We start from the raw sequence: 225,565 nt of genomic DNA on the forward strand, positions 1-225,565 counted from the left end.
GGGCGCCAGCGCAGCCACTCGCACGCCGTTGAACATCGCCGGTCGCTCGTCGTTCCATTCCTTGCGAAGACTCTGGTAGAACTTGAGCTCGTGGTCGCCGCCGATAGCGTCCTGCACTTCGGCAGGGTCATAGGGGCTCGTGATGTACGTGCCAATCGACGCGGCAAGCGCTGCGGCCTGAAGCTCGATGCCGTAGTAGCGCGCGAGCATCTTCGCGTGCGCGAGCACGGGCGTGAAAACACCGATGCCGCGATTCTGACCGGCGCGATCGCGCTCGAAGTCATGGATGACGCGCCGCCAGCCATCACCGTCCTCTGCGATGACGCGCTCCCACTCCATGCTTTCGACGGCGTTGTACCAGTCGTTCTGGTGAGCCTTACGGATGTGATACGCCAGCGGCACGCCGTTGTCGTCGATCTCGACGCCACCGCGCAAGTGCTTGGTGTCGACCATCTGCATGGGGTTCGAGAGCCGATCCGGATCCACCACAAGATAAGCCGTCGCATACTGCGCGGCACCTCGCCCTATACGCTCTGGCATCCAGTGATTGACGATCAGGTCCTCGCCATCGATCAGCTTGTGGCGCAGCGCGAGACGCAGTTGCTGAGAGACCGTCAGTTGCCGCGAAACGTCGTTGTAGTGGTTCAGGTCGTTCGAATACAGACGCCATCGCGCTTCGACGGCGCTCGCGAACTCCTTTGCCCACTGGATATCGAAGTTCGCTCCGCTGATCAGGCGCAGGGCACGATAGTCCGGCATTGCCGAAAGGCGCAGCGATGCCCCAACCGTGTTGTCGAGGATCCGGGTGATGGCACCGCTTGAGCGCCCGTCGTTTCGAACCTGATCGCGCGAGCGCGCGACCATGCGATCGCGGAACTGGGTGATCTCGGCATCAGGCGAGCGGATCCAGGGCAACCAGTTACCCATCTCCTGCGTCTGCCAGTCCGCCGCCTGGTACGGGAAGTACCAGCGCCCGACACCGCTCGTCAGCGGCATCCCGTTGGGATACTCGCCGCGCGCGCGTTGGATCGGATTGCCCTGGGCATCGACGATCGAAAGTTCGTTGCCCATATCAGTAAAGCGGCCTGATCGGTCGACGGCGCTGGATGCGCACGCCAGGGTTGAGTGCCTGCTGCAGCTCGGCGATGAGCATGCGCAGGTTCGCCATGTCGGTCTGCTGGAACGACGCACTTCGCGATCCGCCGCCTTGCGCGTACGCCACGGTGACCACTTTCTTACCCGTGCGCAGCTCGATATACGCCTGCTGCGCCGACGCGATCGCGGCCGACAGCTGTGCGTCGCTCATGCCGTAATACGGCGAGCTGATATCGGAAGTGGCCATGGATTTAGCGGAAACGGTGAACTGCAGATTTCGGGTTTTTGGGCGAAACGCCGTCAGGGATTGCGGTCGCACCGCTTGGCGCCGGCGAGGTCTTCGTCGGCGCGCCAGCGATCAGGGACGTGTTCTTATCCCAAGGTGCAGCCCAAGCCGGCGGCTTCATCCAATCGATCTGCGACAGACCATGCAGGTGGGCGACGACGTGAGCGAGCACCATCAGGTCGAGCGCTTCATTCCGGCGCCCGCGGACGGCCTTTTCCCAGCGTCCGTTCTTCAACCGGATCTCAGACGTCAGTTGTTCGAACCAAAGGTGAGGTTCTTCGGGAGACCTGAGCACATATGGGAAATGCACATACCAGTCGCCGAGATCGGCCTTTTGCAGCTGGCCAGCGAGGTCATCCTTGAAGCTGTTGGGGTTGAACTGCGCGACTGGCACCGTGCCGCCTGCGGCCGCGCGGTTTGACTTACGCGCCGTGTCGGGATACGTCACCTGGAGGCGCGGCGCCATCAGCGTATTTGCGCCCTTCGTCGGCAAGACAGTCCACGCGTCTCGCCCCGCTATCCGGCCGTAAAGGCGGACGACACCGTCCAGCTTGCGCCAGCGGCGCCACGCGGCGTAAGCCTGCTGCGTGACGCCCGCCTCACCGCCGCTATCGAAACCGAATGCGCGGATCGGCATACGCCGGCCGCTGCCGTCCGCGAGCGGATAGGTGTGCTGTATCACCGGAAGCAGCAAGTCCCAATCTTCTGGCGATGTCGCCGGGTCGCCATTGACGCGCCCTTTGTCGATGACCCAGCTCTCACCACCGACGCCCCAGCCGCGCACCAGCCATTCGAACCGGCCGCCATTGGCGTCACAGGATCCGGTGAGGAAGCGCACGCCTTCGGGGACTACCGCGATCTTCAGGTCGGGCTCGCATCGGTCCGCCAGCACGTTCGCGTCGAGCGAGCCAATACCGCGCTTCGGCGCGTACGGAAAGCCCCACTGTTTGACGACGACCTGGCGAAGCGATTTGTCGTCGCCGTCGATCTCGCTTTCGCGCTCTGCCTTGACCCGGGCACGGGCGAGGCCTCCAATGCCGCCGAGAATGAAAGGCGACATCGTGCCGACGATCCAAAACCCTGCGCTCTTGCGCGCGACGAGATCGCCGCTCACTACGCCATCCTGCGAAAGCTCCTGTCCATCGCCGATCCAGCCGCCGAAGGACGAGCGGTACGCAGCCAGATTCATCGCGCGGCGGTGCCGGTCTTCGATCAAGCAACCATTGACCGGGCAAACGAGCCGCGCCTTCTCTTCGATCTCGTCGAGCGTTCCTTCTTCTGGGTACGTCATCGCCATGTGCCGCGCGGCGATTGGCACCGGGCTCGACCACGCGCCGCAATGCGGGCACGGCCAGTACCACACGCGCCGGTCGCTGTCGCCATACAGCGCCATGATCCCGGCCGTCCAGTCGCGCTCGGGAATTAACCCGCGGGCGCGATCTGGGTGGCTCAGCGCAAGCAGCATCGACTGGCGGCCAAACGTCTGCCGACGCACGTCGAGAAGCGCCTTCACGTCGCCTAGCGACTCGGGATACGCGTCAACCTCATCGGCGACAATCCGCGGCGCCGACTTGTTGATGAGGTTGTTGTCGTTCGCCGAGAGGAACTCGACGCGCATGCCGGCGAAGCGCTTGAAATGCAGCGAGTCGTCGACGGGCCGCGTGCCGAGCTGCATCGCCATTTCGGCGTGGCCGTCGATCTGCGTATTGATCCGGCTCTTGACGAAGGCTTCGAGACCCGGGTCCGTCTGCATGTACCAGAGCATGTCGCCCGGGTCGTTCGCGACGGATTTGAGAAGCCAGTTCTGAGCGATCTCCGTTTTGCCAGACTGCCCGGGCCCGACAACGACGGTTGTCAGATAGTCGAGCCGCGTCAGCGTTTCCATCGGCGCGACGAGATATGGCGCTTTCTCGTGGTGCCAACGTCCAACGAAGCCGCCGCCCTGGTTCGTCAGGCGGCGATTGAGCGACGCGTATTGCGCGACCGTCTCGCGGGCCGGAGGCACCAGCGCGCCGAGCGCCTCGCGCACGATCTGGTACGCGTCGGCGTAGGCGTTCTCAAGCATCGGGGCCCAGCAACACTTTCAGTTCATCGACCATCGTCGTTCGCAGATCGTCGGTCAGCTCGCGGATCGCGTCTGCGTTCTCTTCGGGCAGGCTGAGCTTTTCGACGATCTGGTCGGCCAGCCGATCCATGCCCTTCCCGAGGTGCACGAGCATCTTCGTGATGACCTGCCGCATCACCTCGGCCTGAACCAGGTCGCCGCGATCGCGCCGCAACTTGTCCTCAAGGATCTCGGCCTGAACCATGTCGCGCCGCTGGCGCGCAGTCTGTTCGCCGGTATGCACGAGCGGCTCGACGCCTGCCGGCGGCACGACCGAGTACTTCGCGCCCGGGTACTTCGCGCCCGGGTACGGATTGTCGTCCGGTGCCGGCACGCTCGCGGCCTTTGGCGCACGCGGCGCGGATCGCGCTGGCGCACCGCCGCCGAGATAAGCCTTGACCGCGGCGAGATCGAATTCCCATCCGCCGGCGCGCGTGCCGCGCTTCGCGATCGGAAACGATTCGTCACTCTCCAGACGGCGATCGAGCTTCGGGCGCGTCCAGCCCAGCGCATCAGCGAGCGCCGCCTTTCCGATCACGCCATCAGTGCCGGCCGGTGTAACGGCCTCACGTGTAATGTTTTTCGCCTTCCCCGCCGGTTTGACGTCACGCTGCGTTACACCCGCATCGCTTGGCGCGGCGCGCCTTTGAGCCGCATTTGATGCCGCCATAGCGTGTAACGTGTAACGAGTTTTTTTTGGTCAAAGGAACGGGAAAAACGGGCGCGCGCAATGCCCGCGTTTTGGGACCTCCCTGGAAGGACCCTGTAAGGTACGGGCCTTCGAGCCGCCGGTCGCCCTCCACCGCGCCACCTTCAGCCAGCCGCTGCCTTCGCGCACGCAAGCGCCTTAGTCGTTGCGGAGGCACTGGATCTGAATGCGAAATGCAGTCATCGAGATTGGCCTGTCAGAGCTATCGGGCGCTGGCGATCGCTTTGCCGAGCGCACGGCCGAACTCTCGACGGAACCCCATGTTGACAATCTGGTAGGCGCGCAGCTCGAAATTCAGATGTTGGCGGACTGGCAGCGCATCGCCGAAGCGGATGAGCAGTTTGAGCGCGCCCAGATCCTTGTCGTATAGGCTTCCTTGTCCAGCGCGCTTACGGCGCACGCCGCCGGACCGGGAAATTTCGAGACGCTGCCAGACACCGTTGATCGGGCCATGACTCGTCTGGACCTTGCCGATGAAAATGTCCTTGCGCCCGCGCAGCTTCGCCATGATGCCGCGCCCCAATTGTCCGTACTGGTTCAGGTCGATGTCCTTGGGATTGAACAGCGCCGGCCCCGGCAACTTGTGAACGCCGCCGTCTTCATACGGAATGAGATAGCCAGCCGCGCGATCCATCACGAAAACGGTCGCCTCAAGGTTCGTTTTGCGTGCTGCCGTCATGCGAACGGAGCGCAACGTGAATGGTGACGGATTGCGAAAAGTCGTCCGCATATTATCGACTTCGGCGCGCTGCACCTGCCGCGCCAGCGCATTCAGCGCGGTCGCCGTGGCGAAAGGGATCTGCTGGCGGACAAACGTGTCGAGGCTGCGCTCGATGCGGTCGACATTCGACTTGACCGAGATCTGGACTACGCCGGCCATGCCGCTGATCTCACGCCTGCGTCCGGCTCGCTCGCAAAGAACGGCACCGCAGGAAGTTGGAGCGAGTCGCGGCCGAGCGGAAATGCTTGCACCGCAATTTCCACCGGATCTTCATCGAATACGGCGACGCAGATGCCGACAGTCGGCTTCGCGAAAAACGGCACGCGCACCATGACGCTCGCCCCAATGCGCGGAGTCGCGCCCTTGGACTTCGGTTTGTTCATCGTTTCACCAAGGGTGAGAACCACGCAAAAATGAACCGCCCAAAAAGGTGCGGGCCGAACGCGTCGGCCCGCATGATAGGATTTTGGCGCGACCCATAAACCCTATCTGGAGGAAATTTTGTCGAAGAAGCCCGGAAATACCAGTGGGCCGACGCACGCGTATGATCATCGATCGCCGCGGCCGGCCCCTATTCCCCAAGGACCGTCGGACGCCCGCACTCACGTGTCACCGCGTCCGGCTCCGCCGCCCCCGCCGCCGCCTAAAAAGTGAGGAATCGAGATGACGACGCGATCGGAAACCGAATTTCAAATCGGCTATTCAATCCGACTTGAGAAAATGCAAGCGATGTTGCTCGCGAGGGCGGATCGCATCGTCAACTTTCTGCAGATCGTGCTGAGCGCCGCGGTCATCGCTAATACGGCACCGGTTCTAACTGGCGTTGTACTCGCGATCTTATCCACATACTCATTTGTGTGGCAACCCGGTGGAAAGAGCATGCTCGCGCTCGCGCAAAAGCAAAAGTACGAGAATTTACAGTCGCAGGCTGCGTCGCTGGACGATGGTGAACTCCACAAGCGCTATTGCGATCTTGCCGAAAGCGACTCCCAAGCCATTGGATCACTGACGCGGCCAGCCCACATGGGCGAAATGATTCGCCTTGGAATTCCGCCTGACTTTCAATTAACACGCCTTGAGCGTGTCTTCGCGTTTCTCGCTGGGGATCTACCGCGACACGAATAATTGCAACAAAAAAGCCCGCACGGTGACAACCATGCGGGCTTTGTAGACACTTATTCACAGTGTCAGATTGGCAGCTATATTGGGAGAAAAAATCCCAATCGTCAAGAAAATTATTCGGGCGCGCCCACAAATTTAGTGCTGGACAGCAGATCGTCGATCTTTTTCCGGGCGCCTGACTCAACGCCGTCTATCGCTGGCTGCGCTTCACGTGCGCCTTTCGCCGGCTGCGCTTTCTGGCCAGACAGCCAGACGCGGATGATCTTTCGGTGTGCGGTGATGGTGTTCTTGCTGACCGATGACTTTTCTGCGAGCAGCTCGAGCTTCACTTTCACGCCGAAAACCTCTTCCACCAGCCTGCGACGTACGAGGTAGTGCGAAAGATGGCCAGAGAGCGGCGTCAGCGCCGCCTGCGTCAAGTCGCTGATGGCTTTCTGCCATTCTGGATTCGGTGTGTATCCCGAGCAGCACGGATGCGTGCAGTTGCAGATGAATGAACGGGGCGCGAACCGCGCGGTGATGGCCGCTCTCTCGACGATCGTCAGCTGCTCGAATTCGACATAGACTTCGCTGCAGCGCCGCTCTTCCTCCAGAAAGATCAGCCCCCGGTCCCCGGCCTCCTCTATCTGAGCGATCTCTGTCTTTTTGTACTTCGTCCGCGCCCAATCCCAGAGACCCTTCAAGTAATCGACGCTATCGGAGCCGTCAATGAATCGACGGATCATACCGGCCTGCCCGGCGCCATCGTTCCCAGAAAGCCCTTTGCCTGTGCGCGCGGCCGGCGCTGCCAGGCGGTCGACAAGCGGACGGTCCCCGCGCTGCATCGAATAGTTGAACGCGAACACGAGAGCGTCTTGTGGCGTGCGGAACAGTTTTTCTGTGGTTTCGCTCATCGGCTTGCCTTTCCAGGTTGCAGGTTTTTCAGTGCTTCGATGCGCGCGCTCTGCGCGTGGAGCGTTTCGCTCAACAGCCAGAGCGCGGACGCGGAAATCATCACGGTCTCTTCGGGGTGCCCGGCGCGCACAGCGCGCGCAGCCTCTCGGAGCGCACTTTCGAGATCAGTCTGCGACGCGCGAATGGGGCGCTGGCGGCTCAAACCGCACGCTCCAGTTCGCCGGAGTCGAAGAAGTCACGCAGCGACTTGCGGTTCTTGCTCAGGCGTGCGGTGCAGCGTAAATATTCGGCATCTACCCATGCGCCGCGCGGCGCTTCGATCCCGGCGCGACGATCGTCTGGTACATAGACCTCAACTTCGGCCAGATCCGGATCGAGCGAGCCGTCTGCCAGCTTCTTGCGACGAATGACACGCACGCGCGCGACATATTCGTCATAGCCTGCGACGTAGGTAATACGGTTGCGGTATTTGCCATAGATGGCCGGTATGAGCGTCGGCACGTCGGTGATCAGCACCATGGTCATCGGATTTCCCCGTAGAGTCGCTCGAGCGTCGCGTTGAGCAAGTCCATCTGCGTCATCTTCAGGATGCGCAGGTACGTCTGATCGCCATGCACGCCGTTGCTGCCCTGGTGGCAGTCGTCGTGGCACAGCGGGATCGTGCAAAAGTCGCCGGCGCGCTGAGCGGCGCCGTGCCCGACGCGCGCGTGATGCACGTCGGTTTTCGATTCCTGAGTGCGGCCGAGCAACGTGCAGCAGATGCACGCCATCTTCGCGACGCGCCCCATGTGCGCGCTTTCTCGCTTGTTCGGGCGATGCTTCACGCCGCCACCTGCTGCACGAGCGTCGCAAAAGGGTCAATGCGCCCCATGCGCACGCGCTTTCTCTGGCGCGCGCGACGGCATATTTCCGTGGGAGTGGCGGCAGCTGGCGGCTGGACATCAGGACCTGGGCCAAGCGACCAGAGCGGCGTCTTACGGCCGTTGCGCCAGCCGGACCGGAAGTACTTCCCGCGGCCGTTAGATAGCAGCGTCGTCACGCGCACGCGCGAGGCTTTGCAGCGCGCAACGATTTCGCTGACTGCCAGATTCGGCTCGGCCGCCAGCACGCGGTCCAGTTCTTCCGTCGCCCACGAATACGAATGACGTCGAGCGTGTGCGCCGCGGGGCCGAAAGCCAATCGAAAGTCCGTGCTCAAGCGTGGTCCGCCAGCTGCGGTGCGGCAGATTCTTTGCAATCAGGACTTTCATCGTGCCTTCTTCAAACCAGATCCGTGTCAGGATCTCGTATTCCTCAGGCGTCCACTTCGCACGCGCGATCGTGCGCACGCCGAGCTTCAGCTTCTTCATGCGTGACTGCACGGCCGGGACCGTGCGGCCTTCGAACTGGCGCGCGATCTCTTCGGTGCTCAGAGTCGATGCATGAAATTCGACGAGGCGCGCGTCCTCTTCCGGAGACCATCGACGATTCACGTCTTCACCTCGTCGAGCTGGTCGTCATGCAGCGGCAGGCCAGTGATCGGGCGCAAGCAATAGTCCGGGACGGCCAATACATCGTCATAGGTATTGCACTGGCGGAGGAAGTCCCAACAAAGCATCGGGCGCTGAAGGCGAACTACCCAGCAAAAGCCGAGCACCGGATGATCGACCGATTCTCCTGGCACATCGACCGGCAACCCAATCAGCTCAGGAAAGTCTGATTTGATGACGACGGCCATGCATGGCGGCTTGCAGTTCATGCGGTCACCTCATCGCATTGAACTTCATCCACCGGAATGCCACCGATCGGGCGTAGCTGCCCGTCGAGGAAGCAACATTCAACGTCGTATCCCGCCAGCACGCCTGGACGATCCCAATCCGAATATGGCCCGGGCGCCCCAACAAATCGAACGTCCCAATAGAGTCCGTCGTCATCCTCTTCAGGCGGTGAGAGCGCAAGCACTTCGACAACACGCCCGATGTTTTCGGGAAATTCGTCCCGAATCACGAACGCAAGATCACCAGGTTTGCAGTTCATGCTCCTCCCTTCTTCGCCGCACGCCGGCGGTCGTCGATTGAGCGATTGATCATCGTGCCGCCCAGCCCATCGTCAGCGCGGATGCCCTCATTGCAGTGCGGGCAGCACGGCACCATCGTCCGGCTGCGCCATGCTTTCTCGACGCGCTGCGCAGCGGTCAGATGGATGTCCCGCGCCCGGGCTTCGGCATGCTGGCGTTCGCGCTCGTTCAGCTTGCGCAGCGCGCGGCCGTAGTGATCGAGGAAAAGCGTGAGCGTCCAGTAGGCGTCGAGCTGCGCGCCGCAGTCGGCGCAGCGCACGATGCAGCCGACGTCGTCGAGGTCGATGTGCATGTGCTTGCAATCCGCCGCCGGCCGCGCCTCGTGCTTCAGCTGCCGCTGTATGCGCAGCTCGTCGATGTCGATGATGTTGCTCATCAGGACAGCTCGCGCTGAAGTGCTGCGTATGCCTTCGTGCCCATCACGAGGCGATTTCCCGGCAGCCTGTAGACCGCGCTCTCGGTACCGAAGAATTTCAGCATCCAGTCGTTGAGCTCGGCGACGAACTCGGGCGGCATGAGAGCCGCGAACTTTGGCGACGTCTGCATGCGCGGCACGTTGTCGAGCATCGGATTGACGGCGATGTCGAGGCCGCCGAGCATGCCGCGAAGTGGGTTGTCGATCATGATGCGTAGAAGTCCACAGGGAGAAGTTGGTCGCCGAAGAATTCGATGACGCTCTGGTAGCGGGCCGTGCCCTGCCAGCGCTTGAGCACGTGCTCGATCCACGGGCCGCGTCCGGAGGCCTGCGCCACGCGAATCAGGTAGTCCGGGGTCGTCTCGTTCGGGCCGTGCCGATCGACGCGCATGCGCCTGCCCTGTTCGCTGATGCCCGAGTCGCTTTCCCACCATGGCGCGGGCGTGCTGGCGGACGGCGCAGCATCGGCGCTAGCGCCCGCCAGCACCTCGTCGACGAACCGTGCGAGGAATTTCGCGTAGATCGGGCGCACGTCCTCGTCGCTCTCGCGGCGCGCCGCCGCGCGACGATGCGCTTCCGCCAGCTGCGCCTGCGTCAGCCCCTTTCCGACCCACGTCAGCACGAGGACACGATCAGCGCCGTCGATCACCACGTTCGGCAGCGCGGCGAGCCACACGAGCAGCAGCGCTTCAGCGCCGGGCGGCGCGATGTCGTTGGCGCCCCGCGACGGTTCTTCAGTTTTCTCGTCTTCAGGCAGCAGCGGCAGCGAGTTATCCACAGGCGGCTTCGCGCGCGTTGCTGCTGCTGTAGTCTCTGAAGTAATCTCTGCAGTAGTCTCTGCACCGTTAACGGAATGGGGATCACCCATGCCGCGAGGCGGGGAATCCCCATCCGGCGGCATAGGTTTTTCCACGCCCGCGACATCGTCTTTTCCCATTTCCCGAGATGGACTTTTCCCATTTGGGGAAGTGGACTTTTCCGATTTAGGCGGCCCTCTCTTCTTCGGCACGCGCGGGGGCGGCCCGCCGGACAAAAGACGCTCAAGCGCGTCCTCGTCGATGCGGAAATAAGTGCGATGTTCGATGCGTTTGGCCGTCTCGATGAGCACACCGGACGCACGTAATTTCGTGCGCGCCGCGCGTTGCTCCTCGTATGTCAGGCCTGTCTCGACCTCCAGCTCATCGACGGTCTTATGAACGCCGAGAGGACTGGTGGCCTTGTCCTGCCAGTAGAAGATCTGGCAAAACAACACGGAAGCGTTGACGCCGCCCAAATAGCGGCTAAGGAAGGGGTAATACGCGATCGGACGGCCGAGCTCGCGCAGAACGTCGGCGGCCCTCATGCAGCCCCCCCGTTGCGAGGGGCTGCGGACTCATTGGCTATCCGCCGTGAATAGTGCAGTACGGCTTCGTCTCGTTCAGTTGCTTCCATGCCTGCGCGTTGCGCTGCGTACCGCCCGGTGCGAGGCATTCGCAACGGCGCTTCGCCTTGGTTTGCGCGTAGCATTGGACTCCGCCGTCCAGCCTGATCCACTCCTCGTATTCCTCGGGCGAGAGACCGTTCAGCAACGCCGGGAGATTGATCTCTCCAACGACGTGCGCGGCGACATCCTCGGCCGATACAGTACGAGTCGCGTACCCGCCCGGCGCGCGGCCCTGGCAGACTAATACGATGCCAGCCCGCTCGGCCAGCTTCAGCGCTTCGACGATTTGCTCGCGTGTCAGCATCGGTTCCCCCTGGAGTGAAAACCATATTCTGACCGATGACGGCGTTTCGCCATGACTGCTGCTTCATGATGTGACGCCTTCGCGAATGTGACGCGCGATACGGCTCTGCGCGTCCATGCGCTGCTCCCAGTAGCGGTAGTAGAGGTTTTTGTGCCACGTGCCGAGCACAGCGGCAGGCAGCTTTTCGCGGCCGTTCACGTGCGGCGCGCGCGCCACGACGATCGTGTAGCCATCGAGCGACGTGCTGGTCGACTGGACGCGCGTGGGCTTGACGTGCCAGATGCCTGCGCGCTCAGGCACCCACTCAGGGATGCCGAGCTGCTCGGGCACGACGTAGATGAATCGCGTTATCCAGGCGGGCATGCCCACCCACTTCGGCTTCGCGAGATCCTTGCGCCAGTCAGCGAGCGAGATCTTCACCTCGAGCTCGGTGGCGTAGCCCGCACGCGTGACCACGACGAAATCAGCGCGATACTCGCCCATGCTCTTGCCGAGCGGATAGCGGATCGACGCCTCAGGAATCAGGGTGTTGGCGCGATGATCGACGTGGCGCCGGATGGCGCATTCGATCAGGCCTGCGTTGAATTGGCGCGCATGCGGCCCGGCAGGCGTTCCGACGCCAGCAGTTGCGTTCTCATGCTTCGCCATCGGCTTCTCGCGGCGCGCCGACATTGACGCGGTAGTGCACGATTCGCCCGTTGCGCAGCTCTTCGATCAGCCCGAGCGCGCCCAGTGCACGTATCTGGTCCCGCACGCTGCTGTCGGAAATTCCGCACATCACCGCGATGCGCGCAATCGTCGGGCTGCACTCGCGCGTGCTCTGCACACTCAGGTGGGCCAGACACAGCAGCACAAGCTTCTGAGGCCCGCGCAGTTCGATATCCCAGGTGAGATTCGACAGGTGAAAAGACATGCGTTGGGACCCTTGGCAATGAGATAACGACAGACGTGTGAAACGGATCCGGTCTCAGCGCGCGCCAGCGCCGCACGCGCCCATGTTCATGCGCGCGCAATGGCAGTTGCTGCCGATAACGTTGCCTTCCGCGAGATAGTCCATGTAGCTCACGGTCGTCACCACGAGCCCGATTGCGCGAAATAGCGTGTCGAGATGCTCCAGCGTGATGCCAGCCGTGTTCGACAGGATCTTCGAGGGCATCGACGCGTCCCACCCCGTCGCTTCGAGGATGGCCTGCTTTTTCTTCGGGTCTGCGATAGCATCCCGCAGTTGTTTTTCGACGATCGGCATGCGCATCGGCGCAATCGCGATCGTCTGTGCTGCTGCATTCATGAGGGTTACTCCCTATTCAATTATTCAGGAATGCGATTGAACGCCTTCCTATTTACAGTCGGTGCATGTCACTCACGAATATGCGAGATCCCATGCCCTACCGTTCTGCCTCCCTGCGACTGCGTCTCCTGCAACGACGCTCGGCTTGCGATGTCCCGCGCGCCGGCGCATGCAGATCTAGGAATCCTTTCAGCGCTGCGCGCACCGAAGGCATCACGCTGACGTTGAGCTGCGTCCGCCAGCAAGGCGTTGCAGCTTTTCAATCAGGTGCTCGCGCGGCTCTTCTCGCCTTCAGTGGCAAGCAGAAACGCGAAGCGGGCAAACAGCCAGGCAGTCAGCGACAGGACGGCCAGCGACGTGCAGCCGATCGCGACCTGCGCAATCACGCGTGCGAAGAACAGCGCGCGCATCAAGTAGCGGGCCGCACGCGGCGTGGGCGCGCCTTTCGGAATCGGGCGACTGACCCAGTGGGCGAACACGTAAATCAATGTGGTACCGAACAGCGCGGCGACAGCGCACCACCAGTAGAGGGTCAGGAGCCGGCCGCCAGCATCGACGCCGCGCACGAGCCACAGCCAGCCAAGAGCAATCTCGGCGATGGGACTGAACAACCCGTAGAACCAGCGCATTCCATTGCTCCCCGACTGTTGAAAATGGTGGGGATTCATACTCCGTTTAGAATCAGTGGCTCCTACACGCACCGCTTCTTCACGAAGGCGAATCCCCATGGACGAAAAAGAAATAGAACAACGGCTGGCCGAGATACAACGGGTGATAACCGAAGCAATCCAGCAAGCCAACGCAAACAGCTCGCGCACAAACAATCGATTCGATTTCGTCGAGGGGCAGCTGTTCGGAACACAGGCCGCATTGTCGGCGCTCATACGGTCGGCTCCGCACCCCGCAAGCGCCGCAACACGCGCATCGCAAGAGATAGAACGACTTTCGGCATCAGCGCTGCACAGCAAAAACTCAGACGAGTTTTTGCGTGGGATCGACGCGGCGAAGCAGCGGCTTCGGCTATTGCCCAGCACGGAAGGCTGATCTCGGACAGTCGAAACCCGTCAATTTCCCTGTTGCGCTGCGCGACGATCTCGGCCCAGTCAGGCGCTTCATCGCATGGCGAGCGCACGCTCACCACCCTTTCGTTGGGGTACATCGAAGGAATGCTTGTCAATCCAGCGTCCATACGGATGCGATCGACCATTCGTTCGCGGAATCCATCAATCTCTTCGTGGCCACCCATCCAAGGAACCCACTCGGCCATCGCCGGCGAAATTTTCTTTAGCGGCCACGCGATCGATCTCCGCTGCTTTGTAAGCGAGCCATTTGGTTTTCGGTGCAGGCGCCCAAACCATCGAGTGGGTCGCATGTCACCGGGATGCAGGTCGCGCGGGGAGCACCGAACTACGCGCACGAACTTCGATTCGAATCGGCGCATGTCAGGCGCCCTCCTTTTTCGGCGCGAATGGGTGGGGATTCACCCCCCGTTTAGAATCAGTGGTTCCCACACCACCTGCTTCCAGACGAAGGGTATCCCCGTTGACAATGACCATGACACCGGTCGTCTCGCGCATATTTGCGGAGATTGGGTACGACCCGGCAACACGCCAAATGAAGGTACGATTTCGCGACGGCAGAGTGCACATCCATCGCCGCGTGCCGGCATTCGTGTACGAGCGCTTCATCGAGTCGCCTCGGAAGTACGCGTACTATCAGTCGAAGGTGGAGAGGCACTATCCGGCCGGATATCACGAAGCGGAAGATCACTTAGAGGATTGACACCGAGCCGGCCGAGCGCGCTATCAACCAGCGCACGCACGCGCGAGTTATCGATCTCAAAACGCTCCTCGTGCGGATCGTTCGGCCATTCGATGGCCGTCAAGCGATGCAGTGAACTCAGTGCCGCGCCGGCATGGATCAGGGCGTCGATCACGTACTGCACGTCTGCGTCGCGGATCACGCGTGCAATGCCGCCGCCATCTTCCGGCAAACATGGCAAGCGCGCCCCACTGACAAACAGCCGCGACTTCTTGATCGGGGAGCGGCTAGCCGCAACGGACGCCGCAGCAGTCGCCGCAGCGGCGATCATCTCCGGCGTCGCGTCGTGCCCGGCTTCCACACGGATTTCAGTCACTGGTTCGACAAACAGCGGCTGTTCATCGAGATACCTGCGAACGTACACGGAAATATTCGGCATCTCAGACGCCCTCCTCGTGCTGCACATCGATCACCGCTTCGGAGATCTCAAGCTCGGGCCAGATTTCTCGCCAGTCGCTGCGCAGATCAGATCTACGAACAGCTCGTCCAGATGCTCTTTCTATCCGAGCGCAGAGCTCCGGCCGCAGCACTTGCTTCGTACTGATCGCCTTTCGGAGGTAACCGACGGTCGTTCCACATGCTTCAGCGAAAGCGGTGCGGTCTGCGATACGGAGACTGTTGATGAAGCTAAGAAGCTTTTCCATGGGCGAATTTTACCCATGGGTAAAAACAAGTCAATACCCACAGGACATTTACCTAGAAGTAAATTGTTTGTGAAATGCCGAAATGGATAAATACGACCGACGACGCGAGCGACTGGTATGGATTCGCGATGAAATGTGTGGGGGGTCGGCGGCCGAACTCGCGCGGCGGATCGAGCGCGAAGCGAGCTACGTGACGCGCATGCTGTACCCACCCGGAAAGAATGGACGGAAGCGTATTGGCGAGGAGCTCGTCGAAATTATCGAGACCGTCTTCGGGAAGCCGCGCGGATGGTTGGACAGCCCAAGTGACCCGGACGCCACGGCGCACGCGTCACAATCCACCACTTCAGTGTTAGATCCAATCGAATCAGAAATTCTGACCCTTATGAAAGAGATGTCTACCGATGAAAAGAATCAGCTTTTGGGTGCCGCAAAGATGCTGCTCAGCAGTCGATCGCTGAAGGACAAGCGCGGCGGCAAAAGTAATCGTGCTGCATGAGTGGCGAAACAGCCATCCTGCAGGAACTCTCCGCCCTTATCGCGACGAGGACTAAATTGAAGACCGAATTTGTATTTAACATTCAAGGTTCATCTGAGGCGCCATACGAGGTAACGTTCCGGAAACAGGCCGTTGGATTCACAGCTTCATGTACGTGCACAGCAGGTATCAATGGACAATTTTGCAAACATCGCATTGGCGTGCTAAACGGCACGTTGGAGGATGCGTCCCCGGAACAAATATCGGCAATGACCGAAATTTCCTCTTGGATACCCGGGTCCGCGTACGAAGCAGCGTCTATTGCGCTTACGGAGGCCGAAGCCGCTATGGATGCAGCGAAAAGGCGCGTGACTGAGGCAAAAAAGATGGTAAGCATCGCGCTCCGAACAGGAGATCTAGGCACCCGTTGATTCCGATCGATACCGGCCTTTCGCCGGTTTTTTTTGATCGAAAATTTACCCACGGGTATTGACTGAAAATTTACCCATAGGTAATATCCGCTCCACCAGATCGCAACACGCACCCGGAGCGAAGCATGTCAGACCGCCAGCCAGTTTTTTACGCACTCCGCGCACGCACCGCTGGGGTGCTACGCGTAGCAGCGCGCCGTTTGTCGGCTGCCATCTATTCGGCAGCCGACACCGTCGAAGGTCCTGAGGCAGTCCAGCGCCGCTACCTCACTGCTCGGAAAGCAGCCTTAAAAGCCTTGTTAGAGAAGCTTTCCGTGCGTCCTGAGTCGGACTCGGCGGCTGCATTTGCACCATCTGCTGAAACCCCGGCTCGCGAGCAGCCGGCTCCTGCTGAACAAGCTCATCAAGTTTCTCTCGAAGCGCTTCGCGAGCGCCCTTCGCCGCGTCCGGTGAGTGCTTCAGCGCAGCCCGGAGCGCAATTTCAAGCGCCTCGACGCGAAGTTTGAGTTCAACCATTTCGTCCATGGGTGATTCCTTCTGGAAGTGATGATGGAAGCCGTTTGTGAGTCGGCACTCTCATTATCGCGTGAAGGAATCGCCCGCCTTAAAGCGGAGCGAATGATGTCCCAGCAAAAGCAAGCCAACCCCACCGCCAGCGCACACACCCGTGCCGGCGCGCGCGGCGCCCGCGCTATCCGCTGGACCCTTCGCGCCGCCCGCAATGTTTTCGCCGTTCTCGGCGTGGTTTTCGTCTACCTGCTCGTGCTCGGCTATCAGCAGTACACCGATCGCCTCGCGGCCGGTGACACGTCGTGCGCTCTCACGCGCTGCCTGTGAGGCTCGTTATGTCCCAGCTCAAACACACGCCAGGCCCGTGGAAGTGGGAGGGCTATAACCTCTTCCCCGTTGAACCGAATCCTGCCTATGAGCCTGAGCGCTATACGGTGCACACGATCATCGCCGCCGAGTACATCGGCTGGGGATTTCTCTTCTCCGACCATAAGCAGACGTGTGCGGAGAGCGACGCCAATCAATTGCTTATCGCTGCATGCCCGGACCTGCTGGATGCAGCGATCGCCGCCGAAGCAACCCTCACACGCGGTCGCTGGATAGAAGGCTCAACCGATCCAGAAGCAATCGCGCTTTTCAAGCTGCGCGCGGCGATCGCAAAAGCGACTGGGACCTGACATGCGCCCGACGCCTACCCGTCTCCCCGACGAGCTACTCGTGCAAGCGTGCCGCACGCTCGGCGTCGAAGGTGCACCGGACGAAGCACTGCTCAATCCAGCCGTGCGCGCCGCCGTCCAGGCCGCTGTGCGCGCCCAGATCGTCGGCCGCCCGCAGCGCCATGTCGGCCACGCCATCACGCCGCGCCGCGCTTCCATAACCCAGACGTGCTTCGCGTTCGACGATTCGTTCGTCGACCTGAAGCGTCGTGCTGCCAACGATGGCGACGAGGAGTGATGATGAACACGATCGGCTATCTCACGACCGCGTCGCTCATGCTCGGCTGCGCCGCATACGCGGCGATCGCCTCGGCCAAGCGCTTTGAACGGCATTTTCCCGCCCCCGCGAATGATGTCCCGGGCACTTTCGGAGGCGCGGCCGCGGCGCGCCTTCCGCATGGGGTTTCCATGCTCTCGACGGCGCTCCGCCAAGGCCTTCCTGAACTTCCGCAGCGCATGCAGTCGCTGCCTATCGATTCGCGCGGCTTCCCCTTGCCGTATTTCGTGCAGTGGATCGACGGCAAGCCGGACTTCCGCGTGATCGACAATCTCAAGCTCGCGGCGTGCATCTACTACAAGCGCTGCTGGATCTGCGGCGATGAGCTCGGCCAGTACAAGGCCTTCGTCATTGGTCCTCTGGCGGCCGTCAACCGCACATCTAGTGAGCCACCGTCGCACACGGATTGCGCGAAGTTCGCCGCACAGGCCTGCCCGTTCCTCACGCGCCCTAATGCCGCGCGGCGTAGCGCCGGGATGCCGGCGAACACGCAGGAAGCGCCGGGGATCATGAGCAAGCACAACCCGGGTGTGACGCTCGTATGGGTCACGCGCAGTTTCCAGACCATGCATACCAAGTCCGGTGTGCTGTTCAGCATGGGCGACGCTGAGCAGACGTTCTGGTATGCCGGCGGCCGGCTCGCGAGCCGCGATCAGGTACGGACTTCTCTCGAATCCAGTCTTCCCGATCTCTACGATCTGGCGCATGCCGAAGGCGAAGCCGCGGTGCTTGAGCTCGATACGATGGTGGCGCGCGCGACGCGCTATTTCCCAGCGCATGCCGCCAGCGCAATGATGGGGCCGCCAGCATGAGCGACGTCGCCCATCCGAATATGTGGCCGGTCGCCGGAGAGTCCGTCGTGATGAATCCAGTCGACGAGAAGAAGGCCGCGAGCGCGCCCGATACCAATCCCGAAACGGCTGCACCATCAAGCCCCTGGGCGAATCCGATCGGACGCCTCCAAGGCAAGGATGAGTCCGCGTCGAAGGCGCGCCGCCAGACGCGCACCGAGCAGGTTATCGAGTTCCTACGCTCGAACGGTCCGACCGGTGGCGCCCGCATCTGCGCCGCACTCGGCCTCGCCGTCGGTGCCGGCCTGACGCCCTACATCAGCACGGCAATCGGCGAAGGAAGGATTTTGCGTCAGGGTCGAATCTATTGCCTCCCCGAACACGCAGAGGCCAACGCTGCACTGGCACAGCAGGCTCCCGCTCAGATGCCAGAAGAACGCGCAGTGCCAACGGCTGAGCCAATCGACCAGCCCGGCGTGCCCCAGCCTGGTCGCCAGCCCGACTTCTCACTCTCCAGCGGCGAAGTGCTTTTGATCGGCTGGCCGGACGGCGGAGTGACCGTCCAGCGCGGCGGCGTGTTTATCGAACTCACCGCGCACGAGACGAAGCTCTTTCGCGTCTTCGTCGAGCTGCGCAGCTAACCAGGCTCTCAGGTGCGCGACCAATTCCCCGGCGTCGCGTGCTTTTCGGTGGGCGGCTCGTAAAGCGCCCCATTTTTTGAGGATCAGATATGGACGGTCAGAAATTCGAGCAATGGGCTCTCGTCGAATTGTTCGGACACCAACGTATTGCTGGACGTGTTTCGGACTTGACCGTCGGCGGCCAGTCGTTCGTACGCGTCGATGTGCCGGCCTGCGAAGCGACCGATGACGAACCTGCGCTGCAGCCTTTCACGAAGGCCTTCGGTCCGGGCGCGATCTACGGCATCACGTTCCTCGATGAAGGCGCGGCGCGCATGTTCGTCCGCCAGCTGCGCGTGCAGCCGATCGGGACGTGGGAGCTTCGCCGCGCGCTTCAGGACTTACCTGCAGGACGCCGCGCCCAGGCGCAACTCGATATGGCTGACGACGACGCGCCGATGTAATCGCCGCCGGCTACCCGCTAACCCTGCTTCGGCTTTTGAGACCTCAGCCATGAAAACCATCTTCATCTTCAGAGATTCGCGTGCGACCGATCCGCGCCCCTGTATCGCAGCGCTCGGTGAGGACGCTGGCATTTTCGCACGCGTCGAATTCGCCGGCGGCACGCAAGACCATGTCCAGTATGCGTTCGGATGCACGCACACTCTGCCCTTCGACATCCGTGCGTGCGTGTCCGAGCCGCTCAATTCCACGCGTACCGGCCTCTTCGCTGCCTACGACCGCGCGTATGGCGCCGGCAACTGGATCCCGCTCTGGCTGGACGCGCCCGAAACGAATGCCGCGTGGCGAAAGGCAATGCAGCAATTCCGTAGTCGTCAATCCCAGTCCTGTATCGGCAACGTTCCCTTCAGCGACGCTGGCCTCGCGCGGATCCTCGATGCGATCGCGAACGCTCCCGACATCGCTGCAAACCGCGTGGTGCATTGAACGCGCGTGAATGAGCTGGAACGAGCCGAATAGACAAGGAGATTTCCCCGTGCAATCTAACGAACAGGCATCTGTCGAATTTCTGCCGATCGACAGCATCCGCAAATCGCCGACGAATCCCCGCAAGCGCTTTCCGGAATCGGAACACCTCGAGCTGGTCGCGAGCGTGCGCGAGCACGGCATTCTGCAGCCGGTGCTCGTACGGCCGTGGCCGGATGAGTCGGGCCTGTTCGAACTCGTTGCCGGCGAGCGCCGCCTGCGCGCGGCAGTCGATGCACTCCTCGCGGATGTGCCGGTACTCGTGCGGTCGCTTTCCGATGATGAGGTACTCCAGATCCAGATTGTGGAGAACCTCCAACGCCGTGACCTTCACCCGCTCGAAGAGGCCGATGGCTACAAGGCGCTCGCCGATCGCGGACACCCACTCGACCAGATTGCTAGCGAAGTCACGCAGACACGTTCGTACGTTGCGGCACGTCTGAAACTGTGCGCCCTCACCGATCGCGTGCGCAAGCTGTTCTTCGACGGCCAGCTGACTGCCGCAACCGCACTGATTGTCGCGCGCATGCCCGCTGACCTGCAGGACGCGGCCGCGAAGGAAATCAGCACGCCGGACTGGCAAGGCGACGTGATGTCGGCGCGCGCGGCCTCTGCGCACGTGCAGCGAACGTATATGCTGCGCCTCGACCAGGCTGACTTCAAGACGTCGGACGCTGAGCTCGTGCCAGGCGTTGGCGCGTGCGGGCCATGCCCGAAGCGCACGGGCAATCAGGAAGATCTTTTCGGTGATGTGAAGAGCAAGGATCTGTGCACGGATCCGGCGTGCTTCGCCCTGAAGAAGGAAGCTGGCGCGGCGCAAGCGCGTGCCGCAGCGGAAGCAGATGGTCGCAAGGTGATCACGGGCAAGGAAGCGAAGGCCGTTTCGCCTCATCAATATAGCGCGCTGACCGGCGGCTGGGTGAAGCTCGACGATCGCTGCGAAGGCGACCCGAAGGGCCGCTCCTATCGGCAGGTCATTGGCGCGAAAGCCGTCCGCTCGGCCGCCCTGCTCGAAGAGCCACACGCCGGCAAGCTCGTCGACGTGATGCAGCGCGCCGACCTCAAGAAGGCTCTCGCTGACAAGGGCATTCAGGTGCGTAGCACGGCGCAATCGAATCCGGCGCAGTCCGCCGAGAACGCGAAGAAGAAGGCGGCCGACGCGTACCGCGGCGCGCTATTTCAGCAGATCCGCGAGAAGCACGTCGAGACAGGCCTCGACGATTTCGATCTCAAGATCGTGGCCGTCACGTTCTACCGGCGCCTCTGGAACGAAAACCAGAAACGCATCAGCAAGCTCTACGGCTGGGGCAGCACAGCGATCAGCGAAGCCGATTTCGCAAAGAAGGTCGACGAGTTCGAAAAGAACGATCCGGTCGCGCTCGCGCGGCTGGTGATGGACATCGCGCTGATCGATGAGTCGGTCGCTCCGTCCTACCAGACCGGTAAGCCCGAGCTGCTCGAGGCAACGGCGCGCGTGCGCGGCATCGACCCGGCCGCTGTGCGCAAGCAGGTCGAGTCGGACATGAAGCCGAAGCCCAAGGAAAAGCCGGTACCGGTCACGAAGGTGCCAGCGACGAGCGCCAAGCCGCCGGCCAAGGCCGCGCCAGCCAAGAAGGCTCCGGCAGTGAAGAAGACCGCTGCAAAGCCGCGCACGGCCGTCAGCACGCCCGTCGAGCAACCGGACAGCGCGAAGCCCACGCTCAAGCGCAGTGCCAAGTCGAAAGAACCGTGGCCTTTCCCGAACACGGGGCACCCATGAATGAAGAGCTGATCCGGCTCGCGCGCGAGGCCGGACTATCCGTCCAGCTCGACGCTGTGATCGGCTCGCAGCAGTACTCGAGCATCAGCGGCTCGCTCGACGCACTGCGCAGGTTCGGCGACGTGTACAGCGCGGCGCAGCGGCCCACACACGGCACGCATCAGGGAGAAGAAAACGTTTGAAAGACCGGGCGCGGCCGGGACCACCGCGCAACCAACCTACGGAGAAGTTCATGAAGCGTATCAGCATCGCAATCATCGCAGCACTGAGCGTCGCAGCGGCACCGGCCGCATTCGCAGGCAACTCGAACTCGACCACGTTCAGCGGCGGCTTCGGTTCGTCGGTCAGCACGTCGGGCGGCTCGCAGGCCGAGGCCGGCCAGAACGGCAACGGCTATTCGTCGCAGTGGAGCAATTCGAGCGGCGGGGGCTATGCCATCGGCGGCACGGCGATCGGCGCGGGTGTCGGGAACTATGGCATGAGCGGCATCGGCGCGGGCGCATCGGGTTCGTTCGGCTATACGACCAGCACGTCGAACGCCAATGCGGGCGGCTATACGACCGGCAGCGGCTATGGCGACAGCAAGTCGGGCGTGGGCACGGACGTCTCGTCGTACGGCTACACGAACGTCAATGCGACCTATTCCTACGGCTACTAAGCAAGAAGGCCTTCGGTATTGCAGTACCGAAGGCCCGTACAACCACCGTTGGGGGTGACGACAGTGAAACAGAAAATCATCATCGCGGCGTCGATTCTACTACTGGCGCACGCCGCTGGCGCAATCGCGCAGACGTCGACGTCTGCGAGCGCCACGCAGAACTCTGCGGCCACGTCGACCGCGCAAGGGACGATCCAGTTCAGCCAGGAGCCCGAACACACGACGCAGACCATCCGGAATGTCTCGGCGCCAGTGCTCGGCGCATACGCGGCGAGCTTCTCGCAGATGAATTGCGGTCAGACCGTCCAGTTCGGCGGCGCGATCGCGGGCGTGTCGCTTGTCGGTGGTGCATCGCACAGCCTGCTCGATTGCAAGCTCGAGGTCGCTGCTGCCGAGACCGTGCGGCAGGCAACCGTGACGTCCGATGAGACGACGAAAACCAATCTGCAAAAGGCCGCGATCCTCATTCGCTGCCAGGTCAGCAAGGAAGTCTATGACGCCTATCGCGCCGCCGGCTTCGACTGCAAGCTGAAGCCCGAGGAGCTGCAATCGCGCACGGATACGCAGCCGGAAAACTATCGTGTCGCGGCGAAATGACGATGCTCGAACGCAAACGCCGGCGCGAAGCTTTCATGGAACAGAGCCGACGCTATCTCTTCGCGAAAGAACCGACGCCAGAGCAACTGCATGGGCTCGCGCAGTCCTTCGCAGACATGGTATCGAGCGATCGTGGCGAGCGCGTGGTGGTGATGATCGGTGGCGTTCAGATCAGTCGAGGTCGACACGATCGCTAGTTTTTAACCGAAGGTAACCATGACCCATAAGCGGTAACCATCATCAAGGAGAAGCAATGCAACAGATCCAGATTCCCGAGCTCGCCGAAGGCGAGATCTATCTCTGTGGGCTCGTCGATGCAAACGGCGACGTGGAACATGCGGTCCTGCTGCGTGGCGATAACGATGCCGCGACGTGGCAAGCGCAAATGAATTGGGCGAAAAGCATCGGCGGTGATTTGCTCACGCGTGCCGAGCTCGTGATCGCCTATGAGAAACACCGCGATCAGTTCCAGAAGACTTTCTACTGGTCGAACACTCCCGACGACGACCCGGGCTATGCCGGCTGGGCCTGGTATCAGAGTTTCAGCTGCGGTGACCAGGACTGCACCAACCCGGACTACGAGTTCCGCGCCCGCGCCGTCCGCAGATTTAAAAATTAATCCATTCATTTGAGGTATAGCCATGCAGCAGCTTCAGCTTCCGCCGCTTGCCGAAGGCGAGATCTACATTGGCGCCATCGGCGATAAGAACGGCGATTTTCACCATGTGATTTTGCTGCCCGGCGACAGCGATGACGCCGACTGGAAGGCGCAGATGGAATGGGCAAAATCGATCGGCGGCGATCTGCCCAACCGCATCGAGCAGGCCATGCTTTGGGCCAACTTCCGCGATCTGTTCAAGAAAGAGATCTACTGGAGCAACGAGGTCTACCACCGCAATTCCGGCTGGGCCTGGTATCAGAATGTCTCCTCGGTAACCAGTACTACACCCGCCAGACCAGCGAGTTCCGCGCCCGCGCCGTCCGCAGATTGCCCATTTAATTTTTCATCCATTCATCAGGAGTGCATCACAACATGATCACGCTTGAACAGATCGAGGCCGAGCATTCCCGGATCAGCGAAATGATCGCAGCCTTCCGCGCGCAGCCAATGCCCACCGAGCACATTGTTACGGGTGTGAAGATCCCGCTCGCGCCAGGGGAGCGTTATGCCGGCCTCGTGCTCGGCGAGGACGGCAAGCAGGACTATCACCTTATCCTGCTGCCCGGCGTGGCCGATGGCGTCAACTGGAAGGCTGCATGTGAATGGGCCGCCGAGCGGGATGCATGTTTGCCCACTCGTCGCGAGCAGTCGCTCCTGTTTGCCAACCTGAAAGGCGAGTTCGAATCGGCTTGGTATTGGTCCGGCGAGCAGCACGAGGCAAACTCCGGCTGGGCCTGGTATCGGCATTTCTGCTACGGTTACCAGTACTGCAGCACCCAGACCAACGAGTTCCGCGCCCGCGCCGTCCGCAGATTCATTCCTTCAGTAATTTGATCATTTAAACCATCGTGGCCCTGCACACCACCCTTCCCATTTATCGAGCTGCGGAAGACCTGCTCGCTGTCGTCACGGACGTTGTGGCGAATACCCAGCGGGACTTCAAGCGGCTGATTGGTGAACGCATCATCACCTGCTGCGTCGATATTATCGATTGCGTCTATCTCGCCAATGTCGCGCAGGACAAGACCCCGCACCTTGTGAAGATGATTGCGCGCCTCAATACGATCAATTCGCTGATCCGACACGGCATGAATACGCGAAAGATTCATGGGAAAGCGTATGGTCGCGTTGTCGAATTGACGACCAGCATCGGCAAGCAGGCCAATGGGTGGAAGAAGTCCGCAGGTAATCGCCCGCTCCATGGAGGTCAAGGCTTTCATGGCTGAGCGATCTTTCAATCTGGTCGTGCCGCTGGCTCACGAGGCCACCGCCATGCGCACTACGGATACCGTCCGCCAGCAGGCGCTCCGGTCCGGCGCAGTTTCCCAGCTGACCAATCGGCCGGGCGACGTAGATAGCACGATATTTCCGGCTGGGCCTGGTATCAGAATTTCAACAACGGTAACCAGAACTACAACAACCAGAACAACGAGTTCCGCGCCCGCGCCGTCCGCAGATAGAAACCCGTTTTCGTTCGCCGAGCTGGTCGAGGCCTACCTCGCCTGCCGGCGCACGAAGCGCAATAGCCGTAGTGCACTCGCGTTCGAAATGCGTCTCGAACGCAACCTGCGCATGCTTTACGACGAGCTGATCGACGGAAGCTATACCCCGGGATGCTCGATATGCTTCGTGATTACCCGGCCGAAGCCTCGCGAAGTCTGGGCGGCAGATTTCCGCGATCGTGTCGTGCATCACCTGCTGTACCGCCGCATCGGGCCGCGCTTCGAGCGCTCGTTCATCGCCGACTCGTGCGCATGCATCAAGGGCCGCGGCACGCTGTACGCCGTCGAGCGTCTTGAAGCGAAGGTGCGCTCGATCACGCAGAATTGGTCGCGCCCGGCGTATTACCTGAAGCTCGATCTCGCGAACTTCTTCATCAGCATCGACAGGCGCATCCTGCGCGAGCTGCTATTCGCGAAGATTGCCGAGCCGTTTTGGCAGTGGCTGACCGATATCGTCCTGATGCACGATCCGCGCGCCGACTTCGTCTATCGCGGCGATCCAGCGATGATGAATCGCGTGCCGCCGCACAAGCGCCTGATGGAGCAGCCCCCGCATCTTGGCCTGCCTATCGGCAACCTCTTCAGCCAGTTCGGTGCGAACGTGCTGCTCAATGTGCTCGATCAGCGCGCGAAGCATGTGCTCGGCGCGCGGCACTATATCCGATACGTCGACGACTTCCTGTTCCTGCACGAGTCCGCAGACTGGCTTAACGCGGTCCTCGCCGACCTGACGGAATTCCTGCCGGCGCAGCTCGGCGTGCGCATCAACCCGCGCAAGACGATCCTGCAGCCAGTCGAAAGAGGTGTCGATTTCGTCGGGCAGGTGATCAAACCGTGGCGTCGTGAGACACGCAAGCGCTCGCGCAACGAAGCACTGCGGCGCGTCGAATCCACGCCGGATGCCGATCTGATGCCCGTCGCCAATTCCTATTTCGGCCTGCTACGCCAGGCAACCGCCAGCCACCAGGATCGCGCGCAGCTCGCAAACGTCGTGCGCTCGCGCGGGCGCGCTGTCGATGCGGCGCTGACGAAAACTTTCCGCGGGCGCGCCGCCTGACCACCACTCACGAGGATTGAACCATGGATGCGACGAAATTGAGACCAATGGATGGGCTTGCTGACTGGCTCCGCGCCGAAGCGGCACGCCTCGAAACGATGGGCATTGCGCGCGATCCTGCTGCCGGGCCACATATCGCCACGCTTCGAGCCTGGGCTAAAGAAGTAGACGCCGCTATCCCTTCCGATGCACCGCAAGCGCCGGATACGATCGCGCCCGCTGGTGCCGTGAATCTGGCGTGCTATCTCGTGGACCACTGCGAAGGCGAGACGGTCACCGAAGAATCGATTCAGCGATGGATCGGTGCGATGGTCAAGTCGCCACGCTATAACCCGACCGTCGAAAGCGAACTGGCGTCGATGACGCGCATGTTCCACGCTGCGTGCGCAGACCTGGGCACAATCAACGAAGCGCTGGGCCTCGACCCCGACGACGGCGGCGCGGAGCCGATCATTGGCGCGATCGAGGAATTGAAAGCGCAGATCGCCGCTCCCGTCGCCCCTGCTTCGGCAGCGCCTGAAATCGACGCGCAGCGTTCAGGGGGTGAAATCGCGCCAAACCCCGTCCAGCAAGGAAACTCGGTGCGCGGCGCTGAAGCGCAGCCCGACGTGCACGCAGCGTGCATCGAATGGGCGAACGCCAACGGCCACACGAAATACCACGAGTCGATGTGTGCCGCATGGGAAGAAGCTACGCGCCGCGCCACCCAGCAAGCCACTAAGGGCGATGAGCGGGCGGCGCTCGACGTTGAAATCTTGTCGGGGCCATGTGTCAACGTATGCGTCACGCAGGACAGCAAGCCGAAAGACCAGCGCTTCGACGTAGTGGTGATCCGAAAGACCGACTTCGACAAGCTAACGTCCGCCCGCACCACCCCTTCCCCCGTCGCGGGAAGCGCAGGGCAAGCGCCTGTTGTCGCAGCCGCACTCATCGGGCTCGCGCGTCATGTTCGCGCCGTACCGGCCTACGCGAAGTTGGTCGGCGATATGGAAATGGTCGACAGCGCCATCGGAATCCTTGAGACGTATGCCCCCACCGCACCCAGCTTGACGACTGATGCAGGGGCGGTGCTGACGGAAGCGCAGCGCACGACGATCAACGAAGCGGCGAACATCATCGCCATATTCACCGGGCACGACAGCTACGCCAATCTGAAGCAGAAGTTCGGCGACGACCCTTGGACTGATGTCAACAAGATTGCGGCCGACCTCCGCGCTCTGCTCGCCGCCCATCCCACCGAGCAGCGCATGAGCGACGCCGCGCGCGATGTGCTCGCCGAGCGTGCGCGCCAGGTAAGCGATGAAGGTTGGACGCCCTTGCACGACGACAAATATCAATGCTTCGAGCTCGCTGATGCAGCCGCGGCATATGCCATGCATGTGTCCGGATGGCCCGAACAAGCGCAGGGCGTTTGGCCGTGGGATGCGTCCTTCTGGAAACCCACGACGCCGCGCCGCGACCTCACAAAGGCGGCAGCACTGATCCTCGCCGAGATCGAGCGCATCGACCGCGCTGCTCGAAAGGGAGGCAGTGATGGCCAGTGAAAAGCCGCCGTGCGACTGCCTCAACGATTGCGGTGATGACTCCCATGTCAAGTCCGGCATCGCCGAGCCCTGCGACTTCTTCAAGCGCCGCCGCGCCGAGCGCGAGGCGCGCGAACTCGCGTCTGCGCAGACGGCGGCCGACGCAGCACGGTACCGGTGGCTCTCTCGACAGGCTGTCGCCTCCCATAGCGGCGATGACCTCATCTGCAGATGGGAAGTTGATTACGTGCTGCGCGGCGAATCATTTGATGCAGCCATCGACGCCGCCCGCAAAGCCGAGATCGAGCGCAGCGGAGGTGAAGCGTGAAAGCTCTATCCATCCGCCAGCCATGGGCGTGGCTAATCGTCAACGGTCACAAGGATATTGAGAATCGAACCTGGCCGACGCGCTTTCGTGGGCGCGTACTGATCCACGCGGGCAAAGGCATGACGCGAGCCGAATACGACGACGCACTCGCCACTGCGCTACACGTCGGATATCGCGAGTACTTCCCGACCCGCGATCAGCTCCAGCGCGGTGGCATAGTGGGCATCGCCACGATGACGGAGTGCATTGAACCGGCTTCGCGCACATCGCCTTGGCATATGAATGGCCAGTTCGGCTTCCAGCTCGCATATGCAAAGCCGATACCGTTCGTCGAATGCAAGGGAATGCTTGGCTTTTTCGACGTCCCCACGGATATCGCCACGCAGCTGCGCCAGATGTACGAACTCGGAGCCATAGCATGATAGCCGCCTACCCGCTTCAGTGGCCGGAAGGATGGCCCCGCACGAAATCCTATGCCCGCGCTCGTGGCCGCTTTAGCACCAAGCGATCCAACTCGGCGGCTCAGGATCTGTCAGTGTTCGACGGTGTCGAGCGCGTGCTGCTCGAATTGAGCCGACTCGGCATCGGGCGCGACGACATCGTCATCTCCACGAACCTCAAAACGCGCCTCGACGGTCTCCCGCGCTCCGACCAGAAAGCTCCAGACGATCCCGGGGTCGCCGTGTATTGGGAGACCAGGAAGGGCAAGCGCCGCGTCATGGCGATCGACCAATATCAGAAGGTCGCGGACAACCTCGCGGCTGTTGCGGCGACGCTTGATGCCATGCGAGCGATCGAGCGGCACGGCGGCGCACAGATCCTCGATCGCGCATTCACCGGCTTTGCGGCGCTGGCCGCGCCCGCTGCCGGACGACCGTGGCGGGAGGTGATCGGTGTTTCGCAGACCGAATGCGATCTGGCGGCTGTACGAGTAGCCTTCCGCCGCCGGGCATCCGCCGTTCATCCCGACAAGGGCGGTTCACACGGCGAGATGAGCGAACTGAATGCCGCGCTAGCCGCAGCCGAGAAGGAGTTGAAGGCATGACTGTCTACGTCGACGATATGCGGGCCTCCTATGGCCGCATGGTGATGTGCCACATGATCGCAGACAGCGACGACGAGCTGCACGCAATGGCAGCCGCTATAGACGTCGCACGGCACTGGCACCAGAAACCCGGTACGGCGCGCAGCCATTACGACATTGCGCTCAGCAAGCGAGCAATCGCCGTACAGCTCGGCGCCGTCGAGATCACGTGGCGCCAGACTGCCGCCATGACGGCGCGGCGGCGTGTCGTCGGAACGCTGGGCACGCCGGAAGAAGCAATCGACTGGCAACGCAGCTACGTGGCCGGGCGCCGCGCAGTCAACGTTGTTTGAACGCCCGCAAAGCAAGTCTGTGGAGAACGACATGCAAGCCGAACTCATTCCCGTCAAGACTTGGGCCGAACGCGTGTTTGGTGACGAGGCGCCCCATCGCAATACGTTGCGCAGTTGGGTGACCATGGGGAAAATCTCGCCCCAACCGATTCAGGTCGGTCGCCGCTATTTCGTTGAGCCTTCCGCGCGCTATATCGATCCCACTGCCGAAAAGATCCGGAGACTCACGAATGGCCGCTAGGCGCCGAAACGCAGAAAGACGAAACTGGCCGGACAACACCTATAAAAACACACAGGGCACGTACTGGTTCCGGAACCCATATACCGGCAAGACCTATGGTCTGGGTACGGACCAGAAGGTCGCTTTTTCACAGGCGCGCGCAGCGAATGCTGAGCTCGAGCGGCAGCACGGTGATGTCTCGCTCGTTGAGAGGATGTCGCAGACCGAGGTGACGCTTGTTTCGTGGTGCAAGGATTACTCGGAGCTCTACGAAAAACGTGACGTCGCTAGCGGCACTCTTTCCAACATGAAGAGCGCACTCAAGACGATTGCCGCTGCGCCGTTCGCAAAGAAAATGATCCAGGACATTCAGCCTGCCGAGATTAACCTATGGGTCAAGAGCATCGCGCAAACCGTCAGCGACGGACGCGCCGGCAGGCTCCGGAGCTGGCTTCACAACGTGTTCAATGAAGCGATCGCAGAAGGTCTGCTTAAAGCAGGCGCCAACCCCGTCGATGCGATTCGCAAGCCGACCCATAAGGTGACGCGTCAACGTCTTACGCTCGATGATTTTCTCGCGATTGTCGAGCAAGCACGCAAGCAGCCGACCACAGTTTGGGCGGCGCGCGCGTTCATGCTGGCCCTTCTCACAGGTCAGCGCCGCGAAGACATCCGCCGCATGCAGTTTCCTCACATAAAGGACGGGTACCTGTGGGTCGAGCAGACAAAGAGCCAGGGGAATACGAAGCTGAAGATCCCGACCTCAATCGGACTTCGGGCGGTCGGCCTCACGATCGACGACGTGATCCGGGAATGCCGCGACAACATCGCCTCGAAGCACGTTATCCATTACGCACATACACGGGGCCGGAAGAAGGCGGGGCGAGCCCCTAGCGCGGACGCCGTCGCCCGTATGTTCACGACCTGCCGCCAGCACGCGAAGATTGTGATCGACGAAGGTAAAACGCCGCCGACCTTTCACGAGATTCGGTCGTTGGCCGCTCGGCTATATGGCACTCAATATGGCGCTGAATTCGCGCAAGCGCTATTGGGGCACAAGAGCGGCCAGATGACCGCCCTCTACCGTGACGCACGCGGCCGTGAGTGGAAAGAGGTGCGCATTGAGGCCGGCTAAAATTTTGGATGAATATTGGATAAATTTTGGATAGCACCCGCCAAGGCCCGTCTGGCCGGGCTTTGCGGTCAAACCCGTAATCTGACAATGGTTAACGATTCAACATTCGCAGATTTATTGCGATGCATCAAAGACTTACCTATACTGAATTCGTCTCCTCCATGTCTCCTTAGACGTGGTTCAAGCCCGCCTCCAAGCGGGCTTTTTTCTTTTTTGCGCCGCACGTTGCCTGGCGCCCGGCCGCGCCACGCCTCGATCCCCGCCGCCCTGGCGCCCCGCGCGCTGGCATAATCCGGGTTCCTTTTTTCCATCCTGCCAGGCCGTTGCAATGACCCTCCATACCTGGTGGCTGTTCCTCGCCACTGTCTTCGTCGTCTGCGCCATTCCCGGTCCCAATATGCTGCTCATCATGTCGCACGGCGCGCAGTACGGCCTGCGCCGCACCAGCGCGACCATGGGCGGCTGCCTGTCCGCGCTCGTGCTGATGCTGGCCGTCTCCGCCGCTGGCCTGGGCGTGTTCCTGCAAGCCTGGCCGACGATGTTCAACGTGCTACGCTTTGTCGGCGCGGGATACCTCGTGTATCTCGGCATCAAGGCGTGGAGCGCGCCCGTCGAGGCCAACGTCAGCGCCGACGCCGAAGCGCTCGCCGCCCGTCCCGCGCGCCCGGCCGCCACGCTGTTCCGCAACGGCTTCCTGGTGGCGAGCAGCAACCCGAAAGCGATTCTGTTCGCCGCCGCGCTGCTGCCGCAGTTCATCGACGCGAGCCGCCCCACACTGCCGCAATTCGGCGTGCTGGTCGCGACTTTCGCGGTCTGCGAGGTGAGCTGGTATCTGGTCTACGCGAGCTTTGGCACGCGCATCGGCGCGACGCTCAAGAGCGAGCGCGTAGCGAAAGTGTTCAATCGCGTGACGGGCGGCGTGTTCGTCGGCTTCGGCGCGATGATGGCGCTCATGCGTCAGTAAAAGACGAAGGGGCCGGACCGGTCATTAATTTCGTGTTCAAGGCAGATGATTCTTTCCAGGAGAACCTATGCCTCGCAAGCCGAAGACCCCGCCGGTAGAACTGCCAGCCATTCCCGCTGAACGGCTGGAGCAGTTCGGCAGCGGGCCGATGACGGCCGAAGCCATCAATACCGCGACGCTGGCGGTTCGGTGTCAGGTTCCACCCTCGCGTCAGGACACGCCAGGAATTCCTTGCAGCGTCTGCTGAAGCTCCTCACACCACACACGCAGGCGATGAGTCTGCGCCCTGGCAGGAAACACCAGGTGCACTGGCCACTCGGGCAACCCCCAGTCGGGAAGAAACCGGACGAGCCGTCCATCACGGATGTCCCGATCGACAGCGTATCGATGAATCAGCCCCACGCCAGCACCGGAGAGAAGCGCCTCGCGGTGTCCAATAATCTGGTCAATCTTCAGACGGGGCATCACCCGGATCTTCCGTTTGCAGCCACGACGTTCAAACTCGACATCGTCCCGGCCCAGAGATCCCGAGAACGCCACCCACGGCAACGCCTGCAAATCTGCAGGCCGCGCGACCGGTTGCTTCAAATACCGTGGATGACTCACCACGACTTCTTCCAGCGTAGCGACGCGTCTTGCGAACAGCGATGAATCCGCCAACTGACCAATACGGATTGCGACGTCGAGCCCCTCGCTGATCAGATCGCTCTCACTGTCAGTCAGGCACAACTCCAAAGTTGCTTTCGGATATCGCTCGACAAAGCACCCGCAGAACGGCGCGATCACGAAAGCGCCAAACCCTGATGGCGCAGCAATGCGGATTCTCCCCTCAACCTCAGCGCTATCGCCCCTCAATCGCTCCCGCAGAATATCCTCCGAGCGCACCATGAGCTGAGCCTGCTCGTAAACCATTCTCCCCGCATCCGTCATACGAAGGGACCGCGTTGTCCGGATGACGAGCACGTTGCCATAGGCAACCTCCAACTCCTGGAGTTGCCGGGATACCGTTGGCTGGGTTGTGCCGAGGTCTCTTGCAGCCGCTGAAAGACTCCCTCGCTCGACGACTCGTAGAAACGTTCTCAACTGGTGCAGTGAAGCTTCCTTCATAGACTCTCACTCATACGATAGTCGTATGAATTATATGCATGTTATACGCCTTCTCATTCTCTCGAGAGGATTCGACAATCAGACGACAATCTTCCCCACCCCGATTGAAGGAACGAGCATGTCGCATGTTCACGTTTTCAGCTCTGTGGAGTCAGCCTTTTACGTCAACTCGTTTGTTATCGAAACCACGCGCGGTCTCGTGCTCGTCGACACCCAGTTCCTGACCTCCTCCGCGCAGCAACTGCGTGACACAATCAGGGCTCACGGCAAACCGCTCCTGGCGATCGTTATTACCCATCCTCATCCCGATCACTTCAACGGTACGGCGGAGATTGAACGTGAATGGCCGGGACTGCCGATCTATGCCACCCAGGCCACGATTGATGTCATTCGTGCGACGGAAGCGGACAAGCGCGCTGCATGGACACCGGTCTATGGCGAAGACTATCCTCGCCAGACTGTGCTGCCGAATACCGTGGTGGTGCCCGGACAGGCCGTCTTCGTGGATGACGTCGAGCTGCGCATCGACGACCTCGGCGAGGGGGAGTCAGCCGATATCACCGTTATCCATCTACCGCAAAGCAATCAGTTGATCGCCTCGGATCTTCTGTATCACCGCGTGCACCCGTGGCTCGCGGAAGGCCGCACAAAACAGTGGCTAAACCAGATTGAAATCGTCCGTAGCCGTTACACCACCGCAACGGCAGTATTCGCAGGTCACGGCGAGGCCGCCGAACTGGACGCTCTCGCACAGCAGGCTGAGTACCTGACGAACTTTCGCAATTACGTACGCAATGGGGTCGCCGACCTCACACGGCCCACGCCTGAAGAAAAGAGCGCCATTGCCGCAAAGGTCCTCCAGCGATACCCGAACTATCCGCTTCAGATGCTCGTTGAGATGAATATCGATGGCGTCGCAAAGGAACTCGCTGCCGAAGTCGCGTCGGCACGCTAAGTCCAGCCACCTTTCTGGGGGGATCACGAGATATCTCGCGTTTCCCGCTGACCTCCCTGCACTCTTCCCACCCGCCAACGGCAACATGACGATAGCCTTTGTGGCACGTTATCGCTGGCCGGGCGACGGTCCGGAGCGAGCAGCCCTCGCCCCCGGATACCCATGGCCGACGCCGTTAGCTCTGGCTATTGTGAAGCATCGTCACGGTCGTGGCAGGAGAGAGCAATTCCCGGCTTGTCCGCAAATGGATCAGCGTCGGGCGTGACTCTTCGTTGGCGAGGCGGACGGCCTGTGCAAGCGCTTCGACAAACTGATGATTGGTCTGAACTTAGATTCCAGCGGCGCCATACGCACGTGCCAGCGCTGCGAAATCGGGGTTTTCCAGCTACGTACCCGAGACACGACCGGGATAACAACGTTCCTGATACATCCGGATGGTGCCGTACATGACGTTCGAACACGATCACAACGATGCCAAGCCTCTGGGCGAGCGCTGCGGCGAGTTCCTGCCCATTCATCAGGAAGTCGCCATCGCCCGCGAGTGCGACGACCGTTCGATCACGATCCGCAATCTTTGCAGCGACTGCGGCCGGTAATCCATACCCCATCGGGTCCGACATAGGCGCCAACTGCGTTCTGAGGACACCATATTTCCAGAATCGATGCGCCCACACCGTGAAGTCGCGGGCGCCGTTTGTCACAATCGCATCTGCCGGCAGCGTATCTTGCAGATGCTGAATGACCTGCCAGAGATCAAGCTCACCTCTCTCGCCACCCAATAGAACGTGGCGGCTTTCACCGATGTCCTCCACACGGTCGTCGACAGTTTCTCCGATCGGAATCCGAATCTACTTCTGTGATCCACACAGTCCGTGGCAGTGGAGTATCTGCGAAAACACCAGCGGTCTGCTGCGCCAGTACATGCTTAAGCGCACCGATCTCCCGGTGCTCTCGCAGCGCCGGCTCGACGCGATTGCGATGGAAATGAACATGCGTCCACGCAAAAACTTTCAGGTTAACTGCTTCCCTTACCCAACCACCCCCCTCTGCCGGTTTGAAAATTCACCGCAGTGGTGCAATTGAAAAACGGCCGTACGAGCGGACATAGGCCAGGCTGCGATCGCCGTTACGCCGCTAACAACCGAACTGCGCAGCGCAATCTCAGACCAAATCGCACAATACCGTGCAATCTTGCGCGCCGTTGATTCCGTAACCTTCTAGCACGGTGACGAATCATCATGCGTACGACGACGCCGGGTGGTCCTCACCGTTTCCACGCTCGCATCAGGGCGAGCGTTTCCATCGCGGTCTCCCGAAGAGCGCGGCTCTCTCAACCCGGAGAAATGTATGGCCGACCACAAGATGACCACCCTGGTTGCCGGTGCACTCGCGACGGCGCTCGCTGCCATTGCGGCCACGCCCGCTAGCGCCCAGGAATTCACCGACGCGCAGAAGAAAATTCAGGCCGAGCACACCGCGCTCGTCAAGTCCGGCAAGGTCGAACCGTGCTTCGGAACGGCGCTGAAGGGACAAAACGACTGCTACGCGGGCGCAGGCACGACATGCGCCGGGACGAGCACCGTAGACTATCAGGGCAATTCGTTCCGCCTCGTGCCGAAGGGCACCTGCACGGGCATTTCCACGCCAAAGGGCCCGGGCAGCCTTTCGCCGAAGGTCTAAGCTACTGGACAGGCCGGGCCAATCCAGCCGGCAGTTCCGGCCCGCCAGCCGATCGAGACTGAGACCGCCCATGTCCACGTCGTCATCGTCCTTCCCCGTCCGGAAACGCCTGCCCGCACGCGCCGGGGTCGGCCTCAAGGCCGAACATTGTCGGACGATACTCGAAACGCAGCCCGATATCGGCTTCTTCGAGGTTCATGCCGAAAACTATATGGGCGCGGGCGGGCCGCCGCACCGCTATCTGTCTGCGATACGCGAGTCATATGGACTGTCGGTTCATGGCGTCGGCCTGTCGATCGGCGCCGACCGCCCGCTCGATCCCGACCATCTCCGGCGGCTCAAAACGCTGATGGAGCGTTACTCGCCAGAGCTGTTTTCCGAACATCTCGCCTGGTCCAGTCACGATTGCGGCTTTTTCAACGACCTGCTGCCGTTGCCGTACACGAAGCACAACCTCGCGTGTATCGTCGATCACATCGACCAGGTGCAGGAACGGCTTGACCGGCAATTGCTGCTCGAGAACCCATCGACGTATGTCGCCTTCAAGGAGAGCACGTTTTCGGAGACGGACTTCATCGCGGCCATCGTGCAGCGAACCGGATGCGGCCTGCTGCTCGACGTCAACAACGTCTACGTCGCGTCGACGAACCAGCAATGGGATCCGCTTGCGTATCTGGCAGCGTACCCGCTCGCCGCCGTGCAGGAGATTCATCTCGCCGGCCACGCGCGGGAGGCCGACGAAAACGGCCGGCCGTTGCTGATCGATACGCACGACCGCCACGTTCAGGACGCCGTATGGGATCTCTTCGCACAGGCAGTCCGCAGAACGGGGCCGCTGCCCGTCCTGGTCGAATGGGACGCCCACATCCCCGACTGGCCGACGCTCGCCGCCGAAGCCGCACGCGCCGAGCGCATCATGCTTGCCGCCACACAGCCGGCAAGCGCCGGGCGATTGACCCACGAGCCGCAGTTCGCGGTCATGCCGCGGTAACCCGTAGCACAGACGAGAGATACGGACATCATGGTTAAGCGACAAGTGCTGGTTTACTACGCGTGGAGTCGGCCGGGCGAGTCTGGTGCGCCGCTCCATGTGATCGAAGACCGGTTTCCCGCGCTCTTCGAGAGCCGCAGAATGGGGTTTCCCCGCTTTCACGAGTTCAAGGACCCGCACGAGTTCGACCAGGGTATCGCGGGCTTCCTCGACCACATAATGAAGCCCAACTTCACGGCGTTCATCGATCTGGCGACAACACTGACAGGCCAGCGTGCGATCGAGATCGAGCGCGTGGCTGACGATGGCACGCTTACGCCACTCGATGCGAACACGCTCAACGGCGTCGACACGCTGATCGTCATCAGCTTTGACTCGATTCGCACGGCCCAGAGGGCGACCGGCAACGAGATCGAGGCGGTCCGCGCGTTCCTCGCTAACAAGGACCATCTGGCTTTCGTTTGTCCGCATCACGATATTGGCGACACTGACGATACGAGCACGGACGAAGCCGTGCAACGTCAGCTTGTAGAGTTTGAGCACCACGGCGACAAGACGATTCCCCCGCGCCAACGCTTTGGCGGCTTTGCACGCTCGCTGCTTGCGGGCCTCGGTCTGCCCGTGGAAAATCGCTTCGGACTGCGACCGGCTCGCGAAGCGGACGGATCGCCGTCACCCATCGAAGCCGAGCAGGCGCTCGACCGGCTGAATCTGCTTGAGAACGTCCCCCACTTCAATCTGCACGCGCATCTGCCGCAACTCGATCGCCACGGCGAAGCGGCCACCCGGCTCGACGTGCTCGCGCGGCAGCGAATCGATCTCAACGCTCCGCCCCATCCCTTCACGCGCGAGCGTTCGACATTCGACGCACTGCTGCAGTCGCGCGAGGACGTGTTCGCTGGCACGCTATACGTGAGCGACACCACCCTCTGGAGCTCGACCGCCGGCGGTGTTGACAGTCTTCGACAGCTCTGGACCAATGTCGCCCAGCGCCCGGTCCGGCAGTCAGCGTGATGCAACGCCCAAAGCCGGCCCCCTCGCCCGCGCGATGGCTGCATCGGTCGCGTCCCGGACAGGCGCGCAACGCAGACCACTGCACCGAGCGGGACGAGCCGTCTCTGCACGCGCGTCAAGGAAGTTTCGCGGCTGCATTGCTGGACCCCACCCTGCCGGTCCCCGATGGTGTAGTTGGCCCCGACACATTGCCCAGTGCGAGGCGATTCGGTGTTTACCGGAACAACGTCGTCGTAGGCCTGATCGAGGCGCTCAGAGCCGCTTTCCCTGCCGTGTGCCGCCTCGTCGGCGACGAATTCTTCACGGCGATGGCGCGCGCGTATGTGGCCTTCAGGCCACCGTCAACGCCGGTCATGCTGGCCTACGGCGCGACGTTCCCGGACTTCATCGCAACGTTCGGGCCAGCTCGGAGCGTGCCTTATCTGTCCGACGTCGCCCGGCTCGAACGCGCATGGAGCGAGGCGTACCACGCCGCCGAAGCCAGCCCGGTCGAACCGGCGCAATTGGGTGCGATCGACTCCGCGCGTCTTCCCGAGGTCCGTTTGGTGCTGCATCCTTCGCTACGCATCGTGCGGTCCACCTGGCCGATTGTCGAGATATGGTCGATGAATATCGACGGGGGTGTTCCCGCTGCCGTGGACATCCGGCGCGGCGGCGAGAATGCCGTCGTCATACGCCCTGCCGCCGAAGTGGAAGTGCGCACCGTTACTGCCGGAGCCGCAGCTTTCATATTCGGCCTCCAGACCGGCGTGTCGGTCGTCGAGGCGACTGCTCGCGCCATCGCCGAAGAGTCCGCTTTCGACCTCGCGTGCGCCTTTTGCGATCTGCTCGCCATCGATGCGATCGTCGGGTGGAACGCAAGCGAAGAAACGGCCCCAATGCCATGAAGAGGCGTGCATGAGCCAGTTCCTGATCCGCTCGACCATCGAGCAAATCCAGAGCATTGCCGGAGTCGTTGCGCCGCCGCTGCTGCGCATCGCTCTCGCCCTGCCGTTCCTGCGCTCGGGCCACACCCGCTGGGACGGCTTCCTGAGCATTTCACCGGCCACGCTGTTTCTCTTCGAGAATCAGTTCAAGCTGCACGTGTTCGGTGCGGCGTATGACTTCCCCGCGCCGGACACAATTGCATTGCTCGTCGCCACGGCGGAAATCGCGCTTCCCGTCCTCCTCATTCTCGGGCTCGCAACACGGTTCGCCGCACTGGCGCTGCTGCTCATGACAGGCGTGATCCAGTTGGTGTTTCCCGACGGCTGGGCCAATTTCCATCTCTACTGGGCGTCGCTCGCCGTGGGCATCATGGCGCTCGGTCCCGGGCCGCTGTCGCTCGATCGCCTGATCAGTCAATGGTTCTACCGGCGGACGATGCGAAGCCCAATCTGACGCTCGCCAGGATTCCCAATACGGCCAGGCGCTGCAATGGCGAAGTACGGGGGAAAGTGCGTCGTAGTCAGGCCTGCGGGACTCTCATCGTGCGACGCCTGCCATGTTCGCGCGCAAACACAGCGGGCGTGCAGCCGACTTGACGGTGAAAGCGCCTCGTGAAGTGACTCTGATCCGCAAAGCCCACCGCGAGCGCAATCTCGGCAAGCGGCAGGCCGGTTTCGAGAATGAGCGATTGGGCGCGGCGAATCCGCGATTGCTCGACGAAGCTGATTGCCGTCGTACCGGTGCTGCGTTTGAACAGGCGGCTGAAATGGAACCGGCTCACATTCACGATGGCGGCGAGTTCCGCCAGTCCAATGGGACGGTCGAGATTCTCTTCGATGAACCCGGTCAGGCGAGCCAGTTCGACTTTGCTCAGTGCCGTCAATTCACGCGGCACGAGTGGATCGAACGCGTTGAAATTGCGAAGCAGATGCGCCGCGAGCGCGTTCGAAACCTGATCGACGATCAACGTCTGCGCGGGATGCGGCTGACGTTTGAGCTCGGCCATGAGGATAGATGCGATATGTGCGATGACCGTGTCACGCGTTTCGAACACATTGCGGATTTCGACCTGCGAGGTGCTACGCCACCCGATCTGTCCGGCAGCGGACTCGATGAGCGCGGTGGGAATGCGCAAGCGAGCCGTCGCCGACGCACTCCCTTCCCAGAGCGAGTCGCAGCCTGCCGGCATGAGCATCGAAGTCCCCGCCGAAACAAGGCTCTCATGAATCTTGCCATCGCGCCCCTGAACGAGCCGGGCACTCCCGTAAGGGCAAAAACAGATCAGATGATGATCGAGCGCGGGATAGCGCTCCGACACGTTCGGGAGTGCGGCGTACATATCGACGGTCACGCCCGTCCATTCGCGTCCGCGTGTCGTCGCCGTCGCGCGATGCGACAGCACGTGCACGATGTCGTCGATCGAGACCTGCCGCGAGGGGTCGGAGCCGTTAAGGTGTGTCCGCTCCATTGACGACTCCTTCTGAAAGAACATCACCTGCGTTGTGAGCAGCGCACAAGCGTCGCTCAAAAAGCCTATCACGAAAGAATGACGGATAACGCGGAACGAATGCATAGGCACATCGCACACCGATCGACGCACCTGGGCAACCAGAAAAATTTTGGTCTGCCAATCAAGTATCGGCAAAAAAACGCATGACCCTTCAATCCGTCGCACAGGGGCTCTGATAATTTCGGCACACTCGCTGATTCATCTACTCGAATGGATCACTACGACATCATCGTCATTGGGTGCGGCGCGGCGGGCTACAACACCGCCGTTCGGGCGAGCCAGCTCGGTCTTTCCGTTGCCTGCATCGAACGCGCGCAGGCCATCGGCGGGGCCGGCATTCGAACCGGATGCATCCCTTCGCGCCTCTTGCTGCACGCTTCCGAGATGTACGAAATCGCCGCGAAGGCAAAACATGCCACGCTGGGCATCCGCTGCGTGCCGACGCTCGATCTGTCGCAGATGATGCGTTACAAGACGAAAACCGTGGAAAACATGGTGCGCCATGCCACGCAATTGCTCGGCCGCCATCGCGTCAAGGTCATTCCTGGGACCGCGAGGCTTGCCGGTTCGGGAAAAGTGGCCTTGACCGGACCTGACGGTCTTTCGCGCATCATGTCGGGCAGAGCCGTCGTCATTGCCACAGGCTCCGAACCCATTCCCCTGCCGTTTGCCGCCTTCAACCATCATTCGATTCTTCATTCCGCCGATGCCCTGGCGCTCGACCGGGTTCCGCGTCATCTGGCGATTGTCGGCGCTGGGGCCACCGGTGTCGAACTCGCCTCACTATGGCGCCGCCTCGGGGCGCGCGTCACGTTGCTGGAGCGTCGCGATCGCATCTGCCACTGGCTCGATCGTGACATCGCGACCGCCCTGCAGCGCGCGCTCAGGCGCCAGGGGATCGGCATCCGGCTATCGGCCGATGTCGTCGGTATCGATACACGGACTGGCGGCGTGTCGATTCACGTCTGCAACGCGCCAACCGGGGAGATCGCCACGCTCGATGCCGAACAGGTCCTCGTTGCGATCGGGCGTCGTCCGGCAACGGTCGGCCTGAATCTCGCGAGCGCCGGCCTGCGCGCCGGGGTGGACGGCGAACTCCCCTTTCGTCCGTCCCCCTGCGCGGACGGAATCTGGGTAGTCGGCGACGCGACGGACGGCCCGATGCTCATGTCCAAGGCCGAAGAGGAAGCCATCGCCTGCGCGGAGCAGATCGCTGGCCTGCCAGGCTTCGTCAACTACGCGACGATTCCGAACGTCCTCTACACGAGCCCCGAAGTCGCCATGATCGGAAAAACCGAGGACGAACTGCGTGCAACAGGCGTACCGTACAGGATCGGTTACTGCCCGCTTGCCGTCAGCGCGCGCGCGACGATTCACGGCACTCAAACCGGGTCCGTGAAACTGATCGTCGACGCTCGCACCCATCTCATCGCAGGCGCTCATCTGATCGGCCCGCGGGCCGCCGAACTGATTTCCCAGGTGGCCATTGCCGTGGAGGCCTCCATGATCTGCGAAGACTTTGCGCGCATCTGCCATCCGTATCCCACCTGGTCGGAGTCGGTGCGTCAGGCGGCCATGGCCGCGGGCGGATGGATGATGCGCACGTAGCGCGTGCGGCCAGCTCCCGCGTGATGCAGGCGCTTTCCGACCATGCGATCTCGTGGATGTCCCACGATAAACCGGAGAACGAAGATGATTGAATATGCACTGCTGGCAAGACTCGAAGCCAGGCCCGGCAAGGAAGAGGCAGTCGCCGCGTTTCTCGCGACCGCGCTCGACATGGCCAACCGCGAAACGACCACGCCGATATGGTTTGCCTTGCGACTGTCGCCTTCGACGTTTGGCATCTTCGACGCGTTCGCCAGCGAAGCCGACCGCAACGCGCACCTGAACGGCCCCATCGGACAGGCGCTCATGGCGCACGCGGGAGAGCTGCTGGCCGCCCCGCCGGTCATCGAAATGCTCGACGTGCTCGGCATGAAAACGCCGCCGTCAGTTTCGTGAGCCACGCACACTGAAACGCGACTCCTGCAGATCCACTTCGTGCACCAGATCGCGGACGCGGCCCTCTTCCAGATGGCCCGCCCCGGCGATCCGGTATAACTCCTCGCGCTCGGCAGCGAGGGCGAGCAGGCGCAGCTTGCGTTCGACGTCGTCGATCTGCAGGCCGCGTTGCGCGCCCACTCCCGTATGACAACGCAGTTCGATCTGCTCGCGATAGTGTGCGATGAGCCGCGCGCCGGCTTGTGCAAACAGGTCGGCGTCGTCCGCGTTCTTCCCGGTCGCCTGGACGGCACGCTCGACGGCCGCGATCGCCGCTCGCGCAGTGGCGCATCGCGCTTCGTCCTCCTGACGTTGTTCGCGTGTGCCCGATGGCATCCGCAGCCCGCTCAGCACCCACGGCAACCCAATGTTCGCCGAAATCAGTGTCACGACGATCACGCCGGCGGCAAGCAGAATGGCCAGGTCGCGGGTCGGGAACGACGCACCACTTTCGAGGAACAATGGCAGCGTCATGACGCCGGACAGCGAGACCGCACCGCGCACGCCTGCCAGTGTCGTCGCCGCGATCACGCGCCAGTGCGAGGAACCGGTCGTGGCGCCGTGCTTTCCTGCCCCGGACAGGATCAGGCGGAAAGCCGCCCAGCTCCACAAAGCCCGGATCAACAGCAGTGCGCAACTGATGGCGATGACGTAGACGAGCAGCCAGGACCCGTCATGCCTGCCGGTCTGACGCAACGCTTGCCCGGCCTGGTCGATCACGCTGGTCAACTGCTGGCCAAGCAGCACGAAAATCACGCCGTTGCCTGCAAACTGCAGCGCGTCCCAGACGGCCGCGCGGCGAATGCGCGTGCCAGCCAATGCCCTTCCCGCCAGTTCTTCGTAGCTCATCACGATGCCTGCCGTCGCGGCCGCCAGAATCCCGGAGGCGCCGAGCCGGTCGGCCACAACGTACGCGCCAAATGGCAGCAGCAGGCTGATCAGGATCTGCGCGCCGGTATCCTCGCCGAACTGGCGCGCCGTCCAGTCCTTCGCCGCGTTGGCGACGAGTGTCACGACGGCGCCCGAAGCCACGCCGCCCGCCACCAGCCACAGGAACGTGCCGCCCGCGGCGGCGATCGAGAAAGCGCCCGTGGTCGCGGCCGCAATGGCAAAGCGCAGACAAACGAGACCCGATGCGTCGTTGAGCAGCGCCTCGCCTTCGAGGACATGCATGAGCCGCGCGGGCACGGGCACGCGCTCGGCGATGGCCGACACGGCGACCGCATCGGTCGGCGAGAGCGTCGCCGCGAGCGCAAACGCGACCGGCAGCGGCATGACCGGGATCAGCCAATGAATGAAGAAACCGGCCCCAAGAACCGTAACAACAACGAGTCCGAGAGCGAAAGCGCCGATCGTCCACCTGTCGCGCAAGAGTCCCGCCTTCGAGATTCGCCAGCCGTCGAGGAAGAGCAACGGCGCGACGAACAACAGCAGGAAAACGTCGGGGGAAAGCGAAACGCGAAAGCCGAACGCCTGGAAGACTAGCGCGCCTATGGCAATCTGGACGACAGCGACCGGCAGCGGGATCCTGGCGGCACGCTTGACGATGCTGCTCGCAATTACACATGCGAGCAGGACGACGGTGATCGTTATCGTTTCCAGGATCAACCCCTGCAGCCATTCGCGCGCGCGATCGTCGCCGGCGGATTCGCAGGCCATCGGCCCGAGCACACGCTTTCAGGTAAACGAAGGAATCCCGATCATATCCTGGCGTAATTGAGGAAAAAGCGGGATTGTCGAAATGCGCAAGAATCAACCAATTCGAGCAAAGGAATTCAATTCATTGCATCACGGTGCCGGTATCGTCGAGCGGACGTGCGATTGTCACCTTTACGAAACACCCGGACGCGCGAGTATCACGCGGAAATCGTGGAACCCACGGCCCCGTCGGGGCGGCAATGCGGCAATCGCTATGGCCGGTCGTTACCAGACGGCATCATTAGTCGCAGACTGGAACGCCTGCGCCCCTGCTCGCGCGCGAAGACTGCCGGGGTGCATCCGACGTGACGGTGAAACCGGCGCGTAAAATGGCTCTGATCCGCAAAGCCCACCGTCAACGCGATCTCCGCAAGCGGCAGATCGGTCTCAGTGATCAGCGATTGTGCGCGACGAATCCGGCATTGTTCGACAAAACTGATCGCGGTGATGCCGACGCAGCGCTTGAATAGCCGGCTGAAGTGAAACCGGCTCACATTGACGAGCGCCCCCAGCTCTTCAAGACTGATCGTCCGGTCAAGGTTGTCTTCGACATATTCCGTCAAGCGCGTGACTTCAAGACGGCTGAGCGAGCGCTCCTGCGGGGACTCCACCACGTCGAGGGCGTTGTAGCTTCGCAGCATGTGCGCCGCGAGCGCCGTGCACATCGAATCGACGATCAACACCTGAACGGGATGCACCTTCCTGTCCAGTTCCGCGAGCAGGGCCTGCGCGATGTGCTCTATCACGGGGTCGCGCACCTGGAACACGTTACGGATTTCCACGTGGCCGTTTGAACCGCCGAGTTGCTGCGCCGCCTGATCGACCAGCGCGGTGGGAATGCGCAACCGCGCGGACAGCCCCGAATCGCCCTCCCACGTTGATTCATAGCCAGCAGGCATGATGTAAGACATGCCACCTGTGATCAGGCCCGTATGCACGAAGCCCGCGCGGCGCTGAACCAGGCGGGCGCTGCCGGACGGGCAATAGCAGACGAGGTGATGATCGAGGCCTGCGTGGCTTTCAGCGCAGTTGAAATAGGGGCGATGAAGATCGAGCGTCACGCCGCCCCAGCCGCGCCCGCGAGTGGTGGCAACCGGCCGTTGCGGCCGTGCCACGAGAATCTCGTCGATCGTAATCAGTTTCGTGCGCCGCGAAGAAGGGACTACGGGCACACCCGTCGCCCCGCCTTGTAGCGCGGCGCCATCGCCTGGCCGTGGAAGCCTTCCAGCACCGGTTCGCACGAATGCATCAGGATTCTGGTCCTGCGATGCTGGGTAGTCCGAAGCTCGTGACAAATCGCGACCCATTTAGATCCACCGTAATCGGGTTACCGACGGCGATTCAGAGTCCAGATTGTGGCACACGTGATCGCGTTACGTTCGCTCGCTGACCACCGTTAAATCGCGCATCGCCGGATTATGTCAGGACAGTGTCCCGACCTAGCGGCTGGCGTAAAGACCGCGAGGCGGGGAGGTCGATCCCGGTACCGGCGACCGTAGCAACCTAGTTCGTCGAGACGTTGACGCCACGTTTAGCACGATGTTTGATCCCGGCTGTCTGGGTAGAACCCGCCACCTTCACCAGTCTTTCCACAGCGCCCTCGGCGACATCCTTGAATGCCGCGACGTTGCCATGAACCCGGGCAGCAAGCATGGCGCCGTAGACCAGCGACACGAGCGTTGCCGCCTCAGTTTGAACCGACGAACGCAGTTCGATGAGGTCGCTTTTCACGCCCGCTTCAAGCACCCGCTCAAGCCACGCAGTCAGGTTTTCGAAGAACGCCTTCACCGCTTGCGCCACGTCCTCCGGCAGCGAAGGGAGTTCGGCAGCCAGCATACCCGCTACGCAGAACGGCGCCGTGTCGTCCGCAATGCAGCGCTCCCAATGGCCGATGTAGGCGCGCAACTGCGCAATGGCGTCGGCACCGCTCGCCTCAAGTGAAGCCACATCGGCCTCAAACGCGTCCCGCCACGCGTTCAACACGGCGACCACGAGATCGGTCTTGGCGGGAAAGTGGTGGTGAATGCTCGCCTTACGGATGTCGATCGCTTCCGAGACGTCCGCGTAGCTGAACCCGCTATAGCCGCGACGCATGATGAGTTGCCGCCCCGCTGCAATGATCCTGTCTGCCGTCAGTTCGCCACTTGCCGTCATTTTGCCTACCATCTAGTCGGTTGAATATCCGACAGTTTATGCGTGGTGGGCAGCAATTTCCAGTCGCAAAGATTTTCTTGCATCTAAGCCATCCTACTAGTAGGATGGCTACATCGAACAGGGAATGCCCTGTCGAGTTCTCGGTCCCTTATCCTCTGGAGCATGAAAATGAAGCTTTCCTCATACGTCACCCGCATCGCCGCCGCTGTTGCCCTTTCCGCCGCCGCTCTCGGCTCGCAGGCCGCCACGGCCGCGCCGGTCAAGAACATCGTCCTTGTGCACGGTTACTTCGCCGATGGATCCGGCTGGCAGGCCGTGTCGAAGATCCTCACGCGTGACGGCTATAAGGTCTCCGTAGTGCAGGAGCCGGAAACCTCGTTTGACGACGATGTGAAGGCGACCACCCGGGTCGTCGATGCACAGGACGGCCCGAGCATCCTTGTCGGGCACAGCTACGGTGGCGCGGTCGTGACCGAGGCCGGCAATGACGACAAGGTCGCGGGTCTCGTCTATGTGGCCGCCTTCCAGCCTGACACGGGAGAGTCGCCGCTCGATCTGACCAAAAAGACGCCGCCGGCAACCAAGGCGATCAAGGCCACCGCCGACGGTCACCTGTACATCGATCCGGCTAGTTTCCACGAGGATTTCGCCGCCGACTTGCCCGCCAGCGAAACCCGCTTCATGGCTATTTCGCAGGTGACGCCGGCCGCGCAATCGTTCGGCGTGCCAATCACACACGCTGCCTGGAGAACCAAGCCGAGCTGGGCTGTCGTAGCGACGGCGGACCGCGCGATCAACCCGGATCTGGAACGCTTCATGACCCAGCGCGCCGGCAGCAAGACGGTCGAGATCAACTCAAGCCACGTGGCCTACATGTCTCATCCGGCCGAAGTCGCGAAGCTGATCGAGCAAGCCGCAGCGCAGTCCAGCAAGGAATGAAGAAGCGTGACGCGCCGCCCTCGGCTGCAATAGGGGTCGAGGCGGCTTGAGCCACCATTGATTTGCCGGCGAACGACAAATCCTGGAGCGGCGCAACTGTTGCCCGGCCATACCAGGATCGAGAGCACCGTTCACCGCCTCAGCATTGAAGTAGGCGACGCTCTTGAAAATGTCTGCATTTTCATGAGTAAATCGAAAATATCCAGACTGACTTATGCAGCCAGCCTTAATTCTTTAGAGGCATTCAGTTGATATTTAATTAATTGGCAGGTTGTACGTATAGAATATTTCGTCGCGCTGCCAGCCGAGCGATTCATATAGCGCCTGTGCCTTGAGATTATCTTTCGCCGTGGTGAGGTCCATGCGCACCTTTCCGTCGCGCTTCGCGTGCGCTGCGGCGACTTCGAGCAGGCGCCTCGCGATGCCATTGCGCCGGTTTTCCGGCGAGACGTACAGGTCATACAGCACATAGATAGGCGCTGCGGCTACGGAGCAGAACGAGGAGTACAACTGACAGAAACCGGCCAGGCGGTTCTCGTCGCTCTGCGCGACGAAAATCACCGAATCCTTGCCGTGCGCGCGTGCGATGATAAAACGTCTGGCGAGTTCGAGGTTGGAAGGCTGCTCATAAAAGACGCGATAGTCATCGAAAAGCCGGATCATTTCGGCGAGATCGCCAGGTTCGTATGTTCGGATTTGCATGAGGTCGAGTACGCCGAAAGAATCGCGGTGGAATGAATAAGCGCGACTATAAAACAGCGGCCTCCATGCGCAAAAGAGCCACAACGCACCCGGATTCTGGAGCCAGCGAGTGCGAGGCCCAGCAACGCTCGTCAAGAACATGAACAGCCAGGAAAAGTGTTGGGATAATGCGGTGATCCAGCGCTTCTTCAGGATCGCGGTCGCTGGAACAATCACAATGCCACGCGTCTATCGGGAGCCCCTGAGGCGATGAATACTTTTCCCTTCGTTCCCCTTACCGGAGCACAAGCGGATTACGACGCGTTCATTGGCGAGGCACCCGCGTTTCGTCAACTGGTCAGGATGATCGATCGGGTCGCGCCCACCGATCACGCCCTGCTCATCATCGGGCCAACCGGATCGGGCAAGGAACTGGTCGCGCGCCGCGTACACACGCGCAGCCTGCGCCACGATCAACCGTTCGTTGACGTGAATTGCGGTGCGATTCCCGAACATCTCGTCGAGGCAGAACTGTTCGGGCACGTCAAAGGCGCGTTCACCGGCGCCGGCGAGAGTCGTCCGGGGCTTTTGCAGCAGGTCGGCAAAGGCACGCTGCTGCTCGACGAAATCGGCGAGTTGCCGCTCGCGCTGCAACCCAAGCTGCTGCGTGCACTCGAAACGCGGGCGTTCCGCCCGATCGGCGCCTCGTCGAACGTGCGTTTCGAGGGACGCGTGGTCGCCTCGACTCACCGGGATCTGCGCGAACTGGCACACCAGGGGCTATTTCGCGAGGACCTGTTTTACCGGCTCGCGGTATTCGTGCTGGGCGTGCCTGGGCTTAACCAGCGTGTCGAAGACATCCCGGCGCTCGCCGCCCACTTCGCCTCCCAGCAGGAGCGCCGCATCGAGTTTTCGCCTGCCGCCTTGCGGCGGCTCGGCCGACATACCTGGCCGGGTCATATCCGTCAATTGCGCAACCTGATCAGCCAGTTGAGCGTCCTCGCCGAAAAGCCGCTGATCGATGAAGACACACTCGAGCCGTTTCTCCACAGCGAAACAGCCGGATCGGTTTCGCGCGCGGCGCTCGCGGACATGCTGCTGCAACTCGAGGGACGCGACAAACTCGCCGCCGCCGAAGACCTTCTCGTCGATCGCGCGCTGGAACGCAGCGCGGGAAACAAGAGCGCTGCCGCCGCTTTGCTAGGCGTTGGGCGCAAGACCGTCGAACGCCGCCTGAAGTCGCGCGAGGAGCACCACCGCGAAGCCCACAAGAGCCTTGAACATGCGAGTGCGCTGATCGATGCAGCGCGCTTCGCCGAGGCCATTCCTCATTTGAGACGTTGCGTCGACGTGCTGAAAACCAGCCGTGACGAGGCTGCCACGCGCCGCGCACAGTTCGACGCCTACCGGCTGCTCGGCATGAGCCTGCGCAGCGTGCACGGCTGGCTGTATGCAGAAGCCACGGCCTGCTACGCGGCCGCGCTCGAGATTGGCGTCGGGATTTGCGAGCCTGGCGAAATCGCGGCGATCCAGTTCGGCGTCTGGACGACCCAGTTGACGACGCTCCAACTCAAGCAGGCGCGCGCGAGCGCACAGGAGATGCTGCAGCGCGCCCAGAACAGCGGGGACCGCGTGTCGCTCGACGAGGCGCACGTCGCCATGACCAACACGCTCTACTGGCTCGGCGACAGCGAAGAAGCCCTCGCCTGCCTCGCGCGAGGCAATCTGCTCGGCGTGACGAGAGACGATGTGCGCACGGGCTCGCAGGGAATCGATCTGGCGAGCCTTGCGTTGACGTTCGAAGGCTTGGCGGCCTACCAGATCGGCGAGTTCGCGCAGGCCCGACGCGCGATGGAAATGCTGATCCTGCGCGCCGGCGAGCCGGGTACGCACGCGTTGGCGCACGTCGTCAATCTGCAGGGCGCGGCGTGGCTGGCTTGTCTTTTCGACGATCGGGCGCGGCGCGGGCCGCTCGCGAGCGAGCTGGAGTCGGTGTCGATCGCCAATGGCTTTGCGTTTTATCGCGGCATGGGCCAGATACTCCGCGGCGTCCATCTCAGCGCGCAAGGCTTGAACGCGGAAGCCGAAGTCCTCATGCTCGACGGCTACGACAACCACATGGTCTGCAACGGCGGCGCGCTATTCCATTCCTTCAAGATGTGGCAGCACGGCGAACTGCTGCTGCGATCCGGCCGCGCCCAGGAATGCGAAGCGATGCTGGCCGGCGCGGTCGACGAAACGCTCGCCCGCCAGGAGCGCGCCCATCTTGGTGAACTGCTGGTAACCCGCGCGCGGGCGCAGTGGGCGCTCGGAGATCTGACGTCTGCCGAGCAGGGATTGCGCACCGCCCTTTCAACGGCGCTCGCGCTCGGTTCAGTGCCCGCGCGCGTGGATGCCGCGCGCTATCTCGCCGACCTCCTGCGCTCCACAGGCCGCCGCGCCGAAGCGATCGACACGCTCGCTCGCGGCGTGCGGGAGCAATCGGCCGAATCGACTGGCCGCATTGCAGACGCCATCGCCTTGCTAGCCGAACTGCGCCACGAAGCTTCTGCCGACCCGGACACCCAGGGACTCGTCGCGGGCCGCTGAGTTACGTCGAGTGGTCGAAATCGTCCACTACCTGCCTTTTTCGCGGACGGAATCGTCCTGCGCCGCTCTGTCACGCGCCGCGCTATCCCACTGGCACAGCGCCGTTGCGCGCTGGTGCGATTGTTGCTCACCCTTCGGTATTCGGGACCGCGAAAAAGGCCAACTTCGCCCGCACCGAAATCACAATGGGGTCGCCACGCAATAGACCATTCGCGAGCATGGCGCAGTTATCCGACCGTAAGGCAAAAATAATGATAATCGACATAGAACAAGAAACCGTTCAGCCTTCGAAGCGCGCCAATCAAAATGCGAAGCGCGTGATGGCACGGCAAGACGCCCAAACCGGCGCACAAGGAGAAAGCGCCTACACGGCGAAAAATCTCGATGGCGCCATCGCGCACCTTGAGTTTGCGATTGCCATCGACGGCAACATCGCCGTGTTCGGTCAACGCTACTGGCTCGATCGCGTCCAGCGAATGGCGTCCACTCCGCAGATCGTGCCGGCCCAGGCGCGACGACTTCGGCATTTGCTGGATCGACTCAAGGACGCTTGAACGGCACCCTTTCTGCCGAAGCGTTGGGCGGCGCCTCCTCATCAACCAGCCGACGTGTGAAGTACGGGCCGAAAGCCGGCGCTTAAGCCGTCTTCGCTTCACTCCGCCTGCGGCGCGGCTTGAGGCGCTCCGGCGGCGCGCGCATTCGCGCGATGAATCGCGACGATCCCCGCGAGCGACACGCAGGCCGGCACTGCCGCCGCCGCGAACAGCGACGCCGACGACCAGTGCAGATGCATCAACGCGCCGCCCAGCACAGGGCCGACCACCGAGCCGATGCGGCCGATGCCCAGACTCCAGCCGATCCCCGTCGAGCGCAGCGCGGTCGGATAGTAGGTCGCGGCGAGCGCATTGAGTGCAGGCTGGCCGCCGATGATCGAAAAGCCCGTCAGGAAGATAGCGAGGAACATCGCGGCCACCGACACCATCACAGCGGGATTGCCGATCGCCGCCGTCGCCGCGATGGCGATCACGAAGGTGGTGGCCAGCACGCGCGTGAAGCCCGCGAGATCGATCAGACGCCCGAGCAGCAGCGTGCCGATCACCCCGCCGCCCCACAGCACCGTGCCCGCGAGCACGGCGGTCTGCGTCGAGTAACCCGCCTCGCGAATCACCGTCGGCAGCCAGTTCGAGAGGAAATACATATCGAGCAGGTTCGCGAAATTCACGATCCACAGCAGCACGGTCACGCGTGCGCGGCCTTCCTTGAAGAGTTCGATGAAGGGCACGCCGCGCGAGCGTGTCTCGGCGCTCGTGAAAACGGCATCGGCGGGCAGCGCGAGGCCGGGCGCGACGCGCGCGAGTTGGCTGCGCACGCGTCGGGTCGTCTCATCGGCGCCTGAATTGCGGCGAAACAGCAGGAACTGGATCGACTCGGGCAACGCGAGCCACATCAGCACACCCATCGCGAGCGGAATCGCGCCGCCCACGAAGAACACCGCGCGCCAGCCGAAGGCCGGAATCAGCGCGGCGGTAATCAGGCCGCCCACCACGCCGCCGAGCGTGAAGCCGCACGAGACGATCATCATCAGCGTCACGCGGATGCGGCGCGGGCTGTACTCGCCCGCGAGCGCCATCGCGTTCGGCATGATGCAGCCAAGGCCCAACCCCGCCACGAAGCGCCAGAACACCAGTTCGCCGATGCTGTGCGCGAAACCCGTGGCGATCATGCAGGCCGAAAAAAACAACGTCGCGCCGATCAGCACGGGACGCCGCCCGATCCTGTCGGCCACCGTGCTGAACGTGAGCGAGCCCACCAGCATGCCGAAGAGACCCGCCCCGAACACGGGGGCGAGCGTTTCCTTCGCGATGCCCCATTCGTGGATGACGACCGGCGCGACATAACCCATCGCCTGGACGTCGAAGCCGTCCATCACGAGGCACAACGCGCACAGCACCACCACCAGCAACTGATACGGCCCGAAGCGACTCGCGTCGATTGTCGCCGTTACTTCCACGTTTCTGCTCATGCCTGCTCCAACCGATATGAAAATCGTCTCAATCCGCGCTCTACAGTTCGAGCACCAGGCGCGCGCCTTTCGCGCGCGAACAACAGGTCATCATGCGCGACTGCGTCTCGCGCTCCGCACGTGTGAGCACTACGTCGCGATGATCGATCTGGCCCGCCAGCACGCGCACCTCGCACGAACCGCACAGGCCTTCCTCGCAATCGCTTTGTACGTCGATATTGGCGCGGCGCAGTGCATCGAGCACGGTCTGGTCCGGCGCGACGGTGAGCACGAGGCCCGAGTCCTTGAGTTCGACTTCGAAGGCGTGTTCGTTGGCGGGATCGAGCTGGCCCACGCTCGCCGCGAAATGCTCGACGCGCAGCGCGTCCTCGGGCCACGCCTCGCTTGCGGCCTGCAATGCGTCGAGCAGGCGTGCAGGCCCGCAGGCATAAACACGCGTATGCGCATCCACCTGTAGCGCGTCCAGATCGTTGCGCGTGCCTTCGTCGGAAACATACAGATACAGCCGCTCGCCGTGCTGTTGCGCGAGTTCGTCGATGAAGGCCATCGTCGCGCGCGAGCGGCCGCTATAGTGCAGTTCGTAATCGATACCGAGTTCGCGCGCGCGGCGCGCCATTGCGCTGATCGGCGTGATGCCGATGCCGCCCGCGATAAAGATCGCGCGGCGCCCTTCCTCGTCGAGCCGGAAGTGATTGCGCGGTCCACGGATTTTCAGCCTCATGCCTGCGCGCAACGTGTCATGCACCCACGCGGAACCGCCCCGGCTCGCGGATTCGCGCAGCACGGCGATTTCGAACGCACCCGCATCGGCAGGATCGCCGCACAGCGAGTATTGACGCGACAGCCCCGTTTCTCCGCATTCGACATCGATATGGGCCCCCGGCGCCCAGCGCGGCAGCGTGCCGCCTTCGGGCGCGGCGAGGCGCAGGCGCACGATGCCGTCGGCGACCGCCTCCACCCGCTCCACCACCACGGGTCGGCTCAAGGCGTGCGAGGACGGCTCGCCGATACGCACCGGCACATGCGCGTCGAGCAGCGCGGATTGCGCGCGCTCCGGATTTTGCGCGGGGTCCCACTCGACCCATAGATGTTCCGGACCCCGAAACGATGTATTCGGCACATAGGAGAAGGATTGCTCCGCGAGGCGCATATGCGGCAGGCGGCGCGTGAATTCCTCCAGGAAGATCTGCATCTCCATGCGCGCGAGGTTCTTGCCCATGCACTGATGCGAGCCATAGCCGAACGTCACGTGATCGCTCGCGTTGTCGCGGCGAATATCGAAGAGATCGGCATCCGCGAAATGGCGCTCGTCGTGATTGGCCGACGAGGTCACGATCAGCAGTTTCGCGCCCGCCGCAATATCGACGCCGCCGATGCGCACGTCCTTCGTCGCCAGCCGTCGCCACGCGGCGACAGAACCGTTGTGACGCAGGCATTCTTCCACCGCGTTCGGAATCAGGCTCGGGTCTTCGCAGAGTTCGCGCCATGCGTGCGGATGCTGAAGCAGCAGCTTCATCGCATTGGCCGTGGCGTTCGCCGTGGTTTCGTGCGCCGCCACGATGCCGGCCATCATCATCGAATGCAGATACGAATCGGTGACGACGTCGGGGTGTTCTTTCTGCCTGCGAATGCCGTACTGCATCCAGCCGGGGCCGTCGGGGTTCTGGCGCATCTTGTCGAGCACCTTGCCCGCGAACTGCCAGAAGTTGCCCACCGCATGCGCCACCGCGACCTGCTCTTCGGGACGCGGACGTCCCCACGTGTTGACCGTATGCGCAATCGAATACTGGCGCAGCAGATCCATATCTTCTTCGGGCACGCCGAGGAAATGGAGCGCCACCGTGAGCGGCACTTCCCAGAGCATCTGATCGACGAGATCCGCGCGGCCATCGTCGATAAAGCGGTCAACGTATTCACGCGTGAGACGGCGCACCATGGGTTCGTGGTGCTTGAGATGCTCAGGCGTGAACGGCTCCATCAGCACGCGGCGGCGCGGCATGTGCGCGGGTTCGTCCTCGTTCACGAGCGTACGGTTCATCGCGTAGCCATAGGACTCGAGCACGGCGTTGGCCTCAGGCCCGGTGGGCGTGATTTTTTCGAGCGCGATGGAAGGCGAAAACGTGAGGTTGTCGCGAAAGATTGCCTTGATGTCGTCGTAGCGCGTGACGACCCAATAGCCCAGTTTCGGGCTGTAGAACACCGGCTCCTGCTCACGCGCCCAACGCACGTAATCGGGCGGGTCCTGCTGGTAGCCGTCGCTGAACGGATCGAAGGCCGCCGCGTTCGCGCTAACCGGGCAACGCTCCGGGTGTTTTAACTCCGCTTGCGCGGTTGCGGGCGCCGCGTGCGAAAAGGGACAGCGCCCCGCCGTCGCGCCCGTGGGTTGGGAAGCTGTCTCGCTCATCGTGCCGTCTCCTGCCTGAAGCATTTCGATTTGCGTAACTCTAGTACGCATTGCGTAATTCAGAGATAGGGGTTAACCTCGAAACACTGAGACATACGGGTGGCGTAGCCGCTCTTCTAGAATCGTCGTATGAAAAAAGAGATATCAGGGACAGCGTCCGAAGCCGTTGCCACACGCGAGCGCCGGCAGCGCGTGCAGTCCGCGCAAACCGGCATGGCCGTGCTCAAGGGGCTGGCGCGACTCGGTGGCCGCGCGAGTCTTTCGGGCCTGGCCGCCCACGTGAGCGAAAGTCCCGCGAAAGTGCATCGCTATCTGGTGAGTCTGATCGAGGAAGGACTGGTCGCGCAGGACAGCGCGACGCAACAGTACCGCCTCGGCACCGAGGCGATGATGATCGGCGTGGCGGCGATGCGCCAGGCCGATCCCGTGCGCGTGGCCGAACCAGCGCTCGCACGCTTGCGCGAATCGCTGGAGGTGACGTCGTTCGTCGCGGTGATGGGCAACAAGGGGCCGACCATCGTGCGCTTTGAAGAATCGGGCCTGCCCGTCACGGTGAATGCGCGGGTGGGATCGGTGATGTCGCTGCTCTGGTCGTCCACAGGCCGGGTATTTCTCGGCCTGCTCGACGACCGCCGCACGCTGGCGATGGCGCAGGAGGAATTCGCCCATGCAGCGCCCGACCTGCGTGCGCTGCTCGAAGCGCTGGATGTGCACGACCCGGTCGGTGCGCTGCGTCGCGAAGTACAGGCGCGCGGTTGCGCCAGTATCAAGGATACCTATCTAAAGGGTATTAGCGCCGTGTCCGCCCCGCTCTTCGATCACAGCGGCAAGATTTGCGCAGTACTCACGGCGCTCGGCGCGACAGGCGGGTTCGACCCGTCGCCCGACGGCGCGATTGGCCAGGCGGTGCGCGGCGAAGCGGCTGCCGCAAGCACGCTGCTTGGCTACGCCGCACCGGCCGCCTGATCAAGGACGCTTGAGCAACGCGCGCACGCTCACTGGATAACGCCGCTTTCCTGCGCTTCCTGCTCCTGCGGAACCGCACCGCCCCATGCGGGAAACGGATCAGTGAAATCGCCCCATGCCAGCGGGCCTGCGGCCATCTCCGCATCGTCGAGCAAACAGGCATCCAGACGGTGACGCAACGCGGCTTCGTCCATGTCGATGCCGATCAGCACCAGTTCCTGGCGCGCGTCGCCCACCTTCTCATCCCAGTTGTCGTCGATGAACGCGAGCGACTCCTCGTCCGTGGGCCAGTGCGACTTCGGCACGGCGGCCCACCAGAGGCCGGCGGCGCCGTGCCGGCACACAGAACCAGCCTGTGACCAGGACCCGGCGTGCGTGGGCCGGCTGGCAAGCCAGAAAAAACCCTTCGACCGCACCACGCCCGGCCATTCGCTGTTCACCAGCTCCCAGAAACGCTGCGGATGCATGGGCCGCCGCGCGCGCCAGACGAAGCTGCCGATGCCGTATTCCTCGGTTTCCGGCGTGTGTTCGCCGCGCAACTCTTGCAGCCAGCCGGGCGCTTTCGCGGCCTCGTCGAAATCGAACAGCTTCGTATCGAGCACGCGATCGAGCGGCACCTTGCCGAACTCGGCGATCTCGATGCGCGCACGCGGATTCAGGCCCCGTAGGATGGCAATCAGGCGCTCACGGGCCGGCATGTCGATCAGGTCGATCTTGTTGATGACCATCACGTCGCAAAACTCGATCTGCTCGATCAGCAGATCCACTACGGTGCGCTGGTCTTCCTCGCCGAGCGATTCACCGCGCGCCTCCAGGCTGTCCTGCGAGCCGTAGTCACGCAGGAAATTGAATGCGTCGATCACCGTCACCATCGTGTCGAGGCGCGCGACATCGGACAGGCTCTGGCCGCGCTCGTCGGCAAACGTGAAGGTTTCGGCCACCGGCAGCGGCTCGGAAATGCCCGTCGACTCGATCACCAACTGGTCGAAGCGTCCCGCCTTCGCAAGCTGGTTCACCTCCAGCAGCAGGTCCTCGCGCAAGGTGCAGCAAATACAGCCGTTGCTCATCTCGACGAGCTTTTCGTCAGTGCGCGAAAGCTGGGCGCCGCCATCGCGCACGAGCGCGGCGTCGATGTTCACCTCGCTCATGTCGTTGACGATGACAGCCACGCGGCGGCCTTCGCGGTTGTTCAGGATGTGGTTCAGCAGCGTCGTTTTGCCGGCGCCAAGAAAGCCGGAAAGCACCGTCACCGGCAGGCGTGAATCCATTGAGGGCTCCTTTTCGTTCTATATCGCATGGATTATTTGAGATGTTATAACATAACACACAAAAGATCGCAGGCGGAATCGGCTACTGCGGCTTCGCGTGCCCGGTCGGCGATAATCGGGCTACCCCCGCCCACCGCGAATCCCGCCGTATATCCGATATTTCTGCTGATGAGATCGCATCTCCACGCCATCGTCACGGCGCTGGCCGCCGCCGCGCTTTTTGGCGCCGCCACGCCGCTGGCCAAGGCGCTCCTCGGCACCCTGCCGCCTTTCATGGTGGCGGGGCTCTTCTATCTGGGCAGCGGCGCGGGACTCGGCATCGCGATCCTCGTGCGCCGACTGCGCCGACTGCGCCGCCGCGCGGACGCCCCGCCCGAGCACACGCCGCCGCGCCTCGCCGAAGCCCCCTGGCTGGCCGGCGCGATCGTCGCGGGCGGCGTGGCCGGTCCCGCGCTGTTGATGCTCGGCCTCGTCACGACGCCCGCGGCCACCAGCGCGCTGCTGCTCAATCTCGAAGGCGTGCTGACGGCGTTGATCGCGTGGATCGGCTTTCGCGAGAACTTCGACGCGCAAATCGCGCTGGGCATGGCCGCCATCGTCGCGGGCGGCTTGCTGCTGTCGTGGAGCGGGCCGCACGCGGGACTCGCTCCTGGCGCGCTGTTCGTGATGGGCGCGTGTCTGTGCTGGGCGATCGACAACAATCTCACCCGCAAGGTCTCCGCCAACGACGCCATGACGATCGCCTGCCTCAAAGGCCTGGCGGCCGGGCCGGTCAATCTGCTGCTGGCCTTCTGGCTGGGTGCGCACTGGCCCGACGGCGCGCGCCTCGCGGCGGCCATGGCGGTGGGTTTCGCGGGCTACGGCGTGAGCCTCGTATTGTTCGTGGTCGCGTTGCGCAATCTGGGCACGGCGCGCACGGGCGCGTATTTCTCGGTGGCGCCGCTGTTCGGCGTGGCGCTCTCGCTGATGCTGTGGCCGCAGCGGCCCGCGCTCACGTTCTGGGCCGCGCTCGCGCTGATGACGCTGGGCGTCTGGCTGCATGTGCGCGAGCGCCACGAACATGAGCACACGCACGAACCGCTCGACCATACGCATCGGCATCGGCACGACACACACCATCGGCACGAGCACGATTTCGATTGGGACGGCACCGAACCGCACACGCACGCACACCATCATCTGCCGCTCACGCATACGCACGCGCATTTCCCGGACGTACATCACCGGCATTCGCATTGAGCGGTATCGAGCAGATGCGCGCGACTTTTGCGCCCCGCGCGCCGCGCGCATACTGGCGCCATCCGAAGATCCTACGATCCGCCAAGGAGACGCAACGATGGCTTCCCTTTACCGCGACCTTCCCCTGGACACCGACGCCGCGCATGCGTGGGCCACGCTGCGCGATTCGCGCAATATCGCCCGCGTCTTCTCGGGCGTGCTCACCGACGCGCGGGTGGACGGCGATCTGCGCACGGTGACGTTTGCGAACGGCAATGTGGTGCAGGAGCGCATCGTCGCGGTCGACGACGCGCGCATGCGCGTGGCTTACACGGTCTGCGGGCCGAATTTCGAGCACTATTCGGCGTCGATGCAAATCGTCGCGGATGCGACGGGCGGCCGCTGCCGACTGGTATGGATCTGCGATTTCCTGCCCGACGATCGGCGCGCACTGGTCGAGCCGCTGATGGATGCGGGTTGCGCGGCGGCGGCGCGCAATCTGGCGTTGTGACGCGGCAATATCAGATCCCCTTGCAAGACCAGCGAAAATCATGCGCCAGATGTTTGTGTGCCACCGCGCTCATGTAATTCGGAGTGGTCGTTTTGGGTTGGCGGTTAGTTGCATTTGATGACTGAATCGCGTACTAGCCCGCGGAATGGGCACGTCACAGAAATGCATACAATTTTCTTGTTAAATACAAACTTTTCCGGAGCCGACCCAACTCAAATCATGTGCACCCAACACGAGGGCTAGCCGCCGGATCGCACGACCCGGCGGCATTTGCCTACCCAACGCCTTTCCTTGGGCCTAACGGGAAAACTCATCGAGCGACAAACCATTCATGCGCGGCCCGAACGCGCCGATCTCTACGCCCACGCCGATGCTGGTCACAAAGCGCCGCAGGATCAAGCCATTGGACGAATGCTGCAACGCCATCACGATCGAACCGACGGAGCACCACAGCAAGGAAAACGTGAATACGCTTCGGCATCCGAATTTATCGGGTAGCCAGCCCAGAAAAAACGTGCCGATACCGTTAAAGCCGAAAGAGCTGGACATCATGTGCTGAAGCGCGCGCCGGCACCGCCACGGCAGCACCGGCAAGTTGAACCGCACGAGGCCGCGAAGCGCATGACGAAGCGTACGACGAAAGCGCCAAAGATCGCCCCGCCGCAGCCTCAAGCCTCGTTTACACTTCCAGCATTCCGTTCCACCTCGCGCGACCCGCGCCGCCGCTCACACCATGTTTCATCCCCAACGCCGCCGCTTCGTGCTCGCAAGCCTGTTTGCCGCGATCGGCGCCGCGCACGCCCGCAGCAGCCAGAGCGCCACGCGCGACACGTCCATCGCACTGGTGCTCAAGAACCTGCCCGACCCGTTCACGTTGGCGATGATCTCCGCCGCGAAGGTCTTCCAGGCGCACGCGCCCTATCCGTTCAGACTAACGGTGCTGGGCATCCAGTCGGAAAGCGACGCGGCCGGGCAGATCCGCCTCGTCGATACGGCGATCAAACAGGGCGTCAATGCGATCGTGCTCGCGCCGTCCGATTCGCGCGCACTCGTGAACGCCGCGAGCCGCAGCGTGCAGCGCGGCATCCTTACACTCGCGATCGACAATCCGTTCGATGCCGACGCACTGCACGAGGCGCATCTGCACATCCCCTACGTTGGCCCCAACGACCGGCGTGCAGCCACACGCGTGGGCGACTATGTCGCGCACCGGCTGCACGCGGGCGATCGGATCGGCATCATCGAAGGCGTTTCCGCCGACCTCAACGCGCAGCAACGCACCGCGGGCTTTCGCGACGCCATGCAGGCCGCGCAGATCGAAGTCGCCGCCGTCGAAACCGGCAACTGGGAATATGGTCAGGGGCGTCTTGCGGCTGCGTCGATCCTCGCCGCGCGGCCCGGCATCCGCGCGCTGCTGTGCGCGAACGACAACATGGCGCGCGGCGCCGTGGACGCGGTGCGCGAATCGCAACTCACGGGCCGCGTGCTGATCACCGGCTTCAACGCCAGCGACGCGATCAAGCCCATGATCGAGGATGGCCGCGTGCTCGCTTCGCTCGACCAGTTCGCGCAAAAGCAGGCCGTCTATGGTCTCGACGTGGCCTTGCAGGCGTGCGTCGAGCATCGCGGTCAGGACGATCTGCCCGACTACATCGAAACGCCGGTCACGCTGGTTACGAAGGACGCGCTTTAGCAGGCTGTTGCCAGCATCGTATTGTCATCGAAGCTGCACACCGTACAACGGCTGCCGATATCAAAGCCGTTTCGCGGCGAAGTCGCGAATCGTTTCGCAAAGTGACGCGGTGGCTTGCTCCGTGACCGCGTTATACAGCGAGGCACGAATACCGCCGATCGAACGATGGCCTTCAAGGCCCGTCATTTGCCGCTCGCCAGCGAACTCGACGAAGTCACGATCGAGCTGCTCGTCACCAAACGAAAAAGCTACGTTCATGCGCGATCGCCACGGTGCTTTTGCGTGAATACGCACGGCATCGCCTAACGTTTCGAGCGTACCGTAAATCATGGCGGCTTTCCGTTCGTTGATCGCGCCCATCGCACGCAGACCGCCGATATCATCGCGCAACCATCGGGAAACAAGCGTCAGCACGTAAATGGCGAATACGGGCGGCGTGTTGTAATTCGAGTGATGCGTGATATGCGTGCGATAGTCGAGAATCGCAGGAAGACCGTCGGGAATGCGTTCGAGCAACGCGCGCTTGACCAGCACAACCGTCACCCCCGAAGGGCCGAGGTTTTTCTGCGCGTGCGCGTAGATCATCGAATATCGGTCCGTGTCCACCGTACCGGACAAAAAGTCCGAAGACATATCCGCAATAAGCGCAACGTTCGACGGCGCTTCCTGTGCGCCGAATTGAAGCCCTTCCACGGTTTCGTTGGACACGTAATGCAAATAGGCCGCGCGCGGATCGATATCGAGTTTCGCAAGTTCGGGTAATTCGCTATGGTGCGAATGCGCGCCGTCCCACGCCACGCCGCATTGGTAGACGCGCTGCGCTTCCGCGGTGGCGCGCCGGCTCCAGTAGCCTGAACTCACATATTGCGGTGGCGCGAATGGCAGCCCGGCAAAATTCATCGGGATCGTCGCGAATTGCAGACTGCTGCCGCCCTGCATGAAGGCGATTTCGTAATCTTCCGACAAGCCCAGTAAATTGCGCAGATTGCGCGATGCCTCATCGACCAGCGCCAGAAACCACTCGGACCGATGACTCATTCCCAGCACGGATAGCCCTGTTTCCGGCAACGCCTCGATGGCACGCTGAGTCTGTTCAAGAACCGTTGCAGGCAGCGCGCCGGGGCCGCCCGAAAAGTTAAGTTCGTTCCGGCGTGTTGTCATTTCTCTCTCGATGAGTCACTGCCTTGCGCTCGACCATTGTGCAAAACACGTCAAATAAGTACTTCATGCGAGCAGGCTAATAGCGAAACGCAGCGCTGTGGTCCATGTCATGCACCGCCATCGCGGTTGCGATTTCGAGGATCACCAGGCGCCCGTCTGGAGCCGCTGCACGAATTCCGCGTCGAATGATGCCATGAAGCGGGTCCTCTTCGCACATATGGCGCAGCGCCGATCAGCGCGATGCGATATTTTCTGAGCAGCCCGTCCTGGCTCTGGTAATCGATAGATGACGCGGCGTAAAACGCTTCGTGGCTAGACGGATTCACATAACCCGAAAGTTCTTTCATATTTATTACGTGCGCAGCCCTCGCCCTACACGCGAGCCAACCCGGCGAATGATAAGCGTAAAGTTCACGCCGCTATGGTTCCAGCGGTTTCGGGAACGTTTGAACTGGTCATCACAATTCGTTTCGCGACAGACGAACAAATGCCATCCGAATCAATTATCCGGTCCTCTATTTCCATCCTCGCGTTTCAGGAAACAGGCTTTCTTGCAGAAAGAAATGCCATGCGATTAACCGCGCGCATGTCTCTTAAGCCCATCTGCGATCGCATGACCTGTTCGAACATCCGCTGTTCCTGCGCGTCGAACTCCTCGGCCATCAACTGTCTCAATGTCGGCGACCACGGGAGCGGCGTGCTGTCGAGCGGCGTATCCCGCGACCCGCAAAGCGACAGGCCGACATCGATATGAAACTCCATGTGGATATCGACAAAACCGCATTGCATCGCAATGTTGACGAGATCACGCTCGCTGAAACTGGTCGTCGGCGTGCACGCAGCTTCCGCCTCGGTACCAGGAAACGGTGTGCGTTTCCAGCGATGCAGCAGGCGAAAGAATAGATTCCCTGGTGCGTCGGCGTTCGCTTCGACCAGCGAGCGCAAGGCAGACACCTCGAACGCTTCGTCCCTGCGTATGGGTTCCACCAGTGAAATTCTTCCACCGGGTTTCAGTACCCTGTAAAACTCACGGAATACCGCCGGTTTATCGGGCAAATGGCCAATCATGGCCCGCGCCGTTATTGCGTCCACTGAAGCGCCTGCAATGGCGTGCATTGACTGCGCGGAGCTTTGCACAAAGGTGCACTGACGCGCCACACCCCGTTCGCGCGCGCGTTCCTCGGCACGAGACAGCAGCTTCGGCGAAATGTCGGTGATGAATACCTTGAGCGACACGCCTACTTGCTCAATTGCTCGCAGGGCCACCGCGCCATCGCCGCTGCCGACGTCGAGCAAGGTCATACCATCACGCAACTGCGCGCGCTCCAGAAGCAGGTCTATGTCGGGTTCTATCGACGCAGGCAACGCGCGTTCTACGTTCAGATCGTTTGAAAAACGCTTGCCTGTCAGCCAATCGGCCCGCAGATCCGCATCAGCCACGGTATCACCACTCATTTTGTGTTTCGCCTTCGTGAGCGAATCGCTCACATCCGTCCAAGCGCCGCTTTGCGCGGCGCACCTCGTAGCACTTTAAGGACAACCGCCTTATGCGTACCTTAAGCGTAGCTTTCGAAAAATTTCACATTCGGGCCAAACGCCCTGTGTCGTATCCGGCCTTTTTGACGCCCTTCATACATACATCGATCAAGCCGATGTCTTTGCAAGAGACGAACTGCTTCCGTCAATCGGCTTGCGATTTCCTGAGGCTGCGGATTCTGGACATTGGCATTGTCGAAATCAACGCCGATCCAGATCACCGAAAACAAAATGGAAGCGCTTAGAAAGGTACATCCGGTGATCAGACCGCCATTCGCCACTCATTTCCCTGTCTCGCCGATCCGTTCGGTTTGATAGCCTGACAGTACTCAAAACGAACTGATCCCTTCCCATCAGTGGCTAGAAAGACAAACACCCCTTCACCCGATCCCGTGACGTCCGACACCCTCGAACAAGTAGCACAGGCACTCGATGCCGCTCCCCTCGACGCGGCCCTGCACGCGCGGATGCTAGCCGCCATGCGCGCAGCCAACGACGAGGCAGGATCGGCCGCACACCAACTGGCACTCGCTGCCCTCGCGGCGCTCGGCACCGCGCCTGGCGGCCAGTCCGCACTCGCGCTCTATAACATTGCGACGGTCTATGCAATGAAAGGGCGACGCAAGGAGGCCATTCATTGGTACCGGCATACGCTCAAGGTTGAGCCGGGACTCGCCATCGCCCATCAGAATCTTGCTGTTGCACTCGAACGCGAGGAACTGCGGGAAGAGGCGGCCTTCCACCGTGAACGCGCCTATCAACTGCAGCGCGTTTTCACCGAGGCGGCGCTTGGCGACGAACAGCACCGTATCCTGATACTCGGCGCCGGCAAGGGCACGGGCAACGTCCCGCTCGAAACCTTGCTGTCCCCGCAAAAGTACACGCGCGTGCGTTACGCCATCGACTACGCCAGCGAAGCCGAAGACGCACAACTGCCGCCTTATGATCTGGTGTTCAATGGCATCGGCGACGCCGATATCGCCACACCGCTTGCCACGCGTCTCGCGCAGTTTGTGGATCGATGCGACCGACCGATCCTCAATCCACCTCATGCGATCACAAATACACACAGGCACTCGACGGCTGCGCTTCTGGAAAGCGTTCAGGATGTCATCGTGCCATGTTGCATACGCATCGATTCATGCCCGGCGAACATCGACGAGCTGGCAAGCCGGATCGACCTATCGGGCCTTTCGTTTCCGCTCTTGATGCGCCCGCTTGCGACGCACGGTGGCGAACGGCTAGAAAAACATACGTCACTTGCGACGTTGTTTCCTGCGCTAGCTGAACTTGGTGCGCCCTGCTACCTCACGGCCTGGCAAGATTTTCGCAGCGAGGATGGTTACTACCGCAAATATCGTGTCATCTATGTTGAAGGCAAACCGTTCCCCTATCACCTCGCTATTTCCAGCCACTGGCTGGTTCACTATTTTTCGGCGAATATGGCTGACGAATCGTGGAAGCTACATGAAGAGCTGGGCTTTCTAGCCGATCCAGCTGCGGCGCTCGGCGAGCGGGCTTTCAATGCCATCGCCGAAATCGGACGGCGCCTTTCGCTCGATTACGGCGGCATTGATTTCACACTTACGGCAGATGGGCAGGTACTTGTGTTTGAAACAAACGCGACCATGCTGACACATCGCGAGTCACAGGTCGGTCCCCTTGCACACAAGAATCCGTATATCGACCGGATTATCGAGGCCTTCGAACACATGCTCGACACTCGTGCAATGACACCGGACGACAATCGCGGTGAACACGATTGACCGCTACGCCGACCGGCTCCTGCACCACCGCATTACCGCTGCGGGACGCCCGCGCGCCACTCGCTCCAGTGCGTCACGATGTCCTGCACAAGCGGATTGCCGGTGAGGAACAGGTTGTCGATCGCAATCGTAAAGCCGCCCTGCGACGAATAGCCAAGCAGATTGTCGGCGCTCGATTGGCCCGCATACGGACGGTCGAAATCCGAGCCGGCGCGTAGCACCGCAACGCGGTTGAGGTCGACGCGCTGCGCAGCCGCCGCGCGTTTCAGCGCCTCGTAAGTGGCGTTGTCTTCCTGCTGCGTCGTGCAATAGATTCCCTTGCCGTCGGTCAGTATCTTCGTCCATTGCCGCGCGCGTTCGCCGATGTCCGTGCCTGACCACCAGGTGTCGCCCGCAAGGGTATCGCACTGGATCACGCTCGGCGGACGATTTGCCGGCGCATAGCTGTATTTGGCGCGAGCCGCCTGCGCCTGCGGACTGTCGCTCAATGTCACGCCGCGCGACAGCGCGAACGCCGCATTCGAAAGCGCTGGATTGAGCTGGAACACTTCGGTGCGATAGTCGAGCGGCGGCTTTTGCGTCGGGTCGGTCGCGTTCACGCCAAGATAGCCGGTATTCCATCCCTGCGGAATTTCACGTCCGTCGATTTCCCACTGGACGCCGAAATCGACGAGCCAGTTCGCCCACGCGGCGGAACCCACAGTCCCTTGGAGCGGATCGATCCCGGCGATGCCCGCCACCATGAAATACGTACGGCGCAGGTCGAAGCGCGGCGAGAACGTCAACGCCATCATCGATGCCGCGGCATTCGCGTGCCCCATGCCGGTCGTCATCACGCAGATATCCTGCCGGTTGCAATGCACGGCCGGGTAGTCGGGAGACAGACCCGCAACAGGAATGTTCTGCCATGGGCCAAGATGATCGAGCCACACCTGGCCTTCAGGACCGAACATCGAAATAATCATCACCTTGACCGGACGGCCATGCGATGCGCCGCCCTCCTGCACAAAGCTGTCGCCAGCATGTGCGCTGACCACAAGCAACGATGAAATCACAGCAACAAAAACACGATTTAGCATACGGGACCCTGCCTCTCAGGTAAGAACTGCCGTTGCGAAATGGGAATCGCGTGCCGTGTTCTCGACTGAAGTCGTGTTATTTATCGGCGTGCAGCGTGGGACCTGGGCTTGAGCCGTTCAGGCGAGGCTTAGTATAAGCGGAGAAAAAAATCGATCGCGCGGGCACGCCCATCCGTGCCCGCGCGCGTTCGTGGCGCCTAGCGCGTGAAGATCTGCGCCGTGGTGATCGCCATGTCGCCGCCGGGCAGCGGGATGTCCTTGAGCTTCTTGAGCGTATCGGCGTCGTAGACCGCCACGGTATTGAAGGTGCCCGCGAGATAGATCTTGTCACCTTCCTTGTTGAGCGACAGGCAGTAGTACGAATGATCGAGCGCCGCGCTCGCGACCATCTTCTCGTTCTTGATATCGTATTTCGCGAGCCGGTTCAGCACGCCATACATCACGTTCGGGTCCTTCGGCGAACGCCCGCCCGTGAAATAAACCTCCGTGAACGGCGCAAAATCCGTGAGCGCGGCCTTGCCGCTTTTCAGGTCGATATCCACATAGCCGTACATGGTCTGCGCTTTCGCGGGATCTTTCTTCTCGTCGGGAAAGCGGTCGGCTGTGTAGAGCAGATTGAACGCGTGCTGCGGGCGCTGCTGCGGCCATACGTACAGCACATCCGGGCGGCCATAGAGCGGGCGCGTCCAGTTGCGCAACGGCACGGCCACATCGTATTTTCCGGTTTGCGCGTTCATGCGGTAAATATCCGGCCCGACGATGAATAGCGAGCCATCGTCCGCCGCCTGAATCATGGTGGTCTGGCGCGGCGCGGGGAAGCTGCGGATGGGCTTCGCGTCCATGCCGCCGTCGGTGGACCACACCTGCAGGCGCGGCGCTTGCACCTCATAGCTATCGCGATTCATCTTCGTCGGATTGACGACGCTATAGATTTCCTTGCCGTCCGGACTCAGCGCGATCGAAAACATGGCTCGCGCGCGCTCGTCCCATTGCTGCGCGAGCGCCGCATGAAACACGGCCTTGCAGCTATCGAGATCGACGCCATAAAGATCGCCATAGTGATTGTTCAGCACATAGGCGCGCTTGCGGTCCGGGCTGATCTGCATCGTGCCGGGGCCGAACGCATCGGGCAGCGCGCAGGTCTTGACCACGCTGTCCGTAGCCGTATCGATCACGCTCAGGTTGTTGGGGTAGTTCGTCACCGCGAGGTATTCGTGCCCGCCTGCGAGCGGCGCGGCGGTGTTCGCGGCAAGCTTCGCGCCCACTTCAGCCGCCGGCTCCGTCTGCGCCAGCGCGGGCAGTGCAACGATGCATGTCGCCAATGCGGCGGCCAGCGCGGCGCACGCGGTCTGCTTCCTCAATGCCATGGTGTGTCCTCTCAGATTCGCGTGGCTCAGTTGTCTTTGGGAAATACGCTGCCGAGATTGCGCCAGTCCTTGCCCGAATCGGCGGCCGTCTTGTTCCAGTCCTGGAAGGTGGTCATCATGTCGGGCACCTGGGCGGGCCACCAGCACGGATCGGAGCAGCCGTAGAGGTCTGCTTCCATTGGCTGGCACAGCGAGGCCACGCCGCCGAACACGTCCACTTCCCAGCCAGGGTCGGTCGTGGCGGTGCAGCCCGCCACCGAGGTCATCGCGACCACCTCTTCGAGGCGGTCTTCGGCCGCCGCCTGCTCCAGTTGCTTCGCCTTGTTGTTGAGCGGCTTGAGATGTTTCATGTCAGTGTGCCTTGCGCGGGGTGATGTGTTGCTCGATGAACGCGGGATTGCCGGCCATGATGCGGCTATAGATTTCGATGCCGAAATCCACCCAGTCGCGCATCAACTCGCAATAGTGGTAGGTGGGATGTTGCGGATCGCCGTAGCGCGCGTAACTCTCGTGATAGCAGCCGCCCGAGCAGAGATTGCGGATGCGGCAAGTCTCGCAGCCGGTGCCTTCGCGTTCGAGCCGTTGCGAAAGAAAGCCCGTCAGTTGCTCCGTATCCACGCCCGTATGCACGTTGCCGAAAGTCGGCAGCGTCGAGCCCGTGAAGCGATGACACAGGTTCAGCTCGCCCTGGTGATCGACGGCAAGCATCTTGAGGCCCGCGCCGCAGGGCAGCGATTTCTTATGGCCTTCGTGGATATCGGTAATCAGTTGATGCAGATTCGAAAAGCCGATATTGCGATTCTCCAGCGCCGCCGCCAGATAGCGCCGCCCAAGCGCCTTCATGTTGTCGAACACGCGCTTCAATTCTTCGGGCTGCAGATTAAACGTATCGAGCGCGCCGGAGGTGACCGGCGCGAAGCCCACTTCCGCGAAACCGAGTTCATTGAAGAGGTGATCCCAGATGCCCGCGATATCGGTCACGCCGCTCGTGAGCGTGACGCGCGCACCCACCGGGCGGCTTCGATAGCGCCGCAACAGCATTTCCACCTTGCGCCGTACAACGTCGTAAGTGCCCGTCCCGCCCACGGTGCGCCGGTTCAGATCGTGCACGGAACGCGGACCGTCCATGCTCACGGACAAACCAAAACGATGTGCGTCGAGCCAGTCGACGATCTCCTCGGTCAAGAGCGTGGCATTGGTCGTCATGACGAAATCGACACCCTTGCCCAGCGCGTCAAAACGCAGTTCGCAATACTCGACCATGTTCTCGATGAGCTTGCGGTTGCTCAGCGGCTCGCCGCCGAAGAACACCACGGTATAGCGCGGCTCGTCGGGCGACTGTTCGATGAGCATTTCCACCGATGCCTTCGCCGTTTCCAGATCCATGCGCCGCCCGGCCGATGGCGTATCGAGGTCTTCCTTGTAGCAATACGTGCAGCTCAGATTGCAGCCGGTATTCACGTTCAGCACTACCGTATTGAGCGCCACGCGCTCCACCCGCTTGATGCCGATCTCGGGCGTCAACGGCGAACCATCGCTCACCACTTCCAGCGCCATCAGTTCTTCGAGTGTTTCGTTCAACTCACTGCGCCCGCCTTGCGCGGACGTATGCGCGAGGCGGGCGAACAGTTCGTCCGCCGTGCAACTGCTTGCGCGCAGTGCGTCGATGATCGCGGCCGTCATGCGATCGGCGGCGAACAAGGAACTGCTCGGTACATGGAACATCAGGCGGGCATCGTCCACCTGCACTTCGTGGACGTTGCGTTCCACCACGTTCAGCATGGCGTTCATCTCACTCTCCTTGCATTCGATTCGGTGCTATGCGATTGCGGCGCGCGCTTTTACGCAGCGCGACTTCACGACAGGCGCGATGAGCGCATCACGGAATCGGTGGGTTGTTCCAGCGTTGCACGGCCACGATCAGATGCGCCTTGCCTGTAACGGTCTGCCCCGCATCGTCGACAGCAGCAATCACGTTGAGATTGCCGGTGTTGTTGGTCGACATGCGCCGCGCCGGATTTGGACCCGCATCGCCCGGCGTGAACACGCCCGTGACGGCCTGCATGGCGCCCGAGAACCTGACGTCGCGATCGTCCTTCGCCTGCTCGTCGAACGGTTCGACCGACCATTTCGCCGGGACCACGCCGATGCGGAACGGCTTGCCCGCCGCGTCCACGCCCCAGGCTTCGGCATCGAAGCGGCCTTCGACCTTCGGCACGGAGCCGCCATTGCCGCCGATACGCGCCACGGCATACTCGGGCACCACCTTCACATCCTTGATCGCGCGATAGACCGCGAATTGCCCGCCCTGCGTGTTACCGAGGCTCACGGCGCGCGCGCCAACCGCACTATCGCCACTCGCCGTCACACGCACACGGATCACCTGCGCCGAGCGTGCCAGCACGCCGCTCACCTGCACACCCGGCCCAAAATCGGGCGTGCCTTGCAGATTCGCGCCCACCACGGTGAGTTCGGTGCTTTCGCCTGCCTTGATAAACGCGGGCTGCACGGCGAGGATGCGCGGCGCGCCCTTCGATTCCAGCTTCGCCGCGTCGAAGTCGAGCCCGCGCTCGTCGTGCGCCTCGTCGAACATACGGCCTTTCATCTCGCCGTTCATGGCGGCCAGCACCTGATGCATCTCCACGCCTTGCACCTTGATGCTCGCGCGCCATTCATAGCCGTCGTAAAGCATCGCAGTGCCGCTGCCGTCGAGCGCGCCGCCATCGGCGAAATGGCCTTTAAGCGTCACCTTGAACGTATCCTTCGTGCCGCCCGTCACCGTCATCACACCCGCTGCATCGCCGCGGCCCGGCATATGACCGGCAAAACTCCAGGCGCCTGCGAGCGAAGTCGCCTTCGGACGCGTCTTCTGCCACTGCGCCCATTGCGTGCTCTCATAGGGATACTGCTGCGCGAGCATGGGCGCGATGTCCTTGAGCGCGACATTGAGCCAGTCGCGGTCGCGGCCCATCGCCGAATATTCGATCGAGGGCCATTGCCCAAGGTGGAAATTCACGAGCCGGTCCCATTCCGCCACTGGACGACGTTGCAGCAGCGGACGCGCCGCCGAGTGGCAACGCGCGCACATCTGCTTGAACTCGTCGGAGCCGAGCACTTCCTGGGTGTTGAGACGACGTTCGAGCGCATAGCGCGCATCGGCGGTTTCGGCGGGCGCCAGACCCTGGCGATCGGCCAGATACTTGACGATGATCTGCCGGTCTTCGTCGCTGATCACGAGACCGTGCATGGTCTGCATGCGAGCGATCGTCATGAGCCAGCCCTCAGGCGTCTTGCGCTGATGGCTGATGCGGCTCCACGTATCCTTCGATTCCGCGCCATGGCACGCGGCGCAGGTCTGGCTGATAATGGTCGGCGCATCACGCGTTTGCGCTGCGGTCTGGGCATACGCGACGTGGGCCGCGAAAGCGAGCGGCACAAACACGCTTGCGAGGCGAGCGCCGCGAGCCTGCGATGAAAAGCGGCGCGAATGAAAAGTCATGAACAAGGCTCTGCTCCTTTACCGGGTTTTCTGTGGCCTGTCTCGTTTCGTCTCATGCGGTGCAAATGACCCTGTAAATGACCCGCATGAAGTTTGTGAGGCGCTGCAATGCTTCGACAGAGCATTAAGCATGGGGCGTGCCAATCCGATTTTATGCGTCATCTGATGCGTTCAGCCCTTGAAACAAGGGTTTTTCTTGTGGCGATTTTCGGGTAATCACCGATACGAAAAATAATTCTCATGCTAAGCGGCCCGACGATTTGATGCGTCCGCACGCATTCTTCCGTATCCGTCTCGTCTCATGTCGCACGAGAATTCTCAAAATGAGACACATCGGGTGTCGAGAAGAATCGCGCCACGAGATGCACGCAATGTTCGCGAACGCCATTGCACTCGCACTTTCAGCGTAAATGCGGCGCATATCGATAAGCATCTGGTACGGAAGCTGCTTGACGCGCTCCTCGATCGGCATAATCCAGGTCCACTCCGGGCCAACTCAACGAGCGAGGAAACTCTCATGCAGGCTGCGCCCGCAACACTCCCGCAACTCCTTCCGCAAACCCAGGCGTTTATCGACCGCGCGCCAACCATGCTGATCGGCGATGCCTGGGTGCACGCCGCCAGCGGCGCGACGCTGCCCGTCTATAACCCGGCTACCGGCGCGCATCTCGCCGATGTGCCGAAGTCCGGCACAGAAGACGTGAACCGCGCAGTGCAGGCCGCCCGGCGTGCCTTCGATGATTCCGCATGGAGCCACATGCGGCCGCGCGAACGCCAGAATCTGCTATGGCGCTTCGCCGATCTGATCGAGCGCGACGCGCAGATGCTCGCCGAACTCGAATGCCTGAACAATGGCAAGAGCGCGGTCGTGGCACGCGTGATGGACGTGCAACTGGGTATCGATTTCCTGCGCTATATGGCAGGTTTCGCGACCAAAATCGAAGGCTCGACCGTCGAAGTGTCCGCGCCGCTGATGCCCGACGCGCATCTGCACGGCTTCACGCGCCGCGAGGCCGTGGGCGTGGTCGGCGCGATCGTGGCGTGGAATTTCCCGCTGCTGCTCGCGTGCTGGAAGCTCGGCCCTGCGCTCGCGACGGGTTGCACCGTGGTGCTCAAGCCCGCCGACGAAACGCCGCTCTCCGCGCTCAAGCTCGCGGAACTCGCGCTCGAAGCGGGTTATCCGCCGGGCGTATTCAACGTGGTGACGGGCACGGGCGCCGAAGCCGGTGCTGCGCTTTCGCATCACCCCGATGTCGACAAGCTCACCTTCACCGGCTCGACCGAAGTGGGCAAGCTGATCGGCAAAGCCGCGATGGAGTCGATGACGCGCATCACGCTCGAACTGGGCGGCAAGTCCCCGACCATCGTGCTCGACGACGCCGATCCCGTGGCCGCCGCGCAAGGCGCCGCCACCGCGATCTTCTTCAACCAGGGCCAGGTGTGCTGCGCGGGCTCGCGCCTTTACGTGCAACGCAAGCACTTCGACAACGTAGTGGGCGATATCGCCTCCATCGCCAGCGGCATGAAACTCGGCAACGGCCTGGACCCTGCCACGGAGATGGGGCCGCTCATCTCGCTCAAACAGCAGCAGCGCGTGCATGGCTATATCGAGCGAGGCCGCGCGGCGGGCGCGCAGATCGCCTGCGGTGGCGAACAGTTCGGCCCCGGATACTTCGTCAAGCCCACGGTGATCGTCGATGTCGAGCAGAAAAGTCCGCTCGTGCAGGAGGAAATCTTCGGGCCGGTGCTGGTGGCCATTCCGTTCGACACCATCGACGATGCGCTGCGACTCGCCAACGATACCCGTTACGGATTGGGCGCGAGCATCTGGACCAACAACCTGAGCGCCGCGCATCGCATGATTCCCAGGATCCGTTCGGGTTCGGTCTGGGTGAATTGTCATAGCGCGCTCGATCCCGCGCTGCCCTTCGGCGGCTATCGCATGTCGGGCATGGGCCGTGAAATGGGCGCGGCCGCCATCGAGCATTACACCGAAATCAAGTCGGTGCTGATGAACGTCTGAAGCGCTTGCATTAGATGCCGCGCGCATGCAACAGCGCGCGGCGATCTGGCATAAAGCGCTTTCCTCACACTACAAAGTCATAAAAACACCATGCATTTAACCCATATCTCGCGCCGTACTTTCCTTATCGCATCCGCCAGTACCGTCTTGTTGCCGCTTGCCCGCGAGGCGCGTGCCGAAGCTCCGCTCATCGCGGAGACCGATCCCGCCGCCCAGGCACTCGGTTATCGCGCCGATGCCACGCACGTGGACAAAGCCCGATTTGCCCGCTACGCAGCGGGCCAGGATTGCGGCAACTGCACGTTTTATCAAGGCAAATCCGGCGATGCCGCCGCGAACTGTCCGCTGTTCGGCGGCAAACGCGTGGCCGCTGCGGGATGGTGCAACGGTTACAACAAAAAGGGCTGAATACAGTTGCACCGGCCTGCCTCCCGCTTGACCATCGCGTCCTGGCAGCCCGATGGAATGCGTTTTTGACCGGATGGACTTATGGCGGCAACCGTGCCAGATTAGCCCTTTGTTTCGCGCGGCATCCTGCCAGGCAGCGCACCGAATCAACCATCCAGGGGGACAGCTTGCACGATTCCTTTCCTCCCATGCCGGCGCTGGCCGACCGGCAACACGCCGCTCAATGGATACGCGAGCGGCTGCGCTCGGACGGCCTGTTTCCGCAGGGCTGGCTGCGCATGGAGATTGACGCATCGTGGCGGCGCAGCGTCGCGCATGGCGTGCGCTGCCATGACGATGCGCTGCTCAATCTGAATGAGTTTCGCGACCTCGGCGATCTGCGCGATGCGAACCGCCTGCTGCTCGACGCCGCCGCGCCGGAACTCGATTTCCTCGCACGGCGTTGTGGCCAGCAAGGCATCGTCATTCTCGCCAATGCGGAAGCCACGATACTTTCGGTCGAAGGCAATGCGGGCGCGCTCGCGGATCTCGGCATCGGCGATGTGTCGCCAGGCGCCACGTGGACCGAATCGTTGCGCGGCACCAATGCGCTCGGCACGGCGCTCGTGGAAGGCCGCCCCGTTGCGATCGACAGCGGCGAGCATTTTCTGGGCCGCCTCGCGCGCTTTTCATGCCGTTCGCTGCCGATCGCCGATCCGCACGGCAACGCGATCGGCGTGCTCGATCTCACGCGCGACGGCCAATTGCCGCTCGCGCAGGATACCTTGTCGATGCTGGTGGGAGCCGCCGCGAGCCATATCGAAGCGCGTCTGTTCGAAGCGTTTTTCCCCGATCATTTCGTCATCGCGTTTCATCCGCATCGCGCCTACCTCGATTCGACATGGTGCGGCGTGCTCGCCGTGCGCGAGGACGGCACCGTCGTCGCCGCGAGTGCTCAGGCCTGCGAATTGCTGGGCCTTGCGCGTGCCGATATCGTCGGGCTGCAATGCGCGAGCCTGCGTGGCATGAGCTTCGCGGCGTTCGCCGGTCAGGCCCACACGCTGGATATCGCGGACGTCGCGCACGATCTTGCGTTGCGCGTGCTGCGTGCGCCGCGACGCGCGCTAACGAATACCGGCTGTGCGGGCGTTCGGGCGCTCGATGCCCGTTCGGGCACGCGTTCAGGTGCGCGAGAAGCCGGCCTCATCAAGATCGCAGGCCGTCAAAGCCGCTTGCTACGCGCCTTGCAAATGGCGCGGCGCGGCCTCGACAACGCCCTGCCCGTACTCGTGCAAGGTGAAACGGGCACCGGCAAGGAAGTCGTCGCGCGGGCGCTGCACGATGCGAGCGAACGCGCAGGCAAGCCGTTCATCGCCGTGAACTGCGCCTCGATTCCCGAAGGTCTGATCGAATCCGAACTGTTCGGCTATCGCGACGGCGCGTTCACCGGCGCACGCAAGGGCGGTATGCTCGGGCGTCTGATGCAGGCGCACGGCGGCACGCTATTTCTCGACGAAATCGGCGACATGCCGCTTCATCTCCAGGCGCGTCTGCTGCGCGTGCTGCAGGAGCGCAAGGTCGCGCCGCTTGGCGCGGGCGAGGAACAGACGATCGATATCGCCGTGATCTGCGCCACTCACCGCAGCCTGCCGACGATGGTGCGCGACAAGACCTTTCGCGAAGACCTGTTCTATCGCATCAATGGGGTGAGCGTGGCATTGCCCGCGCTGCGCGAACGCGACGATATCGATCTGATCGTCGCTTCCTTGCTGGAGCGTCTTAACTCACAGCATGTACAGATCAGCGATGAGTTATCCGAAGTATTTCGCACGCATCCGTGGCCAGGCAATATTCGCCAGCTGGAGATGGTCTTGCGCACCGCGCTCGCCGTGCGCGACGACGACGAACACGAGATCGGCCTGGATCATCTATGCGATGGTTTTATCGACGGCGCCTGCCCGACAGCGACGAATCCGGCCGGACGTGGCCTGATCCGCAAGCACGAAGACGAACTGATCCGCGAAAGCCTGGCCCGTCACGACGGCAATGTGGCGGCGGCGGCGCTCACGCTCGGCATCAGCCGCGCCACGCTTTATCGCAAGCTCAAGCGGCTGCGCCCCTGAATTCACGACACTCATGCTGAACCTGCTGCTCCGTTTTGCGAAAACCGATGACCGCGCGCGCCTCGAAGCATCGATGGCGTGGCTCTATGGTTTCGTGCGGCCACACCGGCTGGCGATCGCGGGGCTGCTTGCACTGTCTGCCTGCGCGTCGCTGCTCGTGCTCGTACAGCCGTGGATCACCAAGGAGATGATCGATCGCGGGCTGGTGGGGCGCGACTTCAATATGCTGTTCGTGCTCGCGCTTGCGATGATCGGCGCGGGCCTGGTCGGCACGGTGCTCGGCGGCGTCAATCGCTATCTGCATACGCGTCTCTCGGGCCGTGTGCTGTTCGCGCTGCGCAGCGCCGTCTATGCACATCTGCAAAAGCTGCCGCCGTCGTTCTATGGACGGCGGCGGATCGGCGATCTGCTTTCGCGTCTGGATGGCGATGTCGCGGAGATTCAGCGCTTCGCTCTGGATGCGCTCTTTTCGGCGGTGTCGAGCGTCATCGGCCTGCTCGGCTCCGTGGCGCTGCTGCTGACTTTATCGGTCAAGCTCTCGTTGCTCGTTGCGGTGCTGATTCCCTTCGAAGCGCTCTGGCTGCGCTGGATGCGCCGCAAGGTAGAACGCGACGCGCGCGGCCTGCGCGAAAGCGCCGCCGATCTCTCCTCGTTCCTCGTGGAGACGCTGCCCGCGATGAAGTTCATCCAGGCCAGCGGCCAGCAAAACGCGGAACGCGAGCGGCTCGAACGCTTCGGCGACCGCTATATGGATCGCCTGCTCAAACTCCAGGTGACGGAATTCTTCACGCAGTCGGTGCCGGGTCTCTTCACGTCGATATCGCGCGCCAGCGCCTTTCTGGTGGGCGGCTACTGGGTCGTGCAAGGCGCGTGGCAACTGGGCGCACTGATTGCGTTCACCACTTACCTGGGCATGGCCGTGGGTCCGGTGAAAAGCCTGTTGGGGCTTTACGTCGCGTTGCAGCGCATGACGGTGAGCCTGACGCGCGTGGTCGAACTTCAGCACGAACCTGTCATCGTTCAGGAAACCGAAACACCTGCCACAGCGCCAGAAGACAGCACGCTCGAATTCGACGACGTCTGGTTCTCGCATGAGGAACGCGCCCATGGCGTATTGCGCGGCGCCAGTGCCGTGCTGCCCGCGGGCCGCAAGATCGCGCTCGCGGGGGCATCGGGCGCGGGCAAGTCCACGCTCATCGACCTCGTGCAGCGTTTCTACGATCCGCAGCAGGGCTCGCTGCGTCTGGGCGGCGTCGATCTGCGCGACCTGCAACTGGACGACCTGCGCCGCCGCGTGGCCGTGGTGAGCCAGGACATCGTGCTGTTTCGCGGCAGCCTCGCCGACAACATCGGTTATGGCGCACCGCACGCAAGCCGCGAGCAGATTGCGCTGGCCGCGCACGCCGCGCAGCTCGATTCGCTGGTGGCAACGCTGCCCGAAGGCCTCGACAGCCAGATTGGCGAGCGCGGCCAGCAGCTTTCCGGCGGCCAGAAACAGCGTATCGCAATCGCGCGGGCGCTCTTGCAGGAGCCGTCGATTCTCGTTCTCGACGAAGCCACCTCCGCCGTGGACGAGGCCACCGAGCGCGAGGTGATCGCCCAGATCGACACGCTGTTCGCCGCGCGCACGCGCATTCTCATCAGCCATCGCGCGGCCACGCTCGCACATGCCGATCTGCATTTCGACCTGATCGATGGCCGGCTCGTGACGCGCGAAGCGCAGGGAGCGGCGCATGAGCACTGAACTCCGTGTGGGAATTGTCGATAGCGGATATCGCGCCGATCAGTCCGTGCATGTGCATTCGGCGGCAGCCTTTGTGCTCGACGACGATATGCGGGTGCATCGGCGCGACGCGGTGGCCGACCAGTTGGGTCATGGCGGCGCGGTGCTGGAGCGCATTGCGTTTAGCGCACCCGACGCGCGCTTTTGCGTCGCGCAGGTGTTTCGCGAACGCGCGGCGACGACACCCTTGCAGATCGCCGAGGCGATGCGCTGGCTCGTCGGTCAAGGCGTGCGCATCATCAATCTGAGCCTGGGCGTGCGCGCCGATCGCGCCGCGCTGCGCGAAGCCTGCGCGTTCGCCGTGGACGCGGGCGTGGTGGTTTGCGCAGCAAGCCCGGCGCAAGGCGACCCCGTGTTTCCGTCGAGCTATCCCGGCGTCGTACGCGTGACCGGCGACGCGCGCTGCGATGCCTCGCAATGGTCGTGGCTCGATAGCGCGCAGGCCGAGTTCGGCGCGCTGGTGCGAAGCGTTGGCTGCGCGCAAGCCGGTGCCAGCATCGCCACGGCGGCCTTGAGCGGGCACGCCGCCGCGTGGCTCCTGCGCCATCCCGATGCCGACCGCGACGCCCTGCTCGCCTGGCTGCGCTCGCACGCGGCCTTTATCGGCGTCGAAAGACGCACGCACGCCTCATGAGCGCCCAGCGCGTCGTCGTCCTCGGTGCGGGCCCGGCTGGCGCCGCCGTTGCGCGGGCGCTCGCCGGCCTGGGCTACGTCGTTCAGGTCGTGAGCGACTGGCGCCGCTTCGACGCCGTCGAAGGCATGTCGCCGCGCGTGATAGAAGGCTTGCGCCATGCGGGCCTTCATCGCGCCGCGAACACCGTCGCCGGGCCGAGCGCGCGCACGACGCTCTGGAACGGCGTGCTGCAAACGCTCAATGCGGAATACCTGGTGGACCGGCGCGCATTCGACGCCGCGTTGCGCCAGGATCTGCGCAACGCCGATGTCGAGGTGATCGAGGCCAACGTGCGCAGCGTGCAGACTTCCCCGGCCGGTCACGACCTCATGATCGAGACCAGCGACGGCCCGCTGTCGCTGCGCGCGGACTTCCTCGTGGAAGCGCGCGGCCGTCTTTCGCCGCTCATGCGCGACGCCACGCGCGGGCCGCAAACATTAAGTCTCCTGAACGTCTGGCAAGGCGAGCGCGGCGCGGCGGCCTCCGCGGTGGAAAGCCTCCAGGATGGCTGGGCGTGGATGGCACGCCTGCCCGATGGCCGATGCTACTGGCAGATGACGCTGGACGTTGCGAGCGCCGAACTCCCGCAGCGCGACGAGCTGCCCGCCTTCTGCGCGCGCATGCGCCGCGCGCCGCTTGCGAGCAACTTCTTCGCGCACGACGCCGACACGGACGTACGCCTGCACGCGCGCAGCAGCACGCCCACGCTGTGCGGGCGCACGGGCGCGCGTAACTGGCTGCGCGTAGGCGATGCGGCGATGGCGGTCGATCCGCTCTCGGGCAACGGCATTTTCCAGTCGCTTTCGTCCGCGCTCCAGGCGCCCGCCGTGATTCATACGCTGCTCAGTTGCCCCGAACGCGCGTCACTCGCGCTGCGATTTCATCAGCAGCGCATCGAACAACTCTTCATGCGCTTCGCGCGCACGGGACGCGACTTTTACGCGCTCGAACAACGCTGGGCGGCGCGGCCGTTCTGGGAAGCGCGCCGCCTCTGGCCCGACGACGCACCGCTGCACGTCAGCGCCGATTTCAACCAGCTCAACATCGAGCGCGCGCCCGTGATCGACGGCAACCTGATCGCCGAAGCCGACGTGGTCGTGAGCCCCGATCAGCCGCTCGGCGTCTGGCATTTGCAAGGCGTCCCGCTCGCGCCCATCGTCGAGGCACTGCGCAAGCAGCCCGCCGACCACGTACTGCGTGCGCTCGACGCCGACCAGGCACGGCTCGTTCGCCACTGGCTCGACGCGCACGGCTATTCGCAGGCACAGGCCTGAGGCATCCGATCTCCCCTTGGCGTTTTTATCCGGTCGCGCGCTCGCGCGTGCCGTCTCAACTTGCGACGAGACACGCCTCGTCCTGAGACGCGTGCGACGCGACAAGTCACGTGGATCGAGCGCTCTGGAAGCACACGGGCCATACCGACTTCATGGCATGACACCTGCTTGATGTGAGCCGCATTTTCGCGCCCGAAATCATTCGAACAGGAACGGCTCATTCAATGAACAGACCCGCAATCGTCATTTCAGCAGGATTCCTTATTGCCAGTTCGCAAGCGCTCGCGCAAAGCAGCGTCACGCTCTTCGGCGTGATCGACGAAGGCATCAACTATACGAGCAACGTCGGCGGCAAGTCATCATGGCAGACAGCGAGCGGCGATCTCGCGATCAGCCGCTGGGGCCTCAAGGGCAGCGAGGATCTGGGTGGCGGCCTGCACGCTATCTTCGATCTGGAAAGCGGCTTCGCACTGGACAACGGCGCGGCGGCCTATGGCGGGCGTCTGTTCGGCTATCAGTCTTACGTGGGCCTTCAGTCGGACAACTACGGCACGCTCACGTTCGGGCGTCAGTTCGATTCTATCGCTGATACGGTGGGCCTCCTGAGCGCCAACGGCAACTGGGCGGGCTTTCTGTTTTCGCATCCGCTCGACAACGACAACACCGACGCCACCTATCACGCGAATAATGCCGTCAAATACACGAGCCCCACCTGGGCCGGTCTCTCGGCCACGGCGCTTTACGGTTTCAGCAATCAGGCCGGTGCGTTTGCAAACAACCGCATCTTCAGCGCGGGCCTGAATTACGCCTGGCAGACGCTCTCGCTCGCCGCCGTGTACGCCGATCTTGGCGCGCCGGGCGCCAATACGTCCGGCGCGATTGCGTCTGACGATATCGGTTTTGCCGTGAGCCACCAGAAAACGTGGGGCGTGGGTGCGAACTATGGCATCGGCCAGGCCACTCTGGGTCTCGTCTATACGCGCAGCAACGTCATGGATCCGCAAAGCTCGATCTACGTCGGTGCGCTGGATCTGGGCGCGCATGGCAGCCTCAAATTCGACAATATCGAAGTCAACGCGCGTTATAACGTGACGCCCGCCGTGATCGTCGGCGCCATGTATACGTACACGCACGCCTCGTTCGACCAGGACAGCGGCCACGCGTCGCTGCACTGGAACCAGTTGGGCGGCATGGCGCAATATGTGTTTTCCAAGCGCACTTCCGTGTACGGCCAGCTGCTCTATCAAACCGTTTCTGGCGGCAATACCGGCACGGCACTCGACGGCGCACATGTACCGGGTTCGGCGGGCGTGTCGTCGAATTCGCACCAGGTAGTCGCGCGCATCGCCATGAATCACACCTTCTGAACCACGCAGCAAGCACGTTTCGATACGTCCAGAGGCTCTGACGCGTCGCGCAGCTTCGCATCATCGCTTCGCGTTCCTCTCTATACTTTTGCGCGTGTGCGGCGTGCCGTGCGGCCTATCGCACACGATCCATCCTGTATCGTCCGCATTGCCTCGAATCCCGGATGTCACGCTCCCTGCGGCACACTCGACGCGTGCGCACAGTGGCATCCGTCCCCTGCGTGATTCCTTCAGCCTCAACCAGGAGCGCTACTGATGAGCACGTTCACCACCCGCGATGGCACGTCGATCTATTACAAGGATTGGGGCAGCGGCCGCCCGGTCGTCTTCAGTCACGGCTGGCCGCTGTCTGCCGACGCCTGGGACGCGCAGATGCTGTTTCTGCTGCAGAAAGGCTTTCGCGTCATCGCGCACGACCGTCGCGGCCATGGCCGCTCGGACCAGCCGGCCAAGGGCAACGACATGAACACCTGGGCCGACGATCTCGCCGAACTGCTCGACAAGCTCGACGTGAAGGACGCCACGCTCGTCGGCCACTCGACGGGCGGCGGCGAAGTCGCGCGCTATATCGGCCGCCACGGCACGAAGCGCGTGGCGGGCGCGGTCCTGATCGGCGCGGTGCCGCCCATCATGATCAAGACAGAGCAGAATCCGGGCGGCCTGCCCAAGGAAGTGTTCGACAACATCCGCAAAGGCGTCGTCGATAACCGCTCGCAGTTCTTCAAGGATCTGGCCGTGCCGTTCTACGGCTTCAACCGCAGCGGCGCGAAGACCTCGCAGGGCACGATCGACTCGTTCTGGCTGCAGGGCATGTGGGGCGGCGTGCTTGCACTGTACGAATGCGTGCACGAATTTTCGGAAGTCGACTACACCGAAGACCTGAAGAAAATCGACGTGCCGACGCTGATCCTGCACGGCGACGACGACCAGATCGTGCCGATCGACGATGCGGGCAAGCTCTCCGCGAAGATCGTCAAGGACGCGACGCTCAAGATCTATCCGGGCGCGCCGCACGGCATGTGCACGACCGAGGCCGACAAGGTCAACGCGGATCTACTGGAATTTCTGAACCGCAAGTAACCTGAACTCGCGCGCGCGTACCGCTTGCCTGCCACGCGATGCCCTGCCCGCTCGCCGCCGTCATCACACCCACGCTGACGGCGGCGAGCGCATCGTCCCTCCAACCGCGCGCCGATCCCGGCCGGTCAGATTTGCCTCGCCCGGCCCCCAGGCACAAGCCAATATCCCACTAAACGACCAGGAAATGAGACCGCGCGACGAGGGCGTCCGGCAATAAATTCTTCTATAAGAGTGGCCGATTGCCCTCCCATTAAGCAAGGGTCTTCACCAACTTGACAAACAATCCACAACCAGAAACTCAAAACATCCACCACGGCGCCGAAGTATCGGTTTCGACCTGAAAGGCCTTATACAACAGGGCCTTGGCGCGGTAACGTTTTCAGCGCGCGGTCGGGCGATTGGGGCCAGGACGCCGACTTTCCCGTCGAACGACCCCGCGCAACGCAATTTCACAATATGAAATTCATGTCGATCTCGGCCCCGGCCCGTCGGAAATTGAGGCAAAATTCAGGTGTTTCGCCGACTGCGCGCAGCCGGTGGTCTTACCACCTCGTTTAACGATCCCGCCAAGAAGCCGATGAGTACCCAGCAACCCACCATCATCTATACCCTGACCGATGAAGCGCCGCTGCTTGCCACCAGCGCGTTTCTGCCGATCATCCGCACCTTCGCTGCGCCGGCCGGCGTGAACGTCGAGACCAGCGATATCTCCGTGGCGAGCCGCATCCTCGGTGAATTCCCCGAATTCCTGACCGAGGAACAACGCGTGCCGGACAACCTGGCTGAACTGGGTCGTCTCACGCAGCTGCCGGAAACGAACATCATCAAGCTGCCGAACATCAGCGCATCGGTGCCGCAACTCGTCGCCGCCATCAAGGAACTCCAGGGCAAGGGCTACAAGATCCCCGACTTCCCGGAAGATCCGAAGACCGACGAAGAAAAGGCCATCCAGAAGCGCTATTCGAAGTGCCTCGGCTCGGCCGTGAACCCGGTCCTGCGCGAAGGCAACTCGGACCGCCGCGCGCCGCTGGCCGTGAAGAACTACGCGAAGAAGCACCCGCACAGCATGGGCGAGTGGAGCATGGCTTCGCGCACTCACGTCGCGCACATGAAGCACGGCGACTTCTATCACGGCGAAAAGTCGATCACGAACGACAAGGATCGCGAAGTGCGCATGGAACTCGTCACGAAGAGTGGCGAAACCATCGTGCTCAAGCCGAAGGTCAAGCTGCTGGCCGGCGAAATCGTGGACAGCATGTTCATGAGCAAGAAGGCCCTGCTGGACTTCTACGAAGACCAGATGGAAGACGCGCGCAAGACCGGCATCATGCTCTCGCTGCACGTCAAGGCGACCATGATGAAGGTTTCGCACCCGATCGTGTTCGGCCACGCTGTTCGCACGTTCTACAAGGATGCGTTCGCGAAGCACGCCAAGCTGTTCGAACAGCTCGGCGTGAACGTCAACAACGGCCTCGTCGATCTGTACACGAAGATCGAAACGCTGCCGGAATCGCAGCGTGAAGAAGTCATCCGCGACATGCACGCGTGCCACGAGCACCGTCCGGCGCTGGCGATGGTCGATTCGGCCAAGGGTATCTCGAACCTGCACGCACCGAACGACGTGATCGTCGACGCATCGATGCCCGCGATGATCCGCGCAGGCGGCAAGATGTGGGGCGCAGACGGCCGCCCGGCCGACACGAAGTGCCTGATTCCGGAAAGCACGTTCGCGCGCATCTACCAGGAAATCATCAACTTCTGCAAGACCAACGGCGCATTCGACCCGAAGACCATGGGCACGGTGCCGAACGTCGGCCTGATGGCGCAGAAGGCCGAAGAGTACGGTTCGCACGACAAGACCTTCGAAGTTCCGCAGGACGGCACGGCACGCATCGTCGACAACGCCACGGGCGAAGTCCTCGACGCGCTCACGCAGCCCGTCGAGCAAGGCGACATCTGGCGCATGTGCCTCGTGAAGGACGCGCCGATCCGCGACTGGGTCAAGCTCGCCGTCACGCGCGCGAAGAACTCGGGCACGCCGGCCGTGTTCTGGCTCGACCCGTACCGTCCGCACGAAAACGAAGTGATCAAGAAGGTCGAAACGTACCTGAAGGATTACGACACGAGCGGCCTCGACATCCAGATCATGTCGCAAGTCCGCGCGATGCGTTACACGCTGGAACGCGTGATCCGCGGCCTGGACACGATCTCGGTCACGGGCAACATCCTGCGCGACTACCTGACCGACCTGTTCCCGATCATGGAACTGGGCACGTCGGCGAAGATGCTGTCGATCGTTCCGCTGATGGCCGGTGGCGGCATGTACGAAACGGGCGCAGGCGGTTCGGCTCCGAAGCACGTGCAGCAGCTGGTTCAGGAAGATCACCTGCGCTGGGACTCGCTCGGCGAATTCCTCGCGCTGGCTGTGTCGCTGGAAGACCTCGGCATCAAGACGAACAACGCGCGCGCCAAGCTGCTCGCGAAAACGCTCGACGCCGCAACCGGCAAGCTGCTCGACAACAACAAGGGCCCGTCGCCGAAGACCGGCGAGCTGGACAACCGCGGCAGCCAGTTCTATCTGTCGATGTACTGGGCACAAGAGCTGGCCGAACAGAAGGACGACGCGGAACTCGCGGCTCGCTTCGCACCGCTCGCCAAGGCACTGGCTGAAAACGAGCAGAAGATCGTTGCCGAGCTGGCCGCCGTTCAGGGCAAGCCGGTCGACATCGGCGGCTACTACAAGCCGGACTTCGCAAAGCTGGCTGAAGTGATGCGCCCGAGCGCGACGTTCAACGCTGTGCTCGAAGCTGCCGCGAAGTAAGCTTCCAATCGATTCGGGGCCTGTTTTCAGGGCCTTGATGTGAAAACGCCCTTGCAGACTCTGACTGCAAGGGCGTTTTATTTTTGAGCATGAATAGCGGGTTAATCGCGGCTCGTCGCAATCCGAATCGGCGGCTTACTTCGCTTTACTAACCTCCCGCCCGACTCAAGCCGGGTGCATGGAACTGCTGCGATCCGCCCGTCAGGTTGATGCAAACTTCAATACACGTCGCGCACATAGCGGCGGTCACGCGCCATCTGGCCGACGTATTCTCCGGCGGCCTCTTCGCTCAGGCCGCCGTGCTGCGCCACGACCGACTTCAAAGCGGCGTCCACGTCCTTCGCCATGCGGCTCGCGTCGCCACAGACATAGAAGTGCGCGCCCTCCTCCAGCCACGACCAGAGTTGCGCGCCGTTTTCGCGCATACGATCCTGTACGTAGACTTTTTCATGCTGGTCGCGCGAGAACGCCAGGTCTAGCTGATTGAGCAGACCATCGCCGCGCATCTGCTCCAGTTCGTCGCGATAGTAGAAGTCGGTGGCGGCATGCTGTTCGCCGAAAAAGAGCCAGTTGCGGCCCGAATCGCCGCGCGCACGCCGCTCGTGCAGAAAGGCGCGGAACGGCGCAACGCCTGTTCCGGGGCCGACCATGATCATCGGCGTGTCGCCGTTGCGCGGAGGGCGGAAATGCGTGCTCTTCTGCACGAACACAGGCACGCTGCCCGCCGCCGCGCGGTCGGCCAGAAATGTCGAGGCCACGCCTTTGCGATCGCGCCGCCCGTTGTGATAACGCACCGCCGAAACGGTCAGATGCACTTCGCCCGCATGTGCCTTCGGACTCGATGAAATCGAATAGAGCCGCGGCTGCAGACGCTTGAGCATGGCCGTCAATTCACGCGCAGTGAGGTCGACGGGATATTCGTGCAGCACATCGGCGAGTTGTTGCCCCCACAACCAGTTCCTCAAATCCCCTTTACGCTCTTCACGCAGCAGATCGCTCAAGACCGGAGCGCGTGCGCGCGATGCGATGAACGCCAGCGCATCGGGGCCGGGACGCGCGATTTCGTAGTGATGGCTCAAGGCATCGGCCAGGCGCATGTCGCCCACGCCCGGCACGTCGATGGGCGTATCGGCGTGCAGATGCGTCAGTGACAGCAATTCGTCCACCAGCGCGGGGCAATTCGTCGGCCAGACGCCGAGCGCGTCGCCAGCTTCGTATTCGATGCCCGCCTCGCCCGTTGCCAGCGAAAAGTAGCGCGTATCCTTGGTCGCGCCCTGCATGTTCAGGCGCACGTTTTCGACGAGGCGCGATGCGCCGGGACGCGTTTTGGTCGGCGCGCAACCGGGCAGCACTTCGGGAATCGTCCCGCTCGCGGGCACGGCATGCAGCGCCGCGTCTTCCTCCTTGATGCGAAGCGTGACGCGTTCGAGCCATGCGTCGGCGGCGCTCTGGAATTCGGTATCGCAATCGACCCGCGCCATCAGGCGCTGCGCGCCCAGCGCTTCGAGGCGCGCATCGAGGTTGCGGCCATGGCCGCAGAACTGGTCGTAATTGCGGTCGCCCAGCGCGAGCACCGCGTAACGCAGCGAAGCCAGTCGCGGCGCGTTGTCGGCCTTGAGTGCGGACCAGAACGGCTCGCCGTTATCGGGCGCATCGCCGTCGCCGAAGGTGCTCGTCATCAGCAGCACATATTGCGCTTTTTCCAGATTCGCCAACGGATAGTCGGCCATGCAGGCCGTGCGAATCTCGCAGCCCGATTCCATCAGTTGCGTCGCGTAGCGCTCGACTAGAGATTCGACGTTGCCGGTTTGCGATGCCCATAGCAGCACGACTTTCGGGCGCGTGTGAGCGATTCGGACAGCGCCTGTCTGATCGTCTTGCGGCTGCGTGGCTTCGATGACCGGCACCCCTCGCGGCGCGGCACGGCTGAACAACCCCGCGAGCAGTCCGTCCACCCACGCGCGTTTGGCCACGGACATGGGCGCGTGCTCCGGCAGAACCGGCGCAGCCGCAACACCTGAAGAGTCATCCCCCGACGCACGCAGACCGTTCACGAAGCCCGCGAGATACAGCCGCTCCGTTTCGCTGAGCGTGGGCGCAGTCAGCGCGCCGAGGTCGAGCAGGTTCGAGAATGCGTCAATTCGTGCATCGATTCGGGTCATGTCAGGTTCCTGGGGCAAAGCCGCGTCGTCGATTTTGTCCGTCTGCGTATCGCGCGCATCCGGCTCGACAACGGCAGGCTCGGGCGCGACACGCGTAAGCGCGACGGCACAAAATTTCAGTTCGGGCTGCTGAGAAATGGCATCGATCGCGTCGTTGGTCACGGCGTTCACGCACAGGTCTTCGCCGAACACATCGTTCCAGTGCATCGGCGCGAAGCAGTTACCGGGTTGCACGCGGTCGGTGATGACGGCGGGCAGCACGACGCGTCCGCGCCGCGAGCGCACTTCCACGCGATCCTTCGCCGCGATGCCGAGCGCGCTCGCATCCTCGGGATGAATTTCGACGAAGGACGACGGATTGAGCTTGTTGAGCATCGCGACCTTGCCCGTCTTCGTCATGGTGTGCCACTGATGCTGCAGGCGCCCCGTGTTGAAGACGATCGGGAAGGTGCCGTCGGGCAGTTCGGCAGGCGCTACGTGTGGCCGCGTGAAGAACACGCCCCTGCCGTGCGGGGTCGGAAAAACGATACGCGGACCGCCAGCGTCGTCGCCCAGATAGCGAATGGGGTTGCGGTCGCTCTGCGCATCGGGCGCACACGGCCATTGCAGCGGCGTGTCGCGCAGCTTCGCATGGCTCGCGCCGCGCAGATCGTAGCCGGTCTTCGGATTCGAAAAGCCCACGATCTCATCGAACACTTCGGCGGCGCTCGCATAGCCGAACGCCGCTTCGTAGCCCATCGCGCAGGCCACGCGCGCGATGATCTGCCAGTCGGGCAAGGCTTCGCCGGGCGGCTCGATGGCGGGCTGCATGAGCGTCATGTTGCGCTCGGAGTTGACCATCACGCCATCGGCTTCGGCCCAGAGGGCGCCAGGCAGCAACACGTCGGCATACTGATTTGTTTCGGTGTCCAGAAAAGCGTCCTGGGCGATCACAAGCTCGGCGGCGCGCAAACCGGCCACCACGGTTTGCCGGTTCGCGACCGATGCCACCGGATTGGTGCAGATGATCCAGCACGCCTTGATCTCGCCCGCCGCCATGCGCGAAAACAGATCGATGGTGCCGCCGCCCAGCTTCGTCGTGAGCGTCCCGCGCGGCAGGTTCCAGCGCTCCTCCACGAAGGCGCGGTCGCCCTCGGAAAGCACCGAACGTTGACCCGGCAGCCCCGGGCCCATGTAGCCCATTTCACGCCCGCCCATCGCGTTGGGCTGGCCTGTGAGCGAAAACGGCCCGCTGCCTGGGCGGCAGATTTTGCCCGTCGCCAGATGCAGATTGCAGATCGCGTTGGTGCTCCACGTACCATGCGTGCTCTGATTCAGGCCCATGGTCCAGCAGCTCATCCACTCCGGCGCTTCGCCGATCATCTGTGCCGCGCGGCGGATATCGGCCTCGGGCAGTCCCGTGATTCCGGCGACCTTTTGCGGCGTGTAGTCGGCGAGGAACGCAGGCATCGCATCCCAGCCTTCGGTATGACGGGCGATGAAATCGGCGTCCGTATGACCGTTTTCGTGCAGCAGATACAGCAGGCCGTTGAGCAACGCGAGATCGGTGCCCGCCTTGATCGGCAGATACAGCGAGGCCTTGTCCGCCGTCGCGGTGCGACGCGGGTCCACCACGATCAGTTTCGCGCCCGCTTTCACGCGATCCATCATGCGCAGGAACAGGATCGGATGGCAGTCCGCCATGTTCGCGCCGATCACAAAGAAGCAATCGGCCTTGTCGAAGTCCTGATAGGAACCGGGCGGGCCGTCCGCGCCCAGCGAGAGCTTGTAGCCGCTGCCCGCGCTCGCCATGCACAGGCGCGAATTCGATTCGATATTGTTGGTGCCGACAAAGCCTTTTGCGAGCTTGTTGACGAGGTATTGCGCCTCGATCGACATCTGGCCGGAGACGTAGAACGAGAGCGCGTCGGGGCCATGCGCGTCGAGCGTCGCGCGCAGACGCGCCGCCGTATCGGCGATCGCCTGGGCGATGGGCAGCGGAACCGGGTCTTCGTCGCGCGCGCGACGCACGAAGGCGCGTTCGAGCCGCCCCGACTTGCGCAGCGCCACATGCGCCGACGACCCCTTGGTACACAGGCGCCCGAAGTTGCTCGGGTGCTCGGTGTCGCCCGAGATCTTCTTGACCTCGCCGTCCTCGACGTGCAGCACCATGCCGCAACCCACGCCGCAATAAGGACACACGGTCTTGACGCTCTTGCCCGCCATATCGTTCTCTAGCTCGACGTTTCAAGTGGCGAGATCAAGCCGCGATCCAGACCTGCCCGTTTTCCACCCGCGCGGCAAACGCGGTCACCGAACTGCTCGGCTCTTCCAGGCACTCGCCCGTCGCGAGATCGAAATGATGCTTGTAGATGGGCGAAGCCACGACGATGCGCTCGCCAAGGCTGCCAACCAGCCCGCGCGAAAGCACCGCCGCCTGCGAGTTCGGATCGTAATTGCCGATGGCGAAGACGCGCGCTTGACCGGTTTGAGCGTCGTCGATATGGAATACGGCGACCTGCTCGCCTTTCACGAGCGCACAGACACCTGTATTCGGCACGATGTCGTCTAGCTGGCAAACCGGCACCCAGTTTTCTTCAAACACGCCATGGCTCATATCTTTCATTCTGGATTCCTCTCTATACAACCGGTTTAGACCGTCTCGACAACCACGGGAATATCCGCCAGCGCATCACGTTGCGCGCGCACCGGAATCTGTTCGCGCTCGGCGGGCGTCGCCGGACGGATCTGACCACGCTCCTCGACAAACGTCACATGCTGATCGCCTTCCTCGCTATTCACGAAGTGGCGAAAGCGCCGGCGCGTTTGCGGATCGGTCACGGCCTTTTTCCATTCGCATTCGTAGGTGTCCACCACGAGCTGCATTTCCGATTCGAGTTCCGCGCCGATGCCGAGCTTGTCATGCACGATCACGTCGATCAGATAATCGAGGCCGCCTTCGAGGTTGTCGCGCCACACGCTGGTGCGTTGCAGGCGGTCCGCCGTGCGCACATAGAACATCAGGAAGCGGTCGATGTAGCGTTCGAGCGTGGCGCGGTCGAGATCGGCGGCGAGCAGTTCCGCGTGGCGCGGCTTCATGCCGCCGTTGCCGCATACATAGAGATTCCAGCCCTTTTCCGTGGCGATCACGCCCACGTCCTTGCCCTGCGCTTCCGCGCACTCGCGCGTGCAGCCCGAGACCCCGAATTTGATCTTGTGCGGCGCGCGCAGGCCCTTGTAGCGGTTTTCCAGCGCAATCGCGAGTCCCACCGAATCGCCCACGCCAAAGCGGCACCACGTCGATCCAACGCACGACTTCACCGTGCGGAGCGCCTTGCCGTAGGCATGACCCGATTCGAAGCCCGCTTCGATCAGCTCTTCCCAGATGAAGGGCAATTGCTCGACACGCGCGCCGAACAGGTCCACGCGCTGACCGCCCGTGATCTTCGTATAGAGACCGTACTTCTTCGCGACCATGCCCACGGCGATCAGCCCTTCGGGCGTCACTTCGCCGCCCGCCATGCGCGGCACGACCGAATAGGTGCCGTCGCGCTGGATATTGGCGAGGTAATAATCGTTCGAATCCTGCAGGCTTGCGTGTTCCTTCTTGAGCACGAACTCGTTCCAGCACGACGCCAGAATGCCGGCCACGGCGGGCTTGCAGATATCGCAGCCAAGACCGTGACCGTGCTTCGCCAGCAGCACGCCAAAGGTCTTGATCTGCTCGACGCGCACGAGGTGGTACAGCTCCTGGCGCGAATACGGGAAGTGCTCGCACAGATGGTTGTTGACCGCCACGCCCTGGCGCTTCATCTCCGACTTCATGATCTGCGTGACGAGCGGCACGCAGCCGCCGCATGACGCGCCCGCGCAGGTCGCGGTCTTCATCGCGCCGATGCTGGTCGCGCCATCGCGCACGGCGGCGCAGATCTGCGCCTTCGACACGTTATTGCACGAGCAGATCTGCGCGCTATCGGGCAGCGCTTCCACGCCGAGCGCGGGCCTGGCCTTGCCGTCCGCTTGCGGCAGGATGAGGAATTCCGGAGCTTCGGGCAACTCCAGGCCGTTGAGCATCATTTGCAGCAGCGTGCCGTATTCGCCGGCATCGCCGACCATCACCGCGCCAAGCAGTTTCTTGCCGCATTCGGACACCACGATCTTCTTGTAGACCTCGCGGCGCTCGTCGGCGAAACGATACGAGCGGCTGCCCGGCGTCTTGCCATGCGCGTCGCCGATGCTCGCCACGTCCACGCCCATTAGCTTGAGTTTGGTGCTCATGTCCGCGCCCGCGAAGTCCTGCGCGGCGTCGCCCGCCAGCGCCTTCGCGACGATGCGCGCCATGTCGTAACCCGGTGCCACGAGGCCGAAAATCTGCCCTTGCCAGAGCGCGCATTCGCCGATCGCATAAACGTCGGGATCGCTGGTGCGGCACGCGTCGTCGATCACGATGCCGCCGCGCGGGCCGACCTCCAGCCCACAGGCGCGCGCAAGCTCGTCGCGCGGACGAATGCCCGCCGAGAACACGATCATGTCGGTTTCGAGGTGCGTGCCGTCGGCGAAGACCATGCGGTTTGCGGCGCTTTCGCCATCGACGATCGCCGTGGTGTTCTTCTGCGTGTGCACGCTCACGCCCAGCGCCTCGATCTTGCCGCGCAACATGCGCCCGCCGTCCTCATCGACCTGTACGGCCATCAGGCGCGGCGCGAATTCGACCACATGGGTTTGCAGGCCGAGATCGCGCAATGCCTTCGCGCATTCGAGGCCCAGCAGGCCGCCGCCCACCACCACGCCAGTTTTTGCGCTCGCGCCACGCGAGCGCATCGCCTCCAGATCTTCGATGGTGCGGTACACGAAGCAGTCCGAACGATCGTTACCCGCGATGGGCGGCACGAATGGCGACGATCCTGTTGCGATCACGAGCTTGTCGTAAGCGAGCGTTTCGCCGTTCGACACGCTGACCGTATGCGCGGCGCGGTCGATCGACACCACCTTCGCGTCGAGCACCAGGCGCACGCGATCGCGCACGTCTTCGCGCTCGAAAAAACCCGCGCTCACGAGCGAGAGATCGTCGGCGCTCTTGCCCGCGAAAAATTCGGAGAGATGCACGCGGTCGTAAGCGGGACGCGGCTCTTCGCAGAGCACCGTGACGCGCACGTTGCGCGCGGCGTGGGCCGCGTCGGCGAGCACGCTTTCCAGAAACTTATGGCCCACCATACCGTGGCCGATGACGACCACGTCCAAAGCGTTCATTGCGAGCGTAGATTGCGTCATGCCTGTGCCCCCTGCCTGAGAAAAAGCCGCGAGAAAATAAAAAGGCGTCCCGCAAATCCCGCTCGCGAGGAGCCAGATTCAGGGGACGCCGTTGTCCTGTGTTCAAACGAATTCGCTACCTGCTGCAGAGCGTTGCTTGCCTGGCAGCAGCCGGATCGCCATTGATCCGTGTTCGCAGAACGTTACGCAATGACTGTGCCAATGTGCGTGCAATCGGCGCAATGCCTTTTGCCGTGGGCTTTTGCGCCGCCCATGCGCCATCCGGACGCCTGCATCGCGCTGATACACGACGATGCAGGCGGGCACAGGTTTGGTGCCATGCGGCGCGCGGGCTGTGCGCTTTCGGTGCGCGCCCGGATAGCGCCGACGGTGAATCAGCGCTTGCCGCGCGCTGGTCTGGAACTTGCATTTAGGAACTCGACCGGCAACGACGCCGGTGCAGAACACGGCAGTACGCAAGCACGACCCCACGAACGGACAACGGCGTCCCCTCGTCATCAAAGACGGGCGGACGCCGTTTGCATTTGAAGCGCAAAATTAGCGAGTGCGCAGTCAGAGGACGCAATATGAACGACACGACGAACGCCAGAACCGGAACCGTCACCTTATTGAGCGCAGGCCCGGGCGATCTCGACCTCCTCACGCTCAAAGCCGCGAAAGCGCTCGCGCGTGCCGGGATCGTGCTGCTCGACGATCTGGTGAACCCCGAGATCGCCACGCTCGCACCGCAGGCGCGCATCATCCGGGTTGGCAAGCGCGGCGGCTGCCGCTCGACGCCGCAGGCTTTTATCGAGCGCCTCATGGTGCGCTATGCGCGCAAAGGGCATGACGTGGTGCGCGTAAAAGGCGGCGACGCGTTGTTGTTCGGGCGCGCGGGCGAGGAACTCGCTGCCTTGCACCGCGCGGGTGTGCCGTTTGAAATCGTCAATGGGGTGTCGTCGGCGTTCGCTGCGGCGGCGGGCCTGGGCGTCTCGCTCACGCATCGCGATCACTGCCAGGGTGTGATCTTCGTGACGGCGCATCTGCGCGACCATAGCGAGCCGGATTGGCCAGCGCTCGCGGCCACGCGCATGACGCTCGCGATCTATATGGGGATGAGCCGCATCGAAGGGTTGTGCGCAACGCTCGCGCAAACGCTTTCAAGGCAAACGCCTGCTGCGGTCGTGCAGTGGGCCGGCAGCGCTCAGGAACGGCGCGTCATGGGCACGCTCGGCAATATCGCGGCGTTGGCGCAGGCAGCGGGCCTGGGCAGTCCCGCGATCATCCTGGTTGGCGATGCGATCGGCGAAGCGATCTCGCTTGACTCGTTCGATGCGCACGCAACGACTTTGCCGGTGCTGCGTCGCGCTTAGAAAACCTAGCGAATCACCCGTTTCGCCATCAGACACGGCAGCCGCACGCCCAGGCCCGCGACGAGCCGCAGATGCATCCACGAAAGCAACAGGTTGTCGCGCGCGTAGTTGAAGTGCGAGACGCCGCCTTCATGCGCGCCGAAGTAGCGCACGGGCGCCTCGATCTGGATCGGCCGCACGCCCGCCCAGCACAGACGCACGGCGGCCTCGGGATCGAAATCGAAGCGACGCATCCATGACTGCCGTTGCATGATGTTCACGAGCGGCGCGATCGGATAGACGCGAAAGCCGTACAGCGAATCGCCGATACCGGCCCACAAGGTCTCGAAATCCGCGAAGAAATTGGACAGCCGGCGGCCCTGTACGCGCAGTTGCGGCGCGCTCGCGTCGAACTTCGGCACGCCCAGCACCATCGCATCGGGTTCGGCCTGCGAAGCGGCCATGAAACGCGGGATCAGCGCGGCGGGATGCTGGCCGTCCGAATCCATCGTCAGCACATGCGTAAAACCGCGCGCAGCAGCCGCTTCCATGCCCGCGAGCACCGCGCCGCCCTTGCCCCGGTTGGCGGGCAGCACGATCACGTGCAGACCGGGATCATCGGCGGCCATCGCCTGCAGACGCTCGGCGCTGCCATCCGTGCTGCCGTCCACCACGACCCAGACGGGATTCCATTGCGCGCGCGCGCCGCGCACGGTTTCCTCGACCTTCAGGCCCGGGTTGTAGCTCGGGATCAGGACGAGATGCGTGGTGGAAGCGGCGGGCGTAGACATGGCGAACGGAATACTGACAAAGTTTGATGACGCGGCGAGGTCCGGCTTCAGCACGCTAAGCCCTCATGCCAGGCCGCCGTTGATCGACAGCACCTGCCCGGTCACATAGGCGGCCGCGTCGGACACGAGATAGGCGACCATGCCGGCCACTTCCTCGGGCTGGCCTGCGCGCTGCGCGGGCACGAGCTGCTTGATGCGCTCGGCGGGAAAGGCGTCCTGCGCCATCGGCGAGGCAATGATGCCCGGCGCGATCGCATTCACGGTGATGCCGCGCGAAGCCACTTCGAGCGACAGCGCCCTGGTCGCGCCGATCAAGCCGGCCTTGGCCGCCGAATAGTTGACCTGACCGCGATTGCCCATCACGCCCGCCAGCGAGGCGATATTGACGATGCGCCCGCGCCGCGTGCGAATCATCGGCAGCAACAGCGGCTGCGTGACGTTGAAGAAGCCGTTGAGCGACACGTCGATCACGCTGCGCCATTGCTCGCGCGTCATGCCCGCGAGCGGCGCATCGTCGTGGATGCCGGCGTTGTTGACGAGGATCTGCACCGGCGCGTCTTCGATCAGGCGTTCCAGCGCGTCCTGCGCGGCGTCGGCGTCCGTCACGTCGAAAGCGATCGCGTGCGCCTTGCCGCCCGCGGCAACGATGCGTTGCGCGGCGGCCTGCGCGTCGTCGAGGCGGCGGTTCGCGTGCACCCAGACTTCATGGCCGGCCGCGGCCAGCGTGGCGCAAATGGCTTGGCCGAGCACGCCGCTGCCGCCGGTCACGAGCGCGCGCATGGGTTTGTCGTTCTGCATCCGGGCTCCCCGTTCAGGCCGATGTGCAACGCCTCAGCGCGTGCGATGCGCCTCGACATAGGCGGCCAGAGCGCCCAGCGTCGCGAAGATTTTTTCGTTATCCGGATTGTCCGAGCGCAGCTCGAAACCGTACTTCTTCGAGATCAGCAGCGCGATTTCCAGAATGTCGATGGAGTCGAGTCCGAAACCCTCGCCATAGAGCGGGGTCTCGGCGCTCACGTCGTCGAGCGAGACGTCTTCGAGATTCAGTTCGCCGACGATCAGCGTCGCGAGATCGTGTTCGAGTGGAGTCATGTGCGTACGGAGCGTGGGATCAAGGCGCGGATTTGCATCGCTTTCGGCCAAGGGCCCCGGGCCACCTGCGTGTGCCCGCGCCGGTCGCCCGCGCCGGCCCCGCCTGCCCTGATTTTGGGGTTCGTTGGTAAAAGTTACGCGGATTCTAGACGATGGGTATCGGTGCGTATACGGGGTGCCCTTCCGAAAGGTTACAGAGCGTCGGGCACGCGCCGCGCTGCTCTTGGGACGTAAAGCCGCGCGGCGCCTCAACGGTACAGGGTGATCTCCGGTTTGCTCGCCCGAAAGCCCTCCCATCACGCCATACAAACGGTTACAAACCGTCCGGAAGGCTTACCGGGAATGCGGCTCAGGCATCTTAAAATACGCCTGCCCTGAATTTGGCCCCTGTCATTCATATGACCTAAGACGCTTCGTGACCTCGACCACTATCCCGAAAGCAATCTGAAATCCATCGGACACTCTCTCGACCATGCTCTGCCGCGCCTTCTTTCACGACCGCCTCGCATCGCGCTGCCACGCAGCGCGCGAAGCCTCGCGCCCGGGAGACTGGCAATGAACACCGCGAACAAGACGACCGGCTTCATGCGGACGTCGCTGGCCATCGTGGCGGTCGTCGCGTATCAGGTGCTCGCGCATCATGCCGTCGCGACGCCGGACGAACATGGACTGGGTCTCGTCATGGCGCTGGCGCCGCCGCTGTTGCTCGCGCTGGGCGCCGCCGCCCGTTCGCCGCGCCGCGCCGGGTGGCTGGCGCTGTGGATGGTCGTCACGGGCGCGTTGTGGGCAGCGCGCACGCCGCTTGCTCAGCACTTCGAATGGGGTCTCTACCTCGAACACGCGAGCTTCAATCTTGGCATGGCGCTGCTGTTCGGACGCACGCTCGCGGCGGGGCGCGTCCCGCTGTGCACGCAGTTCGCGACAATGATGCGCGGCCCTCACGCCAGGCGGCTTTCGCCTGCGGTCACGCGCTACACGCGGAGCCTCACGCTCGCCTGGACGGCGTTCTTCGTGGCGATTGCGACGGTTTCGACGCTGCTGTTCGCCTTCGCGCCGATCGTCGACTGGTCGACCTTCGCGAACTATCTGGCGCTGCCGCTGGTGGGCGCGATGTTCGTCGCCGAGCACGCGTTCCGGCGTTTCGCGGTGCCAGACGAGCCGCAGGCGCGCATGATGGACGCGATACGCGCTTACCGGCAGACGAACGCGGGCCAAATGCAGTGATTTTCCGGCCGGAGCGCCGCAGCGCCGGTCCTTGTTTTCGTCTCAACCGATTTATGCCAACTCAACCGCTGGTCTTTCACACCTCGCCCCGTCAGGTCATTGCCTGGCGCGACGGCTCACCGGTCACGGTGCGCGCGTTCCTCGCCGAGGTCGCGCGGGTCGCGGCCGTGCTGCCGCCGGGCGCTCACGTGTTCAACGTCTGCCGCGACCGCTACCGCTTCGCCGTGAGCCTGTGCGCGGCGCTCGTGACGGGCCGCATCAGTCTGCTGCCATCCACGCAGACGCCGGAGATGGTGCGCCAGCTCGCCGCCTTCGCGCCCGACGCGTTCTGCCTGCACGACACGGCCGATTGCGCGATCGACCTGCCGCGTTTGCGTTATCCCGCAGCCGAAGAAACCGCCCTCCCCCCCGACGACGACAATGCGCCCCTCGACGTCCCGCAGATCGACGTGTCCCGCGTCATGGCCTACGTTTTCACGTCCGGCTCGACAGGCACGCCGGTGCCGCATCGCAAGACATGGGGTTTTCTCGTCGCCAACGTGAAGGCGGCGGCGGCGCGGCTGGGCCTCTCAACCGGGCAAGATCACGCCCCCACGCTCATCGGCACCGTGCCCGCGCAGCACATGTACGGCTTCGAATCGACGGTGCTGCTCGCGCTGATCGGCGGTCTGGCGTTCAGCAACCGCCAGCCCTTCTATCCCGAGGACATCCGCGGCGAACTGGCCGCCGTCCCGCAGCCGCGCGTGCTCGTGACGTCGCCGATCCATCTGCGCGCGCTGCTAGCCAGCGACGCGCCGCTGCCCGAAGCGGCACTCGTTCTGAGCGCCACCGCGCCGCTCGCGGAAAAGCTCGCCAGCGAAGCCGAAGCCCGCCTCCACGCGCCGCTCGTCGAAATCTACGGCAGCACCGAAACCGGCCAGATCGCCACGCGCCGCACGGCGCAGGGCGCGACCTGGGCGCTGTTCGACGGCATCCGCCTGGAAGCGCAGCCCGGCGCGAACGATACGCCGGAAGACGGCCCGACCATGTGGGCCTCGGGCGGCCACGTCGAAGCGCCGGTGCCGATGGGCGACGCGCTCGAACTGCTCGACGCGCGGCACTTCCTGCTGCACGGCCGCAAGGCGGACCTCATCAATATCGCGGGCAAGCGTACCTCGCTCGCGTATCTGAACCATCAGCTCAACGCGATCGACGGCGTAACGGACGGCGTGTTCTTCATGCCCGACGACCACGCCCGTGCGACGCGCGAAGGTGCGGAACCGGTTACGCGACTTGTGGCGCTGGTGGTCGCGCCGACGCTCGACGCCACGCGCCTGCAACGCGCGCTGCGCGAGCGCATCGACGCGGCGTTCATGCCGCGCCCGCTGGTGTTCGTCGCCACGCTGCCGCGCAACGAGACCGGCAAGCTGCCGCATGATGTGCTCGCCGCGCTGGTCGCGCAGCACACGCGCGGCGCTTTGCCGGGCAATGCAAAGGGCAACGAAGCCACCGTGAACGCCGCCCTGAGCTTCACGATTCCCGCCGACCATCCCGCGCTGCCGGGTCACTTTCCGGCCCATCCGATCGTGCCGGGCGTGATGCTGCTCGACCATGCCATCGACGCGATCGGCGCGGCGCTCGATCGTCCGGTCGACGCCTGGCGTTTGAGCGCGGCGAAGTTCCTGAGTCCGGCCGCGCCGGGCGAGGCGCTCGATCTCGCCTTCGACGCGCAGGCCAGCGGCGCGGTGCGCTTCACCGTGCGCGCGGGCGAACGCGACGTCGCGAGCGGCACGCTGTCGCTGACGGCGGGCGCAACACACTCGCCGGAAGGGCCGCAGCCATGACCCAGCAGAATCAGACGACTCCCCCCAACCGCACCGACTGGGCGCAGCGCGAGGAGCGCGGCAACGCCCTGCTGCTGCGCGCGATGACGTGGATCTCGCTGCGCCTGGGCCGCCGCGTGGCGCGCGCGCTCGTGCATCTCACCGCGCTCTACTTCGTGCTGTTCTCGCCGCGCGCGCGCGCCGCTTCGCGCGACTATCTGCGCCGCGTGCTCGGCCGTCCGGCGAACTGGCTCGACCTTTACCGTCACGTCTTCACGTTCGCGGCGACGATCCACGACCGCATCTATCTGATGAACGAGCGCTTCGACCTGTTCGACATCCGGCCGCAAGGCCATCAGCTCGTCGATGACGCGCTCGCGGGCGGACGCGGCGCGTTCCTGATCGGCGCGCATCTGGGCAGCTTCGAGGTGGTGCGCGCGCTCGGGCGCACGCGGCCCGATCTGCGCGTGGTCGTGACGATGTTCGAGGAAAACGCGCGCCGGATCAACGCGACGCTCGCCGCCGTGAATCCCGCCGCCCAGCCCGAGGTGATTGGCCTCGGTCAGGTGGATTCGATGCTGCGCGTGAGCGAGCGGCTCGACGAAAACTGCATGGTGGGCATGCTCGCCGACCGCACCCTGCTCGCCGACGACACCGCCGCGCTGCGCCGCATGGCCTTTCTGGGCGAACCGGCGGCGTTCCCGCTCGGGCCGCTCTACATGGCCGCGATGCTCAGGCGCCCGGTCATCTTCATGACCGGGCTTTATCGCGGCGGCAATCGCTACGACGTGCACTTCGAAACGCTCGCCGATTTCACGCACACGCCGCGCGAGGCGCGCCAGGCGGCCATCGACGCGGCGCTGGTGCGTTACGTCGCGCTGCTCGACCGGCATTGCCGCGCGGCGCCCTATAACTGGTTCAACTACTTCGACTTCTGGCAGACGGCGAAGACGCTGCAAGGCACGCAAGCAGAGCCAGCGAAGCCGAACAGCGCGGCACTGGCCGCCGCCCGGCTCGCGGTGGCCAATGGCGCCAACGCGCGCCGCGACAAAGCCACGGCGAGCCTCGCCGCCCGGGAGACTTCCGACGCATGAACGCCTTCCGTCTCGATCGCCTTCATGGCCTTTGTTCGAAGCGCGTGCTCGCGCCCGTGCTGGCCGCCTTGTTGCTGGCCGGAACAAACGTCGCGCACGCCGGCACCGACTGGACCCTGGACCGGCTGATGTCCACGCTCGCGCAGCACAAGTCGGGACGCGCCGCCTTCACCGAAACCAAGTACCTGTCGATCGCGACGCAGCCCGTCGAATCGTCGGGCGAGCTGTCCTTCGTCGCGCCCGATCATCTGGAAAAGAACACGCTCAAGCCCAAGCCCGAGCACCTGGTCGTGGACGGCGACATGCTCACCGTCGATCGCAACAGCCACCCATACACGCTGGCGCTCGCGCACTATCCGGAACTGGGCGCGTTCATCGAAAGCATTCGCGCGACGCTCACGGGCAACCGCCTGGCGCTTGAACAGACCTACCAGGTCGCGCTCGCGGGCAGCGGCGACGAGTGGACGCTCACGCTTACGCCGCGCGATTCGCGGATGCGCAAGACGGTCAGCGCGATCACGCTCGAAGGCACGCGCGACCGCCTGCGCAGCGTCGCGATCCAGCAGGCGGGCGGCGATCATTCGCTGATGCAGTTGCGGCCGCTCACGGCGTCCGCAGTGTCTGCGGCAACGCCGAACTGAGCGGCGCAAGTCTCGACTCGCGCGCCGCCCGACCCGTATGAACGCCCCGCTCAAACCCGGCCCTGACGGCCCAAATGGCTCACATGGCTCACATGGCTCAAACGGCTTGATTTCCCGCGCCCTGCACGCGCTGCAGCGGCGCGCCGTGCTCGTCTGGCTGCTGTTTCTGCTCGCCTGCGCGGGCGCGATTGCACGCGCGCACTTCAGCACCGATCTGTCCGCCTTCCTGCCGCGCGCGCCCAGCGCCGGCCAGCGCGTGCTGATCGATCAGTTGCGCGACGGCGTCGTCTCGCGGCTGATCCTCGTCGCCATCGAAGGCGGCGACACCGCGACCCGGGCGCAGCTCTCGCGCGAAGTCGCCGCAACGCTGCGCGCCGATCAACGATTCGCGGCGGTCCACAATGGCGAAGCCATCAACGACGCGCGCGACCAGCAGTTCGTGTTCGCGCATCGCTATGCGTTAAGCCCCGCCGTCACGCCACAGCGCTTTAGCGCGGAGGGCCTGCACGCGGCGCTCGGCGACAGTCTCGATCTGCTCAGTTCTTCGGCGGGCCTCGTCGCCAAGGACCTGCTGCCGCACGATCCGACCGGCGAAGTCGCCGCGCTCGTCGGCCAGCTCGACGGCGCCGCGCAGCCCGCGACCCGCGACGGCGTCTGGGCCTCGCGCGACGGCACGCGCGCCGTGCTAGTCGCGCAGACCGCCGCCGCAGGCTCCGACACCGACGCCCAGGCCCATGCCGTCGCCGCCATCCAGCGCGCGTTCGGCGCGGCCACGCGCGCGCTGCCGCAGGCGTCCGGTTGCCGCATCGAAATGAGCGGCCCCGGCGTGTTCTCCGTGCAGACGCGCGATGCGATCCGCCATGACGTCGAGCGCATTTCGGCGCTGAGCCTCGTGCTGATCGTCGCGCTGCTGCTCGCGCTCTACCGTTCGCCGCGCACGCTCGTGCTCGGCCTCCTGCCGGTGCTGTCCGGCGTGGCGGCCGGCATCGCGGCGGTGAGCCTCGCGTTCGGCACGGTGCAAGGGATCACGCTCGGCTTCGGCACGACGCTGATCGGCGAGGCCGTCGATTACTCGATCTATCTGTTCGTGCAGTCCGCGCAGACGCCGGCCGGCGCGCGCCAGGACGACACGCTGCGCGCCTGGGTCGCCGCTTACTGGCCGACCATCCGGCTTGGCGTGCTGATGTCCGTGTGCGGCTTCGCGTCGATGCTGTTTTCGGGCTTTCCGGGCCTGGTGCAACTGGGCGCCTATTCGATCGCGGGACTCGTGACGGCGGCGCTCGTCACGCGCTTTGTGCTGCCGCGCCTGCAAGGCGGCGCGGTCGCGATGCGCGACGTCACGCTTCTGGCGGCCTGGCTCGCGCGCGCCGCGCAGGCCGCGCCGCGTCTGCGCTGGCCGCTCGCGGCACTGGCGCTCGCCGCTATCGCGGTCCTCGCGCTGCATCGCGACGGGCTGTGGAGCCACGAACTCTCCGCGCTGAGCCCGGTCCCCGCCGCCAGCCAGGCGCTCGACGCGCGGTTGCGCGCCGACGTCGGCGCGCCCGACGTGCGCTATCTGGTCGAGATTCCCGCCGCCAGCGAACAGGCCGCGCTCGAAGGGGCGGAAAAGATCGGCGCGCAGTTGCAGCCGCTGGTCGATCGCGGCGTGCTCGCGGGTTTCGAAAGCCCGGCGCGCTATCTGCCGAGCGCGGCCACGCAGCACGCGCGCCGCGCGAGCCTGCCGGACGACGCCACGCTGGCTGCACGCCTGCACACAGCGCTCGCCAATCAGCCGATCACGCTCAAACCCGACGCCTTCGCGCCCTTCCTCGCCGATGTCGCGGCGGCGCGCGAGGCCGCACCGATCACGCGTGCCGATCTGCGCGGCACCTCGATGGCGCTGGCCGTGGACGCATTGCTCACGCCGCGCGCGGACGGCGGGTGGAACGCGATGCTCGCGCTGCGTGCGCCGGACGGAGCCACCCAGGCCGATACATCGAGCCTCGACGCCGCGCCGATCCGCGCCGCCGTCGGCGAGGCCCACGTGCCCGGCGCGCTCTTCGTCGATCTGAAAACCGAGGCCGACGGCCTCTACGCGAACTACGTGCGCGAAGATATCCGCCTCTCGCTCGCGGGTTTCGCGGCGATCGCGGTGCTGCTCGCCTGCGCACTGCGCTCGGGCCGGCGTGCCGCGCGCGCGCTCGCGCCGCTCGTCGCCGCCGTGCTCGTCGTGGCGGCGGGCTTTGCGCTCGCGGGCGTGCCGCTCACGATCCTGCATCTCGTGGGCATGCTGCTGATCGTCGCGGTCGGATCGAATTACGCGCTGTTTTTCTGCAAGCACGATGACGGCCCGAACACCTCAATTGCGCCAGGCACGCTGGTCTCGCTGCTGGTCGCCAATCTCGCGACGGTGGCGGGCTTCGGCCTGCTCGCGCTGTCGCATGTGCCGCTGCTCGAAACCTTCGGCCTCACGGTCGGGCCAGGCGCGATGCTCGCGCTCGCCTTCGCGGCGATCCTTGCACCGCAGGCCGCGCGCGCCGCCCCCGCGCCTGCGGTTGGCGCGCGCCTGAACGCCCGCGAGGAGAAACGCGCATGAACGCCCCGACGCCGCTCCCGGCCACCGCCGCGCCGCGCCGCTGGAAGCCCGCGCCGCTCATCACCGGCAGCGCCGCGCTGCACGTGGGCGCGGCGGCGGCCATGCTCGTGCAACCGGCGACGTGGCCATGGGCGACGGGCAGCGTGATCGCCTCGCATCTCGTGCTGACGGCGGCGGGACTCTGGCCGAAGAGCGCTTTGCTCGGCCCGAACTGGACCCGGCTGCCGCCCTCGCAACATTCTGACGACCGCCGCATCGCCCTGACCATCGACGACGGCCCGGACCCGGAAGTCACGCCGCGCGTGCTCGATCTGCTCGACGCGCACGGCGCGCGGGCGACCTTCTTCTGCATCGGCGAACTGGCGCAGCGTTACCCGCACATCGTCGAGCAGATGATCGCGCGCGGCCACGCCGTCGAAAACCATAGCCAGCGCCATCGCCATACGTTCTCGTTGTGCGCGCCGGGCGCGCTGCGGCGCGAGATCGAGGCCGCACAGCGCACGCTCACGCAGATCAGCGGCACGCGGCCGCTGTTCTTTCGCGCGCCCGCGGGCCTGCGCAATCCCTTTCTCGAACCGGTGCTGTGCGATCTGGGCCTGCATCTGGCGAGCTGGACGCGGCGCGGCTTCGACACGCGCGAGCGCGATGCGGGCAAGGTCGCGCAGCGCCTGCTTCACGGCCTCGCGCCGCGCGACATTCTGCTGGTTCACGACGGCCACTCGGCACGCGGCCCGGATGGCGAGCCAGTGGTGCTGAGCGTCCTGCCCGCATTGCTGCGCGCCGCCGCGCACGCCCAGTTGCAGTGGACGACGCTGCGCGCGGCGCTCGGCGAAATTACGCCTGAAGGCCGGCAAGAAAATGCGCAGGAAAAGACGCAAAAGCGCGCCGAAATCCCCGCCCGGAAAGCGGTTGACGCCGCCCCGTTTGATAAAATTTGACCGATATCAACCTATGACCGCGCCGCCCGGCGCGCTAACCCGGTCTATCACCCGACGACATTCGTGAACCCCATCCTGCTCTCGCACTACACCGCCACCAGTTGCCTCGGGCGCGGTCTCGACGCGATGCTGGCCGCCCTGCGGGGCCAGCGCGGCGGCCTCGCGCCGTGCGATTTCGAGCGCGCCGACCTCGACACCTGGATCGGCAAGGTGGACGGCGTGGACGACGTGGCGATGCGCGCCGATCTCCAGGACTACGACTGCCGCAACAACCGTCTCGCACAACTCGGCCTGGAACAGGACGGTTTTTCCGCACGCGTCGCTCAAGCGGTGGCGCGCTACGGCGCCAGCCGAATCGGCATATTCATCGGCACCAGCACGAGCGGCATCCTCGAAACCGAGCAGGCCTATCGCACGCGCGACCCGCAAAGCGGCGCGCTGGCGCCGGGCTTCCACTACGCCGAAACCCACAACCCCTATTCCGTGGCCGCCTTCGTGCGCGCGTACTGCGCGCTGCGCGGACCGGCGACGGCGATTTCGTCGGCGTGCTCGTCGGGGGCGAAGGTCTTCGGTTCGGCTCGGCGCATGATCGAGGCCGGTTTGATCGACGCGGCCGTGGTGGGCGGCGTCGATTCGCTGTGCCTCACGACCCTGTACGGCTTCAACTCGCTCGAACTGCTGTCGCGCCAGCCGTGCCGGCCATTCGACGTGGCGCGCGACGGCATTTCGATCGGCGAGGCGGCGGCGTTTGCCTTGCTGGAGCGTCTGCCCGCCGATGAAGCGCCCGGCGACGATGCCGTGATGCTGCTCGGCGTGGGCGAGTCGAGCGACGCGCACCATATGTCGTCGCCGCATCCGCAAGGGCGCGGTGCGCGCGCGGCCATCGAGCAGGCGCTCGCCACCGCCGGTCTTGCGCCGCACGACATCGGCTACATCAACCTGCACGGCACCGCGACGCCCAGCAACGACGCCGCCGAAAGCCGCGCCATCGCCGCGCTATTCGACGCCACGCCATGCAGCTCGACCAAGGGCGCGACCGGCCACACGCTGGGCGCGGCGGGCGCGCTGGAGGCCGTGGCCGCCGCGCTCGCGCTGCGCCACCGCTTCATTCCCGCAGGCGTGAACACGACCCAGCCCGACCCGGTACTGGGCACGAACTACGTGCTGGAAAGCCGCGACGCCGATCTGCGCGCCGTGCTCAGCAATTCGTTCGGCTTCGGCGGGACGAATTGCAGCCTCGTTTTCGGGCGCGTCCCGTTCGTCCACACGCCCCGGAAGAATCCGCGATGAAACTGCACGCCTGCATCGAAAGCATCGGCCTGATCGGCCCCGGCCTGGCCGACTGGCCGCACGCCGCCGACGTGCTCGCGGGCCGCACGCCCTACGCGAGCGCGCGCACCGTCCTGCCGCCGCCCGCGTCCCTGCCTGCCGCCGAGCGGCGCCGCACTGGCCCGGTCGTGCGCACCGCGCTGGCCGTCGGCCACGAAGCCGTGGCCGCCAGCGGGCGCGATGTCACCACGCTCGCGGCCGTGTTCGCAGCCTCGGGCGCCGACGGCCAGAACTGCCACGCGATCTGCGAAACCCTCGCGGGCGACGACCGCCAGCTCTCGCCCACGCGCTTTCACAACTCCGTGCACAACGCGCCGGCGGGCTACTGGAGCATCGCGGCGCAGGCGCGCGGCGCGTCGAACGTGCTCTGCGCGCACGACGGCAGCTTCGCGGCGGGCTTGCTGGAAAGCCTCTGCCAGGTCGCCGCGGACGGCGAGCCGAGCCTGCTGATCGCCTACGACACCGACTATCCCGAGCCGCTGCACGCGGTACGCCCCGTCCCCGACGCGTTCGGCGTGGCGCTGGTGCTCGCGCCGCTGGCCGACAGCGGTGCCGATAAACCCGCGCTCGCCCATATCGAAGCCCAACTCACGGACGCGCCCGCCACAGCGCTCACCTCGCCGGAACTCGAAGCGCTGCGCACCGGCAATCCGGCGGCGCGCGGGCTGCCGCTGCTCGAAGCGATTGCGGCGCGGCGCGCGGCGAGCGTGGTGATCGACTATCTGCCGGAAACGCGCGTGCGCATCGATCTGAGCTTCCCGGACGCGCTGACGGAGCCGGCGCCGTGAGTTCCGCCCGCTTGCCCACCCTGCTGCCCGATCACGCGTGGATCGCGGCGCACATTCCGCACAGCGGCGCGATGTGCCTGCTCGACGGCGTCGAGGCCTGGGACGACACGCGCATCCGCTGCACAGCGACGAGCCACCGCGACCCGCACAATCCGCTGCGCTCGCGCGGGCGGCTCGCTTCGGCGTGCGGCATCGAATACGCGGCGCAGGCCATGGCCGTGCACGGCGCGCTGGTTGATGGCGGCCGTGGCGACGGCAGCAACGACGCCCAACCGCGCGTGGGCTTTCTCGCCAGCGTGCGCGGCGTCGAAGCCCACGTCGCGCGCCTCGACACCTTCGCCGCACCGCTCACGATCGAGGCCGAACGCCTGAGCGGCGACGGCACCAGCGTGCTCTACGCGTTCACCGTGCGCTGCGGCGCGCAGGCGCTGCTCTCGGGCCGCGCCGCCGTGATGCTCGACGCCTCGGCGCGGCTGACCGGCAGTGGCCCAGCCACAATCAAGGAAGAATCCCCATGAAAAATCGTCCGCTTATCCTCGCCGCGCTGGCCGCGCTGCTGCTCGGCCTCGTCAGCTCGGCGGCGCACGCCGATCTGCACGAAGTAAAAGAAAACATCAAGCACGACTCGAAAGAGGCCGCCCACAAAACCGGCCACGCCGCGCGTGATTTCGGCCATGCGACCGCGAATGCGGCCAGGACCGTGGGCCACGGCATCGCGCACGCGTCGCGGGAGGGCTATGAGGCCACCAAACGCGCGACCAAACGTGTGTTCCACAAGGACGAAACCCGGGACGACACGCGGGAAGAAACCCGGGAAGAAGCGCATGGCGACGATGCGTAATTGACGGCTGACTGCTAAAACGGCATCGCGCAGATAGCCGCGACAGCCCGCCCAAACTCCCCCAATCGGCCCGCCGCACCCGCGATTTCGCGGCTTTGCGGGCCCGAATCCCTCTGCCGAACGGCCAATTTGCCCGTCTCGCGCCCACAACAAGGCAAAATACGGGTTTTCGAGCCCGTGCCGGGCTTCTATTTTTCCTGCCGGTTTGGCCTGCGCCCTTAGCAGACGCCGCCCGAGGACGTATCATCCGGGCCTCGACGCGCGGCCGGCCGGACCGCTTGCCCGGGATGCCCGCGCGCGAGCCCACTGGAGTTGTTTTGATGACCGAACCCAAGATTTCATTCGCAGGCCGCGTTTCGCTCGCCTTCGGATCGTTTTTCGCCATTCTCGGCAATGCCGAACTGGCCGCCGGCGTGCGCCGCCTGCGCAACGGCGAGACGTTTGATGCACCGGTTTCCGCACCTGTCGCGACCCAGCCCGCCCCCGTAGCCGCGCCGGTTGCGCCCGCCCCGGCTCCTGTCGCTGCGGCCGCCAGCGCCATCGAGGAAGCCAGCCCGCAATCGGCTATGCAGTTGCTCGGCCTGCTCCAGCGCAACGCGCGCTTCGTCGATTTCGTCGAGGAAGACATCGCGGGCTACGCGGACGCCGACATCGGCGCGGCCGCGCGCCTCGTCCACGAAGGCTGTCGCGCGACGCTGCGCGAACACTTCACGATCCGCCCGGTGCGCACGGAAGCCGAAGGCAGCCGCGTCACCATCGCCGAAGGCTTCGACGCCACGGCGATCCGCCTGACCGGCAACGTGGTCGGCGCCGCGCCCTTCAACGGCACAGTCAGCCATCGCGGCTGGCGCGTCGAGGACGTCAAGCTGCCCAGGCTCGTCAAATCGCATGACGCAAAAATCATCGCACCAGCCGAGGTGGAACTGTGAGCGAAGCCCGTTATTCCATCGGCATCGATCTGGGCACGACCCACTGTGCGCTCTCGTATGTCGACCTGACCCGCAGTGACGGCGAGAAAGCCGTGCAGGACGTGCTGCCGATCACGCAATTGACGGCGCCCGGCGCGATCGAATCGCCCGAGCTGCTGCCCTCGTTCCTCTATCTGCCCAATGCGGGCGAACTGACGCCCGGCGACCTGACGCTGCCGTGGACGGCCACGCGCGAGTACGCCGTGGGCGAGATGGCGCGCAGCCGGGGCGCGGGCACGCCGATCCGCCTCGTGTCGAGCGCGAAGAGCTGGCTGTGCCACCCGGGCGTCGATCGCCGCGCGGCGATCCTGCCGAACGACGCGCCGCCCGAAGTCGCGCGCGTGTCGCCGCTCGAAGCGTCGATCCGCTACCTCACGCACCTGCGCGAGGCATGGGACCAGGCCGTGCCGGAAGCGCCGTTCGGCGAGCAGGACGTCACCGTGACGATTCCGGCCTCGTTCGATCCGGCGGCGCGCGAGTTGACCGCCGAAGCCGCGCAGGCCGCCGGCTACACGCGCATGACGCTGCTGGAGGAACCGCAGGCCGCGCTCTATAGCTGGATCCAGAAGAGCGGCGGCGGCTGGCGCAAGGACGTCAAGGTCGGCGACATCATCCTCGTGGTGGACGTCGGCGGCGGCACGACCGACCTTTCGCTGATCGCGGTGGTCGAGCGCGAAGGCAATCTCGAACTGCATCGCGTTGCCGTGGGCGAGCACATCCTGCTCGGCGGCGACAACATGGATCTCGCGCTCGCCCACGTGGTCGCGCGCAAGCTCGCGGCCCAGGGCACCCAGGCCGATCCGTGGCAGTTGCGCGCGCTCACCTACGCGTGCCGCTCGGCCAAGGAAACGCTGCTGTCCGATGCGAGCGTGGACACCGTGCCGCTCGTGGTGCCCAGCCGCGGCTCGAAGCTGATTGGCGGGTCGATCCGCACCGAACTCACGCGCGCGGAACTCACGCAGATCATTCTCGAAGGCTTTTTCCCGCAGGTGGATGCCGCCGCGCGTCCGGCCGTGCGCACCCGCGCCGGTCTGACGCAGCTTGGCCTGCCCTACGCGCAGGACGCGGGCGTCACGCGCCATCTCGCGGCCTTCCTCGGCCGCCAGGTCGCGGCGCTTGCGCAAGTCGAAGGCTTCGGCGCACCCGCCGAAGGCGCGAGCTTCCTGCACCCGACCGCCGTGCTGTTCAATGGCGGCGTGTTCAAGTCGGAACTGCTCGCCGGGCGCGTGCTCGACATCGTCAACGGCTGGCTCGCGGCCGAAGGCGCGCCTGCCGCACGCCTGCTGGGCGGCGCGGATCTCGACCTTGCGGTCGCGCGCGGCGCGGCGTACTACGGCTATGTGAAGCGCGGCCGTGGCGTGCGCATTCGCGGCGGCACGGCGCGCGCGTACTACGTGGCGGTCGAATCGGCCATGCCCGCGGTGCCGGGTCTGGAGCCGCCCGTGTCGGCGCTGTGCGTCGCGCCGTTCGGCATGGAAGAAGGCACGGACGCGCCGCTGCCCGCGCAGGAATTCGGCCTGGTTGTGGGCGAGCCGGTGCATTTCCGCTTCTTCGGCTCGTCGGTGCGCCGTCAGGATCAGGTTGGCACGCTGCTCGACTACTGGTCGGCGGACGAACTTCAGGAACTCGAAGAGATCCAGGCCACGCTGCCGACCGAAGGCCGCACGCCCGGCGAAATCGTGCCGGTCAAGCTGCACGCGCGCGTGACCGAGGCGGGCACGCTGGAACTCGAAGCCGTGCCGTCCGGCAGCCACGAGCGCTGGAAGGTCGAGTTCGACGTGCGCGGCGGCGTGAGCGCCTGACGCGCGCCCAGCGCATCCATCAGGGCGCGGCCCAAGCCAGGGCAGCGCCCGTCTCACCGCCAACCGAGTCAGCATTTGAGCGCGATGAAGTCATACGTCGTCGGTATCGACCTGGGGACGAGCAATACGGTCGTGGCCTACGCCGAAGCGGGCGGCGACGAAATCCGCGTATTCGATATCGAGCAACTCACGGCGCCCGGCGAAGTCAGCGCCCAGCCGTTGTTGCCGTCGGCGCGCTATCACGCCGGGCCCGGCGAATTGCCGTCAAGCGCGCTGCAACTGCCGTGGTCCGCGCCGCAAGACGCTAAAGACGGCGACACCGCCGTGGTCGGCCGTCTTGCGCGCTCGCTCGGCGCGCAGGTGCCGGGGCGGCTGGTCGCCAGTGCGAAAAGCTGGCTCTCCCATGCCTCGGTGGACCGGCTCGCGCCGATCCTGCCCTGGGGCGCGCCCGAGGATGTCGGCAAGATCTCGCCGGTCGACGCCAGCGCGAGCTATCTCGCGCATGTGCGCGCCGCGTGGAATCACCGTTTCCCGAATGCGCCGCTCGAACAGCAGGACGTGGTGCTCACCGTGCCCGCCTCGTTCGACGACGGCGCGCGCACGCTCACGCTCGAAGCCGCGCGCCGCGCGCAACTGCCCAAACTGCGCCTGCTCGAAGAGCCGCAGGCCGCATTCTACGACTGGTTGTTTCATCATCGCGACTCGTTGCAGGCCGAACTCGCAGGCACGCGCCTCGTGCTCGTGTGCGACGTGGGCGGCGGCACGACCGACCTCACGCTCATCCAGGTGCAGGTCGATGACAACGGCGAGCCGCGCCTGACGCGCATCGGCGTGGGCAACCACCTGATGCTCGGCGGCGACAACATGGATCTCGCGCTTGCGCATCTGGCGGAAAGCCGTCTTGTGCAGATGTCCGGCCAAAGCGGCAGGCTCTCGGCGGCCAGCCTTTCGCAACTGGTCGAACGCTGCCGCGTCGCGAAGGAGCAACTGCTCGACGAGGACGCGCCCGAAGCGGTCGGCGTGACGCTGCTCGGCGCGGGCTCGAAGCTGATCGGCGGCGCGCGCAGCACGCAGATCACGCGCGAGGAAGCGGCGCGCATCGTCGTGGACGGTTTTTTCCCGGCGGGCGAGGCTGGCGATCTGCCGCGCCGCTCGCGCGCGGCCATCGTCGAATTCGGCCTGCCCTATGCCGCCGATCCGGCGATCACGCGGCATATCGCGGCCTTCCTGCAACGCTTCGCGGCGCACTCGCGCGAGGCGCTTGGCTTGCCCGCAAGCCAAGCGTCAGCAGCGCCGCCGGTGCCCGACACGCTGCTGCTCAACGGCGGCGTGTTCAACGCGCCCGCGCTGGCCGCGCGTCTGCGCGACACGCTCGGCGCGTGGCGCGATGCGCCGCTCACCGTGCTGCAAAACGATCACCCCGACGTGGCCGTCGCACGCGGCGCGGTCGCCTTCGCGCTCGCGCGCAAGGGGCGCGCGCCGCGCATCGGCGGCGGCTCACCGCGCAGCTATTTCCTGGTGCTCGATGATGGCAAAAGCAGCGGTGAAAACGACGTCGAAGCCGCGCCGCACGGCATCTGCCTGCTGCCGCGCGGCACCGAGGAAGGCCACGAAGTACGGCTCGACGATCGCACCTTCGCGCTGCGGCTCGGTCATCCGGTGCAGTTCCATCTGGTCTCGACTGTCGCCGATACGCGCTGGAAAGCCGGAGAAATCGCCGAACTAACCAGCACGCAGGCGGGCGACTTCATCCGCTTGCCGCCGCTGGCCACCGTGGTCGCGGGCAATCAGGGGGGGCGCGAACGCCCGGTCAAGCTCACCGCGCAACTGACCGAGATCGGCACGCTGGAGGTGCGCTGCATCGCCACCGACGATCCCGCGCAGCAATGGCTGCTCGAATTCCAGTTGCGCCGCGAGGACCACGCGCGCCCGGACGCCGGTGCGCGCGTGCGCCATCCCGCGCTCGACGAAGCCATCGCGCTGATCGACCGCGTATTCGGTGCGAAGTCCGCCAAGGTCGATCCCAAGGAAGTGAAGCGCCTGCGCGCGCAGCTCGAACACACGCTCGGGCCGCGCCAGAACTGGGACAGTCCGCTGCTGCGCGAACTCTTCGGCGCGCTTTGGGACCGCGCGGGGCGCCGCCGCCGCTCCGCCGATCACGAGCGCCTCTGGCTCAACCTGGCGGGCTACTGCGTGCGGCCGGGCTTCGGTTATCCGCTCGACGAATGGCGCGTCGGGCAATTGTGGACGCTGTTCGACGACGGCATCCAGCACGTCAACGACAGCCAGGTCTGGTCCGAATGGTGGACGCTGTGGCGGCGCGCGGCGGGCGGCCTGGACACCGAGGCGCAGGAACAGGTGCTCGCGGCGATGCGCTGGCTGGAGGAAGCGGCGAGCGCGAAACACCACAAGCTGCCCTTCGATCCATCGAAGCTGGGTCACGCGGACATGGTGCGGCTCTACGCGTCGCTGGAGCAGATCGACGCAGCCAGCAAGATCGACATCGGCGGACAACTGCTTGAGCGTCTGCAAAAGCCTGCGGAGAATCATCAGAGCTGGTGGGCCGTGGGCCGCATCGGCGCGCGTTTGCCCTTCTATGGCAGCGCGCACGGCGTCGTGCCGCCCGACGTGGCGGCGCAATGGCTCGACGCGATTCTCGCGCTCGACTGGAAGAAGGTCGAACCCGCGATGTTCGCCGCCGCGCAGATCGCACGCATGACCGGTGACCGTTCGCGCGATATCGCGCCCGAGCTGCGCGAAACGGTGCTCAAACGGCTGGAGAGCGCGAACGCGCCGCACACGTGGATCGAAATGGTGCGCGAGGTCGTGGAGCTCGATAACGCCGATACCGGGCGCGTGTTTGGCGAGGCGTTGCCGGCAGGGTTGAAGTTGATGGCGGGTTAAAAGTCCTGCCACGCAAAAACGCGCTCCGGTTTTCACTGGAGCGCGTCGTTCATCGGTTCAGCAGGTGGGCGTCAATTTCCCGCCTGAACCTCGACAGCCTGCACGGCCTTCACCGCTTGCACGGCGACCGGCTGCGCCATCAGCGCCTCTTGCGGCAGCGCCCATTCGAGCCAGCGCGTGCGATGCGCGACCACCAGACCGAACGCGACCGCCGCCAGCGCGCCGAACGTCGCGAAACCCATCTGATAGCTGCCCGTGCTTTCCTTCGCGATACCCATGATGACCGGCAGATAGAACCCGCCGATGCCGCCCGCCGCGCCCACGATGCCCGACATCAGGCCGGTGCGGCCCTGCCAGCGGCGCGGCACGAGCTGGAACGTCGCGCCGTTGCCCAGGCCGAAGCATACATAGGTGAGCGCGAGCAGCGCGATACCGGCCGCAAACGGCGGCATCCACGCGGCGAACGCAAAGTCGCACAGCGAGATCGCCGCAAGCAGCAGCACGAGCGCGCGCACGCCCGAGATCCGGTCGGCGATCAGACCGCCAATCGGACGCACCATCGCCCCCGTGAGCGCCAGCAGCGACATGATCACGCCCGCTTCGAGCCTGGGCACCTGATAGAGCGACACGAGCAGCGTCGTCACATACGACGACATGCCGACAAAGCCGCCGAACGTAATGCTGTACACGAGCATCACGACCCACGTATCGCCTTCCGCCAGCACGCCGCGATAGTGGCGCGGCAACACGGCGATCGCCAGCAGCGCGCCCATCAGCGGCAGCAGCAGCACGCCGGTCTTGCCCGCGCCGAACACGCCTTCATGCACGGCCAGCACGAGCGCGATCAGCCCCGCCAGCGTGATGAAGAATGCGCGCAATGCCTTCGGTACGCTGCCCGACTTCTGGCCGAGGTCGCGCGCCCAGAAGCACATGGCCAGCGCCGCGATGCCGAGCAGCGGCAGCGCCGCGCCCGTCGCGTGCGCCCAGCCGATGTTGCTGGCGAGGCCCGGGAACAGAAAACCGTCGAGCACCGCGCCTATGTTGCCGGCCGCGGCCAGCCCCAGCACGAGGCCCTGCACCTTCGGCGGATAGTTGCTGCCCGCCATCGGCAACGCCACCGCGAAGCTCGCGCCGCCCACGCCCAGCAGCACGCCCAGCACCAGCAGCAGCGTGTAGGACGGCGCGCCCGGCATCAGCAGCAGCACGACGGCCGGAATCGCCGACAGCGCAATGCCCATCAGCGCGACCTTGCGGCCGTCGCAGGCCTGATAGAGATTGCCGAGCGTCACGCGCAGAATGGCCGCGCCCAGCACCGGCACGGCGACCAGCAGGCCGAGTTCGGCCGGCGCCATGTGAATGTCCTTCTGGATGAACGGCGCAAGCGGGCCGAACATCACCCAGACCGTGAAGCCAGTGTCGAAATACAGGAAACACGCCAGCAGCGCGCGCCAGTTGCCGCTCTTCAGCGAACTCAAAAGGTCTTTCACGAGGCACTCCCAGGTAATGGACTCGGGTGCGCGGATCACGTCGCGCCCCTCGTCCGTTTAACTTCGCACTCCGATTTATTCAGCGAACCTTGCTTCGAACCGGCCGGTCGCGCGCCAACGGATACACCTCGCGCCAAAAACAAAAAAGCGTCCCGAAGCGCAACCGCATGGAAACTGTTCGCTCCATGGGAAACACGCTTCGGGACGCCGTTGCCCCGCCTTGCCAGGTTCGATCGTCGCGCTTGCAAACCGCCTGCTCGCGAAACGATGTCAATTCGTCGAGGCCATCGTTGACCCCGCTGCTCTCTAAGCAATAGCTATGCCATTCATCGTGCGAACCACGCGAGTCGCGCCGCAAACCCTTGAAATACAGACCTCGCGCACGCGGCCCCGTTTTTGCGCAGGCAAAAAGAAGGGGCGCATACCTGAGCATGTGCCCCACCATTCATGTGCGGCTCGTGTCAGCCTCTGGTGCACCGCAGCGGTGGCGCGCACCAGAGCCGGGCGCCTAGAAGCGGTGTCTCAAGCCCACGCCGACGACGGTTTGCTGGTCGCCCGAGGCAACCGACTGGCCGCTCACGTCCGCTGTCAGGCCCGAGCCGTCGGCGGAAATATGCTGCCAGCTCACCTGCGTGTAGACGTCGGTGCGCTTCGAGAGGAAGTAATCCGCCTGCACCGAAACCTCGTGCCAGCTCGGGTGGTGATCGCCGCTCGAAGTCGAGAGCGCGCCCTGCGTGAAGGTGTACTCGCCCGTCACGCTGAAAGCCGGCGTGAAGTGATACGCGGCGTTCACTTCGTAGTTCGAGAAGCTCGCGCCCTGGCCGTTCTGCGTGAGGCCCAGACTGTTCGCGCCGTTGATCGTGTCGAGGCCGTCAAGCTGCGTGCGCGTCCACACGAAACCCAAACGCGCGTTGCCCGCCGTCCAGTTCACGCCTGCGCCGTAGACGCGCTGCTGCGCGGCGATGAAGGTCCGCTCGGTGAGCGTGATCGCGCCGCCCGTGTTGGAACTGCCGCCGTTATTCGCCTGCAGATAACCCGCGGCGAAGACCAGCGGACCCGTCTGGTACTGTGCGCCGAAGCTGTAGACGCGGTTATCGTCGAAGCCGCCCGCCTCGTTGGAGAAGCCGTACAGCGTGCCGAACTGGATACCGTGGTAGTCCGCGCTGGCGAACTTCACCGCGTTGTTCACGCGGAACGAGTTGTTGAGGTTGTCGTTGTCGTACGGGTGGGCGCTCAGGTTGTTGCCGCCAGGATGCACGCCCGTGAAGCTCAGCGGCGCGAGATAGTCGACGACCGAATCGTACTGGCGTCCAAACGTCAGCGTGCCGTACCGCGTGCTGGTCAGCCCGACCCAGGACTGGAAGCCGAACAGGCGGCCACCCTGGCGCATCGTGCCGTTCATCACCGAAAAGCCGTTTTCGAGTTCGAAGATCGCGGCCGTGCCGCCGCCGAGATCCTCACGGCCCTTGATGCCCCAGTGACTGCCCGTCACATCGCCGCTGCCGGCCTGGTACGACTTCGCGCCGCCGGCATTGCTGTTGAAGGCAAGGCCCGCGTCGATGAGGCCGTACAGCGTCACGCTGTTCTGCGCATGTGCGCCGCACGCCCATGCGGCCGCCCACGCGGCGACCAGGAAAGTCTTCTTCATGGTTCCCTGTTTGATTCGTCTAATTTCGAGTTGTTTTGGCGTCACGCGGACGTGCGCGGGCGCACAACGCGCGCGCGGGGCGCGGCGTCGTGTTCCCGGCGCTGCCGGTACGTAACGGATTAAACGGGCGTGGCTGGGACGCGCTACTGGCGGCTGGCTGGACCCTTCCGATCGGCGAGACCGTCGATCAGAACCTGATGGAAGCCGCGCGAGCATGGCTCGATGCGCGCGCGGACTCCGAATACCTCGGCGAGGCTCGCGGGCGTCACGACTTCGGCGGGGATGCCGAAGTGCGCGATGCGCCCGTCGTGCAGCAGCATGGCGCGATCGCAAGCGCGCAATGCCGCGTTGATGTCGTGCAACACGACGACGGTAGCGATGCCGCGCTCGCGCGTCACCTCGCGCAGCACCGCCATCACCTGATACTGATGATTGAGGTCGAGCGCCGACAGCGGTTCGTCGAGCAGCAAGACCTGCGGCTCGCGCACCAGCGCCTGGGCGATGCCCACCAGTTGACGCTGGCCGCCGGACAACTCGTCGAGCGAACGGTTCGCAAGCGCGCCGATGTCGAGGCGTTCGAGCGCATCGTGCGCCGCCGCCAGCACCTGCGCGCTCGTGTGGGAGCGCAGCGCGGGGTCGCGCCCGGCCCGCGCGGCCACCAGCACCGATTCGAGCACCTGCAGGCGCACCCCGGCGGGCAAGGCCTGCGGCAGATAGACGACGCTATGCGAGCGCGCACTCGCCACCCCAAGAGCGAGCGGCGCGCCGTCGAGCGTAAGCGTTCCCGCGCTGGGTTTCGCGAGGCCCGCGAGCGTGCGCAGCAGCGTGGACTTGCCGCTGCCGTTCGGGCCGAGCAGCGCCGTGATTTCGCCGCGCGGCAAGGGGCCTGCGCTCAGCTCGCGCAGCACGTCGCGCCGGCCGTAGCGCACGCCCAGATCGTGAATCGACAGTCCAGTCGAAGCGAGCGTCATTGCGCCGTCCCCTGCGATCGCACGACGATGCCGAGAAACAGCGGAATCCCCACGAGCGCCGTGACGATCCCCACCGGGATCAGCACGCCCGGCACGATCAGCTTCGACGCGATCGACGCGAGCGACAGCATCAGCGCGCCCAGCAGCAGGCTGCCCGGCAGATAGAAGCGATGGTCCTCGCCGAACAGCGTGCGCGCGAGATGCGGCGCGATCAGCCCGACAAAGCCAATGGTGCCCACGAACGACACCGCCAGCGCCGAGAGCACCGCCACGCGCAGCAGCGTGGTCAGACGCAGGCGCTTGATGTCGATGCCGAAGCTCGCCGCGCGGTCTTCGCCCAGCCGCAGCGCCGTGAGCGCCCACGCGTTCTTCATCGACAGGGGCAAGGCAATGGCAAGCGCCGCCACGAGCACGCCGATTTTGGTCCAGTCGGCGCGAGCGAGCGAGCCGAGCGTCCAGAACACGAGACCCTGCAGCGCGTCGGCGGACGCGACGAACTGCATCAGCTCGGTCAGCGCATGAAACGAGAACACCAGCGCGATGCCCATCAGCACGACGCCCGCCGTGCTCATGCCGCGCCAGCGCGCGACGAGGTCGAGCGTGAGCGCGGATGCGAACGCGAACACGAAGGCATTGGCCGAGACCACCCACGTCTGCGCCACGCCCGGAATCGCCAGATCGAGCACGATCGCGAGCGACGCACCGAACGCGGCCGCCGCCGATACGCCCAGCGTATAAGGGCTGGCGAGCGGGTTGTTGAGGATGGTCTGCATCTCCGCGCCCGACAGGCCGAGCGACGCGCCCACCGCGAGCGCCATCACCGCGTAGGGCAAGCGGATCTGCCAGACGATCACGACATCGGCGGGATCGGCGTGCGCGCGGTCGAACAGCGTATGCACGAGCGTCGCGAGCGGCAGGCCCGACGGCCCCGAACTCGCGTCGATCAGGAGCGAGCCCGCGATGAGCACCGCCACCGCCACGAGCAGCAGCGCGCGCCGCCGCGTGAGGCGCGCGTAGGCGCGCATCTGCGCCTGCGCGGCTTGCGCGCTGGCGTTCGCGTCCGCCTCGGCTGCGCGCCAGCCGGCCCCGGCTGGCACACGCATGTCGTTCATCGCGCGGCCTCTTTCTGCGCGCCGTTCTGCGGCAACGGCGCATCGACCCATTCGGTGCCGCTATCCGGCACGGCAAGGAAGCGTCGATACAGCTCGTCCTGGGTCGCCTGCACGTTGAGCGACTTGAATTGCTGCGGATAGAACCACTTCGCGAACGCTTCGATCGCGACGATGTTGTAGGGCGAGTCGTAGTAGTTGTGCGAGATGCCGTGCACGCGCCCATCGTGAATCGCCTTGATGGTGTCGAAGCCCGGCCGCGCGACCAGTTGTGCGAGGCTCGCCTGCGCGTCGTGCCCGCTCGTGAGCGCGCCCACGCGCAGCGACGCGAGACCCGGCTTGGTGCGGCTGCCCGTGGCGATATAGACGTCGGGCTGCGACGCGATCACCTGCTCCATGCTGATGTCGCCCAGCACGCCCGGCAGCAGACCGGCGGCGATATTGCGCCCGCCCGCCGCATCGACGAACTCGCCGAAGTTGCCCTTGCCCGCCGTGTGGCAGCAGCCGGCATCCCAGACGCCCGCGAGCATATCGACGAACACCTTCGGGCGCTGGTTCCCGGGAATCGTCTTGACGACGCTCTCGACCGCCGCGAGATGCTGCTGATAGAACTGGGTGTAGGCATCGGCCTGCGCCTCGCGATGCAGCACTTCGCCCAGCAACTTGATGCTCGGCAGCGTGTTCTGCAGCGGGTGGACGCGGAAATCGATGAACACCACCGTCGTGCCGGTCGCTTCCAGTTGCTTCACGAGCGCGTTGTAGCGGCTCGGGCCGTGGCCCGCGATGCTGAAGATCGCGACATCGGGCTTGAGCGCGAGCGCTTTCTCGTCGCTGATGCTGTCTTCCGTGGCCTTGCCGATCAGCGGGATCGTGCGGATCTCGGGGAACTTGCGCGCATAAGCGTCGTAGGTCTGCGGGTCCATCGTCGGCAAATCGCCCTGCCAGCCGACGATGCGCGCGAGCGGCTTCTGCCCTTCGAGCAGCGCGACAGCGGACAGCAGGCGGCTCTCGCCCAGCAGGATGCGGCGCGGATTGGCCGGAATCTTCACGGTGCGGCCCGCAAGGTCCGTCACCGTGAGCGGAGCGGTCGCGGCTGCGGCCGACGTGGCAACATTCGCGGCGGCTGCGGCGGGCGCGGCGGCGTGGGCGGCCACCGAAGCAGCGGCGGCAGCAGCGAAAACGACCCCGCCGGCAACGGCGGCACGCGTGAAGCGGGAAGAGAAGCGGGCCATCGGCATGATAGAATTTATAAATGAGAACGATTGCTATTCGCGACCCACACTTTAGCGGCGCGATGTAATGGCAATGTGTTGAGAAGCGGTCCTTTTGTAATGGAATGTGTTGGCGCGGGCCAAGGCAGGCGCAGTTTCAGCCGTTTCTGTAGTTCCTGTAGTTCCAATAGCCGCACGAACCCACGATGGACCACATCCTCGTCGTTGACGACGACCCCAATATCCGCCAGCTCCTGCGCGACTATCTGCGCGAAATGGGTTATGAGGCGAGCGCCGCCAGCAACGGCGCGCAGATGAAGCAGATCCTGCGGCAGACGCGCGTCGATCTGATCGTGCTCGACCTGATGCTCGACGGCGAAGACGGCCTCGACCTCACGCGCGATCTGCGCCGCGAGAACACCGTGCCGATCATCATGTTGTCGGCGCGCGGCGGCCTGCTCGACCGCATCCTGGGTCTGGAGATGGGCGCCGACGACTATCTGCCCAAGCCCTTCGATCCGCGCGAGCTGGTCGCCAAGATCAAGGTGGTGCTGCGGCGCACGCGCGCCGTGCCCGAAGCCGTAGCCGGGACGGCAGGCGCAAATGGCATAAGCGGCACAAGCGGTATAAGCGGCACGCAGAAACACCACGCGGACGCCAGCGCCTTCGTCACCTTCGCGGGCTGGCGTCTGGACACGCGCATGAAGCAGATGCTCTCGCCCGAAGGCGTGGTGGTGTCGCTCGGCGGCTCGGATTACCGCACGCTGCGCACGTTGCTCGACCACCCGAACCGGCCGCTCACGCGCGAATATCTGCTCGACCAGGTGTTCGACAAGGGGCACACGCCGCTCGACCGCTCCATCGACGTGTGCGTGAGCCGCTTGCGGCATCACCTCAAGGATTCGGCACGCAATGCCGCGCTGATCCGCACCGTGCGCAACGAGGGCTACATGCTGGTGGCCAACGTCGCCTACGAAGCGTGACGATGGTGCGCGTCAACGCCTGCCTGCGCCGCTGGTCCCGATTGCGCCGCTTGCGCCGGCTCGTGTGGCCCGACACGTTGTTCGGCCGCCTCGTGCTGGTGCTCGCGGCGGGCCTGTTCGCGGGCCAGTTGCTCACCAGCACGATCTGGTTCGATACGCACGACAACCGCACGCTGGAGATCCCCGCGCGCCTGTTCGCGAGCCGTCTGGCCGATACCGTGCGCCTGCTCCAGCGCGCGCCCGACGAAGCCACGCGCGACGTGATCCTCGATGAATTGAGCGACGCGCGTTATACGCTGCGATGGATTGCGGGCGTGCCATCCGTGCCGCCGCCCCCGCCCTCATCCGGCACGCCGCCCTCGCTCACATTGCGCGCCACCAGCGAACTGATCTCCGGCGTGATCCAGAAGCGGCTTGGCGAACCCATCGACGTGCGTCTGATCGATGCACAATTGCGCGACGACGCCGGGCATCATCGCGGCATCCTGAGCCTGTTCGATTCACGGATGCCCACGGGCGACTTTCATGCCTTCCTGAACGTGCCGGGCCAGGGCTGGCTCGAAGTGCATTCGAACGAAGGCCAGGCCGGCATGCATTCCGAGCGCGGCGCGCTTGTGCTCGACTATCTGCTGCGGATTTATCTGCTGCGCTTTGCCGCCGTGTGCGCCATTGCCTTCGTCGCGGTGCGCTTCGCGCTCGCGCCGCTGCGCCAGCTCACGCGCGCCGCCCAGGCGCTGGGCCGCAATATCCATCGCGCGCCGCTGCCAGAAAGCGGGCCTCTGGAAGTGCGCGGCGCGGCGCAGTCCTTCAACGCGATGCAGCAGCAACTAATCGATCATTTGACGGAGCGTTCGCGCTTTCTCGCCGCCGTCTCGCACGACCTGCGCTCGCCCCTGACGCGGCTGCGCCTGCGCGCCGAAATGCTGCCCGACCCGGCATGGCGCGAGCGTCTGCGCGGCGACCTCGACGACATGGAAGCGATGGTGCGCGCGACGCTCGACGTCGTGCAGGGCGTGGAGATCACCGAAGCGCGCCAGAAGATCGATCTCGACTCAATGCTCGAAGGCCTCGTCGAAGATGCCCGCGAAGCGGGCCACATCGCCAGCGTGACGGGCAGCACACGCGCACCGGTAAAAGGCTTCGCGCGCAACCTCAAGCGCTGTTTGCAAAACCTCGTGAACAACGCGATCCGCTACGGCGGCGAAGCGCGCATCAGCGTCCACGACGATGGCGCCCAGGTGCATGTATGCGTGAGCGACAACGGCCCTGGCATTGCCGATGCGGCGCTGCGCGAGCGCGTATTCGAGCCGTATTTCCGCATCGCCATTCATCACGGTGAAGAAAACGATGAAGAAAAGAGCGGCGGCACCGGCCTGGGCCTCACGATCGCGCGCAGCATCGCCACCGCCCACGGCGGCACGCTCACGCTGCGCAATCGTGAGGAAGCCGGCCGCATCGCCGGACTCGACGCCGAACTGATCCTGCCGCGCGACGATTGAATGGCCAGCTTATCCGCGCTTAAAACACGTAACGCGCCCGCAGATAATAAAAACCGCCGTCGATGCCAATCGGCGATGTCGTCGTGTCGTACACCGCACCCGCATATTGCGCGGCCAGCGGCAGCTTGTTGGGATACGCGTTAAACAGATTGCGCGCGCCGAGCGCCACGTTGAAATGCTTCGTGACGCTGTAGCGCGCCTCGATATCGGTGGTGTATTCGGCTTTGTTGGTGAAGGGAATAAAGACCGTCACCGATCCCGCATTCGGCCCCGTGCGATACGACTCCTGCGCGGACGTGCTGCCATAGCGCGTCTCATGCAGCGAGAGACCCCATTTGCCGTAATTCCACACGCCGCCCAGAATGATTTTGTTCTTCGGCGTGCCCGTCGTCAGATAGGCGATCTGCTGCGCGTTCAACAAGGGCTTGCCATTTGCGCCCGCTGCCACGCGCGTCAGCGAAGTCGTGTTGAAGTTCACGCCCAGATCCCAGTCGATACTGCCGTACTGGCCCAGATACGTGCGATAGGTCGCGGCCAGATCGAGACCGCGTGTGCGCGTGTTCGCGCCATTGGTGAAGTAGCTCGCCGATATCGCCGAAGCGGGAATGCCCAATGGCGTCGAAAAACCCGCCAGCCCGATCGCACCGATGGCCGCCGCCCCCGCCTGCGAGCCGCCTTCGACGATGCGGTCGCGAATATCGATCTGATACGCGTCGAGCGTCACGTTGAGATCGCGCGCGGGCGTCAGCACGAGACCGACGTTATAGCTCGTCGATTTTTCCGGCTTGAGCGGCTGCGCGCCCAGCGCGCGTGCCGCTGCGGAATTCGCGGCCAGCAAGGCGAACGCGGAAGTGGGTGTCGGGCTGATCGTCGTATAGTATTCCTGAGCAAGCGACGGCGCGCGGAAGCCGGTGCTCACGCTGCCGCGCAAGGCGATCCATGGCGTGAAATCGTAGCGCGTGGCGATCTTGCCGTTGGTCGTGTCGCCCACGTCGCTGTAGTGCTCGAAGCGGCCCGCCAGATCGATGCGCCATTTGCGCGTGATATTCGTCGAGAGATCGATATAGGTGGCCAGCACATTACGCGTGTTGTTGCTCTCGCTCGCGGGCGGCAAGCCGACCAGCGCGGGCGTGCCGCCATAAAGATACGAATCCGGCTCGCCCGCGCCCACGGAATAGCCTTCGATACGCTGCTCGACGCCAACCGACACGTTCAGCGGCGCAGGCAAAAAGCCCAGATTGAATGGCCGCGTGAGATCGAGATTATTGGTCCATTGCGTATCCGACTGGCGGCCGATATAGAACTTCGTGGGCGTTTGCCCCGTGGCCTGATAAAGGCCGATATTCGCCGACGACGACTGGCTGAAATTGGCGTTATCGCCGCCATAAGTCGAACTCAAATCCCACTTCCAGCCCAGCAGATCGTCGCCTTTCACGCCGAACGTGACGGAGAAGTCGTTTTCGCTGAGCAGATCCTGCGGCACGAATCCGTTTGGATAGACCGCGGGCAGCACGCTTGCGCCGCGCACGGTCTGGTAGCTCGCCGCATCGCGGTGCGCGTAGGTGCCGAATCCGTACAACTGCACGCTGTCGCTCAGAAAATAGCCTGCGTTGAAGCCCACGACCTGACGCGTACTGGCCGGGTCGCCAATATAGTTGTTGCTGGCTCCGCCCGCCAGTGCGCCTGTATGGGCATATTGTTCGGTGCGGTCGGTGTGATTCTCGCGCGTAACTTCGGCGCTCAGATTGAGGAAGCCGCCGGGCCCCAGCGCGAACCCGTAATTCGCCGATGTACTCTGGCGCAGCCCATCGCCCTGATAAGCCTGTCCCGTGAGGCTTTCGATGTAGCCGCCCTTCGTGTCCGATTTCAGAATGATGTTGATGACCCCGGCGATGGCGTCGGAGCCGTATTGCGCCGCCGCGCCATCGCGCAGAATTTCCACATGATCGACGGCGCTCACCGGAATCAGGTCGATGTCCACCCCCGTCGAGCCTTGCTGCGGGCCGGGATTGAGCGAGATCGTCGCGGTCGAATGACGGCGCTTGCCGTTGACGAGCACCAGCACCTGGTCCGGCGTGAGGCCGTGCAGCGTGAGCGTATCGACGAGCGCGGCCTGCGCGCCGCCCATCGCCTGGCGCTGGATCGCGGGCGACAGCGACACCAGTGCGTCGCGCAGATCGGCCTGGCCGGTGCTCTGCAATTGCGCGGCGGTGATCACGTCCACCGGCGTCAGACTGCGCGTGGCCTTCGTGGCGGTGCGTGTGCCCGTCACCACGACACGATCCTGCACCTGCACGTCCTGCTTCGACGACGTTGCGTCCGTCTGCGCGGAGGAACTGGTGTTTCCAGCGCCGACGTTTTGCGCTTGTGCTGCCCCTGTCCACGCCACTGCAGCGACGGCTATCGACATCGCCCGATACGGTGTTCTCATTTATGCCCCGACCCGAAGATTAGAAAGAGATGCTTCGCTATCTGGAATAGCGGGCCATCTTGTCCGGGCAGGGGCTAGCGCTTCAACTAATTAATTCTGCGAAATTCATGAGGAAAAGATGGGATAGCGTCGATGCGGTTTGCGTAAGCTGCGATAACCGGACGAGTCCACCGCAGGGGCAGTTGATCTGTCCGTTATGCTGGCGACAAGCGACGTCATGCTGGCGAAATCGTCGCGATACGTCAGTGTGCATACGAGTGTTTAAAGTCAGGTTTAAAGCGACGCTTTAAACCTGACTTGCTGACTTGATGATGCATTTACCTGAAGTCGCACGCGAGATTGCCGCCGCGCCACCTCGCGTCTTGAACGAAAGTGGTCCGGATAACAGATAGCGTACCGGCTGCGTTCGTCTGGACCGATCGATCGGTCTGGTGCCGATCGTTGGCAACATGCGGTTATACCTTCAGCTTGCCCGACGCCCGCTGTGCTCGCCGGACGCACGCTCCACGACCAACCTGGTCCGCGCCTTCACCTGATTGGCTGCCCTAGCACTACGCGCATGGACCCGTATAGAAAACATCGGATTCCACATTTGACGAAACGCAATGGTTGTTGACCGCGCGAAGCGTTTCGCTGCGTGCTGTGATACCGCGTTTCGCGCCTCTTTTGTGACCCCGCGCGCAGACTCCCAAATAAAGAATTCAATATCAACGGCTTAGGCTGCGGCGCGGATTCGGGTCGAAAAACTACGAGCCGTCGCTATCAGACAAATCCGATTCTCACGGCTCCTCTCCCCTCATTGACAAGCACTGGAAGCGATTCCAATAATCGCCCCCGTTCGCCCAACCAGGCGATTTCCAGTCGTCGCCACAAGCCGGAACGGCAAATAACATTTAATCAGGATGCCATATGAAAAATATGCTGAAGCGGAAAACCACACGCTTGATGGAGTCCGCTGGATTCGCGTTATGCGTCGCGATGCACACGGCGTCCTCCCAGGCCGTCACGATCCCGGCTGGCACGGCGCTCGCTGCGAAACAGGAAATCACCCGCCAGTTGCTGGCCGAAATCGAATCGCTCGATCCTGCACACATCGAATCGACCAATGCGAACCTGGTCGGACTCGACGTGTTCGAAGGTCTCACGCGCGTCGATGCCGCGGGCAACGTCGTGCCGGGCGTGGCCGCATCCTGGAAGCGCACGGCACCCGACACCTGGGTCTTCGCATTGCGTCACGACGCAAAATGGAGCGACGGCCATCCGGTCACCGCCGCCGATTTCGTCTATGCCTGGCAGCGCGTGGCCGATCCCAGGACGGCCTCGCCTTATACGGTCACGGTCGAATTCGTCAAGAACGCCAAGGCGGTGATCGCCGGCAAGCAGCCGGTGTCGAGCCTGGGCGTGCGCGCCATCGACCCGTATACGCTCGAAGTCAAAACCGAGGCGCCCACGCCCTTCTTCACCGAACTCGCCACCAATTCATCGCTTGCGCCCGTCGATCGCGCCACGGTGACGAAGTACGGCGCGAGCTGGACGCGCCCCGGCAATCTCGTGGGCAACGGCCCGTACGTGCTGGCCGACTGGCGGCCGAACGACCGCATCGTGCTCGTGCGCAATCCGCACTACTGGAACAACGCTCATGTCGCGATCACCCGCGTGACGTGGATGCCGGTCGAAAGCGACGAAACGGCCATGCGCATGTTCCAGTCAGGCCAGATCGACATGACGTATCAGGTGCCGTCGGGCCAATATCCGCAACTCGTGAAGACGTTCGGTGGCGAACTCAAACCAGGCTTGCAGATCGGCACGTACTACTACGCACTTAACAACACCGATCCGGCGCTGCGCGACGCACGCGTGCGTCAGGCGCTGTCGATGGTGCTCGACCGCGATCTGCTGACCGCGAAGATCACGCAAAGCGGCGAGCGTCCTGCCTATGGCCTGATCGTCGACGGCACCAAGGGCGCTCAGCCGTTCACGCCCGAATGGGCCGCATGGCCGATGGCGAAGCGCGTCGAAGCCGCGCGTGGGCTGTTGAAGGCTGCAGGCTATTCCGATGCCAAACCGCTCACATTCACGATGACCTACAACACGAACGAGCTGCATAAAAAGGTGGCGCTGTTCGCATCGAGCGAGTGGCGCACGAAGCTCGGCGTCAACGCGAAGATGGAGAACCTCGAATTCAAGGTGCTGCTCAAACAGCGCCACGACGGCGCATACCAGATCGCGCGTGACGGCTGGTATGCCGACTACAACGACGCCATGTCGTATTTCGCCCTGATCCAGTGCGGCAGCCCGCAGAACGATCAGCGTTCGTGCAACCCCAAGGTCGATGATCAGGTTGCCGAAGCAAACCTTCAACCCGACGATGCCAAGCGCCGCGAGATGCTCACGCAGGCCTTCGCGCTCGCGATGCGCGACTACCCGCTTCTGCCGCTCTATCAGTACTCAAATGCGCGCCTCGTGAAATCGTATGTGGGCGGCTATTCGCTCGCCAACAATATCGACCAGCGCGCGTCGCAAGACATGTACATCCTCAAGCACTGACATGCTCGCCTATACCCTGCGCCGCGTGGTCTGGGCCGTGCCCACCGTGCTAGCCGTCGTGACCGGCTGCTTCCTCCTGCTGCATCTCACGCCGGGCGGCCCGTTCGATACCGAAAGAGCGATGTCCGCCGACGCGCTCGCCAACCTCAATGCGCGCTATCACCTGAACGAGCCGCTGTGGCAGCAGTATCTCGACTACCTCGTCGCGCTGCTGCACGGCGATCTGGGCGCGTCGTTCCGCTACGCCGACTGGTCCGTCAACGACCTCGTAAAAAAGGCGCTGCCCGTGAGTCTGGGTATCGGCGGCGTGTCGATTCCGCTTGCGGTGCTGTGCGGCGTCGCGCTCGGCGCGGTGGCCGCCGTGCGGCGCAACAGCCTGGTCGATCATGCGGTAATGCTGCTCGGCAATCTCGGCAACGTGGTGCCGCCCTTCGTGCTCGGCCCCGTACTCGTGCTGGTGTTCGCCGTGCTGCTCAAGACGCGCGACGGCGACGGCTGGCTCCCCGCCGGAGGCTGGGGCGAAGGCGGCTGGACCCATCGTGTGCTGCCCGTCGCGCTGCTCGTCGTCATCAACATGGCCGCGATCGCACGCGTGATGCGCGGCAGCCTAATCGAAGTGCTCGCGGGAAACTTCATCCGTACCGCGCGCGCCAAGGGCTTGCCCGCTCGCACGATCGTGCTGCGCCACGCGCTGCGGCCCGCGTTGATGCCGGTGGTTTCGCTGCTTGGGCCGGTGTGCATTTCGTCGATCACCGCAGCCGTGGTGACCGAGTCGGTGTTCGCGCTGCCGGGCCTCGGGCAACTGGTGGTCAACGGCGCGGTCAACCGCGATTACACGCTCGTGCTCGGCCTCGTCGTGCTGACCACCGTCTGCGCCGTGCTGTTCAACCTCCTCGTCGATCTCGCCTATGCGTGGCTCGATCCGCGCATCCGCTACTGAAGCCACCGAACGCTCATGAAAACCCTTTCCACCGTACCCCCGCGTGCTGCGACCGCGCGCCGGGCGCCGCCCGCGCTCGCGCGCTTCCTGCGCCATCGCGCAGCGCTGGCGAGCTTCGTGCTCCTCGTGCTGATCGCGCTGGCCTGCTTCATCGGCCCGTTCCTGCTGCCCAATTCGCCCGTCGATAGCGACTGGAGCGCCATCGGCCTCGCGCCCACGCTGCAAGGCGGCCACTGGCTCGGCACCGACGAACTCGGCCGCGATCTGCTCGCGCGCACGCTCGTGGGCGGACGCGTTTCGCTCGAAGTCGGTCTGCTCGGCACGCTGGTTTCCACGCTCGTGGGCGTGGTGTACGGCGCAAGCGCGGGCTATCTGGGCGGCCGCACGGATGCCGTCCTCATGCGCATCGTCGACATGATGTACGCGATTCCCTACATGCTGATCGCGATCCTCATGGTCACGCTGTTCGGCCGTGCATTTTCTCTCGTTGTCCTGACGATTAGCGCGTTCTCCTGGCTCGACATGGCGCGCGTGGTGCGCGGGCAAACGCTCTCGCTGCGCACGCGCGAATTCGTCGATGCCGCGCGCGCCATCGGCGTGCGGCCCGCCGCGATCATCGCGCGCCATATCGTGCCGAACCTCGCCGGCATCGTCGCCGTCTACGCAACCGTCACCGTGCCCAGCATCGTACTGACCGAATCGGTGCTTTCGTTCCTCGGTCTGGGCGTGCAGGAGCCGATGACGAGCTGGGGCGTGCTGATCCAGGACGGCGCGCAAAAGCTCGAAGCCATGCCCTGGCTGCTGCTCGGCCCCGCCGCGATGCTGTGCCTGACGCTCTATTGCGTGAATTTCGTCGGCGATGGCCTGCGCGACGCGCTCGATCCCAAGGAGCATTGACATGGCGCTGCTCGAAGTGAACAACCTCGGCGTGCGCTTCACGCGCCGCGACGGCCCGAGCGTCGATGTGGTGCAGGACGTGTCATTCGCGCTCGACGCGGGCGGCACGCTCGGCATCGTCGGCGAATCGGGTTCCGGCAAGAGTCAGACCGTGATGGCGCTGCTCGGGCTGCTGGCGTCGAACGGTCAGGCCTCGGGCCACGCGTTCCTGCGCGGCGCGGACCTGCTCGCCATGAAGCCTGCCGCGCTCAACCGCATTCGCGGCGACCGCATCGCGATGATCTTTCAGGACCCGATGACCTCGCTCAATCCGTTCCTCACGATCGAACGGCAGATGACCGAGGCGCTGCAACTGCATCGCAACGCCACGCGCCGCGAGGCGCGAAAGCGTGCAATCGAGGCACTGGAGCGCGTGCGCATTCCTGATGCCGCGCGTCGCATCGGCATGTATCCGCATGAGTTCTCGGGCGGTATGCGCCAGCGCGTGCTGATCGCCGCGGCGCTCATGATGGAGCCTGATGTGCTGATCGCCGACGAACCCACCACCGCGCTCGACGTGACGGTGCAGGCGCAGATCCTGGCGTTGCTGCGCGAGATGAACCGCGAGCGCGGCACGGCCATTGTGCTCATCACGCACGACATGGGCGTGGTGGCCGAACTCTGCGACGACGTCATGGTGATGTATGCGGGCCGCGCCGTCGAAAAAGCCAGCGCTAGCGCGCTGTTCGCGCGGCCGCAGCACCCCTATACGGCGGGTTTGCTTGGCGCGCTGCCGCGTCTCGATGCGCAGGTCGGCGCGCCGCTTTGCACGATTCCCGGCAATCCGCCCATGCCCGGCGGCAGCGGCGCGGGTTGTGCGTTCGCGCCACGCTGCGCGTATGCGTTCGAGCGCTGCCGCAGCGAAGCCCCTTCGCTTCACAGCCACGGCGCGCGCTCGCGTGCGTGTCATTTGCCAGCCGATATCGCGTTGCAAGCCGCGCCGGGAGTCTTCGTATGAGCGATATCACGAACCACGTCGCAGACGATCTGACCACGACATCGCAAACGGAAACGGAAACGCTGCTGAGCGTGCGCGATCTGAGCGTGAATTTCCACGTCGCGCGCGGCGGCTGGCCCTGGCAGAAGGCCACGCTGCACGCCGTCAACGGCGTGTCATTCGATGTACGGCGCGGCGAAACGCTCGGCCTCGTCGGCGAGTCGGGCTGCGGGAAATCCACGCTTGCACGCGCATTGATCGGCCTCGCGCCCGTCGCTAAAGGAAGCGTCCTTTGGCGTGGCGAGGAAACCGTCTCGGGCGCACACCGCCAGCTCGGCACGCTGCGCCGCGACGCGCAGATGATTTTTCAGGACCCGCTGGCCTCGCTCGATCCGCGCATGTCGATTGGCGAGATCGTCGCCGAACCGCTGCGCACGCACGCGCCGCATCTGGGGCGCAAGGAGATCGATCGCCGCGTGCTGACGATGCTCGAACGCGTCGGGCTCAACACGCAGCACGCGGTACGACGTGCGCATGAATTCTCGGGCGGACAGTGCCAGCGCGTCGGCATCGCTCGGGCGTTGATCGGCGATCCGGGGCTGGTGATCTGCGATGAACCGGTTTCCGCGCTCGACGTTTCGATCCAGGCACAGATCGTCAATCTCCTGCGCGACCTGCAACGCGAGCGCTCGCTGTCGCTGCTGTTCGTGGCGCACGATCTCGCCGTGGTGAAGACCATCAGCCATCGCGTGATGGTGATGTATCTGGGCCGCGTGATGGAAATCGGCGATTGCCACGCCGTCTATGACGGCGCGCGCCATCCGTACACGCGCGCACTGCTCGACGCGGTGCCCGTGCCCGATCCGGCGCTCGCGCGCCTGCGCCGCGGCACGCCATTGAGCGGCGAAATCCCCTCGCCACTCGATCCGCCGTCGGGCTGCGCATTTCGCACGCGCTGCCCGCACGCCTCCGATAGCTGCGCCGCACGCTTGCCGCCTTTGCTGCGCGCCGGCGCCGGTCAGTCTCTCGCCGCCTGCTGGCACCCGTTCGGAAGCGGCGCGACACCCCCTGCCTGATGCGTCCTTTTTCCCTATCGCGGGGACGCAACGACAGCCTGGCAATCCTTATCGATTGCCGGATTCTAACGACAATGCAATCAGAGACCAATGATGAAGAACGCACCCACCATCAGGAGACACGCCATCGCGCTCGCCGCTTTGGCACTTGCCGTATCGCTGGGCACCCTGTCCGCGCGCGCCGACGAAGCGAGTCCGAATGCCGCCCCGGCGGCGAGCGCAGCCACCGCCGCAAGCGCACCGGCTTCGAAGGCCACACACCATCTACACAAGAAGAAGTCCAAAGCCGCGCGCAAGCAAAAGTCCCAGACATCGTCGTCGCAAAGCGCGTCGCCCGCCGTGAGCAACGTGCAGACGCGGCCGCCCGCCACCAGCGTCGATCGACTGGTCGAGCCGAATGCGGCTGAAACGCTCTCGTCCGGGATGCCGGACGCCAACCCCAGCACGAGCGTGCGCGCCGACAATCCGCCGCGCGCGCAATCCGCGCTGTCGGACCAGGCCGCGAGCAAAGGCTTTATCGGCGATAGCCATCTGATGCTCAATCTGCGCAACTACGCGGACGTGCAGGACGTCACGGGCGGCCCGCACCGCCATGCGTGGACCCAGGGTGCGATGCTCGATTACACCTCGGGCTTCACGCAGGGGCCGATCGGCTTCGGCGTGGACGCGTCGCTCTACGGCGCGTTCAAGTTCGACGGCGGCCAGGGCGCGGGCAATATGGTGCACGTCGGCAAGGATGGCGGCGGCGAGAACCAGTTCGCGTGGGCCTATCCCGGCCTCTACGACGTGAAGGCGCGCGTGTCCGATACGGTCGTCAAGTACGGCCTGCAGATGACCGCCGATAACCCGTTCTTCGAGCCGCACGACAATCGCGCGCTGCCGCCGACCTTCCTCGGCGTGTCGCTCGTGAGCAAGGACATCGCCAACACCGTGCTGCAGGGCGGCAGCTTCACCAAGGTGGACCCGCGCGGTCATACGAATCTGGTCGATCTCTCGACCTCCTATGGCGGCGTGACGTTCAAGCGCTTCAGCTACGCGGGCGGCAGTTGGGATTACAGCCCGAACGGCAATCTGTCACTGTTCGCAAACCAGGCCGATAGCGTGTGGCGTCAGTACTATGGCTCGCTGCAACAAAGCGTCGGCGATGTCTCGACGCTCAAATGGACGGGCTTCGCCAATGCCTATTCGACGCATAGCGTGGGCGGCGGTCTCGAAGGCCATATCGACAACAACGCGTATAGCCTGTCGCTGGCCGCGCAGCATGGTGCGCATTCGCTGCTGGTGGGCTATCAGCAGATTCTCGGCGACCAGTTCTTCGATTATGTGAACGAGACCAACGGCATCTATCTCGTGAATTCGATGGACGTGGATTACAACGCGCCACACGAGAAGTCGTTTCAGGTACGTTATGGCTTCGACGGTCAATATGCAGGACTGCCTGGCGCGAAGGCGATGCTCTGGTATGCGCTGGGTTGGGGCGCGGACGGCTCGGCGGGCGCGGCGGCGAACGGCCCCGGCAGCGCGCTGTATGGTCTGTACTGGAAGGACGGCCAGCCGGTGCACGGCTCGCATCACGAGTTCGGCTTTATCCCGTCGTACACGATCCAGAGCGGGCGCTTCAAGGATACGAAGATCGTGTTCACGGCGATGTGGCATCACGGCTCGAAGTATTACTCCGACCCGAGCAATTCGGAGTACCGACTACTGGTGGCCATGCCCTTAAAGCTGTTCTAAACCGGCTATGCAGGAGGGAGCGGACAACGCGATCACCCTAACCACTCCCTCCCGCGTTCTTCCAGAAACCCCACGAAACTCCGTATTTTCGGCAGCGGCTGCCGGTCCTGCCGATACAGCGCGTGCACTGGCCGCCCGGCCGGCGTCGCGTCTTCCAGCACGCTCACGAGCCGCCCGGCCGACAGGTCGTCCGCCACGAGAATCGACGGCTGCAATAGTAGCCCCGCGCCATGCAGCGCGGCCTGGCGCAGCGCGAGACCATCGTTGCAGAGAAACGTCGTGTCTTCGGGCCAGCGGCTTTCTCCCGTCAGCCGCCAGCCATTGCGCCGGTCCCAGACCGAGTGCCCGAGGCACCGGTGCGCGGCCAGTTCGTCGAGCGTGCGCGGCGTGCCGTGGCGCGCGAGGTAGTCGGGCGACGCGCAGATCGCCATGCGGTACAGCCCGATCGGCCGCGCGACGAGGTTCAGATCCGCATCCAGATCGCCGATCCGCACCGCCACGTCGAAGCCCTCATCGACGAGATCCACGACGCTATTGCTCAGATCGAGGTCGATACGCACCTGCGGATGCCCGTTCTGGTATTCGGCGGCAAGCGGTGCGATCACGCAGGCGCCCAGCGTCGTCGCCGCCGTGATGCGCAGGCGTCCGCGCGGCTCGGCTCGCAGGCTCTCCACCGAGGCCTCGGCCAGCGCCAGTTGCTCCAGCACCTTGCGGCTTTCGTCGTAGAAGCGCCGGCCCGCGTCGGTGAGGCTCTGCGCGCGCGTGTTGCGCTGGAGCAGTTGCGCGCCAAGATGCGTCTCCAGTTGCCGCACGTGCTTGCCGACCATCACGGGGCTCAAGTCGAGTTCGCGGGCGGCGGCGCTGAAGCTGCCGCGCTCCACGGCGCTCACAAAGACTTCCATGCTGCGCAACCGGTCCATGATTGCAAACCCCTGGTTTCAAGTGAACGAAATTATCGTCCATTTATTCTTTTGAGTGTCAGGCCGATAGTGTGAGCTTCGCAGTCCAATCAAGGAGAATCGCAGATGAAGATCATCGTGGTGGGCGCCAGCGGCGCCGTCGGGCGTGCTGTCGTCGAAACCCTCAGCGAAGGCCATACGGTCGTGACCGTGGGCCGCAATAGCGGCGATTTCCACGCCGATATCACGCGCGACGACAGCGTCGAGGCGCTGTTTCGCGAAGTCGGCAACGTGGATGCGATCGTGTCGGCGGCGGGGCATCTGCACTTCGGGCCGCTTGCGTCCATGACCACCGCGCAATTCAATATCGGCCTGCAGGACAAACTGCTCGGCCAGGTGCGGCTCGCGTTGATCGGCCAGCATTATCTGAACGACGGCGGCTCGATCACGCTGACGAGCGGCATCGTCGGCGAGGAGCCGATCGCGCAGGGCGTGAACGCCACGACCGTCAACGCGGCGCTGGAGGGTTTCGTGCGCGCCGCCGCCACGGAATTGCGCCGCGACCGACGCATCAATGTGGTCAGCCCGACCGTGCTGACCGAGTCGCTGCAGACCTATGGCCCGTTCTTCCCCGGCTTCGAAAGCGTGAGCGCGCAACGCGCGGCTCTCGCGTACAGGCGCAGCGTCGAAGGCGTGCAAACGGGGCGCGTTTTCAAGGTGTATTGAGCGTCAGGTTTGCGCGGAACGACTCGCAAGGTCGTCACGCAATCATGCAGAAACCCGCACCTCGGCGTCAGCGCGCGCGAGCAGGCCGCTGCAACGCTCGGACAGATTTCCGAAAGTGACCTGCTTGCCCGCACGCTCGTAGCGCGCCTGCACCGCTTCGAGCGCCGCGATAGCCGAGTGATCGGCCACATGCAGATGCGCGCAATCCAGACGCACCTGATCCGGATCGCGCGCCGGATCGAACAGCGCCTGGAATTGCGCCGCCGACGCAAAGAACAGCGTTCCGCGCAGCATATAGACGCGCTCGCCCGAAGGCTCGTCGCGCGTCTCGCAACGGAATTCGCGCGCGTGCTGCCACGCGAAATTCAGCGACGCAATCACGATGCCGCACAGCACGGCGGTCGCCAGATCGGTGCAAACGGTGATGGCCGTCACCGCGACGATCACGAACGCATCGTTGCGCGGCACCTTATGCAGCACGCGCAGCGAGCCCCACGCAAACGTCTGCCCCGCCACGACGAACATCACGCCCACCAGCGCCGCAAGCGGAATGCGCTCGATCAGCGGCGAAAGGCACAGGATGAACAGCAGGATCATCACGCCGCTCGTCACACCCGAGAGACGTCCGCGTCCACCCGAGCCGAGGTTGATGACGGTCTGGCCGATCATCGCGCAACCGCCCATCGCGCCGAACATCCCCGCCGCGATATTGGCCGCGCCCAGCGCCACGCATTCGCGATTGGGCTGGCCGCGCGAGTTGGTCACATCGTCGGTGAGGTTGAGCGTGAGCAGTGTCTCCAGCACGCCGACGAGCGACATCAGCACCGCATACGGCAGCACGATGCGCAGCGTTTCCAGATTCATCGGCACGACCGGCAGGCTGAACGTGGGCAGGCCGCCCGCGATGTGCGCCATGTCGCCGAGCGTGCGCGCGGGCAGATGCAGCAGCGCCGCCGCCGCGCCCACCCCGACGATCGCCACCAGCGCGGGCGGCACGGCGCGGGTCAGGCGCGGCATGACGAACACGATCGCCATCGTCAGCGCGACGAGGCCCACCATCAGCGCGAGCGGCTGGCCGTGCAGCCACGCCATGCCGTGCGAGCCTGGCGCCTTGAAGTGCTCGAACTGGGCACGCGCGATGATGATCGCAAGTCCGTTGACGAAACCGAGCATCACCGGATGCGGCACCATGCGGATCAGTTTGCCGAGACGCAACGCGCCGAACAGGATCATCAGCAGGCCGCCCAGCACGACCGTCGCGAACAGGTATTGCGCGCCATGCTGCACCACGAGCGCGACGATCACCACCGCCATCGAGCCCGCCGCGCCGGAAATCATGCCGGGCCGGCCGCCGAACAGCGCCGTGATCGTGCAGATGAAGAAGGCGCCGTAGAGGCCCATCAGCGGGTTCAGATGGGCGACGAGTGCAAAGGCGATGCATTCGGGCACGAGCGCGAATGATGAGGTGAGACCGGCGAGCAGTTCGCTGCGCAGCGTAGAAAAGCGGCTCAGGCCGGAACGGGCGGATTCCATGGTACGAGTCGGTGGGCAAATGAGGTCGAAAAACGCGGATCGCGAGCAGGGGCAACCGCTGTGGCGTTGGCCTTGCAGGAGAGCAAACCGGGAGACGACGGAGAACAGGGCGGCGCGGACGGCATCGGCGATGCGGGCGCGGCCTGGACGGACGAAAGCGCGGATTCTACCGGATTCCCGGCCTCTGCGCCGTCCGCCTTATAGGGCCATAAACAGGACCATAAGCTCCATACAAACAAAACTAAAGCGCAAAGTGGTTACCTCAAATAGCCACAGATTGGTCATTTCGCATAGCCGCATCCGCGCCTACTATGGATTCCATCGCGCCACACGGCGCACTCACCGCCCAAAGGAACCATCATGCAACAGCGTCTGGACTTCTACCGCGCCAACCCGCCCGCCATCAAGGCACTGCTCGCCCTCGAAGAACGCATCGAGAAAAGCAGCATCGAAAAGCCGCTCGCCGAACTCGTGCGCCTGCGCGCCTCGCAGATCAACGGCTGCGCCTACTGCGTCGACATGCATGTGAGCGACGCGCGCAAGGGCGGCGAAACCGAACGGCGCCTCGCGACCGTGGTGGTCTGGCGCGAAACGCCCTTCTTCACTGAACGCGAACGCGCCGCGCTGGCCTGGACCGAGGCGCTCACGCTGGTCTCGCAGGAGCACGTGCCCGACGCCGTCTGGGAGGCCGTGCATCCGCATTTCAGCGAAGCAGAACTCGTCGACCTGACGCTGCTCATCAACGCGATCAATAGCTGGAACCGCTTTGCGATCGCCTTCCGTAAGCTGCCCGCCTAAGGAGCGCGCCATGACGTTACGCTCGACACTCGTGCGCGCGGCTGCGGCGGCATTCGGCATGGCCGCGTTGTGCGGCGCGTGTTCGGCGCTGGCGCACGATATGGACGGCTCGCAAGCCAGCAGCGAGAAAATCGCCCCCGTGCTCAAGCAGGCGATTCCCGAGGCGCCCGGCAAGAACGTGCTGATCGCGACCGTCACGTTCGCGCCGGGCCAGGACTCGGAGCCGCATAGGCATCCGGGTTCGATCTTCGCGTACGTGACGCAAGGCCATATCGAATCGCAGCTCGAAGGCTCGCCGGCCCGCGTTTATGGCCCCGGCGAGGCATGGTACGAGCCGCCCGGCGCGCATCACATCGTCGCGCGCAACGCCAGCAAGACAGAACCGGCGCAGATTCTCGTGTTCGCCATCGCGGGCGAGCACGATCCGATCAAGAAGCCGCTGCCGCATTGAGCCTGGCGACGTTCAGGGCGCGCGCTTCCTGCGCGCGCGCCGTCTCGAACAGCCGCACGCACATGAAGTCGACGAAGGCGCGCAGACGCGGCGATGGATGGCGGCTCGACGGCCAGACAATCGAGAACTGGCCGACAGTCGTTGTGTACGCATCGAGTACGCTCGCGAGCGCGCCGGCCGCGAGCGCGTCGCGCACGAGAAAATCCGGCATATAGCCGATGCCGAAACCGGCGACGACCGACTGCATCAGCGCCTCCATGTTGTTGCAGACGAGTGCGCTGCGCAGTGTGGGCAGCGCCTCGCCCTGCGTCGCGAGTTCCCATGGCTGCAGTTTGCCCGTATCCGGAAAGCGGTAACGCACGCACGCGTGCGCGGCGAGATCGGCGAGCGTGCGCGGTGTGCCCGCGCGCGCCAGATAGTCGGGCGAGGCGCACAGCACATGACGAAACGGCCCGAGGCGCCGCGCCACGAGGCTCGAATCGCTTAGCGCGCCGCTGCGGATCACGGCGTCGAAGCCGCCTTCGATCACATCCACGAGGCGGTCGTTGAAGTCGAGATCCAGTTCGATCTCGGGATAGCGCGCGGCGAAATCCGGCAGCGCGGGCAGCAGGAAGCGATAGCCGATGGCGGGCAGGCTCACGCGCAACCGTCCGCGCGGCGTCTGCGCGGACGCCGTGAGCACGGCCTGCGCATCGCTCAAGTCCGCGAGGATATGGCTGCAGCGCTCGTAGAAAAGCCGCCCTTCCTCGGTGAGCGCGATCTTGCGCGTGGTGCGGTGAAAGAGCCGCACGCCCAGCGACACTTCCAGCTTCGCGATGGCCTTGCCGACCGCCGACGCCGAGATGCCCAGCGCGCCCCCCGCCGCCACGAAGCTCAGCGCCTGCGCGACGCGCACGAAGGCGACGATTGCGTTGAGATTGTCCATATACGCTATTTTCGCTGTCGATCCGGGAATCCGATTCCGCAATGTTCGGAGCGCCGGCCTGTTTTTCAGGCGGCGCATCGGCATTATCGTTCGTCGCTCCAGGGGCGCGCTCGCTGTGCGCCACGTTCATCGGCGCGGGCGCTTTGTGCCTGCGTCTTCAGGAGCCGCGATGGATCGTTCCGCAAGCCACGCAGACCACCCTATCGAACCAGACGCACGACGCGGTTTAGCCATTCTCGCGGCCGTCTGCGTGGCGGCACTGGCGCTGCCGCTCGCTTTTTCGGGCGGCGCCGTGGCCACGCCCGCGATCGGCCGTGCGCTGGGCAGCCTGGGTACATCGGAAAAACTCGCCGATCCCACCGCGCTGAACTGGATCACGAATGCCTTCATGCTGAGCTTCGGCAGTCTGTTGATGGCGGCGGGCGCACTGGCCGATCTGTATGGTCGCAAGCGCGTGTTCATCTACGGCCTTGCGGGCTTCGTGCTGTGCTCGCTGGCGCTCGCCTGCGCGCCCACGCTGCTCGCCGTCGATCTGCTGCGCGGCGCGCAAGGCGCGGCGGCGGCCGCCGCACTCGCAGGCGGCACGGCCGCACTCGCGCAGGAATTCGACGGCCACGCGCGCACGCGGGCCTTTGGCGCGCTCGGCGCGACCTTCGGGCTGGGGCTGGCTTTCGGTCCGCTGATCGCGGGCGTGCTGATCGAGTATGCGAGCTGGCGCGCGATCTTCCTGAGCGGCGGCGTCGCCTGCACGCTTTCGCTCGTGTTCGGCACACGCTATCTGCGCGAATCGCGCGACCCGCACGCGCGCGGCATCGACTGGCCAGGCACGCTCGCCTTCACGCTCGCGCTGTCGAGCTTCACCTTCGGCGTGATCGAAGCGCCCGTGCACGGCTGGACCAGCGCGCCCGTGCTCGCACTGCTCGCTGCGAGCGCGGCGCTCGCCTGCGCCTTCATCGTGGTGGAAAAGCGCAGCGCGCGGCCCATGCTCGATCTGTCGCTGTTCCGCTATCCGCGTTTCGTCGGCGTGCAAGTGCTGCCGATCGCCACCTGCTACTGCTATATCGTGCTGCTCGTGGTGCTGCCGCTGCGCCTGATCGGCGTGGACGGGCTGCGCGAAATCGACGCGGGCTGTCTGATGGTGGCACTTTCCGCGCCGATGCTGGTGGTGCCTTTCGTGGCTGCCGGGCTCACGCGCTGGTTCTCGATGGGCGTGGTTTGCGCGGCGGGCCTCGTACTGGCCGCCGTCGGTCTGCTGTGGCTAGCCGTGGCGCTGCGTGCGGGGCCTTACGCCGCGATCGCGCCGCTCGCCCTGATCGGCATCGGTGCGGCACTGCCTTGGGGCTTGATGGATGGCTTATCGGTAAGCGTCGTGCCGAAAGAGCGCGCAGGCATGGCCACCGGTATCTTCAGCACCACGCGCGTGGCTGGCGAAGGCCTGGCGCTCGCGACCGTGAACGCCGTACTCGCCGCGCTCACCGCCACGCATCTGGCGCAGCGTGTGCCTGGCGATCGTGCATCGCTGACCGAGGCCGCCGCCCGGCTCGCGAGCGGCGACCCGGTGCAGGCCGCGGCGTGGCTGCCCGTTGCGGGCGCAACGACCTTGCAACATGCCTATTCGGATGCATTCGGAACGGTACTGAAAGGACTTGCGGCGATTACGCTGCTCTGCGCGGTAATCGTGGCGGCATTTCTCGGCGCGCGCACCCGTGAACAGGTAGCCCCGAGCGACGTGCCCGCACAGGAACGCCAGCGCGCGTAAGCCGCCCGTGTTTACGCCGGTTGCGCTTCGCGCTCGCGCTCCAGTTCGCGCACGAGCGGCAGCACTTTTTTGCCGAAGTATTCGACTTCCTCGATGAAATGCAGAAAGCCCGCCAGCACGAGATCGACGCCGATCGCCTTGAGCGCGACGATGCGCTGCGCGATCTGCAAGGGCGTGCCGATCAGATTCGTGCGGAAGCCGTCGTTGTACTGCACGAGATCCTCGAAGGTCGACTTCGCCCAGTTGCCCTCGCCTTCGGGCGAGGCCTTGCCCGCTTCCTTCGCGGCGTGGCCGAAGGCTTGCACGGCTTCCACATGGGCATGGCGCACGATGTCATCGAGCACGGCGCGCGCCTCTTCCTCGGTATCGCGTGCGATCACGAAAGCGTTCACGCCGATGCGTACGCTATGGTTGTTCTGCGCGGCCTTCGCGCGGATATCGTCGATCTGTGACTTGAGATTGTCGACTGTATTGCCGTTCGTGAAATACCAGTCGGACACGCTCGCGGCGTTGTCGCGCGCGGCGCGCGAACTGCCGCCCTGGAAAATTTCCGGATGCGGCTTTTGCACCGGCTTCGGGCTTAGCGTGTAATTGTTGAAGCGATAAAAGTCACCCTTGAAGGTGAAATCATCCTCGGTCCAGATGCCGCGAATCGCGCGGATAAACTCATTCGAGCGGCGATAACGTTCGTCGTGTTCAAGCCACGGCTCGCCGATCGACGTGAATTCGTCCTTGAACCAACCGCTCACCACGTTGATGGCAATGCGTCCATTCGAAATATGGTCGATGGTCGCGAGCTGCTTCGCGACGACGGCAGGGTGCCACGGACCCGGGAGGATCGCGGCAATCACCTTGAGTTTTTCGGTGGCGTGCAGCAATGCCTGGCTGAACGAAACAGATTCATGCTGATACTGCGCGCCATAACCCGCCGTGAAGCGGATCTGGCTGAGCGCGTATTCGAAGCCCGCTGCCTCGGCGGTGCGCGCGAGCTTCTGGTTGTATTCGAGGCTCCAGTCCGTGCGCTGCTCGATCTTGCTCACGACGAGCCCGCCGCTCACGTTAGGCACCCAGTAGGCGAACTTGATGTCGTCGGCAGCGGGGGCGTTCTGGCTCATGGTCGTGTTCCGTGGAAAGTGGCTGTCGCGTCATCTTTCGGGATTTACACGCCTGGCTGAACGATTTTGTTCTGCTATGGAAAGTTGGATTGTTGCTATTGGCCTTATTCGCAGCCTTCCGGTTTGGCATTCCAGCGGCGGATCGCGCGGTTTTCCCGGTCGAAGCCCAGGACGCTGATCGACGCCGTGTCAAGATATAAATGCGCGCCCAGCGCCGCCGCATCGCCGATCCAGCAACCCGCCAGCACGCGCAGAAAATGCGCATGCGAGAACACGGCAATGCGTCCGCCGTCACCCAGCATCGTCAACAGGCTATCGACCACGCCCCGCGCACGCGATTCGATCTGCGCGAGATTTTCGCCGTCCGGTATCGCCGAATGCCAGACGCTCCAGTCGGATTCGGTCTGGCGAATATCTGCGGTCTTGCGCCCTTCGTACACGCCGTAGTTCCATTCGTGCAGATCGGCGGAGATCTTCACCCGATCGCCCAACCCGGCCAGCTTGCAGGTGTCGATGGCGCGCGACATCGGGCTTGAGAGCACCGCATCGAAATGTTGCGCGGCGAGCGGCTTCGCGAGCGCACGCGCCTGCTCGCGACCACGCCCCGTCAGTCCGATATCCGTGCGCCCCGTGTGCTGCCCGCTGCGACTCCATTCGGTTTCTCCGTGGCGGATCAGCCAGACTTCGCGGGATGCGGGATGCGCGTTCGATTCTGCGGACATGGATTGGCTCCGTGATTGGCTCGCCATGCGAAAGCATGACGTAAGGCCCAAGAACATCAAAGGCACCCATTTTAAGGCAGCAGCGCGCGTGCTGCGCCTAAGCCAGACACTTTCATCGGACGAAAAAAACCGGCCATAAGGCCGGTGCGGAATGGTTCCGAGGCTTTACTGCCAGCACCCGGAACCCGAGAGAATCGTTATTGTTCGTGGTAGCGAGTGATTTTCAGGTATGGATTCAGCGTGCTTACGCAGCCAGCGCCTTGCGGATCGCGGCGGACAATTCGGCCGGCGCGAACTTCGTCACGTAGCCGTTTGCGCCTGCGTTGCGCGCGTGCGTTTCATTGGCCGCGCCCGTGAGCGACGAGTGGATAATTACGGGAATATGCTTCAGACGCGCATCGGCCTTGATCTTGCGCGTGAGCATGAAGCCGTCCATTTCCGGCATTTCGAGGTCCGTGATGACGAGCGAAATCTTCTCGCGCACCGGCACGTTCTCGTTAGCGGCTTCGTCGGCGATCTTCAGCAGCATCTGCCACGCCATTTCGCCGTTCGACGCGATCACGTGCGGTGCATCGAGAGCCGTCAACGCCTGGCCGAGCAGCGCGCGTGCAAAGCCCGAATCGTCGGCGGCGAGAATGCGCCCGCCTTCCGTGCGCAGCGCGTCGCCTACCGCTTCCGGCTTGACGTCTTCGTGCTGCGCGGGGAACACGTCGCGCATGACCTGCTCGACGTCGAGCACCTGCGCGAGGCGCGTCTTGCCATCACCCGCGCCGATGCGCGCGATTCCCGTCACGTAACCCGAAGTGCCGCTCGATTCCGCACTCAGCACTTCCTTCCATTCGAGGCGGATGATGTCCTCCACCTCGTCCACGGCGAACGCTTGCGTACCACGCGAAAATTCCGTGATGAGCAGAATGGGCGGACGCTTGTCCGACGGCGAACCGATCAGCGAGGCGATATCGATCACGGGAATGATCTGCCCGCGAATATCCACGGCACCCACCAGATGCGCGGGCGAACCCGCAATCGGCGTGACTTCGGGCATCGTGACGATCTCGCGGATCTTGAACACGTTGATGCCATAGAGGCCGCGCCCGGCGCCCGGACGTGCTTCCCCCAGACGAAACAGCAGGAGTTCTAATCGGTTGTTGCTGGTCAGCGTGGTGCGTTCGTCAACGCCTGGTTGCATCGTCTTCATGGATTTTGTCTGATGAATTGCGTCGTCTTGCGCTTTGGGGCGAGCACTGAAAAGCGGCGTCTCACCGCCCCAGTCCTTGATATCGGCAAAGCGCGGCGAAGCTTGAACGGGAGTCGATGATTACATCGTTTTCATATTCACAACAAAAGAAATCTGAAAGGATTTTTTAATATATCCGACCACGATATTGATTAGTTATTCGAACTATATCGCTCATAAAAAACGCCACCTGGAGGGTGGCGTTTCAGGAAAACGATACTCAGGCGGGCAACGCTTCGGCCCTTTCCTTGGTGCTGGTGCTGGTGCTCGTGTTCGCCTGCGCGGCGCTCACCAGCCGCCGGTAACGCGACAGTGCCCAAAGCGGGAAATACGCGGTATAGCCGTGATACTTGAGGTAGTAGATGCGCGGGAAACCCGGTGCATTGTGCGAGCGGTGCCACCAGAAGCCCTCGCTGTCCTGCACCGAAAGCAGATAAGCGATGCCGCGTTGCACCGATTCCGACTCGAAGTCGCCGAACGCCATTTGCGCGAGCAGCGCCCATGCGGTGAAATTCGACACGCTTTCGCCGCCGTTGGTGCCGGCCAGGCCCGCATCGATATAACTATCGTTGGTCTCGCCCCAGCCGCCGTCGGCATGTTGACGCGCACGCAGCCACGCCAGCGCGCGGGCGATATACGGCTGCGACGGATCTTCGCCAGCCAGCGCGAGGCCCGCCAGCACACTCCACGTACCGTAGATGTAGTTGGTACCCCAGCGGCCCCACCAGCTACCGTCGGGGCGCTGTGTCGTCTTGATGTAATCGATGCAGCGCGCGAGCGAGTCCTTGTCCTCTTCGCGGCCCGTCACGCCGAAGCACAGCAGCACGCGGCCCGACACGTCCTCGGTCGACGGATCGAGCAGCGCGCCGTGATCGGCGAACGGAATCGCATTCAGATAAAGACGATCGCAATCCGCGTCGAAGGCAGCGAAGCCGCCGTTGCGCGATTGCAGCCCGCGCATCCAGTCGAGCGCGAGCGTCACGCGCGCCGCATACGGGTCCGCCCCGCTGACCTGTTTCTGCAGACGACCACGGCGATGCAGCATTGCCACCACGACGGCGCTGTCGTCGATGTCCGGGTAATACGGGTTCTCGTACTGGAAGGCCCAGCCGCCAGGCGGCACGTCAGGCTTGACGTTCTCGATCCAGTCGCCCTTGATATCGTCCACCTGACGCGCAGCGAGCCAGTCGTAGGCGAGCGCGATCTTTTGCTCGAGTTCGGCACGCGGGATATTCGGCTCGTTCGCTTCCTGGGCGGGCGCATCGGGAACGGTCAGCGCCTGCTCCAGCGCCATCGTGCTCCAGGCCGTGTCCCACACCGGCGAGAGGCAGGGCTGGCAATACACACTGCCGTCGGGCCGCTCGACGAGCAGCTTTTCCAGCGCATTTTCGCAATCGCGGCGCAGCGGGTGATCCTCAGGATACCCAAGCACTTCCATCATCTGGTAGCTATAGACAATGGGCGGAAAGATCCCGCCCATGCCATCTTCGCCGTTCATGCGCTCGGCGCACCAGGCTTCGGCGTGCTTGACCGCGCGCTTGCGCAACGCGCCCGGAATCAGCGGATCGACATGGCGCAACAAGCGGTCCATGGCCAGGAACAGACGGCGCACACCCTTGCCGCGCGCGAAATACTCGCGCTCCTGCTCGGGCGGCGTGACGAACAGCTCGGCGATCGATACGTCATGCGGGTTCTTCGCGCGCGCCTTGAGCGAGCACAGCACCAGCAACGGCACCATTGTCGTGCGCGCCCAATAGGCGACCTTGTACATCGAGATCGGCACCCACTTCGGGAACAGCACGAATTCGACCGGCATGAACGGCGTGGCCCGCCACGGCACCTGGCCGAACGTCGCCAGCAGAATGCGCGTGAACACGTTGGATTTCGCGGCGCCGCCCAGCTTCAGGATGGCTTCGCGCGCGCGCACCATATGCGGCGCGCTTGCCTTGTCGCCCGCGGCCTTGAGCGCGAAGTAAGCCTTTACGCTGGCCGAAACGTCGGGCGCGCCGTCCACGTAAAGATCCCATGCGCCGTGCGTTTCCAGGCGCTGGATATCACGCAGATAGCGCGCCATTTTTTCCTGGCGCACGGTGTCGATCTTCGCCATGAAATGCATCATGAGGATGTATTCGGCGGTGATCGTCGCATCGGATTCAAGCTCGAAACACCAGCTCCCTTCGGGCTGTTGCCGGCGCGCGAGCGCGTCACGTCCCCGGACGATAGCGGCGTCGAGCAGCGCCGCGAATGGCAAGTCGGATTTCTTCATGGCGCGAATAATACCATCCGGCCGGAATGTTTAGCGCCGACGCCCGCAATGGTAAGATCCGGTCATGAAGAACACTCCTGCCAAAGCCCCAGCCGAGCCGGCTGACCACGCCGAGGCCATGCCGCCGACCGCGCAAAGTCCGAGCAGTCAGCCCGGCGCACCGGAAATCGGGGCGGCATCCATTGCTCCCGCTTCAGGCACTCGCCGCAAAAAAGCACCCGTTCAAGTGCGCGCGCAACTGCTGCAGGCGGCGTCCGACATTGCCACGGATCAGGGTGTGCCCTCCGTCACGCTCGACGCGGTAGCCGAGCGCGCGGGTGTGACCAAGGGCGCGCTTCAATATCACTTCGCGAATAAGCAAGGACTCCTTGACGCCTTGTTCGGGCAGACGCTCGAACGCTTCGAGCACCAGATGGAAGCACGCCTGGCCGCCGATCACGACAACGCCGGCGGCGCGCGGGCGCGAGCCTATCTGCATTCGAGCATCGACGAAATGAGCCCTGCCGCAAGCACCAATGTGCTGCGCGTGCTGGTGGCCGCGATGATGACCGATCCGGAAATTCGCGAGCGCTACGCCGCGCCCATGCGCAAATGGACGCGGCCCGATCCGCTGCCGCTCGAAGAAGCCGCGCGTCTCATGATCTGCCGACTCGCCGCCGACGGCCTGTGGATTTCCGATCTGCTCGGCTATCAGGACATGTCGCCGGAGATGCGCGAAGAAGTCGTGCGTCAGATCGAGAAGATGACGTTCAACGCGACCTGAAGCGTCGCAATAGCGCTAGCTGGAAACGGGCGCGGTCGATGCGCGCACAACCAGATGCGGCGCCGAGGCCACGCAGACTTTCGCTTCGCGCCCGGCCTGGCCACCCCTCTTTCCCGCGCCGGCAATCAGTTCGCGCAGCAACGCCACGCCAAGCTCGGCCGCTTCGACCGTCGGCACCGCAACCGTCGTCAATGCGGGCCGCGACTCGCTCGCCAACTGAATATCCGTGATGCCGACCACCGAAAGCTGGCGCGGCACCTCGAAACCGAGATCGGCGGCGGCCTGCATTGCGCCAAGCGCGGGCAGATCATTGGTCGTGAAAAGCGCGGTGAGATCGGGGTGCCGCGTCAACAATTCTCGCGCCGCCGCGTAGCCGCCCTGCGTGGTGTCGATCGCATGGATCAAGGGCGCGTCCTTCGCGTCCAGCCCCGCCGCCTCCATCGCGGCCACGAAACCGTCGTAGCGCGCCGCGTGGATGCCATGAGCCTTGCTCCCCACGATCGCACCAATGCGCCGATGTCCCAGTTCGATCAGATGCCGCGCCGCCAGTTCTCCGGCGAGACGAAAATCCACGGCCACGCACGGCAGGCCCGGCGGTTCGAGTGGCTTTTCCCACATGCAGAGCACGACGGGCGCACCACGCAATTCGGTGAGCCGCAGATCGTCGAAATCGAGGTTGGCGTTCATCACTAACACGCCTGCTGAAAGCGTTCCTGCGATCTGTTCGAGGTAGGCGCGACCCGTGTGCGGATCGCCATCGGTATTGCAGATGATGAGGAATTGGCCGCTGCTGCGCAGCGCGTTTTCCACCGCGAGCGCGAACTCGGGGTAGAACGGATTGGCGATGCTCGCCACCATCAGCGCGATGGTGGGCGCACGCCCTTCCGCGAGCGCGCGGGCCGGCAAATGCGGGCGATAACCGAGCGCGTCGATCGCTTCGAGCACGCGCTGGCGCGTTGCCTCGCCAACGCGGCCGCGGTTGCGCAGCACGTTCGAAACCGTCGCGGGCGTGACGCCCGCGTGTCGCGCGACTTCAGCGAGCGTAGGGGCCGATGAGGCTGCCAATGGGGGCGGGAGTGTGGGCGTTGTACGCATCGCGTCTCGTCATCTCAATATTTGGGAATGCCTTTCAACATTTGCCTGATCGGCTCAGACGGCGGCACCATTGGCCTCGCATCCCAGCGTTGCACTCGCCCAGAGGTAACGCAATTAATCCAGCAAAATTGGAGACACCGCGTCTGGCAGCCAACGATCGCGCCCACGATCGATTTTTTTAGCTGACCTGATTAAGCGCTTAATCTCAAGCGTCGCGCTGATTAAAACACGGAGACGGGACGAATGGCGAGCATTTCCTTGCGAGGTGTGCAGAAGGCCTACGGCGACAACGCGCCGGTGATACGCAACGTCGATCTGGAGATCGGCAAGAACGAGTTCTGCGTATTTCTCGGGCCTTCGGGTTGCGGCAAATCCACCCTGCTGCGCATGATCGCGGGCCTCGAAGACGTGAGCGACGGCGACGTGTCGATTGGCGGCAAACTCGTGAACGACGTGCCCGCCGCGCAGCGTGGCGTGGCGATGGTGTTCCAGAGCTACGCGCTGTTTCCGCACATGACGGTGTACGAGAACATGGCCTTCGGCCTGAAGCTCGCGAAGACGCCCAAGGCGGATATCGACCGCAAGGTACGCGAGGCCGCGCGCATTCTTCAGCTTGAAGCGCTGCTGGAGCGTCATCCGAAAGCGCTTTCCGGCGGCCAACGCCAACGCGTGGCGATTGGCCGTGCAATCGTGCGCGAGCCGGGCGTCTTCCTGTTCGACGAACCGCTTTCTAACCTGGACGCCACGCTGCGCGGCCAGACCCGCATCGAAATCGCGCGGCTTCACAAGCAGTTTGCCGAGGCCAGTGTGGTCTACGTGACGCATGACCAGATCGAAGCGATGACACTCGCCGATAAAATCGTCCTTCTGCATAGCGGTAAGGATACCGAATTGTATGGAAGCATCGCCCAGGTGGGTGCACCGCTCGAACTCTATCACCGCCCTGCGAGCCGTTTTGTGGCGGGCTTCATCGGTTCGCCGCGCATGAACTTTCTGCCTGCAACCGTGAATGGCGTCGATGCGCAAGGCGTGAGCGTCACGTTCGACGGTAGCCGCGAAACGGTGCGACTGCCGCTGCAAGGCAGCGCACTCGCAGCGGGCACGCCGGTCACGTTCGGTGTGCGGCCTGAGCATCTGGAATTGATCGCCGCATCGGGCAACGGCAGCGGCACGCGCTCCGGAGAATCCCTCACGCTCGCGCGCACGGTCACCCTGGTGGAAGCGCTCGGCGAGCATAGCTACGTGCATCTCGACCAGCCCGGCGGCACGGTGCTGATCGCCAAAGCGCCCGGCGACGCACGATTCGCGCCGGGCGACACGGCGCGGTTCCGCGCGCACGCCGCGCAATGTCATCTGTTCGCGCCGGACGGCTTCGCGCTCGCGCCGCTCGATGCGCCATCCCTTGAATCCGCCGCGCAGCGCGCGTAACCCCATGAGAGAGGACACAGGCATGCGTCTTGGAGTCTGCTATTACCCGGAGCACTGGCCGGAAGCGATGTGGAAGGACGACGCCGCGCGCATGAAGGCGCTCGGCATCGAACAGGTCCGCATCGCCGAATTCGCTTGGAGCCGCATCGAACCGTCGCCCGGCGAATACGATTGGGGCTGGCTCGATCGCGCCATCGACACGCTCGGCGAGGCCGGTCTCAAAGTGGTGATGTGCACGCCTACCGCCACGCCGCCCAAGTGGCTGATCGACCGCCACCCCGAGATCCTGCCGGTGGGTGCCGATGGCCGTGCGCGCGCCTTCGGCTCGCGACGTCATTACGATTTCTCCTCGCCCGTGTGGTTCGAAGCATCGCGGCGCATCTGCGAAGCGGTCGCGCAACGCTACGGCCGGCACCCCGCCGTGGCTTACTGGCAGACCGATAACGAATACGGTTGCCACAACACGGTCGTGAGCTATTCGGAGGCCGCCGTGACGCGCTTTCGTGCGTGGCTCGCGGCACGCTACGGCAACATCGGCGCGCTGAACACGGCGTGGGGCACGGTGTTCTGGAGCATGGAGTACCGCAGCTTCGACGAAATCGATGCGCCCATCGGCACCGTGACGGAAGCGCATCCTTCGCACCGGCTCGACTATCGCCGCTTTGCCTCGGACGAGGTGCGCCGCTATAACCTGATGCAGGTCGAAATCATTCGCGCGCATTCGCCGGGCCGCCCGATTGCGCACAACTTCATGCAACTGTTCACGGAGTTCGATCACTACAAGGTCGCCGCCGATCTGGACGTGGCGACGTGGGACAGCTATCCGCTCGGTGCGCTCGAAGAGCAGTGGTACGCGCCGGAAATCAAGGCGCGTTATCTGCGCACGGGGCACCCGGACTTTGCCTCGTTCAATCACGATGTATATCGCGGCATGTCGAAGTTGCCGTTCTGGGTGATGGAGCAGCAGCCCGGCCCCGTGAACTGGGCACACTGGAATCCCGCGCCGCTGCCCGGCATGGTGCGGCTATGGAGTTGGGAGGCGTTCGCGCATGGCGCGGGCTGCGTGTCGTATTTCCGCTGGCGTCAGGCGCCGTTCGCGCAGGAGCAGATGCACGCGGGACTGAACACGCCCGACAATCGGCTCGATATCGGCGGCAGCGAAGCCGCGCGCGTGGCCGAGGAAATTCGCACGGTGCTGGCCGATCCACAGGCCGACGCGAATGCGCGCGTCGATACGCGCGTCGCGCTGGTGTTCGACTACGAAGCGAAGTGGCTTTTCGAAGTCCATCCGCAAGGCGCCGATTTTCACTATCCGCGCTTTGCCGTCGAATACTATTCGGCGCTGCGCTCGCTGGGTTTCGATGTCGATATCGTTCCCGTGAACGCCCCGCTCGACCGCTATCAATTGATCGTGGTGCCGCCGCTGCCCGTCGTGCCCGACGATTTCGCGCAGCGTCTTGCGCAATCGGGCGCACAGGTCATCCTCGGGCCACGCACCGGCTCCAAGACCGTGGATCTGCAAATCCCCGCGAATCTGCCGCCTGGACCGTTGGCCGCGCTGCTGCCGCTGCGCGTGTGGCGTGTGGAATCGCTGCGGCCCAACGTGACCGAAACCGTGATCTTCGATGCCGACGCGCTGCCCGAAGGCCAGGCACGCCACTGGCGCGACTTGATCGACATCGATGCGGGCGCAACGGAAATTCGCGCACGTTTCGGTGACGGCCATCCCGCGTGGCTCACGCATGACAAGATCCATTACCTGGCGAGCCTTTTTGACGATACGACCACTGCCGCGCTATTCGCGCAAATCGCACGCGCCGCCGGACTCGAACCCACGCCGCTGGGCGACGCGCTGCGCGTGAGCCGACGCGGCGGCCTCACGTGGGTGTTCAACTATGGGCCAGGCACGCACCGCATCGACGCCGGCGTCCCCGATCTGGCCATCGTGATCGGCCAGCGCGAGATCGAAGCGCAAGGTGTCGCCGCTTACCGCACGCAGCACAAATAACGACGTAAAACCCAGGAGACAGGCCATGAGAACGAAACCCCGCACCCTGCTCGCCGCTGTCGCGCTCGCGACGGCCACGCTCACGGGCGCGTTCGCGACAACAGCACAGGCGGGCACGCTGGAAGTCAACATCGCGTTCAAGGGCGCCAGCCAGCGCGCCGTGTGGACGCAGGTCATCGACGAGTTCAAGAAGACGCATCCCGGCACGGAAGTGAAGGTGTCGTTCGTCGATGAGGAGGCCTATAAGGTGCAGTTGCCGAATTGGCTCACGACCGCGCCGCCCGACATCGTGAACTGGCACGACGGCGAACGCATGGCTTATTACGCGCAACGCGGCCTGTTCGAGGACTTGTCGCCCGAGTGGCAGAAGAACAACTGGGACAGCATGTATGCCTCGACCAAGGAGGCTTCGTCGTATAAGGGCAAGCAGTACGCAGCGCCCACGGTCTACTACTCGTGGGGCATGTTCTATCGCAAGGACCTGTTCCAGAAGGTGGGCATCGCCGGCGAACCCAAAACGTGGAATGAATTCCTCGACGACTGCAAGAAGCTCAAGGCCGCCGGCATCGCGCCGATCGCCGTGGGCGGGCGCGACGCGTGGACGCTTGCGGGCTGGTTCGATTATCTCGACCTGCGCCTGAACGGCAACAAGTTCCATCAGCAGTTGATGGCCGGCGAAGTGCCCTATACCGACCCGCGTGTGAAGAAGGTATACACGACCTGGAAGCAATTGATCGACGCGGGGTATTTCATCGATAATTCGCTATCCTACGATCTTGACGCCGCCCAGCCTTTCCTTTTCCAGGGCAAGGCCGCGATGATGCTGATGGGCACGTTTATCACAGGCGGCTTCAGCCCGACGGTGAAGCAGCAGATGGGCTACTTCCAGTTCCCCATCATCGACCCGAACGTGCCGACCGCCGAAGACGGCCCGGTCGAATCGCTGCACATTCCGGCCAAGGCGAAGAACAAGGCCGATGCGCGCGCGTTCCTCGCTTTCACGCAAACGCCCGATGTCGGCGCGCAACTGGCCAAGGGACTCGGTTCGCTGTCGGCCAACAGCAAGTCGCCGGAACCGGACGATCCGATTTCGAAGATCGGCTTCCAGATTCTCGCGAATACGAAGGGCGGCATCGCGCAGTTCTATGATCGCGACATGACCAAGGAAATGGCCGACGAAGGCATGAAAGGCATGCAGCAATTCATCGCCGATCCGACGAAGATCGATTCGATTCTCGCGCAACTGGAAGAGACGCGTAAGCGCATCTACAAGAAGTGAATTGCGTGGCGACGCGGCGCTCATGGGGCCGCGTCGCCGCGCGGATTGCTCTGGAGGTAAGCAGTGACGCCCTCAACGACTCGTCCATCGACTGGCCGCAGCGCAGCGCAACCGCATGGCAAACCGCGTCGCCGCGTCTCGCCCACGGCGCGCCGCCAACGCCGCGCGGCCGCGCTCTTTCTGGCTCCCGCCTGCATCATGGTGGCGATCTACGTGGTCTGGCCGATTCTGTCGACGATCCGCATCTCGTTCTACAACTGGGATGGCATGAGCGAGCCGGGTTTCATTGGCCTCGCCAATTACGTCGAGCTGTTTCACGCGGCCACCTTCTATACCGCACTCAAGAACAATGTCATCTGGCTGCTGCTGTTCCTGCTCGCGCCGCCGATGGGGCTCGCCATCGCGCTGTATCTGAACCAGGCCGTGGCCGGCATCCGCATCGTCAAATCGCTGTTTTTTGCGCCCTTTGTGCTCTCGGGCGTGGTGGTCGGGCTGATCTATTCATGGTTTTACGACCCGACCTTCGGCCTGCTCGCGGTCATTCTCGGTCACGGCATTCCGGTGCTGGGCGACCCGCATTACGCCACGCCCGGCATCATTTTCGCCGCGCTCTGGCCGCAAACCGCCTATTGCATGATTTTGTATCTCACCGGCCTCACTACGCTCAACAGCGAACAGATCGAAGCCGCGCGCATGGAAGGCGCGAAAGGCTGGACGCTGCTCTGGCATGTGATCCTGCCGCAATTGCGGCCCGTAACTTTCATGGCGGTTGTCGTGACCGTCATTGGCGCGCTGCGCAGCTTCGATCTGATATCGGTGATGACGGGCGGCGGACCGTTCGAAAGTTCGACCGTGCTGGCCTATTACATGTACGACCAGGCGATCAAGTATTACCGGCTCGGTTATTCGGCGGCAATAGCGGTCGTGCTGTTCGCGATCATGCTGCTCTATATCGTCTATCACCTGCGGCGGCTGCTCAAAAGCGAGCATTGAGGTCATCGATATGTTTCCGATTCCCATCGACAAATGGAAGCCCGCGCCGCGGCGCCTCTACAAGCTCTCGCTGCCAATCGCGCTGCTGATCTGGCTACTGCCGATGATCGCGGTTCTAGTGACATCGATACGCTCTACTGATGAACTCAGCGAAGGCAATTACTGGGGCTGGCCGAAGCACTTCGCGCTGATCGAAAATTATCGCGAGGCACTGACTACGTCGCCGATGCTGCATTACTTCTGGAATAGCGTGTTGATTACGGTGCCCTCCGTGGCCTGCGCGATTGCGCTTGCGGCGATGGCGGGGTTCGCGCTGGCGATCTATCGGTTTCCGGGAAATTCGGCGCTCTTTGCGGCTTTCGTCGCGGGCAACTTCGTGCCGATTCAGGTGCTGATGATTCCCGTGCGCGATCTCACGCTCAAGCTTGGGCTGTATAACTCGGTGGGCGGATTGATTCTGTTTCACCTGTCGTTTCAGACTGGGTTTTGTGCGCTGTTTCTGCGCAATTTCATCAAGCAGTTGCCGTTTGAACTGGTGGAGGCGGCGCGTATCGAGGGTGCCAATGAGTGGACGGTGTTTTTTCGCATCATTCTGCCGCTGATTCGGCCGGCGCTCGCGGCGCTGGCGATTCTCGTTTTCACGTTCGTCTGGAACGATTATTTCTGGGCGCTGTGTCTCACACAAGGCGATGATGCCGCGCCTATTACGGTGGGCGTGGCCGCGCTTAAGGGGCAATGGACGACGGCGTGGAATCTGGTTTCGGCGGGTTCGATTCTCGCAGCGCTGCCGTCGGTCGCGATGTTCTTCGCGATGCAGAAGCATTTTGTTGCGGGGCTGACGTTTGGGGCGACGAAGGGGTGAGGCAAATTCAAGCGCCAGCAAGAAATACGCGATTCCAGACCCCTCCCTTCAGCCTACCGAAGCGCCGGACGGTTCGCATCGGCTCGACAGGCCTCGCGTGCATCACGGGCTTTCCCGATTTCGCGATCGGACGCCGCAGCTCCATCCCCTTCCCCCGCCCCACATAAAATCCCCCACCTCCGGACGCAAAAGCACGATCGAGGACGCTGCGCCGTGTAAACTGCAGCCTTTTTTGTCTCTTGTGGTATGGTCCAACCCCCGCAGCGGACGGCCCTGACCGGTCCGGCCCTCGTTCGTCTGCTTGCGCGCATCGGCGAAACCGACGTGCAAGCCTCGCAGCAGCCGTTAGCCGACCGGCTGAGCCAGTGGCTCGGCTGGACGGATGCGATCGCGCTCTCGACGGTGCTCAGCGCGCCTGCGCCCGCCATGGGCGGCGCTTCGCCCAGCACCTCGCGCGGTGACGGCGAGGACGAGGCGCAGCGCTGCCTGAGCCTGCGCTCGGCGCTGTCGAAGGCCATCGTCACCGACGGCGTGCTCGCGCCGCCGCGCCAGAGCGCGCGCCACGCGCGCGCGCAGCAGGTGCAGGAAGTACCGGATATGCCCGCTGACTATGCGGTGTTCCGCCAGTGCTATCTGGCGCTCCAGCAGAAGATGGAAGCCGATATCGGCGACCTGCGCACGCGGCTGCGCAACCGGCTCGCGGCGCAGTCGTCGGCCATGGCGAAGCTGGCTGCGCTCGATGCGGTGATGGAGCGCTCGCTTGCCGTGCGCGAGCGCGCCTTGCTGGGCGCAGTGCCCGGCCTGCTGGGCAAGCATTTCGAGCGTCTGCGCAAGGCCGCGCAGGCGGCCGAAGCTCAAGCCGAAGCTCAAGCCGAAGCCCAGGCGCAAGCAGAAGCGCACACAGATAGCGCGAACAGTAAAACCGGCGCGTGGCTGACCACGTTCCGTAAAGATATGCAGAGCCTGTTGCTCGCCGAACTGGATGTTCGGTTTCAACCGGTCGAAGGGCTGCTCGCGGCCCTTCGCGCCCGCTAACGCAGACACTATGTCCAGACTTCGCATCGATCTCGTTGTTTTCATCGCCGGCCTGCTCGCGGTTTGCTGGATCGGCGCCGCCTACGTCGGCTCCAATCCGCTCGCGCTCGCCGTCACGGTCCTGATCGGCGCCTGCTATGTGGGGGGCGCGCTCGAATTGCGCCGCTACCGGCAGGCCACCGGCAGCCTGGCGCAAGCCGTGAACTCGCTGAGCGCGCCTGCCGCCGCCGCGCCCGCCTCGCTGGGCGCCTGGCTAGAGCGTCTGCATCCGAGTCTGCGCAGCGCCGTGCGCGCGCGCGTCGAAGGCGAGCGCGCGGCCCTGCCAGGACCTGCGCTCACACCCTATCTGGTCGGCATGCTGGTGCTGCTCGGCATGCTCGGCACGCTGCTCGGCATGGTGACGACGCTGCGCGGCACCGGCATCGCACTCGACGGCGCGAGCGATCTCGACGGCATCCGCACGGCGCTCGCCGGTCCGATCCGCGGACTCGGCTTCGCGTTCGGCACCTCGATTGCGGGCGTCGCCAGTTCGGCGATGCTGGGTCTGCTGTCGGCGCTGTGCCGCCGCGAGCGCATCGAAGCCGCCCAGCACCTCGACGCGCAGATCGCCACCACGCTGCGCCCGTTCTCGCACGCGCATCAGCGCGAGGCGAGCTTTGCGCTGATGCAGCGCCAGGCCGACGCTCTGCCGCTGCTGGCCGAGCGTCTCCAGTCGATGATGGCCGTGATCGAGCGCCAGAGCACGACGCTCGGCGAGCGTCAGATCGCCAGCCAGGAGGCTTTCCTCGGCAATGCCCAGGCGGCTTATGCGCGCCTCGCCTCGACGGTGGGCGACTCGCTCAAGGCCAGTGCCGCCGAAAGCGCGCGCGCCGCCGGCGCGGCCTTCGCGCCGGTCGTCGAAGCGACGATGGCGGGTCTCGCGCGCGAAAGCGCCGCGCTGCACAGCACGCTGACCCAGGCCGTGCAGCGCCAGCTCGACGGCCTCACGTCCGGCTTCGAGGCCAATGCCACGCGCGTCGCGGGCATCTGGAACGCCGCGCTCGACGAGCAGCGCCGCGCGGGCGAAGCGCTCGCGGACGATCTGCAAGGCGCACTGGAGCGCTTTAGCGCCACGTTCGAAACGCGTTCGGCGCATCTGGTGCGGGACGTGGATGCGCGCCTCGCAGCTTCGGCGGCGGGGGTTTCGCAGTCGTGGCAGGAAGCGCTGACGCGCCAGGAACAAGCCGGCGAAAAACTCGCGGGCGACAACCAGCAGGCGCTGGCCGCTGCGGCCGCCACGTTCGAGCAGCACGCGGCGGCGCTCGTGCGCGCTGTGGGCGAGGCGCAGACCGACTTGCAGACGCAGCTTGCCGCGCGCGACGAGGCGCGCCTCGCGGCCTGGCGCGACACGCTCGACGCGATAAGCACGTCGCTGCGCGACGAATGGCGCGTGGCGGGCACGCAGGCGGCTGGGCAGCAGCAGGCGATCTGCACGACGCTGGCGCAGACCGCCGACGAGATCGTCGCGCGCACCGAGGCGCACGCGAACAGCACGCTCGCCGAAATCGCCCGCGCTGCAGAGGCCGCAGCGGCGGCGTGGCAAGCGGCCAGCACGCAGGCGGCGCAACGCCAGCAGGACGTTTGCGAGACGCTTGCGAGCACCGCCGGCACGATCGCGGCGCAGGCCGAGGCGCATACGAACAGCACCATCGCCGAAATCACGCGCGTCGCCGAGGCTTCGTCGACGGCATGGCAGGCAGCGAGCACGCAGGCGGAACAGCGTCAGCAGGCGATCTGCGATGCGCTCGCGCAGACGGCTAACGCCATTTCGACGCAAACCGAGGCCCACGCCAAGGGCACGATTGCTGAAATCGCACGCGCCGCTGAAGCGAATGCAACAGCATGGCAGGCGGCAAGCACGCAAGCCGCAGAACGCCAGCAAGCCATCTGCGACGCGCTTGCGCAAACGGCCAATGACATCTCGGCGCAAACCGAAGCCCACGCCAAAAGCACCATCGCTGAAATCGCCCGCGCCGCCGAAGTCAACGCAAGCGCGTGGCAAGCCGCCAGCACGCAAGCCGCCGAGCGCCAGCAAGCCATCTGCGAAGCACTTGCTCAAACGGCCAACGCCATTTCGGCGCAAACCGAAGCTCACGCCAAGGGCACGATTGCCGAAATCGCGCGCGCCGCCGAAGCCAATGCAAACGCCTGGCAGGCCGCCAGCACGCACGCGGCGGAACGCCAGCAAGCCATCTGCGAAGCTTTGACGCAAACCGCCAACGCCATCTCGACGCAAACCGAAACCCACGCCAAGGGCACGATTGTCGAAATCGCGCGTGCCGCCGAAGCCAACGCAAGCGCGTGGCAAGCCGCCAGCACGCAAGCCGCCGAGCGCCAGCAGGCCATCTGCGAAGCACTCGCGCAAACGGCCAACGCCATCTCCGCACAAACCGAAGCCCACGCCAACGGCACCATCGCCGAAATCGCGCGTCTCGTCGAAGCCGCTTCGGAGGCGCCGCGCGTGGCCGCCGAAGTCGTCGCGGAACTGCGCCAGAAGCTCCACGAAAGCATGGTGCAGGACACCGCGATGCTGGAGGAGCGCGGCCGCCTGCTCGCCACCGTCACCACGCTGCTCGACGCCGTGAACCACGCGAGCACCGAACAGCGCGCGGCCATCGGCGCGCTGGTCGATACGTCGGCGGGCCTGCTCGAGCGCGTGGGCGCGCGCTTCGACCAGCAGGTCGAAGCCGGCGCGCAGACGCTCGAAGGCGTCGCGGCCCAGGTCACCGGCAGCGCCGTCGAAGTCGCCAGTCTCGGCGACGCCTTCGGCGTGGCCGTGCAGCACTTCGGCGCCTCGAACGACAAGCTCATGATGCAACTCGAACGCATCGAAGCCGCGCTCGACAAGTCGCTCGCGCGCAGCGACGACCAGCTCGCCTACTACGTCGCGCAGGCGCGCGAAGTGGTCGATCTGAGCCTGCTGTCGCAGAAGCAGATCGTCGATAGCCTGCAACGCCTGGCCGGAAGCGAAGCCGCATGAACGACGAGATCGACGGCGGCGTAGAGCCCACCGCGCCGGTCTGGGCCGCGTTCGGCGACCTGATGGCGGCGCTGCTGGGCGCGTTCGTGCTGATCCTCGTCGGGGTGATCGGCATGCAGATGGAAGCGTCCTCGCGCCTCGCGCACGAGGTCAAGGCGCGCCAGCTCGAAGCGCAGCGGCGCCAGACGCTCGAACAGGCGCTGGCCGGCCCGCTCGCGGCGGGACGCGTGACGCTCGTGAACGGGCGCATCGGCATCAGCGGCAGCGTGCTGTTCGCGCTCAATTCCGACCAGTTGCAGCCGGAGGGACGCGAACTGCTCAAGAGCCTCGCGGGCCCGCTCACGGCGTATCTGCACGACCGCGACGAAATCCTCATGGTGAGCGGTTTCGCCGACGACCAGCAGGTCCACGCGGGCAATCGCCGCTTCGCCGACAACTGGGAGCTGTCCGCCGAGCGCGCGCTGACCGTCACGCGCGCGTTCATCGATGCGGGCGTGCCGGCGGCATCGGTGTTCGCGGCGGCGTTCGGGTCGGAGCAGCCGGTCAGTTCCAACGCCGACGAAGCCGGCCGCGCGAAAAATCGCCGCGTGGAAATCGCCCCCGTGCCGCGCTCGTCGAGCGTGAGCAACGCCGCTGCGAAGACGCAGAACGCTCATGAGTGACGACGTGCGTATCGACGCGCAAAACGTTGCGCAGGCATCGAATCCGCCGTACAGCAGCGGCTGCCGTGATGCGCGCGCGACGCTCGACGCCTGGCGAGCGCAAGGCGCCGATCGCCTCGACCCGGTTGGCTTCGCGATGCTCGACGCGCTGGAAAAGCGCGCGCGGGCGCTGGCCGGCACAGCGCGCGGCGTGCTCGATGCGCGTATCGAAACGCGACTCGCGGCTTATTCGCAGCGGATCGAGACCGAATCCGCGCAAGCCGCGCCCGCGAACGAGACGCCTGCAAACAACGCCTTCGCCGCGTTGATCGACGCGATGTCGCGCGACGCACGCGACGGTGCGCCCGCCGCGCTGCTCGATTATTTCCGCGATGTCTGGTCGAAGGTCAGCGCCGACCAGCAGGTGCAACAGTCGCTCGATCAGGTGCCGAAAAACGCGGGCCCGCTCAATTCCAGCAGCCTGGTGCACCGCGCGCTCTTTCTCATGCGCGACCTCTCGCCCGGTTATCTGCGCCAATTTCTGGCCTATGCCGATGGACTTGCGTGGCTCGAAGATCTGCACGCGGGTATCGCGCCGCCCGCCGCTCAAGCCGCCCAGACGAGCACCGCGAAAAAACCCCGGCGCACCCGCGCACGCTAGAAACACGCGGCCATCCGCGCGTCGCCCGTCGCGCCTTCCGTGGCCCGATCGACTCGGGGCAGATGTTCTCGGGCGAGACCGCCGACGGGTTCGTGGCGACGCCGTCGTTCGGGTTCATGCCCGCACCCGCGCCTTGATTTCGCTGTGCGCCGAGACCGTGGACTGCGCCACGTAATAGGGGTCTTTCACGCTGCGCGCGTACTGCTTGGGCGCCATGCCCGACCAGCGCCGGAACGCGCGGATAAACGCCTTCTCCGACGCATAGCCCACGCTCGTCGCGATTTCGATCAGACGGCGGCGCGAATCGCGCAGCGCGCCGCTCGCCACGTACATGCGATACGCGGTGAGATGGCCGATGGGCGTTTCCTCGACCAATTCGACAAAGCGCGCGCTAAAGCGCGAGCGCGACATGCCTGCCGTTGCCGCCAGCGATTCGACGGTCCATTCGCGTTCCGGATAGCGATGCAATTGTGCAATCGCGCGACCGATCTGCGGGTCCATGAGGCCGCGCAACCAGCCCGTGTGACTGATCGCCGACGCTAGATGCGCGCGCAACAACTGCACGAACAGCACGTCCGCGAGGCGCGCGGCCGCCACCGCCCAGCCCGGCTGGCAGGCCATCGATTCGCGGATGAAAGCCATCAGCGTGTCCGCGAGCCATGGGCCGACCGCCGGATCGTTGGCCCGCACATGAATGAGCGGCGGCAGCACGGAAAAGAGCGGATTGCGCACGGCTTCGCGATAAAAAATGATGCCCGTGTACAACTCGCTCGCCGCTCCCCCGCCGCCCACGCTGAGCCGCAGCGGCGTGTCGAAGCGCGGGCTGATCCCGGCGCCGGCGACGAGGTCGTCGAACGGTACGGGCTCGACGCCGGGCGCCGAGCCCAGCACGTGCGCGTGACCGTGCGGCAGCAGCACGAAATCGCCGACCTCGACGCGCAACGGATCGACACCGTCCATCGAGATATAAAACGGGCCGCCGAAACCCGTTCTGAACGCCGCGCCTTCCACCGCCGGTTTGGCGATCGCCCATGGCGCGCTGAGCGAGAAGTGCCCCGTCACCACCGCGTCCGCGCGCAGGTCGGCCAGCGCGGCGCTCAAGAGGTCCATCGCCATCTCATCGTCTCCATCGTGTATTTCGGGCGCTGCGCGCGGCCTCGGTGCAGCATTAAAAACGCTGCTGGATGCCCATCATCGCACCGAGCTGATTCGCGCCCGTGGCGACCGTGCCCGCTGCCGCCACGGCGTTCGCGGCCAGCGCGCTATTCATCATGTAGCCAAGCGAAGCATAAAGCGTCGTGCGCTTCGAAATGAAATAATTCGCGCGCGCGATTAGCAGGGTCGAATTCGAATGCTCGCGCAGGATGTAGCGCACGGTCTGCGCGTCGAGCGAGAACGTGGGCACCACATACCAGGTCGCGCCGAGGAAAAAGATATCGGACTGCGCATGCTGTTCGGCCGACGTATTGCGCCGGATCCAGCCGCCGCCGAGCTTCGCGGGACCATATTTCACATAGGCATCAACGATGGTGCGCTTGTCCACGTCCGCGCTGCTCGTGAGCGGCGCGGACGCACCCGGGCCGCCGTACATTACGTCATAAGAGGCCGCCGCGCCGCCCCATGCGCCGTCGTAGGCCAGCATCATGGTGTACTGGCGGCAAGCCACGGCGTCGCCCGGCAACTGGCCCGCACAGTTGGTTGCCGAAGGGCCGGCAGGGCCCGCGGCGTCGCGCCCGAAGCTGTACGTGCCGCCCAGCGTGACGCCGTGGAATTTGCCCATGTAGCCCACGGCATTGTCGCTGCGTGCGTTGGGCAAATAGCTGTCGAAGCTCGCCATCGAATGGATCGACGGGCCGATCACGTCCGCGTTGAACAACGCGTACATCGACATATTCATCTGCCTGCCCAGCGTGAGCGTACCGAATGCGCTGCTCACGCCCACGTTCGCCTGACGCCCGAACAGGCGGCCGCCGTAGTTGAGCGAGCCACTGCCCGGCGCAAAGCCGCTTTCCAGCACGAAGAACGTTTTGTAGCCGCCGCCCAGATCCTCCTCGCCGCGCAAACCGAAGCGTGAAGGCGCCTCGCCCGTGAGCGTGGGCATACCCGCGAACGAACCGCCCTTGGCGGCGTTGTTGTAATACTCGATGCCCGTATCGACGATACCGTAGAGCGCCACGCTGCTCTGCCCCCAGGCCAGCGCCGATGCCATTGCGAGTGAAGCCGCCATGAGAGTTCTTTTCATTGCCTTCTCCGAACCATTATTAAGTCATGCTGATTTATTGGAATTCATGCCGTTCCACGCTGCTGGTCCGGCACGGTACTGCGGGTGTGGCATTCAGTCGGTCGTGCTGCCGCCCGGCATCCCGTCGTCAAGGGCTTCGGCACGTACGGTACGAAAACCGTCAGCGTTGGTTGGCATTCTTGGCCTGGACAAAAAGCCCGGCAATGGCATGGCGACCCAAAAAGGTTGCCGATCGTCTCTTTTGATTTTTGCCTTTCCGAAGCGCCTCAACCCGCCGATTCCCTCATCAACACACTGTATTTATTGATTATTTTCTTTATCCCCGCACCCCAAAAGACCCGCCAATACGTCCAGATACAATTCCTCGTTCCATATATGGAATATTTAATGGAGGATTGATGGTGTATCCGTACGATCAAAGCGCCGTCCGCCCCCAACTCTTATATAAGACATAAGACATTTGACGCCAGTGTGGCTTTGCAATTAGAATCGCGGCTGCAGTAGTCCATGGAAAGCCTTCCCCTGAAACGCAATACCAGCAGGTCCCCCCATGCTTGAAAACTTTCGTGCACACGTAGCCGCGCGCGCCGCGCTCGGCATTCCTCCCCTGCCGCTGACGGCCCAGCAAACCGCCGAGCTGGTGGAACTGCTGACGAATCCGCCCGCCGGCGAAGAGCAGACCCTGCTCGAACTGATCACGAACCGCGTGCCCGCGGGCGTGGACGAAGCCGCTCGCGTCAAGGCCGGCTTCCTGGCTGCGGTCGCCAAGGGTGAAACCGCTTGCTCGCTGATCTCGCGCGCTCACGCTACCGAACTGCTCGGCACCATGCTGGGCGGCTACAACATCCAGCCGCTGATCGAGCTGCTGGCTGACGCCGAAGTCGGCACCGTCGCCGCTGACGCGCTCAAGAAGACGCTGCTGATGTTCGATCAGTTCCATGACGTCAAGGAACTGGCCGACCAGGGCAACGCCAACGCAAAGGCCGTGCTGCAAAGCTGGGCCGACGCCGAATGGTTCACGAGCCGTCCGGAAGTCCCGCAAAGCCTGACCATCACGGTCTTCAAGGTCACGGGCGAAACCAACACCGACGACCTCTCGCCGGCTCCGGACGCGACCACCCGCCCGGACATCCCGCTGCACGCGCTGGCCATGCTGAAGAACGCACGTCCCGGCATCACGCCGGAAGAAGACGGCAAGCGCGGCCCGGTCAAGTTCATCGAATCGCTGAAGGAAAAGGGTCACCTGGTCGCCTACGTGGGCGACGTGGTCGGCACCGGCTCCTCGCGTAAATCGGCCACCAACTCGGTGCTGTGGTTCACGGGCGAAGACATCCCCTTCATCCCGAACAAGCGCTTTGGCGGCGTGTGCCTGGGCGGCAAGATCGCACCGATCTTCTACAACACGATGGAAGACGCCGGCGCCCTGCCGATCGAACTCGACGTGTCGCAGATGGAAATGGGCGACGTGGTCGAACTGCGCCCGTACGAAGGCAAGGCGCTGAAGAACGGCGCCGTGATCGCCGAATTCACGGTCAAGTCCGACGTGCTGTTCGACGAAGTACGCGCCGGCGGCCGCATTCCGCTGATCATCGGCCGTGGCCTGACCGCCAAGGCGCGTGAAGCGCTGGGTCTGGCGCCGTCGACGCTGTTCCGCCTGCCGCAACAACCGGTCGACAGCGGCAAGGGTTTCTCGCTGGCGCAGAAGATGGTTGGCCGCGCATGCGGTCTGCCGGAAGGCCAGGGCGTGCGCCCGGGCACGTACTGCGAACCGAAGATGACCTCGGTCGGCTCGCAGGACACCACCGGCCCGATGACCCGCGACGAACTGAAGGACCTGGCGTGCCTGGGCTTCTCGTCGGATCTCGTCATGCAATCGTTCTGCCACACCGCCGCTTATCCGAAGCCGGTGGACGTGAAGACGCACCAGACGCTGCCGAACTTCATCAGCACGCGTGGCGGTATCGCGCTGCGTCCGGGCGACGGCGTGATCCACTCGTGGCTGAACCGCATGCTGCTGCCCGACACCGTCGGCACCGGCGGCGACTCGCACACGCGCTTCCCGATCGGCATCAGCTTCCCGGCGGGTTCGGGTCTGGTCGCCTTCGCGGCCGCCACCGGCACGATGCCGCTGGACATGCCGGAATCGGTGCTCGTGCGCTTCAAGGGCAAGATGCAGCCGGGCGTCACGCTGCGCGACCTCGTCAACGCCATCCCGCTGTGGGCCATCAAGGAAGGCACGCTGACGGTCGCCAAGCAAGGCAAGAAGAACATCTTCTCGGGCCGCATTCTCGAAATCGAAGGCCTGCCCGATCTGAAGGTCGAGCAAGCGTTCGAGCTGTCGGATGCATCGGCCGAGCGTTCGGCGGCCGGTTGCACGGTGCACCTGAACAAGGAACCGATCATCGAATACCTCAACAGCAACATCACGCTGCTGAAGTGGATGATCGCCCAGGGCTACCAGGACCCGCGCAGCCTGCAACGCCGTATCAAGGCGATGGAAGCCTGGCTGGCCGACCCGCAACTGCTGCAACCGGATGCGGACGCAGAATACGCAGCCGTGATCGAAATCGATCTGGCCGACGTGCATGAGCCGATCGTGGCCTGCCCGAACGATCCGGACGACGTGAAGACGCTGTCGGACGTCGCAGGAGCGAAGATCGACGAAGTGTTCATCGGCTCGTGCATGACCAACATCGGTCACTTCCGTGCCGCGTCGAAGCTGCTCGAAGGCAAGCGCGACATTCCGGTCAAGCTGTGGGTCGCTCCGCCGACCAAGATGGACCAGAAGCAACTGACCGAAGAAGGCCACTATGGCGTCTTCGGCACGGCTGGCGCGCGTACCGAAATGCCGGGCTGCTCGCTGTGCATGGGTAACCAGGCACAGGTGCGCGAAGGCGCAACGGTCATGTCGACGTCGACGCGTAACTTCCCGAACCGTCTGGGCAAGAACACGAACGTGTACCTGGGCTCGGCGGAACTGGCGGCGATCTGCTCGCGTCTGGGCCGGATCCCGACCAAGGAAGAGTACATGGCCGACATGGGCGTGCTCAGCGCAAACGGCGACAAGATCTATCAGTACATGAACTTCGACCAGATCGAAGACTTCAAGGAAGTGGCTGATACGGTGCAGATGTAAGTCGAGCGTGCTGTTGGCCAGGGCGTGAGGTCTGCGCCGTGGCTACCACGCAAATAGCGCCGCAGGGGTGAAGCCTCTGCGGCGCTATTTTTTTGTGCGGCGTGTCCAACAGGACCCGGGAACGGCACCTGCTCGGCTTCCAGCAACACCAGGAGCCAACTCATGAACGAGACACGCAAGCCTGCACCGAAGCAGCAAGCCGATACTGAAAAGCCCGCCCGCGGCAAACCCGGCAGCTTCGACCAACCCGAATCCCACCCCGAAACCATGCCGCGCGAAGGCGGCCCGCATCCGGAACAAACCGCCGACGTGCCTTTGGGCACACACGGTTCCGGCCTGCCGATGGGCGCACGCGGGCACAACAGCCCGCCGGTGCAAAAGAAAGAAGGCGAGAAAAAAACCGATCGATAAGGGCTCACGCCGACTCCAGAAAATGCGCATCGGGTCGTAAACGAGGCATGACCCCTCGTTCGCGCAGCCATGCGCGGTTGTGCGCAAGATAATGCTCGACCTTCTGATTCAATATTGGGGCACCCTACAAAGCCGTGCCGCATCGGGCGATAGCGCTGCATTAAAGCTCGCCCAGTTGCGCATCATGATTTATCAGTTGCCCATGATGTACGGGCTACTGATCGTCAACACATGGGGCATGGTGCTGCCGCATGAAAACCAGTTTCCCCGTTGGCAAGGCATCACCTGCCCCCTGATTCTCACGGCGTTCTGCCTGGTTCGCATCTTTTCCTGGTTGCGGCTTGCGAGAACCCAGGTCACAGCAAAACAGGCGGCTTCGGTCCTGAGCAGCACCCGCTGGCTCGCGTGGGTTTTCGCCATCGTATTCACGACCTGGTCCTTGTCGCTGATGCCCCTCGGCGACGAGGCATTCAAGCTCCACGTCGCGTTCTATATGGCCATTACGGTCATCGGCGTGATCTTTTGCCTGATGCACGTCCTCTCCGCGGCCTTCACCGTGACGGCCATCGTCAACGGCGCGCTCGTCACGACTTTTCTGGTGTCGGGAAATGACGTTTTTCAGGCGGTGGCGATCGATACGTCGCTCGTGTCGCTGGCCATGCTGATCGTCTCGTTCACGCATTTCCGCAACTTCGCCGCCCTCGTGGCCACGCAAAGCGAAAACCGGCGTCTGGCGAATATCGACAGCCTTACCAATCTGCCCAATCGCCGCGCCTTTTTCGATGCGCTCGATCTGCATTTCGAAAGCGCGACGGCATCCGGCAACCGGCTCGCCGTCGGACTCGTCGATCTCGACGGTTTCAAATCGGTCAATGACATTCACGGCCATTCCGCGGGCGATCAGGTGCTTGCGGAGGCCGCGACGCGCCTGGCCACAGCCTGTGCAGGCGCAACCGTGCTCGCGCGACTTGGCGGCGACGAATTCGGTCTGATCGTAACGGGCGATTGCTCGGATAGCCGCCTGTCGCTCTTTGGGCGCGATATCGCCAGCGCTTTTGGCGATCCCGTGGTGGTCGGCGACAGTTCGGTAAGGCTGGGAGCCACCATCGGTTTTTCGACTTATCCGCAGAGTTCGCGCAATAAAGCCGATCTTTTCGAAGCGGCCGATTACGCGCTCTACGAGGGCAAACGCCGCGGGCGCGGCTCGGCGACCGTGTTTTCGCAGGCGCATCGCAACGCGATTATCCGCGAGTCGCAGATCGCACAAGCGTTGCGCTCACCTGATCTGGACAACGAACTATCGATTGCCTTCCAGCCCATCGTTTCGCTGGAAGAGGCCCGCACCGTCGGCTTCGAAGCCCTTGCCCGCTGGCATAGCGCGACGCTCGGCACCATCGCGCCCGGCGAATTCATCCCGGCGGCCGAGCGCAGCGGCATCATCAACGACCTGACGCTCGCGCTGTTCAGCAAGGCGCTGGCATGTGCCGCACAATGGCCCTCGCGTATCGGCCTGTCCTTTAACCTCTCGGCTCATGATTTCGCCGATGAGCGAGTCGTGGAGGGACTCGCGCGACGCATCAGCGAAAGCGGCATCGATCCGGCCCGGCTGGACTTCGAGATTACCGAAACCGCCATGGCCCAGGACTTCGAGCAGGTGCGCCATGCCGCGGAGGAATTCCGCAGCATGGGTTGCGGTTTGTCCGTCGACGATTTCGGCACCGGCTATTCGAGTCTGTCCTATCTCTGCAAGCTCCCGCTGAGCCGCCTGAAGATCGACCGCACCTTCGTGAGCGGTCTGAAGGAAGGGACGACGGCGTTCACGGTCGTGCGGACCTTGCTCAGTCTCAGCCGGCAAATGATGCTCGAATGTGTGATCGAAGGCGTGGAAACGGCGGCGGAATTGCAAACGGTCGCGGGACTCGGCGCCACCCTCGTCCAGGGCTACTATTGTTCGCGCCCGATGGACGCCAGCGCGATTGCCTCATATCTGGCGAGCGAACGAACGGGTGTGTCCGCCTGAGACGATTGGTCTCATCCGCGTGCCACGCTGACTGCCGCCTTTTCCTGACGTTTTTCCGCTCATGCGTTACGATGCGCGGATGTCTCTGTTCGCTTGCGCCCGTCGACGCTTCTCCCTATGGCTTGCCCTGCTCGCCATGTGGCTCGTCGTGGTCGTGCCGGTCGCGAGCCAGTTGATGGTCGCCGCTCGGGCAGCCACGCCGGATACCGCCAGCATTCTGTGCTCGGTGACGGCGGCGCATGCACCGGCATCCGCATCCCACCTTCACACCGATCGCCTCGCGGCTTGCGGATACTGCACCCTGCTTGCGCATCAACCCGCGATGGCCGCACCGCCAGCCACGGCTCTTGCGCTCGTCGCGATTGCGGCGGAGCAGGCAGACGCGCCGCCCACTGCGCAGCCCTTGCCCGCTGCGGCTTTTCCGTCGGGACGGCCACGCGGGCCGCCTGCTGTTTCCGCCTTCTACGCCTGACACCGCGCGATTTTTTGCGCTGTTTCGCCGCGCTTTTTGCGTGCGGCGCATCCACGTCTGCTGCGATGCGCCGTATCCGCTCCACCCACGCCATCCCCTTCAACTTTGATCAGGAGAACGATCATGTATCGCCGCTTCCGCCAATTCGCCCTCGCCATGCCGCTCGCCATTGCGGCGCTTCCCGCCCTCGCCGCGCCCCCCAGTGCGATAAAGGTGTCCGACTGCTGGGTCCGCTCGATGCCGGGCAGCGTACCGTCGGGCGGCTATTTCAAGCTCGCGAACACGAGCGCCAAGCCCGTCGATCTGCTCGACGTCAACGCCGACGCCTTCGGCATGGCCATGCTGCATCAGTCGCAAAGCAACGGCAGCGCGTCGAAGATGGTTATGGTCGACAAGGCGACGGTGCCCGCCAACGGCACGCTCGCGTTCGCACCGGGCGGCTATCACGTGATGTTCGAGGAAGCGAAGAAGCCGCTGACTGTCGGATCGACGATTCCCGTGACCTTCAAGTTCAGCGACGGCGAAAAGATCGAGACGCAATGCGCCGTGAAAAACGCGGCAGGTCAGTAAGAGCCGCTGCGCGGCCGGTCGATCAGTCACGATGTCGGTGAGCGCGACCCGGCGAGAGTCGTTTTCGAGCCGGATCACGCCGCCAGCGCGCCTCACTCGCCGATCCACGACCCGCGCAGATCGCTGTCATGCAGCAGTTGCAGCAGCGTTTGCGCCGGGCGGCTTAGGCGCTTCGCTGCCAGCGCGATGAACTCGACGTCAGGCAGCACGGGCAGACTCGCCACGTTGAGGGGTGGCGCCAGCCCGCGCGCGGCCAGATATTGCGGGCGCACCGTGATGCCCAGGCCGCCGCGCGCGGCGGCCACGCAGCCCGAATGGCTGCTGCTCGTGCACACCACCTGCCAGCGAAAATCGGTCTGCGCGAGGGCGTCGAGCACCACTGCCCGCGTGACGCTCGGCTCGGCCACGAGGATCAGCGGCAGCGGCTGCGTGAGGTCCACCGCCGTACCTGCACGCGCGAGCCATTCGAGCCGCCCCGTGAAGAGCGCCGTGCCACGCTTGTCACCCAGTCGCCGCTTGCCCACCATCAGTTCGATCGCGCCCGCGTCCAGCAGTTCGTAAAGCTGCCCGGTCATGCCGATGTTGATTTCCAGCTCAACGTCGGGATGCGCGTTGCGAAACGCCGTGAGCACGGCGGGCAGCGGCCCGAGCGCGATGTCGTCGGAGCAGCCAAGGCGCACGCGCCCGCGCAGGCGCGGCGCGCGAAACTGGGACTCGGCGCGGTTGATCGCCTGCAGGATCGCGCCCGCATGCGCGAGCATCGCCTCGCCGTCGGGGGTGATCGCGAGCGAATGCGTGTCGCGCACGAAAAGGCGCCGGCCGATTTCCTCTTCGAGACGGCGGACGTGCTCGCTGACGCTCGACTGCGTGAGGTCGAGCTGGCGCGCCGCCTCGGTGAAGCTATGGCAGGTGGCGACGGTCGCGAACGATTTGAGCCAGACTGGGTTGAGCATGGTGCATTGTGACGCATTTCGACATGGTTATCGCCGATGCCGATAACAGTCAGCGTCCTTAGTTGGGTTCCCGATTTCAGGCGATGACAATATCATGACGGGATTGCAGATGATTGCGCCGCGGACCCGTGCTTCATAAGCCGCCTGTAAGCCCGCGCGCGCCCAAGACGTCCCCGATGAACAAGGATTCAAGCCAGACGGCCCTGCTGTGGATCGTCGCCGCCGGCTTTTTCATGCAGGCGCTCGACACCACGATCGTCAACACCGCCCTGCCCGCAATGGCGCTGAGCCTCGGCGTCAAGCCGCTCGCGATGCAGCCGGTGATCGTGGCCTACACGCTCACCATGGCGATGCTCACGCCCGCGTCGGGCTGGCTCGCCGACCGCTTCGGCACACGCCGCGTCTACTTCGCCGCCATTCTTGTTTTCGTGCTCGGTTCGCTGTGCTGCGCGGGCGCGCACACGCTCGGCCAGCTTGTGATCGCACGGGTGCTGCAGGGCATCGGCGGTTCGATGCTGATGCCGATCGGCCGCCTGGCCGTGTTGCGCGCCGTGAGCGGCGAGCAGTATGTGTCCGCGCTCGCGCTGATTTCGGTGGCCGGCCAGGTTGGCCCCATCGTCGGCCCGACGCTCGGCGGCTGGTTCGTGCAGGCTATTACGTGGCACTGGATTTTTCTGATCAACGTGCCGATCGGCCTTGCGGGCATGATCGCGGTGCAGCGTTACCTGCCGCGCGCGACGGCCAGCGCCGCGCCGCCCTTCGACCTGGCGGGTTGCGCGCTGGTGTCGCTGTGCATGATCGCGTTCTCGCTCGCCTTCGATGCGCCGGTCCACACGCATCGCGCTGCGTGGTCGGCGGCGCTCTTCGCGCTCGGCCTCGCAGCCGCGCTTGTCTATGTGCCTTATGCGCGCCGCCGCCGCGATCCGCTCTTCAAGCTCGCGCTCTTTGGCGAGCCCAATTTCAGTGTCGGCCTGATCGGCAATCTGGTGTGCCGGATCGGTTCGAGCGCAGTGCCCTTTCTCGTGCCGCTGCTCATGCAGCTCGAACTTGGCTACTCGCCGCTGCACTCCGGCCTCATGATGTTGCCCGCCGCTCTCGCGGGCACGGTGGCCAAGCGCTGGATCGCGCCATTGATTCGCCGCTATGGCTATGACGCTTTCCTGCTCGTGAACACGTCGATCGTGGGCGCATCGATCGTTGCGTTCGCACTCATTTCGCGCGGCACGCCCATTGCGGTCGAAATCGTCGTGCTGGCGATCTTCGGCGCCGCTAATTCGATGCAGTTCGCGGCGATGAACAGCGTCACGCTCAAGGGCCTCTCGCACGAAGACGCGGGTAGCGGCAACAGCCTGTTTTCGATGGTGCAGATGCTGGCGATGGGGCTGGGCGTGACGATCGGCGGCGCGCTCGTAAGCCTGGTCGAGGCCCACGGCGGCACGGTGGCGCAGGGCTTTCGCGTGAGTTTCGCGGGAGTGGGTGTGATCACGCTGGTTTCGGCACTGATCTTCCGGCGCATCGATGCGCCTGCCGCCGTACCGGCTTCGGCGTCCGCCGTGCCGGCGACTTCAGGACGCCGCTGATCGGCGCCCGGGTTTGACTTATCGTGCTTCGAAACGCGTCAGTTTCAGAAAGCGGTAATAGACGGTCTCGGCGTTATACACGGCGATAATCAATCCCGCGCGGCCATCCAGAAAGCCGCGCCGCAGCAGATACGTGCGAATGAACGCCCACGCACCGCGTCCGAGCGCCTTGCGCACGCTGCTTTTCTTGCCGCCCGCGCGCCGTTGTTCCGCGCCCAGCGTCGAATAGGCATCCATCTTGCGCAGCACCGTTTCGTAGCTGTCGTACGAGTAGTGCAGCAACTTGCCTTCGAGCCGCTTGCACGGCACGTCATACACGAGGCGTTCGTGCACGAGATCAGTGGAAAAACGGGCAAGTTCGCGCGGAAACAGGCGTGGAATCCAGTCGGGATACCACCCCGAGTGATAGATCCATTCTCCGCAAAAACTCGACAGTCGATCGACGGCATACGCCGAAAGCTCCGGCTGGGAGACGGCCACGCGAATCGATTCGGCCAGTTCGGGAGTGACGATTTCGTCGGCATCGAGCGAGAGGATCCACGGCGTGGACAGCTCGGCGATCGCGCGGTTCTTCTGCACGCCGAAGCCGGGCCAGTCCGCGCTTTGGATCACGCGTGCGCCGTGCTGGCGCGCGATCTCAACGGTGTTATCGGTGCTGCCGTTATCGAGCACGACGATCTCACCGGCAAAGTGCACGGACTGCAGGCACCCCGCCAGATGCTGCGCGGCGTTCATCGTGATGATTGCGACGCCTAGCTGCGATACTTTCAAATCATTCTCGCTTTCACATTCTTACAATGCACTACTAATCATTACCTTCGAACCGTGCCGCAATTGCTGCCGCTGAATGGGAGCAGCGGATCAACTCGGCGACGACGTATGGGCGGCAGTTCGCGGCGTAGTGGCTCGTATGCTTCCAGAATCGCGGTTGCCCGTGTTTACGCAGCGTTACGCTCCCTTTCCCCACCTTGCCGCGTTTTCTGGATGTTTTGCCCGATTCTCACGGCGATCACGGGCTTGCTGGCGTCAAATGCTTAGTAATGCAGAGCTTTCCAGATCACATTCCGTTACCTGATCGCTTCGGGCGCCAGCGCCGGAAAGATTCATAAAAGCATCGTCCGGGCAAAAAACATAGCCGTCCCGGTAGCGTGTCTGGATGTACTGACGCCCGCAGGGCGACAGGCCCAGCAACTTGCGCAGGCGAAAGACCACAACGTCGAGACTGCGTGCATGCAGTTTCGAATTGCGGTCGAGCATACTCAGAATGCGTTCGCGCGAGAGCGGGCGCATGCGGTTCGCGGCGAACACGGTGAGCACGGCGAGCGCCAGCGGCGGCGCGGAAATACGCGCGCCATTCTTGAATAGCTGATTGCCGACCGCATCGATTTCGAAGCTGTCGAACGCGTAGCGCGCCTCCTTCCCCGGCAGGTTCGGCAAATCGATCTTGCAGCGCAGCGCGTGCCGCATACGCGCAAGCAATTCGCGCGGATCGTAAGGATCGACCAGAAAGTCGTTGGCACCAAGCTCGAATGCCAGCACCTTGTCGGCGACGTCGCTGGAGCGGCTCACGATGATCACCGGCACCCCATAACCCGCTTCGCGCAGGCTGCGCAGCGCACCGATGCCGTCGATCTCGCGCACTTCATGACGAAGAACAATCAGCGACGGCATCTCCCGCGCGAGGCGCTGCTCCAGCCCCTGCGTGCCATACAGCACCGACATGGCGATCTGCTGGCGCTGCAGGTAGCTGCGCAGGTTATCCCGCGATACCTGATCAGGCTCGACAACAAGCACGTGAACATCCATCGATCTGTCCCTCATCAGGTGATTGCAGGCCATCGATCGTGCCTGCGCACAAGACGCGATCAGGACGATTCAATGTGCGACGGATCATACGAAACAACCGTGCAGGAAAAAGTCGTGAAAACTGGAGAAAATGTGAATTCGCACCGTGCATGCGACCCTTACGTTCCGCTTCAGGCGAAAATAACGCTTAATTTCATCCCGTCCTTACCTCACTTCCTTCGCATCCGGCTGAACGCTTCATGAGAGCCAGCATTACGTTCAAACTTTTCCTCGCGATTCTTTCCGCGTGCGTACTCGCGGCCGTGGCCATGGGCGTGGCGATCCGGGCGAGTTTCGAATTCGGCTTTGTGGACTTTCTGCAGGAGCAGGCGGCGACCGAACTCGCATCGCTCGAACGGGAACTGGAAACCGCCTATGCGCAGCACGGCAACTGGGATTTCATGCGCAACCGGATGCCGGGACCGCAGCCCTTCGACGGTGCCCCGCCTCCTGGCTTCGCCGACGGGAGCCCTCCTGGCGCGCTGAATGGACTCGGGCCGAACGATCTGGATGGTCCAGGCGGACCTGGTGGATTTAGGGAACCTGATGGCCTTAATGGCCCCGATGGAGCAGGCGGCCCCAACGGACCGATTCTGCCGCACGGTATTCAAAACGAAGACGGCAAAACGTCTACCTTCGGGCCTGACGCTTTCGGACGCCCGCGTCCGCATCGTCCGCCCTTCTCGCTCTATGACGCGAATATGAACCTCGTCACGAAAGCGGGACCGGCTCCACCGCCCGAGGCGACTCGACACCCGCTCAAGGTCAAGGGGCAGGTAGTCGGCTGGCTCGCCGTGACGGGCCCCGCCGCGCTCATCAGTCAGGCCGAAATCCGCTTCAAGGACCGCCAGATTCAGGCGACCTGGATCATCGTGGGCTTTACCGCGCTGCTCTCCGCCGCCATCGCGATGGTCCTCGCGCGCACACTGCTCACGCCGATCAAGCGCATCGTCGCGGCGACGCACCGCCTCGCGGGCGGCGACTACGCCACGCGCGTGCCTGCCAAAGGCCGCGACGAATTGCAGATGCTCGCAAGCGATTTCAATCGCCTCGCCGCATCGCTGGAAAAGGCCGAAGGCGACCGGCGTGATTTCATCGCAGACATATCGCACGAATTGCGTACGCCACTTTCCGTGCTGCGCGGCGAACTCGAAGCGATCGAGGACGGCGTGCGTCGGCCCGACGCGGCGACCATTACTTCGCTGCAAGCCGAAGTCGCCATGCTCAGCCAGTTGATCGACGACCTGTACGAACTGTCGCTCGCCGATATCGGCCAACTCTCGTTCGAGAAGGTGCCGCTCGACCTAACGCCGATTGTGGAGGCATCCTGCGACGCCTTTCGCGAGCGCCTGGCCGCCAAGCGGATCGCACTCGAATTCGAATCGGACGTCGGGCACGCCACGCTCTCTGGCGATCCTTACCGGCTCACGCAACTCTGGAAAAACCTGCTTGAAAACGCGCTGCGTTACACCAACGCCGGCGGCCAGGTGCACGTCGCTATCACAGAGGACGACCACGCCCTCTATGTAGATGTTCAGGATTCCTTTCCGCCCGTTCCCGCTCCGCTACTGCCGCATCTGTTCGACCGCTTCTTCCGCGTCGACCCTTCCCGCAGCCGTCAAAGCGGCGGCGCAGGGCTCGGCCTCGCGCTGTGCAAACGCATCGTGGAGACGCACGGCGGCACCATCGAGGCGTCGCGCTCGCCGCTCGGGGGCCTGCGCGTGCTCGTCCAACTTCCACGCCTACACCAACAATGATTGATCCGATCACCCGGCCTGCCATCCTGATCGTCGAAGACGAGCCCAAGCTCGCGGCGCTGCTTGCCGATTATCTGGCCAAGGAAGATTTCACGACCACGATCCTCCCGGACGGACGGGTAGTCGTGCCCTGGGTGCGCGAGCATGCGCCGTCGATGGTGCTGCTCGACCTGATGCTGCCGGGGCGCAGCGGGCTGGAAATATGCCGTGAATTACGCACGTTTTCCGCGGTGCCGGTGATGATCATCACCGCGCGCGTCGATGAAATCGACCGCCTGCTCGGGCTGGAGCTCGGCGCGGACGACTACGTCTGCAAGCCGTTCAGTCCGCGCGAAGTCGTGGCGCGCGTCAAGGCGATCCTGCGCCGCGCCGAGCTGCTCGCGCGTGCTCATCAGGAAGCCGAAGGCGCCATGCCCACGCCGTTTTCGATCGATGTCCCGCACCACGCCGCACGCCTGGACGGACGGGACCTGCACCTCACACCCATCGAGTTCCGCCTGCTAGCGCTGCTGCACGCGGGCGCGGGCCGCATCTACGCGCGCGACTACCTGCTGCGCGCGCTCTACGAAGACCATCGTGTGGTGGCGGATCGCACGATCGACTCGCACGTCAAGAATCTGCGCCGCAAGCTCCAGGCGATCCGGCCGGATCAGGACATGATCCGCTCGATCTATGGGGTGGGTTATCGGCTGGAGATGGAGCCGATCGAAGAATAAAACGCTGGGAATAAAAGCAGTAACCCGATGAAAAGCGCCTTTCGTCCAGTCAGTAATCGCGTGGCAAATCCGGCGCTAAAGCGTGCTGGGATTGCCCTTTTAATACGCTTTTAATTCCCTCTTAAGCCCCGCTTAATCTGCCGTTAATTCGCCGTTACCAATCTCGCATCGTAGTTGCACCTGTGTCGGGGCACCCCGCCTACACTTCGATCCGTGCCTGACAGAACGCACGAAATATGCGGAGGAACAGCGAAATGAACAGGATAATTGCCGGCGTAGTACTCGGTGTGTCGGCGCTGGTGGCAACGACTGCGGCCAGCGCGCATGTGGATGTTGCCTTGGGGGTCGAGGTGCCGGGCATCGCTTACGCGGCGCCCGCGCCGGAGTACGTTGCGCCACCTCCGCCGGTTGCGTATGCTCCTCCACCGCCGCCCGTCATGATGGCGTATCGCAGCGACGATGACTGGCGTGCACGCCGGTGGCGGGAACACGAGCGCCGCGAGCATGAATGGCGCGAGCACGAGTGGCACGAGCGCGGCTGGGACCATTAAACTGAATCATCATCTAAATATCACGCAAGCCCAAATCATGAAACACCATCAAAAAATCGGTCTGTTCATTGCTACCGCCGCCCTCGGTCTGGCGGCGGCCGGCAGCGCAAACGCCGCCGGCTGCATAAAAGGCGCAGTCGTGGGCGGTGTAGCCGGCCACTACGCGGGCCACCATGCCGTCGTGGGCGCGGTCGGCGGCTGCATCGTCGGCCATCACCTGGCAAAGAAGCAGGCCGAAGAACGGGCTGCCGCGCAACATGATGCGGACCGTGCACATCAGCTTCCGGGCTAACACCTTCCGCGCTCCAGACGGCGGAGGTCGCCGACCTCCGCAAGTCGATCCCTGCCATTGCGTCACAATAGAACGGCCATCCGTGTCCGCTGTGCTATCCTGGCGGCACATAATTTGCACCGGCTCGATCAATGACGACTTGCCGAGTGGAGATAACCGGGATGGATGAAAGAAAGCGCGACAGCATAGTGGCCTACCTGCAACGCAGAATGGCCGAATTCGGCATCACGTCCGAAGCCATTGCCGCCTCGATCGCCGAAGACCAGCGCCGCCTGCAGGCGGTCAAGTATCGCGACGCTTCCGGCAACAGTTGGGACGGCGAGGGCGCAGCCCCGCAGTGGGTCGTCCAGGCAACCAGCGCCGGACAATCCCTCGATCATTTCTCGGTACGCCGGGCGGAAGCCCCCCAATCAGCCAGGCAAACGGGCGTCGACTGGCGCGATGACCCGTTTGCGGGCACCAGGCTCGCCACCGTCAAAGGCGAACAGCTTCAGGCTAATTGAGCGACCCGGTCCGCCCTATCTGCGCGCGGATCCATGCCGCGCTGCCCAGCCTGGTAACGTCGCTGCACGCCCTGGCTCATGGCCTATGTCATACGCGACCAGTGTGGCTGCTCGTGCCTGCGAGCGCATCGTCATCGGAGCCTGTGCGTCGCACGAGCTAGTGCGAAATGCTCTCCAGCGACTTGCCCAGCGTGCGCGGCCCCATCAGGCCGATCGCGACGATCACCAGCGACATCGCCCCCGCGATAAACACGAACACGCCGGTCACGCCGAATTCCCGCAGCGTGAAGGCGATCACGAACGAGCTGAACACCGCCGAAAGCCGGCTCCACGAATACACGAAGCCCACGGCGCGCGCGCGGATCGCCGTCGGATAAAGCTCCTGCTGATACGTGTGATAGCTGAACGAGATGATATTGGCCGCCAGCGTCAGCACCACGCCCAGCGTGACGATCGCGCCTGCCGAGCGCACCTGGCTGAAAAGCAGCCCGGCGACGATATTCACGGCGGCCATGCAGACGATGACGTGCTTGCGCTCGAAGCGGTCCGCAATGGCGTAGCCAAGCAGCGGTCCGAGCGGCGCCGCCAGCCCGATCACGGTCGTATAAAGCAGGCTCGACGTCACCGTGACGCCCTGTTTGACGAGCAGCGTCGGCACCCAGTTGGCAAAGCCGAAAAAGCCGATAGTCTGGAAGATGTGGAACAGCACGAGCATGATCGTGCGCTTGCGATACGGCGGCTTCCACATATCGGCGAAACCCGATTTTTGCGTCACGGGGTCCGCCGGGCCGGGCGCGGGCAGCGCGCGGCCATATTGGCGCTCGACGGTCGCTTCGAGCCGGCTCAGCACCGCATCCGCTTCGTCGAGCCGCCCCTGACCCGCGAGCCAGCGCGGGCTCTCCGGCAGATTGCGCCGAAAGTACCAGACGAACAGCGCGCTCACGCCGCCGAGCAGCACGACCCAGCGCCAGCCGTCGAGCCCATAGGGCGCGTTCGGCACCAGCAGATACGAGAGATACGCCACAATGGGCACGGCGGTGAAGCCGATCGTCTGGCACACGGCGAAGGCGCGGCCACGCAGATGCCTCGGCGCAAGCTCGGAGAGGTACGTGCCGATCGTCACCAGTTCCACGCCAATGCCCATGCCCGACACGAACCGCCAGAAGTTCAGCCCCGCTGCGCCGTCCTGGAACACCATCACGGTGTTGGCGGCCACGTACCAGAGCATCGACCACGTGAAGATCGCGCGACGGCCAAAGCGATCCGCGAGAAACCCGCAAGCGATCGTGCCGACGAACAGGCCGCTGAAGAGCGCAGCGATGAAACCCGCGATGCCCGAGGTGCCGAACAGGCCCGGCGTGGTGGGCGTCAGGATGCCGCTCTTGACGAGGCCCGGCGCGACATAACCCGTGTAGAGCAGATCGTAGAGTTCGAAGAAGAAGCCAAGGCTCAAGAGCAACACGAGCTTCCAGATCGCGCGCGTGGCCGGCAGGCGGTCGAGGCGCGCGGAAATCGAGCCTTTATCGATGCCTGCGGTGGCGCCCGATGCGCTTGCACGGTCGGCGGCGCGCGTCGAACGCGCGCTCTCCAGAGAAGCCATGCCTGTCTCCTGAATCGTAGTTGGAATGAATCGGCGCCCGCAGGGTTTCGCGTGGATTGTCACGCGACAGTCGCGTGGGCGGATCGCCGATTGTATCCAGGCCCGCTGGAATTGCGAGCCGTCCCGCGCCTCAGGCCGCGTTATGAAACATCAATTCCAGTCCGATGCGCTCGCCGCTGCGCACGCGGCTGATCGCGTGCTTGAGGCGGCCCTGGTAATAGCCGTGTGAACCTTGAATGGGCCGTTGCACGCTCGCGATGATCGCCATATCGCCGAATCCCAGCGGCACGACCATTGGCCGCGACTGCATGCGCGGGCGCTGCTCGGTCATGACGAATTCGCCTCCCGAGAAGTCCCGTCGCGGCTCGCTCAGCAACGCGACGATCTGAAGCGGAAAGATCCACTCGCCTTCGTCGTGGCGATGCAAGCCCAACCGTTCGCCTTCGCGCAAGCGATACAGATGCGATTGCGGTCTATGCTGCCCGGCGCTGCGGCTTGCATCCAGAAACGCATCGAGTTCGGCGGGAAATGCGCGATCGATTCCCGAAAGCGTATTCCAGCGGTTCGCCAGCGGCACAAGCCATCGATACAGCGCGTCACGCCACGCGTTTAATAGCGGCGGCATGGCGTCATCGAAATAACGAAACTCGCCGCCCTCCTGGCCTGGCGTCGTGCGCCCTTCGTCAAGCAGCGTTGCAAGCGCGCGCCCTTCCCGCGTATCGAGACACTCGGGCAACACTGCATAGCCTTCAGCCTCCAGTTGCGACTCAATATTCTGTACATCGAAACGTTCAACCATCATCTCTTGGTTCTTCATGTCGATGCCGACGGCTCGCGCGCGTCGTGAAAGATCATGCCGAGCGTGTGCCGCGTGCCGCTGCGCACGACACTCACGCCATGACGCATCGCGACCTTGCGCGCGCGTCCCGCCACAGCCGGCCTCTCGTTGACCGCGAACACGACGGCGTCGCCCTGCATCAACGGCACGACATCCGCATACTGGCCGCTGCTGCGCGTGCCCGTCATGACGAATTCGCCGCCCGTGAAATCCACGCCTGGCGCCGAAAGCAAGATCGCCACTTGAAGCGGAAACACATGTTCGCCATACAGGTCCTGATGCAGACAGTTGTAGTCGCCCGCCCCATAACGCAGCATGAGTGGCGTCGGCCGCGTCTGCCCGGCCGCATGACAACGCGCGAGGAAAGTCGTCAGATCGGCGGGATACTGCACGTCCACGCCCAATTGCCGGTTCCAGCGATTGGCAATTGGCGCGAGGCGACGATATAACGCGTGACGCAGGCGAGCGATAAAAAGCGGCAGCGGGTAGGAGAAGTACTTATATTCGCCGCGCCCGAAGTTGTGCCGCGCCATCACGATACGCGACCGGAAACGCTCGTCCTGCGTATAAAGCGCCGCGAGTCTCGCACACTGGTCGGGCGTGAGCAGCGACGGCAGCAACGCATTGCCCTCGCGCTCCAGTGACGCGGCAGCCCCCTCCCAGATCGCGTCCCAACGCGCGGCGGATTCAATTTCCGCAGTTTCCATCGCTTCAGCCGATCCGGCCATCGCCGCTTCCCGTGATTTTCATGAGTGATTCCAACGCGGCCAGTCTAGCGCGAGGGCGCCCGCCCGAAACTCCGCGCCTTGCGCTCCCATTCCCCGCCGAACTGCAAAAAATACAAGCGCCGCCGCGCCCACCCACGTATACCCGCGGCAGCGGCGCGCGGCGCACTGCAAAAAGTGCCATTGAATCTCGCTTTTGTGTAGGGACGCCCGTGCGGCCCTCTTCTATTCTCTCCCCATCGCATCGCCAGTCCGGTCCAGGCCATCCGGCCCGCCACCCGCGACGGCTCATTCAAGCAAGGAGAGGATGTTGACTCAGAAAGTGCGGCTCAAAATTGCCATCGCCGAGCATCCGCATACGTCGGCGATCCGCAATGGCTCCATTCCCATCGAGGGCGTGGACGCGGAATTCGTGACGGTTCAGCCGCAAATCGGCGCGTTCCGCCGCATGGTGCGCGACGTCGAATTCGATGTCTGCGAACTGGCCCCGACCACCTATATCATCGCCCGTGCCTATGGCGCGCCCTTCGTCGCGCTGCCGGTCTTCGTCGTGCGCCGCTTCCATCACGGCGGCCTGCTTGTGCGTCCGGACGCCGGCATCAACACGCCTAAAGATCTCGAAGGCAAGAAAGTGGGCGTGCGTGCCTACTCGGTCACGACGGGCGTATGGACGCGCCAGGTGCTGATCGACGAATTCGGTCTGGACTCCTCGAAGGTCACGTGGGTCGTCGACGACGAAGAGCACGTCACCCAGCTCAAGCTGCCGGGCAACGTCATCCACGCACCCGCCGGCACGTCGCTCGCCGACATGATGGCCAGCGGCGAACTGTCGGCCGGCTTCGCGGCGGCAGCAGGCATCGGCCGCACTGGCGCGCCCACGGGCGGCTGGAAGGAAGTGGAAGCCGATTACCCCGATCTGCTGCCGAACGCCGAGGAGATCGAAACCGAATACTACGCGCGCACCGGCATCTATCCGATGCACGGCACGATCGTCGTGAAAGATTCGGTGCTCGCCGAGCATCCGTGGGTCGCACGCTCGATCTACAACGCGTTCGATCAGGCCAAGAAGGAATGGCTGACACGCCTCGACGCGGGCGAAGCCACCGCCGCCAGCGACAAGAAATACCTGGCGCTGCGAAAGATCGTCGGCCACGACCCGCTGCCCTACGGTCTCGCGGAAAACCTCAAGACCATCGAAGCGCTCGAAGCCACCGCGTTCAAGCAAGGCCTCACGCCGCGCCGCATGGCGATCGAAGAGCTGTTCGTCGATCCGCTCGCTCAAAACGCAAAAGCAGAGGTGAAAGCATGATCATCGACTGCCACGGCCACTTCACGACCGTTCCCGCATCGTTCCGCGACTGGCGCGCGAAGCAGGTGCTGTTCGCCAACGATCCGGACAAGGCGCCTTCGCGCGACGGCGCGTTTGTTAGCGACGACCAGATCCGCGAAGCGATCGGCAACGGCCAGCTCAAGCTGCAACGCGAGCGCGGCAGCGATCTCACGCTGTTCTCGCCGATCGCCGGCCTCATGAGCCACCACCTCGGCAACGAGCGCACGAGCCTCGAATGGGCCGAAGTGTCCAACGATCTCGTCTATCGCGTGACCGAGCTGTATCCGGAGAATTTCGCGCCGGTCTGCCAGTTGCCACAATCGCCGGGCGTCGCGCCGGCCAACAGCGTTGCGGAACTGCGCCGCTGCGTGGAGCAGATGGGCTTCGTCGGCTGTAACCTGAATCCCGATCCGAGCGGTGGCTACTGGACCGGCAAGCCGGTGACCGACCGCGAGTGGTATCCGCTTTACGAAGCGCTCGTCGAACTCGATGTGCCCGCCATGATTCACGTGGCCGCTTCGTGCAACCCGTGTTTCCACGGCACCGGTGCGCACTATCTGAATGCCGATACCTCGGTGTTCATGCAGATTCTGCAATCGGACCTGTTCAAGGACTTCCCGACGCTGCGTCTGGTGATCCCGCACGGCGGCGGCGCGGTGCCCTATCACTGGGGCCGTTATCGCGGCATGTCGCTCGAAATGCGCGAACGCCCTCTTGAAGGACTGCTGAACAATATCTTCTTCGATTCGTGCGTCTATCACCAGCCGGGCGTGGAGTTGCTGACGAAGGTGATTCCGGCCGACAACGTGCTGTTCGGCTCGGAGATGATCGGCGCGGTGCGCGGCAAGGATCCGGCAACGGGCCAGTATTTCGACGACACCAAGCGCTATATCGACGCCTGCCCCGCTCTCTCCGACGAAGACCGCAACAAGATCTTCGAAGGCAACGCGCGCCGTGTGTATCCGCGTCTGGATGCACGCCTGAAGGCTCAAGGCAAATGATATTCGGCCGGCCCCTCAATTCATCGAGCCGGGCCGATCAAGAGACAAGGACAGAGAGAGACATGCCTTCATCCATTGTTGATATTCATCCCCACATCATCTCCGACAACGAAACGCTTTATCCGCCGGCACCGCTGTTCGGCAAGCGTTCGGAGTGGTCGAAGGAGCGCCCCACCACGGTCGAAACGCTGATCGCCGCGATGGATGCGGCGGGCGTGGGCAAGGCCGCCGTCGTGCACTCGTCGACGACTTACGGCTTCGACAACAGCTATGTGGTCGATGGCTGCGCGAAGTATGCGGACCGTCTCGTTGCGGTCGGCTCGGTCGACGTGCTTCAGGAAGATGCGCCGCGACGCATTCGCGAGTGGACAGAACGTGGCCTCGCGGGCCTGCGGCTCTTCACGGGCGGCAGCACGAAGGAGTTCGATCCGAGCGAGCTTGACGATCCGCGTTCGTTTCCAGCGTGGGAGTTGTGCGCGGAGTTCGGTCTGCCGATGTGCATCCAGACCGGTCCCATCGGCTTGCCGCAAGTGACGGCGCTCGCGAAGCGCTTTCCCACGGTGCCGATCGTGCTCGATCACCTGGGCCGCCCCGAAGTCGCGGACGGTGCGCCGTATGCGGCAGCGCAGAGCCTGTTCGAACTCGCGCAGTACGAGAACATTTTCCTCAAGCTCACGCCCCGCATTTTTGCCGACGTGAAAAAGGAAAAGGCCAGCGCGCAGACGTTTTTCCCGCGCGTGGTCGAAGCGTTCGGCGCGGATCGCATGGCGTGGGGTTCGAACTTCCCGACCTCGCCTGGCACGCTCGAAGAGATTCTCGCCACGGCGCAAGCGGGCCTCGCCTGCCTGAACGCCGCCGACCGTGCGTGGATCTTCGGCAAGACGGCACAAAAGCTGTACCCGGCGCTGGCCTGAACGGGCTTTAGCTTGATATAGCGCCTGCAACACGGCGGCCGGCCAATGTCTCGCACCCGCTTCACGCGGACACTGGCCGGCCTGTAACAAACCGATTGAGGTCAGAAAAAAGCAGATGGAGACGAGCAAAACCCAGCGGCAAGGCAGCGTGAACCGATGGGGCATTCTTGCCCTGCTCGCGTTAGGTGTGCTGACGTCCTTTATCGACCGCACCAGCATTTCGAGCGTGCTGGCCGACAGTGCTTTCATCCGCCACTTCGCGCTGACCAATGTCGACCGCGGCTGGATCAATTCCGCGTTCTTCTGGTCCTATGGCCTGTTTCAGGTGCCAATGGGCTGGGTCGCCGACCGCTATGGCGTGAAATGGCCCTACGCCGTGTGCTTCGCGCTCTGGTGCCTCGCGACCGCGCTGATGGGCGCCGTGACGACGCTCGCGGGTCTCGTCGTAATGCGCCTCCTGATCGGCATCGCGGAAGCCATCGTGATCCCGGCAAGCTATCGCTGGATCCGCAACAACTTCGACGAAAGCCAGAACGGCCTCGCCGTAGGCATCCTCGCGATGGGCAACAAGTTCGGCCCCGCGCTTGGCGCGCCGGTGGGCGCATGGTTCATCGTCAATTACTCGTGGAAAGCCATGTTCGTCGCGACCGGTCTGGTCGGCCTGCTCTGGCTGGTGCCCTGGCTGCTGTGCGTGCGCAACGATCTGCCCTCGCGCGCACAACTCGCCAGAGCCGACCGCAACGCACGCAGCGTAAGCTTCGGTAGCATCCTCGCGAGCCCGGTGGTGTGGGGCGGCATGATCACCAACTTCTGCTACGGCTACTTCACGTTCTACTGCATGACGTGGATGCCCGCCTATCTCGTCGAGCAGCGCGGCCTGTCGATCGGCGAATCCGGCATCTTCACCTTTTTCAGCTTCGCGGGCATCGCCATCGTGGCCGCCGTCGCGGGCTGGGCCGCCGACCGCATCATCGCGCGCGGCCATGATCCGGTGATGGTGCGCAAGGCCTTCATCATCGCGGGCTTTATCGGCGGCTGCACGGTGCTGCTGGGCGCCTACGCGCAATCGCTCAATTCCGCGCTGTTCTGGAACGTGCTGTCGCTCTCGCTGCTGGGCATGACCACGGCGAACAACCTCGTGCTGTCCCGTCTCACGCTCATCCCGAAGCAGACTATCGGCCTCGTGACCGGCGTGCAGCAGGTGGCGACGAGTCTCGCGGGTGGCGTGGCGGCAAGCCTGTCCGGCTGGCTGCTGCATATCAGCCACAGCTACGACCTGCCGATGCTGGTGATCCTCGTGTTCCTGCTGATCGGCGCGGCAGCGACCGCGCTCATGTACCGCAGCGAATGGGCGCCGAAAGTCAGCGACAAGTCACAGGGGGAATTACGCGAAGCCTGATCCCGCCGATCAATTAAATCGGAATCCAAACTATCTAGACAACGGCGCGATGCTATCGGTTTGCGCGCCCAATACCGACGGGTCGGCGGCACGCTCCGCGACCCCTGATTAAAAAAACTGGAAACAACGTACATGGCGAAGATCGTATTCGGAATGGCAGTGCCGCACAGCGGCATGCTGGGCCAGGCGCCTGAAGACTGGCTGAAGAACGGAGAGCGCGACCGCAATAATCCGGAACTCTGGTTCCGCAACCGGACGTGGACTTACCCGGAACTGGAAGCGCACCGCGAAGCCGCATTCGAGCCGTTTCTCACGATCGAGGAACGCACCGCCCGAGCCGCACGCTGCCGCACCGCTCTCGACAAAATGGCCGCCGCCTATCGCGAAGCGAAGATCGACGTGGCGATCATTCTGGGCAAGGACCAGAAGGAAATCTTCACGGACTTTTCGCCTTCCATTGCGATCTATACCGGCAAGGACGTGCACAACGGACCGCCGCAGCGCTCGGTCTACGCGCCCGACCATCACGTCACGCATGAGTGCCATCCGAAACTCGCCACGTATCTGATCGAGCACTTCCAGAAAGAAAACTTCGACCTCACCGACCTGTTCGCGTGGCCCGAAAACGTCTGGATGAATCCGCGTCCCGAATACCCGGTCGTGCCGCACGCGTACAGCTTCGTCTATCACCAGATCATGGGCGACAACCCGCCGCCGCACGTGCCCATCATCATGAACTGCTTCTATCCGCCGACGCAGCCTTCGATGTCGCGCTGCATCGAGTTCGGCCGCGTGCTGCGCGATGCGATCGCGGCGTGGCCCGAGGACGTGCGCGTGGGGATCTTTGCTTCGGGCGGCCTCTCGCACTTCGTCAATGACGAAGAGTTCGATCACCGCATCATGAACATGCTGGCCGAATACGACTACGACGGACTCGCGGCGGTGGATAACCGCTCGTATCAGTCGGGCACCTCGGAAATCAAGCTCTATGTGAGCGTCATGAAAGCGGTTCAGCAAACCGGTGCGCAAATGACGCTGGTCGATTACGTGCCCTGCTGGCGCACGCCCGCCGGCACCGGCGAAGGCATGGGCTTCATGTACTGGAAAGCGGCTGAATAAAGCTTCCCAAAGCCAACTACCCTATTCATCGAAGAGAGACAAATCGAATGAGCACTAACACGAGCACCACGCGCCTCAACAGCATTATCCGTGCCCTCGAATCGGGCAAGCCCGCATTCGCCGCCTTCTCCAAGCTCGACAAGCAGAACGCGATCGAGATGAGCGATGCGCCTTATGACGGCCTCGTGTTCGAAATGGAGCACAACCCGTACGACGTCGCGGCGCTGGGCGACGCGATGCAGTACATGCTGAGCCGCAAGGAAATCGCGGAATCGGGTTCGGTCTCGCCGCGTGTGACGCCCATTGCCCGCATTCCCGCCAACGGCGCGGAAATGAACCAGGCCTTCGCCAAGCAGGTGCTCGATCGCGGCGCCTATGGCGTGGTGTGGCCGCATATCGCGACGGTCGAGCAGGCGTACAACGCCGTCGCGTCGTGCCGCTATGCGCGTCCGAAGAGCGCGCCGCTCTATGAGCCGAAGGGGGTGCGCGGCGACGGGCCCGCTACGGCCGCGCGCTACTGGGGCTTGAGCATGGCCGACTACTACAGGAAGGCCGACGTGTGGCCGCTCGTACCCGAAGGCGAAATTCTCGTTGGTTTGATGTGCGAAAGCACCCAGGCGATCGAAAACCTCGACGACATTCTCTCGAACGTGCCCGGCATCGGCTTCATTCTGATCGGCGAAGGCGATCTGAGCCAGGAACTCGGTTTTGCACGCCAGTACGAGCATCCGGAAGTGCTCGACGCCATGCGCCGCATCGTCTCGATCTGCCATAAGCACAACGTAGTGGTGGGCAATCCGCATGTGACCGCGAAGAACCACAAGCGTCTGATCGAAGAAGGCTACCGCTTCCTGATGTCGGCGCCGATGCGCAGCTACGGCGTCGTGGGCATGGCGCGCGAAATGGCCGGCTATTAAGCCGCGCTCTCCCGATTTTTCGCGATTCATCCACGCACGAATAAGGATTCCTCATCATGACGACACCTCAAATTGAAGCGCCGACACTGCGCGTCAACCTCGCCGATTACGCCGTCACCAAGGCGATGAAGGACGGACGCGTCAGTTCGGACATCGTCAATCTCGACTACTGTGGCCCGACGCCCGCCCATAACGGCTTCAAGGCCATGGTGCGCGAGAACGCCTTCGACGCGGGCGAACTGGCCATCGTCACCTTTCTGCAGGCCAAGGCGTACGGCAAGCCCTATGTGCTGCTGCCCGCGCCGATCTCGGGCCGCTTCCAGCATCATTGCGCGGGCTACAACATCGACTTCGGCGACCTCGCGCCGCGCGACATCGAAGGCAAGAAGGTGGGCGTGCGCACCTACACGCAGACCACGGCGCTGTGGATTCGCGGCATCCTGCGCCACGAATACGGCGTCGATCTCGACAAGGTCACGTGGATGACGCTCGGCGACGGCCATCTCGCGGAATACAGCGATCCCGCCAATTGTGTGCGCCTGCCGAAGGGTTCCTCGATTCCGCAGATGATGCTCGACGGCGAACTGGCCGCCGCCCTGCTCGGCGAAGACATGCCGAAGGACCCGCGCGTGCGCACGCTCGTGCCCGACGCGCAGAACGCAGCGAAGGACTGGTTCGCACGCGAAAACGTGGTGCCCATCAATCACATGTTCGTCGTGCACAGCGACCTTTCGAAGCAGCGCCCGGATATCGTGCGCGAACTCTATCGCATGGTCGTGGAAAGCCGCGCGCAGGCCGAAGGCGTGCCTGCCGTGTTCCCGCCCATCGGTCTGGAAGCGAACCGCAAGGGCATCCAGCTCGCCATCGACTGGGCGCTCGACCAGAAAATCATTCCGCGCCGTCTCTCCGTCGATGAGTGCTTCGACGACGTGACCGCCGCCCTGGGTTAATCACACGCTTTCTCCCGGTGCGCAGCGGCCTGTTTCGCCGCGCACCGTGTCGCATTTCAACTGGAGGATTACGAATCATTCGATAAATCAGGCGCGCCGGCTAGATCGGCCGCGATAACTAGAATTATCTTGGAGACAGAATGAAAAGATTGCTCGTATTGGCATGCGGCGTCGCATCCGCCTGCATGTTCAGCGCGGCGCACGCGCAGTCGTCCGTCACGCTGTATGGCGTGATCGATAACGGCGTCGAATTCCAGAACGGTGGCGATGGCAAGGTCGTGCGCGCCACCTCGGGCGGCCTGTTCGCCAGCCGCTACGGCTTCAAGGGCAGCGAGGATATTGGCGGCGGCATCCACGTCAATTTCCAGCTCGAACAGGGCTTTTCGGCCATGACGGGCGCAGCCGCGAATTCGGCCGAAGCCTTTAATCGCCAGGCGTGGGTCGGCGTATCCGGCAACTTCGGTGAAGTCCGCTTCGGCCTGCAAAATACGCCCCAGTACATTTTCCTGAACCGCGAATTAGATCCCGTCGCCGTGATGAGCATGGGTTCACCCATGCTGAATTTCAATTCGCTGACGATCCGCGTGAATAACGCAATTTCGTATTTCACGCCGACCGTCTATGGTTTGACCGCGCAATTCATGGTGGCAATGCGCGATTCGACCACCAAGCCCAGCAACGGCCTGCAGTTCTACAACGCAGCGGTGCGCTATGAAAATGGCCCCTTCCGCGTGGCGGCAGGTTACGAACAGGCCGACAACGCCACCGGCACTTCCGCGCTGCGAGTCTTCAATGCGGGCGCTTCAGTGGGCGTGGGCGACGCGCGTTTCTATCTGGCGTATCACACCGAACGTCAAACCGATGACAGCCTCAAGCGCGACGTGTACGAAGCCTCCGGCTCGTACTTCTTCTCCCCCGCCGATCAACTCGTGCTCATGTACGGCTATGAACACGACCGCACCGGTCAGGGCAATAACGCGCAGCAGATCGGCCTGACCTACGAGCACTATCTGTCCAAACGCACCACACTTTATGGCTCAGCGGGCTTTATCCAGAACCGTAATAAAGCGGCATTCACGCTTAACGGCACGTCGTATGCCGGCGTTGCCGTCGCGCCGGGTTCGAATACGCGCGGCGTGATTCTCGGCATGGTGCATACGTTCTGATGCTTTTTTAGCGCCGCCGCAGTAATAGAGCGTAAACATTCAAGCGGCGGCGTTGGGGTAAGCAGCAGGTCGCGGCACGCGTATCGATGTGAAAGAATACAAGGCGTTTTACGCTTCCATTTAAAAAGGGAGCGACCGGAGCAAGTCGCATGTGGGCCCGGCCAGCAGGTGCAGCGCTCCGGCGGAACTTCAATCGCAAAGGCGGACGGCGCTAGACCGGACACCGAGGAGACTTCATGGCCCAGAGTGCGATAAGCAGCAAACCTTTACGCAGAACGACCGGCGACGCCTCCCGGCTCGCCGCTGTGCCCAAAGTCCGTTTGTATGTCGAGCGGCCAGAAGAGGAAAACTGGTTCGTTCATGTCGGCCACGTAACCGAACGAGGCCGTTGGCGCACCGCGCCGCATGCGCACCCCACCTATGGTCAGGTGATTTTCGTGCGCAGCGGACGCGGCGTCATGAATCTCGAAGGCAGCAGCGTTCCCTTCGAAGGACCATGCGCCCTGCTCCTGCCCACCGAATGCATTCACGGGCTCGATTACGAACTCGACGTCGACCGTTGGGTCGTGACCGTCGACGTGTCCTATCTCACGCAGGTCAACGCCAAGCTGCACGAATTCATCGTACTGTGGTCCGCGCCGCGCATGATTCCGCTGACCCAGGCAACCGAAGCGGGACACGACCTCTATGCACTCATCCAGCGCCTGAAACAGGAAGTCGAATCGAGTGCCGTGGGTCATGTGCCGGGCGCCGAGGCCCTGCTCACGATGCTGCTGCTCACGCTCGTGCGCGAAGCTCATCTGGACCAGGCAGCCAACGACGGCACGCCGCGCCACGACGTACGCCTGGTCGAGCGCTTTCGCAAGCTGATCGAAGAGCATTACCGCAGCAATCTGCCATTGCAGGAATATGCGTCGATTCTCGCGGTTTCGCCCGTCCAGCTGCGCGCTGCGTGCGCTTCGGCGGCCGATATGAGTCCGACCAAGATGATCCACGCGCGCATCATCACCGAAGCGAAACGCGAACTCATTTTCGGCGATATGTCCGTCGAACAGGTCGCGTTCTGGCTCGGTTTTGCCGACGCCGCGTATTTCACGCGCTTTTTCCGCCGCGAAGTCGGGCAGGCACCCAGCCAGTTCCGCATCGAGGCGCGTCGATAAGCACGGCTTTGCACGCGCGCCGCGATTCTCACGTGACACGGCGCGCGCCTCGCACTTGATCCTTAACGCCCCAGTACATTCCCTGGTCCACGCAAAAAGTCCCAGCGAACCCGGGATTTGTACAGGGACCGTCGATAGCGCGCCGCCTATGCTTGACTTCAGTTTATTCACGTGAATCGAAAATGGCGCATTCGTTTAAGCAACACGCCTCCCGCCTTGCGATCAACGCCGCACTCGTTGCGTGCGCATCGATCTACGGCGTCGCCTGCACCACGGCAATGTCCGCATCGTCCTCGGACGCATCCGCGGAATTCGCCTACATCGGCACCCAGCAAAAGCAGATCAGCGCACTGCGCCTGGACACGGCGACGGGCAAGCTCGTCGCGCTCGGCACCGCCGCGCAGGGGCCGAATGCAACCTGGGTGGCATCGCACCCCGCTCTGCCGGTCCTGTATGCCGTCGACGACGAGCGTGACAAGGAAGGCAGCATCACCGCCTATGCCGTGAATCGCCACACCGGCAAGCTCGAACGTATCAACGACGTCCTCACGGGCGGGCGCGGCACCACCTTCCTGCAATTCGACGCACCGTCCTCCACGCTGCTCGGCGCGAATTACAACAGCGGGTCGGTGTCCAGCGTCGCGGTCGGAAGCGACGGCAGCGTGGGCAAGCTCGAATCGACCATCGAGGAAAAAGGCTCCGGCCCAAGCCCGCGCCAAAAAAGCGCGCACGCGCATGGCGTGACGGTCGATCCGTCGGGCCGTTATGCGCTCGTGCCCGATCTGGGTGCCGATCGCGTCTTTATCTACCGCTTCGATCGCGACACCCATGCGCTCTCGCCGCGCGCCGGCGACGCGCAGCACACCTTCGACATGCCGCCGGGCAGCGGCCCGCGCCGCATCCTGTTCAGCGCGAACGGCGAGTACGCCTATGTGCTCACCGAAATGAGCGCCGAACTGATCGCCCTGCGCTGGGACGCGGCGGCGGGCACGCTGACGCGGCTGCAATCGACGCCAATCACCAGTGCCTCGTTCAACGGCGTAAAAAGCGGCGCGGAAATGGCGTTTGGCCGCGACCGGCGTTTCCTCTACGTGGAGAATCGCGCGGAAAACGCCTTGATGGTCTATAAAGTGGATGCCGCGACGGGTCAGGTCTCGCTGGTTCAGCGCACGCCTTCGGGCGGAGAAAAGCCGTGGGGATTCGGCATCGACGCATCGGGGCAATGGATGCTGGTCGCCAATCAGCATAGCGGCGATGTGCGCCTGTTCCGCATCGACCCGACCACGGGCATGCTCACGGATACCGGCCAGTCCGTCGCGGTCCAGGATCCCACGAGCGTGGCCTTCGTGCAGTAAGGTCACGCGATTCGATGAAACCGTTCTCCCCTCCTCTTGCGCGCTCGTCTCATCCCTGGCGCGTGCTCGTTCTGCTCGCGCTCGGTCTGCTGATTTCTTTTGTAGACCGCACGAGCCTGTCGTCGGCGCTCGCCGACAAAAGCTTCATTCATCACTTCGGACTCACGAGCATCGAGCGAGGCTGGCTTAATTCAGCAGTATTCTGGTCCTATGGCGTATTCCAGATGCCGATGGGCTGGCTCGTCGATCGCTATGGCGTGAAGCGTCCCTACGCGATCTGCTTTCTGTTCTGGTGTCTTGCGGCCGCGGCAACGGGACTTGTCACGACGCTTTCGGCGCTGATCGTCATGCGTCTGCTGATCGGCGCCGCCGAAGCGATCGTTATTCCCGCGACTTATCGCTACCTCGCGAATCATTTCGAGGAAACGCAGAAAGGCACGGCGCTCGGCATCTTTTCGATCGGCGGCAAAATGGGCCCGGCGCTGGGTGCGCCCATTGCCGCCTGGATGATCGTGACCGCCTCGTGGAAGGCGATGTTTATCGCGACCGGTCTGGTCGGGCTGATCTGGCTGCTGCCCTGGCTCGCGATGGTGAAGAACGACTATCCTTCGCACGACGAACTGGCGGCCGCGAAGGAACGCGCGGAGTCGGTTCCCCTCGGCAATCTGCTGGCAAGTCCCGTCGTGTGGGGCGGCCTTATCAATAACTTCTGCTATAGCTATTTTGCGTTCTACTGCATGACGTGGATGCCCGCGTACCTGGTCGAACAGCGCGGGCTGTCGTTGCAATCGTCGGGACTGTATACCTTCTTCAGTTTCGCGGGCATCGCAATCGTCGCGGCCATCGCGGGATGGGCTGCCGACCGCATCATCGCGCGCGGCAGGGATGCCGTCGCCGTACGCAAGGCTTTCATCGTTGCAGGTTTTCTCGGCGGCACGACGGTTCTGCTCGGCGCCAGCGCGCAATCGTCGGACATGGCGCTGTTCTGGAATGTGGTATCGCTTTCGCTGCTCGGCCTCGTCACCGCCAACAATCTCGCGCTGTGCAAACTCACGCTGATTCCGAAACCTGCAGTAGGCCTGAACACCGGTTTGCAGCAGGTGGCCACGAGTCTCGCAGGCGGCGTATCGGCGAGTCTTTCCGGATGGCTGCTGCATGTCGGCGGCAGCTATACCCTGCCGATGACCGCGATTTTCGTGTTTTTGCTGATCGGCGCGGCGAGCACGCTTACGCTGATGCGACGCAAATGGGCGCCGCGCGTGAATGACCCTGTGCGCGATATCAACGCTATCGGCAAGCCGGGTTGCGTCGATTGTGGCTAGCCGCGTGCTATAAAGTCCGCTCAGGCGCCACACCGTTTCACGCGATCCACCGATGAATTCAGACGACCTCGCCGTCTTCGCGCACGTCGCGAAGTCAGGCAGCATTTCGCGCACGGCCATGGAGATGGGTGCGAACCAGTCCACCATCAGCCGCCGTATCGCCCTGCTCGAAGCGGAGCTGGGCGTGCGGCTCTTTCGCCGCAGCGGGCGCGGCGTCGGCCTCACCGAGCGCGGCGAACAATTGCTGGGCTACGCGCAGGCGCTCGAACGCACGCTCGATGAAGCGCGCGGCGCGATGCGCAGCGGCACGGAAAGCGGCCCCGCGCAACTCGCGATTGCCGCGCAACCCACCATCGCGCGCATCATGTTCGGTGAACTCGGCCAGCGGCTGCGTGCGCGTTATCCGCATACGCGCGTGCGTTTCGTGGAAGGTCTCGCGAGCCAGATACTCGGGCGCCTCAACGACGGCGAAATCGATCTTGCGATCATGTACGTGCCCGAGCATCGCGGCACGACGCAATTCGATCCGCTGCTTGCGGAAGAACTCTGTCTCGTCGCGCCAGCCGGTTTTGCGTTACCTGACGGTCCCGTCGATGTGCATACGCTCGGCGAGTTGCCGCTCATCTTGCCCAGCACCCATCACGGACTGCGCGTACTCGCCGAATCGCTCGCGGCTCGGCATGGTTTTACGCTGCAGATCGCGCTCGAATGCGATGGATCGATTTCGTTGACCAAGCGCCTCGTGATGGCGCAATGCGGCTGCACCCTGTTGCCCGCAGCCTCGGTAATCGAAGAAGTCGCGTCAGGAAGGCTGCGTTGCGTGCCTCTGGCGAACGCAGCCGTGGTGCGGGACGTGGCGATTGCCTGGCCGCTCAATCGCGTCATGCCCGATGGCGTGTGGCGAGTCGCACAGATGATTCGCGAACTCGCCGCCGGGCTCGTGGAAGCAGGCGACTGGCCCGGGGCGACGCTGCCGGCCCCGGACGCGTGATCTAGCGGTTGCTCATCAATCGCGGCTCAATTCGCCGTCGTTCAGACGCCAGATTGCCATCGGATTGTCGTGCTTGAGCGGATCGGGCAGCAGCACATCGGGCACCGCCTGATAGCACACGGGCCGCAGGAAGCGATCGATCGCCGCCGTGCCCACCGAGGTCGTGCGCGTGTCCGAAGTCGCCGGAAACGGGCCGCCATGCACCATCGCGTGGCTGACTTCCACGCCGGTGGGAAAGCCGTTGAACAGCACACGACCCGCCTTGCGCTCAAGTATTGGCATGAGCGTTTGCGCTTGCGCGTAGTCGGCTTCGTCGAGCTGCACGGTCGCCGTCAACTGGCCGCTCATGCGGCGCAAAACAGCCTGCAATTCGTCGATATCGCGGCACGCTACGATCAGCGAGCAAGGCCCGAACACTTCCTCGTGCATGGCCGCGTCGGCGAGGAATGCGCGACCTTGTGTGCGCAGCAGCACCGGCACCGCATCGTTCGGCCCGCGCGCTTCAGCGCCGCGCGCAAGCGTCGTGACGCCGTCGAGTTCGGCGAGATGCGCAACGCCCCGGCAATACGCTGCATGAATGTTCGGCGTGAGCATCGTCGCGGCGGTTTTCGTCGCAATGGCCTGCGCCGCCGTCGAGCAGAACGCGTCGAGCGCCTCGCCCGCGAGTGCGAGCACGATGCCGGGGTTGGTGCAGAACTGCCCCACGCCCATCACGACGGAGTCGGCATAATCGCGCGCGATCTGTTCGCCACGCGCGGCCAGTGCGTGCGGCAACAACACCACCGGATTGATGCTGCTCATCTCAGCATAAACGGGAATCGGCTCCGCGCGCGCCTGGGCGATGCGCTGCAGCGCGAGTCCGCCTTGACGCGAACCCGTAAAACCCACCGCTTGAATCTCGGGATGCGCGACCAGCGTTTCGCCGATCCACGTCCCCTCGCCGATCACGAGCGAGAACACGCCTGCGGGCATCTGCGTGTCATGCGCGGCGCGAGCGATTGCGCGCGCAACGAGTTCGGACGTGCCCAGATGGGCGGGATGCGCCTTGACCACGACAGGGCAACCTGCCGCAAGCGCCGATGCCGTATCGCCGCCCGCCACCGAAAACGCCAGCGGGAAGTTGCTCGCCCCGAACACGGCCACCGGCCCGAGGCCGACGCGCCGCATGCGCAGATCCTGGCGCGGCAGCGGCGCGCGCTGCGGTTGCGCCGTATCGACGACCGCGCCGTGCCAGCGGCCGTCGCGCACCACGCTCGCAAAGAGCTTCAACTGGTTGACGGTACGCATGCGCTCGCCTTCCAGGCGCGCGACGGGCAGCGCGGTTTCAAGGTGTGCGCGCTCGATCAGCACCGGGCCGAGATCGAGAATGGCCTGCGCAATGGCCTCAAGAAATGCGGCGCGCCGAGCGTCCGGCAACTGGCGATAGGCGTCGAAGGCCGCGCCCGCGAGCGCGCAAGCACGCTCGACCAACGCGGGGGTCGCGCAACCGAAGGCCGGTTCGAGCGTTTCGCCCGTCGCCGCGGCAAGCGCGTACAGCGCGCCGCCTGCGCCCTTGACGGACTCGCCGCCAATAATCATGTCGCCTTGCGGATCGAATGAAACCTGGGTTTGCATGTTGGTGTTTCCTTAGCTGGCGAGGCGGTTAGCGGGCGTGATCTGCAGCGGATCGGTACGCAGTTCGATCAGCGCCGCGACGCCCGCGCGTTGCGCGCGCTCGAATGCCGCCGCGAAATCCTCGGTGCGCTCGACGCGTTCCGCGTGCGCGCCGAATGCGCGCGCCATGGCCACGAAGTCGGGATTGACGAATTGCGTCGCCGATACGCGGCCCGGATACTCGCGCTCCTGATGCATGCGGATCGTGCCGAGCATGTTGTTGTTCACGAGGATGACGATAAGCGGTGCGCCAAACTGCACGGCCGTCGCCAGTTCCTGCGGATACATCATGAAACAGCCGTCGCCCGCGAAGCACACGACCGATTGCTCCGGATTCCTGAGTTTTGCGGCAATCGCCGCCGGAAAGCCGTAGCCCATCGCGCCGTTGGTCGGCGCAAGTTCCGTCGCCATGCGACGATAGCGATAGAAACGATGAACCCAAACGGTGTAATTACCCGCACCGTTCGCGATGACGGCATCTTCCGGCAGCACCTCGTTCAGATGCGAGACCACTTGAGCGAGATCGACGCCACGGATCTCGGTCGTCGGCGCGGGCGGCGTGGAATGCACCACATAGTCGGCGCGCGCCGATTCCGTCCATGCACGCCAGCGCGCCTGCGTTTGCGCGGCAACGGGGGCCACGCCATCCAGCGCACGCGCGAATACCGCGAGCGATGCGTGAATCGGCACACGCGCCTGATAGACGCGGCCCAGTTCATCGGCGTCAGAATGCACGTGAATCATGGTTTGCTCAGGCGACGGGCTTGCGAACAGCGTATAGCCCGACGACGTCGTCTCGGCAAGACGCGAGCCGATCACGATCAGCAAATCGGCATCGCTTGCGCGCTGCGCGAGCTTCGGCGACACACCTAGCCCAAGCTGGCCGACATAGTGCGCGTCGCGATTATCGAACAGATCCTGGCGACGAAACGATGCTGCCACCGGCAGATTGTTTGCAGTGACGAAACGCTTGAGCGAAGCCCAGGCCGCTTCGTCCCAGCCCGTCCCGCCGACGATCACGAGCGGGCGCTCGGCGTCTTCCAGCAGCGAGCGCAGTGCGTCTAGCGACTGCGCCTCAGGCGCCGCGTGCGCAACGCGCACGGCAGGCGCATCGGCGACAGTTGCCGCGCCGAACAGCACGTCCTCCGGCAACGCGATCACCACCGGCCCAGGACGCCCCGAAAGCGCTACGCTGAATGCTCTCGCGATGACTTCGGGAATGCGCTCCACGCTCTCGATCTGCGTGACCCATTTGGCGATGCCGCCGAACATCTGGCGGTAATCGACCTCCTGAAACGCGCCACGGCCAAGAAAACCCTGCTCGACCTGACCGATGAAAAGAATCATCGGCGTGGCGTCTTCGCTTGCGGTGTGCACGCCGTTGCTCGCGTGCGTGGCGCCCGGCCCGCGCGTGACGAAGCAGATGCCGGGGCGGCCAGTGAGCTTGCCATAGGCATCGGCCATATTCGAAGCCGCGCCTTCGTGTCGCGTGGTGATGGTGCGCACGCTCTGCGTGTCGTGCAATGCGTCGAGCACCGGCAGATAGCTTTCTCCGGGCACGCAATAAACGGTATCGACGCCATTGCCCACGAGTGCATCGACGAGAATGCGCCCGCCGTTACGCGAGATTGAGCTTGCGGATTCAGACATGAAAGTGACTCCTTGTGACGGATCGCGGCGCCTTCGATAACGCTGCGGGATGCGGAAATTATGGGTCGCGCACGCGGCGTTTGCCGTGCGTGCCGCGCATAGCAGCTATGCGCTGTATGCGTGGCGTGCAAGATAAGAAAAACGGATGTGAATAAAAAAACGCCGCGCTAGCCAGCACGGCGTTGAAATCGAATCCCGCTTCAGTCCCGCTTTAAGGATTAGGCACGTACGTCGGCATGGCCTCTTCCCAGAGCGTATCGGTGATCGCGTGCTGGTCGCTGCCGTCGGCGTTCATCACCCAGTTCTGGCCGTCGGGCTGGAAGCTGTTGTCATAGAGCGCGAGTTCATCACGGAAGCCATATTCGCCCGAGCAATACGCGATGCGGCCGTCGTAAGTCCACACGGCATGGCCCTGATTGGAGCCCGGCGTCGTGAGGCGGCGCACATCGCTGCCATCCGGCTTGATTGTGTACACGTCGTAGTGGAACTTGTTCGGATCGGTCGGGTTGACTTCCTTGCGCGTGAAAACGATTTTCGTGCCGTCCGGCGACCAGCCCGGCAGATTGTCTTCACCGGTCGTCAGCTCCGTGGTTTTGCGCGTCTCCAGATCGAGAATACGCAGGCCCTTTTCCTTCTCGCTCCACACGCGATACACGAGCTTCGTGCCGTCCGGCGAGTAGCTCGGGAAGCCCGCGTTGACCGAACCGTCCGTGAGCGCTTCCGCATGGCTGCCCATGCTGCCGTCGGTCTTGATGCGCATGATCTTGCCGGGGCCGCCCGCGCGCGTGAAGAACCAGCTACCCACGCCGAACGCCACCCACTTGCGGTCGGGCGACCAGGTCGGCTGGAACGCACCCGCAAGACCCTTCTGGACCAGGCTCGGATCGAGGCCGCTCTTCGAGGCATCGTACACGCGGTCATAACCCGAGAGATCGGCGTTCACCACCGCGATCGACGAATTGATCGCCTTCTCCGTATAGACCAGTTGCTTGCGGTCGGCGGAGAGTTGCGGGAACACGTCGATATAGGTGTATTTCCAGTGCGGATCGAAACTGAACAGCGGCGTGCCGTTTGCGCGCGCGGGGCGGAACGAGACCTTTTCATAGACGATCTTCTTGCCGTCATACGAATAGCGCGGCGAACGGATGCCCGTATTGCGCGTCGCGCGCTCGACGCCGGCCGTCGTGTAAAGGCCTTCGGTATCGCCGCCCTTCACGTGATACGCAACCGTCGTGTCGTTCAGGTATTGCGGAAACACCTTGAAACCGGGCGTCGAAGTGAGTTCGCTTCGCTCGTGCGTGGCCAGATCGACGGAAACGATCTGCGAGCTGACGTTGTTGATGCCTTCGGGACGGTGCGCGCCCCACGTCGATTCCACCGGCGTTTCGTAGAACGCCACGCGCTTGCCGTCGGGCGACCACGTGGGCGAGCCTTCGTCGTAACCGGTGCGCGTGGCGACCTGGTGCCAGCCCGAGCCGTCCGGACGAATCACATAGATGCTGCTTTCCTGCGTGCGCTCCCAGCCCACCGGCAGATTGTGACCGCGCCAGTCGCTGCCGATATCCGAGGACAGGGCAATCCATTTGCCATCCGGCGACCATGAAGGCCGGAAGAAACTATGCGGCTTCGACGGATCGAACTTGATGTTGGCCGTGACGTTCTTCAACGCGCCCGTGGCGATGTTCAGCGTCCAGATGTTGGTCGTGCCGAAATCGTGCGCGCCACGACGCGATGAAACAAACGCAATGACATTGGGATTGACGGGCGAGAACACGGCCGCGTCGTCGACCGCGATGTGGTCGGTGAGCTTCTGCATGTGCGAGCCGTCGACCTTCACGCGATAAAGGTCCGATTCGCCAAGCCCCGCTCGCTCCGACGTGAACACGATCCACTGACCGTCCTTCGAGAACGAGGCGTGATAGTCGAAGCCTTCGTCCGCGAGCAGTTTGTGCTCGTCGGAGCCATCGGCATTGGCAATATACAGATCCGATGTGACGGGCCCGAGTCGGTTGAGCAACAGCGTGCCTTCGGTGGCCGCCAGCGCCTGGGTCGAGAGTAGGACGCCATTCCCCGCGAGCGCCGCGCAAGCAGCGATATGTCTGAATTTAAGCTTGAATTGCACTGCAAATGCCTCCTGTATTTATCGGTGGCCGCCTGCCTTCGTGGTGTCGCGGCATTGCCTTGACAAGGCAATCCGTCATCGTTCTATCGGTCTTTGCACGGGACATGGGTAGCGGCTTCGATCGTAAGGTTACTCAGGTCCGCACCACCTGTCCCTGAACAAAACAAACTTTCGCTGGGACTTTTTGATGGGAACGGCACGCGCGTGCCGCGCCAGGCATAGAGACCAACCCGAATCACCTTCAATTTATGAAGAAAAGTGCCAGCGAATCGGCCTTTTGTATAAGGGCTTGCGCCCCCCCTTGACCTACCATCGTCGGCAGCCGGAGACATCGGCACTCCATCTCCCGATGGATCGATAACGTGGTCAATAGAATACGTAAAAGGCCGGAGACAATGAAGACGACACGAAGCGCCATGCGCACGCCATCGATTCGCAAGTCATTGATTGGCATTGCGATGTTTTTATGTTTAGCCGAACTCGCTCACGCGGAGGTCTATACCGCGCCGAACGGGTCCGCACCACCGCAAACGGAGGATAACCGGCCCAACGGCGCCGCGCCGAAGCCGAACGCGGTTCAGGCCGATGACGGGACGCCGCCGCTCGTCTGGAACGACACCTATGTGGGCTATCGCTATGGCAGCGACTTCCACTATCCCGGCGTAAAGGACAAGGTCGCGCAAAATATTGGCTACCTGACGACGATCGGCGGCTTCCGCTACGGCAGCTACGCGTTCAACGTCGATTATCTGGTCTCGAACTCGGCGAACCCCGAAGCGGGCGGCCCTTCGTCAGGCGGCGCGCAGGAAGTCTATAGCGTGGGGCGCGTCGAGTTTAGCGCGGGCAAAATCCTCGGACATTCGGTGGGTTACGGTTTCGTGCGCGATCTCGGCGCGACCATCGGCTACGAGTTCGGCGTGAAGAACGACGCCTACGCGGAGCGCGCACGTATGCTCGTGTTCGGCCCGACGGTCGAATTCGCCATTCCGCACGGTTTCGCCAACCTGACCGTTGGCGGGCGCACGGAGAGCAATCACAACGGCATTACCGGTGTGGATGTGCACTTCCATACGGCGTGGCACATCGAAAGCTCCTGGCTCGTGCCGTTCCGCGTGGCACGGGTGCCCTTCGAGTTTCGCGGCTTCGCGAGCGTGACCGGCCCGAAGGGCAAGGACGGCTTCTATACGGAAACCACCACGGAAATCCTCACGCGCATTTCGCTGCTGGCCGATGTGGGATCGTTCATCGGCCATCCGCGCACGGCGTATGTAGGCGTGGGTTACGAGTATTGGCACAACATGTACGGCACGCCTTCGAGCGAGACGGTGAGCACGAAGACATCGGCGCCGATGGTGATGGCGGAACTGCACTTCTGATCGACCCGCAAGCGGAACACGGCGGCCAGCGTCACGGATCGCCGTGTTCCGTGCCGGTTCGACAGGTATTAGACGAGGCCGGCCCACGCGTCATTGCACGCCTCGATGTGCGGGCGCTCATGCACCAACAGCGCGCGCACGATTTGCGCCACATCGGCTTCGGGCAGATTGCTCTGCGCCAGATGCCTCAACCGGCGACGCAATAGCCCGCTCAACGTCGCATGAATCACGCGCGCGCTTATCTGTGCATCCAGAGAAGCCGGCAGGCAGGCACGGAACATCGCGCGACGCAGCCATTCTTCGATGCGCAGTTCGGCATTGCGGCTCGCCATGAGCACACGCTCGAAAAACGGCGCGAATTCCAGCGTGCTTTCGCAAAGGCTGAACACCAGCGCGTACAGCCGCGCCGTTCGCGGCACTTCAGTGGCTTCGCGCCAGCACCGCTTGATTTCCTCGACGAGTTCTTCGACGGGATGGTCGCGGCACACGGCCAGGTTCACCGCGAATGGATCGAGCGGTCGCGCCGCCGCCTGAAATATGGCGTCGAGCAACGCAAGCTTGTTCTCGAAGTGACCATAGAGCGCTCCGCGTGTCACGCCCGCCCGTCGCGCGATTTCATCGAGCGTCGCGCCTGCCAGACCTTTTTCATAAAATGCGCCTTCGGCCGCCTCAAGTAGCATCGCCCGAGTCGCTAATGCTTGTTCGCGAGTTCGCTTCACTTTCTTTTCCTTTCCCCGGATTCTTCTCGCTGAATAGGGACCCCGCGCGTGTCGTTCGCACAAGGGCCGCCAGTCAAACGCTTCGCTACCCTTTCATTCGACGTGCGGATGCGAAACCGCAGCGGCTTTAACAACGGGTTCGGTCCATCCGCCGCCCAGCGCGCGATAGAGATCCACCGTATTGCTCATACGCGAAAGCCGGATCTTGATGAGATTCTGCTGCGCGTCGTAGAGCGAACGCTGATTCACCAGTACCGCCAGATAACCGTCTACGCCTTGCCGGTAGCGTTCGTCGGACAGGTCATAAGCCGACTGGCTCGCTTGAACGAGTTGCCGCTGGGCGCTTTCCTCCTGCGCCCAGGTGGCGCGCCCATCGAGCGCATCCGACACTTCACGGAACGCAGTCTGGATCGTCTTTTGATAGGTTGCGACCGCGATATCGCGATTGACCTTTGCCACCGCGAGATTCGCGCTATTGCGACCGTAGTCGAAGATCGGCACCGAGATCGACGGGCCAAACGACCAGGCCGCGCTGCCCGGATCGAACAGATCACGCAGCGTCGCACTCGCGGTGCCCCCACCCGCCGTCAACGCAATACGCGGGAAGAAGGCCGCGCGTGCCGCGCCGATATTCGCGTTCTGCGCGAGTAGCTGATGCTCGGCGGACATGATGTCGGGGCGGCGGGTCAGCAGGTCCGAAGGCAGCCCCGCAGGGAGCGCTTCGTCGAGTTTGACCGCCGCGAGCGTTTCGGGGGCGACCAGGTCGGCGCCCAGCGGCGCACCGACCAGCAAGGTCAGCGCGTTGACGTCCTGCCGCACCTGGCGCTCGTATTGCGCCAGATTGACTTCGGCCGTATGCACGGACGTCTGCGCCTGACGCAAATCGAGCAACGACGCCGTGCCATTGCGAAAGCCCGATTCCGTGATCTTCAGCGAGGCCTGCTGGTTAGCCAGTGTGTTCGCGGTCAGGGTCTTGAGATCCTGATCCGCCTGCAACGTGAGCCATGCGTTCGCCACCTCGGCGATCAGGCTGATCTGCGTAGCCTTGCGCGCTTCGGTGGTGGCCAGATAGCTCTGCAGCGCCTGTTCCGACAAGCTGCGTATGCGACCAAATAGATCCAGCTCATAGGACGCCACGCCGCCGACGCTATAACTGCGCGTCACACCCGCTTGTCCTGTCGTCGAAACATCGGCGGGCAAGCGCTGGAGCGATCCGCTCGCACTGGCCGAAAGCGTCGGCAGCAGGTCGGCACGCTGGATACGGTACTGCGCGCGCGCCGATTCGATATTCAGTATCGCGACGCGCAGATCCCGATTGTTCTCCAGCGCCATCGCGATAAGCTTTTGCAGGCGCGCATCGGCATAGTAGTCGCGCCAGTCGATATCGGCGGCCAGCGGTCCGCGCTGCTCTACTTGCCCAGATACGTCGTACTGCGATGCAATCGCGGAATCGGGTCGTTGATACTTTGGAATCATCGTGCAACCCGCCACCAGCGTAAACGCCAGCGCGGGCAACACCGCGATTTTCAGGGTCTTCATGCTTCTACCTCTTCTGCCTCTTCAATCTGTCCGCTCTTGCGACGCGCGACGAAACCCGTAACCAGCACATAGAACATGGGCACAAAGAAAATCGCAAGGAACGTCGCGGTCATCATTCCGCCCACCACGCCCGTGCCTACCGAGTGCTGGCTGCCCGAACCCGCGCCGTGCGAGATCGCCAGCGGCAACACGCCCAGCACGAACGCCATCGAGGTCATGATGATCGGCCGCAGGCGCAAACGCGCGGCCTGCACGGCGGCCTGCGCGAGCGGCATGCCTTCGCGCTCGTACAGATCCTTGGCGAACTCGACGATCAGAATGGCGTTCTTCGCCGACAGCCCCACGGTGGTGAGCAGGCCCACCTGGAAAAACACATCGTTCGTGAGACCGCGCGCAAGTGTCGCCACTACGGCGCCGATCACGCCAAGCGGCACCACCATCAGCACCGAGAACGGCACAGACCAGCTTTCATACAAGGCCGCGAGACAGAGAAACACGATCAGGATCGACAGCGCGTAAAGCGCGGGCGCCTGCGAACCCGACAACTGTTCTTCATACGAGAGACCCGTCACGGCAACGCTGTAACCCTTCGGCAATTGCGCCGCGATCTTGCGCACTTCGGCCATCGCTTCGCCCGAGCTATGGCCTTCGGCCGGTTGCCCCTGCAGTTCGACCGCCGAAATGCCGTTGAAACGTTCGAGCTTCGGCGAGCCGAATTCCCAGTGGCTGTTCGCCACTGCCGAGAACGGCACCATCTGGTTAGCGCCATTGCGCAGATACCATCGGTTCAGATCTTCGGGGCTCATGCGCGAAGCAGGATTGCCCTGTATATAGACCTTCTTCACGCGGCCTCGATCGACGAAATCGTTCACATATTCCGAACCCCAGGCAGCCGTCATGGTGTCGTTGATATCCGCGACACTCACGTTGAGCGCGCGCGCCTTTTCATCGTCGATATCGACGTGGAATTGCGGTTCGTCATTCATGCCGTTGGGACGCACGTTCACCAGCAGCGGATCTTGACGCGCGAGGCGCAGGAACTGATCGCGCGCCGCCATCAGCGCGGCATGGCCTTCGCCGGTGTTGTCCTGCAGATAGATATCGAAGCCTTGCGCGTTGCCGAGTTCGAGTACGGCGGGCGGCACGATAGGAATCACCACGCCGTCATTGATCTTCGAGAAAGCCACGCGCGCGCGCTGCGCCAGATCGAAGACGCTTGAATCGGCGCCCTTGCGTTCTTCCCACGACTTGAGACCGACGAACGCGAGCGCCGAGTTCTGGCCTCGCCCCGCAAAATTGAAGCCATTCACGGTAAAAACACTCTCGACAGCGCCGGCTTCATCCTTGAGCAGGTAATCGCGCACCTGCGTCAGCACGTCCTCCGTCCGCTGCGCCGAAGTATTGCCCGGCATCTGCACCTGCACGAACATCAGGCTCTGGTCCTCGTCGGGCAGAAAGGCGGTTGGGATGCGCGTGAACAGCGCGCCCATGCTCGCGACGATCACCACGTAAATCAGGAGATAGCGGCCCTTCTTGCGCAGAATCGACGCGACGGCGCCTTCATAACGCGCGGCGCCGCGATCGAAGCTGCGATTGAACCAGCCGAAAAAGCCCTTCTTTTCGTGGTGATCGGCGTGACCCGGCTTGAGGATCGTCGCGCACAACGCGGGCGTGAACACCAGCGCAACCAGTACGGAAAGCGCCATCGCCGAGACGATCGTGATCGAGAACTGGCGATAGATCACCCCGGTCGAACCGCCGAAGAACGCCATCGGAAGGAACACGGCGGACAGGACCATGGCGATGCCGACCAGCGCGCCCTGGATCTGGCCCATCGATTTTTTCGTGGCTTCCTTCGCGCTCAGGCCTTCTTCGCTCATCACCCGCTCGACGTTTTCGACCACGACGATCGCATCGTCCACCAGCAGGCCGATGGCGAGCACCATGCCGAACATCGTGAGGGTATTGATCGTGAATCCGCACGCCGACAGCACACCGAAGGTACCCAGCAGCACCACCGGCACGGCAAGCGTCGGAATCAGCGTCGCGCGGATGTTCTGCAAAAACAGGTACATCACGAGAAACACCAGCACGATGCCTTCGAGCAGCGTCTTCACCACTTCGTGAATCGACGCGTGCACGACCGGCGACGTGTCGTACGGAACGACAATCCTCACGCCCGGCGGCAGCAGCGGCTCTTTCTCCTTGAGCAGCTTCTTGACGGCCTCCACCGTCTCCAGCAGATTCGCGCCCGTCGCCAGGCGTAGCGCGAGGCCCGCGGACGGTTTGCCGTTATACAGGCTGGAAATGGAGTAGTTTTCCGGCCCGAGGCTCACGTTCGCGACATCGCCCAGACGCACCTGCGAGCCATCCGTGTTGACCTTGATGAGGATCTTGCGGAATTCGTCGGCGGTGCGCAGGCGCACCTTGCCGATCACCGTCGCGCTCAACTGGACGCCACCGCGCGCCGGCAAGCCGCCGAGCTGCCCCGACGACACCTGCACGTTCTGCGACTGGATTGCGGCCGTCACGTCCTGCGGCGTCAGCGAATAACTGTCGAGCTTCGCAGGATCGAGCCAGATACGCATCGCGTACTGCGAGCCCATCAGCAGATAATCGCCCACGCCCTTGGTGCGCAGAATCGGATCCTGCAGATTGGAGGCGAGAAAGTTGCCGAGGTCGCCGACCGACATCTTGCCGTCTTCCGAAACCAGCGCCACGACCATCATGAAGTTGAGCTGATACTTCACGACGCGGATGCCCTGCTGCTGTACTTCCTGCGGCAGCAATGGCGTCGCGAGCGACAGTTTGTTCTGCACCTGCACCTGGGCAATATCCGGATTGGTGCCCTGATCGAAGGTGGCGATGATGGTCATGCTGCCGTCGGCGTTACTTTCGGACGACATATAGCGCAAGCCGTCCAGGCCGTTGAGCTGCTGTTCGATCGGCTGCACCACGGTGTCCTGCACGGTCTGCGCGGACGCGCCCGGATAAGTCACCGTGATCGACACAGCGGGCGCGGCGATATTCGGGTACTGATTGATCGGCAGCCCGCGAATCGCCAGATAGCCCGCCAGCATGATGATGATGGCGATGACCCACGCGAACACGGGGCGCCTGATAAAAAACTGGGACATGTGCGCTCCGCCTAGCTGCCGTTAGCCTGCGCCGCCGCAGACGTGTCCAGACCCAGATCGACATGCACGTTCGACGCGGGCTTCGCGACGACCTTGATGCCGGGCTGAAGGCGCTGCACGCCCTCGGTCACGACGCGATCGCCTGCCTGCAAGCCCTGATTCACGAGCCACGTGTTGCCGATCGTGCGGTCCACCACAATCTGCTTTTGCTGCACCGTGTTATCGGCGTTCACGACCCATACCACCGGCTTGCCGGTCGTATCGCGCGACACGCCCTGCTGCGGCACGAGAATGGCCGCGTTGCGCACACCTTCGTCGAGCGACGCACGCACGAACATGCCGGGCAGCAGGTCATGCTCGGGGTTTGGGAATTCTGCGCGCACGGTGACCGAGCCCGTGCCTTCGTCAACCGTGACTTCGGAGAATTTGAGCACGCCCGAGCGCGCGTAGGCCGTGCCGTCTTCCAGCGCGAGTCCGACGCTCGCGTCGCCTGCGCCCGTCGTGCGCAACTGGCCGCTCTTGAGCTCCTTGCGCAAGCGCAGCATCTCGGTGGACGACTGCGTGACGTCCACGTAAATCGGATCGAGCTGGGTAATCACGGTCAGCGCTTGCGCCTGGCCGCTCGTGACGAGCGCGCCTTCCGTGATGGTCGAGCGGCCGATACGCCCGGAAATGGGCGCATAGACGCGCGTGTAATCCAGATTGACCTTCGCCGTTTCGACATCGGCCTGCGCCTGGCGGTACGAGGACATCGCGTCGTCGTATTGCTGACGGCTTACGGCGTTGTCGGCCACGAGTTTCGCGTCGCGTTGGGCCAGATTCTGCGCCGACATCAACGCGGCTTGCGCCTTGTCGTACGCCGCGCGATACGGCGCATCGTCGATCTGATAAAGCTGCTGACCCTGATGGACGTCCGCGCCTTCGGTGAACAGCCGCTTTTTGATGACGCCATTCACCTGCGGGCGGACTTCGGCCACGCGCCATGCGTTCGTGCGGCCCGGCAACATCGCGTTCAGCGTGACGGGCTGCACGGCCAGCGTCACGACGCCCACTTCCGGCACCGGCGCCGCGGCTTCCTGCTTCTTCTCGCATCCGGCAAGTGCAAGCGCGCCGGCGACGGAGCATGCAATCAGCAGCGGACGCATCACCACTGCTGCCTGGCTCGTCAAAGCTTTCTTTCGACTGCTTTTAATTTCGCTATCCATATTAATCTCATCGACTCCGTATGCCCCGTCAATCACCGGACCTACGCATTCTTTCGGGCAATTCTCGACAATCAAAGCATTCACACCTGGTCAACCGATCGCTCAAATTTATATTCAACGTTTGTTGAATTTGGCGGATGATAGGGTGCGCGGCAGGCAACTGTCAACCGGAATGCGCGAAAAACACCGCCGAAGGCCCGCGTCCTTATGAGGTGATAGCGCATCTTCGCGGTCTGTTATTGACATTTGCGCGCGGTTCGCCCAGAATGCACTATATTCAACAGTCGTTGAATATAGTATCGAAGCGATCGCCTTGGCGATCGTTCACTCGTTTTGGGGATATCTGGTGGATCAACTCGAATCGATACGCACCTTCCTGGAAGTCGTGCGTTCGGGGAGCATCACAGGCGCGGCAACGAAGCTGGCCGTCTCCATTGCGATGGTGAGCCGTCATGTCAAGGGACTGGAAACCCAGCTAGGCACGCGGCTGTTTTCCCGCAACACGCGTAGCGTGTCGCTCACCGAGGTCGGCCAGGTGTATTTCGAGCGCGTGCACCAGCTCGTGAGCAACCTCGACGAATGTGAGCGTTCGCTCGCCAGCCTCGCGCACCAGCCCGTCGGCCATCTACGCGTTGTGGCGCCCGCGTTCTTTTCGTATCGCCATCTGGCGTCGGACCTGCATCAGTACAACAAGCGCTATCCGCAGGTGCGGATCGTGCTCGACCTGGTCGATCAGCCGTTCGACCTGATCAACGACGGTTACGACGTCGCGCTCGTTGATACCGCAACGATCTCTTCGACCAGCGTGGTCGCGCGACAGCTATGGGATGAGCCTTTGATCGCCTGCGCCTCGCCGGCGTATCTCGAGCGCTGCGGCACGCCGGCGCATCCGAGCCAGTTGCGCGATCATGCCTACATTGCGATGGCGGCCCGGCGCGCCACGACGGATGCCGTGCTGCTCGACGGGCCCGACGGGCGCTTCGGCTTCGAACAGCAGCCCGCCATGCTCGTCAATAATATCGACGCGCTAATGCAGATGATCCGTGCGGGTGCGGGAATGGGTTTTGTGCCGCTGGCGCTTGCACAGGAGGATATTGCTCAGGGATGGTTGGAAGTGGTGCTGCCGGACTACGCGACGCCGCCGGTATCGATCAGCGTCGTGTATCCGAGCAGGGAATATTTGCCCGCGAAAGTGCGGACTTTCATCGACCATCTGGTGGCATCGGCGGCGCTTGCGCGTGAGTCCGCGCGTTCAGCACGCGCGGCTGCCAAGGAACCGGCGCAAACTGCGCAGAGCGTGCCGCATTTTCCCGTGGAGCGCCTGGCGCGCAAGTTGCACGCGATAACTAGCGGAAAATTCCCAGCGCAATCTCAAGCACGCTCTGCCTGAATTCGTCGGTATTGTCCGGCAACGTGGAGAACGTCGAGAGCACGTGGCTGTACGATACCGCGCTGCTGATTGCGCTCACCATCATGTAGTGCATGACGTCGGGATCGTGGGCCTTGAGCTTGCCTGCTTCCATCGCGTCCACCAGCAGCGCGACAAATGCGTCGCGATACGGCCGCATCAGCCCTTCGATCAGCACATTGAGGCGATCACCCTGCTCGGTCGTGGCCGTCGAAAAGAACATGCCGATATAGCGATCCTCGAAGAGAAAATCGATAAACAGGATCAGCGCCTGTTTGATGCGCTCGCGCGGCGACAGGCGCGCGAGCTGAAGTTGCTTCGTGGCTTCGACCAAAGGCCCCAACTGCTGCGAAAGCTGCTCGACCACCGCAGTCCACAAGCCTTCCTTGGAGCCGAAGTGATGCGACATCAGCGCGGGATCGACGCCGGCCAGACGTGCGATCTCGCGCACGCTCGTTCCTTCGTAGCCCTGCGTCGCGAACATCTGCCGCGCACCGCGCAGCAGCGAGTCGAAGCCGGTGAGCGCGCTGCCCGCCGGACGTCCGCGCGTACGCCTGGTTGCGGGGCGCCGGGCGCTTATGCTGGAGCCAGCCATGTTGTCTCGTCGATTCGTGGTGGTTTTCGTCGGCCACGAGTATAGCAAGCGGCTGGCGCGATATTCCGTGGCCTGCGGGCGGGCCACGGAAGCGCCCTGCGTTCACGCCTCCAGTTGCTCCAGCACCTTGCCCTTGGTCTCGATGCCAAGGAAATGCACGGCGATGGCCGCGAGGAACGGCACAGCCGCAAGGATATAGAACGCCACGTCCAGGTGCCCGCCAATCATCGTCTTCGAAACAATAGTCGGCGCGAAGATCGCTGCTACCTTGAGCCATGCGCCGCCCACGCCGCAGCCCATCGCGCGGATGCTCGTCGGGTACAGCTCCGGCGTATACACGTAAGCGGTGATGAAGCCGCTCGCCAGCAGGCCGAGCGCCAACGCGCAGAACGTCGCGACCACGTAGACCGACATCGCATGGCACACGCCTGCCAACGCCAACGACACCGCACACAGCAGGAACGAGACGTTGATGATGGGCTTGCGGCCCACCTTGTCCACCAGCAGCGCGCACGTAAGCGAACCCACCACGCCCAGCACCGAAGCCGCCACGGCCAGATTGAGCGCGAGTTGCAGCGGCGCGTGATAGATGCTGCGATAAATCGTCGGCAGCCACGTCGACAGCCCGTACTGGATGAAACCGCAGGTCATCCAGAGCATCGCCACCGCAAGCGTGCGCTTCAGATACGCCGGGCCGAACAGATCCTTCACGCGGCGCTTCGGATGGCGCTTCGCCATCGCGTCGAATTCAGCGGCGTTCGTGACCGGCGGGAGCGGCCCCTTCGCGGTGCGCTCGAAGGCGTGTACGGCAGCATCGGCGTCCGCGAGACGTTCGCGTTCGGCGAGCCAGCGCGGCGATTCGGGCACCAGCTTGCGCAGCAGGAAGAACAGCACGAGCGGCATACCGCCGATGAAGTACATCACCTGCCAGCCGAAGCGCGGCACGATCCACGCGCCCAGCGCGTTCGACGCCAGCAGGCCGATCGGGAACACGACCTCGTAGAGGAGAACGAAACGTCCACGTCCATGCGCGCGGCTGACTTCGTTGATATACGTTGCCGCCACGGGCAATTCGCCACCCAGACCGAAGCCCTGGATCACGCGCAGCGCCGCGAACACGGCAAAACTGGGCGCAAAGCCGCAGGCGATACTGGTCACGCCGATGATGCCCGAACTCCACGCAATGGCGCGCACGCGGCCATGACGTTCCGCTAGCCACGGAAACAGGAAAGCGCCGAACAACTGGCCGACCGAGCCCGAGGCGATCAGAAAGCCAATCTCCCAGGGCGTGAGCTGCCACTTCTGGATCAGGATCGGCAGCGTCGTCGCAATGGCGATCACGTCGAAGCCGTCGAAGAAGGTGGCAAGGCCGATCAGGATGCGCGCGCGCACCTGCATGGCGTTGGTCGGCAACCGTTCGAGGCGCGCGATGATCGAGCCGCGCGTGAGCGGCTCGCGCGCGGACGACTCGTCGCGCGCCGCAGCGGCGCCGCTATGGCCGAAGGTGGTATCGAGAATTCTCATGCCTGTGGTCCCGTCCCGTATGTCCGGTAGTCCGGTGTGTGACGCGTGTAACGTTGACGCGTGCCTAACGTTGACGCGTGCCTTAAGCGAGCGCCTTGCTGGTATCGACGAGCGCCGCGAGATCGACCGCGCGGCCCTGGTTCATCCACTTGCGCGCGAGCTTCAGGTCACGTGCGGAGTTGATGGCGATGACGCCGCGCAGATGGCCGTCCTCCACGAAGAACAGCGTTGCGCGCTTCTCTTCGAGGCTGCCGCGCAGCGCGGGCGTGGCACCGGCAGGAATCTCGCCGAGAATCTGCAGGTTCACGTCGTACTGATCGGACCAGAACCACGGAATCTCCGCATACGGCGTCTTCACGCCGAGCACGGCCTTCGCCGCCGCGATCGCCTGATTCTGCGCGTTGGCCCACGATTCCAGCCGCACGCGGCGCTTGAGCCACGCGTTCGGATGATTCGCCACGTCGCCGCACGCGAAAATATCGGAGTCCGAAGTCTGGCCGAATTCATCGACGACGATGCCGTCCTGCACATCGAGACCCGCCGCTTCGGCAATCGCCGTGTGCGGTGCAAGGCCGATGCCGGCGACCGCGAAATCCGCGTCGAGCGTGCTGCCGTCCGCGAATGCCGCGCGCACGCCGTCGCCGTGATCGTCGAGCGAGACGAGTTGCGCATTCAAACGAATATCGACACCATTCGCGCGATGCAGGTCGAGCAGGAATTGCGAGACCTCATTCGGCAGCGAGCGCGCGCACAAACGCGGCGCGCCTTCGATCACCGTCGCTTCGACGCCGAGCTTGCGCGCCGTCGCCGCCACTTCGAGGCCGATCCAGCCGCCGCCCACCACCAGCACGCGCTGGCTGCGGCGCAGGCGCTCGCCCAGCGCCATCGCTTCATCGAGCGTGCGCAGATACGTGACGTGCGCGCTCTTCGCGACGCTCGCGGGCAGCTTGCGCGCCGCGCCACCCGTGGCAATCACCAGGCGGTCGTACTTCAACTCGCGGCCCGAGCGCGTCGTGACCGTGCGATTGGCGCGGTCGATCGACGTCGCGCAATCGGGTTGCCACGCTTCGATATTCAGGGCGGCGAATTCATCGGGCCTGGCAATGCGCACCGTTTCGATATCGGCTTCGCCCGCGAGCACGGCCTTCGAAAGCGGCGGGCGCTCATAGGGAAGATGCGTTTCGTCGGCGATCATCACGAGGCGGCCCGCGTAGCCTTCCTGGCGCAGCGTCTTGACGACCCAACCCGCAGCCTGACCGCCGCCGATCACCACCACCGTGCGCGGCGTATCCGCGCCCGATTCGATTGCATCGATCAAGTCGCTCATTGCTTACGCTCCGTCATGAACTTGCCCTTCGGCGCTTCGGCGTTCTTCTGGCGGCGCGTATTGCCGTCGAGACCGCCATCGATGGCCCATTCCGCGAACACGGTCGGGCCCGGTTCGAAATCACGCGGCTGCCATTCGGGCGTGAGCTGGTCTTCGTCGGCGTAGTACTCGATCAGACCGCCCGCCGGATTCTTGAAGTACCAGAAGTACGCCGACGACACCGGATGGCGACCCGGGCCGAGCTGCGTGGTCCAGCCGCAACGGCTGATATGCAGGCCTCCGCCGAATACTTCGTGAATATCGCGCACCGTGAAAGCCACGTGATTAAGACCCTTCTTGCCGTCGGGCAGCGCGAGCAGGAACAGGTCATGGTGACCGCCGTGCGGCGCGCAGCGCATGAACGCGCCGCGATTCGGGTAACGGTCCGAGGTCTCGAAGCCCAGCAGTTCGTGATAGAACGCTTCCTGTTCGGCGAGGCGGTTCGTGAAGAACACCACATGACCCACTTCGACCGGCTCCGCGCGTTCATAGATCGGCGAAGGCGTGTCGACGCGCAGCGTCTGGCCCCACACGTTCGAGGGCGAACCCTGCACGTCGATGTCGCGCTTGCGCGTGACTTCCACGCGAATCGCCATGCCTGCGGGGTCGAAGCAACCCACGCCGTTTGCATCGCTGGTGTAACCAGGCTGGCCTTTGAGGCGCTCGCGCAGCACGTCGAGTTCAGCGCGCGTGGCCACGCCCCACACCACTTCGCGCAGCGTCGGGCCTTCCTCGAAGGCGGCGGGCAGCGACGCGTCGTTGGCGTCCACGGCCAGCACGGTGCAGCCGTTGAGCGTTTCGAAGCGCGCGCGCGTTTCGTCGTGCGCCGTCTCCTTCAAGCCCCAGTCCGCGAAAAAGCGGCGGCAGGTGTCGAGGTCCGTCACGCCGTAGGTAATCTGTTCGATGCCGAGAATCGTCATGTTTCTTGCTCCGTGCGCGTGCGTTCAGGCGTTGGCCCAGGGCAGCGGCGCGTCGTTCAAGCCCCAGTAGAGGCTCTTTTGCTGCATGTATTCGCGAATGCCAAGCCGGCCTTTCTCGCGGCCCATACCGCTTTCCTTCCAGCCCGAAAACGGCGTGGAGATCGAGAACAGCTTGTACGTATTGATCCAGACGGTGCCCGCGTCGAGCTTGCGGGCCACGCGCCATGCGCGCTTGTAGTCGCGCGTCCAGATGCCGGCGGCAAGACCGAACACGCTGTCGTTCGCCTCTTCGATGAGCGCGGCTTCGTCGTCGAAGGGCATCGCCACCAGCACCGGCCCGAAGATCTCTTCCTGGCAGATGCGCGCGCTGTTCTTCAGACCTTCGAGAATCGTCGGCTGATAGAAGAAGCCGTTTTCGCGGTTATCGCCCACGGGACGCTCGCCGCCGCACAGCAAACGGCCGCCTTCTTCAAGGCCGATCGCCACGTAACGCTCGACCGACTCGCGATGCTTCGCGGTGATGAGCGGACCCATCTGCGTCTTTTCGCTCGTGGGGTCGCCCACGCGCAGCTTGCGCGCGCCTTCGACGAGGCGCTTCATGAACGCGTCGTAAATCGAGCGCTGCACGAAGAGGCGCGAACCGGCGATGCACGCTTCGCCCGACGAGCTGAAAATGCCGTAGAGCACGCCATTTACAGCGTGATCGATATCCGCGTCTTCGAACACGATGGTCGGCGACTTGCCGCCCAGTTCGAGCGACACCGGCATGAGCTTGTCCGCCGCGATGCGCGCGATGCCACGGCCCACCTCGGTGCCGCCCGTGAACGACACCTTCTTCACGAGCGGATGGCGCACCAGCACATCGCCGATCACCGAACCCTTGCCCGGCAGCACGCTCACGATGCCCTTGGGCACACCGGCTTCCTCGCAGATGCGCGCGAGCGCCAGCGAAACCAGCGGCGTGACTTCGGCTGGCTTGAGCACCACCGCATTGCCGGCGGCAAGTGCGGGCGCGAGCTTTTGCGCATCCGACGCGATCGGCGAATTCCACGGCGTGATCGCTGCGATCACGCCAATCGGCTCGTACACGCTCATCGTCAGATAGTCGCCGCGCGACGGCGTGACTTCTTCGTCGAGCGTTTCGAGGCAGGCCGCGAAATAGCGGAACGTGTTGGCGGCGCTGGCCACCAGCACGCGCGTTTCGTTGATCGGCTTGCCGTTGTCGCGGCGCTGCAATTGCGCAAGCGCTTCGTGACGCTGCATGATGAGGTCGGCGATGCGATAAAGCACGAGTGCGCGCAGATGCGGCTTCATGCCGGCCCATTCGCCGTGCTTCCAGGCGGCATGCGCTTTTTCCACCGCTTCGGCGGCGTCTTCGGCGCTGGCCGTCGAGACCTCCATGTTGAGCGACTGGTCAGCCGGATAAAGGCTCGCGAAAGGCGCGGCGCGGCCCTGGCGCCATTCGCCGCCGATCAAAATATCGCCGTTCGGGACGAGGCTCGTATCGAAGGGAGTCATATGTCTCTGTTCCTGGTGCCAGCAATGCGGTGCTTCAGCACACGCATCGCATTTCATCACGACAAAAAAAGCTTGTTTTAAAGCCTTAAACTCGCGTCAGATCACGCAGCGCGCCGCCCGGTTGCGCAGCGCGCGAATCGCGCTATACGCGGTGAGCGCCGACGTCTTCGGGTTATCGGGCAGCGGTTTGCCGCACATTTCCAGCGACATTTCGCCGAACGCGCCGCGCGCCACGATGCGGTGCACGTTGCGCTCGACCGCCGGATCGGCGATCAGGCGCACCGTGGTGTGATCCAGACCCAGGCCCGCAAGCGCGATGGTCGCCGCCACGTTCGCGTTCTTCGGAAAGAGCCGCGCCGCTTCGCGCGCGCTGCCTTCGAAGATCACCTGCTCTTTCGTGAGCGAGCGCAGATCGCAGACCTTTTCCGCCGGCGTATCGAGCCAGCCCAGCGGCGGCTTGCGGCCCGTGTACAGCACTTCGTCCAGGCCGCCGAGCTTCGCCGCCGACAGCGCGTCGATACCGCCGATCGCGCCCGAGAGCAGCGTGAGCGTCGCGTCGCCCTCGTCTGCCGCGAGCGACAGACGTTCGAGCAGATCGACATCCGAAAGCGCGCCGATCGACGCCACCGCGCAATCGGTGCCGCTTTGCAGCAGCGGGACGACGTGATCGACGAGCGCCGCGTGGCCCGCGCATTCGAGCGCGAATTGCGGCTTCGACGAAAGCAGTCTCACGGACGAGACCACTTCCACCGAACCATCGACCTGCTTGCGTACGTCGTCGGCGTGATGCTCGGGCACGATCACATGCGATACATGCACGAGCGGGTCCGCTGCGACCGCGCGATAGACGGCCTGGCCGATCGCGCCGAAGCCGATCATCGCGATGTCGATGGGCGCATGTGCTGCGTGGACCGCGTTTCCGTTATGCATGTTCCGGTTCCTCTTTGCGCACCGGCGGCCCGGCGAACACGGCTTCGAAGCTGCCCACGGCCTTCATGTCCACTTCGAGCAGCACCGGGCCGTCGAACGCCATGCCTTCGGCGATCAGCGCGTCAGCGTTGTCGAGCGACGAGAGGCGATAGTGTTTCAGCCCCAGGCTCGCGCAGAATTGCGAGAACTCCGGCTGGTGCAGATCGACGAACATGCGACGGCCGCCGTACTGCGCGTCCTGAATGTTGCGGATCACGCCGTAGCACTGGTCGTTCATCAGCACGATCATGACGTTGGCCTTTTCCTGCACGGCCGTCGCGAGTTCGCCGACGTTGACCATCAGGCCGCCGTCGCCCACGAGACACACGGTCTTGGCCGCTGCATTCGCCAGCGCCGCGCCGATGCCCATCTGCATGCCCTGGCCGATGCCGCCGCCCAGCGCATGCACGCCCGCGCGCGGTGTGAAGATCTTCAGGAGGCGATTGCCCCACGTGCTGTTCGAGATCGTGACGTCGCGCACCCAGTTATAGTCGCGACCCACGGCGCGCTGCAGCGCTTCCACGAGGCGGCGATACGGGCCGAGACCCTTGGCCGTTTCTTCGACAGCCGTATCGCGCGCGGCGGCCAGATCGGCGGCGAATTCCGGGTCGACCTTGATTTTGTTCTCAAGGCGCGTCGCGAGCGCGTCGAGCACGCGCGCGGCATCGCCGTGCACGAACAGCGCGTTGCGGTAGCCGCGGTTGTCGGCCAGCGCGTCGGCGTCCACGCGATAAAGCGGTTGCGGCAGACCGAGCTTGTACTTGAGCGTTTCGTTGCCGCGCAGGCGCGAGCCCACCACGAGCATCGCGTCACAGGTCTTGTAGAAGCGCTCGACCGACGGGCTCACATTGAATGCGCCCAGCGTCGCCGGATGATCTTCCGGCAGCACGCCACGGCCCTGCACGCTCGTCACCACGCCGAAGCCCAACGCCACCAGACGCTCGACAGCCGCGCGCGCGTGACGCGTGCCGCCGCCCAGCCACAGCAGCGGGCGCTTCGCCTTCGCCAGTTCGTTCGCCAGTTGTTCGACGCGCGCTTCGTCGTGCGTGAGCGTCGTGAGATGCGGCGCGCCCAGATCGGCGGGCCAGTCAGTCAGCGCAGCCTGAATGTCGATGGGGATTTCCACGCTCACCGGGCCGCTCGGTGCGGTCTGCGCGACGCGCACGGCTTCACGGAGGGTCGGCAGCGCCGTTTCGACCGAGCGCACGCGGAACGCCGCCTTCGAGATCGACGAGAGCATCGTCAACTGATCGGGCGCTTCGTGAATGTACGCGAGGTCCTGATCGAGGTATTCAGTTTCGATCTGGCCGGTGATGTGCAGCAGCGCCGTGCCTGCCGTGAGGGCTTCGACCATCGCGCCCGCGGCGTTGCCCGCCGCCGTGCCCGTGCTGGTGAACGCCACGCCGAGGCCGCCCGAGACACGCGCGAGGCCGTCGGCCATGTTGACAGCGCCGGCTTCGCCACGCGCACCGACATAGCGGATCTTGCCGCGCACGCCGATGGCGTCGAGGATCGGCATGTTATGGATCGAAATCACGCCGAAGGCGGTTTGGACTCCACATTGTTCGAGGAACGCGGCGATCAGTTCGCCAACGGTGGTTTGCTTAGACATGACGTGCGACGCCTCCAGATACATCGATATGACTGCCCGTCGTATAGGACGACAGGGACGTGGCCAGATAAAACAGCGCCTGGGCCGCTTCTTCAGGAAGGCCGAAGCGGCCCAGTGGAATGTGCTTCTTGCGTGCGAGTTCGCCGGTCCATGCCTGCCAGCTTTGGCCGGCGGCCTGCGCGGCGGCGTCGTTCTCGTAGCGGCGGCGCCATTGGCCCGACTCCACGATGCCGATCAGGATCGAGTTCACGCGGATATGCTCGGGCGCGAGTTCCCCCGCGAGCGACTTGATGAGGCTCAGCACGCCCGCGCGCGCCGACGAAGTCGCCACCATATGCGGCTCGGGCTGCAGCGCCAACAGCGAATTCACGCAGACGATCGAGGCGTTACGCCCTTGTTTTGCAGTGCTACGCAGCATCGGCAAAAACGCGCGCGTCGGACGGATGATGCTGAAATACTTGAGATCGAGTTCTTCGCGCCAGGCTTCGTCGGTGGTATCCGCGAAGGTGGAGACGCGGCCCTGGCCAGCGTTGTTCACCAGCATGTCGGCGCGGCCGAAGCGTTGCTCCACGGCATTCGCGAAGGCGGTGACGTCGTTTGCGTCGAGCACGTCGCAGCGCACGGCCAGCAATTGCGCCTGCGGATGACGCTCGCGCAGTTCGCGCTCAGCGCGTGCGAGGCGGTCGCTGTCGCGGCCGCAGATCGCGGCGGATGCGCCTGCCTGCAGAAAGAGTTCGGCGCTCGCGAGGCCGATGCCGGACGAACCGCCCGTCACCACCGCCACCTGGCCGGTCAAATCGAGTTGAATCATTTGATCCCCAATGCCTTCATGTACGACGTTTTCTTGCCGACCGCGCTATTTGCACCACGCGCAACCTGCATTCCGGGTCGGTAATTCAGGCGCTTCGAAAGTTCATCGGCGGCGTGACGGACCTTGTCGATCAACCCGCCATCCAGCAGCGCCGCCTCGATGCCCGGACGCGGAATCGTTGTGGTCACAACGGCTGCGATGCGGCCCGTGTCGTTGCGCACCGGCGCCGACACCACGGAAATGCCGCGCTCGAACGACGATTCGCTCACCGCGTAGCCGCGCTCGGCGTCTTCGCGAATGCGCATGTAGAGTTCCTCGACCGTGTCCGGCGTCGAAGGTGTGAAGCGCTCCAGATGCGGCTCCGGATAGAGCGCGCGCAGATCGTCGAGCGTGAGGTCGCCCATCAGGACCTGGCCATGCGTGGTGGCGTGCGCGGGCAAGCGCGTGCCCACGTTCACCTTCACCGAGCTGAAGATCGGCGCGTGGCTCTGCGCCTTGGCGACGAAGACGATGTCGCGGCCATCGCGGATTACGATGTGCGAGGTCAGGCCGGTGGCGTCGCGCAGCGACTCGATGAGCGGCAGGCCCAGATCGGTCAATTCCAGCGAACTCAGATATTCGAAGCCAAGGCGCAGCACAGCCACGCCCAGGCGGTAATTGCGGTCACGGTCGGCGCGTTCGAGAAAGCCCAGCGATTCGAGCGTTTGCAGCAGACGGAATACTGTCGTGCGCGGAATGCCCAGACGGCGCGACAGTTCGGGCGCGTCGAGCACCGGCTCGCGCGGCGAGAATTCGGTCAGAATGCGCAGGCCCCGTTCCAGACCGGGCACGCGGTAACTCGTGTCGCTGCGGTCTTCGTCGGCGTCGGGGGACGCGCTGGCGAGGTCGGCTGTCATGGCTGAATAGTTTCCTGAGATGGCTGATGGGTACGGCAAAAGGTATCGAGCAGCGTGTTATAGGCTGCGGGCTGTTCGATATAGCCCGCGTGGCCTGCGTGCTCGATCAGGTCGAACGGCGCTTGCGCGATCTGCGCGAGACGCTCGCAGGCGGCGGGCGGCGTGATGGAGTCTTGCGCGCCCACGGCCACGGCCATCGGCACACGTCCCGCGCATTGCGCGAGATCGGCGGCGAGATCCGCATTCGCGAGCAGATGCGTGGCCTGCGCGTAACCCTGCGGGATCACGCGCGCCATGTTCCAGCGCACCCAGGCGCGTGCGGCGTCGTCTGCATGCGGCGACAGCATATTGGCGCTGCGCTTTTGCGCGAGCCCTTGCGGGCCGAGTTCGGCAAGCATGGCCAGACGCGCGTCGCGCTTGTCGGCGCGCACCTGCGGATCGGCCGCGCCATAGCCGCCCGCAGGCGAAATCAGCAGCAGACCGCTCACGCGTTCAGGATGCGCGGCGGCGAATGCGCCCGCGATGATGGCGCCAAGCGAATGCCCGACCAGCACACAGCGCACGATGCCCAGCGCGTCGAGCCAGTCGCCCAGCACGCGCGCATAGTCGGCGGCGACGGGCGACGCGCTCGCGACCGGCGTGGACGCGCCATAACCCGGCGCATCCCAGGCCAGCACGCGGCGCGCGCCGCCCAATACTTCGAATTGCTGCACCCACGAAGCCGCGCCGGAGCCGATGCCATGCAGCAGCACGAGCGGCAGTGCCTCATTGCCGTCCATCGCGTCATTGACTGCCTCGCGATAGCCCACGCACGCCTCGCCCACTCGCACGTCGCGCTGCGCAAAGCGCGCGAGCCGCGTGTCGAGCGTGGCGGCTGATGAGGCGTGAATATCGATCGCTTCGTTCATGACTTGAGTTTCTGGCTGGCTTCGTTGGGTTGACTATTTAGCGATGCTTACTTCTGCATATCGCGCTTGATCTTCGCGAGCGGCGAATCCGGCGGATACGTCGGCGTAATAGGCTTGGACGAGCCGAGCATCACGCACATCAGCGCGTCTTCCTCGCCGATGTTGATTTCCGTCCGGTAGACGCCCGGCGGCACCGAGATCAGATCGCGCTCGCCGAGCACGGCTTCCCACGTTTCGCCGTCTTTCTCGCAGATCACTTTCATCTTGCCGCGCAGCACGAAGAAGATTTCTTCCACGTCGATATGAATGTGGCTCGGGCCGATGTTGCCGGCCGGAATCACCATCGTCGAGAACGTGAAGCCGCCCGAAGGCACCGTGTTGCTGTCCTTCGCCACGCCGGTGCCGCCCGTGCCCACATAGCGCATCTGCGCGCGGCGGTACTTCGGGTCGTAATCGGCCTGGAACTTCAGGGCGTCCCAGTCGTAGCGGCGTGTTTCATAGCGCGCCACGCGGCTGTTCATCCAGTCATCAAAGCTCGCATCGGCGGGACGGTCCCACGACTTGCGATCGATATCGGTATCGGCCATCGCTTTCTCCTTTCTAGCTTTCGAACGTTCGATTCGAACGAGTCAATTCATCACAAAGCCGCCGTTGACCGGCAGCAGTTGCCCGGTCACGAAACGCGCGGCGTCGGTCAACAGGAACAGCACGGGGCCCGTGACGTCTTCGGGCACCTGAGGGCGCTGCAACGCGCGTCCTTCGAGGTAGAACGCATGACGCTCGGCGGGCACGTAGGCCGTGGCCTCCACTTCGGTCAAACCCGGCGCAATGGCGTTGACGGTGATGCCGTCCGCACCGAACTCGCGTGCGAGCGAATGCGTCATGGCGATCACGGCGCCCTTGCTGGCCACATAGGCGAGCAGTTTTGGCGCACCCCATAGTGCGGTGTCCGAAGCGATATTCACGATGGCGCCGCGACCCGAATCGCGCAGCCAGCGCTGCGCGGCCGTGCACATGAGCCAGGTGCCGCGCACGTTCACGTCCATCACGGCGTCCCACGTCGAGACAGCGATCTCACTGGCGAACTTGCCGCCCGAATTGGTGATGGCCGCGTTGTTGATGAGCGCGTCCACGCCGCCCATGCGCAGCGCGGCGGCTTCCACGAAAGCGTTGATGCTCTCGGGCTGGGCGAGATCGAGCGACAGGAACGCGACGTCGTGGCCTTGCGCGATCAGCGAGCGCGCCAGCGCTTCGCCCGCATCGTTCAGCACGTCGCCGAACACGACGCGCGCACCGCTCTTCGCGAGCGTGTTCACGAACGCCGCGCCAAGACCGCGCGCGCCGCCCGTGACGATCACGCGGCGACCCGCGAGTGCGCCCTGCGCCGACGTGTTGACCAGGTTGCTATCAAGCATGGCTGTGCCCGGCTTGCGTGGCAGCGGGTTGCTGGGCGCGGAATGCGTCGAGCTCCGTCATGTGCTGCTGCGCACGCTGGCGCAGCATACGGCGCACGCGCGTCATGCCCACGTCGTGCTGATAGAGGAATTCCTGATCGCGCGCGTTCGGCGCCATGCTTTCCAGGACGTAGCGGTCCTGCTCCAGCACCGCCCAATGCAGACCTTCCAGGCGATTGCGGTACAGGAAGCGCCATGCGTCGCGCTGCCAGCCCTGCACCTTGCGCGTGCGCCAGAAGTAAACCTGGCAGTTGTCTTCGTCAACGGGTACCGCGAAGCCGATGATGCCGAAGCTGCCGCCCGGGCCGAACTTCTTCTTGTACGGAATCGCCAGACGCATCCACAGGCAGCCGGTTTCGCCCAGTTCGACCCAGTCGAAGTTCACGTCGCGCTGGCCGGTCTTCTCGAACATGAGGCCGGTGTCAGTTTTACGCACGCGCATATCGGCCTGCTTGTCGCCTTCGGCCATCGAATGCGACGTCGCGTGCAGATAGGCGCCGTGCATCGGGTCCATCACATTGTCGATCGCATACTGATAATTGCACTTCCAGTGCGACATGCACAGGAAGCTCGCGTACTCCTCGCCCACCAGTTCTTCGGGCAATTGCAGCGGCGCGGGTTCCTTGTGCGCATCGTCGCCGAACCACAGGAAGATCGCGCCCGCATGTTCCTGCGCGGGATACGACTTCACGCACTTCTGGCCTTCGAGCGGGCACGCGGACACAGCCGGCACGCTCTGCACGGTGCCGCTGCCGTCAACTTCGATGCCGTGATACCAGCACGCCACGCGATTGCCCAGATTCCAGCCGAGCGACAGACGCGCGCCGCGGTGCGGGCAGCGGTCTTCGAGTGCGTTGACCTGGCCGTCCTTGTCGCGCCACAGCACGATCTGCTCGCCAAGGCGCGTGATGCCGATGGGCGCGTCGCCCACCTGCCAGCTCGGTGCAACGGGATACCAGTAGTTCTTGATGCCGCGATCCAGATACGCGCGGACCGGATCGGCGCCGCTCACTGCGGCGGCTTCGGATGTGGAGGTCATGTGGGGTCTTCCGTGTTCGGGGTGTCCGGGTGCCGGCTTAGTCAGCGAGCAGTCGGAATTCGGCGGCGAGGCGCTCGGCGTTCCAGGGCGAGCCTTCCGGCGTGCGAAAGCCAATGCGGTTCAGGCCCGCCACCACGTCGTCGAGTTCGACGGCGCCCGCTTCGAACACCTGTTCGAGCGCATCGCCGAAGTCGTTCTCGTACTGCGTCGGCTCGGCCTTGCGGTTTTGCCAGACCATGTTTTCCTGCTGGCCCGGCTGCTCGATCACGCCCTTGCCGGCGACGTTGTTCGGCTGCGGCGCGAGCCACGGCTTGAGCATCGGATTGAAGTTCACGGGGATTTCTCGCATGTCATTCCACCTTGATCTGGATTTCTTCACCGGCGAGGCGCACGGCGTATTGCTTGAGCGCGCGGCCACCGGGGCCCTTGATGCACTGGCCGGTCTTGATGTCGAACACCGCCTCGTGCAGCGGGCACTCGACCGTGCCTTCATCGACGAAACCTTGCGTCAGCAGCGCATACGCGTGCGGGCACACGTTTTCGAGCGCATAGACCTCGTCGCCCACCTTGTAGATGCCGATCTCCGTGCCATCGAGCTTGAACTCGATCGGTGCGTCATCGGACAGATCGCCGGCATGCCCGGCGCAGCGCCATTCTTCAGCCATTTCTCACCTTTCCCGATCAACCGTGTTCCACATAAGGAACATTAGTTTATGTATGGTCATTATAGGAGTCGTCGCCCAAGGACAAAATAAAAATCCGACGCCCCTGGGGAAAATACCGAGCCGATCCTGAAAAGGGCATGAATGAAGCTCTCCGCGTCACCCTCGCCGGTTGCTAAAACGCTTGCCCGGCAAGAGGTTACGCGCGTGATTGCAGCGATCGTGCTAGTCCGCACCTGGGGCAACTACCGTCCCAGAAAAGTATTTTGGCGTCCCGCAGGAATCACTATACTTTCCATAGGCAGCACATCTATCCATATATGGAACAAATAGATGCGATGCGGGTAGCGAACACGGATCACGAAACGGGCCGTCATTGATCAGAAGCGCGCCGTGCCGTGTGAACAGGGCCAAAGGTTAGGGGTTAGCCAGGCCGGATTCGCGTCCGGTCATTCGTCATACGATCAGGAGTCCAAAGTTGAAGCACTTCATTGCCGCGGGGTTGACGGGCATCTGCGCCGTCTCATCTGCATGGGCGCAAAGCAGCGTCACGCTATACGGCAGCCTGGATGCAGGCGTGGCCTACGTCAGCAACGTGGGTGGCCATTCGAAGTGGATGGAAGAACAGGGCAACATGCAGCCCGACCGCTGGGGCCTGCGCGGCCGTGAGGATCTGGGCGACGGCCTGAAGGCGATTTTCCAGCTGGAAAACGGCTTCTATACGAATACCGGCGCGATGGCGAAGGCGGGCACGCTGTTCAATCGCCAGGCGTTCGTGGGTCTGAGCTCGGACCGGTTCGGTACGCTCACGCTCGGCCATCAGACGCCGTTCTCGTTCGACGTGCTCGATCCGTTCAGCACGGCTTATCTGGCGGCGAGCTGGTACGCGTTCCACCCGGGCAATATCGACGAACTCGCGGATACCGGCGTCGTGCCCTACGACAACTCGGTGAAGTATCGTTCTCCTGAATTTTATGGCTTCACGGCGGGCGCGATGCTCGGCCTCGGCAATACGTCGAACTTCTCGACCGGCCGCACGATGGCGTTTTCGCTCAGTTACGCGAATGGTCCGTTCAAGGCAGGCGCGACGTGGTCCAACGAGCACGACCGCTCAGTGTCGATGTCCACCACGGGCCTCACGACCTTCCAGGGGCAGTCCGCCGCGACCTATATGGCCGACAAGGTGGAAAACATGGGGATCGGCGCGTCGTATTCGTTTGGCAAGGTGCTGCTACACGGCCTGTATACGCGCACGAAGCTGCAATCGAACGGTTACTCCGACACGTTCCAGAGCTACGACGCGGGCGCGAACTACCAGGTGACGACGGCCAACAGCATCGTGGGCGGTGCAGCTACCACGACGCTATCGGGCCGACGCTGGACCCAGGTGATGATCGGCGATGTGTATGCGCTCTCGAAGAGCACGCAGGTCTATGTGAACGCGTTGTACGAGCACGCCAATTCGGACGCGCAGGCGGCGTTCTTCACGGCGGGCGTGTCGAGCGGGCGCAACCAGACCATCGTGCTCACCGGCATCCATCACTCGTTCTGACGCGCAAGGCCTGATGCCTGGCGTCAGGTCTCGGGCATCAAGCCCCGTGCAGACTGCGCCGTTGCGTGGCATGCGCGGCCTGGGCCGCGGTCGGGTCGCCCGGCAGCGGCCGGTAGTTCAGGCAAGCGGAAAGATCCATCGCGGCGGCGCAGACGGCGGCGACGAGCGGCGCGCGCTCGACGTCGCCGATATCCGAACGCGGCACCGTTGCGGTCAGCGCCGCGACGATGCTGCCCGACTGGTCGCGCACCGGTGCGCTCACCACCGAAATGCCGGTTTCGAACGACGCCTCGCTGAGCGCGTAGCCCTGCTCGGCGAACTCGCGCACGCGCGTGTAAAGGTCGGCGACGGTGGCGGGCGTGCGCTCGGTGTAGCGCTCCAGTTGCTTCTCGGGATACAGCGCACGCAGCTCGACGAGCGAGAGATCGCCCATCAGCACCTGGCCGTGCACCGTGGCGTGTGCGGGCAGGCGCGTCCCCACATGCACCTTCACGGAGCTGAACATCGGCTCGCGCGTCTGCGCCTTGGCCACGAAAACCACGTCGCGCTGGTCGCGGATCAGCAAATGCGTGCTCAGCCCGGTCGCGTCGCGCAGACGCTCCAGCACCGGCGTGCCGAAGTCGGTCAGTTCCAGCGAACTCAGGTATTCGAAGCCCAGGCGCAGCACCGCCACACTCAGCCGATACTGGCGGTCGCCGTTGGCGCGCTCGATGAAGCCCAGCGCTTCGAGCGTTTGCAGCAGGCGAAACGTGGTGGTGCGCGGAATGCCGATGCGCCGCGACAGTTCGGGCGCGCCCAGCACCGGCTCGCGCGCCGAGAATTCCGCGAGGATGCGCAGGCCGCGCTCCAGGCCCGGCACGAGATAGGTGGAAACGCCGCCGCCCTCTTCGTCGGCGTCGATCTCCGCCTGAGCGGGTTGCGTCTCCTCGGCAGGCAGCGCGTCGCGCTTGCCCGGCGCCGCGCCACGGCGCGCGCCAGTCGTATTTTTAGTGGCCATTGGCGGCTTGAACCTGCTTGAATCTGTTGGACCGTTCGGTGATGGGGGCAATGATAACGCGAAGCGCTGCTCCCACCTATGAAACAGAATTCAAGCGATGGACGCCCGACTACTCCCCCGGAAAGCGCCCGCCGAACATCGGGTAGCCGCCGGCCGATGCGGCGCGCGTGGCTTCGTCCTGAAGCACGTCCCAATGTTCGACGAGCCTGCCGTCCTCGATACGCAGAATATCGACGGCAATCAACGCAGCAGCGCTCGCCGAACTGGTGTAGCGGCTATGCACCCAGACGAAGTCGTCTTTGGCGATGACCCTGTCGTACTCGAAGCGCACGTCACCCATCGCGCGCACGAGGCCGAACAAGCCTTCACGGCCCGCAGGGACGTGGCCGCTGTGCTGAACGTAATCTTCGGACCAGAACTGCGCGGCCTTCGCATAGTCCTTGCGGTTGAACAGCGTGTCCAGCGCTTCCAGCACCAGAGCCGTGTTCTGCGCTTCGATCGTTTTGGTCATGACCTTGACTCCTTCACTGCGCGACACCGGAGCGTTATTCGACCGGAATCGGGTTATCGACGATGTACTGATTGAACTGCTCCACGAACGCGTGCTCGTTCGGCCCGGCGTTGTCGCGCATCGGCTTGGCGCCGTCCACGACGACTTCGGTGGTGGCCGTCTCCAGCCGCTCCAGCGTCTGGGCGATAAAGGCGTCGAGCGGCATGGCGCGCGGGTCGCCGCTCTTGCGCACGAGATCGGTGTCCACCCACGGCGGCGCGATTTCGAGCACGCGCACGCTGGTGTTGCGCAACACGAAGCGCTGCGACAGCGAATACGAGTGGATCGCCGCCTTGGTAGCCGAATACAGCGCCGTGGCCGCAAGCGGCACGTAGGCGAGCACGGAACTGTTATTGATGATCCACGACTCGGGCTGGCGCTTCAGATGCTCGACGAAAGCCGCGCTCACGCGCACCGGGCCGAGCAGGTTCGTTTCCACCAGGCGCACGGCCGCCGCGTCGTCCAGCGCGCCACCTGCATCGTCGAAGGGCATGATACCCGCGTTGTTGATGACCACGTTCAGCGACGGATAACGCTCGATCAGTTGCTGCGCCGCCGCGCGAATCTGCCCGGCATTGCCGATATCGAGTTCGACCGTGTCGATGGCCGGGTTCAGCTTCGTGATCTCGTCGAGCAGCGCCTTGCGCCGTCCCGCCACGATGACCTTGTTGCCGCGTGCGCTCAAGGCTTCCGCGAGCGCGCGTCCGATGCCGGAAGTGCCGCCCGTGATGAAAATGGTGTTTCCTGTGAATTTCATGATTCGATATCCTTATCAAATGAATTGACTTTCGACCTTGGAATACAGCATGTTTCTCAAGCATCCGTATAACGGCTTGCGGGAGTCTTGTCCGACAGATGCGGGGCCATCGTGCGGCGGGAAGCTTCATAGGCGTCCCATTCCTCGCCTGCATGCAGCGACGGAATCGTCACGAGTTCGCCGCGCTCGAAGCCCTTGAGCGCCGCGTCCACCAGTTCGTGCGCCGACATGACGATCTCTTGCGGCAGATGTTCGACCGGCAGGCCGCCGATCTGCCAGAAGTCCGTAGCCGTGGCGCCGGGCAGAACCGCCTGCACCTGCACGCCCTTGGCCGCCAGTTCGTGATGCAGCGACTGGCTGAAAGCCAGCACGAACGCCTTGCTGCCGCCATAAACGCCGTTGAGCGTCTCCGGGGAAATCGCCACGATCGACGAGATATTGATGACCGCGCCCTTGCCGCGCGCGACGAACCCCGGCACCGCCGCGTAAGTCAGCCGTGTGAGCGCGCCCACATTGAGGTCGATCAGGCGCGACATGGCGTCCACATCGCTTTCGAGCAGCGGCGTGTGCGTGCCCACGCCGGCGTTGTTGACCAGCAGCGTGATGCTCGCGTCTTCCTTGAGCTTCGCTTCCACGTTTGCGAGATCCGCGCGGTCGTTGAGGTCGGCGTCGATGATTTCGACGCTGCGATGCGTCTCGTTGGTGATGCGCTCGGCCAGCGCGATCAGGCGCTCGCGGTTGCGGGCGACCAGAATCAGGTCGTAGCCGCGCGCGGCGAGCCGTTGCGCGTAGACCGCGCCGATGCCCGACGATGCGCCCGTAATGAGGGCCGTACCTGCGTGTGCTTGTGCCATGATGAGACTCCTTTTGTGTGGATTCGCGAGGATGAAAGGTGATGCCGTGAATGCATTCTGGCGTTCTCGCGCTGTGACGGAAATGACGTATTTAGGTATGATTCCGGACATCGGATGACCGGAGAACCGCCATGCACCGGATCGGCTTTTTGCTGAGCGAGGGCTTTCAGATCATGACGCTTGCACCGCAATCGGTGTTCGAGCACGCGAACCTGACAGCGGGCCAGGACTTCTACAAGCTGGAGAATTTTTCGCCGGAAGGCGGCGAGGTCCGCTCCTCGCTGCATATTCCGGTCGGCACGCGCGCGCTGCGCGGGCGCATCGACATCGATACGTGGATCGTCGCCGGTGTGAACGACCCGCTCATCGAGCCGCCGCCGCCCAAGATACTGACGTTTCTGCGTAAGGCCGCGCCGCGCGCGCGCCGGATCGCGGGCATCTGCACAGGCGCCTTCGTGCTGGCCGCCGCGGGCCTGCTCGCGCAGCGGCGCGCCACTACGCACTGGTTCTATGGGCGCGAAATGCAGAAGCGCTTTCCGGACATTCGTGTGGAAGAGGACCGCATCTATATCGTCGATGGGCCGATCTGGACCTCGGCGGGCATGACGGCGGGGCTGGATCTGGCGCTCGCGATGGTGGAAAAGGATCTGGGCGCCGATATCGCGCGCTCCGTGGCGCACAAGCTCGTGATGCACCAGCGCCGCGCGGGCGGCCAGTCGCAGCATTCGGAAATGCTCGATCTCGCGCCCAAGTCGGACCGCATCCAGAACGCGCTCAACTACGCACGGCAGAATCTGCATGGTTCGCTTACCGTGGAAGAGCTGGCCGAACGTGTGCATCTCAGCCCGCGCCAGTTCAGTCGCGTCTTCACGCTCGAAACCGGGCAGTCGCCCGCGAAG

213 protein-coding genes and 6 pseudogenes (2 of these 219 cut by a window edge) are annotated in these 225,565 nt (G+C 63.9%); 122 read left to right on the top strand and 97 right to left on the bottom strand.

Annotated features, from left to right (window positions below; genetic code table 11):
- From B0G62_RS10760 to B0G62_RS10785, 6 genes are all read right to left on the bottom strand, one after another.
- Positions 1-996 carry the 5' portion of a phage portal protein gene (locus tag B0G62_RS10760; protein ID WP_244193181.1) on the bottom strand. The gene continues 582 nt to the left of window position 1, outside the view, so the window shows 996 of its 1,578 coding nt (coding positions 1-996); its start codon is at positions 994-996; its stop codon lies beyond the left edge, outside the window.
- Between the two features lie 76 nt (positions 997-1,072).
- Complete coding sequence (gpW, locus tag B0G62_RS10765) at positions 1,073-1,342, bottom strand: gpW family head-tail joining protein (protein WP_208624219.1); 270 nt, start codon at positions 1,340-1,342, stop codon at positions 1,073-1,075.
- 4 nt (positions 1,343-1,346) lie between these two features.
- Positions 1,347-3,446 carry a phage terminase large subunit family protein gene (locus B0G62_RS10770; RefSeq protein ID WP_103704178.1) on the bottom strand — a complete coding sequence of 700 codons (2,100 nt, stop codon included), beginning with the start codon at positions 3,444-3,446 and terminating at the stop codon, positions 1,347-1,349.
- Entirely contained in the window at positions 3,439-4,023 is a 585-nt protein-coding gene (locus B0G62_RS10775) for a hypothetical protein (protein WP_103704179.1), read from the bottom strand. The genes B0G62_RS10770 and B0G62_RS10775 overlap by 8 nt, the downstream gene beginning before the upstream one ends.
- Before the next feature lie 373 nt (positions 4,024-4,396).
- Positions 4,397-5,074, bottom strand: coding sequence for a hypothetical protein (locus B0G62_RS10780; RefSeq protein ID WP_103704180.1), 678 nt, complete (start codon positions 5,072-5,074; stop codon positions 4,397-4,399).
- Positions 5,062-5,298 (bottom strand): hypothetical protein, encoded by a 237-nt coding sequence (locus B0G62_RS10785; RefSeq protein WP_103704181.1) that lies wholly within the window; start codon positions 5,296-5,298, stop codon positions 5,062-5,064. The genes B0G62_RS10780 and B0G62_RS10785 overlap by 13 nt, the downstream gene beginning before the upstream one ends.
- A 280-nt stretch (positions 5,299-5,578) precedes the next feature.
- Between B0G62_RS10785 and B0G62_RS10790 the strand changes: the two genes are divergently transcribed.
- Complete coding sequence (locus tag B0G62_RS10790; RefSeq protein WP_103704182.1) at positions 5,579-6,040, top strand: hypothetical protein; 462 nt, start codon at positions 5,579-5,581, stop codon at positions 6,038-6,040.
- Positions 6,041-6,150: 110 nt separating this feature from the next.
- Here the strand turns inward: B0G62_RS10790 and B0G62_RS10795 are convergent, their stop codons facing one another.
- From B0G62_RS10795 to B0G62_RS31615, 15 genes are all read right to left on the bottom strand, one after another.
- Positions 6,151-6,930: a hypothetical protein gene (locus B0G62_RS10795; RefSeq protein ID WP_103704183.1), complete on the bottom strand. Its 780-nt coding sequence runs from the start codon at positions 6,928-6,930 to the stop codon at positions 6,151-6,153.
- The gene (locus tag B0G62_RS10800; RefSeq protein ID WP_103704184.1) at positions 6,927-7,133 is read right to left on the bottom strand and encodes a hypothetical protein; all 207 of its coding nucleotides are present in this window, start codon (positions 7,131-7,133) and stop codon (positions 6,927-6,929) included. The genes B0G62_RS10795 and B0G62_RS10800 overlap by 4 nt, the downstream gene beginning before the upstream one ends.
- Positions 7,130-7,456 carry a hypothetical protein gene (locus B0G62_RS10805; protein ID WP_146055241.1) on the bottom strand — a complete coding sequence of 109 codons (327 nt, stop codon included), beginning with the start codon at positions 7,454-7,456 and terminating at the stop codon, positions 7,130-7,132. Before B0G62_RS10805 ends, B0G62_RS10800 begins: the two co-directional genes overlap by 4 nt.
- Positions 7,453-7,755, bottom strand: a complete 303-nt coding sequence (locus tag B0G62_RS10810) for a hypothetical protein (RefSeq protein ID WP_146055242.1) — start codon at positions 7,753-7,755, stop codon at positions 7,453-7,455. Before B0G62_RS10810 ends, B0G62_RS10805 begins: the two co-directional genes overlap by 4 nt.
- A complete protein-coding gene (locus B0G62_RS10815; protein WP_146055243.1) occupies positions 7,752-8,279 on the bottom strand; it encodes a hypothetical protein in 528 nt (175 codons plus the stop codon). Before B0G62_RS10815 ends, B0G62_RS10810 begins: the two co-directional genes overlap by 4 nt.
- Positions 8,280-8,398: 119 nt before the next feature.
- Entirely contained in the window at positions 8,399-8,647 is a 249-nt protein-coding gene (locus B0G62_RS10820) for a hypothetical protein (RefSeq protein WP_103704188.1), read from the bottom strand.
- A gap of 17 nt (positions 8,648-8,664) precedes the next feature.
- A complete protein-coding gene (locus tag B0G62_RS31175; protein ID WP_146055244.1) occupies positions 8,665-8,946 on the bottom strand; it encodes a hypothetical protein in 282 nt (93 codons plus the stop codon).
- Positions 8,943-9,362 (bottom strand): hypothetical protein, encoded by a 420-nt coding sequence (locus tag B0G62_RS10825; protein WP_103704189.1) that lies wholly within the window; start codon positions 9,360-9,362, stop codon positions 8,943-8,945. Before B0G62_RS10825 ends, B0G62_RS31175 begins: the two co-directional genes overlap by 4 nt.
- Complete coding sequence (locus B0G62_RS10830; RefSeq protein WP_103704190.1) at positions 9,362-9,610, bottom strand: hypothetical protein; 249 nt, start codon at positions 9,608-9,610, stop codon at positions 9,362-9,364. The genes B0G62_RS10825 and B0G62_RS10830 overlap by 1 nt, the downstream gene beginning before the upstream one ends.
- On the bottom strand, positions 9,607-10,743 hold the full coding sequence (locus B0G62_RS31180; protein ID WP_146055245.1) for a hypothetical protein: 1,137 nt from the start codon (positions 10,741-10,743) through the stop codon (positions 9,607-9,609). Before B0G62_RS31180 ends, B0G62_RS10830 begins: the two co-directional genes overlap by 4 nt.
- Before the next feature lie 37 nt (positions 10,744-10,780).
- A complete protein-coding gene (locus B0G62_RS10840) occupies positions 10,781-11,128 on the bottom strand; it encodes a hypothetical protein (RefSeq protein ID WP_103704192.1) in 348 nt (115 codons plus the stop codon).
- A 63-nt stretch (positions 11,129-11,191) separates the two neighbouring features.
- Entirely contained in the window at positions 11,192-11,776 is a 585-nt protein-coding gene (locus B0G62_RS10845) for an MmcB family DNA repair protein (protein ID WP_146055246.1), read from the bottom strand.
- Positions 11,763-12,041 (bottom strand): helix-turn-helix domain-containing protein, encoded by a 279-nt coding sequence (locus B0G62_RS10850; RefSeq protein ID WP_103704194.1) that lies wholly within the window; start codon positions 12,039-12,041, stop codon positions 11,763-11,765. Before B0G62_RS10850 ends, B0G62_RS10845 begins: the two co-directional genes overlap by 14 nt.
- A gap of 54 nt (positions 12,042-12,095) precedes the next feature.
- Complete coding sequence (locus tag B0G62_RS10855; protein WP_103704195.1) at positions 12,096-12,416, bottom strand: DNA-binding protein; 321 nt, start codon at positions 12,414-12,416, stop codon at positions 12,096-12,098.
- A gap of 263 nt (positions 12,417-12,679) precedes the next feature.
- Positions 12,680-13,045 (bottom strand): hypothetical protein, encoded by a 366-nt coding sequence (locus B0G62_RS31615; RefSeq protein ID WP_103704196.1) that lies wholly within the window; start codon positions 13,043-13,045, stop codon positions 12,680-12,682.
- Between the two features lie 97 nt (positions 13,046-13,142).
- On the opposite strand from B0G62_RS31615, the gene B0G62_RS31620 reads away from it, so the two are divergent.
- Both B0G62_RS31620 and B0G62_RS32670 read left to right on the top strand, forming a co-directional pair.
- Positions 13,143-13,460: a hypothetical protein gene (locus B0G62_RS31620; protein WP_103704197.1), complete on the top strand. Its 318-nt coding sequence runs from the start codon at positions 13,143-13,145 to the stop codon at positions 13,458-13,460.
- Between the two features lie 510 nt (positions 13,461-13,970).
- On the top strand, positions 13,971-14,198 hold the full coding sequence (locus B0G62_RS32670) for a KTSC domain-containing protein (RefSeq protein WP_167401223.1): 228 nt from the start codon (positions 13,971-13,973) through the stop codon (positions 14,196-14,198).
- Here the strand turns inward: B0G62_RS32670 and B0G62_RS31625 are convergent.
- Positions 14,101-14,616, bottom strand: coding sequence for a hypothetical protein (locus B0G62_RS31625; protein ID WP_167401219.1), 516 nt, complete (start codon positions 14,614-14,616; stop codon positions 14,101-14,103). The two genes, B0G62_RS32670 and B0G62_RS31625, sit on opposite strands and share 98 nt — an antisense overlap.
- Before the next feature lies 1 nt (position 14,617).
- The gene (locus tag B0G62_RS10875; protein ID WP_103704199.1) at positions 14,618-14,881 is read right to left on the bottom strand and encodes a transcriptional regulator; all 264 of its coding nucleotides are present in this window, start codon (positions 14,879-14,881) and stop codon (positions 14,618-14,620) included.
- A gap of 82 nt (positions 14,882-14,963) precedes the next feature.
- Between B0G62_RS10875 and B0G62_RS31900 the strand changes: the two genes are divergently transcribed.
- Both B0G62_RS31900 and B0G62_RS32675 read left to right on the top strand, forming a co-directional pair.
- Positions 14,964-15,380, top strand: coding sequence for a hypothetical protein (locus tag B0G62_RS31900; RefSeq protein ID WP_181315570.1), 417 nt, complete (start codon positions 14,964-14,966; stop codon positions 15,378-15,380).
- Positions 15,377-15,790, top strand: a complete 414-nt coding sequence (locus tag B0G62_RS32675) for an SWIM zinc finger family protein (RefSeq protein WP_146055249.1) — start codon at positions 15,377-15,379, stop codon at positions 15,788-15,790. Before B0G62_RS31900 ends, B0G62_RS32675 begins: the two co-directional genes overlap by 4 nt.
- 267 nt (positions 15,791-16,057) lie before the next feature.
- Here B0G62_RS32675 and B0G62_RS10885 read toward each other — a convergent pair whose 3' ends face one another.
- Complete coding sequence (locus tag B0G62_RS10885; RefSeq protein ID WP_103704200.1) at positions 16,058-16,315, bottom strand: hypothetical protein; 258 nt, start codon at positions 16,313-16,315, stop codon at positions 16,058-16,060.
- A 96-nt stretch (positions 16,316-16,411) separates the two neighbouring features.
- Between B0G62_RS10885 and B0G62_RS10890 the strand changes: the two genes are divergently transcribed.
- From B0G62_RS10890 to B0G62_RS11010, 25 genes are all read left to right on the top strand, one after another.
- Entirely contained in the window at positions 16,412-16,627 is a 216-nt protein-coding gene (locus B0G62_RS10890; protein ID WP_103704420.1) for a hypothetical protein, read from the top strand.
- A gap of 8 nt (positions 16,628-16,635) precedes the next feature.
- Positions 16,636-16,977: a hypothetical protein gene (locus B0G62_RS10895; protein WP_146055250.1), complete on the top strand. Its 342-nt coding sequence runs from the start codon at positions 16,636-16,638 to the stop codon at positions 16,975-16,977.
- A 1-nt stretch (position 16,978) separates the two neighbouring features.
- The gene (locus B0G62_RS10900) at positions 16,979-17,254 is read left to right on the top strand and encodes a hypothetical protein (RefSeq protein ID WP_103704202.1); all 276 of its coding nucleotides are present in this window, start codon (positions 16,979-16,981) and stop codon (positions 17,252-17,254) included.
- On the top strand, positions 17,254-18,105 hold the full coding sequence (locus B0G62_RS10905) for a hypothetical protein (RefSeq protein WP_244193182.1): 852 nt from the start codon (positions 17,254-17,256) through the stop codon (positions 18,103-18,105). Before B0G62_RS10900 ends, B0G62_RS10905 begins: the two co-directional genes overlap by 1 nt.
- Positions 18,102-18,725, top strand: a complete 624-nt coding sequence (locus tag B0G62_RS10910) for a hypothetical protein (protein ID WP_103704203.1) — start codon at positions 18,102-18,104, stop codon at positions 18,723-18,725. Before B0G62_RS10905 ends, B0G62_RS10910 begins: the two co-directional genes overlap by 4 nt.
- 89 nt (positions 18,726-18,814) lie before the next feature.
- Positions 18,815-19,168 carry a hypothetical protein gene (locus tag B0G62_RS10915; protein WP_103704204.1) on the top strand — a complete coding sequence of 118 codons (354 nt, stop codon included), beginning with the start codon at positions 18,815-18,817 and terminating at the stop codon, positions 19,166-19,168.
- A 49-nt stretch (positions 19,169-19,217) separates the two neighbouring features.
- Positions 19,218-19,652 carry a hypothetical protein gene (locus tag B0G62_RS10920; RefSeq protein ID WP_103704205.1) on the top strand — a complete coding sequence of 145 codons (435 nt, stop codon included), beginning with the start codon at positions 19,218-19,220 and terminating at the stop codon, positions 19,650-19,652.
- Positions 19,653-19,701: 49 nt separating this feature from the next.
- Complete coding sequence (locus B0G62_RS10925; protein WP_167401225.1) at positions 19,702-21,450, top strand: ParB/RepB/Spo0J family partition protein; 1,749 nt, start codon at positions 19,702-19,704, stop codon at positions 21,448-21,450.
- The gene (locus B0G62_RS10930; protein ID WP_103704207.1) at positions 21,447-21,632 is read left to right on the top strand and encodes a hypothetical protein; all 186 of its coding nucleotides are present in this window, start codon (positions 21,447-21,449) and stop codon (positions 21,630-21,632) included. The genes B0G62_RS10925 and B0G62_RS10930 overlap by 4 nt, the downstream gene beginning before the upstream one ends.
- 50 nt (positions 21,633-21,682) lie before the next feature.
- Complete coding sequence (locus B0G62_RS10935; protein WP_103704208.1) at positions 21,683-22,108, top strand: hypothetical protein; 426 nt, start codon at positions 21,683-21,685, stop codon at positions 22,106-22,108.
- Positions 22,109-22,171: 63 nt separating this feature from the next.
- On the top strand, positions 22,172-22,705 hold the full coding sequence (locus B0G62_RS10940) for a hypothetical protein (protein WP_103704209.1): 534 nt from the start codon (positions 22,172-22,174) through the stop codon (positions 22,703-22,705).
- Entirely contained in the window at positions 22,702-22,902 is a 201-nt protein-coding gene (locus B0G62_RS10945) for a hypothetical protein (protein ID WP_103704210.1), read from the top strand. Before B0G62_RS10940 ends, B0G62_RS10945 begins: the two co-directional genes overlap by 4 nt.
- 56 nt (positions 22,903-22,958) lie before the next feature.
- Positions 22,959-23,324 carry an Lcl C-terminal domain-containing protein gene (locus B0G62_RS10950; protein ID WP_103704211.1) on the top strand — a complete coding sequence of 122 codons (366 nt, stop codon included), beginning with the start codon at positions 22,959-22,961 and terminating at the stop codon, positions 23,322-23,324.
- A 22-nt stretch (positions 23,325-23,346) separates the two neighbouring features.
- Positions 23,347-23,742: a DUF1566 domain-containing protein gene (locus tag B0G62_RS10955; RefSeq protein ID WP_244193183.1), complete on the top strand. Its 396-nt coding sequence runs from the start codon at positions 23,347-23,349 to the stop codon at positions 23,740-23,742.
- Positions 23,739-24,200, top strand: a complete 462-nt coding sequence (locus B0G62_RS10960; protein WP_103704212.1) for an Lcl C-terminal domain-containing protein — start codon at positions 23,739-23,741, stop codon at positions 24,198-24,200. The genes B0G62_RS10955 and B0G62_RS10960 overlap by 4 nt, the downstream gene beginning before the upstream one ends.
- Positions 24,201-24,214: 14 nt before the next feature.
- Complete coding sequence (locus B0G62_RS10965; protein ID WP_103704213.1) at positions 24,215-24,592, top strand: four helix bundle protein; 378 nt, start codon at positions 24,215-24,217, stop codon at positions 24,590-24,592.
- Positions 24,567-25,925, top strand: coding sequence for an RNA-directed DNA polymerase (locus B0G62_RS10970; RefSeq protein WP_482811928.1), 1,359 nt, complete (start codon positions 24,567-24,569; stop codon positions 25,923-25,925). The genes B0G62_RS10965 and B0G62_RS10970 overlap by 26 nt, the downstream gene beginning before the upstream one ends.
- Positions 25,926-25,948: 23 nt before the next feature.
- Positions 25,949-27,469: a hypothetical protein gene (locus B0G62_RS10975; RefSeq protein ID WP_146055251.1), complete on the top strand. Its 1,521-nt coding sequence runs from the start codon at positions 25,949-25,951 to the stop codon at positions 27,467-27,469.
- On the top strand, positions 27,459-27,776 hold the full coding sequence (locus tag B0G62_RS10980; protein ID WP_103704216.1) for a hypothetical protein: 318 nt from the start codon (positions 27,459-27,461) through the stop codon (positions 27,774-27,776). The genes B0G62_RS10975 and B0G62_RS10980 overlap by 11 nt, the downstream gene beginning before the upstream one ends.
- The gene (locus B0G62_RS10985) at positions 27,773-28,198 is read left to right on the top strand and encodes an ASCH domain-containing protein (protein ID WP_103704217.1); all 426 of its coding nucleotides are present in this window, start codon (positions 27,773-27,775) and stop codon (positions 28,196-28,198) included. The genes B0G62_RS10980 and B0G62_RS10985 overlap by 4 nt, the downstream gene beginning before the upstream one ends.
- A 113-nt stretch (positions 28,199-28,311) precedes the next feature.
- Positions 28,312-28,821, top strand: coding sequence for a hypothetical protein (locus tag B0G62_RS10990; RefSeq protein WP_208624220.1), 510 nt, complete (start codon positions 28,312-28,314; stop codon positions 28,819-28,821).
- Entirely contained in the window at positions 28,818-29,153 is a 336-nt protein-coding gene (locus tag B0G62_RS10995; RefSeq protein ID WP_103704219.1) for a DUF4031 domain-containing protein, read from the top strand. The genes B0G62_RS10990 and B0G62_RS10995 overlap by 4 nt, the downstream gene beginning before the upstream one ends.
- Before the next feature lie 31 nt (positions 29,154-29,184).
- Positions 29,185-29,394: an excisionase gene (locus B0G62_RS11000; protein ID WP_103704220.1), complete on the top strand. Its 210-nt coding sequence runs from the start codon at positions 29,185-29,187 to the stop codon at positions 29,392-29,394.
- The gene (locus tag B0G62_RS11005) at positions 29,384-30,508 is read left to right on the top strand and encodes a tyrosine-type recombinase/integrase (RefSeq protein ID WP_103704221.1); all 1,125 of its coding nucleotides are present in this window, start codon (positions 29,384-29,386) and stop codon (positions 30,506-30,508) included. The genes B0G62_RS11000 and B0G62_RS11005 overlap by 11 nt, the downstream gene beginning before the upstream one ends.
- Before the next feature lie 328 nt (positions 30,509-30,836).
- Positions 30,837-31,472 carry a LysE family translocator gene (locus tag B0G62_RS11010; protein WP_103704222.1) on the top strand — a complete coding sequence of 212 codons (636 nt, stop codon included), beginning with the start codon at positions 30,837-30,839 and terminating at the stop codon, positions 31,470-31,472.
- 210 nt (positions 31,473-31,682) lie between these two features.
- Here the strand turns inward: B0G62_RS11010 and B0G62_RS11020 are convergent, their stop codons facing one another.
- Together B0G62_RS11020 and B0G62_RS32680 are read right to left on the bottom strand one after the other, a co-directional pair.
- Positions 31,683-32,384 carry a substrate binding domain-containing protein gene (locus tag B0G62_RS11020; protein WP_244193184.1) on the bottom strand — a complete coding sequence of 234 codons (702 nt, stop codon included), beginning with the start codon at positions 32,382-32,384 and terminating at the stop codon, positions 31,683-31,685.
- Positions 32,385-32,396: 12 nt separating this feature from the next.
- Positions 32,397-32,579 (bottom strand): annotated as a pseudogene (locus tag B0G62_RS32680) (helix-turn-helix domain-containing protein); the annotation flags it as partial.
- A 118-nt stretch (positions 32,580-32,697) separates the two neighbouring features.
- Here B0G62_RS32680 and B0G62_RS11025 point away from each other — a divergent pair.
- Positions 32,698-33,534 (top strand): MBL fold metallo-hydrolase, encoded by an 837-nt coding sequence (locus B0G62_RS11025; protein ID WP_167401226.1) that lies wholly within the window; start codon positions 32,698-32,700, stop codon positions 33,532-33,534.
- A gap of 185 nt (positions 33,535-33,719) precedes the next feature.
- On the opposite strand, the gene B0G62_RS32110 is transcribed toward B0G62_RS11025, so the two are convergent.
- Positions 33,720-34,154 carry a thiamine pyrophosphate-dependent enzyme gene (locus B0G62_RS32110; RefSeq protein WP_244193201.1) on the bottom strand — a complete coding sequence of 145 codons (435 nt, stop codon included), beginning with the start codon at positions 34,152-34,154 and terminating at the stop codon, positions 33,720-33,722.
- A gap of 217 nt (positions 34,155-34,371) precedes the next feature.
- On the opposite strand from B0G62_RS32110, the pseudogene B0G62_RS32115 reads away from it, so the two are divergent.
- The 6 genes and pseudogenes from B0G62_RS32115 to B0G62_RS11060 form a co-directional block, all read left to right on the top strand.
- A pseudogene (locus B0G62_RS32115) lies at positions 34,372-34,617 on the top strand (transposase); the annotation flags it as partial.
- A gap of 264 nt (positions 34,618-34,881) precedes the next feature.
- Entirely contained in the window at positions 34,882-35,214 is a 333-nt protein-coding gene (locus tag B0G62_RS11040) for a BufA1 family periplasmic bufferin-type metallophore (protein ID WP_103704226.1), read from the top strand.
- Between the two features lie 70 nt (positions 35,215-35,284).
- Positions 35,285-36,205: an MNIO family bufferin maturase gene (gene bufB / locus B0G62_RS11045; protein ID WP_103704227.1), complete on the top strand. Its 921-nt coding sequence runs from the start codon at positions 35,285-35,287 to the stop codon at positions 36,203-36,205.
- Between the two features lie 30 nt (positions 36,206-36,235).
- Complete coding sequence (locus tag B0G62_RS11050; protein WP_103704228.1) at positions 36,236-37,219, top strand: hypothetical protein; 984 nt, start codon at positions 36,236-36,238, stop codon at positions 37,217-37,219.
- The gene (locus B0G62_RS11055; protein ID WP_103704229.1) at positions 37,219-38,106 is read left to right on the top strand and encodes an HvfC/BufC N-terminal domain-containing protein; all 888 of its coding nucleotides are present in this window, start codon (positions 37,219-37,221) and stop codon (positions 38,104-38,106) included. The genes B0G62_RS11050 and B0G62_RS11055 overlap by 1 nt, the downstream gene beginning before the upstream one ends.
- A 10-nt stretch (positions 38,107-38,116) precedes the next feature.
- Positions 38,117-38,599 (top strand): DoxX family protein, encoded by a 483-nt coding sequence (locus tag B0G62_RS11060; protein WP_103704230.1) that lies wholly within the window; start codon positions 38,117-38,119, stop codon positions 38,597-38,599.
- A 67-nt stretch (positions 38,600-38,666) separates the two neighbouring features.
- Here B0G62_RS11060 and B0G62_RS11065 read toward each other — a convergent pair whose 3' ends face one another.
- Positions 38,667-39,614: a helix-turn-helix domain-containing protein gene (locus B0G62_RS11065; RefSeq protein WP_103704231.1), complete on the bottom strand. Its 948-nt coding sequence runs from the start codon at positions 39,612-39,614 to the stop codon at positions 38,667-38,669.
- Positions 39,615-39,866: 252 nt separating this feature from the next.
- Here B0G62_RS11065 and B0G62_RS11070 point away from each other — a divergent pair, with 252 nt between their 5' ends.
- Positions 39,867-41,264, top strand: a complete 1,398-nt coding sequence (locus B0G62_RS11070) for a dihydrolipoyl dehydrogenase family protein (protein ID WP_103704232.1) — start codon at positions 39,867-39,869, stop codon at positions 41,262-41,264.
- Between the two features lie 84 nt (positions 41,265-41,348).
- Positions 41,349-41,660: a putative quinol monooxygenase gene (locus tag B0G62_RS11075; RefSeq protein ID WP_103704233.1), complete on the top strand. Its 312-nt coding sequence runs from the start codon at positions 41,349-41,351 to the stop codon at positions 41,658-41,660.
- On the opposite strand, the gene B0G62_RS11080 is transcribed toward B0G62_RS11075, so the two are convergent.
- The 3 genes from B0G62_RS11080 to B0G62_RS11090 all read right to left on the bottom strand — a co-directional run bounded on the left by B0G62_RS11080 (position 41,649) and on the right by B0G62_RS11090 (position 45,551).
- Positions 41,649-43,358, bottom strand: a complete 1,710-nt coding sequence (locus tag B0G62_RS11080; protein WP_244193186.1) for a Na+/H+ antiporter — start codon at positions 43,356-43,358, stop codon at positions 41,649-41,651. The genes B0G62_RS11075 and B0G62_RS11080 overlap by 12 nt on opposite strands.
- Before the next feature lie 251 nt (positions 43,359-43,609).
- The gene (locus B0G62_RS11085; protein ID WP_244193187.1) at positions 43,610-44,512 is read right to left on the bottom strand and encodes an AraC family transcriptional regulator; all 903 of its coding nucleotides are present in this window, start codon (positions 44,510-44,512) and stop codon (positions 43,610-43,612) included.
- A 388-nt stretch (positions 44,513-44,900) separates the two neighbouring features.
- Positions 44,901-45,551, bottom strand: a complete 651-nt coding sequence (locus tag B0G62_RS11090) for a TetR/AcrR family transcriptional regulator (RefSeq protein WP_103704423.1) — start codon at positions 45,549-45,551, stop codon at positions 44,901-44,903.
- A gap of 168 nt (positions 45,552-45,719) precedes the next feature.
- Here B0G62_RS11090 and B0G62_RS11095 point away from each other — a divergent pair, with 168 nt between their 5' ends.
- Positions 45,720-46,490, top strand: a complete 771-nt coding sequence (locus B0G62_RS11095) for an alpha/beta hydrolase (protein ID WP_103704235.1) — start codon at positions 45,720-45,722, stop codon at positions 46,488-46,490.
- 255 nt (positions 46,491-46,745) lie between these two features.
- On the opposite strand, the gene B0G62_RS11105 is transcribed toward B0G62_RS11095, so the two are convergent.
- Positions 46,746-47,192, bottom strand: a complete 447-nt coding sequence (locus B0G62_RS11105) for a GNAT family N-acetyltransferase (protein WP_103704237.1) — start codon at positions 47,190-47,192, stop codon at positions 46,746-46,748.
- Positions 47,193-47,441: 249 nt separating this feature from the next.
- On the opposite strand from B0G62_RS11105, the gene B0G62_RS11110 reads away from it, so the two are divergent.
- Positions 47,442-49,760 carry a sigma-54-dependent transcriptional regulator gene (locus B0G62_RS11110; RefSeq protein ID WP_103704238.1) on the top strand — a complete coding sequence of 773 codons (2,319 nt, stop codon included), beginning with the start codon at positions 47,442-47,444 and terminating at the stop codon, positions 49,758-49,760.
- 218 nt (positions 49,761-49,978) lie between these two features.
- Positions 49,979-50,314, top strand: a complete 336-nt coding sequence (locus B0G62_RS11115; protein ID WP_146055252.1) for a hypothetical protein — start codon at positions 49,979-49,981, stop codon at positions 50,312-50,314.
- A 98-nt stretch (positions 50,315-50,412) separates the two neighbouring features.
- Here the strand turns inward: B0G62_RS11115 and B0G62_RS11120 are convergent, their stop codons facing one another.
- Entirely contained in the window at positions 50,413-51,783 is a 1,371-nt protein-coding gene (locus B0G62_RS11120; protein ID WP_103704240.1) for an MFS transporter, read from the bottom strand.
- Positions 51,784-51,823: 40 nt separating this feature from the next.
- Positions 51,824-54,187, bottom strand: coding sequence for a cytochrome P450/oxidoreductase (locus B0G62_RS11125; RefSeq protein WP_103704241.1), 2,364 nt, complete (start codon positions 54,185-54,187; stop codon positions 51,824-51,826).
- A 129-nt stretch (positions 54,188-54,316) separates the two neighbouring features.
- Between B0G62_RS11125 and B0G62_RS11130 the strand changes: the two genes are divergently transcribed.
- The gene (locus B0G62_RS11130; RefSeq protein WP_227473253.1) at positions 54,317-55,153 is read left to right on the top strand and encodes an IclR family transcriptional regulator; all 837 of its coding nucleotides are present in this window, start codon (positions 54,317-54,319) and stop codon (positions 55,151-55,153) included.
- 29 nt (positions 55,154-55,182) lie between these two features.
- Here the strand turns inward: B0G62_RS11130 and zigA are convergent, their stop codons facing one another.
- Positions 55,183-56,421 (bottom strand): zinc metallochaperone GTPase ZigA, encoded by a 1,239-nt coding sequence (zigA, locus tag B0G62_RS11135; RefSeq protein WP_103704242.1) that lies wholly within the window; start codon positions 56,419-56,421, stop codon positions 55,183-55,185.
- Positions 56,422-56,589: 168 nt separating this feature from the next.
- Here zigA and B0G62_RS11140 point away from each other — a divergent pair, with 168 nt between their 5' ends.
- Positions 56,590-57,660 (top strand): DMT family transporter, encoded by a 1,071-nt coding sequence (locus B0G62_RS11140; RefSeq protein ID WP_103704243.1) that lies wholly within the window; start codon positions 56,590-56,592, stop codon positions 57,658-57,660.
- A 97-nt stretch (positions 57,661-57,757) separates the two neighbouring features.
- Positions 57,758-58,150 (top strand): SRPBCC family protein, encoded by a 393-nt coding sequence (locus B0G62_RS11145; RefSeq protein ID WP_103704244.1) that lies wholly within the window; start codon positions 57,758-57,760, stop codon positions 58,148-58,150.
- Positions 58,151-58,501: 351 nt separating this feature from the next.
- Here B0G62_RS11145 and B0G62_RS32685 read toward each other — a convergent pair.
- Positions 58,502-58,687: pseudogene (locus tag B0G62_RS32685) on the bottom strand (MFS transporter); the annotation flags it as partial.
- A 196-nt stretch (positions 58,688-58,883) separates the two neighbouring features.
- On the opposite strand from B0G62_RS32685, the gene B0G62_RS11155 reads away from it, so the two are divergent.
- On the top strand, positions 58,884-59,843 hold the full coding sequence (locus tag B0G62_RS11155) for a substrate-binding domain-containing protein (RefSeq protein ID WP_103704246.1): 960 nt from the start codon (positions 58,884-58,886) through the stop codon (positions 59,841-59,843).
- Between the two features lie 60 nt (positions 59,844-59,903).
- Here B0G62_RS11155 and serC read toward each other — a convergent pair whose 3' ends face one another.
- Together serC and B0G62_RS11165 are read right to left on the bottom strand one after the other, a co-directional pair.
- Complete coding sequence (serC, locus tag B0G62_RS11160; protein ID WP_103704247.1) at positions 59,904-61,004, bottom strand: 3-phosphoserine/phosphohydroxythreonine transaminase; 1,101 nt, start codon at positions 61,002-61,004, stop codon at positions 59,904-59,906.
- A gap of 534 nt (positions 61,005-61,538) precedes the next feature.
- Positions 61,539-62,459: a class I SAM-dependent methyltransferase gene (locus B0G62_RS11165; RefSeq protein WP_103704248.1), complete on the bottom strand. Its 921-nt coding sequence runs from the start codon at positions 62,457-62,459 to the stop codon at positions 61,539-61,541.
- A 473-nt stretch (positions 62,460-62,932) separates the two neighbouring features.
- On the opposite strand from B0G62_RS11165, the gene B0G62_RS11170 reads away from it, so the two are divergent.
- Entirely contained in the window at positions 62,933-64,306 is a 1,374-nt protein-coding gene (locus B0G62_RS11170) for a hypothetical protein (protein WP_146055253.1), read from the top strand.
- A gap of 32 nt (positions 64,307-64,338) precedes the next feature.
- Here B0G62_RS11170 and B0G62_RS11175 read toward each other — a convergent pair whose 3' ends face one another.
- The 5 genes from B0G62_RS11175 to peaA form a co-directional block, all read right to left on the bottom strand.
- Positions 64,339-65,385, bottom strand: a complete 1,047-nt coding sequence (locus B0G62_RS11175; protein ID WP_103704250.1) for a purine-nucleoside phosphorylase — start codon at positions 65,383-65,385, stop codon at positions 64,339-64,341.
- Between the two features lie 197 nt (positions 65,386-65,582).
- Positions 65,583-66,752 carry a quinohemoprotein amine dehydrogenase subunit beta gene (gene peaD / locus B0G62_RS11180; RefSeq protein ID WP_103704251.1) on the bottom strand — a complete coding sequence of 390 codons (1,170 nt, stop codon included), beginning with the start codon at positions 66,750-66,752 and terminating at the stop codon, positions 65,583-65,585.
- Between the two features lie 26 nt (positions 66,753-66,778).
- Positions 66,779-67,102, bottom strand: a complete 324-nt coding sequence (gene qhpC / locus B0G62_RS11185) for a quinohemoprotein amine dehydrogenase subunit gamma (protein WP_027819789.1) — start codon at positions 67,100-67,102, stop codon at positions 66,779-66,781.
- A gap of 1 nt (position 67,103) precedes the next feature.
- A complete protein-coding gene (gene peaB / locus B0G62_RS11190) occupies positions 67,104-68,543 on the bottom strand; it encodes a quinohemoprotein amine dehydrogenase maturation protein (RefSeq protein WP_103704252.1) in 1,440 nt (479 codons plus the stop codon).
- A gap of 88 nt (positions 68,544-68,631) precedes the next feature.
- Positions 68,632-70,251: a quinohemoprotein amine dehydrogenase subunit alpha gene (peaA, locus tag B0G62_RS11195; protein ID WP_103704425.1), complete on the bottom strand. Its 1,620-nt coding sequence runs from the start codon at positions 70,249-70,251 to the stop codon at positions 68,632-68,634.
- On the opposite strand from peaA, the gene B0G62_RS31630 reads away from it, so the two are divergent.
- From B0G62_RS31630 to B0G62_RS11240, 10 genes are all read left to right on the top strand, one after another.
- Positions 70,250-70,417: a hypothetical protein gene (locus tag B0G62_RS31630; protein ID WP_167401227.1), complete on the top strand. Its 168-nt coding sequence runs from the start codon at positions 70,250-70,252 to the stop codon at positions 70,415-70,417. The two genes, peaA and B0G62_RS31630, sit on opposite strands and share 2 nt — an antisense overlap.
- A gap of 351 nt (positions 70,418-70,768) precedes the next feature.
- Positions 70,769-72,274 carry an aldehyde dehydrogenase family protein gene (locus B0G62_RS11200; protein WP_103704253.1) on the top strand — a complete coding sequence of 502 codons (1,506 nt, stop codon included), beginning with the start codon at positions 70,769-70,771 and terminating at the stop codon, positions 72,272-72,274.
- 90 nt (positions 72,275-72,364) lie between these two features.
- On the top strand, positions 72,365-72,682 hold the full coding sequence (locus B0G62_RS11205) for a high-potential iron-sulfur protein (protein WP_103704254.1): 318 nt from the start codon (positions 72,365-72,367) through the stop codon (positions 72,680-72,682).
- Positions 72,683-72,849: 167 nt separating this feature from the next.
- Positions 72,850-74,784: a sigma-54-dependent Fis family transcriptional regulator gene (locus B0G62_RS11210; RefSeq protein ID WP_244193189.1), complete on the top strand. Its 1,935-nt coding sequence runs from the start codon at positions 72,850-72,852 to the stop codon at positions 74,782-74,784.
- 13 nt (positions 74,785-74,797) lie between these two features.
- Entirely contained in the window at positions 74,798-76,528 is a 1,731-nt protein-coding gene (locus tag B0G62_RS11215; protein ID WP_103704256.1) for an ABC transporter ATP-binding protein, read from the top strand.
- A complete protein-coding gene (gene qhpE / locus B0G62_RS11220) occupies positions 76,518-77,201 on the top strand; it encodes a subtilisin-like serine protease QhpE (RefSeq protein WP_103704257.1) in 684 nt (227 codons plus the stop codon). The genes B0G62_RS11215 and qhpE overlap by 11 nt, the downstream gene beginning before the upstream one ends.
- Complete coding sequence (gene qhpG / locus B0G62_RS11225; RefSeq protein WP_103704258.1) at positions 77,198-78,514, top strand: flavin-dependent monooxygenase QhpG; 1,317 nt, start codon at positions 77,198-77,200, stop codon at positions 78,512-78,514. Before qhpE ends, qhpG begins: the two co-directional genes overlap by 4 nt.
- A 224-nt stretch (positions 78,515-78,738) precedes the next feature.
- Complete coding sequence (locus B0G62_RS11230) at positions 78,739-79,881, top strand: porin (protein WP_103704259.1); 1,143 nt, start codon at positions 78,739-78,741, stop codon at positions 79,879-79,881.
- Between the two features lie 255 nt (positions 79,882-80,136).
- Positions 80,137-80,961, top strand: coding sequence for an alpha/beta fold hydrolase (locus B0G62_RS11235; protein ID WP_103704260.1), 825 nt, complete (start codon positions 80,137-80,139; stop codon positions 80,959-80,961).
- Between the two features lie 577 nt (positions 80,962-81,538).
- Entirely contained in the window at positions 81,539-83,782 is a 2,244-nt protein-coding gene (locus B0G62_RS11240) for an NADP-dependent isocitrate dehydrogenase (protein WP_103704261.1), read from the top strand.
- A 218-nt stretch (positions 83,783-84,000) separates the two neighbouring features.
- On the opposite strand, the gene B0G62_RS11245 is transcribed toward B0G62_RS11240, so the two are convergent.
- Genes B0G62_RS11245 through nirB form a run of 3 tightly spaced genes read right to left on the bottom strand, consistent with a single transcriptional unit; the run spans position 84,001 to position 91,164 of the window.
- Positions 84,001-88,149 carry a bifunctional nitrate reductase/sulfite reductase flavoprotein subunit alpha gene (locus B0G62_RS11245; protein WP_103704262.1) on the bottom strand — a complete coding sequence of 1,383 codons (4,149 nt, stop codon included), beginning with the start codon at positions 88,147-88,149 and terminating at the stop codon, positions 84,001-84,003.
- Positions 88,150-88,183: 34 nt separating this feature from the next.
- Positions 88,184-88,540, bottom strand: a complete 357-nt coding sequence (gene nirD, locus B0G62_RS11250; protein ID WP_103704426.1) for a nitrite reductase small subunit NirD — start codon at positions 88,538-88,540, stop codon at positions 88,184-88,186.
- Positions 88,541-88,575: 35 nt separating this feature from the next.
- On the bottom strand, positions 88,576-91,164 hold the full coding sequence (nirB, locus tag B0G62_RS11255) for a nitrite reductase large subunit NirB (RefSeq protein ID WP_167401234.1): 2,589 nt from the start codon (positions 91,162-91,164) through the stop codon (positions 88,576-88,578).
- A gap of 596 nt (positions 91,165-91,760) precedes the next feature.
- Here nirB and cobA point away from each other — a divergent pair.
- A complete protein-coding gene (gene cobA / locus B0G62_RS11260) occupies positions 91,761-92,546 on the top strand; it encodes a uroporphyrinogen-III C-methyltransferase (protein WP_103704264.1) in 786 nt (261 codons plus the stop codon).
- Between the two features lie 5 nt (positions 92,547-92,551).
- Here the strand turns inward: cobA and B0G62_RS11265 are convergent, their stop codons facing one another.
- From B0G62_RS11265 to B0G62_RS11275, 3 genes are all read right to left on the bottom strand, one after another.
- Entirely contained in the window at positions 92,552-93,316 is a 765-nt protein-coding gene (locus B0G62_RS11265) for a glycosyltransferase family 2 protein (RefSeq protein ID WP_103704427.1), read from the bottom strand.
- Positions 93,317-93,379: 63 nt separating this feature from the next.
- Complete coding sequence (gene fabG, locus B0G62_RS11270) at positions 93,380-94,096, bottom strand: 3-oxoacyl-ACP reductase FabG (RefSeq protein ID WP_103704428.1); 717 nt, start codon at positions 94,094-94,096, stop codon at positions 93,380-93,382.
- 51 nt (positions 94,097-94,147) lie between these two features.
- Positions 94,148-94,408, bottom strand: coding sequence for a phosphopantetheine-binding protein (locus B0G62_RS11275; protein ID WP_103704429.1), 261 nt, complete (start codon positions 94,406-94,408; stop codon positions 94,148-94,150).
- Between the two features lie 555 nt (positions 94,409-94,963).
- On the opposite strand from B0G62_RS11275, the gene B0G62_RS11280 reads away from it, so the two are divergent.
- The 13 genes and pseudogenes from B0G62_RS11280 to B0G62_RS11340 all read left to right on the top strand — a co-directional run bounded on the left by B0G62_RS11280 (position 94,964) and on the right by B0G62_RS11340 (position 111,314).
- Entirely contained in the window at positions 94,964-95,632 is a 669-nt protein-coding gene (locus tag B0G62_RS11280) for a COG4648 family protein (protein WP_244193190.1), read from the top strand.
- A gap of 53 nt (positions 95,633-95,685) precedes the next feature.
- Positions 95,686-97,455 carry an AMP-binding protein gene (locus tag B0G62_RS11285; RefSeq protein WP_103704265.1) on the top strand — a complete coding sequence of 590 codons (1,770 nt, stop codon included), beginning with the start codon at positions 95,686-95,688 and terminating at the stop codon, positions 97,453-97,455.
- A pseudogene (locus tag B0G62_RS11290) lies at positions 97,452-98,384 on the top strand (LpxL/LpxP family acyltransferase); the annotation flags it as partial. The gene B0G62_RS11285 and the pseudogene B0G62_RS11290, both read left to right, overlap by 4 nt.
- Positions 98,385-98,524: 140 nt before the next feature.
- Positions 98,525-99,169 carry an outer membrane lipoprotein carrier protein LolA gene (locus tag B0G62_RS11295; RefSeq protein WP_103704266.1) on the top strand — a complete coding sequence of 215 codons (645 nt, stop codon included), beginning with the start codon at positions 98,525-98,527 and terminating at the stop codon, positions 99,167-99,169.
- A 106-nt stretch (positions 99,170-99,275) separates the two neighbouring features.
- Entirely contained in the window at positions 99,276-101,744 is a 2,469-nt protein-coding gene (locus B0G62_RS11300; RefSeq protein WP_407671147.1) for an MMPL family transporter, read from the top strand.
- A complete protein-coding gene (locus B0G62_RS11305) occupies positions 101,741-102,682 on the top strand; it encodes a polysaccharide deacetylase family protein (RefSeq protein WP_103704268.1) in 942 nt (313 codons plus the stop codon). Before B0G62_RS11300 ends, B0G62_RS11305 begins: the two co-directional genes overlap by 4 nt.
- 63 nt (positions 102,683-102,745) lie before the next feature.
- On the top strand, positions 102,746-103,972 hold the full coding sequence (locus tag B0G62_RS11310; RefSeq protein WP_103704269.1) for a beta-ketoacyl-[acyl-carrier-protein] synthase family protein: 1,227 nt from the start codon (positions 102,746-102,748) through the stop codon (positions 103,970-103,972).
- Positions 103,969-104,799 (top strand): beta-ketoacyl synthase chain length factor, encoded by an 831-nt coding sequence (locus B0G62_RS11315; protein ID WP_103704270.1) that lies wholly within the window; start codon positions 103,969-103,971, stop codon positions 104,797-104,799. The genes B0G62_RS11310 and B0G62_RS11315 overlap by 4 nt, the downstream gene beginning before the upstream one ends.
- Positions 104,796-105,317 (top strand): hotdog family protein, encoded by a 522-nt coding sequence (locus B0G62_RS11320; RefSeq protein ID WP_103704271.1) that lies wholly within the window; start codon positions 104,796-104,798, stop codon positions 105,315-105,317. Before B0G62_RS11315 ends, B0G62_RS11320 begins: the two co-directional genes overlap by 4 nt.
- Positions 105,314-105,640, top strand: a complete 327-nt coding sequence (locus B0G62_RS11325) for a hypothetical protein (RefSeq protein ID WP_103704272.1) — start codon at positions 105,314-105,316, stop codon at positions 105,638-105,640. The genes B0G62_RS11320 and B0G62_RS11325 overlap by 4 nt, the downstream gene beginning before the upstream one ends.
- Positions 105,641-105,960: 320 nt before the next feature.
- Positions 105,961-106,569, top strand: coding sequence for a DUF2760 domain-containing protein (locus tag B0G62_RS11330; protein ID WP_103704273.1), 609 nt, complete (start codon positions 105,961-105,963; stop codon positions 106,567-106,569).
- Complete coding sequence (locus tag B0G62_RS11335; protein WP_103704274.1) at positions 106,566-108,410, top strand: Hsp70 family protein; 1,845 nt, start codon at positions 106,566-106,568, stop codon at positions 108,408-108,410. Before B0G62_RS11330 ends, B0G62_RS11335 begins: the two co-directional genes overlap by 4 nt.
- Positions 108,411-108,494: 84 nt before the next feature.
- Positions 108,495-111,314, top strand: a complete 2,820-nt coding sequence (locus B0G62_RS11340) for an Hsp70 family protein (protein WP_103704431.1) — start codon at positions 108,495-108,497, stop codon at positions 111,312-111,314.
- Positions 111,315-111,385: 71 nt separating this feature from the next.
- On the opposite strand, the gene B0G62_RS11345 is transcribed toward B0G62_RS11340, so the two are convergent.
- From B0G62_RS11345 to B0G62_RS11365, 5 genes are all read right to left on the bottom strand, one after another.
- The gene (locus tag B0G62_RS11345; RefSeq protein WP_103704275.1) at positions 111,386-112,801 is read right to left on the bottom strand and encodes an MFS transporter; all 1,416 of its coding nucleotides are present in this window, start codon (positions 112,799-112,801) and stop codon (positions 111,386-111,388) included.
- A 508-nt stretch (positions 112,802-113,309) separates the two neighbouring features.
- Positions 113,310-114,449, bottom strand: a complete 1,140-nt coding sequence (locus B0G62_RS11350) for a porin (RefSeq protein WP_103704276.1) — start codon at positions 114,447-114,449, stop codon at positions 113,310-113,312.
- A 143-nt stretch (positions 114,450-114,592) separates the two neighbouring features.
- Positions 114,593-115,420: an ABC transporter ATP-binding protein gene (locus tag B0G62_RS11355; RefSeq protein ID WP_103704277.1), complete on the bottom strand. Its 828-nt coding sequence runs from the start codon at positions 115,418-115,420 to the stop codon at positions 114,593-114,595.
- Entirely contained in the window at positions 115,417-116,445 is a 1,029-nt protein-coding gene (locus B0G62_RS11360; RefSeq protein ID WP_181315573.1) for a FecCD family ABC transporter permease, read from the bottom strand. Before B0G62_RS11360 ends, B0G62_RS11355 begins: the two co-directional genes overlap by 4 nt.
- Positions 116,446-116,528: 83 nt before the next feature.
- A complete protein-coding gene (locus B0G62_RS11365) occupies positions 116,529-117,767 on the bottom strand; it encodes an ABC transporter substrate-binding protein (RefSeq protein ID WP_244193191.1) in 1,239 nt (412 codons plus the stop codon).
- A 179-nt stretch (positions 117,768-117,946) separates the two neighbouring features.
- On the opposite strand from B0G62_RS11365, the gene B0G62_RS11370 reads away from it, so the two are divergent.
- Positions 117,947-118,723 (top strand): response regulator, encoded by a 777-nt coding sequence (locus B0G62_RS11370; protein WP_103704278.1) that lies wholly within the window; start codon positions 117,947-117,949, stop codon positions 118,721-118,723.
- A 2-nt stretch (positions 118,724-118,725) separates the two neighbouring features.
- A complete protein-coding gene (locus B0G62_RS11375) occupies positions 118,726-120,222 on the top strand; it encodes an ATP-binding protein (RefSeq protein WP_244193192.1) in 1,497 nt (498 codons plus the stop codon).
- A gap of 19 nt (positions 120,223-120,241) precedes the next feature.
- Here the strand turns inward: B0G62_RS11375 and B0G62_RS11380 are convergent, their stop codons facing one another.
- The gene (locus B0G62_RS11380) at positions 120,242-122,653 is read right to left on the bottom strand and encodes a TonB-dependent receptor plug domain-containing protein (protein ID WP_103704279.1); all 2,412 of its coding nucleotides are present in this window, start codon (positions 122,651-122,653) and stop codon (positions 120,242-120,244) included.
- 945 nt (positions 122,654-123,598) lie between these two features.
- On the opposite strand from B0G62_RS11380, the gene B0G62_RS11385 reads away from it, so the two are divergent.
- From B0G62_RS11385 to B0G62_RS11410, 6 genes are all read left to right on the top strand, one after another.
- A complete protein-coding gene (locus tag B0G62_RS11385) occupies positions 123,599-125,200 on the top strand; it encodes a peptide ABC transporter substrate-binding protein (protein ID WP_103704435.1) in 1,602 nt (533 codons plus the stop codon).
- Between the two features lies 1 nt (position 125,201).
- On the top strand, positions 125,202-126,140 hold the full coding sequence (locus B0G62_RS11390) for an ABC transporter permease subunit (protein ID WP_103704280.1): 939 nt from the start codon (positions 125,202-125,204) through the stop codon (positions 126,138-126,140).
- A 15-nt stretch (positions 126,141-126,155) separates the two neighbouring features.
- Positions 126,156-127,037, top strand: coding sequence for an ABC transporter permease (locus B0G62_RS11395; protein WP_103704281.1), 882 nt, complete (start codon positions 126,156-126,158; stop codon positions 127,035-127,037).
- A gap of 1 nt (position 127,038) precedes the next feature.
- Positions 127,039-128,034 (top strand): ABC transporter ATP-binding protein, encoded by a 996-nt coding sequence (locus tag B0G62_RS11400; RefSeq protein ID WP_103704282.1) that lies wholly within the window; start codon positions 127,039-127,041, stop codon positions 128,032-128,034.
- A complete protein-coding gene (locus tag B0G62_RS11405; protein ID WP_103704283.1) occupies positions 128,031-129,089 on the top strand; it encodes an ABC transporter ATP-binding protein in 1,059 nt (352 codons plus the stop codon). The genes B0G62_RS11400 and B0G62_RS11405 overlap by 4 nt, the downstream gene beginning before the upstream one ends.
- 90 nt (positions 129,090-129,179) lie before the next feature.
- On the top strand, positions 129,180-130,823 hold the full coding sequence (locus B0G62_RS11410; RefSeq protein WP_244193193.1) for an OprD family outer membrane porin: 1,644 nt from the start codon (positions 129,180-129,182) through the stop codon (positions 130,821-130,823).
- Positions 130,824-130,855: 32 nt separating this feature from the next.
- Here the strand turns inward: B0G62_RS11410 and B0G62_RS11415 are convergent, their stop codons facing one another.
- Positions 130,856-131,743, bottom strand: coding sequence for a LysR family transcriptional regulator (locus B0G62_RS11415; protein WP_103704284.1), 888 nt, complete (start codon positions 131,741-131,743; stop codon positions 130,856-130,858).
- A gap of 105 nt (positions 131,744-131,848) precedes the next feature.
- On the opposite strand from B0G62_RS11415, the gene B0G62_RS11420 reads away from it, so the two are divergent.
- On the top strand, positions 131,849-132,448 hold the full coding sequence (locus B0G62_RS11420) for a short chain dehydrogenase (protein WP_103704285.1): 600 nt from the start codon (positions 131,849-131,851) through the stop codon (positions 132,446-132,448).
- A 42-nt stretch (positions 132,449-132,490) separates the two neighbouring features.
- On the opposite strand, the gene B0G62_RS11425 is transcribed toward B0G62_RS11420, so the two are convergent.
- On the bottom strand, positions 132,491-133,981 hold the full coding sequence (locus B0G62_RS11425; RefSeq protein WP_103704286.1) for a SulP family inorganic anion transporter: 1,491 nt from the start codon (positions 133,979-133,981) through the stop codon (positions 132,491-132,493).
- A 360-nt stretch (positions 133,982-134,341) separates the two neighbouring features.
- On the opposite strand from B0G62_RS11425, the gene B0G62_RS11430 reads away from it, so the two are divergent.
- Both B0G62_RS11430 and B0G62_RS11435 read left to right on the top strand, forming a co-directional pair.
- Entirely contained in the window at positions 134,342-134,779 is a 438-nt protein-coding gene (locus B0G62_RS11430) for a carboxymuconolactone decarboxylase family protein (RefSeq protein WP_103704287.1), read from the top strand.
- Between the two features lie 10 nt (positions 134,780-134,789).
- Positions 134,790-135,230, top strand: coding sequence for a cupin domain-containing protein (locus tag B0G62_RS11435; protein WP_103704288.1), 441 nt, complete (start codon positions 134,790-134,792; stop codon positions 135,228-135,230).
- A 43-nt stretch (positions 135,231-135,273) separates the two neighbouring features.
- On the opposite strand, the pseudogene B0G62_RS11440 reads toward B0G62_RS11435, so the two are convergent.
- Positions 135,274-136,155 (bottom strand): annotated as a pseudogene (locus B0G62_RS11440) (LysR family transcriptional regulator); the annotation flags it as partial.
- A 169-nt stretch (positions 136,156-136,324) separates the two neighbouring features.
- Here B0G62_RS11440 and B0G62_RS11445 point away from each other — a divergent pair.
- Entirely contained in the window at positions 136,325-137,914 is a 1,590-nt protein-coding gene (locus B0G62_RS11445; protein ID WP_103704290.1) for an MFS transporter, read from the top strand.
- A gap of 11 nt (positions 137,915-137,925) precedes the next feature.
- Here B0G62_RS11445 and sfnG read toward each other — a convergent pair whose 3' ends face one another.
- The 4 genes from sfnG to shc all read right to left on the bottom strand — a co-directional run bounded on the left by sfnG (position 137,926) and on the right by shc (position 143,266).
- Positions 137,926-139,029 carry a dimethylsulfone monooxygenase SfnG gene (gene sfnG, locus B0G62_RS11450; protein ID WP_103704291.1) on the bottom strand — a complete coding sequence of 368 codons (1,104 nt, stop codon included), beginning with the start codon at positions 139,027-139,029 and terminating at the stop codon, positions 137,926-137,928.
- 104 nt (positions 139,030-139,133) lie between these two features.
- Entirely contained in the window at positions 139,134-139,751 is a 618-nt protein-coding gene (locus B0G62_RS11455) for a histidine phosphatase family protein (protein ID WP_103704292.1), read from the bottom strand.
- A 244-nt stretch (positions 139,752-139,995) separates the two neighbouring features.
- Positions 139,996-140,949: a chemotaxis protein gene (locus B0G62_RS11460; protein WP_103704293.1), complete on the bottom strand. Its 954-nt coding sequence runs from the start codon at positions 140,947-140,949 to the stop codon at positions 139,996-139,998.
- Positions 140,950-141,208: 259 nt separating this feature from the next.
- A complete protein-coding gene (gene shc / locus B0G62_RS11465; RefSeq protein WP_103704294.1) occupies positions 141,209-143,266 on the bottom strand; it encodes a squalene--hopene cyclase in 2,058 nt (685 codons plus the stop codon).
- A 52-nt stretch (positions 143,267-143,318) separates the two neighbouring features.
- Between shc and B0G62_RS11470 the strand changes: the two genes are divergently transcribed.
- Entirely contained in the window at positions 143,319-144,017 is a 699-nt protein-coding gene (locus B0G62_RS11470) for a TetR/AcrR family transcriptional regulator (protein WP_103704295.1), read from the top strand.
- Positions 144,018-144,032: 15 nt separating this feature from the next.
- Here B0G62_RS11470 and B0G62_RS11475 read toward each other — a convergent pair whose 3' ends face one another.
- Positions 144,033-145,112 (bottom strand): LacI family DNA-binding transcriptional regulator, encoded by a 1,080-nt coding sequence (locus tag B0G62_RS11475; RefSeq protein WP_103704296.1) that lies wholly within the window; start codon positions 145,110-145,112, stop codon positions 144,033-144,035.
- A gap of 243 nt (positions 145,113-145,355) precedes the next feature.
- Here B0G62_RS11475 and B0G62_RS11480 point away from each other — a divergent pair, with 243 nt between their 5' ends.
- From B0G62_RS11480 to B0G62_RS11520, 9 genes are all read left to right on the top strand, one after another.
- Positions 145,356-146,540 (top strand): ABC transporter ATP-binding protein, encoded by a 1,185-nt coding sequence (locus B0G62_RS11480; protein WP_103704297.1) that lies wholly within the window; start codon positions 145,356-145,358, stop codon positions 146,538-146,540.
- Positions 146,541-146,562: 22 nt separating this feature from the next.
- Positions 146,563-148,548: a beta-galactosidase gene (locus B0G62_RS11485; protein ID WP_103704298.1), complete on the top strand. Its 1,986-nt coding sequence runs from the start codon at positions 146,563-146,565 to the stop codon at positions 148,546-148,548.
- A gap of 25 nt (positions 148,549-148,573) precedes the next feature.
- On the top strand, positions 148,574-149,827 hold the full coding sequence (locus B0G62_RS11490) for an ABC transporter substrate-binding protein (protein ID WP_103704299.1): 1,254 nt from the start codon (positions 148,574-148,576) through the stop codon (positions 149,825-149,827).
- A gap of 63 nt (positions 149,828-149,890) precedes the next feature.
- Positions 149,891-150,820: a carbohydrate ABC transporter permease gene (locus B0G62_RS11495; RefSeq protein ID WP_103704300.1), complete on the top strand. Its 930-nt coding sequence runs from the start codon at positions 149,891-149,893 to the stop codon at positions 150,818-150,820.
- 10 nt (positions 150,821-150,830) lie between these two features.
- Entirely contained in the window at positions 150,831-151,682 is an 852-nt protein-coding gene (locus B0G62_RS11500) for a carbohydrate ABC transporter permease (RefSeq protein ID WP_103704301.1), read from the top strand.
- A gap of 246 nt (positions 151,683-151,928) precedes the next feature.
- Positions 151,929-152,717 carry a DUF3348 domain-containing protein gene (locus B0G62_RS11505; RefSeq protein ID WP_103704302.1) on the top strand — a complete coding sequence of 263 codons (789 nt, stop codon included), beginning with the start codon at positions 151,929-151,931 and terminating at the stop codon, positions 152,715-152,717.
- Positions 152,718-152,727: 10 nt separating this feature from the next.
- Positions 152,728-155,736, top strand: a complete 3,009-nt coding sequence (locus B0G62_RS11510) for a DUF802 domain-containing protein (protein WP_103704303.1) — start codon at positions 152,728-152,730, stop codon at positions 155,734-155,736.
- Complete coding sequence (locus B0G62_RS11515; RefSeq protein ID WP_103704304.1) at positions 155,733-156,398, top strand: OmpA family protein; 666 nt, start codon at positions 155,733-155,735, stop codon at positions 156,396-156,398. Before B0G62_RS11510 ends, B0G62_RS11515 begins: the two co-directional genes overlap by 4 nt.
- Complete coding sequence (locus B0G62_RS11520) at positions 156,391-157,038, top strand: DUF2894 domain-containing protein (protein WP_103704305.1); 648 nt, start codon at positions 156,391-156,393, stop codon at positions 157,036-157,038. The genes B0G62_RS11515 and B0G62_RS11520 overlap by 8 nt, the downstream gene beginning before the upstream one ends.
- Before the next feature lie 114 nt (positions 157,039-157,152).
- Here B0G62_RS11520 and B0G62_RS11530 read toward each other — a convergent pair whose 3' ends face one another.
- Together B0G62_RS11530 and B0G62_RS11535 are read right to left on the bottom strand one after the other, a co-directional pair.
- Complete coding sequence (locus tag B0G62_RS11530; protein WP_103704307.1) at positions 157,153-158,154, bottom strand: AraC family transcriptional regulator; 1,002 nt, start codon at positions 158,152-158,154, stop codon at positions 157,153-157,155.
- Positions 158,155-158,206: 52 nt separating this feature from the next.
- Positions 158,207-159,280: a porin gene (locus tag B0G62_RS11535; protein WP_103704308.1), complete on the bottom strand. Its 1,074-nt coding sequence runs from the start codon at positions 159,278-159,280 to the stop codon at positions 158,207-158,209.
- Here B0G62_RS11535 and B0G62_RS31200 point away from each other — a divergent pair.
- The 6 genes from B0G62_RS31200 (at position 159,264) to B0G62_RS11560 (ending at position 165,889) form a co-directional block, all read left to right on the top strand.
- The gene (locus tag B0G62_RS31200) at positions 159,264-159,587 is read left to right on the top strand and encodes a hypothetical protein (protein WP_146055255.1); all 324 of its coding nucleotides are present in this window, start codon (positions 159,264-159,266) and stop codon (positions 159,585-159,587) included. The genes B0G62_RS11535 and B0G62_RS31200 overlap by 17 nt on opposite strands.
- A 243-nt stretch (positions 159,588-159,830) precedes the next feature.
- Entirely contained in the window at positions 159,831-162,416 is a 2,586-nt protein-coding gene (gene acnB / locus B0G62_RS11540; protein ID WP_103704309.1) for a bifunctional aconitate hydratase 2/2-methylisocitrate dehydratase, read from the top strand.
- A gap of 162 nt (positions 162,417-162,578) precedes the next feature.
- Complete coding sequence (locus tag B0G62_RS11545) at positions 162,579-162,827, top strand: hypothetical protein (protein ID WP_103704310.1); 249 nt, start codon at positions 162,579-162,581, stop codon at positions 162,825-162,827.
- A gap of 91 nt (positions 162,828-162,918) precedes the next feature.
- Positions 162,919-164,847 carry a putative bifunctional diguanylate cyclase/phosphodiesterase gene (locus tag B0G62_RS11550; RefSeq protein WP_208624221.1) on the top strand — a complete coding sequence of 643 codons (1,929 nt, stop codon included), beginning with the start codon at positions 162,919-162,921 and terminating at the stop codon, positions 164,845-164,847.
- 79 nt (positions 164,848-164,926) lie between these two features.
- Positions 164,927-165,319 (top strand): DUF2946 family protein, encoded by a 393-nt coding sequence (locus B0G62_RS11555; RefSeq protein WP_103704311.1) that lies wholly within the window; start codon positions 164,927-164,929, stop codon positions 165,317-165,319.
- A 123-nt stretch (positions 165,320-165,442) separates the two neighbouring features.
- Positions 165,443-165,889 (top strand): copper chaperone PCu(A)C, encoded by a 447-nt coding sequence (locus B0G62_RS11560; protein ID WP_103704312.1) that lies wholly within the window; start codon positions 165,443-165,445, stop codon positions 165,887-165,889.
- Between the two features lie 92 nt (positions 165,890-165,981).
- Here the strand turns inward: B0G62_RS11560 and B0G62_RS11565 are convergent, their stop codons facing one another.
- Complete coding sequence (locus B0G62_RS11565; RefSeq protein ID WP_103704313.1) at positions 165,982-166,842, bottom strand: LysR family transcriptional regulator; 861 nt, start codon at positions 166,840-166,842, stop codon at positions 165,982-165,984.
- Between the two features lie 176 nt (positions 166,843-167,018).
- Here B0G62_RS11565 and B0G62_RS11570 point away from each other — a divergent pair, with 176 nt between their 5' ends.
- Positions 167,019-168,422, top strand: coding sequence for a DHA2 family efflux MFS transporter permease subunit (locus B0G62_RS11570; protein WP_103704314.1), 1,404 nt, complete (start codon positions 167,019-167,021; stop codon positions 168,420-168,422).
- Positions 168,423-168,440: 18 nt separating this feature from the next.
- Here B0G62_RS11570 and B0G62_RS11575 read toward each other — a convergent pair whose 3' ends face one another.
- A complete protein-coding gene (locus B0G62_RS11575; RefSeq protein WP_407671149.1) occupies positions 168,441-169,157 on the bottom strand; it encodes a glycosyltransferase family 2 protein in 717 nt (238 codons plus the stop codon).
- A 291-nt stretch (positions 169,158-169,448) separates the two neighbouring features.
- A complete protein-coding gene (locus B0G62_RS11580; protein WP_103704316.1) occupies positions 169,449-170,261 on the bottom strand; it encodes a response regulator in 813 nt (270 codons plus the stop codon).
- A 206-nt stretch (positions 170,262-170,467) separates the two neighbouring features.
- Between B0G62_RS11580 and B0G62_RS11585 the strand changes: the two genes are divergently transcribed.
- From B0G62_RS11585 to B0G62_RS11605, 5 genes are all read left to right on the top strand, one after another.
- Positions 170,468-172,024, top strand: a complete 1,557-nt coding sequence (locus tag B0G62_RS11585; protein WP_103704317.1) for an ATP-binding protein — start codon at positions 170,468-170,470, stop codon at positions 172,022-172,024.
- A complete protein-coding gene (locus B0G62_RS11590; RefSeq protein ID WP_103704318.1) occupies positions 172,021-172,740 on the top strand; it encodes a response regulator in 720 nt (239 codons plus the stop codon). The genes B0G62_RS11585 and B0G62_RS11590 overlap by 4 nt, the downstream gene beginning before the upstream one ends.
- A 254-nt stretch (positions 172,741-172,994) precedes the next feature.
- Positions 172,995-173,291 (top strand): hypothetical protein, encoded by a 297-nt coding sequence (locus B0G62_RS11595; RefSeq protein ID WP_103704438.1) that lies wholly within the window; start codon positions 172,995-172,997, stop codon positions 173,289-173,291.
- Between the two features lie 37 nt (positions 173,292-173,328).
- The gene (locus B0G62_RS32125) at positions 173,329-173,583 is read left to right on the top strand and encodes a hypothetical protein (protein WP_103704319.1); all 255 of its coding nucleotides are present in this window, start codon (positions 173,329-173,331) and stop codon (positions 173,581-173,583) included.
- Between the two features lie 161 nt (positions 173,584-173,744).
- Positions 173,745-174,086, top strand: a complete 342-nt coding sequence (locus B0G62_RS11605) for an H-NS family nucleoid-associated regulatory protein (protein WP_103704320.1) — start codon at positions 173,745-173,747, stop codon at positions 174,084-174,086.
- A 157-nt stretch (positions 174,087-174,243) separates the two neighbouring features.
- Here the strand turns inward: B0G62_RS11605 and B0G62_RS11610 are convergent, their stop codons facing one another.
- From B0G62_RS11610 to B0G62_RS11620, 3 genes are all read right to left on the bottom strand, one after another.
- Positions 174,244-175,686, bottom strand: a complete 1,443-nt coding sequence (locus tag B0G62_RS11610; protein WP_103704321.1) for an MFS transporter — start codon at positions 175,684-175,686, stop codon at positions 174,244-174,246.
- Between the two features lie 130 nt (positions 175,687-175,816).
- Positions 175,817-176,503 carry a 2OG-Fe(II) oxygenase gene (locus tag B0G62_RS11615; protein ID WP_103704322.1) on the bottom strand — a complete coding sequence of 229 codons (687 nt, stop codon included), beginning with the start codon at positions 176,501-176,503 and terminating at the stop codon, positions 175,817-175,819.
- A complete protein-coding gene (locus B0G62_RS11620) occupies positions 176,500-177,231 on the bottom strand; it encodes a 2OG-Fe(II) oxygenase (RefSeq protein WP_244193203.1) in 732 nt (243 codons plus the stop codon). The genes B0G62_RS11615 and B0G62_RS11620 overlap by 4 nt, the downstream gene beginning before the upstream one ends.
- Positions 177,232-177,556: 325 nt before the next feature.
- Here B0G62_RS11620 and B0G62_RS11625 point away from each other — a divergent pair, with 325 nt between their 5' ends.
- The 12 genes from B0G62_RS11625 (at position 177,557) to B0G62_RS11680 (ending at position 190,873) form a co-directional block, all read left to right on the top strand.
- A complete protein-coding gene (locus tag B0G62_RS11625; protein WP_103704324.1) occupies positions 177,557-178,558 on the top strand; it encodes an ABC transporter substrate-binding protein in 1,002 nt (333 codons plus the stop codon).
- Positions 178,555-179,580 (top strand): amidohydrolase family protein, encoded by a 1,026-nt coding sequence (locus B0G62_RS11630; RefSeq protein ID WP_103704325.1) that lies wholly within the window; start codon positions 178,555-178,557, stop codon positions 179,578-179,580. The genes B0G62_RS11625 and B0G62_RS11630 overlap by 4 nt, the downstream gene beginning before the upstream one ends.
- Positions 179,581-179,642: 62 nt before the next feature.
- A complete protein-coding gene (locus B0G62_RS11635; protein WP_103704326.1) occupies positions 179,643-180,494 on the top strand; it encodes an amidohydrolase family protein in 852 nt (283 codons plus the stop codon).
- A gap of 115 nt (positions 180,495-180,609) precedes the next feature.
- Entirely contained in the window at positions 180,610-181,893 is a 1,284-nt protein-coding gene (locus B0G62_RS11640; protein WP_103704327.1) for an MFS transporter, read from the top strand.
- Positions 181,894-182,025: 132 nt separating this feature from the next.
- Complete coding sequence (locus tag B0G62_RS11645; RefSeq protein WP_103704328.1) at positions 182,026-183,012, top strand: DODA-type extradiol aromatic ring-opening family dioxygenase; 987 nt, start codon at positions 182,026-182,028, stop codon at positions 183,010-183,012.
- A gap of 47 nt (positions 183,013-183,059) precedes the next feature.
- Positions 183,060-183,929, top strand: a complete 870-nt coding sequence (locus tag B0G62_RS11650; RefSeq protein ID WP_103704329.1) for an HpcH/HpaI aldolase family protein — start codon at positions 183,060-183,062, stop codon at positions 183,927-183,929.
- A gap of 56 nt (positions 183,930-183,985) precedes the next feature.
- The gene (locus B0G62_RS11655; protein ID WP_103704330.1) at positions 183,986-184,879 is read left to right on the top strand and encodes a substrate-binding domain-containing protein; all 894 of its coding nucleotides are present in this window, start codon (positions 183,986-183,988) and stop codon (positions 184,877-184,879) included.
- A 140-nt stretch (positions 184,880-185,019) separates the two neighbouring features.
- Positions 185,020-186,045 carry a porin gene (locus B0G62_RS11660; protein WP_103704331.1) on the top strand — a complete coding sequence of 342 codons (1,026 nt, stop codon included), beginning with the start codon at positions 185,020-185,022 and terminating at the stop codon, positions 186,043-186,045.
- Between the two features lie 236 nt (positions 186,046-186,281).
- On the top strand, positions 186,282-187,205 hold the full coding sequence (locus B0G62_RS11665) for a helix-turn-helix domain-containing protein (protein WP_103704332.1): 924 nt from the start codon (positions 186,282-186,284) through the stop codon (positions 187,203-187,205).
- Between the two features lie 182 nt (positions 187,206-187,387).
- Positions 187,388-188,560: a lactonase family protein gene (locus B0G62_RS11670; protein ID WP_244193194.1), complete on the top strand. Its 1,173-nt coding sequence runs from the start codon at positions 187,388-187,390 to the stop codon at positions 188,558-188,560.
- Positions 188,561-188,574: 14 nt separating this feature from the next.
- Complete coding sequence (locus B0G62_RS11675; protein ID WP_103704333.1) at positions 188,575-189,882, top strand: MFS transporter; 1,308 nt, start codon at positions 188,575-188,577, stop codon at positions 189,880-189,882.
- A gap of 52 nt (positions 189,883-189,934) precedes the next feature.
- Positions 189,935-190,873: a LysR family transcriptional regulator gene (locus B0G62_RS11680; protein ID WP_103704334.1), complete on the top strand. Its 939-nt coding sequence runs from the start codon at positions 189,935-189,937 to the stop codon at positions 190,871-190,873.
- A 15-nt stretch (positions 190,874-190,888) separates the two neighbouring features.
- Here the strand turns inward: B0G62_RS11680 and B0G62_RS11685 are convergent, their stop codons facing one another.
- The 3 genes from B0G62_RS11685 to B0G62_RS11695 all read right to left on the bottom strand — a co-directional run bounded on the left by B0G62_RS11685 (position 190,889) and on the right by B0G62_RS11695 (position 196,298).
- Complete coding sequence (locus tag B0G62_RS11685; protein WP_103704335.1) at positions 190,889-192,487, bottom strand: aldehyde dehydrogenase (NADP(+)); 1,599 nt, start codon at positions 192,485-192,487, stop codon at positions 190,889-190,891.
- Positions 192,488-192,499: 12 nt separating this feature from the next.
- Entirely contained in the window at positions 192,500-194,176 is a 1,677-nt protein-coding gene (locus B0G62_RS11690; RefSeq protein WP_103704336.1) for a thiamine pyrophosphate-binding protein, read from the bottom strand.
- Positions 194,177-194,387: 211 nt separating this feature from the next.
- A complete protein-coding gene (locus B0G62_RS11695; protein WP_244193195.1) occupies positions 194,388-196,298 on the bottom strand; it encodes a hypothetical protein in 1,911 nt (636 codons plus the stop codon).
- A 395-nt stretch (positions 196,299-196,693) separates the two neighbouring features.
- On the opposite strand from B0G62_RS11695, the gene B0G62_RS11700 reads away from it, so the two are divergent.
- Positions 196,694-197,674 (top strand): hypothetical protein, encoded by a 981-nt coding sequence (locus B0G62_RS11700; RefSeq protein WP_146055256.1) that lies wholly within the window; start codon positions 196,694-196,696, stop codon positions 197,672-197,674.
- A 68-nt stretch (positions 197,675-197,742) separates the two neighbouring features.
- On the opposite strand, the gene B0G62_RS11705 is transcribed toward B0G62_RS11700, so the two are convergent.
- The 4 genes from B0G62_RS11705 to B0G62_RS11720 form a co-directional block, all read right to left on the bottom strand.
- Positions 197,743-198,354, bottom strand: a complete 612-nt coding sequence (locus tag B0G62_RS11705; protein WP_103704339.1) for a TetR family transcriptional regulator — start codon at positions 198,352-198,354, stop codon at positions 197,743-197,745.
- 132 nt (positions 198,355-198,486) lie between these two features.
- The gene (locus B0G62_RS11710) at positions 198,487-199,932 is read right to left on the bottom strand and encodes an efflux transporter outer membrane subunit (RefSeq protein ID WP_103704340.1); all 1,446 of its coding nucleotides are present in this window, start codon (positions 199,930-199,932) and stop codon (positions 198,487-198,489) included.
- Positions 199,929-203,069: an efflux RND transporter permease subunit gene (locus B0G62_RS11715; protein ID WP_103704341.1), complete on the bottom strand. Its 3,141-nt coding sequence runs from the start codon at positions 203,067-203,069 to the stop codon at positions 199,929-199,931. The genes B0G62_RS11710 and B0G62_RS11715 overlap by 4 nt, the downstream gene beginning before the upstream one ends.
- A gap of 11 nt (positions 203,070-203,080) precedes the next feature.
- Positions 203,081-204,214 (bottom strand): efflux RND transporter periplasmic adaptor subunit, encoded by a 1,134-nt coding sequence (locus tag B0G62_RS11720; protein ID WP_103704342.1) that lies wholly within the window; start codon positions 204,212-204,214, stop codon positions 203,081-203,083.
- A 406-nt stretch (positions 204,215-204,620) separates the two neighbouring features.
- On the opposite strand from B0G62_RS11720, the pseudogene B0G62_RS32690 reads away from it, so the two are divergent.
- Together B0G62_RS32690 and B0G62_RS11725 are read left to right on the top strand one after the other, a co-directional pair.
- A pseudogene (locus tag B0G62_RS32690) lies at positions 204,621-204,797 on the top strand (LysR family transcriptional regulator); the annotation flags it as partial.
- 39 nt (positions 204,798-204,836) lie between these two features.
- Positions 204,837-205,664, top strand: a complete 828-nt coding sequence (locus B0G62_RS11725) for a substrate binding domain-containing protein (RefSeq protein WP_244193196.1) — start codon at positions 204,837-204,839, stop codon at positions 205,662-205,664.
- Here the strand turns inward: B0G62_RS11725 and B0G62_RS11730 are convergent.
- The 15 genes from B0G62_RS11730 to B0G62_RS11800 form a co-directional block, all read right to left on the bottom strand.
- Entirely contained in the window at positions 205,621-206,277 is a 657-nt protein-coding gene (locus tag B0G62_RS11730) for a TetR/AcrR family transcriptional regulator (RefSeq protein ID WP_103704344.1), read from the bottom strand. The genes B0G62_RS11725 and B0G62_RS11730 overlap by 44 nt on opposite strands.
- 102 nt (positions 206,278-206,379) lie before the next feature.
- Positions 206,380-207,801 carry an MFS transporter gene (locus B0G62_RS11735; protein WP_103704345.1) on the bottom strand — a complete coding sequence of 474 codons (1,422 nt, stop codon included), beginning with the start codon at positions 207,799-207,801 and terminating at the stop codon, positions 206,380-206,382.
- Between the two features lie 82 nt (positions 207,802-207,883).
- Entirely contained in the window at positions 207,884-209,128 is a 1,245-nt protein-coding gene (locus B0G62_RS11740) for an NAD(P)/FAD-dependent oxidoreductase (RefSeq protein WP_103704346.1), read from the bottom strand.
- Positions 209,125-210,087 (bottom strand): VOC family protein, encoded by a 963-nt coding sequence (locus B0G62_RS11745; protein ID WP_103704347.1) that lies wholly within the window; start codon positions 210,085-210,087, stop codon positions 209,125-209,127. The genes B0G62_RS11740 and B0G62_RS11745 overlap by 4 nt, the downstream gene beginning before the upstream one ends.
- Positions 210,088-210,111: 24 nt before the next feature.
- Positions 210,112-211,605, bottom strand: a complete 1,494-nt coding sequence (locus B0G62_RS11750; RefSeq protein WP_103704348.1) for an aldehyde dehydrogenase — start codon at positions 211,603-211,605, stop codon at positions 210,112-210,114.
- Positions 211,606-211,701: 96 nt separating this feature from the next.
- A complete protein-coding gene (locus B0G62_RS11755) occupies positions 211,702-212,535 on the bottom strand; it encodes an aspartate dehydrogenase (RefSeq protein ID WP_103704349.1) in 834 nt (277 codons plus the stop codon).
- Positions 212,528-214,186: a thiamine pyrophosphate-binding protein gene (locus B0G62_RS11760; RefSeq protein WP_103704350.1), complete on the bottom strand. Its 1,659-nt coding sequence runs from the start codon at positions 214,184-214,186 to the stop codon at positions 212,528-212,530. Before B0G62_RS11760 ends, B0G62_RS11755 begins: the two co-directional genes overlap by 8 nt.
- Positions 214,179-214,997, bottom strand: coding sequence for an SDR family oxidoreductase (locus B0G62_RS11765; RefSeq protein WP_103704351.1), 819 nt, complete (start codon positions 214,995-214,997; stop codon positions 214,179-214,181). Before B0G62_RS11765 ends, B0G62_RS11760 begins: the two co-directional genes overlap by 8 nt.
- On the bottom strand, positions 214,994-215,893 hold the full coding sequence (locus B0G62_RS11770; RefSeq protein WP_103704352.1) for an IclR family transcriptional regulator: 900 nt from the start codon (positions 215,891-215,893) through the stop codon (positions 214,994-214,996). The genes B0G62_RS11765 and B0G62_RS11770 overlap by 4 nt, the downstream gene beginning before the upstream one ends.
- A complete protein-coding gene (locus B0G62_RS11775; protein WP_103704353.1) occupies positions 215,890-216,801 on the bottom strand; it encodes an alpha/beta fold hydrolase in 912 nt (303 codons plus the stop codon). The genes B0G62_RS11770 and B0G62_RS11775 overlap by 4 nt, the downstream gene beginning before the upstream one ends.
- Positions 216,802-216,848: 47 nt before the next feature.
- Positions 216,849-217,388 carry a cupin domain-containing protein gene (locus B0G62_RS11780; RefSeq protein ID WP_103704354.1) on the bottom strand — a complete coding sequence of 180 codons (540 nt, stop codon included), beginning with the start codon at positions 217,386-217,388 and terminating at the stop codon, positions 216,849-216,851.
- 42 nt (positions 217,389-217,430) lie between these two features.
- Positions 217,431-218,216, bottom strand: coding sequence for an SDR family oxidoreductase (locus B0G62_RS11785; RefSeq protein WP_103704355.1), 786 nt, complete (start codon positions 218,214-218,216; stop codon positions 217,431-217,433).
- The gene (locus B0G62_RS11790) at positions 218,209-219,294 is read right to left on the bottom strand and encodes an aromatic ring-hydroxylating dioxygenase subunit alpha (protein WP_103704356.1); all 1,086 of its coding nucleotides are present in this window, start codon (positions 219,292-219,294) and stop codon (positions 218,209-218,211) included. Before B0G62_RS11790 ends, B0G62_RS11785 begins: the two co-directional genes overlap by 8 nt.
- A 37-nt stretch (positions 219,295-219,331) precedes the next feature.
- Positions 219,332-219,643 carry a recombinase-like helix-turn-helix domain-containing protein gene (locus B0G62_RS11795; protein WP_103704357.1) on the bottom strand — a complete coding sequence of 104 codons (312 nt, stop codon included), beginning with the start codon at positions 219,641-219,643 and terminating at the stop codon, positions 219,332-219,334.
- Between the two features lies 1 nt (position 219,644).
- Positions 219,645-219,959, bottom strand: coding sequence for a non-heme iron oxygenase ferredoxin subunit (locus B0G62_RS11800; protein ID WP_103704358.1), 315 nt, complete (start codon positions 219,957-219,959; stop codon positions 219,645-219,647).
- Positions 219,960-220,434: 475 nt separating this feature from the next.
- On the opposite strand from B0G62_RS11800, the gene B0G62_RS11805 reads away from it, so the two are divergent.
- The gene (locus B0G62_RS11805) at positions 220,435-221,508 is read left to right on the top strand and encodes a porin (protein WP_103704359.1); all 1,074 of its coding nucleotides are present in this window, start codon (positions 220,435-220,437) and stop codon (positions 221,506-221,508) included.
- 37 nt (positions 221,509-221,545) lie between these two features.
- Here the strand turns inward: B0G62_RS11805 and B0G62_RS11810 are convergent, their stop codons facing one another.
- From B0G62_RS11810 to B0G62_RS11825, 4 genes are all read right to left on the bottom strand, one after another.
- Positions 221,546-222,505 carry an IclR family transcriptional regulator gene (locus tag B0G62_RS11810; protein ID WP_103704360.1) on the bottom strand — a complete coding sequence of 320 codons (960 nt, stop codon included), beginning with the start codon at positions 222,503-222,505 and terminating at the stop codon, positions 221,546-221,548.
- A 109-nt stretch (positions 222,506-222,614) separates the two neighbouring features.
- Positions 222,615-223,016: a nuclear transport factor 2 family protein gene (locus B0G62_RS11815; protein WP_103704361.1), complete on the bottom strand. Its 402-nt coding sequence runs from the start codon at positions 223,014-223,016 to the stop codon at positions 222,615-222,617.
- Positions 223,017-223,050: 34 nt separating this feature from the next.
- On the bottom strand, positions 223,051-223,812 hold the full coding sequence (locus B0G62_RS11820; RefSeq protein WP_103704362.1) for an SDR family oxidoreductase: 762 nt from the start codon (positions 223,810-223,812) through the stop codon (positions 223,051-223,053).
- Between the two features lie 56 nt (positions 223,813-223,868).
- Positions 223,869-224,666 carry an SDR family NAD(P)-dependent oxidoreductase gene (locus B0G62_RS11825; protein WP_103704363.1) on the bottom strand — a complete coding sequence of 266 codons (798 nt, stop codon included), beginning with the start codon at positions 224,664-224,666 and terminating at the stop codon, positions 223,869-223,871.
- A gap of 131 nt (positions 224,667-224,797) precedes the next feature.
- Here B0G62_RS11825 and B0G62_RS11830 point away from each other — a divergent pair, with 131 nt between their 5' ends.
- On the top strand, positions 224,798-225,565 hold the 5' portion of the coding sequence (locus B0G62_RS11830) for a GlxA family transcriptional regulator (protein ID WP_103704364.1). The gene runs 189 nt beyond the window's last position; the window shows 768 of its 957 coding nt (coding positions 1-768); it begins with the start codon at positions 224,798-224,800; the stop codon falls past the right edge of the window.

The sequence above is a fragment of the Paraburkholderia eburnea genome, from assembly GCF_002917095.1.
GTDB classification, from domain to species: Bacteria; Pseudomonadota; Gammaproteobacteria; order Burkholderiales; family Burkholderiaceae; genus Paraburkholderia; species Paraburkholderia eburnea.

What these genes read in the sequence shown, in the direction of transcription:
- gpW (WP_208624219.1), bottom strand. Translation starts at nt 1,342, where the DNA reads ATGGCCACTTCCGATATCAGCTCGCCGTATTACGGCATGAGCGACGCA.
- B0G62_RS10770 (WP_103704178.1), bottom strand. Translation starts at nt 3,446, where the DNA reads ATGCTTGAGAACGCCTACGCCGACGCGTACCAGATCGTGCGCGAGGCG.
- B0G62_RS10780 (WP_103704180.1), bottom strand. Translation starts at nt 5,074, where the DNA reads ATGGCCGGCGTAGTCCAGATCTCGGTCAAGTCGAATGTCGACCGCATC.
- B0G62_RS10785 (WP_103704181.1), bottom strand. Translation starts at nt 5,298, where the DNA reads ATGAACAAACCGAAGTCCAAGGGCGCGACTCCGCGCATTGGGGCGAGC.
- B0G62_RS10790 (WP_103704182.1), top strand. Translation starts at nt 5,579, where the DNA reads ATGACGACGCGATCGGAAACCGAATTTCAAATCGGCTATTCAATCCGA.
- B0G62_RS10795 (WP_103704183.1), bottom strand. Translation starts at nt 6,930, where the DNA reads ATGAGCGAAACCACAGAAAAACTGTTCCGCACGCCACAAGACGCTCTC.
- B0G62_RS10805 (WP_146055241.1), bottom strand. Translation starts at nt 7,456, where the DNA reads ATGACCATGGTGCTGATCACCGACGTGCCGACGCTCATACCGGCCATC.
- B0G62_RS10815 (WP_146055243.1), bottom strand. Translation starts at nt 8,279, where the DNA reads ATGAAGAAGCTGAAGCTCGGCGTGCGCACGATCGCGCGTGCGAAGTGG.
- B0G62_RS10820 (WP_103704188.1), bottom strand. Translation starts at nt 8,647, where the DNA reads ATGGCCGTCGTCATCAAATCAGACTTTCCTGAGCTGATTGGGTTGCCG.
- B0G62_RS31175 (WP_146055244.1), bottom strand. Translation starts at nt 8,946, where the DNA reads ATGAACTGCAAACCTGGTGATCTTGCGTTCGTGATTCGGGACGAATTT.
- B0G62_RS10825 (WP_103704189.1), bottom strand. Translation starts at nt 9,362, where the DNA reads ATGAGCAACATCATCGACATCGACGAGCTGCGCATACAGCGGCAGCTG.
- B0G62_RS10830 (WP_103704190.1), bottom strand. Translation starts at nt 9,610, where the DNA reads ATGATCGACAACCCACTTCGCGGCATGCTCGGCGGCCTCGACATCGCC.
- B0G62_RS31180 (WP_146055245.1), bottom strand. Translation starts at nt 10,743, where the DNA reads ATGAGGGCCGCCGACGTTCTGCGCGAGCTCGGCCGTCCGATCGCGTAT.
- B0G62_RS10840 (WP_103704192.1), bottom strand. Translation starts at nt 11,128, where the DNA reads ATGCTGACACGCGAGCAAATCGTCGAAGCGCTGAAGCTGGCCGAGCGG.
- B0G62_RS10845 (WP_146055246.1), bottom strand. Translation starts at nt 11,776, where the DNA reads ATGGCGAAGCATGAGAACGCAACTGCTGGCGTCGGAACGCCTGCCGGG.
- B0G62_RS10850 (WP_103704194.1), bottom strand. Translation starts at nt 12,041, where the DNA reads ATGTCTTTTCACCTGTCGAATCTCACCTGGGATATCGAACTGCGCGGG.
- B0G62_RS10855 (WP_103704195.1), bottom strand. Translation starts at nt 12,416, where the DNA reads ATGAATGCAGCAGCACAGACGATCGCGATTGCGCCGATGCGCATGCCG.
- B0G62_RS31615 (WP_103704196.1), bottom strand. Translation starts at nt 13,045, where the DNA reads ATGCGCTGGTTCTACGGGTTGTTCAGTCCCATCGCCGAGATTGCTCTT.
- B0G62_RS31620 (WP_103704197.1), top strand. Translation starts at nt 13,143, where the DNA reads ATGGACGAAAAAGAAATAGAACAACGGCTGGCCGAGATACAACGGGTG.
- B0G62_RS32670 (WP_167401223.1), top strand. Translation starts at nt 13,971, where the DNA reads ATGACACCGGTCGTCTCGCGCATATTTGCGGAGATTGGGTACGACCCG.
- B0G62_RS31625 (WP_167401219.1), bottom strand. Translation starts at nt 14,616, where the DNA reads ATGCCGAATATTTCCGTGTACGTTCGCAGGTATCTCGATGAACAGCCG.
- B0G62_RS10875 (WP_103704199.1), bottom strand. Translation starts at nt 14,881, where the DNA reads ATGGAAAAGCTTCTTAGCTTCATCAACAGTCTCCGTATCGCAGACCGC.
- B0G62_RS31900 (WP_181315570.1), top strand. Translation starts at nt 14,964, where the DNA reads ATGGATAAATACGACCGACGACGCGAGCGACTGGTATGGATTCGCGAT.
- B0G62_RS32675 (WP_146055249.1), top strand. Translation starts at nt 15,377, where the DNA reads ATGAGTGGCGAAACAGCCATCCTGCAGGAACTCTCCGCCCTTATCGCG.
- B0G62_RS10885 (WP_103704200.1), bottom strand. Translation starts at nt 16,315, where the DNA reads ATGGACGAAATGGTTGAACTCAAACTTCGCGTCGAGGCGCTTGAAATT.
- B0G62_RS10890 (WP_103704420.1), top strand. Translation starts at nt 16,412, where the DNA reads ATGTCCCAGCAAAAGCAAGCCAACCCCACCGCCAGCGCACACACCCGT.
- B0G62_RS10895 (WP_146055250.1), top strand. Translation starts at nt 16,636, where the DNA reads ATGTCCCAGCTCAAACACACGCCAGGCCCGTGGAAGTGGGAGGGCTAT.
- B0G62_RS10900 (WP_103704202.1), top strand. Translation starts at nt 16,979, where the DNA reads ATGCGCCCGACGCCTACCCGTCTCCCCGACGAGCTACTCGTGCAAGCG.
- B0G62_RS10905 (WP_244193182.1), top strand. Translation starts at nt 17,254, where the DNA reads ATGATGAACACGATCGGCTATCTCACGACCGCGTCGCTCATGCTCGGC.
- B0G62_RS10910 (WP_103704203.1), top strand. Translation starts at nt 18,102, where the DNA reads ATGAGCGACGTCGCCCATCCGAATATGTGGCCGGTCGCCGGAGAGTCC.
- B0G62_RS10915 (WP_103704204.1), top strand. Translation starts at nt 18,815, where the DNA reads ATGGACGGTCAGAAATTCGAGCAATGGGCTCTCGTCGAATTGTTCGGA.
- B0G62_RS10920 (WP_103704205.1), top strand. Translation starts at nt 19,218, where the DNA reads ATGAAAACCATCTTCATCTTCAGAGATTCGCGTGCGACCGATCCGCGC.
- B0G62_RS10930 (WP_103704207.1), top strand. Translation starts at nt 21,447, where the DNA reads ATGAATGAAGAGCTGATCCGGCTCGCGCGCGAGGCCGGACTATCCGTC.
- B0G62_RS10935 (WP_103704208.1), top strand. Translation starts at nt 21,683, where the DNA reads ATGAAGCGTATCAGCATCGCAATCATCGCAGCACTGAGCGTCGCAGCG.
- B0G62_RS10945 (WP_103704210.1), top strand. Translation starts at nt 22,702, where the DNA reads ATGACGATGCTCGAACGCAAACGCCGGCGCGAAGCTTTCATGGAACAG.
- B0G62_RS10950 (WP_103704211.1), top strand. Translation starts at nt 22,959, where the DNA reads ATGCAACAGATCCAGATTCCCGAGCTCGCCGAAGGCGAGATCTATCTC.
- B0G62_RS10955 (WP_244193183.1), top strand. Translation starts at nt 23,347, where the DNA reads ATGCAGCAGCTTCAGCTTCCGCCGCTTGCCGAAGGCGAGATCTACATT.
- B0G62_RS10960 (WP_103704212.1), top strand. Translation starts at nt 23,739, where the DNA reads ATGATCACGCTTGAACAGATCGAGGCCGAGCATTCCCGGATCAGCGAA.
- B0G62_RS10970 (WP_482811928.1), top strand. Translation starts at nt 24,567, where the DNA reads ATGGAGGTCAAGGCTTTCATGGCTGAGCGATCTTTCAATCTGGTCGTG.
- B0G62_RS10975 (WP_146055251.1), top strand. Translation starts at nt 25,949, where the DNA reads ATGGATGCGACGAAATTGAGACCAATGGATGGGCTTGCTGACTGGCTC.
- B0G62_RS10980 (WP_103704216.1), top strand. Translation starts at nt 27,459, where the DNA reads ATGGCCAGTGAAAAGCCGCCGTGCGACTGCCTCAACGATTGCGGTGAT.
- B0G62_RS10995 (WP_103704219.1), top strand. Translation starts at nt 28,818, where the DNA reads ATGACTGTCTACGTCGACGATATGCGGGCCTCCTATGGCCGCATGGTG.
- B0G62_RS11000 (WP_103704220.1), top strand. Translation starts at nt 29,185, where the DNA reads ATGCAAGCCGAACTCATTCCCGTCAAGACTTGGGCCGAACGCGTGTTT.
- B0G62_RS11005 (WP_103704221.1), top strand. Translation starts at nt 29,384, where the DNA reads ATGGCCGCTAGGCGCCGAAACGCAGAAAGACGAAACTGGCCGGACAAC.
- B0G62_RS11010 (WP_103704222.1), top strand. Translation starts at nt 30,837, where the DNA reads ATGACCCTCCATACCTGGTGGCTGTTCCTCGCCACTGTCTTCGTCGTC.
- B0G62_RS11020 (WP_244193184.1), bottom strand. Translation starts at nt 32,384, where the DNA reads ATGGTTTACGAGCAGGCTCAGCTCATGGTGCGCTCGGAGGATATTCTG.
- B0G62_RS11025 (WP_167401226.1), top strand. Translation starts at nt 32,698, where the DNA reads ATGTCGCATGTTCACGTTTTCAGCTCTGTGGAGTCAGCCTTTTACGTC.
- B0G62_RS32110 (WP_244193201.1), bottom strand. Translation starts at nt 34,154, where the DNA reads ATGTCGGACCCGATGGGGTATGGATTACCGGCCGCAGTCGCTGCAAAG.
- B0G62_RS11040 (WP_103704226.1), top strand. Translation starts at nt 34,882, where the DNA reads ATGGCCGACCACAAGATGACCACCCTGGTTGCCGGTGCACTCGCGACG.
- bufB (WP_103704227.1), top strand. Translation starts at nt 35,285, where the DNA reads ATGTCCACGTCGTCATCGTCCTTCCCCGTCCGGAAACGCCTGCCCGCA.
- B0G62_RS11050 (WP_103704228.1), top strand. Translation starts at nt 36,236, where the DNA reads ATGGTTAAGCGACAAGTGCTGGTTTACTACGCGTGGAGTCGGCCGGGC.
- B0G62_RS11055 (WP_103704229.1), top strand. Translation starts at nt 37,219, where the DNA reads ATGCAACGCCCAAAGCCGGCCCCCTCGCCCGCGCGATGGCTGCATCGG.
- B0G62_RS11060 (WP_103704230.1), top strand. Translation starts at nt 38,117, where the DNA reads ATGAGCCAGTTCCTGATCCGCTCGACCATCGAGCAAATCCAGAGCATT.
- B0G62_RS11065 (WP_103704231.1), bottom strand. Translation starts at nt 39,614, where the DNA reads ATGGAGCGGACACACCTTAACGGCTCCGACCCCTCGCGGCAGGTCTCG.
- B0G62_RS11070 (WP_103704232.1), top strand. Translation starts at nt 39,867, where the DNA reads ATGGATCACTACGACATCATCGTCATTGGGTGCGGCGCGGCGGGCTAC.
- B0G62_RS11075 (WP_103704233.1), top strand. Translation starts at nt 41,349, where the DNA reads ATGATTGAATATGCACTGCTGGCAAGACTCGAAGCCAGGCCCGGCAAG.
- B0G62_RS11080 (WP_244193186.1), bottom strand. Translation starts at nt 43,358, where the DNA reads ATGGCCTGCGAATCCGCCGGCGACGATCGCGCGCGCGAATGGCTGCAG.
- B0G62_RS11090 (WP_103704423.1), bottom strand. Translation starts at nt 45,551, where the DNA reads ATGACGGCAAGTGGCGAACTGACGGCAGACAGGATCATTGCAGCGGGG.
- B0G62_RS11095 (WP_103704235.1), top strand. Translation starts at nt 45,720, where the DNA reads ATGAAGCTTTCCTCATACGTCACCCGCATCGCCGCCGCTGTTGCCCTT.
- B0G62_RS11105 (WP_103704237.1), bottom strand. Translation starts at nt 47,192, where the DNA reads ATGCAAATCCGAACATACGAACCTGGCGATCTCGCCGAAATGATCCGG.
- B0G62_RS11110 (WP_103704238.1), top strand. Translation starts at nt 47,442, where the DNA reads ATGAATACTTTTCCCTTCGTTCCCCTTACCGGAGCACAAGCGGATTAC.
- B0G62_RS11115 (WP_146055252.1), top strand. Translation starts at nt 49,979, where the DNA reads ATGGCGCAGTTATCCGACCGTAAGGCAAAAATAATGATAATCGACATA.
- B0G62_RS11120 (WP_103704240.1), bottom strand. Translation starts at nt 51,783, where the DNA reads ATGAGCAGAAACGTGGAAGTAACGGCGACAATCGACGCGAGTCGCTTC.
- B0G62_RS11125 (WP_103704241.1), bottom strand. Translation starts at nt 54,187, where the DNA reads ATGAGCGAGACAGCTTCCCAACCCACGGGCGCGACGGCGGGGCGCTGT.
- B0G62_RS11130 (WP_227473253.1), top strand. Translation starts at nt 54,317, where the DNA reads ATGAAAAAAGAGATATCAGGGACAGCGTCCGAAGCCGTTGCCACACGC.
- zigA (WP_103704242.1), bottom strand. Translation starts at nt 56,421, where the DNA reads ATGGATTCACGCCTGCCGGTGACGGTGCTTTCCGGCTTTCTTGGCGCC.
- B0G62_RS11140 (WP_103704243.1), top strand. Translation starts at nt 56,590, where the DNA reads ATGAGATCGCATCTCCACGCCATCGTCACGGCGCTGGCCGCCGCCGCG.
- B0G62_RS11145 (WP_103704244.1), top strand. Translation starts at nt 57,758, where the DNA reads ATGGCTTCCCTTTACCGCGACCTTCCCCTGGACACCGACGCCGCGCAT.
- B0G62_RS11155 (WP_103704246.1), top strand. Translation starts at nt 58,884, where the DNA reads ATGTTTCATCCCCAACGCCGCCGCTTCGTGCTCGCAAGCCTGTTTGCC.
- serC (WP_103704247.1), bottom strand. Translation starts at nt 61,004, where the DNA reads ATGACAACACGCCGGAACGAACTTAACTTTTCGGGCGGCCCCGGCGCG.
- B0G62_RS11165 (WP_103704248.1), bottom strand. Translation starts at nt 62,459, where the DNA reads ATGAGTGGTGATACCGTGGCTGATGCGGATCTGCGGGCCGATTGGCTG.
- B0G62_RS11175 (WP_103704250.1), bottom strand. Translation starts at nt 65,385, where the DNA reads ATGCTAAATCGTGTTTTTGTTGCTGTGATTTCATCGTTGCTTGTGGTC.
- peaD (WP_103704251.1), bottom strand. Translation starts at nt 66,752, where the DNA reads ATGGCATTGAGGAAGCAGACCGCGTGCGCCGCGCTGGCCGCCGCATTG.
- qhpC (WP_027819789.1), bottom strand. Translation starts at nt 67,102, where the DNA reads ATGAAACATCTCAAGCCGCTCAACAACAAGGCGAAGCAACTGGAGCAG.
- peaB (WP_103704252.1), bottom strand. Translation starts at nt 68,543, where the DNA reads ATGAACGCCATGCTGAACGTGGTGGAACGCAACGTCCACGAAGTGCAG.
- B0G62_RS31630 (WP_167401227.1), top strand. Translation starts at nt 70,250, where the DNA reads ATGAACAAGGCTCTGCTCCTTTACCGGGTTTTCTGTGGCCTGTCTCGT.
- peaA (WP_103704425.1), bottom strand. Translation starts at nt 70,251, where the DNA reads ATGACTTTTCATTCGCGCCGCTTTTCATCGCAGGCTCGCGGCGCTCGC.
- B0G62_RS11200 (WP_103704253.1), top strand. Translation starts at nt 70,769, where the DNA reads ATGCAGGCTGCGCCCGCAACACTCCCGCAACTCCTTCCGCAAACCCAG.
- B0G62_RS11205 (WP_103704254.1), top strand. Translation starts at nt 72,365, where the DNA reads ATGCATTTAACCCATATCTCGCGCCGTACTTTCCTTATCGCATCCGCC.
- B0G62_RS11215 (WP_103704256.1), top strand. Translation starts at nt 74,798, where the DNA reads ATGCTGAACCTGCTGCTCCGTTTTGCGAAAACCGATGACCGCGCGCGC.
- qhpE (WP_103704257.1), top strand. Translation starts at nt 76,518, where the DNA reads ATGAGCACTGAACTCCGTGTGGGAATTGTCGATAGCGGATATCGCGCC.
- qhpG (WP_103704258.1), top strand. Translation starts at nt 77,198, where the DNA reads ATGAGCGCCCAGCGCGTCGTCGTCCTCGGTGCGGGCCCGGCTGGCGCC.
- B0G62_RS11230 (WP_103704259.1), top strand. Translation starts at nt 78,739, where the DNA reads ATGAACAGACCCGCAATCGTCATTTCAGCAGGATTCCTTATTGCCAGT.
- B0G62_RS11235 (WP_103704260.1), top strand. Translation starts at nt 80,137, where the DNA reads ATGAGCACGTTCACCACCCGCGATGGCACGTCGATCTATTACAAGGAT.
- B0G62_RS11240 (WP_103704261.1), top strand. Translation starts at nt 81,539, where the DNA reads ATGAGTACCCAGCAACCCACCATCATCTATACCCTGACCGATGAAGCG.
- B0G62_RS11245 (WP_103704262.1), bottom strand. Translation starts at nt 88,149, where the DNA reads ATGGCGGGCAAGAGCGTCAAGACCGTGTGTCCTTATTGCGGCGTGGGT.
- nirD (WP_103704426.1), bottom strand. Translation starts at nt 88,540, where the DNA reads ATGAGCCATGGCGTGTTTGAAGAAAACTGGGTGCCGGTTTGCCAGCTA.
- cobA (WP_103704264.1), top strand. Translation starts at nt 91,761, where the DNA reads ATGAACGACACGACGAACGCCAGAACCGGAACCGTCACCTTATTGAGC.
- B0G62_RS11265 (WP_103704427.1), bottom strand. Translation starts at nt 93,316, where the DNA reads ATGTCTACGCCCGCCGCTTCCACCACGCATCTCGTCCTGATCCCGAGC.
- fabG (WP_103704428.1), bottom strand. Translation starts at nt 94,096, where the DNA reads ATGCGCGCGCTCGTGACCGGCGGCAGCGGCGTGCTCGGCCAAGCCATT.
- B0G62_RS11275 (WP_103704429.1), bottom strand. Translation starts at nt 94,408, where the DNA reads ATGACTCCACTCGAACACGATCTCGCGACGCTGATCGTCGGCGAACTG.
- B0G62_RS11280 (WP_244193190.1), top strand. Translation starts at nt 94,964, where the DNA reads ATGAACACCGCGAACAAGACGACCGGCTTCATGCGGACGTCGCTGGCC.
- B0G62_RS11285 (WP_103704265.1), top strand. Translation starts at nt 95,686, where the DNA reads ATGCCAACTCAACCGCTGGTCTTTCACACCTCGCCCCGTCAGGTCATT.
- B0G62_RS11295 (WP_103704266.1), top strand. Translation starts at nt 98,525, where the DNA reads ATGAACGCCTTCCGTCTCGATCGCCTTCATGGCCTTTGTTCGAAGCGC.
- B0G62_RS11305 (WP_103704268.1), top strand. Translation starts at nt 101,741, where the DNA reads ATGAACGCCCCGACGCCGCTCCCGGCCACCGCCGCGCCGCGCCGCTGG.
- B0G62_RS11315 (WP_103704270.1), top strand. Translation starts at nt 103,969, where the DNA reads ATGAAACTGCACGCCTGCATCGAAAGCATCGGCCTGATCGGCCCCGGC.
- B0G62_RS11325 (WP_103704272.1), top strand. Translation starts at nt 105,314, where the DNA reads ATGAAAAATCGTCCGCTTATCCTCGCCGCGCTGGCCGCGCTGCTGCTC.
- B0G62_RS11330 (WP_103704273.1), top strand. Translation starts at nt 105,961, where the DNA reads ATGACCGAACCCAAGATTTCATTCGCAGGCCGCGTTTCGCTCGCCTTC.
- B0G62_RS11340 (WP_103704431.1), top strand. Translation starts at nt 108,495, where the DNA reads ATGAAGTCATACGTCGTCGGTATCGACCTGGGGACGAGCAATACGGTC.
- B0G62_RS11350 (WP_103704276.1), bottom strand. Translation starts at nt 114,449, where the DNA reads ATGAAGAAGACTTTCCTGGTCGCCGCGTGGGCGGCCGCATGGGCGTGC.
- B0G62_RS11355 (WP_103704277.1), bottom strand. Translation starts at nt 115,420, where the DNA reads ATGACGCTCGCTTCGACTGGACTGTCGATTCACGATCTGGGCGTGCGC.
- B0G62_RS11360 (WP_181315573.1), bottom strand. Translation starts at nt 116,445, where the DNA reads ATGCGCGCCTACGCGCGCCTCACGCGGCGGCGCGCGCTGCTGCTCGTG.
- B0G62_RS11365 (WP_244193191.1), bottom strand. Translation starts at nt 117,767, where the DNA reads ATGCCGATGGCCCGCTTCTCTTCCCGCTTCACGCGTGCCGCCGTTGCC.
- B0G62_RS11370 (WP_103704278.1), top strand. Translation starts at nt 117,947, where the DNA reads ATGGACCACATCCTCGTCGTTGACGACGACCCCAATATCCGCCAGCTC.
- B0G62_RS11375 (WP_244193192.1), top strand. Translation starts at nt 118,726, where the DNA reads ATGGTGCGCGTCAACGCCTGCCTGCGCCGCTGGTCCCGATTGCGCCGC.
- B0G62_RS11380 (WP_103704279.1), bottom strand. Translation starts at nt 122,653, where the DNA reads ATGAGAACACCGTATCGGGCGATGTCGATAGCCGTCGCTGCAGTGGCG.
- B0G62_RS11385 (WP_103704435.1), top strand. Translation starts at nt 123,599, where the DNA reads ATGGAGTCCGCTGGATTCGCGTTATGCGTCGCGATGCACACGGCGTCC.
- B0G62_RS11390 (WP_103704280.1), top strand. Translation starts at nt 125,202, where the DNA reads ATGCTCGCCTATACCCTGCGCCGCGTGGTCTGGGCCGTGCCCACCGTG.
- B0G62_RS11395 (WP_103704281.1), top strand. Translation starts at nt 126,156, where the DNA reads ATGAAAACCCTTTCCACCGTACCCCCGCGTGCTGCGACCGCGCGCCGG.
- B0G62_RS11400 (WP_103704282.1), top strand. Translation starts at nt 127,039, where the DNA reads ATGGCGCTGCTCGAAGTGAACAACCTCGGCGTGCGCTTCACGCGCCGC.
- B0G62_RS11405 (WP_103704283.1), top strand. Translation starts at nt 128,031, where the DNA reads ATGAGCGATATCACGAACCACGTCGCAGACGATCTGACCACGACATCG.
- B0G62_RS11410 (WP_244193193.1), top strand. Translation starts at nt 129,180, where the DNA reads ATGATGAAGAACGCACCCACCATCAGGAGACACGCCATCGCGCTCGCC.
- B0G62_RS11415 (WP_103704284.1), bottom strand. Translation starts at nt 131,743, where the DNA reads ATGGACCGGTTGCGCAGCATGGAAGTCTTTGTGAGCGCCGTGGAGCGC.
- B0G62_RS11420 (WP_103704285.1), top strand. Translation starts at nt 131,849, where the DNA reads ATGAAGATCATCGTGGTGGGCGCCAGCGGCGCCGTCGGGCGTGCTGTC.
- B0G62_RS11425 (WP_103704286.1), bottom strand. Translation starts at nt 133,981, where the DNA reads ATGGAATCCGCCCGTTCCGGCCTGAGCCGCTTTTCTACGCTGCGCAGC.
- B0G62_RS11430 (WP_103704287.1), top strand. Translation starts at nt 134,342, where the DNA reads ATGCAACAGCGTCTGGACTTCTACCGCGCCAACCCGCCCGCCATCAAG.
- B0G62_RS11435 (WP_103704288.1), top strand. Translation starts at nt 134,790, where the DNA reads ATGACGTTACGCTCGACACTCGTGCGCGCGGCTGCGGCGGCATTCGGC.
- B0G62_RS11445 (WP_103704290.1), top strand. Translation starts at nt 136,325, where the DNA reads ATGGATCGTTCCGCAAGCCACGCAGACCACCCTATCGAACCAGACGCA.
- sfnG (WP_103704291.1), bottom strand. Translation starts at nt 139,029, where the DNA reads ATGAGCCAGAACGCCCCCGCTGCCGACGACATCAAGTTCGCCTACTGG.
- B0G62_RS11455 (WP_103704292.1), bottom strand. Translation starts at nt 139,751, where the DNA reads ATGTCCGCAGAATCGAACGCGCATCCCGCATCCCGCGAAGTCTGGCTG.
- B0G62_RS11460 (WP_103704293.1), bottom strand. Translation starts at nt 140,949, where the DNA reads ATGAAGACGATGCAACCAGGCGTTGACGAACGCACCACGCTGACCAGC.
- B0G62_RS11470 (WP_103704295.1), top strand. Translation starts at nt 143,319, where the DNA reads ATGAAGAACACTCCTGCCAAAGCCCCAGCCGAGCCGGCTGACCACGCC.
- B0G62_RS11475 (WP_103704296.1), bottom strand. Translation starts at nt 145,112, where the DNA reads ATGCGTACAACGCCCACACTCCCGCCCCCATTGGCAGCCTCATCGGCC.
- B0G62_RS11480 (WP_103704297.1), top strand. Translation starts at nt 145,356, where the DNA reads ATGGCGAGCATTTCCTTGCGAGGTGTGCAGAAGGCCTACGGCGACAAC.
- B0G62_RS11485 (WP_103704298.1), top strand. Translation starts at nt 146,563, where the DNA reads ATGCGTCTTGGAGTCTGCTATTACCCGGAGCACTGGCCGGAAGCGATG.
- B0G62_RS11490 (WP_103704299.1), top strand. Translation starts at nt 148,574, where the DNA reads ATGAGAACGAAACCCCGCACCCTGCTCGCCGCTGTCGCGCTCGCGACG.
- B0G62_RS11500 (WP_103704301.1), top strand. Translation starts at nt 150,831, where the DNA reads ATGTTTCCGATTCCCATCGACAAATGGAAGCCCGCGCCGCGGCGCCTC.
- B0G62_RS11505 (WP_103704302.1), top strand. Translation starts at nt 151,929, where the DNA reads ATGGTCCAACCCCCGCAGCGGACGGCCCTGACCGGTCCGGCCCTCGTT.
- B0G62_RS11510 (WP_103704303.1), top strand. Translation starts at nt 152,728, where the DNA reads ATGTCCAGACTTCGCATCGATCTCGTTGTTTTCATCGCCGGCCTGCTC.
- B0G62_RS11515 (WP_103704304.1), top strand. Translation starts at nt 155,733, where the DNA reads ATGAACGACGAGATCGACGGCGGCGTAGAGCCCACCGCGCCGGTCTGG.
- B0G62_RS11520 (WP_103704305.1), top strand. Translation starts at nt 156,391, where the DNA reads ATGAGTGACGACGTGCGTATCGACGCGCAAAACGTTGCGCAGGCATCG.
- B0G62_RS11530 (WP_103704307.1), bottom strand. Translation starts at nt 158,154, where the DNA reads ATGGCGATGGACCTCTTGAGCGCCGCGCTGGCCGACCTGCGCGCGGAC.
- B0G62_RS31200 (WP_146055255.1), top strand. Translation starts at nt 159,264, where the DNA reads ATGAGAGTTCTTTTCATTGCCTTCTCCGAACCATTATTAAGTCATGCT.
- B0G62_RS11535 (WP_103704308.1), bottom strand. Translation starts at nt 159,280, where the DNA reads ATGAAAAGAACTCTCATGGCGGCTTCACTCGCAATGGCATCGGCGCTG.
- acnB (WP_103704309.1), top strand. Translation starts at nt 159,831, where the DNA reads ATGCTTGAAAACTTTCGTGCACACGTAGCCGCGCGCGCCGCGCTCGGC.
- B0G62_RS11545 (WP_103704310.1), top strand. Translation starts at nt 162,579, where the DNA reads ATGAACGAGACACGCAAGCCTGCACCGAAGCAGCAAGCCGATACTGAA.
- B0G62_RS11550 (WP_208624221.1), top strand. Translation starts at nt 162,919, where the DNA reads ATGCTCGACCTTCTGATTCAATATTGGGGCACCCTACAAAGCCGTGCC.
- B0G62_RS11555 (WP_103704311.1), top strand. Translation starts at nt 164,927, where the DNA reads ATGTCTCTGTTCGCTTGCGCCCGTCGACGCTTCTCCCTATGGCTTGCC.
- B0G62_RS11560 (WP_103704312.1), top strand. Translation starts at nt 165,443, where the DNA reads ATGTATCGCCGCTTCCGCCAATTCGCCCTCGCCATGCCGCTCGCCATT.
- B0G62_RS11565 (WP_103704313.1), bottom strand. Translation starts at nt 166,842, where the DNA reads ATGCTCAACCCAGTCTGGCTCAAATCGTTCGCGACCGTCGCCACCTGC.
- B0G62_RS11570 (WP_103704314.1), top strand. Translation starts at nt 167,019, where the DNA reads ATGAACAAGGATTCAAGCCAGACGGCCCTGCTGTGGATCGTCGCCGCC.
- B0G62_RS11575 (WP_407671149.1), bottom strand. Translation starts at nt 169,157, where the DNA reads ATGAACGCCGCGCAGCATCTGGCGGGGTGCCTGCAGTCCGTGCACTTT.
- B0G62_RS11580 (WP_103704316.1), bottom strand. Translation starts at nt 170,261, where the DNA reads ATGGCCTGCAATCACCTGATGAGGGACAGATCGATGGATGTTCACGTG.
- B0G62_RS11585 (WP_103704317.1), top strand. Translation starts at nt 170,468, where the DNA reads ATGAGAGCCAGCATTACGTTCAAACTTTTCCTCGCGATTCTTTCCGCG.
- B0G62_RS11590 (WP_103704318.1), top strand. Translation starts at nt 172,021, where the DNA reads ATGATTGATCCGATCACCCGGCCTGCCATCCTGATCGTCGAAGACGAG.
- B0G62_RS11595 (WP_103704438.1), top strand. Translation starts at nt 172,995, where the DNA reads ATGAACAGGATAATTGCCGGCGTAGTACTCGGTGTGTCGGCGCTGGTG.
- B0G62_RS32125 (WP_103704319.1), top strand. Translation starts at nt 173,329, where the DNA reads ATGAAACACCATCAAAAAATCGGTCTGTTCATTGCTACCGCCGCCCTC.
- B0G62_RS11605 (WP_103704320.1), top strand. Translation starts at nt 173,745, where the DNA reads ATGGATGAAAGAAAGCGCGACAGCATAGTGGCCTACCTGCAACGCAGA.
- B0G62_RS11610 (WP_103704321.1), bottom strand. Translation starts at nt 175,686, where the DNA reads ATGGCTTCTCTGGAGAGCGCGCGTTCGACGCGCGCCGCCGACCGTGCA.
- B0G62_RS11615 (WP_103704322.1), bottom strand. Translation starts at nt 176,503, where the DNA reads ATGAAGAACCAAGAGATGATGGTTGAACGTTTCGATGTACAGAATATT.
- B0G62_RS11620 (WP_244193203.1), bottom strand. Translation starts at nt 177,231, where the DNA reads ATGGAAACTGCGGAAATTGAATCCGCCGCGCGTTGGGACGCGATCTGG.
- B0G62_RS11625 (WP_103704324.1), top strand. Translation starts at nt 177,557, where the DNA reads ATGTTGACTCAGAAAGTGCGGCTCAAAATTGCCATCGCCGAGCATCCG.
- B0G62_RS11630 (WP_103704325.1), top strand. Translation starts at nt 178,555, where the DNA reads ATGATCATCGACTGCCACGGCCACTTCACGACCGTTCCCGCATCGTTC.
- B0G62_RS11635 (WP_103704326.1), top strand. Translation starts at nt 179,643, where the DNA reads ATGCCTTCATCCATTGTTGATATTCATCCCCACATCATCTCCGACAAC.
- B0G62_RS11640 (WP_103704327.1), top strand. Translation starts at nt 180,610, where the DNA reads ATGGAGACGAGCAAAACCCAGCGGCAAGGCAGCGTGAACCGATGGGGC.
- B0G62_RS11645 (WP_103704328.1), top strand. Translation starts at nt 182,026, where the DNA reads ATGGCGAAGATCGTATTCGGAATGGCAGTGCCGCACAGCGGCATGCTG.
- B0G62_RS11650 (WP_103704329.1), top strand. Translation starts at nt 183,060, where the DNA reads ATGAGCACTAACACGAGCACCACGCGCCTCAACAGCATTATCCGTGCC.
- B0G62_RS11655 (WP_103704330.1), top strand. Translation starts at nt 183,986, where the DNA reads ATGACGACACCTCAAATTGAAGCGCCGACACTGCGCGTCAACCTCGCC.
- B0G62_RS11660 (WP_103704331.1), top strand. Translation starts at nt 185,020, where the DNA reads ATGAAAAGATTGCTCGTATTGGCATGCGGCGTCGCATCCGCCTGCATG.
- B0G62_RS11665 (WP_103704332.1), top strand. Translation starts at nt 186,282, where the DNA reads ATGGCCCAGAGTGCGATAAGCAGCAAACCTTTACGCAGAACGACCGGC.
- B0G62_RS11670 (WP_244193194.1), top strand. Translation starts at nt 187,388, where the DNA reads ATGGCGCATTCGTTTAAGCAACACGCCTCCCGCCTTGCGATCAACGCC.
- B0G62_RS11675 (WP_103704333.1), top strand. Translation starts at nt 188,575, where the DNA reads ATGAAACCGTTCTCCCCTCCTCTTGCGCGCTCGTCTCATCCCTGGCGC.
- B0G62_RS11680 (WP_103704334.1), top strand. Translation starts at nt 189,935, where the DNA reads ATGAATTCAGACGACCTCGCCGTCTTCGCGCACGTCGCGAAGTCAGGC.
- B0G62_RS11685 (WP_103704335.1), bottom strand. Translation starts at nt 192,487, where the DNA reads ATGCAAACCCAGGTTTCATTCGATCCGCAAGGCGACATGATTATTGGC.
- B0G62_RS11690 (WP_103704336.1), bottom strand. Translation starts at nt 194,176, where the DNA reads ATGTCTGAATCCGCAAGCTCAATCTCGCGTAACGGCGGGCGCATTCTC.
- B0G62_RS11700 (WP_146055256.1), top strand. Translation starts at nt 196,694, where the DNA reads ATGAAGACGACACGAAGCGCCATGCGCACGCCATCGATTCGCAAGTCA.
- B0G62_RS11705 (WP_103704339.1), bottom strand. Translation starts at nt 198,354, where the DNA reads ATGCTACTTGAGGCGGCCGAAGGCGCATTTTATGAAAAAGGTCTGGCA.
- B0G62_RS11710 (WP_103704340.1), bottom strand. Translation starts at nt 199,932, where the DNA reads ATGAAGACCCTGAAAATCGCGGTGTTGCCCGCGCTGGCGTTTACGCTG.
- B0G62_RS11715 (WP_103704341.1), bottom strand. Translation starts at nt 203,069, where the DNA reads ATGTCCCAGTTTTTTATCAGGCGCCCCGTGTTCGCGTGGGTCATCGCC.
- B0G62_RS11720 (WP_103704342.1), bottom strand. Translation starts at nt 204,214, where the DNA reads ATGCGTCCGCTGCTGATTGCATGCTCCGTCGCCGGCGCGCTTGCACTT.
- B0G62_RS11730 (WP_103704344.1), bottom strand. Translation starts at nt 206,277, where the DNA reads ATGGCTGGCTCCAGCATAAGCGCCCGGCGCCCCGCAACCAGGCGTACG.
- B0G62_RS11735 (WP_103704345.1), bottom strand. Translation starts at nt 207,801, where the DNA reads ATGAGAATTCTCGATACCACCTTCGGCCATAGCGGCGCCGCTGCGGCG.
- B0G62_RS11740 (WP_103704346.1), bottom strand. Translation starts at nt 209,128, where the DNA reads ATGAGCGACTTGATCGATGCAATCGAATCGGGCGCGGATACGCCGCGC.
- B0G62_RS11745 (WP_103704347.1), bottom strand. Translation starts at nt 210,087, where the DNA reads ATGACGATTCTCGGCATCGAACAGATTACCTACGGCGTGACGGACCTC.
- B0G62_RS11750 (WP_103704348.1), bottom strand. Translation starts at nt 211,605, where the DNA reads ATGACTCCCTTCGATACGAGCCTCGTCCCGAACGGCGATATTTTGATC.
- B0G62_RS11755 (WP_103704349.1), bottom strand. Translation starts at nt 212,535, where the DNA reads ATGCATAACGGAAACGCGGTCCACGCAGCACATGCGCCCATCGACATC.
- B0G62_RS11760 (WP_103704350.1), bottom strand. Translation starts at nt 214,186, where the DNA reads ATGTCTAAGCAAACCACCGTTGGCGAACTGATCGCCGCGTTCCTCGAA.
- B0G62_RS11765 (WP_103704351.1), bottom strand. Translation starts at nt 214,997, where the DNA reads ATGATTCAACTCGATTTGACCGGCCAGGTGGCGGTGGTGACGGGCGGT.
- B0G62_RS11770 (WP_103704352.1), bottom strand. Translation starts at nt 215,893, where the DNA reads ATGACAGCCGACCTCGCCAGCGCGTCCCCCGACGCCGACGAAGACCGC.
- B0G62_RS11775 (WP_103704353.1), bottom strand. Translation starts at nt 216,801, where the DNA reads ATGAACGAAGCGATCGATATTCACGCCTCATCAGCCGCCACGCTCGAC.
- B0G62_RS11780 (WP_103704354.1), bottom strand. Translation starts at nt 217,388, where the DNA reads ATGGCCGATACCGATATCGATCGCAAGTCGTGGGACCGTCCCGCCGAT.
- B0G62_RS11785 (WP_103704355.1), bottom strand. Translation starts at nt 218,216, where the DNA reads ATGCTTGATAGCAACCTGGTCAACACGTCGGCGCAGGGCGCACTCGCG.
- B0G62_RS11790 (WP_103704356.1), bottom strand. Translation starts at nt 219,294, where the DNA reads ATGACCTCCACATCCGAAGCCGCCGCAGTGAGCGGCGCCGATCCGGTC.
- B0G62_RS11795 (WP_103704357.1), bottom strand. Translation starts at nt 219,643, where the DNA reads ATGCGAGAAATCCCCGTGAACTTCAATCCGATGCTCAAGCCGTGGCTC.
- B0G62_RS11800 (WP_103704358.1), bottom strand. Translation starts at nt 219,959, where the DNA reads ATGGCTGAAGAATGGCGCTGCGCCGGGCATGCCGGCGATCTGTCCGAT.
- B0G62_RS11810 (WP_103704360.1), bottom strand. Translation starts at nt 222,505, where the DNA reads ATGGCCACTAAAAATACGACTGGCGCGCGCCGTGGCGCGGCGCCGGGC.
- B0G62_RS11815 (WP_103704361.1), bottom strand. Translation starts at nt 223,016, where the DNA reads ATGACCAAAACGATCGAAGCGCAGAACACGGCTCTGGTGCTGGAAGCG.
- B0G62_RS11820 (WP_103704362.1), bottom strand. Translation starts at nt 223,812, where the DNA reads ATGAAATTCACAGGAAACACCATTTTCATCACGGGCGGCACTTCCGGC.
- B0G62_RS11825 (WP_103704363.1), bottom strand. Translation starts at nt 224,666, where the DNA reads ATGGCACAAGCACACGCAGGTACGGCCCTCATTACGGGCGCATCGTCG.